Raw genomic sequence first — 200477 nt, 5'->3', positions numbered from 1 at the left:
GAGGATGATTGGCAGGGGTGGGTTGATCTGACCGACGCTGTCGGGGACAAGGTGCAGTTGGTCGGTGATGACCTGTTCGTGACCAACCCGGAGCGCTTGGAGGACGGTATCGCCCGTGGCGCCGCCAATGCGTTGTTGGTGAAGGTCAACCAGATCGGCACGCTGACCGAGACTCTCGACGCGGTGGCCCTGGCCCATAACAATGGGTACAAGACGATGATGAGTCACCGCTCCGGGGAGACGGAGGACACCACCATCGCCGATCTGGCGGTGGCGGTGGGTTCCGGTCAGATCAAGACCGGTGCGCCGGCGCGGTCGGAGCGGGTGGCGAAGTACAACCAGTTGCTGCGGATCGAGGAGGAGTTGGGGGATGCGGCGCGGTACGCCGGCGACACCGCCTTCCCCCGCTACGGCGCGTGACCGTAAGGTCGCGTGACCGACTCGGCGCCTAGCGCTTGATCACAGCACCGTCGACAATCGCCGGACGGCCTCGCGGAGGTCGTCCGGCGATGTCGTGGTGAAGCACAACCGCAGCGCGTGGTCGAGGTCGCGACCCACGGCGAAGGCGGACCCCGGAACGTAGGCGACGCCGGCCTCCACCGCCCTGGTGAGTCGCGCGGATGCTGAAGTCCCGTCGACGAATTCGCCCCAGAGGAACATTCCGCCCTCCGGAGTCGTGACCTTCAACCGGTCGCCGAAGGCGTCGACGAGGGCGGCGTGCAGCGCGAGGGCGCGCTCGCTGTACACGGCGCGGATCCGCCCGACGTGCCCGTCCAGCCATGCCGTATCCGCAAGCAGCTCCGCCGCGATCGACTGCGTCAGGCTCGAACCGCACAGGTCGGCACCCTGTTTGAGCCGTTCGACCAGGGCGAGCACCGTCGGATCGCCGTGCATCCACCCCACGCGCAGCGAGGGCGCGACGATCTTCGACGCGCTCGACAGGCGCAGCACCCGGTCGGAGAAGGAGGCGAGGGGCGGCACCGTCGAACCTGCGAGCCGCAACTCTCCGTACGGATCGTCTTCGATGATCCAGAAGCCGAATTCGTCGGCAAGACTCGCCAATTCGCGCCGTCGGTCCTCGGCGAGCGTCGCGCCGCCGGGGTTGTGGAAGTTCGAGACCGTGTGCACGATCCGGACGCGCTCGCGCTCGAGGATCGGCCGCAGTTCGTCGACGCGCATCCCGTCCGCGTCCATCGGGACGCCCACGAGCCGCGCGCGGGTGGTGTCGAAGGCCTGGAGCGCGCCGATGTACCCGGGATCCTCGACGATCACCGTGTCGCCGGGATCCAGCAGGGCCTGCGCGAGGAGCGCGAGCGCCTGCTGCGAGCCGTGCGTCACGACGACGGCGCCCGCATCGCGCCCGAGTTTCGCGGACTCGCGGGCGTGCACCACGTCCCGCAGCGCCGGCGCGCCCGTCGTCAGGCCGTACTGCAACGTCGACGGTGACCGCAACGCCGCCTCCGCGGCGCGCGCCACGCGGTCGGCGGGGAGGAGTTCCGAGGAGGGGAGGCCGCCGGCGAGCGAGAGGACGCCGGGCTGCTCGGTGACCGCGAGCAGATCACGGATCGCAGAGCCGCGCACGGCGCGGACGGACAGGGAGCCTCGTTCTTCGGACATGTGAGCACTCTCGCATCCGTGGTCTCAATTGTCGAGAATATAGTCTCGATATGTGAGACGCAATCGTGCGCGCCAGGTGGCGTCTCCCTAGCGGGCGGTGCACAGCCTCCGCGTGTCGTGCATTCCCTACGTCCACGGACCTGGGGAGATGGTCGCCCCGCTAGGGGGCGCGCGGGGGTGGGAGGCCCGCTAGGGGGGCGCGGGGGTGGGAGGCCGGGGTCAGGCCCAGTCCAGGGTTCGCTCGACGGCGCGGTTCCACTCGCCGAAGAGGTACTCGCGCTCCTGTGCGGGCATCGTCGGCAACCAGCGCTGATCCTCCGCCCAGTTGGTGCGGATCTCCTCGAGCGTCCAGACGCCGGTGGCGTAGCCCGCGGCGTAGGCGGCGCCGAGCGCCGTCGTCTCGATGACCTGCGGCCGGATCACCGGGACGTCGAGGATGTCCGCCTGGAACTGCATCAGCGTGTCGTTGACGACCATGCCGCCGTCGACGCGCAGCTCGGTGAGCGGGATTCCACTGTCGCGGTTCATGGCATCGATCACCTCGCGCGACTGGTAGGCCGTGGCCTCGAGTGCCGCCCGCGCGATGTGCCGCTTGTCGGAGAAGCGCGTCAGTCCGACGATGACGCCACGGGCGTCCGGTCGCCAGCGCGGCGCGAACAGGCCGGAGAAGGCGGGCACGACGTAGACCCCGCCGTTGTCGGGGACGCCGGTGGCGAGCCCCTCGATCTCGGGGGCCGAGGAGATGATGCCGAGATTGTCGCGCAGCCACTGCACCAGTGAGCCGCTCACCGCGACGGATCCCTCGAGCGCGTAGACAGTGGGCTCGTCGCCCAGCTTGTAGCAGACCGTCGTGAGCAGCCCGTGCTCGCTGAAGACGGGCCGTTCGCCGGTGTTGATCAGGAGGAAGTTGCCCGTGCCGTAGGTGTTCTTCGCGGTGCCCGGATCGAGCGCCGCCTGGCCGAACATCGCGGCCTGCTGGTCGCCGAGGATACCGGCGATGGGCACGCCGCCGAAGACGCCGCGTTCGCGGACGGTGCCGTAGACCTCGGCGCTGGAACGGATCTCGGGCAGCATGGACATGGGGATGCCCATCGCCGCGCAGGTCGCCGGATCCCAGGTGCCGTCCGCGAGGTTCATCAGCATGGTCCGCGAGGCGTTGGTGATGTCCGTGACGTGCAGGGGGCGCCTCGCCGGCGAGTCCACATCGCCCGTGTTCGAGCGGAAGTCGTCGTCGGTGGTCAGGTTCCACACCAGCCAGGAGTCGACCGTCCCCGCGCACAGCTCGCCCCGCTCGGCGCGCTCGCGGGCACCGTCGACGTGGTCGAGGATCCAGGCGATCTTGGGCCCGGAGAAGTACGTGGACAGCGGCAGCCCGCACGAGGCCCGGAACCGGTCGCGGTCCGGCTCGTCGAGCCCGACGGCGGCGAGCTCCTCGCACAGCGCGTCCGTCCGGGTGTCCTGCCAGACGATGGCGTTGTGGATCGGCTCGCCGGTGGCCCGGTCCCACACCACCACCGTCTCGCGCTGATTGGTGATGCCGACCGCGGCGATGTCCGCGGCGGTCAGGTCGGACGCGGCGAGCGCCTCCGCACACACGAGACGCGTGTTCAGCCATATCTGCGTGGCGTCATGCTCCACCCAGCCACCGCGTGGGAAGATCTGGTCGTGTTCCCGTTGTTCGGAAGCCACGATGGTTCCGCGCCGGTCGAAGATGATGCACCGCGTCGAGCTGGTGCCCTGATCGATGGCGGCGACGAACTGCGGGTCGCGCGAGGAAAGAGCCACGACCGAATACTGACATGGTGATCACTGATGAATGCTGCCAACCCTGAAACAGCCACGACACCGGGTACTTCCGGGTCGGCCTTCGCAGGCGTCGCGGCCACCGCGTCGCTGCTCTCGCCGGAGTACCGGGCCCGCGCGTGGGACCTGCTCGGCTCCGAGGAGTTCGACGTCGTCGTGATCGGTGGCGGCATCGTCGGGGCGGGCTCGGCGCTGGACGCCGCGACCCGCGGCCTCAAGGTGGCCCTCGTCGAGGCGCGGGACTTCGCGTCGGGCACCAGCTCGCGCAGCTCGAAGATGTTCCACGGCGGCCTGCGCTACCTGGAGCAGCTGGAGTTCGGTCTGGTCCGCGAGGCGCTGCACGAGCGCGAGCTCTCCCTCTCCACGCTGTCGCCGCATCTGGTCAAGCCGCTGCCGTTCCTGTTCCCGCTCACCAAGCGTCTCGTCGAGCGGCCGTACATGGCCGCCGGCTTCTTCCTGTACGACACCATGGGCGGGGCGAAGACGGTGCCCGCGCAGAAGCACCTCACCCGCGCCGGGGCGCTGCGCCTGGCGCCGGGCCTCAAGCGCGGCGCCCTCGTCGGCGGCATCCGGTACTTCGACACGGTCGTCGACGACGCCCGGCACACGATGACGGTGGCCCGCACCGCCGCGCACTACGGCGCCGTCGTCCGCACGTCGACGCAGGTCGTGGACTTCCTCCGCGAGGCCGACCGGGTCTCGGGCGTAGTGGTGCGCGACAGCGAGACGGGCGCGACGACGGAGATCCGCTCCACGGTCGTCATCAACGCCACCGGCGTGTGGACCGACGAGCTGCAGGCGCTCTCGCACCAGAAGGGACGGTTCCGGGTGCGCGCGTCCAAGGGCGTGCACATCCTCGTGCCCCGCGATCGGATCGTCAGCGATGTCGCGCTGATCCTGCGTACGGAGAAGAGCGTGCTGTTCGTGATCCCGTGGGGCATCCACTGGATCATCGGCACCACCGACACCGACTGGAACCTGGATCTCGCGCACCCCGCGGCCACCGCGACCGACATCGACTACATTCTCGACCACGTCAACAAGGTGCTCATCACCGAGCTCACCCGGGACGACATCACCGGGGTGTACGCGGGTCTGCGACCCCTGCTGGCCGGAGAGTCCGACGAGACCAGCAAGCTCTCGCGCGAGCACGCCGTCGCCGCGATCGCACCGGGCCTGGTCACCATCGCGGGCGGCAAGTACACCACCTATCGCGTGATGGCCTCGGACGCCGTGGACGCCGCCGAGGCGTACCTGCCGCACAAGATCCCCGCGTCGTGCACCGAGAAGGTGCCGCTACTGGGTGCCGACGGCTACTACGCGCTCACCAACCAGACCACGTCGATCGCCCGCGAGTACGACGTGCATCCGCACCGCGTGACGCACCTGCTCAACCGGTACGGCTCGCTCATCGGCGACGTCCTCGCGCTCGCGGAGAACGACCGCGGGCTGCTCGAGCCGCTGGCCGGCGCGCCGCAGTACCTGCGGGTGGAGGCGCTGTACGCCGCGAAGGCGGAGGGCGCGCTGCACCTGGAGGACGTGCTGGCGCGGCGCACCCGCATCTCCATCGAGTACCCCGACCGCGGCCTGGAGGCGGCCGCCGAGGTCGCGGAGATCATCGCGCCGGTGCTCGGCTGGTCGGCGGAGGAGGTCGCCGCGGAACTCGAGAACTACGGCGCGCGGGTGGCCGCCGAGATCGAGTCGCAGAGCATGCCGGACGACGAGACCGCGGACGCGCTGCGCGCCGCCGCCCCCGAGGCGCGCGGCGAGATCCTCGAGCCCGTTCCGGTCCCGGACGGCGAGACGCAGGCGATCAGGCGCTGATCAGCGCGCCGGGGCGCCGACGGCCGACGGTGCCGGAGCCGCCCCGGACGACGTGGCCGCCGCGGAGGGCACCGTCGACGGTGCCGCGGGCGCGGACGAGGGGCTCACCGGGGTCAGGACGAAGGTCCACACCCGGTTGTTCTCGGGATCGGTGAGTACCAGCTCGGTGCCGTTGCGCGACCAGATGCGCTCGCCCTTGAGGGCCTCGCTGATCGCGGTCTGCGTGCCCTTCGGGTCCGGGCAGTACATCATCGTGGCCGCCAGGCCGGCGCCGAAGTCGACCCGGTCCGCGGTGGTCAGCGAGGACGCCGTGCCGATCAGGTTGTTGCACGAGTCGTTGCCCGTGATGTTCGAGCCCTGCACCCGGAACCAGGCCTGGGGGTCGGTCTTCAGGCGCCACTGCGCGCCCACGAGGGCGGCCTTCGACGGTGCGGCGGACGGCTTCGGCGTGCCGGAGGCGCTGGGCGAGGAGCTGGGGTCGGCGCCCGCGGACGCCGCGCAGCCGGCCGTGAGGACAGCGGCACCCGCGAGAAGAGGAAGGACGAGGGAGGCGGACTTTCGCGTCATACCCGCGATTATGCCGCCTCCCTCGTCACAAGGGAAACTCCAGTAACAACCCTAGTGGGTCTTACCGGCCTTTGCGGGCTCCTTCTCGGCATCCGTATCGACGCCCGCCGGGGTGGCTTCCATGTCCAGCGTCGTGCGCAGCGGCTTGTTCGGCAGCAGCGCGACGGCGGCGAGCGTGACGATCGCGCACGCGGTCGCGACCAGGAAGATCCGGCCCGTGGCGTCGCCGAACGCGGCGTTGGTGATCGCCTGGAACGCGGGGTTGTGCGGATCGGGGAGCACGCGGTGCTCGATCGCGCCCGCCTTGACCAGGTCCGTGACCCGGGCGGTGAGGACCGCGCCCAGCGCGGACACGCCGATCGCACCGCCGAAGGTCCGGAAGAAGGCGACCGAACTCGACGCCGCGCCGATGTTCTGCACGCTGACCGTGTTCTGCACGGCCAGCACCAGGTTCTGCATCAGGGCGCCGACGCCGAGGCCCATGATCGCGATGTACAGCTGCACCTGCCAGATCGGGGTCAGGTGGTCGATCGTGCTGAGCAGGGCGAACCCGGCGACCATGACGATCGCGCCGCCCACCACGAACTGCTTCCACTTGCCGGACCGGGTGATCAACTGGCCGGAGACGACGGAGGAGAACAGCATGCCCAGCACCATCGGAATGGTGAGGACGCCGGCCATCGTTGGGCTGTAGCCGCGCGAGTTCTGGAAGTACAGGCCCAGGAAGGACATGGCGCCGAACATGCCGACGCCGACGGCGATCGAGGCGATGATCGCCAGCGCGGTGGTGCGCTCGGCGATGATCGTCAGCGGGATGATCGGATCCTTGGCACGCTGCTCCACGAGCACGGTCGCGACGAGCAGGGCGATGCCGGCGGCCAGGTAGGCGGCCGTCGAGGTGGAGACCCAGCCGTAGTTCTTGCCGGCGAACGAGACCCAGATGAGCAGCACGGAGACGCCCGCGGTCAGCAGCATCGCGCCGAGCCAGTCGATGGAGACGTCGTCCTGACGGTTCGACGGCAGGTGCAGGGTCCGCTGGATCAGCACCAGCGCGGCGACGGCCAGCGGCACGCTGACGTAGAAGCACCAGCGCCAGCCGATGTGGTCCGTGATGACGCCGCCCAGGATCGGGCCGCCGGCCATCGAGACGGCCATGACCGCGCCCATGTAGCCGGAGTAGCGGCCGCGCTCGCGGGGCGGGATGATGCTGCCGATGATGGCGACCACGAGCGCCGTCAGGCCGCCCATGCCGATGCCCTGGATGACGCGCGCGACCATCAGGATCTCGATGTTCGGCGTCGCGCCCGCGAGCACCGAGCCGACCACGAAGATGACGATCGCGGACTGGACCAGGACCTTCTTGTTGAACAGGTCGGCGAGCTTGCCCCAGATGGGCGTGGAGGCCGCGTTGGCCAGGAGCGCCGTGGTGATCACCCACGAGAAAGCCGTGGTGGAGGCGCCGAGATCGGCGATGATCCGCGGGAGCGCGGTCGACACGACGGTGGTGCTGAGCAGTGCGGTGAACAGGGCGGCGAGCAGGCCCGCCATGACCTCGAGGATCTCCCGGTGGGTCATGGGCGCTGCGGACGGGGGTGGCGTCTCCGCCATGGTCTCGGACATCGGACCTCTTTCAAAGATCTAAGCAATAACGTGCAGGGTGCAACTGTAACGTCGACGAAGATATTCCGCCAGCTCATTAGTGTGTGATGCGTCTCGTATGTCGTGGAACGTGTTCTACCGTGGTGGCATGGCCTTCACCATCGACCACCGCCGCGAGATCGCCGCGCCACCCGCACTCGTCTGGCAGGCGCTCACCGACTTCGACGCCTATCCGCAGTGGAACCCGTTCGCGGTCGAGGTGCGCTGCGATCTGCGCCCTGGCGCCCCCATCGTCATGCGGGTGAAGCTGCGCCCGCCGAGGGTGATGACGCAGAAGGAGTACATCGTCTCCGTGGACGAGGGGCGCGGCTTCGCCTACGCCATGAAGCCGGCCCCCGCCGGCCTGCTGCGCAGCATCCGCGAGCAGGGCATCGTCGACCTCGGGGACGGGCGGTCGCGCTACACCTCGCACTTCCAGCTCGACGGCCCGCTCGCGCCCGTCGTCGGGGCCCTCCTCGGCGCGGACCTGCGCCGCGGCTTCGACGGCAACGTCGACGGCCTCGTCCGGCGCGCGGAGTTCCTCGCGCGCTGACCCTTCGCGCTCGGTCTCAGCCGTCCATCCGGAAGCCGATCTTGAGCGTCACCTGGGTATGCGCGACGGCGCCGTTCTCGATGTGCCCGCGGGTGGAGACCACCTCGAACCACTCCAGGTTCCGCATGGTCTGCGCGGCACGGTCGACCGCGTTGGCGATGGCCGCGTCGTACCCCTCGGTGGAGGTGCCGACGACTTCGATGACTCGGTACACGTTGTTCGTCATACCTGTCCATACTCCGCTTCCCGGGCCGCCGGGGTGGCGGAACGGTGAGGTCGCTGTCGCGGGCGCCGCGGGGACGCTACCGCGCGGGGCACGGGCGCTACTGCGCGCGGGCGCGGCGGGTGAACCGGGCGCTCGCGCGGGCCACCACCCGGTCCTCGTCGTCCGTGACGCGGATGACGAACAGATCCTCCTTCGGCAACCGCTCGCCGACGCTCGCCTCGGCCCGCAGACGGTCGCCGAGCCGCGTGGGGCGCAGGTAGTCGATGTGGATCGCGCTGGCGACGCCCGTGTGCTCGTCGTCGTTCGCAGCCGCCGCGACGGCCGTGCCGACCAGCGCGAAGACGAACGCGCCGTGCGTGGTGTCGTGCGGGTTGAGGTGGTCCTCGGTGACCGTCGCCGTCGAGACGGCCCGGCCGCCGCCGTGCCCTGCGACCTCGATCCCGAGGAACCTCGCGTAGTGGTCGACGGGCTGCTGCGGAGTGCTCATCGATCCATCATCGCCGATCGCGGATGGGCGGATGCGAGCGCGGCGTGCGTGGCCACGTGGACCGGCACGGGCCAGGGGTGGAGGCGGCGAGCGGGATCCCGGTCATCCAATGGCGCTGGGTCGATTGGCACGTCGTTCGCACGGCACATGCCGTTGGCGCAGTTCGAGCAGTCGGTGTGAAAGTTGAGTGGCTGAGCGGACAGCGAATTGAACTACTCAACTTCGCGGTCGACCCTTGTTTTGAACCACTCAACTTCGGATGCGCAGGCCCTTGGGGGTGCGGGCGAAGCCGGCGGCGGCGAGAGCGCCGGCCAGGGGAGAGGTGAGGGCGGGGGCACCGTCGACCTTCTCGATGGTGAGGCCCCCGATCCTGGGCGCGGCGCCGGCGAGCGCCGTCAGGGCGGCTTCCGGAGCGTCGGTGAAGGTCAGCAGCGTGCGGCCGCCGCGCTCGACGAAGAGCGCCAGCGCACCGTCGACCAGGACGACGACGGCGCCGGCCTTGCGGCCGGGGCGCGCCCCCTCGTCGCCGCGGTCGGGCCAGGGGAGGGCGGCGCCGTACGGGTTGGCCGGGTCGGTGGCGGCGAGGACCCGCGCGGAGGTCTCGCCCCGCTGCTCGGCCCGCTCGAGCGCGGACGCCGCGTCCCGCAGGGCGTCGACGGTGCCGCCCCGCGCGAACTGGGCGGCACCGAGACGCTCGATGAAGTAGCCGCGGCGTGCCTTGCCGGACTCCTCGAACGCGGCGAGGGTGCGGTACACGCGGGCGAAGCCGCCTTCGACGTGCTCGGCCATCACCGCGCCGCGGGTGACCACGCCGTACCGTTCCAGCAACTGCTCGGCGATGGCCGCGGACTGTTCAGTGGCGCTCGCCTCGGCCGGCGCGGGCGGTAGGGACCACCGTCCGGCGACCATGGGCGGCGCCTGATCGACCGCCACCCGGTAGCGCGCCCGCGGCGTCCTCCGCGCCGTGCGGTGCGCCGTGGCCCGGCGGCCGCCGGCGAGGCGCGCCCGGACCGGCGCGAAGGTGTCGCCCGTGAGCCGGCCCGCCCAGACCAGGTCCCACAGCGCGTCCGGCGTGGCGCCGGTGAGCTGCCGGTAGAAGTAGGCGCCGCCGCCGCGGACCGCGTCCTCGATCGCCTCGTGCGGGGCGGTGGTGTCGAGGGGCGCGGGCGGGGGCAGGGTCAGCGGGGCGAGGTCGGCGGGGTGGAAGGCGATCCAGCCGTCCTGGGCGCCGATCGCGCCGTGCCCCGTCCAGACCACCTCGCCGGTGCCGGTGAGCTCGTCGAGCATCGCCGGCGAGTAGTCCGTGACGCGCTGCGGCAGCACGAGCGACTCCCACGCGGAGGCGGGGATCGGGACGCCGGCGAGCTGGTCGATGACCGCGGCGACGCCGTCGATGCCGCGCAGCGGCGCCGTGAGGTGGTGCCAGCCGGCGAGGAACTCGGCGTACGCGCGCTCGGGCACCGGCTCCACGTCCTGCCGGAGCCGGGCGAGGCTGCGCTGGCGGATGCGGCGCAGTACCTCGGCGTCGCAGAACTGCGGGATGCCGTCGCCGGGGCCGGACTCCTCCGGGACGAAGCGGCCCTCGATCACCCGCCGCGCCGCGACGAGGTCGCCGAGCGGACGCTGCACCACCGCGACGCCCAGCCCGTACCGCGCCGCGACCTCGGCGGCGGTGAACGGGCCGTGCCGGCGGGCGTACCGCGCGACCAGGTCGCCCACCGGGTCCGGCACGGCATCGGTGAAGGCCGACGCGATGCCAGGCTGCAGTGGGACGCCCAGGCCGTCGCGCAGTCGCGCCGCGTCCTCGACGGCCGCGATCCAGCCGTCGCCGTACTCGAAGACCCGGCCCGCGGCGAGGAGCTCGTCGACCGCGCCGGGGGCAGCGTCGGACCGCCCGGCGATCTCTGCGCGCGTGAGCGGGCCCAGCTCGCGGATCAGGTCCGCCACCTGCTCCGTCGTGCGGGCGCGGTAGCCGGCCGCCGTGCGCTGCAGCTGGGCCGCGATCTCCGCCAGGATCTCGGCGTCCAGCAGCTCGGTCAGCTCGACCCGGCCCAGCAGCTGGGAGAGCACCGCCGGGTCCAGGCTGAGCACCGCCGCGCGCCGCTCGGCCAGCGGCGCATCGCCCTCGTACATGAACGCGCCGACGTAGCTGAACAGCAGCGACGCGGCGAAGGGCGAGGGCGCGACCGTCTCCACCTCCGCGAGCCGGACGGTGCGCGCGTCGAGCGCGCGGTGCACCGCGATGAGTTCCGGCACGTCGTAGACGTCCTGCAGGCACTCGCGGACGGCCTCGAGCACGATGGGGAACTGCGGGTAGCCGCGCGCCACCTCGAGCAGCTGGCTGGCCCGCTGCCGCTGTTGCCACAGCGGCGCCCGCTTGCCGGGGTCGCGGCGCGGCAGCAGCAGGGCGCGGGCCGCGCACTCGCGGAACCGGGAGGCGAACAGCGCGCTCGACCCCACGGCATCGGTGACCAGCGCGTCGATCTCGTCCGGCTCGAAGCGGAAGAGCTCGGCGCCCGGCGGGGTGTCGTCGGTGTCCGGCAGCCGGACGAGGATCCCGTCGTCCGTGGCGGTGACGGCGCCGGACAGGCCCAGTTCCGCGTTCAGGCGCGCGCCGATCGCGAGCGCCCACGGCGCGTGCACCTTCATCCCGAGCGGGGAGTGCAGCGCCACCCGCCAGTCGCCGAGTTCGTCGCGGAAGCGCTCCACGACGAGGGTGCGGTCGGTCGGGAGGACGCCCGTCGCCTGCTGCTGCTCGTCGAGGAGGGCGATCAGGTTGTCGGTGGCCCACTCGCCGAGGCCCACCTGCCCAGCCCGCGCGCGCTGTTCCTGGGCGGGCAGCGCCGTGAACTCGCGGGTGAACCGGCCGATGGCGCGGCCCAGCTCGGCCGGGCGACCGACCGTGTCGCCGATCCAGAAGGGCAGCCGCCCGGGCTTGCCGAACGCGGGGGAGACCAGCACGCGATCGTGCGTGATCTCCTCGATCTTCCAGCTGGTGGCGCCGAGCGCGAAGACATCGCCCACGCGGGACTCGTAGACCATCTCCTCGTCGAGCTCGCCCACGCGGGAGGCCTTCTCGCCGATCATGAACACGCCGAACAGGCCGCGGTCGGGGATGGCGCCGCCGGACGTGACCGCGAGCCGGCCCGCGCCGGGCCGCCCCGTCAGCGTGCCGGCGTCGCGGTCCCACACCACGCGCGGCCGCAGCTCCCCGAAATCCTCGGCGGGATAGCGGCCCGAGATCAGGTCCAGCACCGCCTCGTACGCCGAGTCCGGCAGCGCGGCGTACGGATGTGCTCGCCGCACCAGGGCCAGCCACTCGTGCACGTCGAGCACGTCCATGGCCGCGGCGGCGATGGTCTGCTGGGCCAGCACGTCGAGCGGGTTGCGCGGCACGACGAGCTTCTCGATCGCGCCCTCGCGCATCCGCTGGACGGTGACGGTGCTGTGCAGCAGGTCCGTGCGGTGCTTGGGGAAGAAGACGCCGCGGCTGGGCTCGCCGACCTGGTGCCCGGCGCGGCCCACGCGCTGCAGTCCCGCGGCCACCGACGGCGGGGCCTCGACCTGGATCACCAGATCGACCGCGCCCATGTCGATCCCGAGCTCCAGGCTGGAGGTGGCGACCACGCAGCGCAGCCGGCCCGATTTCAGATCGTCCTCGATGAGCGCCCGCTGCTCCTTGCTCACCGAGCCGTGGTGCGCCCGCGCGAGCACCGCCTCCGCGCCGTGCGTCTGCCCGCTGCCGAGCACGAGCGCCGGTGAGCCGCCGGCGACGGCCGGGTTGGGCGGACCGGCATGCACTCCGGCGGCCAGCTCGTTGATCCGGGCCGTGAGTCGCTCGGCCAGCCGGCGGGAATTGGCGAAGACGATGGTGGAGCGATGCCGCTCGATCAGCTCCACGATGGCCGACTCCACGTGCGGCCACAGCGAGCCCTGCTGCACCGGCTCATCGGGATCGTCCGAGATCACGTCCAGCTCCGTCATGTCCGGGACGGGCACCGTGACGCTGAGTTCGAACTCCTTCTGCGAGGGCGGGCGCACCACCGTCGCGGGGCGCGGCCCGCCCAGGAAGGCCGCGACCTCCTGCGCCGGCTCGACGGTGGCCGACAGCCCGATCCGCTGCGCCGGCCGCTCCAGCAGCGCGTCGAGCCGCTCCAGGGACAGCGCGAGGTGGGTGCCGCGCTTGGTACCCGCGACGGCGTGCACCTCGTCGACGATCACGGTGTGCACCTGCGCCAGCGACTCGCGGGCCTGCGAGGTGAGCATGAGGAAGAGCGATTCCGGCGTGGTGATGAGGATGTCCGGCGGGGTGCGGACCAGTTGCCGCCGCTGCTGGGCGGGCGTGTCGCCCGAGCGCACCCCGACGGTGACCGCCGGCGCCGGCTCGCCCCGCCGCTCCCGGACGCGCGAGATGCCGGCGAGCGGGGCGCGCAGGTTGCGTTCCACGTCGACCGCGAGCGCCTTGAGCGGCGAGATGTAGAGCACCGACGTGCCCCGGGCATCGTCGTCCGGGGGCCGCGCGGCGAGCCGATCGAGCGCCCAGAGGAAGGCCGACAGCGTTTTGCCGGAGCCGGTGGGCGCCACCACCAGCGTGTTGTTCCCCGCCGCGATCGAGCGCCACGCGCCGGACTGCGCCGCGGTGGGCGCGGCGAAGGATTCGGTGAACCACTCGGCGGTGGCGGGCGTGAACGCCCGGAGGGCGTCCGGCATGGCTTCATCATGGCCCAGGGCACTGACAGGTGCGGCGACGCGGACGCCGGACCACGACACACCTGTGGTTGTTGTTGCCTGTGTGATTGTTGTGATTCATGATGTTCTGCAGGTACGGACCTAAGGAGCTCCTATGACCACGTACGTCTCGTCGAACAGTCACCGTCGCGCCTGGTTCCGGGGCGTCGTCGCCGCGGCGGCCCTCGCCGTGGGTATCAGCGGCGCCGTGACCGCCGTCGCCAGGGCCGACCAGAAGGTCGGGGCTTACCTGGTCAAGGGTCAGATCGAGGTCTCCTACTTCGCCACCGGCGGGGTCCCGACCTGGGGTGTGCCGCTCATCCCGGAGTCGAACGCCGGTCGCGGCGGGAAGTTCCAGACCTTCAAGAACCAGGCGTCGTTCTACTGGCACCCCGCGGCCGACGGGGGCAATGCGCACCAGGTCGGCGGCGCGATCCGGGCGAAGTGGGGCGAGAATCGGTGGGAGAACGGCCCGCTCGGCTACCCCATTACCGACGAGGTGCACGCGCGCGGCCCGTTCAACGCCGTCACCGGCGCGATGAACGCCTTCCAGGGCGGCGTCATCTACTGGTCGCCCGCCAGCGGCGCGTGGCCGGTGTGGGGCGAGATCCTCGTCAAGTGGAGCGCCGAGAAGCGCGAGTCCGGCAAGTACGGCTACCCGACGGGGCCGGAGATCCGCTCCGCGAGCGGCACCTTCTCGCAGACCTTCCAGCGCGGGGTCATCACCTGGCCCTGACGGGGCGGGGCCGGCGGCCATTCCATCTGGACGGTCTGGACAGTCTGGATGGAACGGCGGTACCGTGCGGTATGAGGGAGTGGCAGGTCCAGGAGGCCAAGCAGCGACTCAGTGAGCTGCTGCGCGCCGTCGGGACGGGGGAGCCTCAGGTGATCACCCGGCACGGCGATCCCATCGCCGTGGTCGTGGACATCGAGGACTTCCGCGCTACACACGGTGGGGAGCGGAAGCCGTCCTTCCGGGAGTTCCTCCTGTCCGCGCCGAAGGTCGACGACTTGGAGATTCCCGAGCGGACGGTGGAACCGGATCGCACGGAGAGGCTGTTCGAGGAGTGAACCGGTTCCTCTTCGACACCAACGTCATCTCCGAGCTGGTCAAGACCAGACCGAATGTCGCGCTCCTGGAGTGGATGAGCGGCGCCGCCGAGGCCGACTACATCAGCGCGCTCACGGTCGGCGAACTGCGGAAGGGCGAGCGGAAGCTGGCGCGGAGGGAGCCCGTGCGCGCCCGGCGCATCGCGGAGTGGATCGACGAGGTCGAGATCCAGTACGGTGCGCGCATCCTCGACGTGGACGTCGCCGTCGCGCAGCGCTGGGGCGAGATCTCCGCGGCCGGGCGGACGCTGCCGATCGTGGACTCACTCATCGCCGCGACGGCGATCGCGCACGATCTCACCCTGGTGACTCGGAACACGCTTGACTTCGAGGGGGTGGGCGTCCGCACGCTGAACCCGTTCGGCTGACGGCGCGCAAGCCGTCAGTCGCTGAGACCCGTGGCCTTGCGGAGGTGACTGACGCCCGGCAGCTTGTTCACGCCGCGCTGGACGTCGCTCAACCGGTTCGTGACGTCGACCAGCGGGGGGAGCACCGCGTCGAGGGTGTTGAGCGCGGGGTCGGCGACGGCGGTGAGCCGTTCGACGCGGTCGATCACGTTGTTGGCCCGCTCGATCATGTCCGCCATCGCGAGCATCACCTTCGGCAGCTCGGCGATCAGCTCGATGGTGTCCGGCGGGACGGTACTGAGCTTGCCGACACTCGTCACGGTGCGGCCGGTGTTGTTCATCGCCTTGCCGGCGGCCGCGCGCACCGAGTCGACGAGGTCGTTGACCGATTCGCTGATGCTGGGTGGGCCCTTCGGGGGCTCCGGCTTTCTCGCCATGCCACGATCATGGCGCGTCCGGCGCCCCGGCACGGGGATTTCGCTACAGCGACGCGCCGAACCGCTCCACCGCGGCGCGGGCGGTGCGCAGGCCCTCGCTGTCCGCGCCGTCGACGGTGACCTCACCGGACGGCAACAGCGTCACCTCGCCGATCGACTCGCCGGTCGTGTTGACCCGGACGGCCCAGGTGTAGGCCTCGTCGGCCAGCCAGGCGTCGGGGCGCAGTTCCGTGAGGTACCACGCCCCGACGTTCAGGCCGATCGGGTCCATGTACGAGATTCCGGGAGGCTCAGGCCTCGTCGGACTTGATCTCCAGCAGGACGGTGCCCTGCGTGACGGCGGTGCCGGGCTCGACGGCCAGGCCGGTGACGACGCCGTCCTTGTGCGCGGCCACGGGGTTCTCCATCTTCATGGCCTCGAGGACCACGACGAGGTCGCCCGCGCTGACCTGCTGGCCGTCCTCGACGGCCACCTTGACGACGGTGCCCTGCATGGGCGCGGTCACGGAATCGCCGGTCGCGGCGACGCCGGCGCCGCGGTCGCGGGTGCGCGGCTTCGGCTTGCGACGGATCACGCCGGCGCCGCCGGCCGCGCCGCCACCGCCGAGCGAGAGCTCGCCGGGCAGGGAGACCTCGACGCGGCGGCCGTCGACGACCACGACCACGTTCTGGCGGGGGAGCGCGTCGTCCTCCTCGATGGCCTGGCCACCGGTGTACGGCTCGATCGGGTTCTCCCAATCGGTCTCGATCCACTTGGTGTAGACCTCGAAGCCGTTCTCATCCCCGACGAACGCGGGGTTCTCCACGATGTGCCGGTGGAACGGGATGACCGTGGCGAGGCCCTCGACCTGGAACTCGGCCAGCGCGCGGCGCGAGCGCTCCAGCGCCTGCTGACGGTTCTCGCCGGTCACGATGAGCTTGGCGAGCATCGAGTCGAACTGGCCGCCGATGACGTCGCCCTGGTCCACGCCGGAGTCGACGCGCACGCCGGGGCCGGCGGGCTCGCGGTAGACGCTGATCGGGCCGGGGGCGGGCAGGAAGCCGCGGCCGGCGTCCTCGCCGTTGATGCGGAACTCGAAGCTGTGGCCGCGGGGAGTGGGATCCTCCGTGATCTCCAGCTCCTTGCCCTCGGCGATGCGGAACTGCTGGCGCACGAGGTCGATGCCCGCGGTCTCCTCGGTGACCGGGTGCTCGACCTGCAGGCGGGTGTTGACCTCGAGGAAGCTGACCAGGCCGTCGGCGGCGACGAGGAACTCGACGGTGCCGGCGCCGTAGTAGCCCGCCTCGCGACAGATGCGCTTGGCCGACTCGTGGATGGCGGTGCGCTGCTCGTCGGTGAGGAAGGGGGCGGGCGCCTCCTCGACCAGCTTCTGGAAACGCCGCTGCAGCGAGCAGTCGCGGGTGCCGGCGACGACGACGTTGCCGTGCTGGTCGGCGATGACCTGCGCCTCGACGTGGCGGGCCTTGTCCAGGTAGCGCTCGACGAAGCACTCACCGCGGCCGAACGCGGCCGTGGCCTCGCGGGTGGCGGACTCGAACAGCTCGGGGATCTCCTCGATGGTGTACGCGACCTTCATACCGCGGCCGCCGCCGCCGAACGCGGCCTTGATGGCGACGGGTACGCCGTACTCCTTCGCGAAGGCGACGACCTCGTCGGCGTCCTTCACCGGGTCCTTGGTCCCGGGCGCCATCGGGGCGTTCGCGCGCTCGGCGATGTGCCGGGCGGTGACCTTGTCACCCAGGTCGCGGATGGAGGCCGGCGACGGGCCGATCCAGGTCAGGCCCGCGTCGATGACGGCCTGCGCGAAGTCGGCGTTCTCGGACAGGAAGCCGTAGCCGGGGTGGATCGCGTCGGCGCCGGACTTGCGTGCGGCGTCGAGGATCTTGTCGAAGACCAGGTAGGACTCGGCCGAGGTCTGCCCACCCAGGGCGAAGGCCTCGTCGGCGAGGCGCACGAACTTGGCCTCGGCGTCCGGCTCCGCGTACACGGCGACGCTGGTCAGGCCGGCGTCCCGGGCGGCGCGGATGACGCGGACGGCGATCTCACCGCGGTTGGCGATGAGTACCTTCTCGATCTTCTTGTCAGCGTGGGCTGCCACTCAAGTCTCCTCGTTCCGTATCGGCGCGCGCGGGCACCGCGCCGCCATCGTTGTCCCGTCGGGCTCAACCTCCTGACGAGTGTATGCCTAGTCACTGGTCGCCCTGCCGACAGTCCCTGCTCGGTCGGGTCAGTCGCGCGGAACCGTCGCATCGCCTATTTCGGTCACCATCGACCGGAGCGCGCCGAGATACAGGGTCACGCTCCGGCGCGCGGTCTCGAAGCCCGGGAACCGGGCCGCGACGTGCAGGCCGGACGGTGTGCGCAGCAGCCACAGGTAGACGTCGTCGATCGAGTAGTCGCGCGAGCGGAGCGCGCCCGCGCCCCCGAGGTCGTTGACGTCCGAACCGGGGGCGGAGCGGGTGTCCATGAAGGACACCACGAACTTCGGCGGCGGAGCCGCCCGTCGCGGCAGGGGCGGGGCGCCGTCCGCATCGGGCTCGGCGGCGAGGATCTCGCCGATCCGCAGGTACGGCAGGGTGCTGCCGACCTTCGAGGGCTTCCACGCCGCTTGGGCGCGCTGCGCCAGCTCACCGAAGGTGCGGCCGCCCGTGGTGTCGATCCGGAACGGGGCGATGCCGACGAACCAGCCCAGCGCCGCGATCCACTGTTCGGCGTCGCGGGTGTGCCGGGTGACCGCGCACCGGAAGACGGGCCCGAAGCCCAGGTCGGTGTTGATCTTCGCCATGCACGCCAGCACGCCCGTCACCAGGGAGGCGCCGGATTCGGAGCAGACGCGGGCGAAGTTGTTGGCCCGGTCGTCGTCGAGCAGGTGGAAGTTGAGCGCGCCCTGCGGGAGCCGGGGCACGCCGTCGGCGTCGGCGCTCAGCGCCGCCCGGGTCTCGTCGGCGAGCTGCTTGGCGCTGAGCGGGAGCAGCGGCATGGGGAAGGGATCGGGGCGAAAGTCCGTCTCACTCAGGTACTCGTCCCACATCCGGGCCGCGGGGTGATTCGCGTCCGCGCGGTCGGCGGACTGCCGGTCGGTGTCCGAGTAGTTCACGTAGCTGCCGGTGGGCAGGAGGCGGGCGGGTTCGCCGCCGGTGGCCTCCCGGTAGAGCTCGCGCAGCTCGTAGGGGCTCAGGATCAGGGAGTAGCCGTCGAGCAGGGAGTGGTCCGCGGCGAAGAACAGGGTGAAGGAGTCCTCCCGGGAGACCGTGGAGAACATGTAGGCGGGCCAGGTCAGGGGCGCGGTGGACCGGTCGAACTCGCCGAGCAGCTGCTCGGCGAGGGGGCCGGTGGAGCGGTAGGTGCCCACGGTCCTGATCCGCAGGTCGACGGTGTCGGTCTGCGCGCTGCGCCGGCGCGGCCGGTCCTCGTCATCGAGGAAGACGTGGGTGCGGAGCACCTCGTGCCGGTCGATCCAGGTGCGCAGCGCGGACCGCAGCCCGGGGATGGACAGCGGCTCGTCGAACTCGACGCCGAGGCCGAGCCAGGACTCGCGGCCGCCGTCGATGTGGCGGCGCCGCAGGATCGCCTGCGCGCCCCGCAGGTGCGCCTCGTGCACGTGCGACGTGGCGCGGGGGTCGTCGCGCCAACGGGCGGCGGGGCCGGTGGTGGGGATCCAGTTGCGCAGTTCACCCGGGCGCAGGGGGTACGCGTCCAGCTCGGTGAATTGCATGGCGGTGCTCGCTCGGCGGACCGGTGCTAGCCGGCGAGCCGGCGCTTGATGCGGGTGAGCATCGCCGACATGCCGCGCAGCCGCAGCGGGCTGACCACCGAGTCGAGCCCGAGGGCGTGGTGGAAGTCGTCGGGGACGGCGGCGATGGCCGCGGCGGACTGTCCGTCGAGGCCCTGCGCGAGGATCGATGCGAAGCCGCGGGTGGTGGGCGCCTCCGGCGGCGCGCTGAAGTACAGCCGGACGGCCTCCGGGTCCGAGGCGTCGACGTCGAGGAACAGCGGCGACTGGCACTCGGGGACGGGTTCCATCGCCGCCGCGGTCAGGTGCTCCGGGAGCTCGGGGAGTTCGCGGGAGAACTCCAGCAGGAGCTCGAGCCGGTCCGCTTCGCCGACCCCGGCGAAGTCGTCGACGATCTCCGCGAGCGGCGCGGGGAGGCCGCTCATGCCGAGACGGAGGCCGGCGCCGCGCCCGGCTCCGTACCGCGCACGATGGGCGCCCGGACGGTGTTGCCCCACTCGGTCCAGGAACCGTCGTAGTTCTTGACGTCCTCGAAGCCCAGGAGATGGGTCAGGACGAACCAGGTGTGGCTCGACCGTTCGCCGATCCGGCAGTACGCCGTGACCGGCGCCTTCGGATCGAGCCCGCCGTACACCTCGAGCAGGTCCGCGTGGGGGAGGAAGCGCCCGTCCTGGCGCGCGGCCTTCGCCCACGGGATCGACACCGCGGTGGGGATGTGGCCGCCGCGCAGGGCGCCCTCCTCCGGGTAGTCGGGCATGTGGGTGCGCTCGCCGGTGTACTCCTGCGGCGAGCGCACGTCGACGAGGGCGCGGCGGCCGAGATCCGCTCGGACCTCGGCGGCGAAGGCGCGGATCGCCTCGTCGTTCCGCTCGACCACCGGGTAGTCGCTGCGCGGGTACTCGGGCTGCTCGAGCGAGACGTCGCGCGCATCGCTGATCCACTTGTCCCGGCCACCGTCGAGCAGGCGCACGTCCGGGTGACCGAACAGCGTGAACACCCACAGGGCGTACGCGGCCCACCAGTTCGACTTGTCGCCGTAGATCACCACGGTGTCGTCGCGGCTGATGCCCTTGCTGCGCATGAGCTCCGCGAACTGCTCGCCGGTGATGTAGTCGCGGGTCACGGGGTCGTTGAGGTGCAGGTGCCAGTCGACCTTCTGCGCCGTCGGGATGTGCCCGATGTCGTAGAGGAGCACGTCCTCGTCGGACTCGATCACCTTGAGACCGGGGACACCGAGGTGCCCGCTCAGCCAATCGGCGGTGACGAGGCGCTCGGGGTGTGCGTAGTCCTGGAGTTCCGCGCTCGGATCGGTCTCGATAGCCACGACCGCCAGCCTAGCCCCCGGACCGTCCGGACGCGCCGCCGCGACCCGTCGAGGCGTCCGTCCCCGACCGCTCAGCGCGCCACGTAATCGTGGGCCGCCCGCTCGACGATGCCGGGCAGGCCGGCGCCGGCGGCGAGATTGGTGGCCGCGAACAGCGAGACCTCGTGCTGCGTCCCGGTCCAGCCCACGTAGAGGTACGGCGGCCGGTCCGCGACGATCCGGCCCGGCAGGGCCGACCACGCCAGCCGGAACCACGTGCGGTCGGCGGGGGTGCCGTCGGGCGCGCCGACGGGCGCGGGCAGCGCCCCGACGCCGGCGCAGGTGGTCACGGGGTGCCGAGGGTCGGGCGGTGCGTCGATCAGCGCGGCCAGCGTCCGGCGCGGGAGCAGCGTGATCAGCGGACCGAAGGCGTCGTAGCGGCCGGCGTCGGGGAGTGCGCCCAGCGCGCCCTTCACGTCGGCGCGCAACGCGACGGCCCCCTCGGGCCCGGCGGCGGGATTGACGAGGAGCTCCGCGTCGATGATCGCGTTGCCGCGCAGGTCGCCCTCCTCGCGCCGGTTCACGGACAGTCCCAACACGGCCTGCCCGTCGGGCCGCACCCAGCCGAGCTCCGCTGCGATGATCGCGGTGCTGCGGAACAGCAGCGTGGACTCGGTACCGCCGAGCGCCTCGGCGCGGGCGGCGAGCGCCGGTCGGTCGAGGTGCGAGACCGTCCACCGATCGGGCCCGACGGGGTGCTCGCGGGCCTCGCCGCTGTGCTCGAGGCGTCCCCGGGCCAGGCGGGCCGCCGCGGCCGCGGCGCGGGCGGCGGCGGGCAGTCCGCGCGCCGTGAGGGCGGCGTCGCGCAGGGCGGCGCGGACGGGCGATGCCGCCTCCCGCGGGTAGGGCAGGTCGCGCGAGACGCCCAGGACGGCTTCGGCGACGGCGGTCGCGGCCCCCACCCCGTCGGCGAGGACGTGCGAGACGACGAGCGTGACCGCGGAGCCACCGTCGGTCAGCGGCAGCACCGCGAGGTGCCAGCCCGGGCCGGACCAGGGGTCGATGGGCGCGGCGGCGCGCTCGTCGAGCCAGGCGTCGACGGCCTCGCGCGGGCGGGGCACGGCTTCGACCGCGATCCGCGGCGCGGCGGTGGACGCCACCCAGCGGTCGCGGCCGAAGGGGAGCGGCGAGTGTGCGACCCGGCGGCCGAGGAGCCCCGTCGTCAACGCCGAGCGGAACCGTTCGAGGCCCGCCAGGTCGACGCCCTCGTCGTAGGTCCACACCACCTGGATCAGGGCGTTGCGGCCCGTGGCCCGGGTGCCCGACGCCGCGCCCTGGTCGACGAAGGCGAGCAGCTCGTCCGTCATACGGCGACCCCCGCGCCGACCAGGCTCGCCTCGATCCGGTCCCGGATCCGGCGGACGGCCTCGGGCGACAGGGTGCCCGGGGCGTGCCGCAACTCGATCGAGAGGCGACCGTCGAAGGTGCACGCGTGGTGGTGCAGGCCGACCAGCGGGGCCAGGGCCTCGGGCGGGGCGCTGCGCACGACCGCGCGGATCCGCTCGATGTCGACCTCGGAGCTGGTGTAGAAGTCCTCCGCGGTCACCCCGTCCGGGGTCGACGGTGCCGGGATCGCCCCGATGTTGCTCAGCCGCACGGGAACCCCGCCCGTGATGGGGACGGTCTCGGCGCCCGTCAGCGCGGCCACGACGGTGCCGTCGGCGAGGTCCGAGCGCAGGCGCTCGAGCACGGCCCGGCCGATCTCCTCCGGCGTCGCATCGCCCCGTACGGCCAGCGGCACCGTCGACGAGCCGGCGAAGTTGGTGACGGCGGTGGCCGGGACCGGCGGTACCGCTCGCGCCCGCAGGTCGACGGGGCTGAAGACGGCCATCGGGACGGCCTCGTCGCCGGGCCGCGCGTGCTCTGCGCGTTCCGCCGCGACGATGATGCCCGCGAGAAGGCCGTGCAGGCTCAGGCCCGCCTCCTTGGCGCGGCGGCGGAGCGCGTCGGTCGCGTCGGCGTCGAGGCGGATCCGGTCGAAGGCGAAGTCGGCCGTGTCGACGTCCTCCGCGGTGGGCGTGCGCGCGGCGGACTCCACCCGGACCGCGGCGTGCTCGGGCGGCGTCCCCGCCCCGCCCAGTCGGTCCACGAAGTCGGTGGGCGCGGCGGGCGGGTCGGCGGGCGCGGTGGTCTCGGCGCCCGAGTAGAGCTCCCAGAGGCGGAGGTTGAGGAACAGGGCGTGCGCCCCGTCGGCGATCGCGTGGCTCACGCCGAGCGTGACCCGGTGCAGGTCGCCGTCCGAGACGAGCTGCACCGCCGCGACGGCGTTGTCCACGTCGATTCCGAGGCGGACGTCGCCGGGCTCGAACGGGCGCAGCTCGACGGCGATCCCGGCGGCGGCGGCCGTCGGCGGCGCATCGGGGGTGACGAGGTCGAAGCCGTAGGCGTGCTGCTCGATGCGGCCCGCGAGCACCGGGTACTCGCGACGGAGCGCGCCGAAGGCGCCGGCGAGACGGTCGGCGTCGACGGGGCCGCGGACCACGAAACCGCCGCTGGAGACCGTCCCGGTGAGGACGTAGGGAACCTCGAGCGGGGTGAGGGAACGTCGGGGCATCTCATACCTCCAGTCCGGCGAGCGAGACCACCGTGGCGGTGTCGAAGTCGACGGTGTCGGGCGCCACGAGCGGCGGCACGGTGCGTACCTCCACGCCGTCGTCCGCGGCCGGCGGCGCGACGGTGCGCACGTCCACGCCGTCGTCCTCGGCGATCGACTCGATGATCGTGGCGGCGCGCCGCGCCGGGATGTCGCCCAGGTCGATCAGGGAGGAGATGCGCTGGGCGCGGCGGCGGGTGGCCGGATCGAGGAGCAGGTCGAACGCCGCATGCAGGCGGTCGACGGTGACGCTGCGCATCGGCAGGCAGGCGCCGACGCCGAGGTCGGTGACCCGGGCGCCCCAGAAGGGCTGGTCGGCGAGGACCGGGCAGATCAGCGTGGGCAGCCCGGCACGCAGCGAGGCGGCCGTGGTGCCCGCGCCGCCGTGGTGCACCGCCGCGGCGCAGTGCGGCAGCACGTCGGCGTGCACGACCTCGTCGACGACGCGGATGTGCTCGCCCAGGTCGGCGCCGCGCAGGTCGCTCCACCCGGCGACGATGAGGCCCCGTCGGCCGCGCTCGGCGCACACCTGCGCGAAGGTCCGGGCGAGGGCGTCCGGGTCGGCGACCCGCATGCTCCCGAAGCCCCAGTAGATGGGCGCGTCCCCGGCTGCCAGCCAGGCCATGAGGTCGGCGTCGGTGCGTTCGCGCTCGCCCTCGCGCTGCCAGGCGTCGGCGGGCACCTCGAGGAAGCCGAGCATGGGGCGGGTCCGGCTGAACTCGGGCACCAGGTCCGGCGTGAGCGCGGGGTCGTAGAGCTGCAGGTCGACGATCTCGTTGGCATCGCGGTTCTTCGCCCGCCGCGAGCGGTAGGGCGCCTCGCCCACCGACATCCGGTGGAAGTTCACGGCCGCCCGCACGTGCGTCCAGGTGAACGAGTCGCCCAGCGCCCAGGTGGCGCGCTTGACCATGCGCGGCGAGCGGGAGAGCACACCGCTGGTGATCCCCGCGGGCGTGTACTGGGTCATCGGGTACGCGCTGTTGACGGTGCCGGGGAAGAACCGGTAGCTGATGATCGTCGCACCGGTGCGCCGGGTGATCGGCAGGGCGAAGTCGACGGCGTCGGAGTGGGTCAGCACCACGTCGGCGTCCCGGCAGACGGTCTCCGTCTCGCGGGAGATGGTGGCGATGTTGCGCAGCAGCCAGCGCCCGTACGCGCGCATCCGCTCGACGGGGCGATGGATCACGTCGCGGTAGTCGTCGTCGTAGTCCGGCACGAAGTCGTTGAGCCGGTGCGCGTCCAGGCCCGCCGACCGGATGAGCCGCACGAGCGGATCGCCCATGGCCGCGATGGTGACGTCGTGCCCGCGGGCGCGCAGCGCGAGCCCGATCGCGATCGTCGGCTGGACGTCGCCACGGCTGCCCATGGCGAGGATGCAGACCTTCATGTCAGTGGGTCCTTTCGACGGTCGGGTGGAAGTCGGGTCGCGTGGGCCGGGCCGGCACCGGGGCGGCCGGGTCGACGGTGCCGGACGGGTCGCCGAGGGCCGCCCGCACCGGCCGCAGGAGCAGCAGCGTCAGCGGGAGCACGGGCACGGCGACCAGCAGCGGGATCAGCTGGCAGGAGAGCACCGCGTAGTCGATCGGCAGGGTCAGCGCCGCGGTCATCGAGGCGGTGGTGCTGAGCACGACGGCGACCAGCCACAGCGGGTCGACCGCTCCGAGGGCGCGGCTGCAGCCGCGCTCGCCGCGGACCCGCAGGTTCCACCGGTGCGCGCGGGCCGTGTCGCCGCGCACCACCAGCCGCATCACGAGCGTCGCGACGGCCGGGCGCCGCAGCACCAGTCCGGCGGCGATCGCGACCGCCATGAGCGCGCCGATGGCCGTTTCCACCAGCAGGATCACGCGCGGGCTGCCGGAGATCGCGGCCGCGGTGATCGACGCGCCGAGCAGCGTGAGCGTGAACAGTTCGAGCGGATCGACGGAGCGCCGCACCGCCGAGCGGACGAGGATCCGCGCCGCCACCAAGGAGGTACCTGTCACCAGCGCGATGAGCTGGCCGGTGCCCACCAGGTAGCGCAGCGAGAAGTACACGCCCAGCTGGATGGCGATGTCGATGAGCAGCGCCACCGGCGGCGCGGGCGGCGACTGCGTGTCGGCGAGCGGGGCCGTCATGCGGCGGTGCCGATCGTGATCAGCCCGTGCACCCCGGCGACGATGCGGTCGAGGAGCCGCCGGCGGACCGCGTCGTCGACGGTTCCCGGCAGCGCCCGCAGTTCCACCGAGAGGCGGTCGCCGAAGGCCGAGACGAGGTAGCTCGTGCCGAGCGGCGACTGAGGGACGCTCCCGCCCGCGGCCGCGGCGTACTCGCGGATCCCGGCGGCGCTCCGCACGATCTGCGCGTGGAAGTCGAGGACCTCCAGCCCCGCGGGCGTGACCGGTGCCGGCACCTCGCCGAGGTTGCTGATCAGCACGGGCGGGCCGTGGCGCCGGGTCCGCGGGTCCGGCATCGGGCTGACGGAGGTCCGCAGGACGGTCCCGTCGCGCACGTCGGACCGGATGCGGTCGGCGACGGTGCGCGCGATCTCCTCGACCGGGCCGTCGCCGACGGCCACGTAGGAGAAGCCGCACAGCGCGGTCACCGAGCGCAGCGGGATGGGCGGGTCCACCCGGCCGCGGAAGTCGACCGGGGTGAGCAGCGCGACCCGCGCCCCCGCGGCGCATTCGGCGAGCTCCGCCCGGGCGATCAGCGCGCTGACCAGGGCGTGGGACGAGACGCCGTGGGCGCGGGCGGAGGCGGCGAGCGCCGCGGTCTCGTGCGCGCCGAACCGCACGCGCAGGACGTCGTCGACGTCGGGGCCGGGCTCGTCGGGGAACCGGTCCGGGATCGCGCCGTGCCAGACCGTGCCGGCCAGCCGCTCCTCGTAGTCGAGCTCCTCCGCCGTGTGGCCCCGGGCCGCCATCACCAGGTGCGGTTCGGCGGGGAAGTCGCGGGCGCGCCGGACGATCGGCGTCGCGCCGCTCGCCAGGGCGGTGTACAGCTCGAACAGCCGGCCCGCGATCGCGAGGATGCCGGAGCCGTCGGTGGCGGCGTGGCTGACCCACAGGGTGAGGCGGTAGCGCTCGCCGGTCCCGGTGAGCACGAGGGCCGCGAGCTGCTCCGAGCCGACGAACCACGGCGGCGTCTGCTCGTACCCCGACCAGGGGGTCGGGTTCTCCCGGAACCCGATCGCCGCGGCCACGGCGGGGTCGCCGGGCGCAAAGTGCGGCCGGCCCTTGACCTGCACGATGCGCGCCTCGAGCACGGGGTACTCCTCGAGCAGGGCGCTGAAGGCGGAGCGCAGGGCCGTGCGGTCGACGGTCCCGCGCAGCTCGTAGGACGTGCCGATCACCTCGCGTGAGGTGGGACGCACGAAGGAGGCCTCGGAGAAGGTGAGGGGGCGGTGGTTCTGCATGAGCTCTCCTGGGGTGACGGTCGGCGGTCAGGCCGCGGCGCGGCGGGCGGCGGCGTGGACGAGGGTGTCGATCCGGTCGGTCACCGCGGTGCGGGCGGCCACGGTGGCGGTGCCGCCGAGGGTGATCGCGTCGATTCCGAGGCGCCCGCGGAAGGTCCAGACCTGGTGGATCGTGGCCGACGGTGCCGCCCGGCGCGGCCCGGCCGGCACGTGCAGCGCCGCCGAGTCCATGGACACGATCGGGCGCAGATCCTCCGCGACCAGGTCGTCGGGCAGCGTGACGTCGATCGGTCCGAGGTGGCTGAGGACCACCGGGGGCTCGGGCATCTCGGTCGACGCGGCGGCGAGCGCGAGGGCGGCGAGTGCGCGGCCGCTCCGGATGTCGCGGCGGACCGTCCGGGAGAGCTCCTCGCCCACCGCGGCGGGCTCGGTGGCGGCGCTGAGGTCGGGGGCGGAGTACGAGGCACCCACGAAGTTGGTGACCTCTGTGGCGTCGAGTTGCGGCCGCACCCGGCGGCGCAGGTCGACGAGGGTCATGGCGCCGATCCGGACGGGAGCGGCGGGATCCTCGTCGAGGAATCCGCTCCGCTCGCCGGCGAGCAGGATCCCGGAGAGCAGGGCGCTCACCCCGATCCCTTCGCTCGCGGCGAGGAGCTGCGCCGTGGTCTCGGCGGAGAAGCGCAGGGAGGTGGTCTCGGGGAGCACCGCCCCGTCGGCCGGGTCGTCCGCCGTGGCGTCCGTCGTGGCGGAGGAGAGGACCGGCGCGCTGCCGTACCACCGCGCACCGTCGAGCCGGGCGCGGCCGGTGCTGACCTTCGGAACGTCGAGGGTGGCGAGGACCCGCTGGGCGGAGCCGGGGAACGGGTGCGGCGCGCGGACGTCCGTCGCGCCGGTGCGGATCAGGGCCGTGTAGTGCGACCAGAGCCGGTCGAGCAGTGCGAGCAGGTGCGTCCCGTCGGCGAGCGCGTGGTTGACGGCGAGGGCGACGCGGTGCCGGTCGCCGATGGAGGTCGTGTGCAGGCGGGCGAGGGCCCGCGCGGGGTCGACGAGCGGAGCCTGCGCGCCGGAGGTGATCGGGGCGCCGCCGCAGGAGGCGGCCGGGGAGGCGAAGGCGTAGCCGTCGCCGGCGGGCGCGACCGTCGCGTCGAGCGCGGGATGCTCGATGCGCAGGGCGGTGAAGGCGTCGGCGAGGGCGTCGTGATCGAGCGGGCCGCGCACGGTCAGCTCGAAGGCGCACGTGGTGGGGTGCGGACCCACGAACCCGATCTCGGACGAGGCGAGGGGACGAAGCGTCGTGGTCATGGCAATGAAGCTAAGACGGCGTTCATTCCTTTTGCGAGGCAAACGAGTGGTGTCGCTCGTCACGCGCGCGGACCCTTGACCAGGGGTGTTAACGAACCGGTCGCGGGTCCGTTTCGGTGTTCGCCCAGCTCGGACGGTGTACGGGAGGGATGTCTGCGACGACGTGCCGGAGCTGCGGAAACGTACCGCTCTCCCGGCGTTAACGCGATGATTACATGATCTGCAACAGAAATCCTGTGAGGTCCACCACGTCCGCGATGGTGAAGGTCAGGCCCGGCCGGGCCGCAGCTGACGGAACATCTGGAACTGCGACCGGGCGCTATCCGATCCACACGATGCTGAAAATGATCAGTAGCTCGGCCTCGTCATCGATCAGGAAAGACAGCATGCCGTGGACTCCGAATTGCGCGTCTCGGTACTCGGGCTGCCCCGTGGGACGAGTCGGCCAGGAGTCCCACGGAGCGTTGACGAGTTCCGCCACACGTGCGACGAAGGCATCGTGCGCGAGGTCGTTAGTGCTCACGAGGGCGTGATACTGCGTGAGCGCAGGATCGATCATCCTGGGCTGATAGCTCAACGCCGGGCTTCCCACCCCGGAATGGGGTGCAGATTCTTCGCATCCGTCGCCCGCGCAGCTGCTGCGGCGGCCTCGAAACCGGGTGCCGAGTACGCGACAGCGCGAAGCCGCCATCGGTGGAGCACGGCGCGTAGCTCCGCCCATTGTCCGAGGTCACCGCGGGCGGAGTCGAGCGCTGCACGGTACTCGGCCAGGAACTGGCGATGCCATGGGCTTGGCAGCACCGCCAGGATCTGCGATGGATCATCGGGTTCCGGCTCAACCCAGGGTTCCGCGGTCATCAGCGCTCCTCCTGTTGCGGGCAGCAGGCACTGTCAACGAGTGTACCGGGAGCGTAATGCGGAAACCCTGACGTTTCTTCGCGCCCTCCGCCGGCTCGTCTCACCAGAGGTCGGTGACGCTGACGCCGAGCTCGGCGAGCAGCGCGCGGGTCAGCGGGAGCGAGATGCCGATCACCGAGCTCGGATCGCCGTCCACGCCCTCGAGGAACCAGCCGCCGAGACCGTCGAGGGTGAAGCCGCCGGCCACCTGCAGGGGTTCGCCCGTCGCGACGTAGGCGTCGATCTCGGCGTCCGACGGCGCGCCGAAGCGCAGCGTCGTGGAGCGGGTCCCGGATGCCTCGCCGGCGACGGCACCGTCGGCCAGGAGGACAGCGCAGTGCCCCGTGAGGAGGCGCCCGGTGCGGCCGCGCATCGCGCGCCAGCGGGCGGCCGCGATCTCGGGGGTGTGCGGCTTGCCGACGAGGTCCCCGTCGATCGAGAGCATCGAATCGCATCCGATGACGACGGCGCGTCCGGGCACCGGGCCGTCGGTGAGGATCCGTCCGACCACGTCGTGCGCCTTGGCGCGGGCCAGCGCGGCGACGGCGTCCTCGTGCGCGACGTCCGGCCCGAGATCGGCGAGGATCGCGTCCTCGTCGACCTGGGAGACCGAGACGAGCGGGGAGGTGCCGGCGGCGCGCAGCACGCTCAGCCGCGCCGGCGAGGCCGACGCGAGCACGAGGCGGACGGACGAGGTCAAGAGCCCTTCGTCCAGAACAGCGGCGTCTGGCTGGTGAAGGCGTTGGGACCGTTGAAGTACTGCGGCCGCATCCGGTCGCGGTTGTCGCCCCAGAGCGACTTCGGGCCGGCCGGGCCGGCCTGCGGCGAGGAACTCGTGGCCGCGGCGAGAACCGCGACCACGGCTGCGACGTCCGCGTCCGAGGGATTGCCCTTCTCGAACCGGATCGCCGCACGCAGCTTCTCGACGTCCGCGGCGTTCGGGGTGACGGGCTCCACGGCCTTCTCGTCCGCGCTCACAGCGGGATGTTCCCGTGCTTCTTGGGCAGGGTGGCGACCACCTTGCGCTCGAGCATGTTCAGCGCCGTGACGATCTGGCCGCGGGTGTGCGACGGCGGGATCACCGCGTCGACGTAGCCGCGCTCGGCCGCCACGTACGGGTTGACCAGCGTGTCCTCGTACTCCTGCTGCAGCTTCAGGCGCAGGGCGTCGACGTCCTCGCCCTTCTCGGCGGCCTCCGCGAGCTCCTTGCGGTAGACGAAGCCGACCGCGCCGCTCGCGCCCATCACCGCGAACTGGGCGGTGGGCCACGCGAGGTTGATATCGGCGCCCATGTCCTTGCTGCCCATCACGCAGTACGCGCCGCCGTAGGCCTTGCGGGTGACGACGGTGATCTTCGGGACCGTGGCCTCGCCGTAGGCGTAGAGCAGCTTCGCGCCGCGGCGGATGATGCCGTCGTACTCCTGGCCCGTGCCGGGCAGGAAGCCGGGCACGTCGACCAGGGTGACGATCGGGATGTTGAAGGCGTCGCAGAAGCGCACGAAGCGGGCGGCCTTCTCCGAGGCGTCGATGTCGAGGCAGCCGGCCAGCTGGGTGGGCTGGTTGGCGACGATGCCGACGCTGCGGCCGTCGATGCGGCCGAAGCCGACGATGATGTTCATCGCGCGCTGCGGCTGGATCTCGAGGAACTCGTCGTCGTCGAGCAGCCGGCGGATGACCTCGTGCATGTCGTAGGGCTGGTTCGGCGAGTCCGGGATCAGCGTGTCCAGCTCGCGGTCCTCGTCGTTGATCGAGTCCTCGATGGAGCCCGTGAGCGGGTCCGTCGGGACGAAGCGCGGGGCCTCGGCGCGGTTGTTCGAGGGCAGGTAGGTGAGCAGCTCGCGGACGTAGTCCAGCGCGTCCTGCTCGCCGGAGGCGACGTAGTGCGCCGTGCCCGACTTGGTCATGTGGGTCTGGGCGCCGCCCAGTTCCTCCTTGGTGACCTCCTCGCCGGTCACGGACTTGATGACGTCCGGGCCGGTGATGAACATCTGGCTCTCGTGGTCCACCATCACCACGAAGTCGGTCAGGGCGGGGGAGTAGACGTGCCCGCCCGCAGCGGCGCCCATCACCACGGAGATCTGCGGGATGACGCCCGAGGCCTGCGTGTTGCGGAAGAAGATCTGCGAGTACAGGGCGAGCGAGACCACGCCCTCCTGGATGCGGGCACCCGCACCGTCGATGATGCCGACCAGCGGGCGGCCGGTCTTGGTGGCCAGGTCCATGACCTTGACGATCTTCTCGCCGTAGACCTCGCCGAGTGAGCCGCCGAAGACGGTGGAGTCCTGGCTGAAGACGCACACCTCGCGGCCGTCGATGGTGCCGTAGCCCGCCACCACGCCGTCGCCCACGGGACGGCGCGCCGCCATGCCGAAGTTGGTGGAGCGGTGCTGCGCCAGCTTGTCCAGCTCCACGAAGGAGCCCTCGTCGAGCAGCGCCAGCACGCGCTCGCGCGCCGTCAGGCGGCCCTTCTCGTGCACCTTGTCGATCGCCGCCTGCCCCATCGGGGCCATCGCCTCGGCGTCCTTCGCGCGGAAGGCCGCCAGCTTGCCGGCGGTGGTGTGAATGCTGGGCGCGGCGTCAGCGGGGTTGCCGGCGCCGGAGGCGCCGTCGGTGGTGGAGGCACTCGTCATAGGACCGACTCTAACCAATAGAGTCGGTTCCGAACCGCACTGCCCATAGAAGGAGGACGTCGTGGTGCTCCCCGATCAGGCGGCGATCGCCGCAGCCGTGCGCGGCACGCGCTGGCATCAGGTGTCGGTGGTGCCCACCACCGGCTCGACGAACGCCGACCTCGCCGACGGCGTCCGCCGGGGCGACGAGCCCGGTCGCGTCCTCATCGCCGACGTCCAGACCGCCGGCCGCGGCCGGCACCTGCGTCCGTGGTCCGCGCCGGCCGGGACCCAGCTGTCCATCTCGGTGACGGTGGCCGTGCCCGCCGCCGCGGCGCCGCGCGCGGGTTGGCTCTCGCTGGTGACGGGCGTGGCCGCGGTGGCCGCCGTGCGGGAGGTGACGGGCCTGTCCGCCGGGCTCAAGTGGCCCAACGACGTCCTGCTCGAGGCCGAGCCCGGGGGGCGCGGCGGTAAGACGGCCGGCATCCTCTCCGAGCTCGCCACGAGCCCCGACGGTGCGCTCGTCGCGGTGATCGGTACGGGCCTGAACACCACGCTCGCCGCGGCCGACGTGCCCGTCGAGACCGCGACCTCGCTCCAGCTGGCCGGCGCTCGCGAGCCCGACCGCACCGCGCTGGCCGTCGCCTACCTGCGGCATCTCGACGCGGGCCTCGCGGCCTGGGCCGACGACCCCGTCGCGGCGCGCGCCGAGTACCTGGCCGCCTGCGTCACCGTCGGGCAGCGGGTCCGGGTGGAGCTCCCGGCCGACGAGATCCTGCTCGGGACGGCCGTCGACGTCGACGTCGAGGGGCGGATCGTCGTCGAGGACGAGGCGGGTGCCCGGCACGTCCTCTCCGCCGGCGACGTGACGCATCTGCGTCCGGCCTGATCGTGGGCTTTCCCGCGAAGGCGCTCATCGACGACGAGCGCGTCCTGCTGCACACCAGGCCGCACGCCACCCGGATGATCGTGCCGGTGCTGGTGCTGTTCGCCGCGTGCGCGGCCGGGGGCGTCGCGCTGGGGCTGCTCAGCCGCGCGAAGCTCGACGGTGCGCTGCCGGACTGGCTGCTGCTCGCGATCGTCGTGGTGTGGGGCGGCGTCATCGGCTGGTGGACGCTGCGGCCCTGGGCGGTCTGGCGCGCGACCCACCTCGTGGTCACCGACCTGCGGATCATGTTCCGCTCCGGCATCGTGCGCCGCCGCGGCATCGACATCCCACTGCGCCGGATCAACTCCGTGCAGTACCACCAGCGGCTCGTCGACCGGATGCTGCGCAGCGGCGTGCTGACCGTCGAGTCCGCCGGCGAGGATCCGCTCGACTTCCCGGACGTGCCGCGCATCGCCGCGACGCACGCGCTCCTGGTCGACGCGCTCGACGACGCGGACGCCGCGGGGCCGGCGGAGTATCCTCGGCGGTCATGACACCCAAGGTGCTCCTGGCCGAGGACGACGAGGCGATCGCATCGCCGCTGGCGCGCGCGCTGACGCGCGAGGGCTACGACGTGGACGTGGCGGGCACCGGGACCGATGCCCTGCAACGTGCGCTCGACGAGGAGTACGCCCTGCTCATCCTCGACCTGGGGCTCCCCGAGCTGGACGGGCTCGAGGTGTGCCGTGAGGTCCGCGCCGCGCGGCCGGACATGGGCGTGCTCATGCTCACCGCCCGGACCGACGAGATGGACTTCGTGGTGGGCCTCGACGCGGGCGCCGACGACTACGTCGGCAAGCCCTTCCGCATGTTCGAGCTCATGGCCCGGACCCGTGCCCTCCTGCGGCGCAGCGCCCCCGCGCACGACGCGCCCGAGGTCGTCGAGGCCGGCGGGATCCGCCTCGACGCGACCGCGCGCCGGGTCACCGTCGACCGTGCCGACATCGCGCTCGCCAACAAGGAGTTCGAGCTGCTGCGGTTCCTGATGGAGCACGCGGGGCGGTTGCTCACCCGCGAGGAGATCCTGGCCGAGGTCTGGGGCGACTCCGACCTGCGCGGCTCGAAGACCCTGGACATGCACATCTCCTGGCTGCGTCGGAAGATCGGCGACGACACCGGCCCGCAGCGCCGGATCGTCACCGTGCGCGGCGTGGGTTTCCGGTTCGACGCGGAGTGACGCGCGGCTCCGGTCGCGCGATGGGATGACCGAGCCCGTCATGCGGGCCGTCGCCGCCGCGGTGGGGCAGGGATCAACGGGGCTCGGGCTCGCGGGGGATGCTCGGTTCCGGGGGAGCGTCGAGGTCGGCGGCGGGGAGGAAGATCGCGAACGTGGTGGGCTTGCGGCTCTGCAGTTGTAGACGGCCACCGTCGCCCTCGACGAAGGCGCGGGCCAGCGCGAGGCCGACCCCGGTCCCGTCGCCCGCCGAGTAGCCGCGCAGGAAGATGCGCTGCGCGTCACCGTCGGAGATGCTCGAGCCCTCGTCGGCGACGGTGACGAGCACGGTGTGCGCGCCGACCGAGCCGAGGGTGATCGTGACCTCGCCGCGGCCGTGTGTGAGGGCGTTGTCGATGAGGACGGCGGTCGCCTCGCGGAGGCGGGCGGGCGTCGCGCGTGCCGGGAGCGGACCGTCGGGGCCGGGCTCGACGGTGAGCCTGCGGCCCGCGCGCTCGAACGCCGGGGCGAGGTCGGTGATGAGCGGGGCGAGCTCGGCGCGCACGTCCACGCCGCCGACGGTGTACTTCTCGGTGCGGGAGGCCTTCACCATGTCGCTGACCGCGGAGGTGAGCCGGTCGACCTGGTCGAGTGCGGCCCGGGCCTCCGAGACCACCTCGGGATCGGGGTGCAGGGTCAGCTCGTCGAGGCGGATGTGCACGGCCGTGAGGCGGCTGCGCAGCTGGTGGGAGACGTCGCCGACGATCTGCCGTTCCCGCTGCAGCCGGTCGGCGATCTCGACGGTCGCGGCGTCGAGCACGTCCAGCACCCGGTCGAGCTCCTCGATGCCGTGCCGGTGCGGATCGGGCCGGAAGTCGCCGTTCGCAAGGCGCTGCGCGCGGTCGGCCATCTCCTGCACCGGATCGGCGACGCGGCTCGCGGTGACCGCCGCGACCACGACGCCCGCGGTGAGCGAGAGCATCATCACGATGAACTCGATGGTCAGCGCGCGGTACTGGTCGTCGCGCACCACGGAGTAGTCCTGCTCGATGCGCAGCACACCGGCGTCCCCGAGTGACGTTCCCTCGACCATCGCGTGCTCGAACGGCCCGCCGCCCACCGCGAGCTCGCGCGGCGCGCCGCTCCGGTCCGAGTAGGTCAGGACCAGCCGGCCGTCCGCGGGGACCAGCAGCACGAGCGCGTCGTTCGGCGGCTCGTCGGTGACGCCCGTGCGCTGCTCCTGGGCGAGGATCTCCGACGAGGCCCGCTGCAGGCGGTGCTGCAGGTCGGAACGCGCCGTGTCGTCGAGCCAGCGCCACGTGTAGAACATGAGCGGCAGGCCCAGGAAGAGGCCGGTGACCGCGACCACCGCGATGGTGGAGCGGAGGATGCGGAACCGCACGCCGCGGGCGGTGTCAGCGCTCGCCGGCGGAGGTGGGATCGCCGGCGGCGGGGATCGACTCCTGCTCCGGGGCGTCCCGCAGATCCTCCGGGAAGGCCCAGCGCCGGAGCGCCCAGAACCGGAAGGCCATCTGCAGCAGGTTGCCCACGATGTAGTTGAGCACGAAGTCGACGATGATCAGCGTGGTCGTCGAGTCGACGTCACGCAGGTGGAAGAAGTTGTTCGCGACGAAGATGGGCGCGGCCATGATGAGCACGCCGATGCCCGAGATGGCGAAGAACAGCAGTGCCTCGTGGTGCTTCTGGCGGCCGCCGCGGTGCTTGAAGCTCCACTCGCTGTTGAGGATGTACGACAGGATCACGGCGCAGACGCCGGAGAAGACCTTGGCGACGGTCGGCTTGTCGTGGAGCACGGTGAGCACGAGGCCGTAGAAGATGGCGAGGTCGAAGACCGCCGTCGTGCTGCCGACGACCGCGAACTTGATCAGCTCATGGTGCTGCATGACGAGTCCGCGAAGCGGTGCCGGGGTGCGATCCAGTATCGCCTCGATGAATGCCACGTGAGTCACTCTAACGGAACCGTGAATCGTACCGCGGGGTGTGTGACGTGGTCGGTACCGGGGCGGTGCGGTGTGCCGGGCGCTCTCGCACTGTCGTGGACCTGCGATTATGGACGGGTGAGTGATGTTCAACCGCGCCGGTCCCGGCCCGTCGTGGCCATGGTCGGCGGAGGCCAGCTGGCCCGCATGACCCATCAGGCCGCGATCGCGCTGGGCCAGTCTCTGCGCGTCCTCGCGGCCTCGCCCGACGAGCCCGCGCCCCAGGTGTGCGCCGACGTCGTCCTCGGCGACCACGACCGGATCGAGGACCTGCGCCGCGCCGCCACCGGCGCGCACGCGCTGACCTTCGACCACGAGGGCGTCCCCACCGAGCACCTCTTCGCGCTGCAGGCCGAGGGCGTCACCGTCAACCCGCCGCCGCAGGCGCTGCTGTACGCGCAGGACAAGCTGGCGATGCGGCACCGTCTGGCCGAGCTCGGAGCGCCCGTGCCGGGCTTCGCCGAGATCTCCTCGCCGGACGACGTGCGCGCCTTCTGGGAGCGGTTCGACGGTGCCGTCGTGCTCAAGGCCGTCCGGGGCGGGTACGACGGCCGCGGCGTGTGGCTGCCGGAGACGCTCGCCGAGGCGCTCGAGGTCGCGGAGGCGCAGCTCGCGGCCGGGGTGCAGTTGCTCGCCGAGCAGCGGGTCGAGCTGGCCCGCGAGCTGTCGGCGATGGTCGCGCGCTCGCCCTTCGGGCAGGGCGCCACCTGGCCGGTCGTGGAGACCGTGCAGCGGAACGGCCAGTGCGCCGTGGTCCTGGCCCCCGCGCCGAACCTCACCGACGAGGAGGCCTCCTTCGCCGAGTCGCTGGCGCTGCGCCTGGCGAACGAGCTGGGCGTCGTCGGCGTGATGGCAGTCGAGCTGTTCCAGACCCCGTCGGGCGAGATGCTGGTCAACGAGCTGGCCATGCGCCCCCACAACTCGGGTCACTGGTCCATGAACGGCTGCGTGACCAGCCAGTTCGAGCAGCACCTGCGGGCCGTCCTCGACTACCCCCTCGGCGATACCGCCGCGACCGCGCCGCTGACCGTCATGGCGAACGTGCTCGGCGCACCGTCGGAGCCCGAGATGAGCGTCGACGAGCGGCTGCACCACCTGATGGCCCGGATGCCCGAGGCGCACGTGCACATGTACGGCAAGGAGGGGCGGCCCGACCGCAAGGTGGGGCACGTCAACCTCGTCGGCGCCCCGGAGGGCGACCGGAACGACCCCGACTACGTGGCGGAGCTGCGGGAGCGGGCGGAACGCGCGGCGCACTGGATGGCGACCGCGCAGTGGACCGATGGATGGAGTGAGCATGGGTGACGGACCCCGCGTCGGATTGATCATGGGCAGCGACTCGGACTGGCCGACGATGGAGGCCGCCGCCCAGGCGCTCGCCGAGTTCGGCATCCGGTTCGAGGTGGGTGTCGTCTCGGCGCACCGCACCCCGCAGCGGATGCTGGACTACGCGAAGGGCGCCGCCGACCGCGGCGTCGAGGTGATCATCGCGGGCGCGGGCGGCGCCGCGCACCTGCCGGGCATGGTCGCCTCCGCGACCCCGCTGCCGGTGATCGGCGTGCCCGTCCCGCTCAAGCACCTGGACGGCATGGACTCGCTGCTCTCGATCGTGCAGATGCCCGCCGGGATCCCCGTGGCGACGGTGTCCGTGGGCGGCGCCCGCAACGCGGGCCTGCTGGCCGTGCGGATCCTCGGCACCGCCGACCCCGCACTGCGCGCGAAGATGGCGGCGTTCCAGGCGGACCTGGAGAAGATGGTCCTCGACAAGGACGAGGCACTGCGCCGCAAGCTCCTCGAGGGCTGATCGCGACGACCGCGCGGTGCGCAAGCGACCGTGCACCGGGCCGGTGTTGTTCCCGAGGACAACGGCGGCGGCGAATATTGGTTATGTGCGACTAACTGACCGCCGGCGCGGCATGGATAGAATCAGCGCGGACCAAACACGTAGACGCTGATGGAGGCCCCATGGCTGGCAACCCCGACTTCGACCTGTTCCAGCTCCCCGAGGAGCACGAGGAACTGCGCGCCGCCATCCGGGCGCTCGCCGAGCGCGACATCGCGCCGCACGCCAAGGACGTCGACGAGAAGGAGCGGTTCCCGCAGGAGGCGCTCGACGCGCTGGTCGCCAGCGGGTTCAACGCCATCCACGTCCCGGAGGAGTACGGCGGCCAGGGCGCCGATTCGGTCGCCACCTGCATCGTCATCGAGGAGGTGGCCCGCGTCTGCGGCAGCTCCTCGCTGATCCCGGCCGTGAACAAGCTCGGCACCATGGGCCTGATCCTCAACGGCTCCGAGGAGCTCAAGCAGCTCGTGCTGCCCTCGCTCGCCGACGGCGAGGCCATGGCCTCCTACGCCCTCTCCGAGCGCGAGGCGGGCTCGGACGCCGCGGCGATGCGCACCCGCGCCCGCAAGGAGGGCGACGAGTGGGTGATCAACGGCTCCAAGTGCTGGATCACCAACGGCGGTAAGTCCACCTGGTACACCGTCATGGCCGTCACCGACCCCGACAGGGGCGCCCACGGCATCAGCGCGTTCATGGTGCACAAGGACGACCCGGGCTTCTCCGTGACGGGCTACGAGCACAAGCTCGGCATCAAGGGCAGCCCCACCGCGGAGCTGGCCTTCGAGGAGTGCCGCGTTCCCGCGATGCGCATGATCGGCGAGGAGGGCACCGGCTTCAAGACGGCGCTGCAGACCCTCGACCACACCCGCCCGACCATCGGCGCGCAGGCCGTCGGCCTCGCGCAGGGCGCGCTGGACGTCGCGATCGACTACATCAAGGAGCGCAAGCAGTTCGGCAAGTCCATCGCCGAGTTCCAGGGCGTGCAGTTCATGGTCGCCGATATGGCGATGCGCCTCGAGGCCGCCCGCCTGATGGTCTACACCGCCGCCGCCCGCGCCGAGCGCGGCGAGCAGAACCTGGGCTTCATCAGCTCCGCGTCGAAGTGCTTCGCCTCCGACGTCGCGATGGACGTCACCACCGACGCCGTGCAGCTGCTCGGCGGCGCCGGCTTCACCCGCGACTTCCCGGTGGAGCGCATGATGCGCGACGCCAAGATCACCCAGATCTACGAGGGCACCAACCAGGTCCAGCGCCTGGTCATGAGCCGCCAGCTGCTGCGCTGATCGCAGCCGCGACGCCGAGGTCCCGCCCGCGTCCCGGCCCGCACCCGCGGGTCAGGCGACGCGGGCGGTCGCCTTTTCGGTCCCGAACTTGTCCATGAGCTTCGCGGGGTCCGGGTGCGAGACGTGGATCACCGACGCAGGGGCGGCCAGGGGCGCCAGCAGGCCGTCGTAGAGATCGTCGACGGTGCGCCACTCCCGCGTCGAGAGCACCCGGTCGCCGGGGGCGTAGCCCGCCGAGGCGGACAGCGCCGTCGAGCGGGCGAGCACGATGTCCACGTCGTCGCCCGCGAGGGCGGTGCCGGCACCGCCCGGCGTGAAGGCGTCGGGATGCACGCGGACCTCGGTGGTGTAGTCGTCGATGCCCGGCGGCAGGTCGGGCACGGCCAGGCCGAAGGCGTCGAGGCCCACGGCGAGCAGCTCGTCAGCCCCCAGATCCGAGGCCTCGTCGAGGCGGTCGGGCGCGCAGAAGGTGACCGCGCCGGGCTCGCCGAAGCGGACCTCGCACCCTGCCCACCACGCGCCGAACAGGATTCCGGCGGTCTGCCAGTGCGCCGGCAGCAGCACCCCGACGGGGTCGCCAGGGCCGAGGCCGTACTGGTCGCGCAGCAGGTTGCCGCACTTGGCGGCCCAATTGCCGAGTGTGATCGCGGAGAGGCCCATGCGGGCGCCGCCTCGATTCGGCCCGCTCGCTTCGCTCCCGGCGCCGTAGGCATCGTCGTACCAGGTGAACCGGGGTGCGGCCCCGTCGGCCTGGATGATCGGCACGAGCAGCCGGTCGGTCACCGTCAGTCCACGCACGGCACGCCTCCATCCTGCTGGGCGGTGAAGCCCGGGCGGTTGAGCAGCGAGCTGATCCGCGCCGCTTCGCTGGGATCGAGGGCCTCGGTCATGCCCGGTGCGAGCGAGGTGGTCGTCGCCGCCGAGTCGGCGCCGCCCGAGCCGCCCGACGTGCCGGGACCGCTGTAGCCGTCCCGGAGCAGCACCTTGACGTGCCCGGACTGCACCGCGCTGCTGGTGACCACGGGGAGGCCGCCGAGCAGCGCCGCCACGGCCTTCGCGCCCTGGTCGTTGGCCGAGTTCGCCAGCACGGCGCTCCTCGTGCTGGACGCGGAGTCCGACGACGAAGCGTTGCCGGTCGAGCCCTGCCCGAAGCCCTTGCCGCCGAGGAAGTTCGACACGCTGCTCGCGAGGCCCGTCGTGGAGCCCGCGTTGACCACGTCGACGGTGTACGACGAGCGGTTCACCGAGGGCACCGACGGGGCGGACGTCGTGGTGGGCTTCGGCTTCGTCTCGCCCGGCTTGTCGCCGAGCAGGCCCGCGACGTACGCCTGGACCTGCTTCGGGTCGACGACCACGACCGACTGCTGGCCGTCGTCGCTCCAGCCGTCGTCGCGCACCACGGGGATCGTCGAGAACTTGATGTTGCCCGCAGAGAGGTTGCTGAGCTGCTTGGCGAACTCGAGCACGTTCCAGTCCGCGTCGAGCGTGACCGAGCTGGTCAGGGCGTTCTGCAGCTGGCTGAGTTTGCTCGGGCTGGTGAGCGTGCCCGTGGACATGATCTTGCTGGCCAGCGAGGCCATGAAGACCTGCTGCCGGGTGACGCGGTCCAGGTCGCCGCGGGGGAGGCCGTGCCGCTGCCGGACGAAGCTCAGGGCCGCCGGCCCCTTGAGGGTCTGCTTGCCCGCCCGGAAGCGGGCGCCGGAGTACGGATCGTTGACCGGCTTCTTCAAGCAGACCTCGACGCCGCCCACGGCGTCGGTGAGCCGGGAGAAGCCGACGAGGCCGATCTCGGCGTACCGGTCGACGGAGACGCCGGTCAGGTTCGCGACCGTCTCGATGAGCGCCTTGCGGCCCTCGGCGTTGCCCTTGGCCACGGCGGTCTTCTCGTCGTCGCCCTTCGCGATGGCCTGGTCGCGGACCACGTTGGCCGCGCCGGCGAAGGCGGAGTTGATCTTGCCCTTGCCCTGGTCGGGGATCGCGACGTAGGCATCGCGCGGGATCGAGATCGCGGTCGCCGACTTCCCGTTGTTCGGGATGCGGATGAGGATGATCGTGTCGGTGTTGAGCGTCCCGTCGTCGACGCCGGCGTTGAGCCGGGCCAGCTCCTGCTTGGAGAGCGGGTTGCCCTTCGCATCGGTCCGCGAGTCCGTGCCCACGAGCAGGATGTCGGTCGCGCCGTCGGGCTTGTTGGCCAGCCCGGGGATGCGTTCGATGTCGTCCGAGAACTGCGCGACCATGAACCAGCCCACGCCGGTCGCGACCAGAACCATCGCGGTGACCAGCGCGATCAGGGCCTTACCGCTGCGCTGCAGCCGCTCGCGGGTGTCGACCGGCAGGTCGGCGGCGGTGGGGACGGACCGGGCGTGCGCCGCGATCGCGCTGTCGGCCTCGTTCTCCGCGCGGACGGTGCGCCGCTCCGGCGCCGTGCGTCCGGCTTCCGCGGCGCCGGCGCGCGCGGCGTCGGCACTCCGGGAATGGCGTGCGCCGCGGCGGCTGGGGCTGTCGGACACCCACCACTCCTCAACGTCGGGAGCGGACCGTCTGCTTCGGCCCGCATGGTCACATCTCCATAACGGTACCGACTCGCGCTGTGAACTCGCACAAACACCGCCGTGGCGTACCGTGCGCGGTGTGGACCTGGTGATCACCGGCGTGGCCGGGCAAGTGGGGTCGGCGCTGGTGACGGCGGCTGCGGCGCGGGGGTTGGCGGTGCGCGCGGTCGGCCGCGGGGAACTCGACGTGACTTCGCCACAGTCGGTCGCGGACCTGCCCGCCGGGCCGTCGACGGTGCTGATCAACTGCGCCGCGCACACCGCCGTCGACGCCGCGGAGGGCGAACCGGCGGCCGCGGCGGCCCTCAACACCACCGCGCCCGCGCTGCTCGCGGAGCGGTGCGCCGCCACCGGCGCGCGGCTGGTGCACCTGTCCACCGACTACGTCTTCGGGGTGCCGGGCCGCCCGCCGCGGCCGTGGGAACCGGGCGACCCGACGGCACCGTCGAGCGTCTACGGCCGGACCAAGCTCGCCGGGGAGCGCGCCGCGACGGCCGCGGACCCGCGCACCGTCGTGGTCCGGACCGCCTGGGTGTACACGGGACGCGCGCCCGGCCCGGACGGTAGCGCCGCCTGGGCGCGGGACTTCGTCGGAACGATGGGGCGGCTCGCCGACGACGGCGCCGCGCCGCGGGTCGTCGACGACCAGACGGGCTCGCCGACATACGCCCCGGACCTCGCGTCGGGCCTGCTCGACCTCGCCGCGCTCCTGGCCGCCGAGCCGGGGCGGCCCGGCGCGGTCCTGCACGCGGCCGGAGCGGGCACCGCCACCTGGTTCGAAGTGGCCCGCGGCGTCTTCGAGCGACTCGGGGCGGACCCCGCCCGGGTGACGCCGTGCCGCACCGTCGACTTCCCCCGGCCCGCGCCCCGCCCGGCGTACTCGGTCCTCTCCTCCGCGGCGTGGTCCGCGTGGGGGCTGCAGCCGCTTCCGGAGTGGCGGGACGCACTGGACCGGGCGCTGCGGCGGGCGGGCGGCACCGTCGGGCCGACCGACCGGTAACCTGGCCGCGTGCCCGGAACCGACTCCTCGCTGCCCACGATCGCCGTGGTCACCGTCACCTATTCGCCGGGCGAGCACCTCGAGAACTTCCTGACCAGTATCGACGGTGCCTATTCGGGCCCCGCGCCGCGCGTCCTGATGGCCGACAACGGCTCCGTCGACGGTGCGCCCGAGGCCGCCGATGCGGCCCACCCGGAGGCGGAGCTGCTGCGCACCGGCGCCAACCTCGGCTACGGCGGCGCCATCAACTACGCGGTCTCCCGCCTGGACCTGGACGCGACCGACTTCCTGCTGATCAGCAATCCCGACGTGGTCTTCGGCCCCGGCTCGATCGACGAGCTGATCGCCGCCGCCGCGCGACACTCCGATGCCGGGTCGCTGGGTCCCCTGATCCGCGACCCGGACGGCACCGTCTACCCCTCGGCGCGGACCGTGCCCAGCATGCGGTTCGGGATCGGGCACGCGCTGCTCGGCGCCGTCTGGAAGTCGAACCCGTGGACCCGCGCCTACCAGCAGTCGCAGGCCGAGATCGCCGAGCGGGAGGCCGGCTGGCTCAGCGGCTCCTGCCTGCTGGTGCGGCCGGAGGCCTTCGCGGCGATCGGCGGCTTCGACGACCGCTACTTCATGTACATGGAGGACGTGGACTTCGGCGACCGCCTGGCGCGCGCGGGCTGGCGCAACGTCTACGTCCCGACGGCGGAGATCGTGCACGCCAAGGGGCACGCGGCGGGGAAGGTGCCGGAGCTGATGCTCCCCGCGCACCACGCCTCCGCGTACCGGTTCTTCGCCGACCGGCATCCCGGTCCGGCCGCCGCGCCCCTGCGCGCGGCGATGAAGGTGGGACTGGCCGCGCGCTCGCGGATCAGTGTGCTCGCGGCGACGCGGCGACGAAAAGGGGAGAAATGACCTCGGTGGAACAGGACGCCGGTGTGGACCTCGGTGATGTCGAGGCCGTGATCCTGGTCGGCGGCAAGGGAACGCGTCTGCGCCCGCTCACCCTGTCGGCGCCCAAGCCGATGCTGCCGACCGCGGGCAAGCCCTTCCTCATCCATCTGCTCTCGCGGATCCGCGACGCCGGTATCCGCCGCGTGGTGCTGGGCACCTCGTTCAAGGCGGAGGTCTTCGAGGAGTACTTCGGCGACGGTTCCGAGCTGGGACTGGAGCTGTCGTACGTGGTCGAGGACGAGCCGCTCGGCACGGGCGGCGGCATCCGCAACGTGCTGCCCGCGCTGAAGGCGGAGAACGTGCTCGTCTTCAACGGCGACGTGCTCGGCGGGTCGGACATCCGCGCCGTCGTGCAGACGCACCGCGAGAAGGACGCCGACGTCACGATGCACCTCGTGCGCGTCCCCGATCCGCGCGCCTTCGGCTGCGTGCCGACGGACGGCGACGGGCGGGTCACGGCGTTCCTGGAGAAGACGCAGGACCCGCCGACCGACCAGATCAACGCCGGCTGCTACGTCTTCAAGCGCTCCGTCATCGAGGAGATCCCCACCGGGCGTGCGGTGTCCGTCGAGCGCGAGGTCTTTCCGAAGCTGCTCAACGACGGCCGGAAGCTCTACGGGCACGTCGACTACGGCTACTGGCGGGACATGGGCACGCCCGAGGACTTCGTGGCCGGCAGCTCGGACCTCGTGCGCGGCATCGCCCCGTCGGCCGCCCTCGACGGTGCCCGCGGCGAATGCCTGATCCACCCGGGCGCCTCGGTGGCGCCCGGCGCGCTGGTGATCGGCGGTTCCGTCATCGGGCGCGGCGCGGAGATCGGCGCCGGCGCGCGCCTCGACGGTGCCGTCGTCTTCGACGGAGTCCGGATCGAGGCGGGCGCGATCGTCGAGCGCTCGATCATCGGCTTCGGCGCGCACATCGGGCCGCGGGCCCGCATCCGCGAGGCCGTCATCGGCGACGGTGCCTCCGTCGGCGCCCGGTGCGAGCTGCTGCACGGCGCGCGGGTCTGGCCCGGGGTGGAGCTCCCCGACGGTGGCGTGCGGTTCTCGACGGACGTGTAGGGAACCATGGCCGAATACCTGCGGTACGTGGCGATCGGGGACTCGTTCACCGAGGGGGTCGGCGATCCGGACCCGACGGGGACGCACGAGTACCGGGGCTGGTCCGACCGGGTGGCCGAGGTGCTGGCCGCGCGGTCCGCGGATTTCGGGTACGCGAACCTGGCCATCCGCGGCAAGAAGATGGACCAGATCGTCGATGAGCAGCTCTCGCCGGCCCTGGAGCTGGCGCCTGACCTGGTGACCGTCTACGCGGGCGCCAACGACCTGATCCGGCCGTCGGTGGACGTAGACGCCGTGGTGGCCGCGTACGACACCATGCTGGCGCGGCTGGTGTCGTCGGGCGCCACCGTCGTCGTGTGGACCGCGGCCGATCCGCACGGCGGTGGGCTGTTCGGCGCGCTGCGCGGCCGGTTCGCCATCTACAACGAGCTGGTGCGGGAGATCGCCGCCGACCGCGGGCTGCTACTGCTCGACTACTGGCGGATGAAGGAGTACCGCGACCTGCGGATGTGGGAGTTCGACCGGATCCACATGTCCGAACCGGGGCACCTGCGGATGGCCGTCGCGGTGCTGGACCTGCTCGCGGTGCCGCATTCCCTGGAGGTTCCGGACCTGGGCCCCGAGCCGATGATCAGCCCCGCCGAGGACCGCGAGAACAAGCGCCGCTGGCGTCGCGAGTTCGCATACCCGTGGATCTCCCGGCGGGTGCGCGGCATCTCGTCGGGCGACGGCCTGCCGCCGAAGTACCCGACCCTGTCGCGCCCCGTCGGGATCGTCGCAGATGCCGACGCCGACGAAGTGGCGGGGCGGTAGTCCCGCAGCGTCTCCTGTCTGCGGAAAAAGTAAACCCGCCCCCAGAGGGGACGGGCGGTATGCCTTGATTATACCACGGGCGCGTGACTTTGACGATGAAGGAGGCATTGGGATCATCGGCGCCCTGCCCGTTCTTGACCATCACCGGCCACGACGGGTGCGTGAGTTCGGGGCGTCCGCGTTTCCCTTCGGTGGCGAGCGGTGCACAGGACGTTCGCGAGACATAGTTGCCGTACTCGATCACATCGACGGCGTCGGCAGCCACGAGTGCCCGGAGGTACACGTCCTGCTCGCGAGAGCCATCCGGATTATCTCGACCGCTCACTCGCGCAGTGCAATACACGATGTTCGAGATGAACGGGTCATTCCAGCCGGAGTGCGACGAGATGACGCGGTCGGCGAGCGATCGTAGGTTCAACCACTTCCAGCCGGTCGGGTCGTCGAGGCATTGGAACTTGCCCCGTAGTACAGATTGAACCCATCGACGTAAACCCCCACCCGCATGAAGGGGATCCTGACACGGCCACGACTCGAACTCGACCGATTCGGGCGAGACGGATATTCGAGACGGAGAGGGAGCGGCGGCGTGTGTCCGGCGTGTCGAGACATCCGCGACGTGGACGTCGGGGCGCAGTCCCGATAGATGCCAGGCGGACCGTCGGATAGCGTGACCGGAGTGGAGGTACCGGCCGGACTCGAGGCCCAGCGCAGGCTCGGACCGGAGTGGGCGAGGTGGCTGGACCGGCTGCCGCGACTGGCCGAGGAACTGTTCGGTGAGTGGCGGCTGGCACCGTCGGGCCCGGTGACGTACGGGTTCACGTCGCTGGTGGTCCCCGTCCGGGGCCCGGACGGCCGGGCCGTCCTCAAGATCGCCTTCGACGGTGCCGAGGAACTTGAGCACGAGCACCTCGCGCTGCAGTACTGGGGCGGCGACGGTGCCGTGCGCCTGTACCGCGCCGACCCCGCGCGGCGGGCGCTGCTGCTGGAGCAGCTCGGTGAGCGCGATCTGACGGGGGAGTGGGACCTGCACGCCTGCGAGATCGTGGCGGGGTTCTACGAGCGGTTGCACCGGCCGGCACCGGGGCGGCTGCGGCCGCTCACCGACTACCTGCGGAGGTGGCTCGATGCGCTGGAGGTGGACCGTCGGGAGGTGCCCGTGCCGCCGCGGTTGATCGATCAGTCGTTGGCCCGAGGCCGGGCGTTCGTGGAGGATCCGGCGTCGGTGGGGCGGATCGTCCACGGCGACCTGCACTACGAGAACGTGCTCTCCGCGGAGCGGGAGCCGTGGCTGGTGATCGACCCGCAGCCGATGTCGGGCGACCCGCACTACGAGGTGGCCCCGCTGCTGTGGAACCGGTGGGACGAGATGTCCGGCTACCTGCGCGAATCGATCCAGCGGCGGTTCTTCACCGTGGTCGAGGCGGCGGGGCTGGACGAGGACCGCGCCCGGGACTGGGTGATCGTGCGGATGGTCCTGAACGCGCACTGGGCCGTCGAGGACGCCCGCCGCCTGCACCGCCCGCTCGACGCCGACGAGCGGGACTGGATCACGCGCTGTGTCACGGTCGCGAAGGCGGTCCAGCGGTGAGTTGCGGCTCCGGGCGGGTGAGCGAGCGGTATCGTCCCGGCGCTGTGCAATCGTGACGTCGGGGCCAAGGCGCCGGCGGAACGGGAGGCGCTTACGCGTCCGGGACGAAGGCTTTCGCGGCGGCGACGAGGCCGCCGCCGAGGGGGAGGATCACGGGGAGGAGGTTCTCGTCGGCGGCGATGATGCGGGTGGCCTCGCGGGCGGCGAAGGCCTCGTCGTCGTACGCCTCCGGATCGGGGATGCGGTAGCCCGCGTCGCCCAGGTTCACCACGACCACGCCGCCCGGGCGGAGCAGGCGCACGGCGTCGATCACGTACCGGGGGTGGTCGACGGGCTCGCCGTCGATGAAGATCAGGTCGTAGGCGGCGTCGGCGAGGCGGGGGAGCACGTCGAGCGCGTGGCCGTTGATCAGCCGCGTGCGATTCGCGGCGACCCCGGCCTGCTGGAAGCCGACCTTCGCGGCGGCCTGGAACTCCTGCTCCGAATCGATCGTCGTGAGCACGGCGTCGGGGCGCATGCCCGAGAGCAGCCACAGCCCGCTGATCCCGGCGCCGGTCCCCACCTCGACCACGGACTTCGCCCCACCGGCGGCCGCGAACACCGACAGCATCGCGCCGACGGCGGGCGAGACCGCGTCGACCCCCAGGTCGGCGGCGCGCTCGCGGGCCGACGACATCGCCTCGTCCTCGACGATGGCGTTCTCGGCGTACGTGACGAGGGCGGATGCGGCGGCGAACGGGGCGTTGGACACCCCGCGATCCTATCTCGTCGCCCTCCCGCAACCCGGCCGTGACGCGATCGTTAGCACCGGCGGTCGCATGCACAGGCAACACTCAGGGAGGAATCAGCGCTCCCACACCGCGGCAGGGAAAGGTATCGATCAGTGAAGAACGCCCGCCCGGGGATTGTCGATCGTGGGAACAAGACGGTCGTCCGGGGCGTTCTGCAGTGATGAGCGCCCCGCCGTCCGGCGGTGGCACGAGGAGGAGCGCATGGCCCTGGCCCGCAAGGCCGGACCCCGGCAGGAGTCGCAGCCCGAGGTTGCGTACGCGACGTTCGATGACGCGCGCGCTGCCGAACCCACAGGTACCGCGGCGTTTGACGCGTCCGGCGACCGCTCGGACATGCCGTCGTGGGACGAACTGGTGCGCGAGCACGCCGACCGGGTGTACCGCCTCGCCTACCGCCTCTCCGGTAACGCGCAGGACGCGGAGGACCTCACCCAGGAGACCTTCATCCGGGTCTTCCGCAGCCTCCAGAACTACGAGCCCGGAACCTTCGAGGGGTGGCTGCACCGCATCACGACGAACCTGTTCCTCGACATGGTCCGGCGGCGCAACCGCATTCGCATGGAGGCCCTCCCGGAGGACTACGAGCGGGTACCGTCGTCCGACCCGGATCCCGGCCAGATCTACGCCGACGCCAACCTCGGGCCCCAGCTGCAGACCGCGCTCGACGCGCTCGCGCCGGAGTTCCGCGCCGCCGTCGTCCTGGCCGATATCGAGGGGCTGAGCTACGAGGAGGTCGCGGCGACGCTCGGCGTCAAGCTCGGCACCGTCCGCTCCCGCATCCACCGCGGCCGCAAGTCCATCCGCGAGGCGCTCGCGAATCAGGGGCTGAACAGCAGCGCCGCGCTGGCCTACTGAGCGCGGGCCCTGCGTAGTCGGGGGAACTCTGCGGCGACCGGCGTCGTTGAACCGATGTGTGCAGGTACTGTGGCGGTACCAGCGCCGTACGGCCGTCGGATCGAGCAGAGAGGGAGGCGTCGTGGAGCACCTCAGCGGCAGTTTCAAGCGCGCCTTCGCGCGTCGTCCGGGTGAGTTCTCGTCCACGGAGCACCTCGCGTACGAGGCGGTCGTCGCCTTCGTCGACGGTGAGCTCCGGATGAACGCACACCTGCGCGCCGGCAACCACATCGCCGAATGCCCCGTGTGCGCCGCGGAGGTGGACGCGCAGCGTCAGGTCCGTACCGCGCTCCGCGAGTCCGGCGAGATCACCGTGCCGCACCGGCTGCTGGGGCAGCTCACCCAGATCCCCAGCGCGTGCCACGGTGCGCAGCCCTTCGAGGGCTTCCCCACCTTCTCGCCGTCCTCGCGACGCGACGAGCGCAACAAGCGCGGCCGGCGGCGGAACGCTCGGTAGATTCGAATCCGTGACCCCCGATCCCGACGGCAGTCCGCACACGTCCGACGCCACGCGCCCCCGCCTGGAGCCGCGCCCCACGTACCGTCCGTCCGTCTCCGAGGGCGAGCAGGTCGTCTTCGGCCGGCCGGACGGGGTCGACGGTGCCTTCGCCCCGGAGTCCGTCCGCCGGGCCGCCGATCGCGGCCCGCAGCCGCGGGTCGCCGCGCCCGATCCCGTGCTCGCCGAGGCCTTCTCGCGCCCTGCCGGCGCCACCGAGGCGCTGCAGCGTGATCCGTACGCCGGCCCGCTCGCTCCCGATCCCGAGCCGGAGCCGGAGGACCCGTGGCGGGACACCGCATCGCTCGCCGCGCTCGGCGAACCGGGGGTGAAGGCGCCGCCGCGACCCGTGCCGCAGCCGGATCCGGAGCAGCTCGGCGTCCGGGACGTGCTGTTCGGACGCCGCGTCTCGGTCCGCGCGCTCGTCGTACTCGGCGTGATCGCCCTGGTGATCGGACTGCTCGGCGGAGCGATCGGGCGGATCACCGGCAGTACCGTGCAGCAGCTCACGGACTCGCGTGTCACGCTCCCCGTCGACGATACGAAGATCACCGATCAGGGCGCGGTCGCCGCCATGGTCGCGAAGGTCGGGCCCAGCGTGGTCACGATCGAGGTGCGGACGAAGACCAGCGGCGAGACGGGCTCCGGTTCGGTCATCGACGCCCAGCGCGGCTACATCATGACGAACAACCACGTCGTCGAGACCGCGTCCACGAACAAGGACGCCAAGATCGAGGTCGTCTTCTGGAACGGCACCCGCACGCCCGCGCAGCTCGTGGGAACGGACCCGTACACCGACGTGGCCGTGGTCAAGGTCGGGGTCAACGGGCTGCAGCAGATCACCCGCGGCGACTCCAGCCAGCTCGTCGCCGGCCAGGAGGTCGTGGCGATCGGCTCGCCGCTCGGGCTGCGGCGCACCGTCACCTCCGGGGTGGTGTCCGCGACGCACCGTCCGGTCCAGGGGCCCGCGAACGGGCCCAACCCGCCCGCGACCTTCGACTCGGTCCAGACCGACGCCGCCATCAACCCCGGTAACTCGGGCGGGCCGCTGCTCGATCTCAAGGGCCGGCAGATCGGCATCAACACCCTCGGGCTCGCCCCGGGCGGCGGCTCGATCGGTCTCAACTTCGCCATCGCGTCCGACGTCGCCTTCCCGATCGCCGAGGCGATCATCCGCGGCGACAAGGTCGTCCACGCAGACCTGGGGATCAACGGCCGCGAGGTGAGCAACGAGACCGCGTCGGGCGTGCGGGTGGAGAACGTCAAGAAGGGCGGCGCCGCCGAGAAGGCCGGCATTCGCGAGGGCGACGTGATCACCAAGGTGGGCGACACCGAGGTCGCCGAGCCGGCCGACGTGATCGTCGCGATCCGCGCCGTCGGCGTGGGCAAGCAGACGACGGTGACCGTCGCCCGCGACGGCCGGCAGGTGCCGATCACGGTGACGCCCGAGGCGATGAGCTGACCCGCTGCGGAGTGCACGCGGTCCTACGCTTCCCGTAGCATGACGGGGTGTTCTCGAATCTCGGCATGGGGGAGATCCTCATGCTGGTCGTGGTGGGTCTGGTGATCCTGGGGCCGGAACGGCTTCCGGGCGCGATCAACTGGTTCTTCACGACGCTGCGCAAGGTACGCGAGTACGCCACCGGCGCGACGCAGCAGCTCAAGGACGACATGGGCGGCGACTTCGATGCCATCCGCGAACCCCTGCAGCAGATCCAGAACCTGCGCGGCATGACGCCGACGGCCATCGTCACCAAGCACCTGCTGAACGGCGACGACACCGTCATCCGGGAGATGGGCGAGCAGGTCCGCTCGACCGCCGATGCGCTGAACCTGCGCAAGGCGGTGGATGCGGCGGCGTCCCCCGCGGTGCCGGCCCCGTCGGCCCCGCTCGAGGTGCCGTCGGAGCCCACGCAGCGCCCGCCGACGATGCCGCGGATCCACAAGCCGCTCGCCCCCGAGGAGCGCGCCCCGTTCGACGCCGACGCCACGTAGCGCGGGTTCCCGCGCACGCGGCGCGGATCTGCGCACGTCCCGCGGCCATCCGCGCACACGGCGCGACTGTGCGCACGCGGCACGTGCGCACAGCCTCGGCGGATGCGCGGGAGCCTCCCGCGCACGCGGCGCGCAGCGGCCCTGTGGATAACCAGAGATCTGTGGACGAATCGCGAAACTCCCAGGTCGTGGCCGGAGTCGCACGGCGGCGGTGTGGTCGACTACCGGCATGGGGAGAATTCTGACGCGCGAGCACCTGCTCGCCACGGGCTGGACCAGCGACATGATCACCGCAGCCGTGCGCGACGGCCGGCTTATCAGGCTGACGACGGCGATGTACTGCGTGCCGGTGGAGGAGGAGGCGTGGGTGGCCTACCGGACGCGGGTGCTGGCGTTCGCCCACAACTGGAACGGGGTCGTCAGTCACGAGAGCGCAGCGGCGTTGCACGGCATCCCGTTCCTGAAGCCGACCCGCACGCAGATCCACTTCACCGTCGACCGCGAGGGCGGCGGCTGCGTGCGCGGCGATGTGCACGTCCACGCACGGCCGCTCCCGCCTGAAGACGTCGTCCTCGTCGACGGGGTCCGGGTGACCAGCCGATCTCGTACCGCCCTCGACATCGCGCTGCTCAACGACCTCCACCGCGGGGTGTGCGCGATCGACGCCGTTCGACTCGAGCGGCGGTACCCGCTGGCAACGGACCCCGAGCCGGTCTCCCTCGCGGACCTGAACGCCGGGCTGACCGCGCTCGGTCGGCGGCGCGGGGTCGCGACCGCCCGCTGCGCGATCGAGCTGTCGGTCGACCGCAGCGAGTCGGCGGGCGAGTCGCTGTCCCGGATGCAGATGCTGACCTGGGGATTGCCGGCCCCGGCGCTCCAGACCGAACACATCCTGGAAGGCTTTCAGTACTTCGCGGACTTCGAATGGGGCGGGCTCGTCGGTGAGTTCGACGGTCGCGTCAAGTACGGCGACGACGATGCGGAGGTCGAGGAGGCGCTCGACCGCGAGAAGGAGCGCCAGGAGATGTTCGAGCGCGCGGGATTCGAGGTCGTCCGCTGGCGATGGCGCGTCCTCAACACGGCCGGAATGCTTCGACAGCTGCTGGTCCCCGCGTTGGAGCGGCACGGCTTCCGGGTGGCCGCGTGACTCCGGGAGCCCGCGCGCCGCGTCTTTCCGCGCATCCAGCGCGACTACGCGCACGTCCCGCGGACATCCGCGCACACGGCGCGACCACGCGCACGCGGCACGTGCGCACAGCCGCGGCGGATGCGCGGGAGCCTCCCGCGCACGCGGCGCGGGACTACAGGTGGCGCGTGGTGTCGATACCCAGCGACATGCCGGCCAGCCCGCGCTTGCGGACGGCGAGCTTGTCGGCGATGGCGCGCAGGGCCGAGCCGGTGGGGGAGTCCGGCGCCGAGAGCACCACCGGGACACCGCCGTCGCCGGCCTCGCGGAGCTGCGGATCCAGCGGGATCGACCCGAGCAGCGGCACGTCGGCGCCGACCGCACGGCTCAGCCGGGAAGCCACCTGCTCACCGCCGCCGGACCCGAAGACGTCCAGCACGGAACCGTCGGGCAGCGTGAGACCGGCCATGTTCTCGATGACCCCGGCCACCCGCTGACGGGTCTGCAGCGCGATGGCCCCGGCCCGCTCGGCGACCTCGGCGGCCGCGGTCTGCGGGGTCGTGACCACCAGGATCTCCGCGCCGGGGATCAGCTGCGCGATGGAGATCGCGACATCGCCGGTGCCGGGCGGCAGGTCGAGCAGCAGCACGTCCAGATCGCCCCAGAAGACGTCGGCGAGGAACTGCTGCAGCGCGCGGTGCAGCATCGGACCGCGCCACACGACGGGGGTGTTGCCCGTGGTGAACATGGCCACCGAGATCACCTTCACGCCGTGCGCCTGCGGCGGCATGATCATCGAGTCGACCTGCGTGGGCCGCGCGTCGGTGCCCATCATGCGCGGCACGGAGTGGCCGTAGATGTCGGCGTCGAGCACGCCCACGGACAGTCCACGCGCCGCGAGCGAGGCCGCGAGGTTCACCGTCACGGAGCTCTTGCCCACGCCGCCCTTGCCCGACGCGACCGCGTAAACCCGGGTCAGTGAGCCGGGCTGGGCGAACGGGATCACGGGTTCGGCTTTGTCGCCGCGCACCGTCTTGCGCAGCTCGGCGCGCTGCTCGTCGTTCATCACGTCCAGCTCGACGCGCACCTCGCCGGTGCCGGGCACGTCCGCGACGGCCGTCCGCACCCGGTCGACGATCTGGGTCCGCATGGGACAGGCGGAGGTGGTCAGGTACACCTCGACGTCCACGGACGAGTCGGCCTGCACCGCGACCGACTTCACCATCCCCAGATCGGTGATCGGCTTGCCGATCTCGGGGTCGTTCACGGTGGCCAGGGCCGACCGGATCGCGTCTTCGGTAACCGCACTCATAGCGCCCCCATCGTATCCGCAGGCCCCGGTGCGGGAAATCCGCAGTACCGCGGGCACGGCCCGCGGGCCCGACGGTGCCCCGCCCGGACCGTGCCGATCCTCAGCCGAGCGCGACGATCGCCTCGGCGAGCAGCTCCGGGGCATCGTCGACGCCGTGCACCCGCCACGGGGACACCCAGCTCGCGGCGGCCAGACCGCTGTAGACCGCGCCGGTGCGGGCCTGCAGGTCGGCGTCGCGCTCGTAGGCGTCGCGTTCGCGGGCGGCGTCGACCGCCTCCCGGGAGAGCGCCCGCTCGGCGGCGATGCCCACCGGCACGTCGAGATAGACCTGCAGGTCGGGGACCGGAAGACCGAACCGCCCGAACTCGAGGTCGCGGACCCAGGCGGCCACGGCACCGTCGGCGCCCTCGCCCAGGCGGGCCGCGCTGTACGCCGCCGAGGACGCCGCGTACCGGTCGAGTAGCACGACGTCGTGCTCGGCGAGCGCGGCGCGGATGTCCGGCGCCGCGGCCTGGCGATCGAAGGCGAACAGCAGGCCCATGCCGTACACCGAATCGGCGACGTCGCCGTTGCCGCCGCGCAGCGCCTCGGCGGCGAGATCGGCGAACTGCGTGCCGTACCGCGGGAAGGCGAGCGCGGTCACCGTCAGGCCCCGGCCCGTGAGCAGCCCCGTGACCGCCCGGGTGAGAGTGTTCTTGCCGGCCCCGTCGAGGCCTTCGATCGCGACCAGTCGTCCCATGGGGAGGATCGTAAGGTGTCGTAAAAGCGGGAAGCCGGACGACAGTGACACTATGGATGCCATGAAACCCCGGATCCTGGTGATCGACGACGATCCCGCGCTGGCGGAGATGCTCTCCATCGTGCTGCGCAACGAGGGCTTCGACTCGACGGTGGTCGGTGACGGCACCCAGGCGCTGAGCGCCGCGCGCGAGTTCCGGCCCGACCTGGTGCTGCTCGACCTCATGCTGCCGGGAATGAACGGCATCGACGTGTGCCGGGTGCTGCGCGCCGATTCCTCCGTGCCGATCGTGATGCTCACGGCGAAGGCCGACACCGTCGACGTGGTGCTCGGTCTCGAGTCCGGGGCGGACGACTACGTGATCAAGCCCTTCAAGCCCAAGGAACTGGTCGCGCGCGTGCGGGCCCGGCTGCGCCGCACCGACGACGAGCCCAGCGAGCTGCTGTCGATCGGCAACGTGATCATCGACGTCCCGGCGCACAAGGTGACCCGCGACGGCGAGGTGATCCAGCTGACCCCGACCGAGTTCGACCTGCTGGTCACCATGGCCCGCAAGCCGCGGCAGGTGTTCACCCGCGACGTGCTCCTCGAGCAGGTGTGGGGCTACCGGCACCCCGCGGACACGCGCCTGGTGAACGTCCACATCCAGCGGCTGCGCGCGAAGATCGAGAAGGACCCGGAGAACCCGGAGATCGTGCTCACGCTGCGCGGCGTCGGCTACAAGGCCGGCCCGGCATGACGCGCGGGGCCGCCCGCGGCGCCGCCGGAGCCGGTTCGGCATGACCCGGTCCCGCCGGTCCGAGGCGATCGGGCGGGCGCGGACGGCGTGGCAGTGGTTGCGCGAGCGGGACCCGGCCGACCTGCTGCGCGACGGCGTGCGCTTCGCCGGCACGGGCCTGGCGTACGCCGGGCGGGTGTGGCGCCGCTCGCTGCAGCTGCGGGTGGTCACCCAGACCCTGGTGCTCAGCCTGACGGTGCTGCTGCTGCTCGGCTTTGTCCTCACCTCGCAGATCACCAACCAGCTCGTCGACGCGAAGCTCCAGGCGGGCAAGGAGGAGACGGCCCGGGTCAAGCAGAGCCTGGAGATCGCGCTCGCCCGCACCGAGCCGCGCACCGAGGGCGTGGACTCGGTGCTGCGCCGGGTCCGGTCCAGCCTGGTCAGCCAGGGCCTCGACGTGGGGCCGACCGCCGCCCGGTCCGGCAACTACGACCCGGTGCTGATCGTGCCGCAGGGCCCCGGCAGGCAGTCCATCGTCTCCGGCAGCGAGAGCGAGGTCCCGCAGGCCCTGCAGACCTTCGTGCGCAGCGGGCAGGCGGCGGTCCAGCACGCGACGGTCACCGACAGCACCGGCCGCTACGGCAAGGTGCTGGTGATCGGCACGCCCGTCCAGTCGACGATCCCCGGGCTGGAGCTGTACCTCGTCTTCCCGCTGACGCAGGAGGAGAACACCCTCAACCTGATGCAGGGCACGCTGTACACCGGCGGCGCGGTCCTCGTCCTGCTGCTCGCGGCGGTCAGTCTCCTGGTCGCGCGACAGGTGGTGCTCCCGGTGCGGTCGGCCGCGCGGATCGCGGTGCGCTTCGCGGAGGGCAGGCTCAAGGAGCGGATGCCCGTCCGCGGTGAGGACGACATCGCGCGGCTCGCGATGAGCTTCAACGACATGGCCGAATCGTTGTCCAAGCAGATCGGCCAGCTGGAGGAGTTCGGCGATCTGCAGCGGCAGTTCACCTCGGACGTCTCGCACGAGCTGCGGACCCCGCTGACCACCGTGCGGATGGCCGCGGACATGATCGCGGACTCCGCCGACGAGCTGGACCCGGGCCTGCGCCGCACCACCGAGCTCATGGTCAACGAGCTCGACCGGTTCGAGACGCTGCTCGCCGAGCTGCTCGAGATCTCCCGGCACGACGCCGGCGTCGCCGAGCTGCACGCCGAGAAGATCGACATCGAGGTGCCGATCGCCTCCGCGCTCGCCACCGTCCGGCACCTGGCAGAGCAGTCCGACACCGAACTCATCCTCGACATGCCCGACGATCCGGTGATCGTCGAGGCCGACACGCGGCGCGTCGAGCGCGTCCTGCGCAACCTGCTCGCGAACGCCATCGACCACAGCGAGGGCAAGCCCGTGATCCTCACCATGCGCGCCGACGACGAGGCGGTCGCGATCACCGTCCGCGACTACGGGGTGGGCCTGCGCCCCGGCGAGGAGAAGCTGGTCTTCAACCGGTTCTGGCGCTCCGACCCGTCGCGCGTGCGCCGCTCCGGCGGGACGGGCCTTGGCCTGGCGATCAGCATCGAGGACGCGCGCCTGCACAGCGGCCGCCTGGAGGCCTGGGGCGAGCCGGGCAACGGCTCCTGCTTCAGGCTGACCCTGCCGCGGGTCCGCGGCGGCAAGGTCACCGTCAGCCCCCTGCCCCTGAAGTCGATGACGCGGCGCGGGTCCGAGGGGGTGCAGGGCGATGCCTAGGCCGCTGCGCGCGCCCGCGGTGCGGGCGCTGGCGATCCTGCTGGCGGCGCTGGTCGCGTTCGCCGGCTGCGCGACCATCCCGGAGTCGGCGCCCCCGCGGGCCATCGGCGACCTGGGCGGCGACGCCGCGCCGCCCGACCGCGACCTGTCGCCGCCCCGGGACGCGCAGCCCGAGCTGATCGTGCGCGACTGGCTCAAGGCGAACGCCGTCGCGGACGGCAACTACGCCGCCTCGCGCAGGTTCCTCGTGCAGAACGCGAACTGGCAGGTGCCCCAGCGCGCCGTCGTGGTCAAGGACATCGACGTGCTGCCGACCGAGCGCAGCGCGGACTTCATCAAGGCGACGGTGCGCGCCCAGACCACGGGCTTCCTCGAGGCGGACGGGACCTTCTCGCCGGCGCTGCAGTCGATCACGCAGAACCTCCAGCTGGTCAAGGTCGACGGGCAGTGGCGCATCCAGGGGATCAGCGACGTCGGGAACGCGCCGATGCTGGTGATCGACACAGAGCAGTTCCGCGTCGTCTACCGCCGCTACCTGCTCTACTTCCCCGATCCGACGGGCCGCACCCTGGTGCCGGACGCGCGGTGGCTGGCGGCCCCTCGCTCCCGGCTCGCGGCCGACCTGCTGATGCTGCTGGTCCGCGGGCCCCGCGCCTCCCTGCGCAACGCGGTCCTCAATCCCTTCGGCACCAATGCCGCGATCCGCGGCGCGGTCACCGACGCGCAGGGCGACCAGCGGGACCCGGGGGTGGGCTTCGCCGGAGTGCGGGTCGACTTCACCGGGCTGCCGCGGGTCGAACCCGATGCCTCCCGCCTGATCGCGGGCCAGGTCGTCTGGAGCCTCGCGGGCGCGGAGGTGCAGGGACCGTACGTGATCACCGTCGACGGTGCCCCGCTCGACGACAAGCACCAGTCCGGATGGAACCGCAACGACGTCGCGTCGCTGAGCCCCAATGCCTCGGCCGATCTCTCGGTGGGCCTGCACGGCGTGCTCGACGGCAGGTTCGTCAAGGTCGTGGGCAACCAGGTCACGCCCGTCGCCGGCCCGCTCGGGGCGAGCACGTCGATCCGCTCGGTGGGATTGTCGGGGTCGGGCCGGCAGGTGGCCGCGGTGCTCGACACCGGTGCCCGGGGCGGTCCCGGCACCGCACTGTCGATCGGCCCGTACGGCGGCGTCCCGATGCAGGTGCTCACGGCGACGTCGATGACGAGGCCGTCGTGGACGCCGGACGACACCACGGTGTGGACGGTGCTCGAGGGGAACCGCGTGGTCCGGGTCCGGCAGGACCAGACGACCGGCGAGGTCACCACCTCGGACGTGGACTCCGGCGAGGTGGCCGCCGCCGCTCCGGGGCAGATCACGGACCTGCGGCTCTCCCGCGACGGTGTCCGGGTGGCGCTGGTCGTGGGCGGGGTCGTGCTGGTCGGCGTGGTCGAGACCGCGCCGAACGGGCAGAGCCGGATCACCCACCTGGCCTCCGCGGTGAACGACCGGGAGCCGGTCGCGTCGTCGGTCGACTGGCAGTCCGGGGACCAGATCTTCATCGGCCGCAACACCTCCGATTCGCCGGTGCTGCTGGTGAAGTACGACGCCGGCGATGTCGCGGCGCTGCCGAGCCGGAACCTCTCGCCGCCCGTTTCCAACATCGCCGGGACGATGAACGCGGTGTACGCGACGGACTCCTCGGGGGTGTGGGAGATCCGCATCGGTCCCGACAGCGACGAGCAATACTGGAGCCAGGTGGATCGCCTGGCGGGGGGCCGGGCGAACCCGGTGCTGCCGGGCTGATCCTCCCCCCGGACGGGGGAGAGCGATGCGGTTCGTCGGGCAGATTCTCGGGGGCGTCGACGACCTCGTCGAACTCGCCGTGCCCCGCACCTGCGGCGGTTGCGGCTTCCCCCGGGTGCGGTGGTGCGCGCGGTGCGAGCGCGCCCTGCACGACGTCCCCGCCCGCATCCGCACCACCCTGGACGCCGGGACGCCCGTCTGGACGCTGGGCCGGTACGACGGTCCGCGGCGCCGCGCGGTGCTGCAGCTCAAGGAGCGCGGCCGGGGTGATCTGGCCGTCCCGCTCGGACGGGGCCTGGCCCACGCCCTGGTGCGCCTGCGGGCCTGGGGCGAGGTCGGCGGCCCGGGGGACGCCCTCGTCCTGGTTCCCGCACCCACGACGGCGTGGGCGGCGCGCAGGCGCGGCGGCGACGTGGTGACCGCCGTCTGCCGCGCCGCGGCCCGGACCGCGGCGCCGGTCTGCCCGATGACGGTGTCGCCCGTCCTGCGCTCGGTGGGCGCCGCCGAGTCCGTGGGGCTGGGGGCGGCCGCGCGGGCGGCGAACGTGCGCGGCACCGTCCGGGTGCGCGAGTCGCCGGGCACCGGCACCGTCGTCCTGGTGGACGACGTGGTGACCACCGGGGCCACCCTCGCCGAGTCCGTCGCCGCCCTGGCCCGACGGGGCGTCCCCGTCGCCGCCGCGATCACCCTCGCCGCCGCCTGAGCGGCCACCGCGATCGCCCGCGTCCCCGGTGGTCGGTGACGCGCCGGTGAATTCACAGCGACCAAATCCTGGCGGGACTGGAGAACGCGGGCTATCTTCGGGGGTACCTTTCCGGTTCGAGAAACAGGAGGTGATGTCGCACTTCCCTGGCGCCCGGCAGTCCGCCCGGCGTACGAATCTGAGCCTGCCGCCCTGCGCATCTGACCGAGTACGGACTGGTGATCCGTACTGGCGCACCATGATCGGGCCCACACGAAAGGTTTCACATGACCCTTCTGTCCCCTCGCGATACGAACCGCGCTCACGCGACGCCCAACGTCGAAGTCGATCCCTTCCGCGAACCCGGCCACATCGCCGACGAGCGCGACAAGGAGTTCCTCACCCCGAACGCCCCCGTGGCCATCGACGGCCGCAACGTGGAAGTGCCGGAACACTTCCGCGTCTACCTGGGCGACAAGTTGGCGCGACTCGAGAAGTTCCGGTCCACCATCACCCTGTTCGAAGTCAGTCTCTTCCACGAGCCGAATCCGCGGCAGTCCAAGCAGTGCCAGCGGCTCGAGCTCACCGTGCGCGGTAAGGGCGGTGTCGCCCGCGCCGAGGCTGCCGCGGACAACTTCTACGCCGCCTTCGAGACGGCCCTGGACCGGCTCCAGAGCCGCCTGCGCAAGGCCTCGGACCGCAAGAAGGTGCACTACGGCAACCGCAGGCCGGTGTCGGTCGCGGAGGCCACGGCACCGTCGGCCCTGCCCGACGCGCCCGCTGCACCGGAGGCGGACGACGGCGATCCCTACGCGCACCTGGTCGAGGATCACCTGCCCGGGCAGATCGTCCGGATCAAGGACCACCCGGGCACGCCGATGACCGTCGACGACGCGCTCTCCCAGATGGAACTGGTCGGCCACGACTTCTTCCTGTTCTTCGACAAGGAGACCGAGAAGCCGTCCGTGGTGTATCGCCGGAAGGCCTTCGACTACGGCCTGCTCCGCTTGACCTGACGTTTCGCCTACCATGGATCCCGGTCGCGGACCACGCGGCCGGGATTCATGCGTGTGCGCTGACTTGACATGTGATGACGGATTGAGGTTGCTCAGTGGTTCTCTCCAAGGTGCTGCGGTTCGGCGAAGGCCGGATGGTCAAGCGGCTCGACGGTCTGGCCTCCTACGTGGAGAGCCTGAGCGACGAGTACGAGGCGCTCTCCGACGAGAAGCTCCAGGGCAAGACCGAGCTCTTCAAGCAGCGCCTGGAGAAGGGTGAGTCCCTCGACGAGATCCTGCCCGAGGCCTTCGCCACCGCCCGGGAGGCGGCGTGGCGGGTGCTGGGGCAGAAGCCCTACCACGTGCAGATCATGGGCGCGGGCGCCCTGCACGGCGGTGACATCGCCGAGATGAAGACGGGTGAGGGCAAGACCCTGACCTCGGTGATGGCCGCATACGCCAACGCGCTCACCGGCAAGGGCGTGCACCTGGTCACCACGAACGACTACCTCGCCAAGCGCGACGCGGACTGGATGGGCCGCGTGCACCGCTTCCTCGGGCTCGACGTGGACTGCATCCTCGCCGGGCAGGACCCGGACCGCCGCCGACAGGCCTACGCCGCGGACATCACCTACGGCACGAACAACGAGTTCGGCTTCGACTACCTGCGCGACAACATGGCGCACAGCACCGAGGAACTCGTCCAGCGCGGCCACAACTACGCGATCGTCGACGAGGTCGACTCGATCCTCATCGACGAGGCCCGTACGCCGCTCATCATCTCGGGCCCGGCCGACGGCTCCAGCAAGTGGTACACCGAGTTCGCGCGCATCGTGCCGCAGATGAAGAAGGACGTCCACTACGAGGTGGACATCCGCAAGAAGACCATCGGCGTGAACGAGGCCGGCGTGGAGCTGGTCGAGGACCAGCTGGGCATCGAGAACCTCTACGACGCGCAGAACTCGCTGCTGGTCAGCTACCTCAACAACGCGATCAAGGCCAAGGAGCTCTACGAGCGCGACAAGGACTACATCGTCCGGTCGGGCGAGGTGCTCATCGTCGACGAGTTCACGGGCCGCGTGCTCGCCGGCCGCCGCTTCAACGAGGGCATGCACCAGGCCCTCGAGGCGAAGGAGGGGGTCGAGATCCAGGCCGAGAACCAGACTCTGGCCACGATCACCCTGCAGAACTACTTCCGCCTCTACGACAAGCTCTCCGGCATGACGGGTACGGCCGAGACCGAGGCCGCCGAGCTGCACCAGATCTACAAGCTCGGCGTCATCCCGATCCCCACGAACAAGCCGATGATCCGCAAGGACCAGACGGACCTGATCTACAAGACGGAGGAGGCGAAGTTCGCCGCCATCGTCGAGGACATCGCCGAGCGGCACGAGAAGGGGCAGCCGGTCCTGATCGGTACCACCTCGGTCGAGCGGTCCGAGTACCTCTCGCGCCAGCTCGAGCGCAAGAAGATCCCGCACACCGTGCTCAACGCCAAGTTCCACGAGCAGGAGGCGGCGATCATCGCCAAGGCGGGTACGCCCGGCGCGGTCACGGTGGCCACCAACATGGCCGGCCGCGGCACCGACGTCGTGCTCGGCGGCAACCCGGACATCATCGCCGACCTGAAGCTGCGCGAGCGCGGCCTCGACCCGGTCTCCACGCCCGAGGAGTACGAGGCGGCGTGGGACGAGACCATCGAGCAGGTCAAGAAGGATTCGAAGGCCGACGCCGAAGCGGTGCGCGAGGTGGGCGGCCTGTACGTGCTCGGCACCGAGCGGCACGAGTCGCGCCGCATCGACAACCAGCTGCGCGGCCGCTCCGGCCGCCAGGGCGACCCGGGCGAGTCCCGCTTCTACCTCAGCCTCGGCGACGAGCTGATGCGGCGCTTCAACGGCGCGCAGATCGAGGCGTGGATGAACCGCGTCAACCTGCCCGACGACGTGCCGATCGACAACAAGTTCGTCTCCCGCGCCATCCGCAGCGCGCAGACGCAGGTCGAGCAGCAGAACTTCGAGATCCGCAAGAACGTGCTCAAGTACGACGACGTGCAGAACGAGCAGCGCAAGGTCATCTACGACGAGCGCCGCAAGATCCTCCGCGGTGAGGACCTGTTCGACCAGATCAACCACATGACCGACGACGTGGTCTCCGCGTACGTCGACGCGGCCACCGCCACCGGCTACGTGGAGGACTGGGATCTCGAGGAGCTGTGGGAGGCGCTGCGCACGCTCTACCCCATCCAGCTGGACTGGAAGGAGGTCGTCGGCGAGGACGAGAACGGCGACCGCGACGAGATCACCAGCGCCGAACTCAAGGAGATCCTGCTCAAAGACATCCACGCCGCCTACGACAGGCACCAGGAGACCATCGAGCAGGCCGCCGGCGAGGGCACCATGCGCCAGGTCGAGCGGTCCGTGCTGCTGTCGGTCCTGGACCAGAAGTGGCGCGAGCACCTCTACGAGATGGACTATCTCAAGGAGGGCATCGGCCTGCGCCAGATCGCCCAGCGCGATCCGGTGGTCGAGTACCAGCGCGAGGGCTACGACATGTTCAACGGCATGCTCGAGGGCCTCAAGGAGGAGTCCGTCGCGACCCTCTTCAAGGTGCAGGTGCAGCAGCCCGAGGGCGCCCCGGTCGACGGCCCGGCCGCTCCGGCGCAGGTGAGCAGCCCCGTCGCCGAGCCCGACCCGGACAAGATCACCCTCTCGGGCCCCTCCGAGTCCGGCGACCTGACGGAGATCTCGCAGAGCGCCGACGAGCCGCAGGGCACCCGCTCCGAGCGCCGCGCCGCCAAGCGCGAGGCCGACCGGGCCGCGCAGAAGGCCGCCGCCGGGCGGGGCAAGCACCGCCGGTAGAAGACCGCCAGGACTTCGGTCGTGAAACCCCAGGATCCTGCGGTTTCACGACCGGAGTCCCGTCGCGGTTCGGCCGGACGGTTACTCGATGCCCTTCTTCGCGTACTCGGACACGCGCGCCTGCCCGGTGCGCGCACCGATGACATCCATCAGGCGGTCGGTGGCACGACGGATCGACTCCTGATCGTCGACGCTCGCGTCGCTCAGATCGAGCGGCGGGAGCACGTCGACGGTGACGCGGCTCTTCCAGAAGTTCTTCCTGGTGCGATTGTCGGTGCGCCCCAGCGCGATCGGGATGACCGGTGTGCCGGTGGCGAGTGCGACCCGCACGGCTCCGGTCTTGCCCTTGTAGAGGCGCCCGTCGGGGGAGCGGGTCCCCTCGGGGTGGATGCCCCACGCGCCGCCGCCCTCGACGATCCGCGTGGCCGCCTCGAGCGCGGGCGCGGAGACCGAGCCGCCGCGCCGGTCCACGGGGATCTGGCCCATGCCGGAGAAGAAGATCTTCTTGAACCGTCCCTTGAGACCCGGCTCGGTGAAGTAGTCCGCCTTGGCGAGGAAGCTCACCGGCCGCCGCGCGCTCTGCACCACGTAGAAGGAGTCCGAGATCGCGAGGTGGTTCGCCGCGAGGATCACCGCGCCGGTGCGCGGAATATGCTCCAGCCCGGTGTATTCGGGGCGGCCCCACACCCACAGGGCGGGGCCGATCAGGAGGTGGCGGGCAACCCGGTACCGGAACGCGGCACGCAGCGAACTCAGCGACATGTCCCCTGTGTACCGCTCCACAGCGCCGGGTGTCCGCGATTTGCGCAAACGTCGGGTCATGCGGCCGTCGTGAAGGCCACCCACCGCCACCGTCCGGCTGCGGCCTCGACCCGGCCGGCGGCGGCGAGCACCCGTTCCCCGCGGGTGTAGGTCAGGAAGATCTCCGCGCCGACCTCCGCTGCAGGGGTCCGGGAACGGGATCGTCGTACCAGCTCGCGCGGCATGCCGACGTGCACGTTCCCCCAGCCCGAGACCGTGGTGGCGGGCCCCGTCTCCGCCAGGGTGCGCAGCACGTCCACGACGGTGCCGGTCGCGATCGCCGTGAGATGTTTCGCGGGCCGCCGGCGGTCGAGCACCTCGAAGACCGGCCGCAGGGTGGACAGGACGAACCGGTGCGCGTCGGGATGCACGGCGGCCACCGGCCCGGGCAGCGCGGGGTGCTCGGGCGGCGCGGCGCGGGACGGCTCCGGCAGCGGCGGCGCGGGCCGTGCGGCCCGGACCCGCTGCAGCGGTCGCGCCTGCGGTTCGGCGTCCGGCGCGCGCAGCACGACGAAGCCCGGATCCGGTGTGCGGGCCGCGCGGGACCGCGTCCCGCCGGCCGTCAGTTCAATCGCCCCCATACTGATTAGACGCATCAGGAGGGCGTTCGGATCCCTGAAGCACTCGCACCGGCGCGGACGGGGCGATCCCGTATGCTGGCGCCGACGACCGGTGCGCGGGGAGGTGCAGGTGAAGGGCAGGCTCGGCCAGTCCGACGCGGAGTTCTACGCGTTGGAGAATTCCACGACGCCCACGCACGTCGGAACGTTGGTGATCCTGCGGCGCCCCGAGGAGGGCCTGGACTACGAGCGGCTGCTCGACACCATCGAGGAGCGCCTCGCCGAGGTTCCGCGCTACCGGCAGAAGGTCCGGACGGTCCCGCTGGGCATCGCCCGGCCGGTCTGGATCGAGGACCGCGATTTCGACATCACCTATCACTTGCGGGTCTCCGCGGTGCCCCGGCCGGGCAGCGACGATCAGCTGCACGACCTGATCGCGCGCTTCAACTCCCGCCCGCTCGACCGGGAGCGCCCGCTGTGGGAGGTCTACCTGATCGAGGGCCTGGCCGAGGACCGGGTGGCGGTCTTCTCCAAGACCCACCTCGCCCTGGTGGACGGCCGCGCCAACGTGGACCTGATGCAGTTGCTGCTCACCGACACCCCGCACACGCCGCAACCGCCCGAGGACCTGTGGATGGGCCAGCACGAGCCCAGCGACGGTGAGCTCGTGATGGGCGCCGTCATCGACATGCTGTCCCGGCCCAAGCGCACCGCCGCGATGCTGCAGGGCGTCGTCGGCGAGGTGGCGGAGTCGATCACGGGCCTGCGGGAGGACGCGGCCAACGTGATCGAACGCGCCTCCAGCCTCGTCCGGGCGCGCACCGCCGTGACGCCGGTCCGCTCGCTCAACGTGCCGATCTCGCGCAACCGGCGGTTCGCCGTGGCGCACTTGGACCTGGACGAGTTCCGGCGGCTGCGAGCAGCTTTCGGCTGCACCGTCAACGACCTGCTGCTGTCGGTGATCGCGGGCGGCCTGCGCACCTGGCTGATCTCGCGCGGCGAGCCGATCAGCGCCGGCACCGAGGTGCGGGTGCTCGAGCCGATCGCCGTCGACGACGTGGGCCTCGGCGTGGGGGAGCAGGTGCGCGCGTACATCGTCCCGCTGCCGGTGGCCGAGGGCAACGCGGTGGTGCGGATGCGGCAGATCGCGCACGGCGCCGCGGCCCAGGTGGACCGGGGCCGGCAGGTCGCGGCGCGGGCGCTGGCCGCCAGCGGCGGCTTCACGCCGCCCACCCTGCACGCCCTGGGCGCGCGGACCGCCATGAGCGTCTCGCCGCGGTCCTTCAACACCCTGGTCACGAACGCCCCGGGACCGCAGTCGCCGGTGTACCTGTCCGGTATCGAGGTCGAGCAGGTCTATCCGGTGCCGCCGCTCGTCGCGAACCAGGTCGTCTCGATCGGCATCACGTCCTACAACGGCACGGTCTACATCGGCCTCAACGCCGACCGGGACGGCATGTGGGACGTGATCTCGATGACGGAGTTCCTGTACGAAGCGCTGGACGAGCTCGCCGCGTCCGTGAAGGGGGAGTAGATGACGGTCCGCGTGTACGTGCCCAGCACCCTGGCGGGGCTGCAGGTCCTGCAGCGCGACGGTGAGCTGTTCCCGTTGGGCGGCACCGTCTTCGGGGTCACCCCCGCGCTGCGCGAGGCCTACACCTCGGGCGACGACGAGGAGCTCGCGGAGGCCGCGATGCGGCACGCCGCGCGTGCCTCCCTCCGGCTGCTCGCCGTCGACGGTGACCCGGAACCCGATGGCGCCGAGCCGGACCCGGTCCGGCGGGTGGTGATCACCGCGGACGTCCCGGCGGCGAAGGAGCGCCCGGACCTCGATGACGCAGTGCTCAAGGTGACCGAGCCGATCCGCCTGAAGAACGTGGTCGCCGTGCACGTCGACGTCTCCGACGCCGAGGAGGCCGTCGCCCGCGCCGCGCAGGTGGTCGACGCTGCGGACCTCGGCGACGAGGACGCCGAGCTCGCCGTCGGCGACGCTGAGGACCACGACCTGGCCTGGTACGCCACGCAGGAGCTGCCCTTCCTCCTCGAACTCCTCTAGCCTGAGTGCGGGAGGTGATCGCCATGGCGGTGCCGATGCACGACGACGGACGTTTCGACCCGCTCGTCGAGTTCGCCGGGGGGTGGACGACGGAGCTGGCGGAGCACTACCTGCCGATCGGCGGCGTGCCTCCGGCGAGGTACGAATGTCTCGGGGGGAGACTGATCATGAGCCCGGTGGAGGGGTCGTCGAACAGCTGGGGGCAGATCGAGCTGGCGGCCGTGATGCGGCTGCCGGCCCGCGCGGCGGGGCACGCCGTGTACAACCCGCTCAACGTGCGCTTCGACGACCGGACGTGGATCGTGCCGGATCTCGTCGTGCTCCGTGAGCCTGCGACCGGCATCACCTGGGTGCCGGCCGGCACGGTGCTGATGCCCGTCGAATTCGTCTCCCCCGGCAATCGCCGCCGGGACCTGATCGACAAGCCGGCGCTCTGCGCGGCGGCGGGTGTGCCGTACTTCCTGCGGGTCGAGATCGACGGGGCGCGGGTCACCGTTGAACTCAGCGAACTGGCCGACGGTGCCTACGTCCTGCGGCAGCGCGCGGCCGGTGGGCAGCGGTTCCGGACGGACGTGCCGTTCGCGATGGATTTCGACCCGCTGGACCTGCTCGAGCCGGGGGTGGCCCCCCGCTGACGGCGCGCGCTACGGTGGGGCCATGATGATGCGCGGTGCCCGGCTCGCGGCGGCCCTCCTGGTGGCCGCGGGCGCCGTCGCGTCCGCGCCCGCGGCGTCGGCGGCCCCGGTGCCCCTGGTGGGCACGCAGTGGAGGTTCGAGGCGAGCGGCGTCGCCCGGACCGCGCCCGTGAAGTACACCGGATCGCCGGCGTTCGTCAGGATTAACGGCGACCGCGCCGGCGGAAACGACGGCTGCAACGTCTTCGGGGTCGACACCCGGATCAGCGGCGACCGCGTGCACTTCCACGGCCTCGTCTCCACCCTGCGGGCCTGCTTCGCGCCCGGCGCCGGCGCGCAGTTCCGGGACGCCTTCCAGGGCGAGCGCACGGTCCGGATCACGGGGGACCGGCTGCGGGTGTCCGACGGTGCGCGGGGCTACTGGGACTTCGTCGCGACCGCCCCGGCGAAGCCCTAGTCCGTCACACCGGATAGGACAACCTCGCGGAAATTGTCCCAACAGGTTACGGCACCGTAGGCTCACACCCATGAGCAACCGTTTTCGCGCCCTCCGTGACTGGCTCGAGGCCCCGGCCAAGGACGTTTCCGCCGAGAATCCCCGCGCCAACCTGGTGCGCGGCGCAGTGGCGCGGCTCACCACGCCCCTGCTGCCGGACGACTATCTGCACCTGATCAACCCCCTGTGGTCGGCGCGCGAGCTGCGCGGCAAGATCGTGGGGGTCCAGCAGGAGACCGACGAGTCGGTCACGCTGACCATCGAGACCGGCTGGGGCTTCAACACCAAGTACGAGGCCGGCCAGTACGTCGGCATCGGGGTGCTCGTCGACGGCAAGTGGACGTGGCGCTCCTACTCGCTGACCTCCGTGCCCGACATGGGTCACGGCCGCGCCCCGCGCGAGGTGTCGATCACCGTCAAGGCGATGAACGAGGGCTTCCTCTCCAACCACCTCGTGACCGGCGTGCAGGAGGGCACGATCGTGCGCCTGCAGGCACCGTCGGGCGACTTCACGCTCCCGAACCCCCTGCCGCCCAAGGTCCTGTTCCTCACCGCCGGCAGCGGCATCACGCCCGTCATGGCGATGCTCCGCACGCTGGAGCGGCGGGGCATCCCCGCGGCCACCGACATCGTCGCGGTGCACTCCGCGCCGAACGCCGAGTCCACGCTGTTCCGGGACGAGCTCGAGGCCTTCGACGCGAACCACGAGAACGTCTCCGTGCAGTTGCGCTACACCCGCGAGGCGGGCCGGCTCACGCCCGCGAACCTCGCCGAGGTCGTGCCCGACTGGCAGGAGCGGCAGACCTGGATCTGCGGCCCGGGCGTCTTCCTCAGCGACATGGAGCGGGCGTGGAAGGACCGCGGCCTCGAGTCGCGCCTGCACCAGGAGCGCTTCACCGTCGAGCGCGCGGACGTCTCGGCGAGCGGCGGCGAGGTCACCTTCGTCAGGGCCGGCAAGAAGACCGATGTCGACGGTGCCACCACCCTCCTCGAGGCGGGCGAGGCGATCGGCGTGCAGATGCCCTTCGGCTGCCGCATGGGCATCTGCCAGACCTGCGTCGTGCAGCTCGCCGACGGCCAGGTCCGCGACCTGCGCAGCGGTGACCTGCACACCGAGGGGGAGCGGATCCAGACCTGTATCTCCGTGGCGGTGGGAGACTGCGCGCTGGACGTCTAGGCCGGAGTCGTCCCTCACTGCATCTCCGTGCAGTGGGAGACTGCGTACTGGACGTCTAGCCGGAGCCGTATCCCGATCCCGGCCGTCGCGCTTCCCTAGCGGGGTGTACATCGCCCTCGCCTGTCGTGCATTCCCCATGTCCACGGACATGGGGAGGTGGTCGCCCCGCTAGGGGAGGCTCGGGTGAGGCGCAGTGCCGGTCACATCCGTTGACACCTACGCCGCCGTAACTTACGGTTGCGTAGGTTAGATGGATCTTGAGACCGACCAGGTAAGGACGGCCCCGCATGGCGATCACCGATATCCCCGAGTACGCGCACCTCACGCAGGCCGACGTCGAGACCCTCGGGGCGGAACTCGACGCGATCCGCCGCGACATCGAGGCGGCCCGCGGCTCGTCGGACGTGCGCTACCTGCAGCGCACGATCGCGGCGCAGCGCGGCCTGGAGGTCGCGGGCCGGCTGATGCTGCTCGGCGCCCACAAGCGCGGCTTCTGGTGGGGCTCCGCGGTCTCCCTCGGGGTCGCCAAGATCATCGAGAACATGGAGCTCGGGCACAACATCATGCACGGGCAGTGGGATTGGATGAACGATCCCGAGGTCCACTCGACCACCTGGGAGTGGGACAACGCCGGCACCTCGCGGCTGTGGAAGCACACCCACAACTACGTGCACCACAAGTACACCAACGTCCTCGACATGGACGACGACGTGGGCTACAAGACCCTGCGCGTCACCCGCGACCAGCCGTGGACCCCGTTCAACGCGGGCAACCTGGTCTACAACACGCTGCTCATGCTGCTCTTCGAGTACGGCGTGGCCATCCAGCACCTCGAGCTGGGCCGCGCGGTGCAGAAGTGGAACAAGCCCTGGTACGACCAGGAGAAGTTCAAGGCGGACGCCGCCGATGTGGGCCGCAAGATCGGCCGCCAGGTGCTCAAGGACTACGTCGCGGCGCCGCTGGTCGGCGTGCCCTTCGGAGGCAAGCGCGGCTGGCGCAAGGCGCTCACCGCCACGGTGACCGCCAACGTCATCCGCAACGTCTGGACCAACGCGGTCATCTTCTGCGGGCACTTCCCCGACGGTGCCGAGAAGTTCACCGAGCAGGACGTCGACAACGAGACGCAGGCCGAGTGGTACCTGCGGCAGATGCTCGGCAGCGCCAACCTGTCGGGCGGCCCGGTCATCGACTTCCTCTCCGGCAACCTGAGCTACCAGATCGAGCACCACCTGTTCCCCGACCTGCCGTCGAACCGCCTCGCGGAGATCGGCGTCCGGGTGCGCGCGCTGTGCGAGAAGTACGACCTGCCGTACACGATCGGCCCCCTGCACGTGCAGTACTTCAAGGCCTGGCGCACCATCGCCAAGCTGTCGCTGCCGGACAAGTACCTGCGCGACACCGCCGACGACGCCCCGGAGACGGCCTCGGAGGCCATGTTCGCCGGCACCGAGTTCGCCGAACCGCGCGTCGACGCGGCCACCGGCCGCCGGTTCGGCCTCAAGGCGGCCCGCGCCGCCGTCCACGCCCGGCGCCGCCGCCGCGCCTGACCCTCGCCCTCCCGATGCCCGACGGTGCCGCGCACCGTCGGGCATCGGCGTCTGCGGGGTGCGTCACTCCTGGAACAAGATCGATGACTTTGTTCCATCTCGCTGCTACAGTGGAATCGTTCTGTTCTTGAGGCCGCTGCATGCGGTCGTACCGATTGGGGATCGCCTCGTGGCTATCACTGACATCGCGGAGTACGCGCACCTGACCGACGCCGATATCGAGGCGCTCGGTGCTGAGCTGGACGCGCTGCGCCGGGAGATCGAGGAGAGCCGCGGCGAGGAGGACGCCAAGTACATCCGCCGCGTCATCAAGAGCCAGCGTATCGCGGAGGCCGCGGGCCGCGTCTTCGGCCTCGGCGCCGGCATGAAGGGCTGGAAGGGCAAGGCGGCCTGGGCCGCGTCCGCCGCCTGCCTGTCGTACGCCAAGGTGATCGAGAACAACGAGCTCGGCCACAACATCATGCACGGCCAGTGGGACTGGATGAACGATCCGGAGATCCACTCGACCAGTTGGGAGTGGGACAGCGCCTCGGACGGCAAGTTCTGGCGGCACACCCACAACTACATGCACCACAAGTACACCAACGTCACCGATATGGATGACGACATCGGCTACGGCATCCTGCGCGTCACGCGCGATCAGCCGTGGGAGCCGTACATGCTCTTCAACCCCGTCTACAACTTCATCCTGATGACGGGCTTCCAGTACGGCAAGGCCGTGCAGCACCTCGAGCTGATGAACGCCATGAAGGCGGCTCTCAACGGTGGTGAGCAGTACGCGAACTACGACTGGGAGGAGTTCCGCAGCCGGCTCAAGGTGGTCCTGACCAAGATCACCAAGCAGACGGCGAAGGACTACGTCTTCTTCCCCGCGCTGGCCGTGCCCTTCACCGGCGCCCGCGGCTACAAGAAGGCGGCCTCGGCCAACTACGTGGCCAACACCGTGCGCGACGTGTGGGACCACATGACCATCTTCTGCGGGCACTTCCCGGACGATGCGGAGAAGTTCACCATCGAGGACATCGAGAACGAGACCCTCGCCGAGTGGTACCTGCGCCAGATGCTGGGCACCGCGAACTTCGAGGGCAGCAACGCGCTGCACTTCATCACCGGTCACCTGGGCCGCCAGATCGAGCACCACCTGTACCCGGACCTGCCCTCGAACCGCTACAACTACATCAACTCGCGGCTGGTCGAGATCTGCGAGAAGTACGACCTGCCCTACAACAGCGGGCCGATGTGGCGGCAGTACGCCGAGTCCTGGCGCACCATCATCAAGCTCTCGCTGCCGGACCGGTTCCTCAAGGCCACGGCCGACGACGCCCCCGAGACCCACTCGAACAAGCGTTTCTACGACGAGAACGGTGTGAGCACCGTCGTCAAGGGCGCCATCGACGACGAGGGCAACCGGATCGGCCTGCGCACCCACGTGCAGGAGCTGGCCGCCTCCAAGTGACGATCGCGGCGGCCCCCGAGCCCGGTATGGAGCACGTCTCACGGGCTTCGGCGGGGCCTGCCGCGGCGGTACACTAGAACCTATGGCAATCTCCGATGTCGCTGCGTACGCGCACCTGGACGCAGCCGATGTCGAGCGGCTCGCGGCTGAGCTCGACGAGATCCGCGCGGACGTGATCTCCTCCCTCGGGGAGCGGGACGCCCGGTACATCCGCCGCGTGATCCGAGCGCAGCGTGCGCTCGAGATGGCGGGTCGCGCGATGCTGCTCGGCTCCCGCAATCGCTGGCTCTGGACGGGCGGCACGCTCGCCGTGGGCATCGCGAAGATCATCGAGAACATGGAGCTCGGGCACAACATCATCCACGGCCAGTGGGACTGGATGAACGATCCGGAGATCCACTCCACCACCTGGGAGTGGGACATGGCCTGCCCGTCGGCGCACTGGCAGCACTCCCACAACTACCTGCACCACAAGTACACCAACGTCGTCGGCCTGGACCTCGACGTCGGCTACGGCGTGCTCCGGGTCACCCGGGACGAGGAGTGGCATCCGAAGCGGTCCGCGCAGATCCTCAACAGCCTGTTCCTCGGGCTCACCTTCGAGTGGGGCATCGCGCTGCACGACATCGAGCTGGCGGAGGCCATCGCGGGCAACAAGCCGTGGCCGCAGACCCGCAAGCAGCTCAAGGAGATGGGGACCAAGGCGGCGCTGCAGCTCGGCAAGGACTTCGTCGCCTACCCGGCGCTCAGCAAGGCCGTGGGCGGGTCGTTCTCCCGCACCCTCACCGCCAACCTCACGGCGAACGTGATCCGCAACCTCTGGACCTATGTGGTGATCTTCTGCGGGCACTTCCCCGACGGTGCCGAGAAGTTCACCGTCGAGACCGTCGAGGACGAGACGCAGGGCGAGTGGTACCTGCGGCAGATGCTGGGCAGCGCCAACATCACCGGCGGCCCGGTGATGGACTTCATGTCCGGCAACCTGAGCTACCAGATCGAGCACCACCTGTTCCCGGACGTGCCGTCCAACCGGCTGCGCGCCGTGAGCCGGCGGGTCCGCGAGATCTGCGACCGGTACGACCTGCCCTACACCACGGGCTCACTGCCGAAGCAGTACGGGCTCACCACCCGCACCATCGCCAAGCTGTCGATGCCGGACCGGTGGCTCCGCGCCACCAGCGACGATGCCCCGGAGACCGCGTCGGAGCTGCGCTTCGCCGCCGTCCGGGAACGGCTCGCGCTGGCCCAGGAGGCCGCCCACGAGCGCTTGGTGCACGCGCAGGAGAGCCTGGCGTCCGCCCAGGAGACCGCCCACGAGCGGCTCGTCCACGCCCAGGAGGCGGCGCACGCCGCGCACCTGGAGGTCGAGCGGGTGGGCCTGCGGACGGCGATCGCCGAGTCGGCACGCCGGAAGATGGAGGACAAGCGCCTGCGCGCCGCGGAGAAGGGGGTGGGGCGGAACTGTTGGCGCGGGGGAGCGCCGGCCGTCTGACCGGCCGGCGCCCCGCCCCTACCGGATTCAGTCCGCGGCGCGCCGCGGCATGATCATCACCGGCACCGGGGACGCGCGGATGATCCGAGCGGCGGCCGAGCCGAGGAAGACGTGCTGCATCTGGCCGGCCGCGCCCGACCCCAGGAGCAGCAGGTCGCCGGGCCTCCAGTCGACGTTCTCGACCGCGGCCCGCCAGTCCGTCCCGGACCCGACCGCCACCTCCACCGCGTCGGCGGTGATGGCCGTGCCGGCCGTGACCAGCTGCGCGTCGATGCTCGCGCGCGTGCGCTCCCACCAGCTGCGGAGTACCAGCTCCTCGGCTTCGGTGTTCACCATCGCCGAGTACGCGGCCACGTCGCGCACGGCGAACGAGACTACGCGGAGGCCGACGCCCCAGCGCGAGGCCAGCTCGACGGCGCCGACCAGCAGCCCGTTCTCCTCGGCCTTGCCGCCGTAGGCCACGGTCAGCCGGATCACCGGCGTGCCACCGGCCCGGTAGGCGCGGGGCGCGATCGCCACCGGCAGCTGGGCGGTGTGCACCAGCCGGTCGGTGACGCCGCCCAGCGCGACCCGGCCGAGCACGCCGGACGACGAGGAACCCACCGTCACGACGCTCACGTCGCGCTCCGCGGCCAGCTCCATCAGGCCGACCGGAACCGATCGCGCCTGCTGCACCTCGACGGTGACACCGACCCCGGGGGGCAGTGCGTCGATCGCATTGTGCAGGGCCCGCTCGGCGCGCACCGCGATGTGGTCGACGTACTCGTCCTCGACCGGGTCGGCCGTCGCCGGCAGCCGCCGCTCGATCACGGAGGCGGCGAGGATCGGCTCGCCCGTGGTGCGGGCGATCTGCGCCGCCAGCTCGATCGGCGCCGAGCTGTGCCGACTCGAGGAGAACCCGGCCATGATCGTCATGCGGGTGACCCCTGGTCCATCTTCGAGCCGACGACGTGGGTGACCGGCAGGTGGTGCTCGGCCCGAGCGCGGTCGACCACGTCGAACCGCTGCCAGACGGAGTCCTCGTCGGGGAGGGTCGAGATCACCAGCCGGTCCGGCGCGTACTGATCGACGGCGGTCGCCAGAGCGCGCAGCGGCCGGTAGTCGCCCAGCTCGCCCTCGGCGTTGAAGCCCTCGTCGCGGAGCACGCGCAGGGTCGCCTCCAGACGCTGCTCGGCGACCCGGGTGGTCTCCTCCCACACGTCCAGCGGTCCGTGGCGGTCCGCGGTGCCCATCTCGATCGGGCTCGCGGGGACCACCACGTGGAAGACGGTGCCGGAATCGGCGCCGATCCGGCGCAGCTCACCGAGCAGTTCGGCGGAACCGACGGTCTGGTTCGCGAGCACCACGACGCGGCTGGGCGCGGCGTCGACGGGCGCGTCGGCGATCACCGGCCGGGACTTGATGAAGAACCGGTTGGCGACGAACAGCACCACCACGACCGCCCAGGCGCCGAGGCTGAGGAAGAGCTGCGAGCGGGTGTCCTCCTCGACCCCCATCTGCACGAGGATCGCCAGGATCGCGACGATGGTGAAGATGGACAGCACCGGGAACAGCCACATCTTGACCTTGAGGTTCTCGCTGCCGTTGCGGAACCGGAGCACCGTCTGCGAGACGCAGATCAGCAGGTAGACGAACAGGATGATCGCGCCGGAGGAGTTGAGCAGGAAGGCGAAGATCGTCTTCTCCCAGAACGCGGCGGCGATCACGCAGACGAAGCCGATGGCGGAGGACGACAGGATCGCGGCGGTGGGCACGCCGCGCTTGCTGACCTCGACCAGCTTGGCCGGCGCCTCGCGGCGGGCGGCGAGGACGAACATCATCCGGGAGGCGGTGTACATGCCGGAGTTGAGGCAGCTCAGCACGGCGGTGAGCACCACGGCGTTCATGATGTGGTCGGCGTACGGGATGCCCATCTTGCTCATCGCGGCGACGAACGGGGAGGCGTCGCCGATCTCGTTCCACGGCATGATGGTGACCAGCAGGAAGGCGGAGCCGACGAAGAAGATCGCGATACGGACGATGACTGAGTTCGCGGCCTTGGCGACGGCCTTCTCGGGATCCTCCGACTCGGCGGCGGCGATGGTCGCGATCTCGGCACCGACCATGGAGAAGATCACCGTGACCACGCCGATCGTCACGGCCATCGCGCCCATCGGGAAGAAGCCGCCGTGCGCGGTGAGGTTGGAGAAGTCCATCGACTTGCCGGGCCAGATGCCGAAGACGTAGGCGGCGCCGAGCGCGATGAACGCGATGATCGTGGCGACCTTGATACCGGCGAACCAGAACTCGAACTCACCGAACGAGGACACCGAGAAGAGGTTGGTGGCGGTCATCGCGGCCATCAGCAGCAGCGAGACGAGCCATAGCGGGGCCGAGGGGACCCAGTACTGGACGATCTTGGCGCCGGCGATGGCCTCGAAGCCGCACACCACGACCCAGAAGTACCAGTAAAGCCAGCCCACCGAGAAGCCCGCCCAGTCGCCCAGCGCGAACCGGGAGTAGTCGGCGAACGAACCGGTGGTCGGGTTGGCGACCGCGAGCTCGGCGAGCATCCGCATCACCATGATGACGAGGAATCCCGCCAACGCGTACGTGATGAAGGTGCCGGGGCCGGTCGCGCCGATCACGGTCTTGGATCCCACGAACAGGCCCGCGCCGATGACGCCGCCGATCGCGATCATGCTCAATTGCCGTTGACTCAGAGCCTTCTTCAGCTCGGGTGATTGGCCCACTTGATACCTCCATATGAGTGCTGATGGCGAGCCGGAAGGCTCGCGATCGCATCGTGACGCGAGTCACAAGATACGGCTATAGCGTTGCGCGCGGACGGTTTCGATGCGGGGAACAAAGTGTTAAGAGTTTTAATCAGCTCGTTGCAGAGTGTAAAGCGAGAACGGCGTTCCCGCTCGCTACCATTCAGGCTGGGGTGGGGTTTCGTCCCGCCCGTTCCTATGCCGCCGGAGGTATCGCACCGAATGTCCGAATCAAGGGATCCGGTGATCGGGATCTGCGGGATTCCTGCCCGCTGCCGGTACGGCGAGGTGTGGGACCGGGACGTCGTGATGCTGCCGCAGTCCTACCTGCGGGCCGTGACCGAGGCGGGCGGGATGGCCGTCCTCCTGGCCCCCACCGCGCGCACCGCGGAGCGCCCGGGGGAGTTCCTGGACCTGCTCGACGGGCTGCTGCTCGCCGGCGGCTCGGACATCGATCCCGCCTGCTACGGCGCGCTCCCGCACCCGGAGCTCGGCCACACCGACCCGGTGCGCGACCGTGCCGAGATCGCGCTCGCCGCCGAGGCCGTGCGGCGCGGCCTCCCGCTGCTGGGCGTCTGCCGGGGGATGCAGGTGCTCAACGTCGCGCTCGGCGGCGATCTGATCCAGCACCTGCCGGATCTCCTGGGCGACGACCCCACCCATCTGCGCACCGACGGCGTCTTCGAGCGGCACCCGGTGCACGTCGAGGCGGGCACCCGCACCGCCGAGCTGACCGGCCCCGGCGCCGTGGCGGTGAGCTCGCACCACCACCAGGCCGTCGGCCGGCTGGGCGCGGGCCTGACGGTGACGGCGCGTGCGTCCGGCGGCCGGGTCGTGGAGGCCGTGGAGTGCGCGGACGGCTACGCCGTCGGGGTCCAGTGGCACCCCGAGGAGGACCCGTCGTCGACGGTGATCGCCGGTTTCGTCCGGCGGGTCGCCGAGCTGGTCCCCGCGCGGGCCTGACGACCGGTCCCGGAGCGCCGGCCCGCCCGGTCCGACGGGTGCGGGCGGTCGAGAACGCCGGCCGTTTCCGGGGCTCGACCCACGACGACGCGCCCGGCCGGATCTCGTGGATCCGGCCGGGCGCTTCGTCGTTCGCTGGGCCCGGGTGTGCCCTAGACGGTGTGCGCGTCGGCGAGGTGGAGTGCCTCGTCGAGGATGCGCAGGCCCGCGCGGGCCTCCTCCGCGGTCACGGTGCACGGGGGCACGACGTGGATGCGGTTGAAGTTGACGAAGGGCAGCAGGCCGCCCTTCTTGCACGCCGCGACGGTCTCGGTCATCGCCGCCGAGGTGCCGCCGTAGGGCGCGAGCGGCGCGCGGGTCGCCCGGTCCTCGACCAGTTCGATCGCCCAGAAGACGCCCGTGCCGCGCACGTCGCCGATGGAGCGGTGCTTGGCGCGCATGCCCGCGAGCGCGGGGCCGATGACCTCGGCGCCGATCCGCGCGGCGTTGTCGACGATCTTCTCCTCCTCCATCGCCTCGATGGTGGCGACCACGGCGGCCGCCGCGAGGGGGTGCCCGGAGTAGGTGAGGCCGCCCGGGTAGGCGCGGTCGGCGAAGGTCGCGGCGATCTTCTCGCTGATCGCGACGCCGCCCATCGGGACGTAGCCGCTGTTGACGCCCTTGGCGAAGACCAGCAGGTCCGGGATCACGGGCCCGGCGGCGGTGGCCGCGTGCTCGATCGCGAACCATGTGCCGGTGCGGCCGAAGCCGGCCATGACCTCGTCGGCGATCATGACGATCCCGAACTCGGTGCACAGCTCCCGGACACCGGCGAGGTAGCCGGGCGGCGGGACCATGATGCCGGCGGTGCCGGGGATCGACTCGAGGACGATCGCCGCGATCGTCGACGGTCCCTCCAGCTCGATCACGCGGCGCAGCTCCTCCAGGGCCCGGGCGCATTCCTGCTCCTCGGACTCGGAGTGGAAGACCGAGCGGTAGAGGAAGGGGCCGTTGAAGTGGACCACGCCGTGGGCGCCGCGATCGTTGGGGAAGCGGCGCGGATCGCCCGTGAGGTTGATCGCGAGATCGGTACCGCCGTGGTAGCCGCGGTACCGGGCGAGCACCTTGTACTTGCCGGTGTGCAGGCGGGCCATGCGCACCGCGTGCTCGATCCCGTCGGCGCCGCCGTTGGTGAAGAAGATCTTGTCCAGATCTCCCGGGGTGCGCTCGGCGATCAGCCGGGCGGCCTCGCTGCGGGCGGCGTTCACGTGCTGCGGGGCGATGGTGCACAGCTTCGCGGCCTGCTCGGCGATGGCGCCGATCACCCTCGGATGCTGGTGTCCCACGTTGGTGTTCACCAGCTGGGAGGAGAAGTCCAGCAGCCGGTTGCCGTCGCCGTCCCAGACGTAGCTGCCCTCAGCGGCGAGCACCGTCATCGGGTCGAGGCTCGCCTGCGCGGACCAGGAATGGAAGACGTGCGCGCGGTCGAGCGCGTAGGCCCGAGCGCCTTCGGCGACGGCGTCGTCGAGCGAGGCTCCGCCGGGGAGTGCGGTCATCGTCGTTGCTCCTTGTGGTGTCTCGTCGGTGCCGGGCGTCAGACGTTCTGTGGGAAGCCGAGGTTGATGCCCCGGTTCGCGGGGTCCTGCCAGCGGGTGGTCACGACCTTGCCGCGGGTGAAGAAGTTCACGCCCTCGGTGCCGTAGGCGTGCGTGTCGCCGAACAGCGAGGCCTTCCAGCCGCCGAAGGAGAAGAACGCGGTCGGCACCGGGATCGGCACGTTGACGCCGACCATGCCGACCTCGACCTCGTTCTGGAAGCGGCGGGCCGCGCCGCCGTCGGCGGTGAAGATCGCGGTGCCGTTGCCGTACGGGCAGTTCGCGATGAGCTCCATGCCCTCCTCGTAGGTGTCCACGCGCACGACGGAGAGCACGGGGCCGAAGATCTCGTCGGTGTAGACGCTCATGTCGGGGGTGACGTGGTCGAGCAGGGTCGGGCCCACCCAGAAGCCGTCCGAGACGTCCTCGGCATCGGCGCCCGCGGCGGGCGCGACCGCGCGACCGTCGACGACGACCGTCGCGCCGGCCTGCTCGCCGGCGTCGATGTAGCCGGCCACCTTGTCGCGGTGGACGCGGGTGATCAGCGGACCCATGTCGGCGGAGCCGGTGCCGTCGCCGGTCACCAGGGTGCGGGTGCGCTCGGCGATCTTGGCGACCAGCTCGTCGGCGATGTCGCCGACGGCGACGAGGGCGGAGACGGCCATGCAGCGCTCGCCGGCCGAGCCGAAGCCGGCGTTGACCATGGCGTCCGCGGCGATGTCGAGATCGGCGTCGGGCAGCACGATGGCGTGGTTCTTGGCGCCGCCGAGGGCCTGGACGCGCTTACCGTTGGCGGTGCCGGTCCGGTAGACGTACTCGGCGATCGGGGTGGAACCGACGAAGGAGACGGCCTTGATCGCGGGGTTGGCGAGCAGCTCGTCGACGGCGGTCTTGTCGCCCTGGACGACGTTGAAGACACCGTCGGGCAGCCCGGCCTCGGCCAGCGTGCGGGCGATCCAGAGGGAGGCCGACGGGTCCTTCTCGCTCGGCTTGAGCACCACGGTGTTGCCCGCCATGATCGCGATGGGGAAGAACCACATGGGCACCATCGCGGGGAAGTTGAAGGGCGAGATCACGGCGACGGGGCCGAGCGGCTGGCGCATCGAGGAGACGTCGACCATGGTCGAGACGTTCTCGCTCATGGCGCCCTTGAGCAGGTGGTTCATGCCGCAGGCGAACTCCACGACCTCCTGGCCGCGGGTCACCTCGCCGAGCGCGTCGGAGTGCACCTTGCCGTGCTCGGCGGTGAGGATGGCGGCGAGCTCGTCCTTGCGGGCGTTGAGCAGCTCGCGGAAGGCGAACATGATGCTGGTCCGCTTCGCCAGCGAGGTGTCGCGCCAGGCCGGGAAGGCGGCAGCAGCGGCGTCGATGGCGGCGCGGGTGTCCGCGACGTCGGCGAGCGCGACCTGACCGCTGACGGCACCGGTCGCCGGGTTGGTCACGGGCGCGTACTGGCCGGAACCGCCCGCGAACGGGGCGCCGCCGATCCAGTGGTCGATGGTGCTGGTGCTGATCTCGGTGATGGTCATGCATCTACTGTGCGGCCCTCCGAGCCCCGTATGTGCCGACGTTCCGTCAGTATTCGGCACGATGGTTTTACACTTCGTCGTATGGGAGTGACGGTTGCGGAGGTGCTCGCGCTGCCGGTGGTCCGTGCGGGCGATCCGGAGGTCCACGTCGCCGTGGGCCTGGACCGGCAGGTCCGGTGGGTGCACGTCGGCGACGCCGCCGAGGTCGCCGACCTGCTGACGGGCGGCGAGCTGATCCTGACCACCGGTCCGGCGCTCGCGGCAGACCCGGGCGGCTACTGCTCGGCGCTCGCCGGCGCGGGCGCGGTGGGGCTCGTCGTGGAGCTCGGCCCGCGCCTGCCACGGATGCCCGACGGGGCGATCGCGGCGGCCGAGCGGGCCGGGATGGCGCTCGTGGCCCTGCGCCGCGGGATCCGGTTCATCGCGCTGACCGAACAGGTGCACCGCGCCATCGTCGCCGCGCAGTTCGACGAGGTGGAGTTCGCGCGGCACGCCCATCAGGTGTTCACCGAGCTGTCCATGCGGCGCGCGGACGCGGACGACATCGTCAGCAGCGCAGCGGACCTGATCGGCACCCCGGTCGCGCTCGAGGACACCGGGCGCCGGGTGCTCTCCCTCGCCGCGCACGGGCACTCCGCCGCCGAACTGCTGGACGGCTGGCCGACCCGGTCCCGGGTGGACGGGGTGGCGGTGTCCGTGGGCGCCGACGGCAAGATCTTCGCCCGGCTGGTGGCGCCGCTCGCCGAGCCGACGCCGCGCGTGGCGATGGTCCTCGAACGGACGGCGCAGGCGCTGGCGCTGCGGGAGATGGTCGAACGCGACCGCACCGCGCTGGAACAGCAGGCCCACCACGGCCTCCTCGACGACCTGCGGACCGGCCGGATCTCCGACGAGGCGGGGGCGTCCGCCCGCGCGCGCACCCTCGGGCTCGAGGTCGCCCGCTTCTACGTCCCGCTCTGCGTGCTCATCGACATGGACACCGGGCACGACGAGCTCAGCACGCGCCGCCGCCAGGTGCAGGTGCACGACGCGCTGCGGCACGCGCTCGGGCTGGCCCGGATCACCGCGATCAGCTCGGTGACGGGGACGGCCGTCGACGTGGTCGTCGCCTGCCCGGCCGTGGACCCGGACGCCGCGGTCGACCGCGCGGGTCGGCTGATCATCGCGGAGGTCGGGCGGGTGCGCGGGGTCCGCAGCGTGACCATCGGGGCCGGCTCCGCGGTGGGCCGGATCGTGGACGCGGTGGCGGGCATCGCCGACGCGCACCACGTCGCGTCCGTCGTCGCCGCGATGCCGCGCGCCGAGGCCCGCGTGCACCGCGCCGCGGACACGCGGCTGCGCGGCCTGATCGCCCTGCTCGTCGACGATCCACGGGTCCAGGCCTTCGCGCACGCCGAGCTGCGGAGGATCACCGACGGCCCCGATGCCGAGGCGAATCTCGCGCTGCTGCGGGCCTTCCTCGAGACCGCCGGGAACAAGACCGAGCTGGCGCGGCGCCTGCACGTCTCGCGGCCCACGCTCTACGCCCGGTTGGCCGCCCTGCAGGAGAGGATCGGCGTCGACCTCGACGACGGCACGTCGCGGACCTCGCTGCACGCCGCGGTTCTCGTTCTGGACGCCGCCGGTCAGGTGCTGCCGCGATGACCGCGACGTGGCGTAGACTTCGTACTTTGGGCAGCCTAAGAAGACTGCCGGACCGTTCGTTTCGGGAGTGTTGTTGATGAGACCCTTGCGCGTCGCGATCGTGGGTTCCGGGCCGTCGGGATTCTTCGCCGCCGGCAATCTGCTGGAGCAGGACGACATCGAGGTCCAGGTCGATGTCTTCGACCGGCTACCCACGCCCTTCGGCCTGGTCCGGTACGGCGTGGCCCCCGACCACCCCGCGATCAAGTCGGTGACCAAGATCTTCGACCGCACCGCGCAGCACGAGAACTTCCGCTACTTCGGCAACGTCGAGATCGCGACCGACATCCAGGCGTCCGAACTCGCGCAGTGGTACGACGCGGTGATCTACGCGATCGGCGCGTCCGGCGGCCGCCGCCTCGAGGTCGACGGTGCCTGGCTCCCCGGCAACCACCCGTCGAGCGATTTCGTGGGCTGGTACAACGGCCACCCCGACCGCTGCGACCTCGACGTCGACCTGAGCGTGGAGCGCGCCGTGGTCATCGGCAACGGCAACGTCGCCCTCGACGCCGCCCGGATCCTGGTGACCGACACCGACAAGCTGGCCGGCACCGATATGGCCGACCACGCGCTCGAGGCGCTGCACCGCTCCTCGGTGCGGGAGGTCGTGGTGCTCGGCCGCCGCGGCGCCGAGCAGGCCGCGTTCACCCCGTCGGAGGTCGCGGAGCTGGGCAAGCTGCCGGGCGTGGACGTGATCGTCGACCCCGCCGACGTGCCCGCCGAGGACAAGGCGCGCGACAAGGCCCGCCCGCCGGTCGAGCGCAACAACCTCAAGCAGCTGCGCAAGCTGGCGGCGCAGGAGCCCACCGGTGCCGACCGCCGGATCGTGCTGAGATTCCTGCGCTCCGTCGTCGGGATCGGCGGAGAGGATCGCGTCCGCACCGTCTCCATCGCCCGTAACGAGCTGGTGGAAGGCGAGGACGGCACCGTCGAGGCGCAGCCCACCGCCACCGTCGCCGAGCTCGACGCGGGCCTGGTGATCCACGCCGTCGGCTACCACGGCACCCCCATCCCGGGCATCCCCTTCGATACCGAGCGGGGCGTCTTCCGCAACGCCGACAGCCGGATCGTCGGCTACGACGGTGCGCCCCTGCCGGGCCACTACGTGGTCGGCTGGATCAAGCGCGGACCGTCGGGCGTGATCCCCACCAACCGGGACTGCGCGCGCGACACCGTCTCGGTGCTCCTCGCCGACGTCGCCGCGGGCCGGCTCGCGCGCAGCGAGTTCGACGGTGCGCAGGTCGAGAAGTTCATCGTCGACCGGGCCCCGAACCTGGTGGAGTACGACGGCTGGATGGCCATCGACGCGCACGAGACGGCCCTCGCCGAGGAGCACGCCCGCCCCCGGGTGAAGCTGACCAGCGTCGACGCGATGATCGACGCCGCGCAGGCCGCAGCGGACTGACCTCCTGCGCCCCGCGCGGGTAGCGTCGGAATCGTGGGCGCCCGAAGGTTGTTGAATCGACTCGCGGGAGCATCGGTCTCCCGGCGGAAGGAACTGCGCATGACTGACAACGGCACCATCACCACCGTCCCGGGCCGGGAGACCGCGGTGCTCGCGGGAGGCTGTTTCTGGGGCATGCAGGATCTGCTGCGCAAGCAGCCCGGCATCGAGAGCACGCGCGTCGGCTACACGGGCGGCGTGAACGCGAACGCGACCTACCGCAACCATCCGGGGCACGCGGAGGCGGTCGAGATCGTCTTCGACCCCGCGAAGACGAGCTACCGCGACGTGCTGGAGTTCTTCTTCCAGATCCACGACCCGAGCACGAAGGACCGTCAGGGTAACGACGTGGGCTCGAGCTACCGCTCGGCGATCTTCCCGCTCAGCGAGGAGCAGGAGCGCGTAGCCCGTGAGACCATCGCGGATGTGGACGCCTCGGGGATCTGGCCGGGGAAGGCCGTGACCACGATCGAGGCCGTGGGACCGTTCTGGGAGGCCGAGCCGGAGCACCAGGACTATTTGGAGAAGTACCCGGACGGCTACACCTGCCACTTCCCGCGCCCGGGCTGGAAGTTGCCGAAGCGCGCCGAGGCGTAGCTCAGGCCCGGTCGAGTACCTCCGGGAAGGCGGAGAGTTCGGGGAGCGCCTGCGTCCGGCGCGCGAACCGCTGGGCGTTGCGCCTGTACGTGGGATCGGCCAAGATCGTCGCCACGGCGGCGGCGATCTCGCCGGCCGACGCCGTGGCCGGGTCGAGGACGATCCCGGCACCGAGGCGTTCGACCTGCGCCGCATTGCCGGGGTGATCCCCGAACAGGGGGAGCAGCACCGCCGGGACGCCGGCCTGCAGCGCTTCGCGGACCCCGTTGAAACCGCCGTGGGAGACGAAGACGTCGCAGGTCGACAGGACGGTCTGCTGGTCGACGAAGCCGGTGACGGAGACTCTCGCGGGCGGGTCGGGGACGGGATGGGATCCGACCGCCACCACGGCGCGCACGTCGAGAGCGCCGACGGCCTGCACGATGCGGTCCAGGAGCTCGCCTCCGATGCCGATCTGCGGCGCCACCGAGCCGAGGCTCGCCAGCACGAGCGGCCCGTCGGCGGGCAGGTCTGCGATCGCGGCGTCCAGCGGCGCGTGCGTCCGAGCTCCCGGGCGGAAGCAGTGCACGTCGCCGACGGGTCGGCCGGGAGGGTAGAAGTCGAGGGGCGTCTGCGCGATCCGGGGGCGATCGGGGAGCGCGGTGACCGCGGGCAGGTCGTGCGCCCGGCGTACCTCGTTGAGGATCGAGATCGTCTCCGGGGCGTGCTCGTCGAACAGGGGCGCCACGTCCAGCACCGCCTCGCGGCAGCCGAGCTTCGCCGCGACGAGATGACCTCCGAACTCGGTGTTGTCGCGCAGAACGAGGTCGGGCACGGCGTCGCCGAGGGCGTCGAGCAGGGCGGTCGCCACGCGGTACGCGAGGACCCCGATGAAGGCGCGCGCGGAGACCAGCGCCGATGACGTCGGCGGCACGCGGGCGATCGACGACTGCGCCGCGGGCGGGTCGTAGCCGGTCACGGTGAAGGTCTCGGCGCGCAGTGCCGGATCGGTCACGACCTCGCGCAGCTCGGGCACGCCGTGGAGCGGGAGAGCCTCGAATCCGTACTCCGCGACCAGGTCCACGCCGGCGTCGGGGACCGCGATCGTCACCTGGTGACCGGCGGCGCGGAGTGCCGACGCCGCGGGCAGGACGAACGGGACCAGGTGCGAATAGCCGGCGATACCGGTGATCAATATGTTCACTTAACTAACGATATAGCAATCTGTACCGCTCCGCGGTTCACGCCCACTCGGGGGTGGCGGTCAGGTCGGCCAGGAGGCCCCGGACCGCCATTGCCCGACGGTGCGCCGTCCCCTCCAGGGCGTCCAACGCGCATTCCGGATCGGCGGGCGGCCCGAGATGCGTGCACCCGCGCGGACACGCCAGCACCGCCTCGGCGAGGTCAGGGAAGGCCGCGACCACGTCGTCGGTCGAGATGTGCGCGAGGCCGAAGCTGCGGATGCCGGGGGTGTCGACCACCCAGCCGCCGTCGGGCAGCCACAGTGCCACCGACTGGGTCGAGGTGTGCCGCCCCTTGCCGACCCCGGAGACCACGCCCGTCGCCCGATTGGCGTCCGGGACGAGGCGATTGACCAGTGTGGACTTGCCGACTCCGCTGTGCCCGATGAGTGCGGTCACCCGCCCGGTGAGCAGCTCGTGCGCCTCGTCGAGCGGGTCGCCCCGGCCGGCGGCGATCACGGTCAGGTCGAGGTCGGCGAAGGCGGCGGTGAACTCCTCCGCGTCGGCGAGGTCGCCCTTGGTGAGGCACAGCACCGGGGTCAGCCCGCCCGCGTAGGCGGCGATCAGGGTGCGCTCGACGAAGCCGGTGCGCGGCGGCGGGTCCGCCAGCGCGGTCACGATGAGCAGCTGCTCGGCGTTCGCGACGACGATCCGCTCGTACGGGTCGGTGTCGTCGGCGGTCCGGCGCAGCACCGTCGTCCGTTCGTCGACCCGGACGATCCGGGCGAGCGTGTCCTTGCGGCCGGACAGGTCGCCGACGACGCCGACGGAATCGCCCACGACGATGGGGGAGCGGCCCAGCTCGCGGGCCCGCATGGCGGTGATCACCCGCTCGGGATCGCCGCCGAGGGCGCAGCCCCACCGGCCGCGATCCACGGAGACCACCATCGCGGTGTCGGCCTCGCTGTGGTCGGGGCGGTTCTTGGTGCGCGGTCGGCTGCCCTTGCCCGGGCGCACCCGGACATCGGACTCGTCGTATTCGCGCTTACCCAAGGCTCACTTTTCCGCCGCTGAGCAGCGCGTGCCACAGAGCGGGGAAGTCGGGCATCGTCTTCGCCGTCGTCGAGATGTTCTCGACCTGCACGCCCTCGGTGACGAGGCCCAGGATCGCGCCGGCGGTCGCCATCCGGTGGTCGGCGTAGCTGTGCCAGACGCCGCCGTGCAGCGTCGCGGGTTCGATCCGCAGGCCGTCCTCGGTCTCGGTGCAGCGGCCGCCGAGCGCGGTGATCTCGGTGGTCAGCGCGGCGAGGCGGTCGGTCTCGTGTCCGCGCAAGTGCGCGATGCCCCGCAGGTGCGAGGGCGAGTCGGCGAGCGCGGCCAGCGCGGCGACGGTGGGTGTGAGTTCGCCGATGTCGCGCAGGTCCCAGTCGATGCCGTGCAGCGCGCCGGTGCCGCGGGCGGTCAGCGCACCGTCGGCGTGGCCGACCTCGGCGCCCATCGCGGCGAGGACGTCGGCGAACTGGACGCCCGGCTGGGTGGACCGCGGGTTCCAGTGCGGCACGGTCACGGCACCGCCGGTGATCGCGGCCGCGGCGAGGAAGACGGTGGCGTTCGACAGGTCGGGTTCGATCGTCCAGTCGTGGGCGTGGAGCCCGCCCGGCGCGACGCGCCAGGTGTTCGCCTCGGAGGTGTCGACCTCGGCGCCGGCGGCGCGCAGCATGTCGACGGTCATCTCGATGTGCGGCATGGAGGGGACCGGCTTGCCGTCGTGGTGCACGGTCACGCCCTCGGTGAAGCTGGGGCCGCTGAGCAGGAGGCCGGAGACGAACTGCGAGCTCGCGGATGCGTCGATGGTGACGGTGCCGCCGCGGATCGGTCCGTCGCCGTGCACGGCGAAGGGCAGCCCGTCGCCGTCGATCGACGCGCCGAGCCCGCGCAGCGCGTCGAGGACGGTGCCCAGGGGGCGGGTCCGGGCCTGCGGGTCACCGTCGAAGGCGACGGTGCCGCGCGCCCCGGCGGCGAGCGGCGGGAGGAAGCGCATGACGGTGCCCGCCAGGCCGCAGTCGACCACGCCGCCGTGCAGTTCGCCGCCGGTCACGGCAACCGTGGTGTCGGTAATGATCTCGACGTCCGCGCCGAGCGCCTGCAGGGCGCGGGCCATGAGGTCGGTGTCGCGGCTGCGCAGCGTGTTGGTCAGCGTCGAACGCGAGGTCGCCTGCGCCGCAAGGACGTACGCGCGATTGGTGATCGACTTCGAGCCCGGGAGGGCGACGGTGCCCGTCACCGGACCTGCGGCGAGGGGCGCGGGCCATAGCTCCAACTGCTGCACGCCGTTCATCCTCGCACATGAGAGGCGTCGCACCGCGTGCTACCTTGCTGGGCGAAACAGGTCAGGTCGTCACCGCCGGGAGATCTTCGATGAAGCGCAATCGTTCGTTCGTGAGCAGGGCCGTCGTGGCCACCGCCACCGTCGCCACGCTGGCGACCTCCGCAGGGCTGCTCGCCCCGGTTGCATCGGCCGATCCGAATCCGGCCGGGCCGCCCCCGCAGAAGGCCGGCGAGCTGGTCATCGGCTCGGGCAACCTGCCGGGCGATATGGAGTACGGCGGCGCGGTGCTGTCCGGTGCGGCGGCCGGCTGGAACGCGGCGTGGGCGGCGCTGAACCGCGCGGCCGTGACCCCGCCCGAGTGCAAGGTGCTCTACGCGGGCCTGCCCATTCCGAAGGGTACCGACACCGCCCAGACCAGCGGCACCTCCCGCGGCGCCGGCTGGTCGATGGTGGTCTCGAAGTTCACCATGGATCTGGCGCCGCTGCGCGCCGCGCTGCCCAAGTGCGCCAGCTTCAAGGCGGTGCGGGACGGCGTGACCACCGAGGTCGGCGTGCGCTCCATCACCGTGGCCGGCGCCCCGGACGGCCTGGGCCTTGAGTTCACCGCCAAGAGCAAGCGCGGCAACCAGGTCCAGTACCTGCAGACGCGCCAGTACACCGCCGTGGTGAACGGCGTCACGATGTCGCTGCGCGGCGGCCGCGAGACCCTCGCCCCCGCGCCCTTCACCGCCGAGGACGATCAGCTCGCCTCGAACCTGCTCGCCAAGCAGGAGGCGTTCCTGAAGAACCCGCCGAAGCCCGACGCCGCCCCGGCAGCGGCCTCCGAGTCGGCATCGGCGTCGGCGGCACCGTCCGCGAAGCCCGCCTCGGCCGCGCCGTCGGCGAAGCCGGCGCCCGCATCGTCGTCGGCGCCCAAGCCGGCCCGCTGATTCCCGAACAAACGTTGAGGTAATCTCCTGGGGGTGGAGACCACCCGGGAGTTCAGCGTCGGCCAGCTCGCCGCACGCAGCGGCGTAGCCGTGTCCGCACTGCACTTCTACGAGCGCGAGGGCCTGATCTCCGCGCGGCGTACCTCCGGCAATCAGCGGAGGTACCCGCGGGAGACGCTGCGGCGGGTGGCGTTCATCCGGATCAGCCATCGGGTGGGGATCCCGCTCGCCACCATCCGCGAGGCCCTCGCCACGCTGCCGGACGGCCGCACGCCCACGAAGAAGGACTGGGAGCGGCTCTCCAAGCACTGGCACGACGATCTCTCGCACCGGATCGACGAGCTCACCCGGCTCCGCGACAACCTCACCGACTGCATCGGCTGCGGCTGCCTGTCCATGGCCTCCTGCGCGCTGGCGAATCCGCACGACGCGCTCGGCACTACCGGCGCGGGCCCGCGCCGGGTGTTCGACGAGTTCGGGTCGTGACGGCTACTTGTCGCGGCTGACGACGACGCCCTCGGGATCCTTGGCGTTCCACGCGGGATCGTGCGCGTCGCGGCCGCAGATCACGTATGCGAACTTGCCCTCGGCATCGGACGAGGACACCCGACGGCACAGGTACTCGTAGGTCCTGGTGCTCGGTCCGTTCGCCCCGGGACCGAAGCGATGATCGAGCTCGGAGCGTGCGGTCGCGCAGTCGATGGCGTCGTTGCGCAGGTGGATCGTGCCGGTGAAGGTGGCTGATCCCGCCTGGTTGCCGCTGTACGTCCCGCACGTCGGGCCGTAGCCGAGCACCAGCTTGCGCGGGCACTGGTAGCGCAGCGCCGCTTCCGTGACCCGCTGGTCGATCCGGAGGCCCGCTGCGATGTCCGCGGGTGAGGTGTCGGCGATCTTGGCCCGGGTCGCGGTGGTCTCCGCGATCATCGAGGTCTTGAGCTCGGAGTCCTTCATGGAGCGGTAGGTCGTCAGCGTCTCGTCCAGTTTCCTGAGCATCGTCGCCTTGTACGCGGACGGATCCGCCGCCGCGGCGTCGGCCTCCTTGGCGAGCGGTGCGATCGTCTTCTCGCCCGGCGAGGTGCCCACGGCCTCGCACTGCATGCGTCCGAGCATGCGGATCTGCTCTCCCGCGTCGTCGGCGGCGCGCGCGTCCGCGAGCGGCACCGTCAGTGCGCCGAACCGTACGCCGCTGTGGGCCGACACCGCGTCGCACACCGCCTGAGCGAACTTCGCGTCGCCGCCGTCGGGCACGAATCTGCTGTCGTGGGTGGGATCCTCGCTCGCGGCGAGCATCTTCTTCCGCGCCGATTCGACGGTGATCGCGGTGCCCGATCCCAGGCCCGCGGTCGCCATGTTCTTCTGCACCTGCTCCAGCTGTTGCGCGAACGCGGGCGAGCTCACGACCGCCTCGACGAGGTCGGGCCAACTCGAGTTCGCTCCCGCGGAGCCGGGGCACGACGACGCCCCGGGGAAGACCTGCTGCGCGGCCTTCGTCAGCGGAAAGCCCGACGGGCCGAAGCGCGCGAGCGCGAACGTCCCACCGGTCACGATCAGCGCGGCCGCCACGAGGAGGGCCCCGACGATCAGCGCCGTCCGGGCGGGTGACCGCCGTGGAGGCGGCGACCACGCCGCGGGATCGACGGTGCCTCCGGCGGCTGCCGGGGGACGCGGGAACGGCTCTGGTGTGGACACGCCTGATTGTGGCGGTGCCGGAGCGGCCCGGTCAATCCTCTGAACGGAGGAACGCTCGGCCCGGCGGCTGCGGCGCCGACCTGTCGGCGCACCGTCGTAGCCTGGTCACATGTGCGGACGGTATGCGGTGACCACGGACCCGGCGCTGCTGGCGGCGGAGATCGACGCGGTCGATGAGACCGAGGGCGTCGAACTGGACGTCCCGGGCTACAACGTCGCGCCCACGACGAACATCGTCACCGTCGTCGCGAGGCACGCGCGGGAACGGCCGGACGATGCGCCGACCCGGCGGTTGCGGGCGATGCGGTGGGGCCTGCTGCCGCACTGGCAGAAGACGCTGAGCGGGCCGCCGCTGTTCAACGCCCGCGCGGAGTCCGTGCAGGAGAAGCCGGCGTTCCACACGGCGTTCCGGAACAAGCGCTGCCTGATCCCGATGGACGGCTGGTACGAGTGGCAGGTGCTCGATCCGGGCGCGAAGAAGCCGCGCAAGCAGCCCATGTATCTCACGCCGGCCGACGGCACGCGGATGTACATCGCGGGCCTGTGGTCGGTGTGGCGCCCCGCCGGGGCGGGTCTGGACGTGCCGCCCGTCCTCTCGGCCACGGTGGTCACGACCGACGCCGTGGGCCCGCTGCGCGAGGTCCACGATCGGATGCCGCTGGTGCTCACCCCGGAGGTCTTCGACGAGTGGCTCGATCCCGACGGCCCCGTCGACCCGGCGCTGCTCCTTCCGCCCGCGCCGGAGGTGGCCGAGCGGATCGAGATCAGGCCGGTGTCCGCGCTGGTCAACGCCGTGGCCAATACCGGCCCGGAACTGATCGAGCGGGTCGAGCCCGGCACGGAACCCGGCCAGCTCAGCCTGCTGTAGCCGAACGTCTCAGTCCGCTCCGCTACGGTCCGTGCAACCTCGTCAGGGAGATTGCGGCGATCAGCCGTCGCCGCAACAATGAAGGAGCGAAGAAGCGAGGTGGACGATGACCGATCTGGCGGAGAGCGCGCGTCAGCGTGACGAGGCGGACTTCGAACTCTTCGGACGGACGCCCGAGGCTCGCCAGCTCAGCGCGAGGATCCTCGTGAATCTGGATCGCCAGGAGGGCAAGGAGCCTCCGCAATGGGTGCTCGACGTCGCGGAAGGGCGGCTCCCGGCCTGAGGGGTGGACTCGAGCAGTTGAGCCTGCTGACGCGATGCCCGAAAAGTCCGTCTGAGACCTCTGGCACTCTCGCGCAGAGAGTGCTAAAACAGGAAGTGCACAGTTGATGAGTCGCCCGTCAGGGTGGCGGGCGGCCTGGAGTTCACGGGAGGTGTTTGCTGTGCTTCGCTTCGACCCTTTCTCTGAGTTCGACGACCTGACGCAGGGGCTGCTCGCCGCCGGGCGGCAGACGGGATCGGCGCGGTCGCCGCGGTTCATGCCGATGGATCTCTACCAGGTGGACGACCACTACGTCCTCACCGCCGATCTGCCCGGGGCGGACCCCGGTTCGATCGACGTCAACGTCGAGAACGGCGTCCTCACTCTCACCGGTCGTCGGTCGACGATGTCCGACTCCGGCGTGCGCTGGCTGACCAGCGAGCGGTTCTCCGGCATCTACCGCCGGCAGCTCGCGCTCGGCGACAGTATCGACACCGCCGGTATCGCGGCGCGATACGACAACGGCGTTCTGACGGTGACGATTCCGATCGCCGAGCGAGCCAAGCCGCGGCAGATCGTCGTCGAGCAGGCGACGGACGAGCCGCCGTGCGAGCAGCTCGCCGTGCACTCCTCGTCCGCCGACGGTGACGCGGAGATCGAAGCAACGCAATAGGTCCGGGTGGGCCCGTGCCGGCTGGCCACGCCGCCGGCCCGCCCGGCCGCCCCCGACGCTGAGCGGAGGATGTGAAATGTCCTACTGGAGTGATTCTTTCGCGCACGTTCCGACGGCGGGCGTCCCCCAGGCGAACTCCGCCGACGTGCTGGAGCAGTCGAGCCCCGTCGACCTCGAGGAGCTGATCGAGGACTATCCGTGGGTGCGCCGAGACGAAGTGCTGACCATCGACGGTCACCGCTTCTTCGTCTGACCGGTCCGCGCCGGCGGCGCCGGACGCGCCGGTCACTGCGGTGCGAAGAGCTGCACCTGGTAGCCATCGGGGTCGACGACGCCCGCGTAGCGCTGCCCCCAGGGCGCGTCGAACGGTTCCATCGCGCTCGGGCTGCCCGCGGCGACGAGTTCCGCGTGCACCTCGTCGACGACGGCCGGGGAGGCGCACTTGACGCACAGGGTCGCGTTCTGGCCCGGCTGCTTGACCCAGTCGGGCTCCATCGAGCGGATCACCGCGGCGGTGTCCCACATCAGCCGCATCCCGCCCGGCAGCGCCGCCTCCACGTGCGGCTCGTTCTCGGCACCGTCGGGAATCGCGAGGCCGAGCCGGCGGTAGAAGGCGAGGGATGCGGCGAGGTCCTCGGTCACCATGCCGATGGCGTCGAAGCGCAGTCGTTCAGTCATGCGGCCACGGTATGTCGCCGAGTCCCTCGCGTCTTGAACGTTTCGGACATACTCGAACCGTGTACAGCGAGCGGCCGGCGTCGGTCCCCGGAGCGGTCCGGTGGACCTCGGTGGGGCGCGCCGGGCCGTCGCTGATCCTGCCCGACGGGTGCATGGACGTCATCGTCGTCGACGGTGCCCCGCTCGTCGCCGGTCCGGACGCCGTCGCCGCCCGCGTCCACGGGTTCGACGGTGCCCGGATCGACGGCCTGCGGTTCCCGCCGGGCGTGCTGCCGCAACTCCTCGGCATCGCCGCCGACGAACTCACCGGCCTGCGCGTCGACCTCGCGGACATCCTGCCGCACAGTCGGATTCCGCAGACGCGCGACCCGGAGGCGATCGCGGCCGCGCTGCTCGACGGGGTCGACCCGGACCGACGGATCGGCGCCATCGCCGCGCGGCTGCGCGCCGGGCACACGGTCGGTGATGTCGCGGCGGAGGCCGGTCTCGGCGAGCGGGCGCTGCACCGTCTGGCCCTGCGGTCCTTCGGCTACGGCCCGAAGACCCTCGCGCGGATCCAGCGCTTCCAGCGGGCGCTCGGCCCGATCCGTGCGGGTCGTGCACTCGCCGAGGTCGCGGCATCGTCGGGCTACGCGGACCAGGCCCACCTGACCCGCGAGGTGCGGGCCCTGGCCGGCGTCCCGCCGTCGGGGCTGCGCGCGGCTACCAGTTGATGCCGGGCAGGCGGTTGAGGGTCTTGCGGGCCAGGCGCCGCAGTCCCTGGTCGCCGGAGATGCCGAACAGCGGGCTGACCGCGGCGGTCGAGAGGTCCTTCGACAGGTCCTTGGTCGCGGCGCGGGTGGCGGCGAGCCGCCCACGCGGCGTATCCACCTCGGCCACATCGACTTCCAGAACCTTCGCCGCGCCTTCCTCGTCGCCCTCGGGCTCGGGGAAGAGCAGGTAGCCCTGGTGCTGCGCGGCCGCCGCGAGCCGCGGCGAGAGGAACTGGCCGAACTGCGCGAGGGTGCCCAGCGGGGTATCGATGCGGCGGGGACGCTCGATGATCGCGCGCACCACGATCTGGCCGGCCTTCTCCACCGACAGCGCCATCGCGTTGTCGTAGGCGTCGGTGGGCTCGATCATCCGGGTGCGGGTGAGCGGCATGTGGATGTTGGTGAAGGTCACGTGGTCCGACATGGTCTCCGCGGCGGTGATGTCGCTGAAGGCCTCCAGCGCCGACTTCGACGCGATGTAGGCCGCGAACCGCGGGCCGCGCACCTGCACGCCGATCGACGAGATGTTCACCACGTGCCCGGACTTGCGGGCGATCATGTGCGGCAACAGTTCCAGGATCAGGTACACCGCGCCGAAGTAGTTCACGGCCATCGTGCGCTGGTAGTCGTGCGCGCGGTCGACCGAGTTGATCGTCGCGCGGCGGATGGACCGGCCCGCACTGTTGACCAGCACGTCCACGTGGCCGTGTTCCGCCAGGATCTGAGCGACGGTGGTGCGCACCGCCTCCGGGTCGGTCACATCGCACTGGTAGGCGCGCACGGTGCCCTTCGGCAGGCCCGGCAACCCCGGCTCCGCTTCGATCCGCAGTACGGCGTCCGCGAGGTCCTCGGCCTTGCGGGCCACGATGAAGACGTGGGCGCCCTTGAGGACGGCCTGCTTCGCGGCCTCGCGCCCGATACCGGAGGAGCCCCCGGTGAGCAGGATGTGCTTGCCCACGAGCGGCCCGCGCGGATCGTCCCGCCGGTTGCGGGACGGATCGAGATGCTCGGCCCAGTAGCGGAACAGGCGCGGACCGTAAGTCTTCAGCCGCGGGAGCGTCACGCCCAGGCGGGAGAGGCTCCGGTACGTGGCCTCCGAGTCGAACCGCGTGTTGTAGAACGGGTGGTCCAGGATCGCCGGAGGCAGCCCGAGCTGGCGCGCGATCGCGTCGCGCAGCGCCCGCACCTCGCCCCGGCGGCCGACCCGCGCCGCGAACTCGCCCAGCGGTGCGCTGGGCAGCGGCAGGGTCTTCGGGCCCGAGAAGGCCGGCGCGATCGCCTCGTAGATCGCGGCCATGCTCTGGCCCTTGGGGTCGGCGAGGTGGTAGACGGTGCCCGGCGCCGGCTCCGCGGTGACGAGCGCGACGAGCGCGGACGCCACGAAATCCACCGGCACGACGTTCGTGTACCCGAGGTTGGCGAACGGGACTCGCAGGTGATGCGGAATGGTGCCCATGAGGCGCAGGAACGGGAAGAAGTAGTACGGACCGTCGATCTTGTCCGCCGCGCCCGTCATCGAATCGCCGACGACGATGGAGGGCCGGTAGATCTGCCACGGCACCGTCGCCGTGCGGACGAGGCGCTCGGACTCGTACTTGGTGCGGTGGTACGGGGTGGGGAAGTGCTGGGCGACGTCGAAGTCGGATTCGGCGAACCACCCCTCGTGGTTGCCGGCCACCGCCAGCGACGAGACGTGATGCATCGTGGCGCCGAGGCGCTCCGTGAGCGCGAGCGTGTTGCGCGTGCCCTCCACGTTGGTCAGCTGCTGGATCTCCTCCGGCGCCTCCATGTCGTAGACGGCGGCGAGGTGGATCACGTGGTCGATGCGCTCCGGCAGGTCACCCGGGGCGATGCCGAGGCCGGGCAGTGTGACATCGCCCGGAACCGGGACCACCTGCGGCGCGAGCTCGTGACCGAGGTCGGCGATGAGCCGCTCGAACCGCGGAAGTGAGGCGTCCCGCACCAGGAGGTAGATCGTTGCGCCGCGATCCGCTGCGGCGAGCCGCGCCACGACGGCACGGCCGATGAAGCCCGTCCCGCCGGTGACGAAGTAGCTGGCCATACCACGAACCTACTTTCCGCTGCGCCCGCCACCAAACCGGTCGCGAGAGCCGTTCACCCATTCACTATCACGGCGCGGCCGGCGGCGCCACCGTCATCCCCGTCACGGCGGGTGCTGGGCTGTCCGCCCGGTGCTTCTCAGCCCAGTGCCGCCAGGGGTGTGACTGTGATCCCGGCGGTGGCAGGTGGCGGGTTCTCAGCCCGGCGCGGCCAGGGGCGCGACTCTCGCCGACGTCGCCTGCACCAGGTCCGACGGTGCCAGCTCGACCTCCAGGCCCCGCCGCCCCGCGGAGCAGAAGACCGTGTCGAAGCCGAGGGCCGACTCGTCGATCGCGGTGGGCAGCCGCTTGCGCTGTCCCAGCGGGGAGACCCCGCCCAGCACGTAACCGGTGACGCGCCGCACGTCGGCGGGGTCGGCCATCGTCGGCCGATGCAGGCCGAGCGCGGCACCGGCCGCCTTGAGGCTGAGCTTTCCGGAGGTGGGCACGATCGCCACCGCGAGCTGTTTGCCGTCGGTGATCACCAGCGTCTTGAACACCCGCGCCGGGTCGTGCCCCAGCGCCTCCGCCGCCTCGCCGCCGAAGGATTCGGCCCGTGGATCGTGGACGTACTCGTGCGTCGTGAAGGCGATGCCCGCGGCCTGCAGTGCCGCGATCGCAGGCGTCGCCGCAGCGCTCTTCTTCCCCATGCCGCCAGTCAATCAGACGTCCACCCCACCTCCCGCGGGGGTTTCCTCCTCCCTCCCCGGGTTGTAACCGGGTGACCAGTCGCGAACCCCCGCGGGAACCAGCGCTCGGCTGCCCGTCGGACTCAGCCGCTGTGAAGCACGCACTGATCGCCGATGGTGGAAGGCAGCAGGACGGCGCCGCACTCGTGACACACCCGCCACGGTCCGTGCCACCCGCCGGAGACGGTGCGGAACCGGTGTTCGGCCGCCAGCCAGGCGGCGAAGTCGGCATCGTCGTCGGGCGCGGCCGTCGGTTCGGACTGCTGTGGTGGACCGGGCACCACGCCCGCGAGCAGGCCCGCGACGAAGTACCGGGACTCCGTCGCCATGTCCGTCAGCTCGTCAAGGCTGACGTTGTAGGAGCGGTACTCCCACTCGACGTGGGGACACCACGCTGCGACCCGCCCGATGAAGGTGTTCGCCCGCCCCATCAGGTAGTCACGGCACCCCCGTGGGCTGTCGAACCACAGCTTCTCGTCGAACGGTGCTGGACCTGGCCCGGCGGTCTCCCACCGCGGTGGCACAGCGAGTGGAGCGAGAACGCAGTGCGCGGTGTCGTCGTCGCCGTCGAACTGCTGCACCAGGTGCATTCCGCGCTCCGCAGCCAACCGGCGGGCCTCCCCGAGGGAAAGCCGCTCGGCGTCGTCACCGAGCCCGAGCTGCACGACCGGTGCGGCGATGGCGTCGTCGTAGCGGAGTTCCCGCAGCGGTTGCATCTGCATGGTCCCGTCTTACCGTCACGGTCTCGGTCCAGCCACCGATTTCGCCGGCGATCAGCGCGTGAGAGCGCGTCGGGGTACGGGGCCGGCACCGTCGGACGTGCGCACACGGCGCGCGTGCGCACAGCCGCGTGGCGTGCGCGGATGGCCTCAGTGTCAAGTGCGGGCGAGTCAATTGCCCGGCTCGTCCTGAGTCCACCGCCTCGCAACGGGAACAAGCCGGACATCGGCGCTGTTGCAGAGGTCGTGAGTGCAGGTAGCGGCGCAGCGGTCCTCGAGCGACCGGTAGCCTTCGACGGTATGACGGACGGGGACACCACGCGCGTAGCGGATCCGGACTCGGCCCTCGACGAGGTGACCGAGACGCCGGAGCAGCTCACGGCCCGCTTCGAGACCGAGGCGCTGCCGCTGCTGGACCAGCTCTACGGTGCGGCGCTGCGGATGACGCGCAATCCGGCGGACGCGGAGGACCTGGTCCAGGAGACCTACGTGAAGGCCTACAGCGCCTTCCGCAGCTTCAAGAAGGGCACCAACCTCAAGGCCTGGCTGTACCGGATCCTCACCAACACCTACATCAACGGCTACCGCAAGAAGCAGCGGCAGCCCGCGCAGTACCCCACCGACGAGATCACCGACTGGCAGCTCGCGGCCACGGCGGAGCACAGCTCCACGGGCCTGCGCTCGGCGGAGATCGAGGCGTTGGACGCACTGCCGGACGATGAGATCAAGCAGGCTCTCGCGAAGCTCCCGGAGGAGTTCCGCATGGCGGTGTATTACGCCGACGTGGAGGGATTCCCCTACAAGGAGATCGCCGAGATCATGGGTACCCCGATCGGCACGGTCATGTCGCGGCTGCACCGCGGACGGCGGCAGCTCCGCGCCGAGCTGGAGGGCGTCGCGCGGGAGCGCGGCTTCCTGCGGGGGCAGGATTCCGACGGTGCCGACGGCGCCGCCGAGCAGGAGGATGGCAAGTGACGTACTCGTCGGACGGCAACCCCGATCTGGAGCTCGACTGCTCCGCCGTGATGGCCGACATCTGGCTGCTCCTGGACAACGAGTGCGACGCCGCCGCGAAGGAGCGGCTCAAGGCGCACATCGACGGATGCTCGCAGTGTCTGTCGCACTACGGCATCGAGCAGCAGATCAAGGCGCTGGTGGGGCGTAAGTGCGGTGGCGAGCGCGCTCCCGACGGGCTGCGTGAGCGCCTGACGATCAGCATCCGGCACACCGAGGTGCGCTTCCGCTCGGAGTAGCCGGGGCGACCCGCAGACATGACGAGGGCCCGTCGACGATGTCGACGGGCCCTCGCTCGCAAGTGCAGTGAATCCTGATGGCTCAGGAGTTCGGACGCTTGCCGTGGTTGGCGGCGTTCTTCTTGCGCCCGCGCTTCTTACGTCCACGCTTTCCCATGGCGGTCTCCTTCCTGTCCTCAGGCTCATTCGCAGTACCGGTTATTGTTTCACGACGGCACCGACGACGACAAAAAGGCGGTCCCATGGCCTCCCTCGCCGACCTCCTGGCGATCCACACCGACCTGCCCGGCCGGGCCGCCCGGCACCTGCAGCGGATCGCCGGTGAGTGGCAGCTGCTGGCCGACCTGTCCTTCGCCGACCTGCGGTTGTGGGTGCGTGACGACCCCGAGGGCGACTCCACCGATCCTGCGTACATCTGCATCGCCCAGTGCCGGCCCAACACCACCTCCACGGTCTACGACTCCGACGGCGTGGGCGTGACCGTCCCGCCCTGGGAGGCGCCCACGCTGCACGCGGCCTTCGAGGGTGGCGTCGTCGTCAAGGGCGTGACCCCGGCGTGGACCGGCCCGGCCCGGGTACGGCGGGAGGCGGTCCCGGTGCCGTCGCACGGGGAGGTGATCGCGGTCCTCACGCGCGATTTCAACGTGACCCACCCGCGCACCCCGAGCCCGCTCGAGGTCGCGTACACCGAGTGCGCGGACGATCTGTGCACCATGGTCGCCGAGGGCACCTTCCCGGAGCCCGAGGAACTGCCGACCGGCGAGGCCGCGCCGCGTGCGGGCGACGGCTTCATCCGGCTGGACGGGAACGGTCGCGTCGTCTTCGCGAGCCCGAACGCGCAGTCCGCCTACCGCCGCATGGGGGCCGCGACGGATCTGGAGGGCAGCGAGCTCGCGGAGGCCACGGCCGAGCTGGTGGGCGACAGCTTCGAATCCGAGGATCTGGCGGCCGCCCTCGATGGCGCGCTGCGCCGCGGCGAGGGATCGCGGATCGAGCTCACGAAGGGCGGCGTCACCGTCGTGCTGCGCGTCCTGGGGCTCCATCCGGGCGGCAGGCACGACGGTGCGGTGGTCCTGTTGCGGGACGTCACCGAACTCAAGCGCCGGGATCGGGCGTTGATCTCCAAGGACGCCACGATCCGTGAGATCCATCACCGGGTGAAGAACAACCTGCAGTCGGTCTCGGCACTGCTGCGGCTGCAGGCCCGGCGCACCCGCAACGAGGAGGCCAAGCGCGCGCTCCTGGAGTCGGTGCGGCGCGTGGCGTCCATCGCGCTGGTGCACGAGACCCTGTCGATGAGCGTGGACGAGCACGTCGACATCGACGAGGTCATCGATCGCCTCATCCCGATCATGGGCGATGTGACGCCGGCGGGCGGGTCGGCGGCGGTCACCGTCGTGCGACGGGGCGACGTGGGACTGCTCGACGCCGATCGGGCGATGCCGCTGGTGATGGTGGTGACCGAGCTGATCCAGAACGCGATGGAGCACGCCTACGAGCCGGGGGAGTCGGGCACGATCGAACTGCTCGCGCACCGGTCCACGCGGATGCTGGACGTCACGGTCCGCGACGACGGTGCCGGCCTCCCGCCCGGCTTCAACCTCGAGGCGTCGGGCCGGCTGGGGCTGCAGATCGTGCAGACGCTGGTGAAGTCGGAGCTGGGCGGCGAGCTGTCCCTGGTCAGTAGGGACGGCGGGACCGATGCCGTGCTTCACGTGCCGCTGCAGCCGGCCTGATCCGGGCGGATACCCGGCGCACGACGAGGGCCCGGGGAAGATCCACCGGGCCCTCGTCGAAGCGGATGCTGCTACACAGCGGTGCGCGTGCGGGTCCGCGCGTTGCGACGCTTGAGCGCGCGACGCTCGTCCTCGCTCATGCCACCCCACACACCGGCGTCCTGACCGGACTCGAGGGCCCACGCGAGGCACTCGGCGGTCACGGGGCAGCGGTTGCAGACCAGCTTGGCGTCCGCGATCTGCGCGATGGCCGGACCGCTGTTGCCCACAGGGAAGAACAGCTCCGGATCCTCGTCACGACAGATGGCCTTATGGCGCCAATCCATGTCAGTACACTCCTTCAGGCGCGCGGGCGCGCCACTCATCGCAGGTGTCGATCCGACACCGAATTTCCAGGCTGTTAACGCGGAGGGAACCGAACTGTTTCCGCGTTGTTACGTCATGAATATTTCCACGTTCTCAGCAAGAGTCAATAGATTCCGGCTCAGAGGTGGGGGATCTCACAGCGGGGGCGGTGAGGGACCCTGTCCGAGGCGTGTACTACACTCCTGCCGGTCCGGCGGCGTTCCCGCAAGAATATCCACACAAGCTGCGGGTATGCAATAGTTTTCTGCGCCGTCGTGATCGATCGCTCTTCCGGTGCCGCCGATCGGGTCACGCCGAGTCCGGTGGGACGAGCGGAGGCGGGCGGTCGAGGGCTCAGCGCACGGGCGGCAGCGGCGGCAGGTCGGCGACCACCCGGATGCGCTCCGGCGAGTACCAGAACCGGACCTCGGTGCGGTCGCCGAGATGGTCCCCGTCGACCTGGGTCGGTACCGGGATCTCGCTGCTGACGCGCAGTTCGCGCAGGTCGTCGTGCCGGACGAGGTGGCGCACCGTCGGCCCCTTGGTGCGTCGCGCCGAGAGCATCTGTCGCACCAGCATCAGGTTCGGGATCGTGCGCATGGAGCGCGACGCGAAGACGCCCAGCCCGGTGCCGTAGTCGGTGCCGGGGTTGGTGAAGACGGCGCGGTTGCCCAGGAAGGTCCACGGGCTGGCGTTGGAGACGAAGGCGAAGTGCACGCCGTCGACGTCCGTCCAGGTCCCCGGCTCGTCGCCCGGCAGGTGGACGGTGAGCCTCGGCTCGCGTCGTGCGGCCTGGAAGAAGGTGCGGATGGAGGTGCGCACGTACCGCGCGGAGGTCGCGGCCTTGCCCTTCTCCCGCAGCGCCTCCATGTTCGCGATGACCTCGGCGTCGACGCCCATGCCCGCGTTGAACAGGAAGTAGCGGTCATCGGCGCAGCCCAGGCCGATGGTGCGGAAGCTGCGCCGCGCCAGGAGGTCGGTGAGGTGGACGGTGGCCTCCTCCGGGTCGCGGGGCACCGCGAGGGAGCGGGCGAAGACGTTCGCGCTGCCGCCGGGGATCACCGCGACCGCCGGGAGGGACTCGGGTGCCGTGGCGGCCGCCTCGCCGGGCAGACCCTCCCGCCCGAGGATCCCGCAGACCACCTCGTTCACCGTGCCGTCGCCGCCGTGGACGATCACCAGGTCGGTGCCGTCCGCGCGGGCCGCGGCGGCGAGTTCGGCCGCGTGGCCTCGGTGTTCGGTCTGCGCCAGGGTGACGTCCAGCGTGGACGCCAAGGCCATCGCTACGAGGTCTCGACCCGCCGCGGTGATGGACGTGGCGTTGGGGTTGGAGATCAGCAGCGCGCGCACACCGAGCAGCCTACCCAGACGGTCCCGATACCCTGGGGTCGTGACATCGACCAACGGAGGCGGGGACTCCCGCCCGGCGGCCACCCGTTCCCGTACGAAGCGATCCGGCGCCACCCGCACCGCGGCCCCCGGCACGGCCCGCGCGGCGGGCGTCATCGTCGCGATCGAGGGTCTGGTGGCGCTGGTCGTCGGGGTGGTGGAGCTCGTTCGCGCGATCACCGGCACGGCGGACACCACGACCGGGGCCTACGGCATCGCCTTCTGGATGATCCCGATCGGCGCGGCCGTCCTCGCCGGCGGCGTCGCGCTCCTCCGCGGGCTGCGCTGGGGCCGTGCGCTGGGCGTGCTGACCAACCTCCTGCTGGGCCTCACCGGCATCAGTGGCGCGTTCGCCCAGAGCTCGCCGGTCCTCGGCTATCCCCTGCTCGTGCCCGCGATCGTCGTGCTGGTCCTGATGTTCAGCCCGCCGACGGTGGCCTGGCTCGAGGGCGAGTACCGCCGGGACTGACGTCGTCAGCGTCCCGCGTAGTGTGCAGCGGCGTAGCCCGTGAGTCCGAACCGGGTGACCTGGGGGACGTCGTCGCGGTCGAAGCCGAAGACGGCGGCGGAGGCGGGCAGGATCATCACGTGCCGGCCGAATTCCGGTGCCTGGCCCAGGAACCGGGCGGTGAGGACCCGTCCGAGGTGTCCGTGCGCGACGAGGACGACGTCACCGTCGGCCATGGCGGCCCGAGCCCGCTCGAGCACCCGGTCCACCCGCGCGGACACATGCTCCATCGACTCGCCGCCGGGCGCGCCGGACCGCCAGACCGTCCAGCCGGGATCGTCGACGCGGATCTCGGCGCTGGTGCGGCCCTCGTAGTCGCCGTAGTCCCATTCGGCGAGGTCGGGGTCGACCCCGGTCACACTGAGACCGGCCAGTTCCGCGGTGCGGGCGGCGCGGTGTCGGGGGCTGACCCAGACGGTGGGGTTCTCGAGCGCCAGGGAGTCGAGGACCGGCGCGAGGGCCCGTGCCTGCTCCGTTCCGGTCTCGGTCAGGTCGATGTCGGTGGCGCCGGTATGGCGGCCCGAGCGTGACCATTCGGTCTCGCCGTGGCGGATGTAGACGAGGCGCGTGCTGGTACTCACCCCGCCATCGTCGCCCATGGGTGGGTACCCTCGCAGCATGTCCGGTGACTCCCCGTTCGTCCTGGCCGTCGCCAACCAGAAGGGCGGCGTCGCGAAGACCACCACGGTCGCCAGTCTCGGGGCGGCGCTCGCTGAGCTCGGTGCCCGCGTCCTCGTCGTCGACCTGGACCCGCAGGGCTGCCTGACCTTCTCGCTCGGCCACAATCCGGACCGCATCGAGCACAGCGTCCACGACGTCCTGCTGGGGGACAAGAAGATCGACGAGGTGCTGCTCGAGACCGAGGACGGCGTCACGGTATTGCCCGCGACGCTGGACCTCGCGGGCGCGGAGGCGCTGCTGCTGATGCGCGCGGGCCGCGAGTACGCGCTCAAGCGGGCGCTCGCGGAGGTCGCGGACCGGTTCGACGTGGTGATCATCGACTGCCCGCCCAGCCTGGGCGTGCTGACCCTCAACGGGCTGACCGCCGCGGACGCCGTCGCCATTCCGCTGCAGTGCGAGACGCTCGCGCACCGCGGCGTGGGGCAGCTGCTCAAGACGGTCCGCGACGTGCAGGCCATCACCAATCCCGAGCTGAGCATGCTCGGGGCGATCGCCACCCTCTACGACGCGCGCACCACCCACAGCCGCGACATCCTCTCCGACGTCGCCGACCGCTACGACCTCGCCGTGCTCGCCCCGCCGATCCCGCGCACCGTCCGGTTCGCCGAGGCCAACGCCGCGGGCCGAACCGTCCTCGCGGGCCGGAAGAACAAGGGCGCCACCGCCTATCGCGAGTTGGCGCAGAGCGTCAAGGCCCACATCTCCGACGGTGCGCCGCTCGTCACCTGGGCGGCCGAATGACGGTCGGGCGGGCTCACGCCGAGCGGTAGGCCTGCACCGTCGACCCCCATTGCGCGACCAGCGTGTCGCCGGCCTGCGCGAGGAGGACCGGCCCGCCCGTGTAGCCGGGCTTGTCGAGGGGGGTGAACCGGGCCATCGCGCGCGTGCGCAGGTCGTAGGCGCTCAACGTGGTGGGCCCGGGCACGACGAGCCGTCCGCCGATGACGGTGCCCGGCCCGCGGGTCTCGGGGATCACCATCTGCGTGGTGAGCGATGCCGCGTCGACCACCACGGTCGCGGTGCCGGTGAAGAACGCAGCGATGCCCGCCTCCGTCACCACCGGCACGGCGCGCGGGGCGCCGCCGGGCGAGGTGGTCACGTCGACCGACTGCAGCGTGCGGCCGTGCAGGTCGACGGTGGTCACTCGCGCGTCTCGTCCGTCCTGCGCCGGCACGTAGACGACCGCGCCGTTCGCCGTCGCGGTGATCAACCGAGCTCGATCTCCACCCTCCGGGGCGGCGGCACCGAGGTCCGGTACCACCGACGATGAACTCTCCTGCGGCTCGGCGGCCTCCTTCGGGGAGATGCCGATCACCGTCAACCGGGGGAAGGGCTCGGTGGGGCACGCCTCGAGGACGACGAGCGACGCGCCCGCGGGGATCGCGGACCCGATCGTGCAGCCGGAACGCGGCTGCACGCCGGGGTTCACCGGCACGTCCGGCTTCCCGTATTCGACGGTGCGCACCAGGTCCGAGCGGAAGACGTCGACGCGCGTGGGCCCCTGGACGACGACGTAGTTGCCGTCGCCGGTCAGCGTCACATCGTGGTCCTCGCGACTGGTGCGGCTGGCGCGGCGCTGCCCCGTGCGGGGATCGAGGGCCATCACCTCGCCGCAACCGCGGACGTCTCGGTAGAAGGCCAGGACCAGGCCGGAGTTGTCGATGAGCCCGCAGGTGTCGGTCTCGCGCTGGTACCGCCAGGTGCGCGCGCCGGTAACGGGGTCGTGCGCGGAGACCTCGCCGCCACGGGTCAGGACGAGCGTGCCGGTACTCGCCACGGTCAGGGCCGGACGGTCCGACTCCGCGGTCCACACCGGGCGGAGGGTGGCGGGGAGTTCGGCGAGGTTGCCCGCCACCGTCGACGGTGCGGGGACCGTCTCGCTGACGGCCTTGCTGGCCGAGCCCGTCGTCCACGCCACGAAGCCCGCGACCACCACGGCGACCAGGACCGCGGCCGAAACGGCCAGATCGAGTCGCGTCCTGCGTTCGGGTTTCACCACGCGCCCGAGCCTACTGGCGGGCGTCGCCCGGCCCCGTCACCTGCCGTCCCGGCAAGCCGCCCTCGCTGCCGGCCGGTCTGTCAGCTGGCGTTGAAGCCGACCGAGCGGCTCTCCGTGGTGCCGATCTCGACGTAGGAGACACGGGCGGCGGGCACCAGGTACTGCTTGCCCTTCTCGTCCGTGAGCTCCAGCAGCTCGGTGCGCCCGGCGAGCGCGTCGCCGACGGCCTTCTTCACGTCGTCGGCCTGGTCCTTGCTCTGCACCACGAGTTCGCGGTTCGAGTCCGCGATACCGATCTTGATCTCCATGCCACGAGGTTATCCGCCGGCACTGCCGCCGGGCGGGGCGAGGCCGTCGATTCTGCTGAGGGCAGTCAGCCGAGGCCGAGCGTCGCCATCCGCTCGGCGTGCCGGGTCTGCAGAGATTCGAAGAACTGCGCCACGCCGGGCAGGTCGCCGGAATGCGCGAACAGCAGCGCGGCCAGCTCGTCGCGGGTGGCGAGCACCTCCTGCGCCTGGGTGATGGCCTCGGACAGCAGTCGACGGCCCCAGAGCGTGAGCGGGGAGCGCAACGCCGGGTTCGTGGCCACGGCCGAGCGGACCCGCTCCACCGCGAAGTCGGATTCGCTGGTCTCGGAGAGCACGGCCGCGACGATCGTCGCGGGCTGGCCGGGCAGGGCCCGCGCGATCTCGGAGTAGAAGTCGGCGGCGAGCCCGTCGCCGATGTAGGCCTTGACCAGCGCCTCGTTCCAGTTCCGCGGCGTCGTCCGCTCGTGGTAGCGGGTGATCACGGGCGCGAACGGGGCGGTCGCGACGGCGACGTCCTGGCCGCGGCGGTCCAGCTCCGTCGCCAACAGCTCGAAGTTGCGCATCTGTGCCGCCGCCATCGACGAGACGGCGATCCGGCCCCGAAGGTCCGGCGCCATCTCGGATTCCCGGGCGAGCCGCTCGAAAGCGGCCAGCTCGCCGTACGCCAACACTGCGAACAGGGCCGCGATGCCCGGGTGCTCCGCCGTGATTCCCCGATCCTGCGACTGTTCGCTCATGGTGCACATGCTAGTGCGGGCCGCAGGGGCGGGTACCATGGTCGTAGCGATCGACTTCGGTCGCCGGTAGTTGTGCGCGCACTCCGACCCCGCCGCCGATCGGCAGGGTGTCGAGGCGACGATGACGGTCCGTGACGGACCGGGGATTCATTGGCCGGAACAGTGCGCGCGTGAGAAATGAACGCGACGCCACCGCCGCCGATGAAAGGCAGAACCATTACCTCCCCCATCACCACGACGAACAACGACATCCACACCGAGCCCGCCGTCGAGGAGGGCCTGCCCGACGTCCACGTGATCGGCGACGATCACGTCTCCCCGAGCTTCGCCGAACTGGGCGTCGACCAGGGCATCGTCGATGCCCTCGGCAAGCGGGGCATCGAGCGCACCTTCGCCATCCAGGAGCTGACCCTCCCGCTGGCGCTGGCCGGCAACGACCTCATCGGCCAGGCCCGCACGGGCATGGGCAAGACCTACGGCTTCGGCGTGCCGCTGCTCAACCGCCTGATCACGCAGGCCCGCGCGGCCGTCGGCGAGGACGGCCTGCGGGCGCTCGACGGCACGCCCCGCGCCCTGATCATCGTCCCGACCCGCGAGCTGTGCGTGCAGGTCACCGACGACCTGGAGCAGGCCTCTGACGGCGTACGCGTGCAGACCACCAAGGGTGAGCGCGACCTGCGGATCACCTCGATCTACGGCGGACGTCCCTACGAGGCGCAGATCGAGGCCCTGCAGAAGGGCGTCGACGTGGTCGTCGGCACGCCCGGCCGCCTCCTCGACCTCGCGAACCAGGGCCACCTGGTCCTCGGCAAGATCCAGATCCTGGTGCTCGACGAGGCCGACGAGATGCTCGATCTCGGCTTCCTCCCGGACATCGAGAAGGTCCTCGGCATGGTCCCCACCGACCGCCAGACCATGCTGTTCTCCGCCACCATGCCGGGCCCGATCATCACGCTGGCCCGCACGTTCCTGAACCAGCCCACCCACGTGCGCGCCGAGCACCACGACGACTCCGCGGTGCACGAGCGGACCACCCAGTTCGTCTACCGCGCCCACGCCCTCGACAAGACGGAGCTGGTCGCGAAGGTGCTGCAGGCCGAGGGCCGTGGCGCCACGATGATCTTCACCCGGACGAAGCGCACGGCGCAGAAGGTCGCCGACGAGCTCGCCGAGCGCGGCTTCAAGGTCGGCGCCGTGCACGGCGACCTCGGCCAGGTCGCCCGCGAGAAGGCGCTCGGCAAGTTCCGGGACGGATCGATCGACGTGCTCGTCGCCACCGACGTCGCCGCCCGCGGCATCGACATCGACGACGTCACCCACGTCATCAACTTCCAGTGCCCCGAGGACGACAAGACCTACGTACACCGCATCGGCCGCACCGGCCGCGCCGGCAAGACCGGCACCGCCGTCACTCTCGTCGACTGGGACGAGCTGCACCGCTGGGAGCTCATCGACAAGGCCCTCGGCCTCGGCAAGCCCGAGCCGGTCGAGACCTACAGCTCCAGCGAGCACCTGTTCACCGACCTCGGCATCGATCCGGGCGTCAAGGGCAGCCTGCCGGGCGTGCGCAAGCGCGCCGAGGGCGAGGTCGTCGAGCGCGCGCCGCGGGAGAAGCGCGAGAGCACCCGCACGCGGACCCGGACGCGCACCCGCGGCGGCAAGAAGGTCGACGGTGCCGCGCCCGCCGAGGCCGTCGCGGAGGCCCCGCAGGCCGACGGCGCACCGTCGAACGACGGTGCCGAGGGCGACGCCCCGGCCCGCAAGCGGCGCCGTCGCCGCCGTTCCGGCGCGAAGAAGACCGAGGCCGCCGCGCCCGCCGAGGCGTCGGCCGAGTAGGTCCCCCGAACGACGGACCCCGCTACCACCATCCGGTGGTCGCGGGGTCCTCGTCGCTCCGGGGAGGGTTGGTCCCATGACGACGACCGACACGACGGCGCCCACGACGCGCCGCATCGCCTCGCTCGACACGGCCCGCGGGATCGCCATCCTGGGCACCTTCGGCACGAACGTGTGGATCTTCACCGAACCGCGCGGCATGGTCGGCTACCTCGGCTCGGTGGGCGCGGAGGCGCTGCCGATCCGGATCCTGCAGACCCTCGCGCAGGGCAAGTTCCTCGGCCTGCTCAGCCTGATGTTCGGGGTGGGCCTGGCGATCCAGCAGGCCTCCGCCGCCCGGCATGCGAAGCCCTGGCCGGGTCGCTACTGGCGGCGCGCGCTGGTCCTTTTCTTCGACGGGCTGGTCCACTTCGTCCTCGTCGCCGAGTTCGACGTGCTGATGGGCTACGCCCTGGTGTCCTTCCTGGTCTCCGCGCTGCTGATCCTGCGGCCTATCGTGCGGAGGCGGTGGGCGATCGGCGCGGTCTCCGTGCACCTCACGGTGGTCGCGCTCGCGGTGATCGGGATGATGCTGCCGGCCGACGGCGGGCCGGTGGCGGAACGCTCGGCCGCCAATCCCTATGCGGACGGCTCGTTCTGGGATCTCGCGGCCTTCCGCATCGACCACGGGCTGCTCTTCCGCGCGGAGACGATCTTCATGATCCCGCTGACCATCGCCATGTTCCTCACGGGGGCACGGCTGTTCCAGGCCGGGATCTTCCTGCCCGACGGTGCCGCCCTGCGCCGGCGGCTGCTCGTCGTCGGCGGGGTCGCGGCGCCCGTGGACCTCGCGGTCGGGATCGCCGGCGCGCCGCTCGGCCTGTCGGGGCCCGCGGTCTTCGTGGGGCGGTACGTGATCGCCCCGCTGGTCGCGCTGGGTCTGCTCGCGCTGGTCGCCGAGTTCTACCAGCGGCGGGACGTCGGGCGCATCGGGGGCGCGCTCGGCAACGTCGGCAGAACGGCGCTGAGCTGCTACGTGCTGCAGAACGTGATCGCCTCGGTGCTCTGCTACGGCTGGGGGCTCGGCCTCGCGGCGCGGTACGGGGCCGAGCACCGGCTCACGTTCACGGTGGCGGTGTACGTCGCCGTGATGGCCTGCCTGCTCCTGGTCTCGGCGCTCTGGACCCGGCGGTTCTCGCGCGGCCCGATCGAGATGCTCATGCACCGCGCAGCGTGACGGTGCGTCGCCCGACGGAGCCGGGCGCCGGTCATCCGCGCGCCACCGCGCCGGGGCCGGGCAGAACGTCGATGTCGTCCGCGTGCATGGGTTTCCCGCACCGCTCGCACCGCAGGTCGACCGCGGCGATCTCCCCGCACGCGTGGTGGCGGTAGAGGACGGGCGGCCCCGGCGGGTCGGCTTCTGCGGAGAGCCAGCGATCGCCCCACCCGGCCATCACCATGAGGACGTCGACCAGTTCGGAGCCCTTCCGGGTGAGGTGGTACTCGTAGCGCGGGCGGCCGTCGTAGGGCCTGCGTTCGAGGACGCCGTGGTGCACGAGGTGGTTCAGCCGCTCGGTCAGCACCTTCCGGGAGATCCCCAGGTCCGCCTGGATCTCGTCGAACCTGTGCATCCCGACCCAGATGTCGCGCAGGACCAGCGGCGACCAGGGTTCGCCGATCACATCCGCGGTGCGGGCGATGGAGCACGCCATTTCGCTGAAGTCGGTGCGTTGCATCGGTCGCGATCCGTTCCTCGATTCAGGGTTCCCTGAAGAGACTATACCTGTTACGGTGATGGAGTCTCTTGAAGGAACTCTGAAAGGATCGATCATGACCACGGTGGTGTGCGGGCTCTCGGTGTCCGTCGACGGATTCATCACGGGCCGCGACCCGCGCCCGGGCAACGGACTGGGCGACGGTGGCCGCCTGTTCGACTGGTACTTCGACGGGGACACCCCGAGCGCCGTCTTCGACGGATTCCGGCTGAGCGCCGGCAGTGCACCGGTCTTCGACGGTCTCGCATCGCGCGTCGGAGCCACGGTCGCCGGGCGCACCACGTACGACGACTCGGATCGTTTCGGCGATACCGGGGCGCCGCACCCGACCGCGCCGCTGTTCGTGCTCAGTCACCGGCCGGCGCCGCAGATGGGCGGCCGACAGACGCTGATCACCACCGGCATCGGCGACGCGATCGCCGCGGCCCGCGAGGCGGCGGGGGAGAAGGACGTCGCGCTGATGGGCGGCGTCGTGCTCACGGAGGCCCTGCGCGCGGGGCTCGTCGACGAGGTGGTGCTGCACCAGGTCCCGATCGTGCTCGGAGCGGGGCGTCGCATGTTCCACGACCTCGAGCGGCACATCGAACTGCGGTTGCTCGAAGCCGTGGCCACGCCCACCGTCACGCACCTGCGCTACGAGGTGCTCCGATGATCCGGCCGGACGTCCGGGCCGCGATCGAGGGCGGCTCCCTCGCCCACGTCGCGACCGTCCTGGACGACGGTGCACCGCACGTCGTTCCGGTCTTCGTCGGCGTGGAGGGCGAGCGCATCGCGGTGTTCACCGGCCCGGCCTCGCAGAAGGCTCGAAACCTGCGCCGGGACCCCCGTGTCGCGCTGTCCATCGCCCCCGCGGACGATCCGTTCCGGCCCGTCACGATCCGCGGCCGGGTCGTGGAGTGGGTCGACGGCGAACCCGGCTGGGCCATCATCGACCGGATCGCGATGACCTACACGGGACAGCCCTATGCGCGCGACCTCGACAGGATCGTGCTGCTCATCGAACCCGACCGGCAGACGGTCGGGATCGGCTGACCTCGCGCCCCAAAGTCGGCTCGGCCAACCCGAACCCCGCCCGTGACCGCGAGTGCGGTCGTTCTCCCACGGAAACCGCAGGAGAACGACCGCAGTGCGGCTACTGCTCGGACCGGCGGCTGCGCAGCGCCCAGACGCCGACGCCGACCAGCACCAGGGCCACGACGGGGACGCCGACCCACAGCCACGTCGTCGACGAGCTCCTCGACTCACCCGCGGCCTGCGTCGCGCTCGGCGAGGCCGGCGCGGAACTCGACGGTGCGCCCTTGACGCCGGCTGCCTGCGCGCCCTGGTCGGCGGGCGGCGGTGCGTCGACCACGGCGCCGGTGACCTGGTTCAGCCACACCTTGTCCGTGCGGGACGCCCCGAAGTCGAAGAGGCCGTCCAGCTTTCCGGAGCGCTCGTCCGCCGAATCCGCGATCCGGCCCGTCCGCCAGTTGTCCTCGAGGAACTTGGTGATCGAGGCCTGCTCGATGGCGTCGTGATTGACCACGTTCTTCCGGGCGAAGGGCGAGATCAGCAGGAAGGGCTGCCGGGTGCCGGGCCCGCAGCGCACGGACTGTCCGGCGATCGCGGGAGCGGGGGCGTTCGCGCAGATCGCCTTGTCCAGCTTCGGATCCATGCTGCCGGAGAGGATCACGGGCGCCTGGTGGTCGTACCAGCCGTCCGAGTCGTCGTAGGCGAGGATCACCGCGGTCGCGGACCAGTCCTTCGACTGCTGCAGCCGGTTGACGTAGGTGGTGATGAAGGTCTGCTCGTCGAGCGGATCCGAGTACGCGGCGTGGCCGTCCTGGTACTCGCCGGCCTTGAGGAAGCTCACCGCGGGCAGGTTCCCGGCGCCCAGCGCGGCGTCGAAGTCGGTGAGGTCGTAGTTGTGATTCGCCGGACCGTCGTGGCCGACCTCCGCGACGGACGCGGGAGCCACGTGGTGCTCGTTGGCGGTGGACTCGTAGTAGGCGAACGGGTTGTGGTGCGGGCTGTAGTCGATGGACGCGTTGCCGGCCACGTTCCTGTGCGTGGTGTTGCACAGCGCGCGGGCGCTTCCGGCGGCGGCGGTCGAGGGGCGGAAGCCGCCCTGGAACCAGCCCCAGCTGACGGCCTTCTCGTTCAAGAGGTCGCCGATGTTCTTGCCCCGCATGGCCGCCAGTGCGTCCTTGCCGGTGCGGTTCTTGTTCGAGCAGTCGTCGTACAGCGGGTCCGGATCCTCATAGATCGTGCCCACGCCGGAGGCGTCGGGAGCGCCGACGGTGTACTTGTCCGGCGCCGTGGTCTTCTCGCCGGTGGCGGCGTCGTAGGACTCGACGCCGTGGGTCTGCCCGGAGATCAGGTTGATCGCGCCGGGGGTCGACGGCCCGAACTGGGTCGACCAGAAGTTGTCGTTCAGGGTGTAGTTCTGCGCGTAGTTCCAGAGGCCGGTGACGGTATTGCCGTCGTAGTAGCCCATCACCGAGCCCGGGTGCTCGAACATGCCGGGCCCGGACGAGGCGCACTTGTCCTTGGTGGTGAACTCGACGAACTTGTCCATCGCGCCGCCGTTGGCGGCCTCCTGCTCAGCGGTGTACTCGTGGTTCTGGTCGCAGGTCACGGCCTGGCCGGGCGTGAACCGGAAGGGCTTGTACTTGTTGGGATTCCGCTCGCCCGCGAGGCCGGCGCGGGTGAAGGTGTTGACGTCCGCGGGGGTTCCGGGCGCGGCGGTGAACCGAGGCGCGTCGAGGCCCGAGCCCTGCAGCTTCTCCCCGGGCGTGTTCGCCGCCACCGGGTAGGTGCCGAAGTAGTGGTCGAAGGAGATGTTCTCGTTGAAGATCACCACCACGTGCTTGATCGGCGTGGCGGTGTCGCCGGGGTCGGCGAGGGCCGACGGTGCGCCGACGGCGCCGGCCGTCGCCGTGAGGGCCGCGGCGCCGGCGAGCGCCGCCGCACGCCGCCATCGATCGGGGGAGCGGAAAGGATTCACAGTATGCCTCCTGTCGTGGAGCAGTCCGTCCCCGCGTCGCGGGGCGGAAGATAGAAGTAGCCGCCCCCGAACGGGGCGATGTAGTCGGTGAGCGGCTCGCCGCTCAGCCGTAGCTGGGTCGCCTCGAACTGGGCGGCGATATCGCGCTGCAGGCAGGTGAAGATCAGCCCGAGATCGAGATTGCCGTTGCGATCGATCCCGCCCGCGTAGTTGTAGGCGCGCCGGAAGATCCGGGAGCCGTCGGTCTCCTCGGTGCGCGGGTTCGCGAGCCGGATGTGACTGGTCAGCGGGATGACATCGCCGCCCGGGTCGTCGGCGTACTGGGGCACGTCGAGCTCGCTGCTGCCGTCGAGCGGCGCGCCGCTGGCCCGGTCGCGGCCGAAGATGTTCTCCTGCTCCGACAGCGAGATCCGGTCCCAGAACTCGGTGAGCATCCGGATCAGGCGCACCACGAGGAAGGTTCCGCCGCGGGTCCACGGCTGGGCGGCACCGTCGAGCCACACCAACCGGTCGAATTCCTCGGGCCGCACGTTGGCGGTCCCGTCCTTGAACCCGAAGTGGTTGCGCGGCGCGCCGTCGGGCCTGGGGGCCGGTTGCGAGCCGTCCTGCCGCCACCGCGGTGCGAGGCCGCCGCGACCGGCGCGGCTGAGGTCCCGGAGCGCGTGCAGCACGGTGTCCTGGTCGGCGGCCCGGATCTCCAACAGCAGGTCGCCGTGGCACCGGGCGGGATCGAGGCGATCGTCGTCGAAGGCGCGCATGGGCCGGATACCCGCCGGTCGCCGGTCGGTGTGCCAGCGGTCGAAGAAGCTCGCCCCGTAGCCGATGTTCACGGTCAGGTCGGGGGCGCCGTCGAGCTCGGGACCGAGGGTGCCGGAGTCGGCGGGCGGCGCGGTGATCGCGGTGGAGACCGGTGTGTGCGGCTGCCGCAGCATCCGGGTCCGTTCGGCGAGAGTGCGCAGCAGCTCGTCGGTCTCGGCCTGGGAGGCGCACGTCACGTCGAAGGCGGCGTAGCTCGCGTGCCGCTGTTCGCGCGGGGCCTGCGCCGACGGTGCCGCCCCGTCGCGCGCGCAGGCGGTGAGGCCGGCCAGGCCCGCGGCGGCCGCTGTGCCGCCGAGGAACCCGCGCCGCGTGGCCCTCACTTGGTCCGCCGCACGTCGGCGATCGCGGCGATCGGGGCGAGCAGCTCGGCGAGGCCCCCGAAGGCGGTGTTCAGCCGCTGCCGGTCCGCGCGGGGGAGGTCGGAGAGCGGCTGATCGGGGAACCGGTCGGCCAGCTCCGCGCACACGGTGTCGGCGCGCTCGAGCGCGGCGCGGGCCTGCGGCAGGCGCGCGTAGCGCGGGGCCAGTACGGCGTCGAGCGCGTCGAGCACGCGGCGGGTGCCCTCGAGGTTGGCACGAGCGATGTCGAGCCCCGTGTGGGACCCGGCGTCGTCGGCGCCCGTGAGCGTGAATTCGATGGTGTTCTCGGTGATCTCGTGCGCGCGCAGGCCGATCTGCACCGGCTCGACCGCGAGCGACGGATAGTCGCCCAGCAGGCCGTCGACGTCCCGGGCCAGCGTGCCTTCCAGCTCGGCGGGCACCGTCGGGGAGGGGGCCCAGAGCGCGGCTTCGATCGCGTGGAAGCCGGTCGCATCACCGGTGGTGCCGCGGCCGTTGATCTTCCGGTCCCAGTCGCCGAAGGCGTCGTAGGCCGCGCCGAGCGTCTCGTAGAGCCGGTGCGCCGAGCGCCAGGCGGTGCGCTGGGCGTCGAGGCCCTGCGCCGCCTTCAGCGCGGCGACGGCTTCGCGGAGCGCGGGCAGGCGCCCGCCGACCCAGTTCTGGTAGGCCAGGGTCGCGGGGGTGAGGTCCTGCGTGGAGGTGGGGATCACCGCGGGGCCGCGGGGTGCGTCGCCCGGGACCCGGAACGACGGCCCGGTCACGACGTCCGTCTCCGCGAAGTAGCACTCGAAGTGGTACTCGCCGGACCCGAGCGCGACCCGCAGCAGGCGGGTGGCCTGGGGAGCCAGTGCGTCGAGTTCGGCGTAGACCGCGCCGTCGGGCCCGGCGAGCGCGAGTTCGAGCGAGCGGGTCGAGGTGTTGGTGACGGCGAAAGTCCGGTTCCCGGCGCCGACGGTGCCGGCCGGTCCGGCGCAGCCATCGACCTTCGCCGTGAGCGCCACGGTCCCCGCGGGCACGGTGCTCCCGCCCCTCGCCCCGTCGGACGCCGCCCCGCCGGACGTCAGGAGGTATGCGCCACCGGCCACGGCGACGACCGCGGCGAGGGTGAACGCGGTGGGGGCGACCCACCGCCGGGGAGTTGGCACTCGCTGACGCTAGCGACCGCGAACCGGGCAAATGCGGACACGACGCTGCCGCTTCCGAAGGACTTCATGCGGCGTTCACGGCCACTGGGGGAGGGCCTGACGCGGCGTTGATGAGGTCTTGGGGAATCAGGGGTTGCGGCGCTGGGCCTGCAGCGGCACTCGGCTCAGCCCGCCCCACAGCAGCTCGACGGTGGTCGCCACCGCCTCCTCCTTGGGGATGGGACGATCCGCGTACAGCCAGTACCGGGCGCTGACCTGGCTGGCGCCGACGAGTCCGACCGCCAGCATCCGCGCGCGATACGGATCGAGCCCCGAGTCCTGCGCGACCACGTCGTAGACGGAGTCGATGCACGCGTCCACCGCGCTCTCGACGCGCTCCTGCACCACGGGCTCGAGGACGTCGGACTCGAAGATCAGCTTGTAGCCCATGCTGTCGCGGTCGACGAAGTCGAAGAAGGAACGGACGGCGCCGATCACGCGCTCGTGGTTGTCGGTGGAGCTGCTCAACGCCTCGCGGACGCCGGTGACCAGGGCCTCGCTGTGCGAGTTCAGGACGGCCACGTACAGCTCCAGCTTGCCCGGGAAGTGCTGGTAGAGCACCGGTTTGCTGACTCCGGCGCGGACCGCGATCTCGTCCATCCCCGCGGAGTGGTAGCCCAGATCGACGAAGACGCTGCTCGCGGCCTCGAGCAACTGGATGCGCCGCGCGCTGCGCGGGAGCCGGGCGGTGCGGCGCGGCGCAGGATTCGTCCCGCTGCGGGTGTCGCCCGCAGGGGTCGTCGCGCCCAGGTCCGCCATGTGCTTCACCTCATCGTTTCCGGGCCGCGCCGTGCGGTCCTGACCAGTGAACAATACTCCGGCGTCTTCGCCGGCCCCGGTCCGCTCTGGCAAGCTGCCCGGTGTGTCGGCACTTGCACAGGTGAATCGGACCAGCGATGTCTGGCCCGGGGCGTTCGTGACGCTGCGCGGACGACGGGTGTTCGTGCGCCACGTCGACGCGGCCGCGGCGATCACGGCCGCCCGCGATGCGCGCCCCACCGCGGTGATGATCCACGGTCTGGGCGGCTCGTCGATCAACTGGACCGATCTGGGGCAGGTACTCGCGCCGGTCGTCGCCTCGTACGCCCTGGACCTTCCCGGCTTCGGGCTCTCGGACCCGCCCGTGGACGGCGACTACTCGATCGACGAGTTCGCGCAGACCGTGATCGCCTACCTCGAGACGCTCGTCGCGGTGCGCGGCGGGGGTATCCACCTGCTGGGGAACTCCCTCGGCGGCGCGATCGCCGTCCGGGTCGCGATGCTCCGGCCAGACCTGCTGCGCTCGTTGACCCTGATCTCGCCCGCCTTCCCCGACCTGCGTCCGCGGATCCGCCGGCTGCAGTTCCTGCCGCTGACTCTGGTGCGGATACCCGGGGTGGGGCCCGCGGGCTTCCGCCTGATCGCGAGCGCCTACCCCGAGCGGCAGGTCGACCAGACCTTCCGCGAGATCCTGGTCGACCCGGCGGTGATGGGGCCCGTGCGCCGCCGTCAGGCAGTGGATCAGGCGGCGGCGCGGGCGTCGATGGCCTGGGCCCCGGATGCGCTCGCGGCGAGTTTCAACGCGCTGGTGCGCAGCTGGCTCGTCGACCTCGGTGCCGCGCACTGGGCCGCCGCGCGGTCGGTGTCGGTACCCACCGCCGTCGTGTGGGGCGCCCGGGACCTCCTGGTCAGCGTCGGGGTGGCGCCGAAGGTCGTGCGCAACATCCGCGGGAGCACGCTGACCGTCTTCGAGGACGTGGGCCACGTCGCGCAGATGGAGCGGCCCGCGGAGACGGCACGGATCGTCGCTGACCTCATCGCCGCGGCAACCGTGCGCCCGTGACCCGCGCGGGACCGGCGCGTGTCGGTTCCACTCCGGGCGCGCCCTTCGTGGAATTGTTGATGACGTGAGCAGTCCTTCGAACCCGAGGCGTCCCCGGCCGGACGGGCGTGCGCCGCTTCGGGCCGAATGGGACCCCATCAACTCGACCGCGACGACCTCGGGCGAGAACCGCCACCGGCAGCCGCGCGAGCGGGTCTACGCCAAGCAGGGGCGGATCGGGCGACTGCTGCGGACCTACGGCTGGCGCGCCTACGCGGTGCCGGTGCTCGCGATCCTCACGGTCGTCGCGCTGGTGATGACCTTCACCGACTCCTTCCGGACCGACCGCGCTCCGGAACCGTCGACCGAGAACCAGCTCTCGCGCAACCCCGTCCCCGGCAAGACGATCGTCGGCGCCCCGTCGAAGACGCTCCCGGGCCCGGTGCCCCCGGCGGGCATGCTCCCCGAGGGCGGCGCCTTCACCGAGAAGGGGCAGGGGATCTGGCACGTGGTGCCCGGCGTCACGCCCCGCGTGGGCAAGAAGGACGAGGGCAAGCAGCAGGTCTTCACCTACATGGTGGCCGTCGAGGACGGCGTCGACATGGGCGCCCTCGGCGGCGACGTGCCCTTCGCCACGATGATCGACCGCACTCTCGCGGACCCGCGCAGCTGGATCCACGACCCGGCCGTCGCCTTCCAGCGCATCGACAAGGGCACGCCCAGCTTCACCATCTCGCTGACCTCGCCGCTGACCACCCGGTCGGCGTGCGGGTACACGATCCAGCTGGAATCGTCGTGCTTCAACGGCGAGCTCGGGCGCGTGGTGATCAACCTCGCGCGCTGGGTGCGGGGTGCGACCGCCTTCGAGGGTGATCTCACCGGGTACCGGCAGTACGCCATCAACCACGAGGTCGGCCACGCCATCGGCTACCCGCAGCACGTCCCGTGCCCCGCGCAGGGCGCCCTCGCGCCGATCATGATGCAGCAGTCCTTCGGCGTGAAGAACCGTGACATCTTCGACCTCGACAAGTCCGAGGGCTTCGACAACGACCTCGCCTGCCGCCCCAACGCCTGGGTCGCGCCCGTCCTCAAGTGACCCGTCGCCCCGCCCGACGGTGACCGTCCCGGGCCCGACGGTGACCGTCCGGCCCCGGCGGCTCGGCCTCGGGGAATGGGGCGGGTGGCGCCGTCGTTGAGGTGAGGGTGAGCACGCTGCCCCCGCTTGTCGAACCCGCCGCCGAACTGACCCGCGACGAGGTGGCGCGATATTCGCGGCACCTGATCATCCCCGAGATGGGGGTCACGGGACAGAAACGCCTGAAGAACGCGAAGGTGCTGGTGATCGGCGCCGGCGGCCTCGGTAGCCCCGCGCTGCTGTACCTGGCCGCGGCGGGCGTCGGGACGATCGGCATCGTCGAATTCGACGAGGTCGACGAGTCCAACCTGCAGCGCCAGGTGATCCACGGCGTCTCCGACCTGGGTCGGCCGAAGGGGGAGAGTGCGCGGGACTCCATCGCGGAGATCAACCCGCTGGTCACCGTGAACCTGCACCCCATCCGCCTCGAGCCCGAGAACGCGGTGGAGCTCTTCGAGCAGTACGACCTCATCGTCGACGGCACTGACAACTTCGCCACCCGCTACCTCGTCAACGACGCCGCGGTGCTGGCGCACAAGCCCTACGTGTGGGGCTCGATCTTCCGGTTCGAGGGCCAGGTGTCCGTGTTCTGGGAGGACGCCCCCGACGGCCCGAACGGCGAGAAGCAGGGGCTGAACTATCGCGACCTGTATCCGGTGGCGCCGCCGCCCGGCATGGTGCCCTCGTGCGCCGAGGGCGGCGTTCTCGGCATCCTGTGCGCGTCGATCGGCTCGATCATGGGCACCGAGGCGATCAAGCTGATCACCGGCGTCGGCGAATCGCTGCTCGGCCGGCTCATGGTCTACGACGCGCTGGAGATGAGCTACCGCACCCTGTCCATCCGCAAGGACCCGGACGCCCCGCGCATCACCGGGCTCATCGACTACGACGAGTTCTGTGGCGTGGTCTCCGACGAGGCCCAGCGCGCCGCCGCCGGCAGCACCATCACCCCCAAGGAACTCGTCGAGATGGGTTCCGCGGGTGTCGATTACGAGCTGATCGACGTGCGCGAGCCCGTCGAGTGGGAGATCGTCCACCTCGACGGTGCCAAGCTCGTCCCCAAGGGCGCCTTCGAGACCGGCGAGGGCCTCGCGCAGGTCTCCGCCGACAAGAAGCTGGTGCTCTACTGCAAGACGGGCATCCGCTCCGCCGAGGTGCTGGCCGCGGTGCAGGGTGCGGGGTATCGCGACGCGGTGCACCTGCAGGGCGGGATCACCGCCTACGCCCGCACGGTGGATCCGTCGCTGCCCGTGTACTGATCAGACCTCGATCAGCCGCTTGACCAGCTTCCCGGTGGGCGTGCGCGGCAGGGACTCGACGAAGCGCACCGCGCGGGGGAGTTTGTAGCGGGCCAGGGTCGTTCCCGCGTAGTCGATCAACTCCTGCGCCAGGTCGTCCGACGGTGCCGTCCCCGGCGCGAGCTGCACGCACGCCAGTGCGGTCTCGCCGAGCTCGTCGTCCGGCACACCGATCACGGCGACATCGGCGACGGCGGGGTGCATGATCAGGGCGCTCTCCGACTCCTGCGGGTAGATGTTCACCCCACCGGTGATGATCATGAAGTCCTTGCGGTCGGTGAGGTAGAGGTAGCCGTCCTCGTCGAGGTAGCCGACATCGCCGGTGGTCGCCCAGTTGTCGTGCTCGGGATGCTGTGCGGCGCGGGTCTTCTCGGGGGCGTTGTGGTACCGGAAGGGCATCGTCTCGCGTTCGAAGTAGATGGTCCCGATCTCGCCGGCCGGGAGCACGGCACCGTCGTCCCCGCAGACCCGGGCGATTCCGAGCCCGGCGCGTCCCACGGACCCGGGGCGCTCCAGCGCCTCCTGCGGGCCGATGAAGGTGGCGCCCGCGGATTCGGTGGAGGCGTAGTACTCGTGGATCACCGGCCCCCACCAGGCGAGCATCGACTGCTTCACCTCGGTGGGGCACGGCGCGGCGGCGTGGATCGCAACCTTGAGACTGCTGGTGTCGTACCGCGCCCGCGTGTCCTCCGGCAGCTTGAGCATGCGCACGAACATCGTGGGCACCCACTGGCTGTGCGTCACCCGGTACTTCTCGATGAGGGCGAGTGCCTCCTCGGGATCGAAGCGGTGCATCATGATCACGGTGCCGCCCACGGACATCGTCACGCCGCAGAAGCGCAGCGGGGCGGCGTGATAGAGCGGCGCGGGGGAGAGGTAGACGGTGTCGGCGTCCATCCCGTACATCGGCGCGAAGATCGCGGTGTAGGTGTCCTCGACCTCGTGCACCTGCCCCTCGGGCAGTGGGATCCGGATCCCCTTGGGGCGGCCGGTGGTGCCGGACGAGTACAGCATGTCGGTGCCGCGGGGCTGATCGGTGAGCGGGGTGGAACCCGCCTGTGCGAGCACCGCGTCGAAGTCGGCGAAGCCCTCCATTCCGCCGCCCCAGGCGATCGCGTGCCCGGGTTCGGCGAGGGCGGAGAGCTGGAGCGCCTCCGAGACCGCTTCGGCCGCATCGGTGCCCGCGAACAGTGCTTTCGCCTCGCAGTCGGTCAGGATGTAGTTCACCTCGCCCGCCGTGAGGTGAAAGTTCACGGCGGTGACGTAGAGCCCGGAGCGGATCGCCGCGGCGTAGGCGGAGAAGATGCGCAGATCGTTGCCGGCCACGATCGCGATCGTGTCGCCGCGGCGCAGTCCGAGTGCGCGCAGGTGATGAGCGAGGCGGGTGGACTCCTCGTTCAGGCGGGCATGGGTGAGGATCTCGCCGGTGGCGGCGTCGATCGCTGCGGGCTTGCCGGGGGAGAGCTCTGCGAAGGCTCCAGGGAACATGAGAACCGCCTTTAACTTCGAGGTCCCCTCACGGTAGCGGGGAGCCGGGCTCGGATCGCCCGCTTCCGTGTGATTCGGCGTCCGCGATCAGGCGATCACTCGGGCTGATACGCCGACAGCCAGCCCGCGTAGTCGTTGAGCAGCGCGAGCAGGGGGAGGGCGTCGACGGTGCTCACCGGCTCGCCGCGGAGCGCGGCGCGGATGCCCGGCATCCGGGCGGCGATGCGCGAACGCTCGGAGAGCTCGTGGTGGCTGAGGCCGCGTTGCTCGCCGAGCACGATCCGCCGGGAATGCGCCGCGCGGAGGGACTCGGCGAGTTCCGCGAACTCGGCGCGGTCTAGGGCAGGCAGGTGCACGGAGAAGCTCATGACGCGCCCGGCGGCGGCATCGTCGGTCTCCTCCGACTCCTCGAGCCAGTCCGCGTACTCCTGGATCAGGTCGTCGAGCGCCTCCTCGTCGTCGAAGGAGAGGCGGCGCCCCTCCACGACGGCCCGCAGCGCCGAGACCAGCGCGCCGACCGTCTCCGGGTCCGACGAGGCCGCGTACCAGCGGTGCGCCTCGTGCGGCACCACGATCCGGCCGGGCCGCCCCTCCGTGAGGCGGGCACGGACACCGTCGAACTCGGCGACGGAGAGGTCGGGGAACTGGACGGACACGGTCACGACGGGGCGAGATTCTGACACGCCCTCCATTGTCCCGGTGATCGCCCTAGGGTGGGGGCATGGCCCTCGAAGGTGATTACGCGACGGAGAAGACGAGCTGGGTCTCGGACCAGCTGGCGAAGATCGACGAGACCGGGACCACGGATTCCGTGGCGGTCGCGGGGATGGCGGTGGTGGTCTTCACCTACCGCGGCCCCAAGTCCGGCAAGCTGCACCGCCGCCCGCTCATGCGGGTGGAGCACGACGGGGTGTACGCCGCGGTGGCCTCGCTGGGCGGCGCGCCCCAGAACCCGGTCTGGTTCAGCGCGATGCTCCGCAATGACGAGGTCGAGGTCCAGGACGGAACCACCGTGGTGTCCGGTCCGGTGCGCGAGATCCACGGCGCCGAGCGCGAGGAGTGGTGGACCCGCGCTGTGGCCGCGTACCCGCCCTACGCCGAGTACCAGGAGAAGACGGACCGCCTGATCCCGATCCTCCTGGTCGAACCGGGCCGCGCCTAGCGCCGCCACCGCCCGCGCGCGGGTAGATTTTCTGGTGTGAGCCCCGTCGAACCTCCCGCGCACGTCCTGTCGACCTTCGGTCTGGACGAGACCGAGCCGATCGCCCTGGGCGCCGAGTGGGACGGCGGCTGGCGCTGCGGTGAGGTCGTCCTGTCCCTGATCGCCGATCACGCCCGGGCGGCGTGGTCGGCGAAGGTGCGCGAGGACCTGTACGTCGAGGGCATGCGGCTCGCCCGCCCGTTCCGCGCCACCGACGGCCGCTACGTGGTGTCGGGCTGGCGGGCGGACACGTTCATCGCCGGCTCCGCCGAGCCGCGCTTCGACGAGATCATCTCCATGGCCAACCGCCTGCACGAGGTGACCGCCAAGCTGGAACGCCCGCGCTTCCTCGCCGCGCCCGTGGTGGCGCCGTTCACCGACGTCGACTACTTCGGCTTCGCGGACCGCGCCGCATGGGAGGACAAGCCGCTGGCGATGGCCCGCAAGCTGGGCGCGCTCGATGAGACCGAGGAGCACCGGCAGCGCGCGGTCCAGTTGGTGATGGAGCTCGCGGCGCTGCGTACCCCGGTCGAGGCACCGTCGCAGCTGGTGCACGGCGATCTCGCCAGCTCCGTGCTCTTCGCCGGAGCCGCCGCCCCGGGCATCACCGACTTCACCCCGTACTGGCGCCCCGCGACCTGGGCCGCGGCGGTCGTCGCCGTCGACGGCCTGTCCTGGGGCGGCGCCGACGACGGGCTCCTCATGCGGTGGAGCGACCTGCCCGAATGGCCGCAAATGGTGCTGCGCGCCCTCATCTTCCGGCTCGCCGTGCACGCGGTGCACCCGCGGTCCGAGGCCGAGGCACTGCCCGGACTCGAGCACATCGCCGAGATCGGCCGGTGGCTGCTCTGAGCGGATCCCGGCGGATCCTCGTCGCTCACGGCACCCGCTCGGCCACCGGCATCGCGACCGTCCGGGCGATCGCGGAGGAGGTCGCCGGGCGCATCGGCCCGGTCGACGTCGCCTTCGTCGACGTGCGGGGGCCGTCGCCGTCGGACCTGTTGCGCGAGACGGACCGCCCGACGGTGCTCGTGCCCGCCTTCCTCGCCGCCGGCTACCACGTGCGCACCGACGTGCCGCGGCACATCGCGGCGAGCGGGCACCCCGCGGCCACGGTCACCGAGGCACTCGGTCCGGACCGGGTGCTGGTCGGGGCGCTCCTGCGCCGGCTGCGTGAATCCGGCTGGCGCCCCGGAGACACGGTGGTGCTCGGCGCGACGGGCTCGTCGGACCCCGCGGCCCGGGCGGACGTGCGGACGATGGCCGGGTATCTCGCGGACACGGTCGGCGAGGCGGTCCCGGTGGGCTTTCTCGCCGCCGGCAGCCCGACGGTGGCCGAGGCCGTTGCGGCCGCGCGCATCCCCGGCCGGCGGCTCTTCGTCGCCGCGTATCAGCTGGCGGAGGGCCTGTTCCATGCCCGGCTCGCCGAGGCCGGCGCAGACGGTGTCGCCGCGCCGCTGGGCACCGCGCCGGAGGTGATCGACCTGCTCGCGGATCGGTTCACTCAGAGCCGGTAGTCGCGCAGCGGGATCCGGTCGCCGTCGGCGAGCACGCCCTCGGCGCGCAGGCGTTCCAGCTGGCGCGCCGCGATGTGCGCGGCCGGGCGGCCGCTGGCCGGGACCACGCGGTGCCAGGGCAGGTCCGAGGAGTCGGTGCGCATCACCCAGCCGACGATCCGCGGCGAGCTCAGGCCCACCTCGTCGGCGATATCGCCGTAGGTGCGTACCCGGCCGGGCGGGATCGCCTCGATCAACGCCCGTACCGCCTCGACCTGCTCCTCGGTGACCTTCGCCACGGGCTATCCGATCAGCCGGCGCGCGTACTCGCCGACGATCCCCGGGACCTCCTGCGGCACCATGTGATCCGACGGCACCGTTACCACCTCGACGCCGCTCGGCATCGCCGCGAGCTGCGCGTCGGTCACGTAGTGGGCGCGTTCGGCGCGCAAGAGCACCGTCGGGATGGACGACGGTGCGCCGACCGCCGTCCGGGCCAGCTCGCCCCAGAGCGCCGCCATGGCGGGGCAGCTGATGTCCCACTCCCAGCGTCCGGAATCGCGGCGCACCAGGTGCTCGGCGATCTCGTCGTCGATCACGGGTCCCGGCACCTGCGCCCAGGCGCCGGACAGCTTGTCCTGTCTCGCCTCCTCGGGGGAGGTGAAGTCGAAGAACTCGATGGTCTGCGCGGCGATGGTCCCGCACATCTCGGGGTCCAGCTCCTGCGCGGGATCGAGCAGCAGGAGTGCGCGCACAAGATCGGGACGGCTCGCGGCGAGACGGCATGCGAGGGCGCCGCCGAGCGAGTGCCCGATCACCGTCACCGGGCCGCCGCCGTGGGCGTCGACGACCTCGATCAGGTCGGCGACGTGCTGCTCGAAGTGCCACGGCGGGGCCCACGTCGAACGGGCGTGGCCGCGAAGGTCGGGAGCGAGCACGCGGACACCGGGCAGCTCGTCGTCGGCGAGCCGCCGCCAGCGGGCGCCGTGCCCGGTGACGCCGTGGATCGCGAGCACGGTGGGTGCGCCGGGGGCGGCGGGGCCGTAGACGTGGGTGTTGAGCATGAACCGATTCTGCCCTGTCGCGGACTTGTCGGTGGGCTGTGATGTGATCGACGGGCTCGATCGTCGAAGGGGGTGTGAGATGAGCGCGGGAGCCGGGAGCCGGACGTCCGACGGTGCGGGGAAGCACCGTCGTCCGCGGCTGCGCCTGCAATACACACCCCCGGAACCCCCGCCGGTCCGCGAGTGGGCGGGGCCGGTCGCCGCCCTCGTCGCCCCTGCGGCGGGAGAACTGCCGTTGGACGTGGGCGGCTGGGCGCCGTACCGGATCCGCGGCGGGCCCGGCACCGGCAAGACCTCCGCACTCGTGGACATCGCGGTGGCGAAGCTGACCGACCCGTTCGTCGATCCGGAATCGGTGCTGATCCTCACGGGGAACAAGCGGGCCGCGGCGGCGCTGCGGCGCGAGCTGTCGGCCCGGGTGCTCGCGGGGCGGGAGGGCGTGCACGCCTCCGGCGAGCCGCTGGTGCGTACCGTGCACTCGCTGGCCTTCGCGGTGCTGCGGCTGCAGGCCTCGAGCACGGGAAGCCCGCCGCCGCGCCTGATCACCGGCTCGGAGCAGGACGCGGTGGTCCGGGAACTGTTGCGCGGCAACCTGGAGGACGGCGGCGCCTTCTGGCCGGAACGCCTGCGCCCCGCGCTCGCCACCAATGGTTTCGCGGGCGCGTTGCGCGACCTCTTCGCGCAGGCGGCGCAGCGCGGGGCCGGCCCGGACGAGATCGAGGAACTCGCGCGCCGCCACGGCCGCGACGAATGGCTGGCGGCGGCGAACGCGTTGCGCGAGTACCAGGAGACCACGCTGCTGCGCGGCTCCGTCGGCCTCGCGGGGCCGCAGGCCGTGGCCCCCGCGGTGGACGCGGCGGAACTCATCGACGCCGCCGTCACCGCGCTCGCCACCGACGACGCGCTGCTCGCGCAGCAGCGCGAGCGCATTCGCTTCCTGCTGGTCGACGATGCGCAGAACCTCGATCCGCTGGCCTCGGCGCTGATCCGGCTGCTCGGCACCGGTACCGAGCTCACCGTGATCGCGGGCGATCCGGACCAGGCGGTCAACTCCTTCCGCGGCGCCAGCACCCGCTTCCTCCAGAACCTCGACGTGACGCCGGAGCGGGACGTGGTGCTCGAGCGCAGTTTCCGGTTCGGGGATGAGGTCGCGGGCGTGGTGAACCGCGTCTCCGCCCGGCTGCCGAACCGGTTCGGCGCGATCGCGCCGGAACGGCCGCGGCCCGGCTCCGCGGTCGTCCGGCTCTTCTCCACGCCGGCGAAGGAGGCGGACGCGATCGCCGCGCTGCTCCGCCGCGAGCACGTGCTGGGCGGCGTGCCCTGGGAGGAGATGGCCGTCGTCGTGCGCTCGGTCTCCGCGTCGATCGCGCCGCTGCGACGCGCGCTGGCCTACGCGGGTGTGCCGGTCACGGTCCCCGCTGACGACGTGCCGCTCGCCCGGCAGCGGGCCGTGCACGCGCTGCTGCTGGTGCTCCGCGCGGCCGTCGCGCCCGAGGGCCTCGACCCGGCGGAGGCGGTCACGCTGCTGTCCGGGCCCGTCGGCGGCGGCGATCCGCTGACCCTGCGCCGCGTCCGGCGGGCGGTGCGCCGCGCCGATCCCACGGAGGACCGCGGCTCGGCGGAGATCCTCGCTGCCGTGCTCACCGAGGCGGCCGAGTTCGAGCCCTACAAGGCGGTGCTCACCGAGTTCGAGGCCGAGCCGGTGGAACGGGTGCTGGCGGCCGTCCGAGCGGCCCGCGCAGCGGCCGGGCACGGCACCGTCGAGGAGGTGCTCTGGTCCGCGTGGGCCGCCACCGGCCTCGCCGCGCGCTGGGGAGCGCTGGCCCTGCGCGGCGGCACCCTGGGGGAGCAGGCCGACCGTGACCTCGATGCCGTGATGGGGCTCTTCGACTCCGCGGCCGACTTCACGGACAGCCTGCCCACGGCATCGGTCGGGGCGTTCGTCGAGTACCTGCAACAACTGCAGATCCCGCGGTCCGACCGGGCCCGCGGCCGCAGCGGGCAGGCCACCGTGCCGGGCGTCACGCTGTTGTCCGCGCACAGCACCGTCGGGCGGGAGTGGGAGGTGGTCGCCGTGGCCGGCGTCCAGGAGGGGCGCTGGCCCAACCTGCGCCGCCGCGGTGGGCTGCTCGGCACAGACGAGCTGGTGGACGCGCTCGACGGGATGGATCCGTCGGCGCTGCCCACGGTCTCCCGGTCGCTGCCGCTGCTCGCGGAGGAGCGGCGGCTGTTGCTGCTGGCCTGTTCGCGCGCGCGCCGCACCCTGCTCATCTCGGCGGTCGACACCGCCGACGGTGACGGCGATCTAGTGCCCTCGCGCTTCCTGCAGGGCATCGCACCGTCGGGCGACGATGATCCGGAGACCTACACGCCCGCGGTGGAGAGCGCACCGTCGGCGTCCCTGGATCTGCGCACCCTGGTCGCCGTGCTGCGTTCGGTCGCCTGCGATCCCGCGCGCGAAGCGGAGGAGCGGGCCCACGCGGCGCGGCAGCTCGCGCGGCTCGCCGCGGATCGGGTGCCCGGAGCCCACCCGGACAGTTGGTACGGGCTGGCGGGGGCAAGCACCGACGATCCGCTGTGGTCGCCGGAGGAGGGACCGGTGGCGCTGTCCCCGTCGAACGTCGAATCGTTGTCGGCGTGCGCCCTACGGTGGATGCTGGAGCGCTTCGGCGGCAGCGACGGCGACTCCGCGAAACAGGCCACCGGCAACCTGGTGCACACCCTGGTGCAGGCCGTCGCGGGGCGCATCCCGAAGGACGAGGTGAGTCGCTCGCTCAAGAAGGTCTGGGACCGCGTCGACCTCGAGGCGGACTGGTTCGCGCAGCGGGAGCTGGCGCGCACCGAGGAGATGCTGGAGTCCTTCCGTGCGTGGCTCGCCGGCAGCCGGGGCGAGCTCACCGAGGCGGGCGTCGAGATCGGCGTCGACGCCGTGATCGAGGGAGATGCGGCGGCCGGCGGCGACGTTCCGGACGTGCGGATCCGCGGCCGGATCGATCGGTTGGAGCGCGACGCGCTCGGCCGGGCCGTCGTGGTGGACGTCAAGACCGGGCGCACCCTCCCGACCCAGGCGGAGGGACAGGCGCAGGCGCAGCTGCGCACCTACCAGGTGGCGCTCGCGCACGGCGGGATCGGCGGCGTCCCCGAGGTCCCGGGCGGGGGCAAGCTGGTGTACGTCGCCAAGGCGCACACCAAGACCGGCGCCACCGTGCGCGAACAGGACGCGCTGACCCCGGCCGACGTGGACGAGTGGCTCGGCGTGATCCGCGAGGCCGCGCGCCGCACCCGTGGGCCCGAGTTCCCGGCCACGCTGAACGCGTCCTGCCAGTACTGCGCGGTGGCGTCGTGCTGTCCGGTGGTCGACAAAGGACGGGCGGTGACGGATGACTGACGGGTTCCCGCATGCGCCGCTGATCTCGGCGGTGGACCTGGCGCACGAGCTGGGCCAGGCCTTCGCGCCCACAGACGAGCAGCGCGCCGTGATCGAGGCGCCCCTCGGGCCGTGTCTCGTGGTCGCCGGGGCGGGCGCGGGCAAGACGGAGACGATGGCCGGCCGGGTGGTCTGGCTGATCGCGAACCGCTACGTCACGCCGGACGAGGTGCTCGGACTGACCTTCACCCGGAAGGCCGCGCAGCAGTTGATGATCCGTGTGCGTAAGCGGCTGGCGCGCCTGGCGGGGGCACCGGTGGTGGACCGTATCGATCCGTCGGGGGAGCTGCGGGCGTCGCTGCGCACCGTCGAGCCCGAGATCAGCACGTACCACGCCTACGCGGGCAGGCTGCTCGGCGACTACGGCATGCTGTTGCCGGTCGAGCCCACGGTGCGGCTGGTCTCGGAGACCGAGCGGTGGCAGATCGCCTACGACGTGGTGACCGGCTGGGACGAGGCGCTGGAGCTGGACCGGAACCCGGCGAACCTCACCGAATGGGTGCTCGGCCTGTCCGGCGCGCTCGCCGATCACCTGGTCACGCCCGACCAGTTGGAGGCCGACGACGACGAACTGGAGAGGCTGATCGGCCTGCTGCCGCCCGGCCCCCGGCAGCGCGCCGCGCCGAACGCGGCGTTGCTCAAGGCGGCGGAGGTGCAGGAGCAGCGGCGGCGCCTGATCCCGCTGGTACGTGCCGTCGCCGCGGAGATGCGGGCCCGCGAGGTGCTCGACTTCGGCAGCCAGATGGGGCTGGCCGCGCAGCTCGCGCTCGCCAATCCCGATGTGGCGGGCCTCGAACGGGCCCGGTTCGGCGCCGTCCTCCTCGACGAGTACCAGGACACCGGTCACGCGCAGCGCATGCTGCTCGCCTCGCTCTTCGGCGGTCCGAGCGGCGCGGCGGCGGTGACGGCGGTCGGCGACCCGATCCAGTCGATCTACGGTTGGCGCGGCGCCTCCGCCGCCAACCTGCCCCGGTTCGCGACGGACTTCCCACGGGGCGACGGCAGCCCAGCGCCGCGCCGTGAACTGCTCACCAGTTGGCGCAATCCGACGAGCGCGCTCAGTCTCGCCAACGCCGTCTCGGAGGACCTGCGCAGTCGCGGGGTGCCGGTCTCCGAGCTCAAGGCCCGCCCGGACGCGCCCGAGGGCGACCTGCGGATCAGCCTGCACTCGACGGTGATCGACGAGCGGGACTGGGTCGCGGACGCCATCGCCGCGCAGTGGCGCGGCCGGATCGAAACGGGGGAGGAGCCGCCGACGGTGGCGGTGCTCGTGCGCCGCAACGCCGATTCGGCGGGGATCGCCGCGGCCCTCGGCGAGCGCGGCGTGCCCGTCGAGGTCGTGGGCCTCGGCGGGCTCCTGCACACCCCCGAGGTGCAGGACGTGGTGGCGCTGCTGCGGCTCGCCGTCGAGCCGCTCGCGGGCACCGCCGCGATGCGGCTGCTCACCGGGCCGCGGTGGCAGCTCGGCGCCGCCGACCTGAAGGCCCTGTGGGACCGCGCCCGCCGGATCGCGCACACCACCGGTCGCGCCGCCGCGGGCGCCGTCGCCACGCCCGAGCAACTCGACGCCGCCCTCGACGCGACGCTGCCCTCGGAGAGCCTCGACGCCGCGGGCCTGGGCGACGCGATCGCGGATCCGGGACCGGACGGGAACTACTCGGCGGCGGGCCTGGCGAAGATCCGCTCGCTGGACCGCGAGGTCCGGCACGTGCGCGAACGGCTGGGTCATCCACTGCCAGAGGTGGTGGCCGAGGCCGAGCGGGTGCTGGGCGTGAGCATCGAGACCCGGATCCGCGCGTCCCGCCAGCTCGGTGGGCGCGCCACCGGCCGCGAGCACCTCGACGCCTTCGCCGACGTGGTGGTCTCCTACGCCGAACGCCCGACCGCGACGCTGCCGGGCCTGCTCGCCTTCCTCGCCGCCGCCGAGAAGGTGGAGGGCGGCCTCGCCCCCGGCGACGTGGAGGTCGCCACCGACCGCGTGCAGGTGCTCACCGTGCACTCGGCGAAGGGCCTGGAGTGGGACGTGGTGGCGGTACCGCACCTGTCGGAGGGCATCTTCCCCTCGAACCGGGCGCTGCCCACGTGGCTCTCGACGCCGGCGGAGCTCCAGCCGAACCTGCGGGGCGATCTCGCCGAACCCGGCGAGTCCGACGGGGTGCCGCGGTTGGACCTCGACGGGTGCAACAACCGCAAGGATCTCGAGGACGCGCTCGACGCCCATAAGAAGGCGCTCAAGGGCATGAACATGCACGAGGACGAGCGCCTGTTCTACGTCGCGGTCACTCGCACCCAGTCGGTGCTCCTGCTCTCCGGGCACTACTGGAGCGAGGACGTCAAGACGCCGAAGGCGCCGTCGCGCTTCCTCGTCGCGGCGCGCGATCACGCGCCCGATGCGGTGGCGGAGTGGGCCGGCGAGCCGCTCGAGGACGCGCCGAACCCGCTCGAGACCGAGCCGGTCCGGCTGCCGTGGCCGCGCGACTTCCTCGGCGCGCACCGGGCCGACGCCGACGCGGGCGCGGAACTCGTTCTCGCCGAACTGCGGCGCGGCGCCGTCGAACCCGATCCCGAGGAGCCCGATCCGCACGGTTGGGCCGCCGAGGTCACCGCCCTCCTCGCGGAGCGCGCGCAGCAGGCCGAGCTGGAACTCGAGGTGGCGGTGCCGCGCGAGATGTCGGTGAGCCAGCTCGTGGAATTGCGGCGCAGCCCCGCGACGTTCGCCGGCCGGCTGCGGCGCCCGGTTCCGTTCAAACCGAACCCGTACGCCCGCCGCGGCACTGCCTTCCATGCCTGGCTCGAACGCCGCTACGGCGCCTCTCGCCTCCTCGACATCGACGAACTGCCCGGCGCCGCCGACGGGGACGCGGGTTCGGACGAGAATCTCGCGCTGCTGCAGCGGCGTTTCGAGGAGAGCCCGTGGGCGGCGCGTACCCCGGTCGACATCGAGGTGCCCTTCGAGATCGCGGCCGCCGGCACCGTCGTGCGCGGGCGGATGGACGCGGTCTTCCGCGACCCGGGCGGCGGCTTCACCGTGGTCGACTGGAAGACGGGCGCGCGGCCGACCGAGCCCACCGACGAGCGGGCCGTCGCCGTGCAGCTCGCGGCGTACCGGCTCGCGTGGGCGCGGTTGCGCGACGTTCCCGTCGAGGACGTGCGGGCCGCCTTCTTCTACGTGCGCTCCGGTGAGACGGTGGCACCGTCGGACATGCTCGACCACGCCGGACTGGCGAGCTTGATCACGAGCGCCGGCGCAGGCTGATCCGATTCCGCGGTTCGGGTGGACGCCGTGGCGGCGGTGGCTTATGTTGCTCCGAAACCGTGAATTGAGGTTGGGAAAGCATGGCGCGATATCTCGCGAGGCGGCTGGTGAACTACGTCGTTCTGCTGCTCCTCGCGACGTTCGTCGCGTACATGCTGGCGTCGGCCACGTTCGACCCGCTGGCATCGCTGATCGGGCGGAATCCGCCCGTCCCCGAGGCGACCCTGGCCGCCAAGCGCGCGGCGCTGCACCTCGACGACAATCCGGTACTGCGGTACCTGAAGTGGCTCGGCGGCGTGCTGCACGGCGACTTCGGCGAGACCGTCGCAGCGGGCAGCGTCAACGACGAACTGGGCACGCGGCTGCTGGTGAGCCTGCGGATGGTGACGATCGGCACCGTCCTCGGCGCGGTCATCGGGACCCTGCTCGGCGCGTATTCCGCCGTGCGGCAGTACAAACTGTTCGACCACCTCGCCACGGCGGCGACCTTCGTGCTGCTCTCCCTGCCGATCCTGGTGCTCGCGCCGATCGTGAAATGGCTCGCCGTGCAGGTCAATCAGGGCCTGGGGCACACCGTCTTCCAGTTCACCGGTGAGACCACGCCGGGCGCACCATCCGGCCTGTGGAACGAGATCCTGGACCGTGCGAACCACCTCCTGCTCCCGACGATCGTGCTCACCCTGTTCACGCTCGGCGGCTACAGCCGGTACATGCGCGGATCCATGCTCGACGAGTTGGGCGCCGAGTACATCCGTACCGCCCGCGCGAAGGGACTCACCCGCGGCCGAGCCGTCTTCCGGCATGGATTCCGCACCGCGCTGATCCCGATGGCCGCGCTGTTCGCGTTCGGGATGAGCGCCGTGATCACCGGTGCCACCTTCACGGAGCGGGTCTTCGGCTGGTACGGCATGGGCGACTGGCTGGTGTTCGGCGTCTCGTCCCAGGACATCAACATCACGCTGGCCGTCACCTTCTTCTCCGCGGTCTCGGTGCTGGTGGCCGGCTTCTTCACCGATCTGATGACGGCCGCGCTCGACCCCCGGGTGCGCTCGTGAGCAGCCGCGGCAGTGTCGTGCTGCGGAGGTTCCTGCGCAACCGCCTCGCGCTGGTGGGCGCGGCGGTGCTCGTGCTCATGGTCGCCGGGGCGTTCGTCCTGCCCGAGGTGTATCCGCACGATTACCAGGCGATCGACCCGCTCGCCCTCCTCACGCCGCCGAGCCCCGAGCACTGGTTCGGCACCAACGCCATCGGCCAGGACGTCTTCGCGCAGACGATGCGCGGCCTGCAGAAGTCGATGATCATCGCGCTACTGGTCGCCCTCCTGTCCACTGTGATCGCGGGCGTCGTCGGCGCCACCTCGGGCTACCTCCGCGGCGCCACCGACAGAGTGCTGACGTGGATGACCGAGGTGCTGCTCGTGGTGCCCTCCTTCGTGGTCATCGCCATCTGCAGTCCCTGGTTCAAGGGCAGGAACTACCTGCTGCTGGTGCTCCTGCTGGCACTGTTCAGCTGGATGGTCTCGTCCCGGATGGTGCGCGCCATCACGCTGTCGCTGCGCGAGCGCGAGTACGTGCGCGCGGCGCGGTACATGGGTGCCCCGCGCCGCACCGTGATCGCCCGGCACATCCTGCCCAGCATGTCGTCGGTGCTGATCGTGGACGTCACGCTCAACGTGGGCGTGGCGATCGTCGCCGAATCCACACTGAGCTACTTCGGTTTCGGCGTGCAGCGGCCCGACATCTCGCTCGGCACGCTGATCGCCGACGGCACCTCCTCGGCCCTGACCTACCCCTGGCTGTTCCTGTTCTGCATCGGGGCGCTGGTGCTGATCGTGATGAGCGTCAACCTGATCGGCGACGGGCTCCGCGACGCACTGGACCCGACGAACGCGGCGGGAGGTGCGCGAGCGTGACGGAACGGAACGTCCTGACGGTGCGCGACCTGCACGTCGAGTTCGCGGGCGCGGGCGCGAAGGAGCCCGCCGTCCGGGCGGTCCGCGGCCTCGACTACGAGGTCCGCCGCGGCGAGGTGCTCGCGATCGTCGGCGAATCCGGGTCCGGGAAGTCCGTCTCGTCACTGGCGGTGATGGGGCTGCTCCCGGACGCGGCGCGGGTACGCGGGTCGATCGAGCTGAACGGCACCGAGCTGCTGGGACTCTCGGACGTCGAACTGTCGCGGGTGCGCGGCTCCCAGGTGTCGATGGTCTTCCAGGATCCGCTCACCGCGCTCACCCCGATCTACCGGGTCGGCGACCAGATCGCCGAGGCGCTGCGCGTGCACGACCGGCGGATGAACCGCGAGACCGCGCGCCGCCGCGCCGTCGAACTGCTGGACCTGGTCGGCATCCCCGAGCCGCACGTACGCGCCAAGTCCTTCCCGCACGAGTTCTCCGGCGGCATGCGGCAGCGGGTCGTGATCGCCATCGCCATCGCGAACAACCCCGACCTCATCATCGCGGACGAGCCCACCACCGCCCTCGACGTGACGGTCCAGGCGCAGGTGCTCGACCTGCTGCTCACGGCCCGCGACGTGACCGGCGCGGGCGTCGTCCTCGTGACCCACGACCTCGGCGTCGTCGCCGGCACCGCGGACCGCACGCTCGTGATGTACGCGGGCCGCGCGGTCGAACGCGCGCCCGTGACGGAGCTGTTCGCGCGGCCCGCCATGCCCTACACGCTGGGCCTCCTGGGCGCCATCCCGCGGATCGACGACGCCCGGGATCGCCTGGTGCCCATCGACGGTGCGCCGCCCTCCCTCGCGGACCTGCCCCCGGGCTGCACCTTCGCGCCGCGGTGCCCGATCGCCGTCGACGACTGCACCGCGGCCGAACCCGCGTTACGGCCGGTGGGCGTCGACCATGAGGCGGCCTGCATCCGCACCGGCATCACGATCGACGAGACGCCCGAGGAGGTGTTCGGGGTCGACGCCCCGTCGGTCGACCCGGGCGACGGCGCGGCACCGTCGGGCGACTCCCCGGGGGACGCCCCGGCACCGGAGCCCGGCGTGGTGTTGCGCGTGGACGACCTGCACGTGCGCTACCCGGTCTACGCGGGCACGCTGCTGCGCCGCAAGGTCGGCGAGCGGGAGGCGGTGCGCGGCATCGGGTTCGAGCTCCGCGCGGGTCGCACGCTGGCGATCGTCGGCGAGTCCGGCTCGGGCAAGTCGTCGACGCTGATGGAGATCCTCGGGTTCGAGAAGCCAGGGCAGGGCACCGTCGAACTGTTCGGACGCGAGCCGTACACCCTGACGGCGGCGGAGCAGCGCACGCTCCGCGCACGGGCGCAGGTCGTCTTCCAGGACCCGATGGGCTCGCTCGACCCGCGGATGCCGGTGGGGGAGCTGATCGCCGAACCGATGCGCGTGCACGGCGTTCCGGCGGGGGAGCGGCGGGCCAGGGTCGCAGAGCTGATGGCGCAGGTCGGCATGAGCCCGGACCTGGTCGACCGGTTTCCCGCGCAGTTCTCCGGCGGGCAGCGCCAGCGCATCGGCATCGCCCGCGCCCTCGCGCTGCGCCCCGAGGTGCTGCTGCTCGACGAGCCCGTCTCGGCGCTGGACGTCTCGATCCAGGCCGGGGTGCTGAACCTGCTGAAAGACCTCCAGGCGGAGCTGGGGCTCGCGTACCTTTTCGTCAGCCACGACCTGTCGGTGGTGCGGCATCTGGCGGACGACGTCGCCGTGATGCGGGACGGGCGGTTCGTCGAGACCGGGACTGCGGAACGGATCTTCTCCGACCCGCAGGACCCGTACACGCGGGCGCTGCTGGCTGCGGTGCCGGTGCCCGACCCCGCGGTCGCGCGGCGCCGGGTGGCCGCCGCGGTGGAACTGGTGAACGCCATCGAGGATCAACCGAACACCGAATCGACGGGAGAAGAGCGCAATGCGGACACGAACACATAGGAGATTCGCGAGACTGCTGGCCCCGGCCGGCGTCGCGATCATGGTCGTGGGGCTGCTCGCGGGCTGCGGCCAGGGCGGCAACGCGCCCACCGGACCCGACTCGTTCGCCGCGAAGGCGGCGTTCAACCCGCACCCGGTGAGCGATCTCAAGGCCGGCGGCAACATGAACTGGCCGATCTCGCAGTGGATCGCGAACTGGAACTACAACCAGCTCCAGGGCACGACCGTGGACATGGGGCAGATGCGGCAGGCGCTGTTCCCGCAGTCCGCCAAGGCGGCCGAGGACGGCTCCCTGACCGTGGACACCCGGTACTTCACCTCGATCAAGGACTCCACCGTGGACGGGAAGTTCACGGTGACCTACGAGATCAACCCCAAGGCCACCTGGTCCAACGGCCGCCCGCTGGACTGGACCGATCTCGAAGCGCAGTGGAAAGCCCTGAACGGGAAGAACACCGAGTTCCAGGCCTCGGGAACCACGGGCTACGACCAGGTCGACTCCGTCCGCCGCGGTGACAGCGACAAGCAGGTCATCGTCACCTACGCCGCGCCGTACGCCGACTGGCTGAGCAACTTCAGCCCGTTGCTTCCGCGGGAGGTCAACGTCACTCCCGAGTCCTTCAACACCGGCTTCGTCGCCGTGGCGCCGCCGACCGCCGGCCCGTTCCGGGTCCGGACGGTGGACTCCGCCGCGAAGCGCGTAGTGGTCGAACGGAATCCCGCCTGGTGGGGCGAGCGGCCGGTGCTCGATACCATCACCTACCTCGCCCTCGACGCGTCCGCGTCCATCGGCGCGCTGCAGAACGGCGAGATCGACTTCTTCGACCTCGGCAGCCAGATCGACGGCTTCAAGGCGGCGCGGGCCATGCCGGGCGTCGAGATCCGTCAGTCCCTGGGCTTCCAGTGGCGGCACTTCGATTTCAACGCCGCGGCCGGCCGGCCGACCGCCGATAAGGCGGTCCGTCTGGCGATCATGCGCGCCGTGAACCGGGACCTCATCGCGAAGGCGCTGCTCGGGCCGATCACCAGCAACCCGACGGTGCTGAACAACCACATCTTCGTGGCGGGCGAGAAGGGCTACCAGGCCAACAACGGCGACATCACCTTCGACCCGGAACGGGCGCGCAAGGAGCTCGACGCCGCCGGTTGGAAGCTCGACGGGCAGTTCCGGAAGAAGGACGGCAAGCAACTCGACATCAGTGTGGCCGTCCCCGCGGGCCAGCAGAACGCCGCGCAGGAGGCGCAGCTGATCCAGCAGAACCTGCGTGATGTGGGGATCAACTTCACGATCGACGGCAAGCCGACGAACGAGTTCCTCCCCAAGTACATCAACCTCGGCAACTACGACACCACGATCTTCACCTGGGAGGGCACCCAGACACCGATCTCCAGCTCCCTGGGGATCTACGAGCTGCGCCCGGGCGCGCGCCTGCAGAACTACGGGCAGGTGGGCAGCGACGCGATCAACGCGCAGATCGCGGGGCTCAAGGTGGAGACCGACGCCGCCAAGCAGATCGAGATGGTCAACCAGCTGGACGCACTGATCTGGCAGGAGGGCCACAGCCTCCCGCTGTACCAGCGCCCCTATAGCTTCGCCACCAAGAAGGAACTCGCGAACTTCGGCGCCCCGGGCTTCGGCGACTTCGAGATGGAGAAGATCGGCTGGCTGAAGTAGGCCGCCTGCGGGGTGCGCTCGGGTACCCGGCCGCGGTCACCGTCGTCGCTCTCGGAGTGCTCGGCGGTGCCGCGACGGCCGCCCGCCCGGACGCCCGCGCGGCGCTGTTCCTGCTCGCTCTCGTGGTGCTCGGGTACTCGGCGTGGCGGCTCGGGTACGCGGCGGCGACGGTGCCGGGCGGGACGGTGCGCTCGCGGGTGCGGCAGGAGCGCGGGGTCGTCTCGCGGGCGTGGCTCGAGACTGACGACGGGACGTGGCGGCCCGTGTACTTCGCCACCGGCCTGCTCGCGCTCTCGCCCGGCGACCCGGCCGCGGTAGGCGCACCGTCGGGCCGGCCCCGGCGCACCCGCCCACCCGGGCGACTGATCGACGCGCCCCGGTATTCGCCTGCGGCACGGGCGACCCGGGCCCGGGAGGTGGGAACGGTGCGCCGCCGCCTGCAGGTCGACGGTGCGGTGGCGGCGGCGGGCCTGGCGCCCGCGCTGCTGTGGTGGTTCGCGCTCGGCACGAGCCCGCTGATCACCGTGCCCGCGGGTCTGGCGTGCGGGTACTGGTGGGCGGCGATCCGCGGCTCGGACCCGACGTAGCGGTCAGGGCCGGTCGCGGGCGATCTTCACCGCGGTGACGATCATCGGGATCTGGAGCGGCAGCCGGGCGTAGGCGCCCAGTTTCAGCGGTAGCGGCTTGTCGGACCACTGCTGCGCCATGTACACGTTCGCGGGGAACACCGCCGCGAACAGGGCGGTGGCGGCGACGCCGCCGAGCCGGCGGGTCTGCGGTGCGGCCAGCAGCGCAGCGGTGGTGAGTTCCGCGACGCCCGAGAGCCGAGTCGCACGACGGGGCGTCAGCCCGAAGGGGAGGTTCGGCGGCACGATCGAGTCGAAGGGCTTCGGCGCGACGAAGTGCAGGGCACCCATCCCGGCGAGGGACAGCGCCATGCCGCGGGCGATCTTGTCGGTCCGGCGAGCGGGCCGGTCTGTGGACACCATCGCAAGATTGTGGCAGATTGCTCGACGGCTCCGCCCGACGTGCTAGACCGGACGGGTGATCACCAGCAGTTCTCGCGAGGAATCGTCCAGGTAGGTATGTCCGCACGCACCAAGTTCCGTCGCCGGAGCAAGTCCGAACTGACGGACCTCCCCGACCACGCGCTGGTCAGTGTCCTGCGCATACCCGCGGGCGACTCGAATCCGTGGCGCGCCATCGGCGCACGCGTCCTGGTCGCGCTGGCGGCCCTGATGCTCGCGGTGCTCATCGTCTACATCGAGCGGGACGGCTACCGGGACTCCGCCATCGAGGCGGGGACCGCCGGCAAGCAGACGATGACCTTCCTCGACTGCCTGTACTACGCGACCGTCTCCCTCTCGACCACGGGCTACGGCGACATCACGCCGATCACCCAATCCGCGCGCCTGGTGAACGTGATGCTGATCACCCCGCTGCGCATCCTGTTCCTCATCGTCTTGGTCGGTACCACGCTCCAGGTCCTCACGGAGCGGTCCCGCCAGGCGTTCAAGATCCAACGCTGGAGGTCTGCTGTGCACAACCACACGATCGTCGTGGGCTACGGCACGAAGGGCCGGACCGCGGTGAGCGCGATGATCAACGACGGCATGGAACCCGGCAAGATCGTCGTCGTCGACACCGACCAGGCCGCGCTCGAGGTGGCCGAGATCGACGGGCTCGTGACGGTTCGCGGCGACGCCACCAAGGCGGACGTGCTCAGGCTCGCGGGCGCGCCGCGCGCCGCGTCGATCATCATCGGCGCCAACCGCGACGACGCGGCGGTGATGGTGACCCTGACCGCGCGCGAGCTCGCGCCGCGCGCCAAGATCGTCGCGTCGATCCGCGAGTCGGAGAACGTGCACCTGCTGAGGCAGTCCGGCGCCGACTCGGTGGTCGTCTCCTCCGAGACCGCCGGCCGGCTGCTCGGCATGGCGACCACCACCCCGTCGGTGGTGGAGATGATCGAGGACCTGCTCTCGCCCGGCGACGGCTTCAACATCGCCGAGCGCGAGGTCACCCGCGTCGAGGTCGGCCGCTCGCCGCGGCACCTGCCCAACATCGTGCTGGGCGTGGTCCGCAAGGGCAACCTCTACCGCGTCGATTCGCCCGCCGTGTCCGTCGTCGAGGCCGGCGACCGGCTGCTGTACGTCCGCAACGCGGACACCAAGGTCGGGAGCTGATCGGCGGTTCCAGGGCGCGTCACGGCCCCGTTGCGGCGGGTCGGTCGATCGCGGCGTACTGGGACCATGAGCCGGGATAGAGGCGGCCGCCGGGGAAGCCGGCGTGTTCGGCGGTGAGCAGGTCGTGGCAGGCGGTGACGCCCGACCCGCAGTAGGCGATGAAGTCCTCGCCGGGCCGCAGGCCCGCGCCGGCGAACCGGGCTCGGAGCTGCTCGCGGGGGAGGAGCGCACCGTCGGAGACGTTCTCGCGGCACGGAACGCTGACCGCACCCGGGATGTGCCCCGGGCGCGGGTCGACGGTCTCGTTCTCGCCGCGGAACCGGTCCGCGGGGCGCGCATCGATGACGGGGACCGGGCCGGCGGCGGCCTCGTCGATGGAGGCCAGGCGGTCCGCGGGCCACGGCCGGGGCGTGAACCGCGCGGGCACGGGCTCGACGGTGCCGGTGTCGTCGAGCGGGCCGAGCGGACCGTCGAGCAGCGCCGCCGATTCGCCGAGCGCCCGCAGCAGCCAGACGAGCCGGGCCGCCATGACCCCACCGGCATCGTCGTAGGCGACGACCGTCGCGCCGTCGCCGATGCCGGCGGCGGAGAGCCCGGCGGCGAAGGCCTCCGGGGTCGGCAGCGGGTGCCGCCCCTCCGCGGGCGAGGCGGGCGCGGCGAGGAAACCGTCGAGGTCGATGTAGACGGCGCCCGGAAGGTGTCCGGCGTCGTAGGCCGCGCGGGTGGAGCGACCGTCGAGGTAGCAGCGGGTGTCGGCGAGGATCACCCCGGGGTTGGCGCGCACCCATGCGGCGTCCACGAACGGCTCGATCATGCGGTCAGCCTACGATGTCGAACGTGGCGAAGCTCAGTCTGACCGTGCCCCCGCTCCTCTCCCGCTACCACGTCGACCGCGCCGACGAGCTGCGCGGCGACGACGCCGCCCTCGACGCGGCGTGGGCGACCGCGAAAGTACTGCGTATCGACCCCCGCGGCCGGTTCGATCTGGACGGCACCGACCTCGTCTTCGCCCGCGGGCACGAGGTCGCGGCCACGCGGCCGGAGGGGGCCGTGCTGCTCGGACGGGTCGACGGAACGCTCGTCTTCGCCCTGCGCGTCGAGCAGTTCGACGGTGCCGACCTGCGGATGCGCGGACAGCTGCTCTCCCCGGTCGATTCGGCGCTCCTGGCGCAGGCACTCGGCATCCTCAACTGGCACGCCGCGGCGGCGTTCGCGCCGGGCGATGGCGCTCCGACGGTGCCGGGCCGCGCCGGCTGGGTGCGCACCACCGCTGACGGTCGCGAGGAGTTCCCCCGCACCGACGCGGCGATGATCACCCTGGTCCACGACGGGGGCGATCACATCCTGCTCGGTCGCCAGCACCAGTGGCCGCCGCGACTGTTCTCGCTGTTCGCCGGGTTCGTGGAGCCAGGGGAGTCGCTGGAGCAGTGCGTCGCGCGCGAACTGCGCGAGGAGGCGGGGATCGAGGTCGACGAGATCACCTACGTCGCCAGCCAGCCCTGGCCCTTCCCGCGCTCGCTCATGCTGGGCTTCACCGCGCGCGCCTCGCGCGACGCGGTTCTCGACTTCCGGGACGGCGAGATCGCCGAGGCGCAGTGGTTCAGCCGGACGCAGGTCCGCGCCGCGCTGGCCGCCGGCGACTGGAGCACCGACGCACCCGACGCGCCCCTGCTGTTGCCGAACTCCATCTCCATCGCCCGCTCGATCGTCGAGGCCTGGGCGGCGGGGTAGTCGACGGGATGTGAGTCTCCACCCGGATCTCCACCCGTGGGCCGAGGTACACCGTCGGCGCAGCTCATAGCGTCTTCTCCATGAGCTACTTACGAGGTTTCCTCCCCTGGATCGTCCTGGCGATCGCGTCGTCCACCGTCGGTTGGCAGTGGGGCGCGGTGGGCGCCCTGGCCGCCGCCCTCGTCCTGATCGGCGTCGATCGCCGGGCCGGCGCGCTCGAACTCGGCGGCGCCGTCTACTTCGCCGCCCTCGCGGTGCTCGCCTTCGGGGCGCCGCACTCACCCCTCGAGGCCTACGACGGTGCCCTCTCCTCGGCGTGGCTCGCAGTGATCGCCGGCACCGGTTTCGCGACGCGACGCCCGTTCACGCTGGCGATCGCGCGCCGGTCCGTCGACGCGGAGACGGCCCGGCATCCGATGTTCCTGCACGTCAACATGGTGATCACCGCGGTCTGGGCGGCGTCCTTCGCGGTGGCGGCGATCGTGGGCGCCACCTGCGTGGCGACGGGGGAGCCGATGGCGGTCCGCATCGCCGTCCAGATCGCCGCGTTCGTCGCCCCGGCGCTGTTCACGAAGATGTACGTCGCGCGTGTGGGGGAGCGCCGCGCCGGGCTGGTCGCCGCTTGAGCGAGCGCACCGAAAATCCGGTCATGCGGTTTGCCGATCAGGGGCCGGATGACCGGATTTCGGTGCGGTGTGGAAGGTCAGACGCCGAGCTTGCGCTTGACGTCCGCGAGCGACGGGTTGGTCGCGGTGGAGCCATCGGCGTACTTGACGGTCGGCACCGTCTGGTTGCCGCCGTTGACGCCCTCCACGAACTCGGCGGCCGCGGGATCCTCCTCGATGTTGATCTCGGTCCACTCGATCCCGTTGGCCTTGAGACCCGTCTTGAGGCGGTTGCAGTATCCGCACCACGTGGTGGTGTACATCGTCAGCTGGCTCATATCGCTACTCAACCACGCGGCCTCGTCGGATCTTCCCGCGTGGTCAGCGGCGGGAGACCTTCCCGAGGATGTCGACGAGCGCGCCGAGTTCGGCGTCCGTCACCGTGTCGCCGAATTCGGCCTCGATGTGTCGCATGTAGATCGGCGCGGCGCGGCGGAACGTCGCCAGTCCCGCGGGGGTGATCGTCGCGAACGCCGATCGACGGTCCTGCTCATCGGACCGGCGTTCGACGAGTCCCGCCGCGACCATCTCGTCCACGACGCGGCTGACTCGGGTCCGGCTCAGCACCACCCGTTCGGCGAGTTCGGTCATGCGCAGTCGGGAGTCCGGTGCCGCTGACAGCTCGAGGAGCACGTCGTACCAGGACAGGGGGAGCCCTGCTTCCAAGCGCAGAGACCGGTCGAGGATCGGGACGAGCCGGGCGTTCACCTGTAGCACCGCGCCCCATGCGTCGGCCGCGACCTTCGTGCGTTTTCTCACCTGGAGGAGTCTACGGCTGCAGATAGGTGCGTGCGCACGCAACCAGGTGTACGGTGGGACGCGCTTCAGTCACTTCTTCGGAAAGTAGGAATCATGGTCAACCTCATCAGTCGCGACGACCTTCGCCAGGAGATCGAAGCCGGCACGGTCACCGTCGTCGATGCGCTCGGCGGCGGATACTACGAGAAGCAGCACCTCCCGGGGGCGATCGCTCTCGTCGCCGCCGACGTCGCGGAACAGGCGTCCCGGCTGCTGCCGGACACGAACGCGAACATCGTGACGTACTGCTCGAATCCGCAGTGCCCCAACAGCGGTCAGGTCGCCGAGCTGCTGATCGCCCGCGGCTACACGAACGTTCGCAAGTACGAGGACGGTATCCAGGACTGGGTCGAGAACGGCCTCCCGGTGGAGAGTGCGGCCTGAGCGCTCCTCAGGAGACCGGTCGGGGCCGTCCCGTCGGGCGGCCCCGCACCGCTCCGCGCGGTTGCCGCTCATGCGGTGACTCAGCCGCGAGGCGTTCGGACTCCTTCGCCGGCCCGCCCGCAGGGGGCGTCCGGAGGCACCCGAGCGGCGATCTCCCCGGGGGTGAGCCGCGCTCCGGTGCGGGCGTCGACGACCGCACCGCTGATCAGGACGACGATGGCACGGGCGGCGTGGCCGGGGGACTGCGCCCGTGCCTCGTGCTCGACGAGTGCGAGGAGGGGGCGGGCGAAGTCCTCGATCTTCAGGCCGTCGATCAGTGTGAGGCCGTAGACGTCGAGGATGTGCGTGTACACGGGAACCCACCACTGCACGGCGTACTCGTCGAGGGTGGTCCGCGAATTCCGCACAGCCGGGTGATCGGGCCACATCGTCCGGATCATCTCGGCCAGGCCGAATCGGGCCGGATCGCGTTCAGCGGCGACCTCGCCGGCGGTGACCGCCGAGATCAGGTCCCCCAGGGGACGCCCGACCATGCCGGTCGCGGCGGCGACGGCGGCGCGCGCGTGCTCGTCGGCTCGGCCCGGGCGCAGTGCGTAGGCGACGACATCGTCGAGCCAATCGGAGGCGGTGGCCCAGCGGCGGCGCAGGTTGTTGCGGCTGATGTCCAGGACGTCGGGGCCGAAGCTCTCGAGCGGGAGCAGCCGGGAGAGCAGCGAGGTCTCCTCGCCGGCCGAGGTGGAACCGAGCGCGCTGCGCAGGCCGTCGTGCAGGTGCCGCTCCGCGGCGGCGAGGATGTACTGCGTGACCGCACCGTTCGGTCCGTTGGGGCCCTCGTGTGCCAGCGTGTGCGTGACGATGGACCGGAGGTCGTCGATCACCAGCTCGCCGCGGCACTCGCGGTCACCGGTCGTCCGCGACGTGAGCCATATCCGCTGTGGACCGCCGATCTCCTGCACGCCGTCGAGTGTGCCGCACCGTGCCGCCGTCAGCGCTTGGCGACCGTCTTGCTGCACTCCATGGAGGCCTCCATGACGACGACGTTGTCCGAGACCTCGTCCTTGTCCTGCTCGCCCTTCGCCCAGGCCTGCAGGGTCTTGACGTGCGCCGAGTCGTAGACCTTGTCCAGCATGCAGTCGGCGATCCGCTCGGCGGTCGCGCGATCGGGCTTGGCGGGATTGTCCATCAGTACGGTGACGAGACCGGGGCGGACCTCGTCCCTGGCCGGCTTGCCGCCCGTTGCGGAGCCGCAGCCCGCGAGGAGGGCGAGCGCGGCCAGAACGGTGGTACCGGCGGTGAGCGAGCGACGCATGGAGGTCCTTCCGAGGCGGTTCGAGCGAGCGGTGGCGGTGCCACGCTAGCGACGGATCGGGGCGTGGGGCAGGGGCTGTGTCCCCCCCTCGGGTGGCGGGCACGACGTGCGGCGATCCGACCTGTCAGCCCCGGCTGGAATACTCGACGGCGTGATCGAAGCACTGGACCCGGAGCAGCAGGAGGCGGTTCTCGCGCCGCGCGGACCGGTGTGTGTGCTGGCGGGCGCGGGCACCGGCAAGACCCGCACCATCACGCACCGCATCGCACACCAGGTGTCCACGGGCCATGTCGCCGCAGGTCAGGTTCTCGCCGTCACGTTCACCTCCCGTGCCGCGGGGGAGATGCGGGCGCGGCTGCGCGGGCTCGGCATCGGCGGGGGTGACGGGCAGCCGGGGGTGCAGGCCGTCACCTTCCACGCGGCGGCGATGCGGCAGCTGCGGTACTTCTGGCCCCGCGCCATCGGCGATACCCGGTGGGAGCTGCTGGACAACAAGTTCCCCGTCATCGGCCGCGCCGCCCGCGACTGCGACCTACGGCCCGAGACCGACACGATCCGCGATCTGCTCAGCGAGATCGATTGGGCGAAGGCCTCCCTGGTCACCCCGGAGACCTACGCGAAGGCGGTCGAGGAAGCGGGGCGCACCGCCCCGATGGCGCCGGGCACCGTCGCCGACGTCTACGCGGCCTACGAGCGGCGAAAGACCGACGCCGAGGGCAACCGCCTGCTCGACTTCGACGACCTGATCCTGGTCACGGCCGCGATCCTCGAGGACAACCACGTGGTAGCGGAGGAGTTCCGCGACCGCTACCGCAGCTTCGTCGTCGACGAGTACCAGGACGTCACGCCCCTGCAGCAGCAGCTCCTCAATGCCTGGCTGGGCGATCGCGACGACCTCACGGTGGTGGGCGATGCGAACCAGACGATCTACTCCTTCACCGGCGCCACCCCGAACTACCTGCTCGACTTCACCCGCCGGTTCGAGGACGCCACGATCGTCCGGCTGCAGCGCGACTACCGGTCCACGCCGCAGGTGGTGGCGCTCGCCAACAAGGTGATCGGCGCCGCGCAGGGCCGCGTCGCCGGCACCCGCCTCGAACTCGTCGGCCAGCGCCCGGACGGGCCGGCCCCGGTCTACGCGGAGGTCGACGACGAACCGGCCGAGGCGAAGCTCGTCGCCAAACGCATCCGCGAGCTCCTCGCGAGGGGCGTCCCCGCCAGCGAGATCGCGATCCTGTACCGGATCAACGCCCAGTCGGCGGTGCACGAAGCCGCGCTCACCGAGGCGGGCGTCCCGTACCAGGTGCGCGGCGGCAGCGCGTTCTTCGAGCGCCCCGAGATCGGCCAGGCGCTGCGCGCCCTGATGGAGCGCGCGGGCCAGTTCGGCGGCGTCTCCGGCGACGAGCTGCTGTCCCTGGTCAGGGGTGCGCTGGAACCGCTCGGGCTGACCGAGCAGCAGCCCGACGGTGCCCGTGCCCTCGAGCGGTGGCAGGCCCTCGACGCGCTCGTGGACCTGACGAAGAACCTCTCCGCCGAACGCGCGGGACTCACGCTCGCCGAGCTGATCGGCGAGCTGCGCGCCCGCGCGGAGGCCAAGCACCCGCCCACGATGCAGGGCGTGACCCTCTCGTCGCTGCACGCCGCGAAGGGCCTGGAATGGGACGCGGTCTTCCTCGTCGGCCTCACCGAGGGCTCGGTGCCGATCTCGCAGGCCATCGCCAAGGGGGATCCCGAGCCGATCGAGGAGGAGCGCCGGCTGCTCTACGTGGGCGTGACCCGTGCCCGCGAGTACCTGCACCTGTCCTGGGCGCTGGCCCGTAACGAGGGCGGTCGCCGGACGCGCAAGCGCACCCGCTTCCTCGACGTGGTCGCGGGCCAGGCGGATGCCGGCGCGTCGCGCCCCGACTCGGGTCCGAGCAAGGGCAAACGCCGCTCCTCCGACATCTGTCGCGTGTGCGGCCGCATTCTCGACACCCGCGAGGAGAAGCTGCGTTCGCGCTGCGAGGACTGCCCCTCGGACCTCAACGATGCGCTGGTGGAGGCGCTCAAGATCTGGCGCACCGGCCAGGCCCGGGATCAGCAGGTGCCGCCGTACACCATCTTCTCCAACGCCACCCTGTTCGCGATCGCCGAGCACCTGCCCCGCACCCGGGCACAGCTGGTGCGGATCAACGGCATCGGCTCGACCAAGATCGACAAGTACGGTGACGAGGTGCTCGCGCTCGTCGCCGAGCACGCCTGAGGACTGTAAAAGCGCAGGTTATGCGCATGATGGCCGGTGATGTTCGGTCGTGCACGTCGGGAGCGTGATCGCTACCCAGGCGAATGTGACCGGATGTGCGCGAAAGGGCGTATCTGAGGGCGTACAGCGTTGCGCCCGTGTGGGTTTCCTGCTCTATGCCGAGAGGTCGCGATGCGCGACTCCATCGCCCCAGCCTTGCCGGTGCACCTAGGCTCGTGCTTGCGTGTGCGGATTTGACCCGCCCCATCACCTCGGTGGATAGGCTTACGCGGTGGCCCAGCAGCGCACCCGTGAGGACTTGCTCGAACTTTTCGACGAGCAGATCGAGTTCCTGGAGCGATCAAACGCGTCTTTCGACGAGGGCCACCTGAGCGAAGCGAAACGGCTGGCGGTAACTCTGCGTGTGCTATTCCACAACACGAGGGCGTCCCATGCGCTTATCCACCAATTAGGCTTCGAACGCGCGCTCACCTGGGTAGACACATGCGGGATTCCTGATCCAGATAATCTGATGCCGCAGTGGGGTCTTGTTGTAATGGGAATGAATCTCGAGAACAACGAAGCCCTATTTAAACCCAGGTTGGACGGTGGCGCACCGACCAGCATCCGCACGAAGACGCTTCGCCTACCGCGTGGGTCTCGCATCCTGTTAGACGAATGGTGGACGGAGCCTGTGGCCAAGGATGCGTCCCACGCGACGTTCTCTCGTAAGGATTTCGTACTTGCGCTGAGCAATAAGGAGGGGGGAGCGCACGTCGATCCACAAATTCATGAGGCGTACAACCGGATTGCGCGCCTCAACTCGATGGGTTGGACATTTTCAGTGGAGCCTGACGGCAGGCGGCTGCTTACCAGTTCGCCGATTTCTCTCGACGGCGCCCCGACCGATGCGACCGCCGCCACCCTCGATCCAGACGAGATCGCGTTGAGCAACCCGGTTCCTTTTATGGTTCGTCAGATCTCGTACGAGGCCGTCGAGTCGGTGAGACAGCAGCGCGACCGGATCAGGTAGCGATCGGTTCCCAGTTCATCCCGTGCGCCTCACGTGTGCGCGTGCACGTCGATGTGCGCGCATCACGCAGTCAGGCGCCCATCGTCGCGCTCAGGCATCCGCGTGGACGCGCTCACGCACCATCGCTGACGTCGCTCTTTGGCCTACGACTTTGGACAGCCGGCCCCGGTCTCTTATGGTCCTCACGTTCAACCGTGAGCAACGCTCACGACCACGACCGAAAGGACCAACCATCATGTCGAACTTCACCACCATCGAGGTCGCCAAGACCCTGGGCACCGACGCCAAGTCCCTGCGCAAGTTCCTGCGTGCAATCGGGTACGACAACCGCTCGACCGAGGGTCGCGCTCGCTACGCGTTCACCCAGCGCGACGTGACCTCGCTGTCCAAGAAGTACGAGACGTACAAGGCCGAACTGGCGGCCAAGGCCTCCGACGAAGCCGAGAAGCCCGCGCCTGCTCGCAAGCCTCGCGCCAAGAAGCCCGTGTCCACACCCCAGGTCGAGGTGACCGAGGACGAGGAACTGTCCGACGACATCGACGCAATCGCTGAGGACCTCGACGAAGCCTGACCGCCCGATACTGACGCTGTGCCCGTCCCGCACCAACGGGGCGGGCTCAGTGGAGTATCGAGCAGTTGAGAGGACCGGCCCTCAGCGTCCCCGTGACGTCCTTACGGTGCGTGACCGAGCAACTACGCATCGACGCGCACACGCTCCCCCACGGACGAACTCAGACCTGGTTGAGGTATGCCTCGTACGCGTCGATGTCTGACGCGACCACCTTGCTCGCGGGCTGCCGCCGAAGGAAGTCGATGATCACACGTGGGTAAGGCTTGTCCCAGTCCTCGTCTCCGCTTATTCTCACGTTTGCGCGACTGACCTGACCGTTCTGCTTAGTCGCTTCCAGCAGCCGTGAGCATTGGTCTGCATCGAGGGACAGTTCTCGTAGGTGCCCCCAAATCTCATCGGTCTCGTGAAAGTGCTGAGACTCACGCATGCCTAAGATCAAGGACGACGCCATTGGCCCTGCAAGCTCGGGAGCCTTCTTCAGCCTGGTGAGGATCTTGTCGCAGATTTTGGTAGGTTCATCCGTGCGCATCGGGTTTGCTTGCAGCTTGCCAAGAAAGCCGTAGGGCGTCGCACCGAAATTGAGTGGCAGGACCGGGATGCCTCGTCCCATCATCCAACCCACTTCTTGGTCGCACCACGCGCTATCCTTGAATCCCTCATGCAGGAATACTACTCCGGCATGGCACTTGCGGAGACCGGTCTCGATCTCCTCTCGCCACTCGGCGTCATCCTCGATCGAGTCGTGAGCAACAAACAACTCGATCCCGAACATTTCGAGTTCCTTGCCAACATTACCCACGAGCTTGCGATGTTTGGTCAGATGGGACGCAAAGATGAAGAGGGGGTCATTCCCCTTGACTGTAACTGCGGTTGCCACAGGAACCTGCGACTTGGGAACCTCCAGTTCGAAATGCTCAGCGAGATCAGCTAGCTGCTCGTTCGTCGCCTGCCCGAGTATCTCGGTAAATGAGGGCCCGTTGTTGTCATAGAGATCGAACCCCTCGACCCCATAGCTGTTGAGAATGAGCGCCTTGCGATCCCAGTTTAGATCTGGGTTCTCGATCTCATTGACAATCGCGAGGATGAGATTGATTCGATCCTTCGTGCTCAACGCCACTATTAGTTCCCCTCCACAGATGCAGCTCGACTGTGAAGTGGATCATGCCATACAGGTACGACACGTCCGCTATCGCTGAGATGCCCTGCGGCGCAGTGTATCGCTACGTATGCGTACGACCTCCGGCGAGCGTGCGTTGGGCGCTCACGGACACGCTGAGGCCTCTCTTACGCGATGTCTTCGAGCGCGTCGTACTCACGCATCGCCTGACGCTCTGCCACACGCTCGTTGGCGAGCATCAGCGCCTCGATGAGCGCGGGGAGGTCATGGTCAGATTCGAGGTCCTCGTACTGCGCGGCGTACGCCTTACGTGCTGCCTCGCTGACTGACGACATTCGCGCTGGTCGCGGCTTGGGTGCGCGCGGTGGGAGCCCTCGCCGGCATCGGGCACGCGCTGCGCCTGTGGGTGGGTGCTTGCAGTGCATGTGCGACCCGGTCGTCATGGTCGCATTGTCGGAGACGCCACCCGGCCTTTCAGTAGCCCGCGGTCTACTTACCACTGATCCCACACCAGGGCGCGAGGGGTACGCGGACTCGACTCTCCGGTCGATGTACGTGGTGCTGCGCGCCGCGCTCGATGGGGCAGTGCGTGACGGGCTGATCGCCAAGAACCCGGCTGCATCGGTATCGCGCCCTCGTATCGACCGTGAAGAGGCACGCGTACTCACGCCCGAGGATGTCCGTCGGGTCCTAGAGGGCGCTCGCACGAGTCGTTACTACGTCGCCGTCCTGCTGCTCGCACAGAGCGGTCTGAGGCGCGGTGAGGCAGCAGGGCTGAAGTGGTCGGACGTGGACCTCGACAAGAGGGAGATCGACATTCGCCACACGCTCACTCGGGTCAACGGGGAGCACGTGCTGTCCGCGCCCAAGACGAAGCGCTCGCGGCGTCGTATCCCGATCACCGACGAGATGGTGCGCGAACTGCGGGCGCTGAGGAAGCGCCAGCTCGAGGAACGGTTGAAGGCCGGCACGGCATGGTGTGGACACGAAGAGATGGTGTTCACCAACCACCTCGGCGACTTCGTCTCCGCTCAGAACCTCTTGCCGGTCGTACGCGCTGCGGCCCAGAACGGGGGAGTGGCCGACCCCGACTCGATCACGCCCCACACCCTCCGTCACTCGGCGGCGACTGCATGGCTCGAAGCCGGGGTGCATGTTCGCGCGGTCGCTGACCTCCTCGGCCACTCGTCCATTACGACCACGCTTTCGACCTATGCCCACGTGCTGCCGGGCTCGTCTCGAAGCGCCGTCGAACAACTCGCCGAGGCACAGCGAGGGAGTAAGGGCGTAACTGAAGGGCGTACGGAGACGCCTGGGGCGATCCGATCCCTCTCCTGACGTGGCGGAGGCCCTTCACGGGATCTATAACCGCAGGTCAAAAATAACTTGTGCGGATACTTTCGTACGCATACTGTGGAACACGACCGCACGGGATGACGCGCGAGGTACCGCCTCGCCCGCCGGAACGTGATTGACCAGCGCGCGAAAGGAGGCAAACGACATGAACAACGCAATCAACACCGCCAGCAAGCAGTTCACCGCAGCAGAGGGTGGAGTGTTCGCAGCAGTAGCGGTTCGTATCGAGGCCTCCCACGCCCAGCCCGGCATGTCGCCCCGCCTGTGGCGACTGCGCCAGGAGCCGGCAACGCCCGCCGTCGATCACGAACCGCTATCGCGCCCCGTGTGTTCCATGCGACGAGGTTAGGTCCCCAGACCCACCTCCTCTCATTCACCACGGGACCCGCCGCCGCGCGGAACCCGTGGATTCGCGGTCCTTCGTCCCCCTCGCACCGTCGGGGATCGAGGGCCGCCACACGGTTCGCGCACTCACCCAGAACATCCTGTGCGCCTGACCGGGCGCCGCTACCGAGGCCACCTGATCCGAAGGTGGAATGGTGATTAGAAGTGCCGACCATCATGGACGAACGACCGGTCGTCCGGAGCATCGATTCCGTCAGTTTCAGTATTGAGAGCCGCGTGCCCTGTCGCGCCGGCGATCCCGACCTCTGGTTCGCCGAGGCCCCGTCGGACCTCGAGCGCGCCAAGACCCTCTGCGAGACCTGCCCCCTCCAGCGCGCCTGCCTGGCCGCCGCCCTCGAGCGCGGCGAGCCGTGGGGCGTCTGGGGCGGCCAGATCTTCGAGCAGGGCGTCGTGATCGCGCGGAAGCGTCCGCGCGGCCGGCCGCGCAAGAATGCGGCCTGAGCGCAGTGAGCCCCGATCCTCGCGCGGATCGGGGCTCACTCGTTTCCGGGCCTGCGCGGCGCCGGGTCGGCCGGATGATCGCCGCGTACCTGCGTGTGTCGCGCGTTGTGTGGGGTGACTCGAAAGCGGCTCCGGCGTTGTCCGCGGAACATTGAGGTCCTGTTGTGATGCGGCGCACAGTTGAGATAGGCCGAATCGACTGAGAGTAAGGACGCCCGATGACGGACCAGACCACCGAGGCCCTGGCGGCGGGCATCGCCCGCTCCCGCGACACGGACTACCTGGACATGGAAGCGCTGCTCTCCGAAGAGGAGAAGGCCCTGCTGGTCAAAGTCCGCAAGTTCGGCGACAAGGAACTGCTGCCGATCGTGAACGACTACTGGGAGCGCGGCGAGTTCCCCTTCGAGGTGTTGCCGAAGCTGCGCGAGCTGAAGATCGTGGGCGACACCATGACCGGGTACGGCATCACGCCGATGACCGCGGTGGGGCAGGGCCTGGTCTCTTACGAGCTGGGCCGGATCGACGGCAGCATCGCCACTTTCCTCGGCGTGCACGTGGGCCTGGCGATGCAGTCGATCTACATCCTCGGCTCCGAGGAGCAGCGCGAGCGGTGGCTGCCGGCGATGGCGAACCTCGACAAGATCGGCGCCTTCGCGCTCACCGAACCCGACCACGGCTCCGATTCCGTCGCGCTCGAGGCCACGGCCACGCGCGACGGGAGCGACTGGATCTTGAGCGGCCTCAAGCGCTGGCCCGGCAACGCGACGTGGTGCGACGTCATCGTCGTCTTCGCCCGCGACACCGGCGACGGCAAGGTCAAGGCCTTCGTCGTGGAGAAGGGCGACCCCGGATACAGCGCCACCAAGATCGGCGGCAAGGTCTCGCTGCGCATGGTGCAGAACGCCGACATCGTGCTCGACGACGTGCGCGTCCCCGACGACCGTCGCCTCGTCAACTGCAACGGCTTCCCCGACGTCTCCAAGGTCCTCATGGGCACTCGCAACGCGGTCGCCTGGTCGTCGACGGGGCACGCCGTGGCCGCCTACGAGATCGCGCTGACCTACGCGCAGCGCCGCATCCAGTTCGGCAAGCCGATCGCCGCCACCCAGAGTGTGCAGAGCACCTTGGTGGAGATGCTCGGCGACGTGACCGCCATGCAGCTCTACTGCATCCGCCTCGGCCGCCTGCTCGACGAGGGCGCGGTCACCGACACCATGGCGGCGCTCGCCAAGTACTACTGCAGCGTCAAGGCCCGGCACGTCTGCCGGATGGCCCGCGATGTGCTGGGCGGCAACGGCATCACCCTCGATTTCCACGTCATGCGCCACCTCTGCGACATGGAGGCGCTGGTCACCTACGAGGGCACCGCGGAGATCCAATCGCTCCTCGTGGGACGCGAGGTCACGGGCAAGAGCGCCTTCGTCTGAGCGGTGCGCGTGCCCGTCGCCGACGGGGCGTCACGCGCGGGCCGGCGCCGCTTGCGAGAGGCAGACGAGGTGACCGTCCGGATCGCGCACGACGGCCATCCGCTCGCACCACGGCCGGTCGGAGGGCGCGTCCACGACGGCGCCGCCGCGTCCGGTCCAGGTCGCGACGAGCGCGTCCAGATCCGGCACGCGGAAGCCGAGCGCCACAGCGGTGTCGCTCGGGGTGGCGGGTCGTTCGTGCAGCATGACCTCGGTGCCGTCGTCGGTGGCCAGCCAGGCGAGCTCGCCGGCGGTGCCGGTGCGGCGCAGGCCGACGACGTCCTCGTAGAAGGCCAGGGCCGGCCCGAGTGCGGTGACGGAGACGACGAGGCGGGAGATCGACGCGGTCATGGGCGCGACGCTACGATGATCGACAGGTACCTGTCAATAGGGGGACGGATGGACCGAGCGCAGCTGCTGACCGAGCTCGTCGACGAGGTCTTCCGCCTGAACGCCGTCCTGCTCGCGGAGGGCGACGAGCTCGCCGCCGGCATCGGCACCACCGCCGCAGGGTGGCGCGTCCTGGGATTGCTGGTCGACGGTGCCGCCACCGTCGCCGACGTGGCGCGCCGTCGCGGCCTGCGCCGGCAGAGCGTTCGCGAGACCGTCGAACGGCTCGAGCGGGACGGCCTCGTCGTTCGTGCGCCGAACGCAGCGGACCGGCGGGCCCCCTTGGTGGAGCTCACCGACCGCGGCCGGTCGGCCCTGCGCGAGATCGAACCGGCGCGCGCCGCGTGGGCGGCGCGGCGCGCGGCGGACCTCGACGGTGCGGACCTGGTCACGGCGCTGCGCCTGCTCCGGCACCTGCGCCGGGAGTGATCAGTCCTGGCCGTCGAGCAACGGGATCCAGTGCTCGACGATGGCGCGGTACGGCGCCTCCGCCTCCATCTGCGAGCAGATCCCGACCATCCCGAGCAGCACCCGGAAGAGCATCACGTACTCGGGCGGCAGGGCCAGCTTCCGGCCGGTCTGGAACTGCTCGCCGCGCACGTCGGTCGCGGTGTAGGCGGCCTTCATGAGCCACTTGCGGGTGAAGTGGAAGCTCTCCGAGCGCAGCGGATCGACGTAGGGCGCGAGATAGCTGCGGATCTCGTCGGGCGTGATGTCCAGGCGCGGCGGGATGAAGCCCTGGCTGCGGAGCAGCGGGAAGAGCGCCTCGTAGTCCTCGTCGCGCGCGAGCCGCAGGATCTTGCCCACCGCGGGGGGAATGCCGCCCGGGTACTCGGCGACGGCGCCGAAGTCGAGGGCGATGAGCCGTCCGTCGGGGGCGATCATGAAGTTGCCGGGATGCGGATCGCCGTGCAGGAGTCCGGTGCGGGCGGGGGCGCTCACCTCGAACTCGGTGAGTTTCGACGCCGCGTCGTTCCGCTCGGCCTGCGTGCCGCTGCTGATGACGTCGCGCAGGGGCCGTCCGGTGACCCATTCGCTGATGATCACCGTCGGCGCGCTTGCGAAGACCTTCGGCACCTTGACGTTCGGGTCACCGTCGAAGGCCTTGGCGAACTTGCGCTGGTTGGTGGCCTCGTACCGGTAGTCGAGCTCCGCCTCGGTGCGGTCGGTGAGCTCCTGGACCAGCGATTTCACGTCGGCGCCCGGCGTGAGCGGCTTGAGCACCGAGCTGAGCCGGCCGAGGGCCTTGAGATCGGCGCGCAGGGCCTCGTCGGCACCCGGGTACTGGACCTTGACGGCGACCTCGCGACCGTCCGACCAGACGCCCCGGTGCACCTGCCCGATCGACGCGGACGCGGCGGCGTCGTCGTCGAAGGAACTGAACCGGTCGCGCCAGCCCGTCCCCAGCTGATGGTCGAGGACCTTGTGCACGGTGGCCGCCGGCATCGGCGGCGCCTCGTTCTGCAGCTTGGCGAGTGCATCGCGGTAGGGCGCCGCGTACTCCGGCGGTACCGCGGCCTCCATCACGCTCATGGCCTGGCCGAGCTTCATCGCGCCGCCCTTGAGCTGCCCGAGGACCTCGAAGAGCTGCTCCGCGGCCTTGGCCTGCAGATCCGCGTTGACCTCGTCCTTGTCGGCGCCCGCGAGACGCTTTCCCCAGCCGACCGCCGTGCGGCCGGCCATGCCCAGCGGCAGTCCCGCGAGCTTGGCGGTGCGCTTGGCGCTGCCACGGGTGATCTCGGACACCTGGCCCCCTGACGTCAACGAGCAGCCTCGGCCGCGGCGGGAGCGGTGACCCCGCAGCCGCACCCGGGGTGCATGAACCATCGTCGGACGGCGATCGCGCTGCCCTCGACCTCCAAAGTACAGCCGAGGACGTCGGGCGGGGAGGTCGAGTCCCATCGGCCCGCGGCCACGGCCGCGACCTGTTGCGCCGCCACCGCCGCCGTCATGTGCAGGACCTGTGGCGACGCCCGGCCGGCACGGCCGAAGAGCTGGCACGCCAGCGACGGCCAGCCGGGGTCCGCGTCGGACCGATTCCGGTCCAGGCACCGCAGGCACGGGCCCGCGCCCGGGAGCACCAGCGGGCCGATCACCCCGGCACCGTCGCGCAGCACGACGGGAAGGTGCGGCACCCGGGCGCGCATCAGCCGGGCGACGAGCACCGGGTCGGGGGCGAGGAGGTCGGAGAGCACCACGAGGTCGACGCCGCGTCCGGCGGGCGTCCAGCTCCGGGCCGTCCCTGCGCTCACCCGCACCTCGTCGAGCGCGGCGAGCTCGCCGAGCACGGCGTCGGCGACGAGCCCGCGGCCGTGCAGGTGGACCTGCAGGGGCGACTGCGGGGGCTCGGTCTCGAGCAGGCCGTGACCGCGGAGCGCGTCGAGCAGCTCCGCGACGTCCCCGGCGGTCATGCCGAGGTCCGCGGTCCGGCGCTCGAGCTCGCGCGGGGTCCGGTAGGTCTGCAGCCAGCGGAGCAGGCCCGCGACGGCGTCCGGCGCGAGCCACGACGGTGGCTGCAGCACCGGCGCGCCGGTGGCGGACGCGCCCAACTGCACCAGCGTGGGCGGACGCACCACGACGGTCAGGTACGGGTTCAGGCGATGCCGCATACCGCCAGCCAAGCACGCCCGCACGGGCCGCCGACGCCGAAAGGCCCGGTTATCCACAGGGGAGAACCGGGCCTGAGCAGGCGTGATGGGCTCCGGCGGAAACTACTCCTCGCCGGACTCGCGGCGCATCTGCCGTTCGATCGCGGCGATCGGGTCGTCCAGATCGGAGGCGTCCGTGGCCGAGGACTCGCCGAGCAGCCGGTCGATGAAGGCCGCCGGGGCGTCCAGGTCGGAGGCGTCGGGGATCAGGTCCGGGTGCGCCCAGAGCTCGTCGCGTCGCTCGAGCGAGGTGGCGGTGACGATCCGCTCCCACAGGTCCGCGGCCTCGCGCACCTTGCGGGGGCGCAGCTCCAGGCCGACGAGCGTCGCGAAGGTCTGCTCGGCGGGGCCGCCCGACGCGCGGCGGCGGCGCATCGTCTCGCGCAGCGCGGCGGCGCTCGGCAAGCGGTCGGCGATCGCGGCGTGCACCACCGTCTCCACCCAGCCCTCGATGAGCGCGAGCAGCGTCTCCAGCCGCCCGAGGGCGGCGGTCTGCTCCGGCGTGGCCTTCGGCTGCAGCGCGGCGCCCTGCGCGGCCATCAGTTCCTCGAGCTTCGCCGGATCCTGCAGCGCGGTGGGGTCCAGGTTGCGGGAGAGCTCCTCGATGCCGGACATGTCGATGGTGATGCCGCGCGCGTACTGCTCGACGGTGTCGAGCACGCGGGCCCGCAGCCACGGCACGTGGGAGAAGAGCCGCTGGTGCGCGGCCTCGCGCGCCGCGAGGAAGACCAGGATCTCCTGGTCCTTCTGCTCCAGGTCCTTGCTGAAGGCCTCGATCGCCTCCGGCAGCAACGCCGCCGTGTCGTCCGGGCCCAGCGGCAGGCCGATGTCGGTGCTGGTGAGCACCTCCTTCGAGAGCGAGCCGAGGGCCTGGCCGAGCTGCGTGCCGAAGGACATCGAGCCCAGTTGGGTGAACATGCCCATCATCGGCGCCGCCATCTCGCGCGCCTCCTCGGGCATGCTCTGCAACCACGACCCGGAGATCTTCTCCGCGACCGGGTTCACCAGGCGCTTCCATGTGGGCAGGGTCTTCTCCTGCCAGTCGACGGGGCTCCATGCCGCGGTTCGCTGCGAGCCGGCCGGGAGCGCGGTGGCACCGTCGAGCCAGAGCTGCGCGAGATGCATCGACTCCTCGACCGCCTTGCGCTGCGCCTCTGAGACGGGCTGATGCTTGCCGAGGGTCTGCCGGGCGAGCTGCGCCGCCACCGCGTAGTTGACGGGCTCGCCGGTGCCGCCGCCGGGGGCGGTCATGCCCGCGCCCATGCCGGAGATCATCTGGCCGAGCTGGCTGAGCATGTCACCGAGCTGCGACATGTCGAAGGGCTGACCGGCGCCGAAGGGCTGGTCCCGTCGGCCTTTGCCGTCGTCACCGCCGTCGTCGCCGGAGGAGAATCCGAAGGGCAGGTCATTCATGTCTCCACGGTACTGCCCCGGTCCAGGGGCGGGTGCCCCGTGCGTCACGCTGTGGGCGAACAGGGCGCGGCTACGCTGTGCCCGTGACGGAACGCAGGATCACGACCGCTCTGGCCGCGCTGGTGCCGCTCCTGGTGCTCGTCCTGCTCGGGATGTTCGTGACGGTGCCCTACGTCGCGGTCGGCCCGGGCGACACCGCCGACACCCTGACCAGCTACGCCGAGCGCGGCCCCGACGGCAAGGTCACCGATCGCCCGGTGATCACCATCGAAGGCCTGCCGGTGCACCACCCGGCCGGGCAGCTGCGGTTCACCACGATCGCCGTGACGGACGGCCTGACCCTCTTCGGCGCCCTCGGCAAGTGGGTCTCCGGCGCGCAGATCGCGCCTCGCGACGCCTACTACCCGCCGGGCGCCACCCGCCAGCAGATCGAGGCGGGCAACCGCGAGCAGTTCACGGGCTCGGAGTCCGCCGCCACCGTCGCCGCGCTGCGGTACCTGAAGATCCCCACGGGCATCGGCGTGGTCGGACTGAGCCAGGGCGGACCGTCGGAGGGCAGGCTCCGCGAGGGAGATGTCATCGAGGCCGTCGACGGTGCGCCGGTGACCGCGGCCGATCAGGTGAGCAAGGCGCTCCAGGGCAAGAAGAAGGGCGATAACGTCACCGTCACGGTCCGCCGGGCCGACGGTGCCGTGCAGGTCCCCGTCACGCTCGGCGAGTCCGACGGCAAGCCGCGGCTGGGCATCGTGGTGGGACAGGTCCCCGCGGATCCGAAGATCCACATCGGCTTCGGGGTCCAGCAGGTGGGCGGGCCCTCGGCGGGCCTCATGCTCACGCTCGGCATCATCGACCTGGTCGAACCAGGCGACCTGACCGGCGGCAAGGTCGTGGCCGGTACCGGGGAGATCAGCGCGGACGGCAGGGTCGGGCCGATCGGCGGGATAGAGCACAAGCTGCAGGGCGCCAAGCGCGACGGTGCCTCCGTCTTCCTGGTGCCCGCCGGGAACTGCGCCGCGGCGAAGTCCTCGCCGCCGGCGGGGCTGCAGCTGGTCAAGGTGGAGAACCTCGACGGTGCGGTCAAGGCCCTCGCCGACGTGCGCGAGGGGCGCCCGGCGCCGTCCTGCTGAGCCGTCAGTCGTCGTCGAAGGTCGCGAGCAGGCCCTGGATCAGGCCGGGCGCGAGCTGGTCCGCGCGCAGCAGATCCGCGTCCGCGAAGGGATCGTCGTCGTCGGGCTGCAGCGTGAGCAGGGTGATCCGGTGCCCGTCCCGCAGGACCGCGGCGACCATCCGCGCGGTGCGGCGGTCGGGGTGGTTCTCGGCCGCGGCCCGGCCCGCGCGATCCGCGGCGTCGGCGTCGGCGAGGTGCGGTTCGAGCGCACCGTCGAGGTCGGCCTCCGCGTTCGGCGGGAGGACGATGATCTCCTGCACGAGCGCGCAGCCGACGACCTCGTCGGGCCAGGTGGTGGTGGCCAGGACGTGGTCCAGCTCGGCGCTCCCGCCCCGTGGGTCGCCGGGCAGCGGCTCCTGCTCGATCACCGTGAGCGTGGCACCGTCGTCGAGGATGTCGGCCCAGTCCGGCTGGCTGGTGGCGAGCAGGGAGGTGGGGACGAGTCCGAAGAGCTGCGGCGGCTGGCCCCAGCCCTGGGGTTCCACGAACTCGATGGCCTCGCGGGCGGCGCGGCCGAGGGCCGCCTCGTCGAATACCTGCTCCGGCTCGTCGTAGCTCACCCGCCCATGATCGCATCCCACGCCGGGCCGGGTGCTCCGTCGGTGAGCACACGCTGCTCCCATCTCGGGCAATCCGTACAGTGGTCGGCGTGACGACACCTCGTGCTGCGGGCATTCCCTCGCTGTCCCGCCGGGCAAAGATCCTGATCGCGTCGGCCCTGGTGCTTCTTGCGCTACTGCTGGTCGGACCGCGGGTGGTGGACGTGTTCACCGCCTTCCTCTGGTACGGCTCACTGGGCCATGCGGGAGTGCTGCGCACGGTGCTGCTCTCGCGGCTCGGCCTGTTCGTGGTGACGGGGCTGATCCTGGCGCTGTTCACCTTCGCGGGCATGTGGCTGGCCTACCGCGTGCGCCCGGCCTTCCTGCCCTCGCCCACGGACGACCCGGTGGTCCGGTACCGCGCCGTGGTGACGAGCAAGCTCAAGACCTTCGCGATCGTTCCGGCACTGCTCGTCGGGCTGATCGCGGGCATCTTCGGGCAGTCCTCGTGGCAGCAGGTGCTGCTCTTCTTCAACCGGCAGAGCTTCGGTGAGACGGACGCCGAGTTCGGCAAGGACATCGGCTTCTACGCCTTCACCCTGCCCTTCATCGAGTTCGTCCTCGGCTTCCTGTTCGCCGGCCTGATCCTGATGTTCCTGGCGAATCTGGTGGCGCACTACGTCTTCGGCGGCATCCGGCTCGCGGGCCGCGAGGGCTCCCTCTCGCGCGGCGCGCGGATCCAGCTCGCGGCGATCGCCGGCGTCTTCCTGCTGACCAAGGCCGTCGCCTATTGGTTCGACCGGTACGCGCTCGTCTACTCGAACCGGTCGCCGATGTTCACCGGCGCGAACTACACCGACATCCACGCCATGCTGCCGGCCAAGGCCATCCTCACCGGCATCGCGATCATCTGTGCGGCGGCCTTCTTCTTCGGCATCGTGCTCCGGGACCTGCGGGTGCCCGCGATCGCCACGGTGCTCATGCTCTTCTCCTCGCTGGTGGTCGGCGTGGGCTGGCCGGCGGCGGTGCAGACCTTCTCCGTCCGTCCGAACACCGAGCGCGAGCTCGAATACATCGCCCGCAACATCGAGGCCACCAAACAGGCGTACGGCCTAGCGGGAATGAAGTACGAGAAGACCGACCCGAAGGTCACCGACGAAGCGCTGCAGACCCTCACGGCCAAGGACGCGCCGTCGTTGCAGAACGTGCGGCTGCTCGACCCGAACGTGGTCTCCACCGCCTTCTCGATGCTCAACCCGCTGCGCGAGTACTACAAGCTCCCGGAGCAGCTCGCCGTCGACCGGTACAACGTGGGTGGTTCCTCCACGAACGTGCTGCTGGCGCCGATCGAGCTGAACCCGGAGAAGACCCCGACCGACTGGGCGGCGCGGCACCTGCAGTACACCCACGGCAGCGGCCTGATCACCGCGCCCGCGGGCCAGGTCGACAAGGTGGTCAGCGAGGGCAGTCGCGACGCGGTGAACACCGCGGGCGGGCAGCCCGTCTTCACGCGGAACGCCGTGGCGGGCAGCCCCGCCCTCACGCAGCCGCGGATCTACTTCGGCGAGATCATCGGTTCCGATCCGAGCTTCTACTCGATCGTCGGCAGCCGCGGCGAGGCCCGCGAGTACGACGGCGAGGGGCTCACCTCCCGGTACGAGGGCGAGGGCGGCGTCGACATCGGGTCGTGGTTCACGCGCCTGGCGTACGCGATCAAGTTCACCGAGCGCAACATCCTGCTCAACCCGAACATCGGTTCCGAGTCGAAGATCATCTACCAGCGCGATCCGCGCGACCGGATCAAGCAGGTCGCGCCCTTCCTCACCGTCGATACCAAGACCTACCCGATGGTCGACTCGCGGTCGGGCCGCATCGTCTGGATCGTCGACGGGTACACGACGCTGCCCAAGTACCCCTACGCGCAGCAGACCTCCCTGTCGGAGGCCACCGGGACGCGCCCGCAGGCGGCGGCACCGGGCCAGCAGACGGAGCGTCGCCCGGCGGACGAGCAGGTGGGCTACATCCGGAACTCCGTGAAGGCCACCGTCGACGCCTACGACGGGTCGGTGCACCTGTACCAGGTCGACGACAAGGACCCCGTGCTCAACGCCTGGAAGAACGTCTTCCCGGGCGTGATCGAGGGCGGCGACAAGATCCCGGCCGAGATCAAGCAGCACTTCCGCTACCCGCAGGACCTGTTCGAGGTCCAGCGCTTCCTGCTGCAGCGCTACCACGTCACGGATGCCAACACCTTCCGTGAGGAGAGCGACATCTGGCAGGTCGCGAACGCGCCCAAGGACACCCGGGACCAGGGCGGGATGCAGACGCCGTACTACTCGGTCGCGGCCATGCCGGGCGGCGGGCCGACGCAGTTCCAGCTCTCGACGATCCTGCAGCCCCGTAATCAGCCCTACGTGGCCGCCCAGGTCTCCGTCGCCTCGGGCGGCGAGGACGCCGGTCGCGTGATCGTGCGCAGCATGGCGCGCCGCACCGCCGGGCCGAGCCAGGCCGCCGACCTGATCAAGGCGTCCGACTCCTACCGCGCGGACAACGCCAACATCAGCGCGCTCAACCCGCAGTTCGGCAATCTCCAGGCGATCGGGCTCGCCAACGGCGGTCTGGCGTACGTCTGGCCGATGTACGCCAAGAGCAGTGAGCAGGGCACGCCGCCCAAGCTGATCAAGGTGCTCACCCTCAACCCGGTCACCTCCGGCGCGGGTTACAAGCCCACCGTGGCCGCCTCGCTCACGGAGGCGGGCTTCCGCGGAGTCGACGCTGCGCTCGCCACGGCCGCCACGGGCGTTTCGGGCTCGACCCCGGGGCAGACGGTGCCCGGTGCCCCGCAGCCCGGCCCGAACCAGCCGCCCGTGCAGGCGACGGTGCCCGGCGCCGACACCCCCGAGGTGCGGGCCGCGGTGAAGGCCGTCTCCGACGCCTGGGGATCGGTCCTCTCCGCGCAGCGCTCCGGCGACCAGGTGGCCGTGGGCCAGGCGATGAAGCAGCTCGGTGACGCGATCGGCAAGCTGCAGGAGGCCGAGTCGAAGGCGCGGGGCGGCAACTGATCTCAGCTCCCGGGCCGGGGCGGCGACGCCCTTCCCGGCCCGGGAGACGAGCGTCACGTTCAATCGATTTGCACATCGTGATCGTCTTCCAGTAACGTTGTGTTCACACCGACGCGGGGTGGAGCAGCTCGGTAGCTCGCTGGGCTCATAACCCAGAGGTCGCAGGTTCAAATCCTGTCCCCGCTACTAGGTTGAAAGGCCCCCGGAGAAATCCGGGGGCCTTTCGCATTCCACGGGTCCGGCCCGAGATCCGGTGCCGCCGTGGCTGAGGTCAACGAATGGATTGCCGGCGTCGGCCGACGTGCCGCATCCGAGACGGCGTGGTCGATCCGTTTTCCCATGCGCCGGACGCATGGCTGTAATCCCGCAGGTCAGAGGTGGTATCCGGAACCTGGAGCCATGCGTGGCACGCATGGCTCCAGGTTCCGGATCAGCAGCGGTAGGAGTTGTCCGCGCCGATGGACTTCACGGTGGGCTTCGCCGAGCCGGTGCAGGTGACCGTGTTGTCGTGGCCGCTGACATCGACGGACGATGCCGAGCCGAGCGTGATCGAGTTCCCGCTGCCGATCACCTTCAGCGAGGTCAGGTCGCGCAGCGTCAGGGTGTTGTCGTGGCCGTTCACCTCGACCTGCTTGCAGTTCGAGGTGAAGACGATCGCATTCGAGGAGCCGATGAGCTCGACGTCGTCGTTGCACGCCAGGGTGCGCACCTGATCGTGCCCGCTGAGCTCGATCCGGGCGGAGGCGGCGGGCGCTCCGACGGTGCCGGCGATGAGCAGCGCGGTGGTGGCGGCGGCGAAACGGGCGAGGGGCTTGGTCATGTCGATCGTCCTTCTACGAACGCGGATCCGGGCGAATCGGACGCTACCAGGATTGCGATCGCGACCGGACACGATGCCGCACGGGCACGCGCGTCCGGCGAGCTCAGTGCTAACGAGCCGGACGCGCCCAGGTGGTGAGGGATCGAGGCCCGGCGCCGCGGTCGAGGGCCCGCACGAAGACGGCGCAGCCGACACCGGAGAGTGCCATCCCGATCGCGAAGGTCGGCGCGTAGCCCAGCAGATCACCGGACACCCCACCCGCGAATCCGGCCGCCCCCTGCGCGGCGACCACCGCGCACGCCAGCAGGGTGTAGTCGGCGCCGGCGTGCGCGCGTTCGCTGGCGTCCATCATGAGCGTGAACAGCGCGACCGTGGCGGCGCCGCCGAAGACGTGCTCGGTGAGATTGGCCGCGACCACCATGGGGAAGCCGCCGATGCCCAGCGCCGCCACCACGTACAGGCCGATCGTCACGGTCTGCGTGGCACCGCCGGCGAGCAGCGCGGCGCGCCGCCCGTACCGGAACGCCCACCAGCCCCCGAGCGCTGAGCCCAGCAGGGCACCGACGGAGCTGAGCGCGCCGCTCACCACCGCGATCTCCGTGAGATTCAGGCCCGCGTCGTGCAGGAACGGCCCCGCGATCGCCGAGACCATCGCGTTGCCGAACTTGTAGGCCGCCAGAAGCGCGATCAGTGCGATCACCCCGGGCCGGCGCAGACGGTGCCACCACGCCGCGCTCAGGCCGCTCACAGGGCCCGACGGGGCCTCGGGCGGGGCCGGCGCCCCGTCGGGCCCAGTATCGCGCGCCAGGAAGGCGACGGGGACCGTGCACAGCAGGATCACGGCGCCCAGCGTGAGCAGCAGCACGCGCCAGCCGCTCTCGGCGTAGATCCAGAGGAGCCCGCCGCCGCCCGCGATCATGCCGAGCCGGTAGGCGCCGGTCTGGATGCCGTTGCCGAGGCCGCGCTCGCGGGGGCCGAGGAGACGGACGGCCAGGCCGTCCGTGGCGATGTCCTGAGTGGCGGAGAACAGGTTGATCGCGGCGATCGCGACGAACAGCCACCGCAGGGAGCCGGTGAGGTCGGTGGCGGCGAGGGCGAAGGCCACGCCGGCGGAGCCGAGTTGCGTGGCGAGGATCCAGCGCCGGCGCGTGCCGATCCGGTCGACGGCGGGCGCCCACAGGAACTTCAGGCCCCAGGGGAGGTAGAGGAAGGAGGTGAGGCTGATCGCGGTCAGCGACAGGCCCGCATCGCGCAGCAGGACGGGGATCGCCTGGGTGAAGAAGCCGAAGGGCAGCCCCTGGGCGAAGTACAGGCCCGTCAGCAGCAGGAGCACGCGCAGTCGCACCCCGCGATTCTGGCAGTCCGCGCCCACGGACGCCGGACGGGGCCGCACGGGTCGGGACGCGCAAACGCCTGTGGCGGCCGATTCACGGGGAATCGACCGCCACAGGCGTGAGTGTGATGCGGATCAGCCGCGGCGACCGCAGCTCGGCCACGCGCCGATGCCCTGCGAGGCGAGGACGTTCTCCGCCACGCGGATCTGCTCGGAACGCGAGGCGTTGTGCGGCAGGCCCGAGCCGCCGTTGGCGCGCCAGGTCGACGGGCTGAACTGCAGGCCGCCGTAGTAGCCGTTGCCGGTGTTGATGTTCCAGTTGCCACCCGACTCGCAGGCCGCGATGGCGTCCCAGTTCACGCTGTCGGCGTTCGCGGCGCCGGTGCCGAAGGCGACGGGCGCGGCGACGATCGCGCCGGTGACGGCCATCATGCCCAGGGTCTTGCGGATGTTCTTCAAGGGGTTCCTTTCGCCGGTGCGCATGCCAGGGCACAGCCCGATTGGGGCGGAGGTGCCGGGGAAAGACATGGACCGCGCCTTCTCTGTCGGGCACGGCAGTGGGCTGAGGAGGATCGCTCAACCGGCTCCGGTGACGTGGTGCGTCACTCGTGAAGCGGTCCGGCGCCCGAGGAAGATGCTCTCGTTTCGGCGGCGGGCCCACACATACGCGGTGGTTCGCGGATTCAGTTTTGTTCCCGTGATCGGGTCGAGATGAACACTAGGTGGCTCACGGCACGATGTCATCCCCGCTTCGAGACGGTCGCGGTTTGATAACGGTTCGGTCACGACCGGTCGCTGGAAGAGTCCTTCGAGGTCACGCCGTCGATCGCTAGCGATAGCTAGCAACGGCAACGACCAGCGGAAAGTGACAGCTCTCACACTGAAAATGTGACTGTGATCACTCACTGGGAAGCCGTGGGTGGCACCGGAATCCGCAGAACGACGAACGGGGCGGGGGGGGGGGGGGGGGGGGGGGAAACCCCCACAAAAAAACACCCCCCACTTCTGTTCTGGTTTTTTGCGGGGAGAAGGGGGGGGAGAAAACAAAAACAAAAAAAAGAAGAGGCCCTCTTCTCCCCCCCCCCCCCCCCCCCCGCCCCGTCGAACGACCCTCTGCTACTTGAGCTGCGCGCTCGTCAGGTCCAGATGGCGGCGCGCGATGATCAGCTGCTGGATCTGCTGCGTGCCCTCGAAGATGTCGAGGATCTTCGAATCGCGGGCCCACTTCTCGAGCAGGGTCCGCTCCGAGTAGCCCAGTGCGCCGGCCAGCTCCACCGCCTTGAGCGTGACGTCCGAGCCCACGCGGCCGGCCTTGGCCTTCGCCATGGACGCGTTCATCGAGTTCGGCAGCTTGTTGTCGGCCATCCAGCCGGACTTCAGCGTCAGCTGGTAGGCGGCCTCCCAGTCGGACTCGAGGCGGATGAACTCCGCAGCGGCGTGCGGCAGAGTGTTCACGGGCGCGTCGTAGTCGATGACGATGCCCGCGTCCTCGAGCACGGTGCGCAGTTCCTCGAGCGAGGCCCGCGCGCAGCCGATGGCCATGGCGGCCACCAGGGGGCGGGTGTTGTCGAAGGTCTGCATGACCCCGGCGAAGCCCTTCTCCACGTTCACCTCGGGGCTGCCGAGGATGTTCTCGAACGGGATGCGGCAGTCCTCGAAGCGGATCTCCGCGGTATCGGAGGCGCGGATGCCCAGCTTGTGCTCGAGCCGGGCGACGGTGACGCCCGGGTGTTCGCGGGGGACGACGAAGGACTTGATCGCGGCGCGGCCGGCGCTCTTGTCGACCGTCGCCCACACCACGATGTGGTCGGCGCGCGAGCCCGAGGTCACGAAGATCTTGGTGCCGTTGATGACCCACTCGTCGCCGTCGCGGGTCGCGGTGGCGGTGACGGCGGCCGAGTCGGAGCCGAAGGAGGGCTCGGTGATGGCCATCGAGGCCCAGACCTTGCCGAAGCGCTCGAGCTGCTCGTCGGTCGCGACCGCGGCGATCGCGGCGTTCCCGAGTCCCTGGTACGGGAAGGCGAGCATGAGACCCGTATCGCCCCAGCACATCTCGATCGCGTTGATGATCGACTCCATGGTGCCGCCGTTGCGGCTGCCCGCGGTGGCGTCCACCGGCTTGGGCTTGGCGGCGTCCGCCTCGGCACCGTCGCCCTTCTTGCGGTCGCCCGAGGCGGCCGACGGTGCCTGGCCCGCGTCCGCCAGCCCGTCGTACAGGGCCGCGATGGTGTCGAGTTCCTTGGGGTACTCGTGCTCGGCGAGGTCGTACTTGCGCGAGATGGGGCGGAAGATCTCGGCCGCACCCTGGTGCGACATCTCGGCCGACGCCTTCAGCTTCTTGGGGAGTTCCAGATTGATTGCCATGATGGTTCTTTCGTCTGTCAGAAGGAGAAGGGCCTAGAGGACGACGACGCCCTCGGCGATGCCGACGGCGCGCAGGTCGCGGTACCACCGCTCCACGGGGTGCTCCTTGGTGAAGCCGTGGCCGCCGAGCAGCTGCACACCGTCCAGCCCGATCCGCATGCCCTTGTCCGTCGCGAACTTCCGCGCCAGCGCCGCCTCGCGGCCGAAGGACAGGCCCTGCTCGGCGCGCGAGGCGCCGCGCCACACGAGCAGCTCCAGGCCCTCGATCTCGGTCGCCATGTCGGCCACGGCGAAGGCCACCGCCTGACGGTGCGCGATCGGCTCGCCGAAGGCCTCCCGCTCCTTCACGTACGGGGTCACGTAGTCGAGCACCGCGCGGGAGGTGCCCAGTGCCAGCGCGGACCAGCCGAGGCGGGCCAGGCGCACCACGTCGGTGTAGTTCTGGGCGGCGGTATCGAGATCCACCTCGCCGAGCAGTGCGGTCGACGGGACCTTGACATTGCCCAGGTTGAGCCGGCCCAGCGACGCCGCGCGCAGCCCCATGCTCGGATCGCCCTCGACGATCACGCCGTCGGTGCCGGACTCGACGATGAACAGGGCGGGCTTGCCGTCCAGCTCGGCGCCGACCACGAAGAGCTCGGCCGAACCGGCCTGCGGCACCATCGCCTTCACCCCGTTGAGCACGTAGCCGCCCGCGGTACGGGTGGCCTTCGTGGCGGGGGCGAACGGGTTGAACAGAGCGCCCGGCTCGGCGATCACCACGGAGGACTGCGGCACGGACTCGCCGGCATACTCCTTGAGGTAGGTCTGCTGCTGGCCGTCGGAGCCGAACTGCGCCAGCGTCACCGCGACGCCGCTCGGGGCGAGGATCGGCAGGGCGAGGCCCATGTCACCATGGGCGAGCGCGGATGCGACCAGCGCGTTGGTCACCACGCCGCGGTCGCTGCCGGCGCCGTCCAGCTCCTCCGGCACGTTGATCATGGTGATGCCGAGCTCCGTGGCGCGGGCGAGCAGCGATTCGGGGGCCTCGGTCGCGGCGTCGGCGTCGAAGGCGGCCGGCCGGACGATCTCGGCGGCGAAGTCCTTCACCGTGTCGACGATCATCTGCTGCTCGTCGTCCGGGGTGAGGTCGTAGTTCGACTTCGTGCTCGAGGCCAGCCGCTTCGGCTTGCCGGTGCCGGCCACCACCTTGAAGGTCCGGTTGGCCGCGCCGAGCGCCTTGAAGCCGGTCTTGGTGCCCTCGTAGGCGACGCGGTTCACCAGGCCCTGCAGGCCGCGGTTCTGCACGAAGGGCGTCTGCACCACGGCCATCAGTGCGCGGATCAGCTGCCCGGTCGGGTTCCGCCGGATCGGGTTCTTCCCGATGGCGCTGGTGTCCCGGGGATCGGTTGACGTGCTCATCTCCACCATCTCGTCGTCGTGACGGCGCAGGTCGCCGAGAGGGTCCCCGGGTGTCGCGCCGTCAACTTACTCATCAGTCAGGAGTGACCTTACTTGACGGTAAGTTCGGTGCCAAGAGCATCGCCGAAGAATTGCGGGGTGGGAAGAAGTGCTGGGGCGGGGAGTGCAGCATGGGCTCCGCCTGTGGCGGCGTCAGTCGTACAGCGAGGCGTGCTCCTCGCGGATCACGTTCTTGCGGATCTTTCCGGTCGAGGTCTTCGGCAGCGCATCCACGATCACGATCCGTTTCGGGATCTTGTAGGGGTCGATGTGCGCCCTCATCGCCTCCCTGATCGCCTCGGCCTGCAACTGCGCGCCCGGCCGGGGAACAACGAACGCAGTGATCGCCTCGGACCAGTGCGGGTGGCTCAGTCCCACCACGACGACCTCGGCCGCACCGGGTTCGGCGGTGTAGAGCGCCTTCTCCACCTCCAGCGACGAGACGTTCTCGCCGCCGGTCTTGATCACGTCCTTGCGCCGATCGGTGAACCACAGAATGCCGTCGTCATCGAACCGCCCGATGTCGCCGGAGTGGAACCACCCGTGGCGGAACGCCTCCTCTGTCGCCGGTGCGTTGTTCAAGTACTCCGTCAGGGCGTGTGGTCCGCGGTAGACGATCTCGCCGGTCTCACCCGGAGGGAGGAGAGTGCCGTCCGCGTCCATGATCGCGGCGTGCACGTTCACGACGGGCGTCCCGACGGCGCCGGGGTGCGTGAGCTGATTCTCCGGCCGGAAGATGGTTGCGGTCGGACTCATCTCGGTCTGGCCGAACAGGAGGTAGAAGTCGCAGTCGAAGCGCTCGATGCACCGCTCCAGCATGTCCTGCGGCATCGGCGCCATCGCGTACAGCGCCTTGCGCAGTGACGTGAGGTCTCGGCGGCCGATCGTCTCGTGTTCCAGCATGGCGCGGTACATCATCGGCAACCCGAAGATCTGGGTGATGCCTCGGTCCTCGATCATCGTGAGCAGCGTGTCCGCATCGAACCCGGGAAGGATGTGGATCGCGGCGCCAACCATGATCGCCGGCGTGCAGTGGCAGTTCAGCTGCGCGGTGTGGAACATCGGCATCATCGCCACGAAGCGATCGTCGGCACTGAACCGTCCCTCGAGTGCCATTGTCATCGACTCGAGGTAGACGGCGGTGTGGTTACCTACGACGCCCTTGGGTAGCGATGTGGTACCGCTGGTGTACAGATACGTCAACGGTGCCCGGTCCCCGACGAGGTGTTCGGGCTCGGTGCGGTCGTCGCCGGCCAGGTCGGTGAACTCCTCCGTGGTGACTGCGGTCCACTCGGCCGGTGTCCCGATCACCACCACCCGTTCGATTCCGGGAGTCCCTTCGACGGCGGCCCGCATGGCGGGCTGAAGCGACTCAGCGACGACGAACAGCCTTGCGGCCGAGTCGTTCAGGACATGGGCCACCTCGTCGCTGCGCCATCCAAGGTTGATGGGGACGCACACCGCCCCGATCTTGGCGCAGGCGTAATACACGGTCAGGAACTCGATGCTGTTCCCGGACGCCAGTCCGACGGCGTCGCCCGTGCCGACGCTCCGCGCTACGAGCCCGTTTGCGACGGCGTTCACGAGACCGTTGAACTCGGCGTAGGTCAGCGTGCGCTCGCCTTCGACGAGCGCGACCGCGTGCGGCGCGCGGGCGGCGCTCCGCGTCAGGCTGTCTCCGACGTTGACCCGATGGATGAGGTTATCGGTGAGCGCATCCAGTGCCATGGCGACCTCTTAGTGAATGATGAGTTATTAGTTCTGCTGATTCTGGCACGATCCGGGTTGCTGGTCCCAGGGTTCAGGGAATCCGGACTCGGTAAGTGATTTGCTGATCACTTCAGGTTCGGGGGAGTCGAAGCCGCCGGCGCGCGGATCGACGTGCGGAGGCGACCACCGGAGCGACGGCTGGGCGGTAGGGTGACCCCGTGAGTCCCCGTGCAACGGCTGGCCCCCGGGTCCGTGACCCGGAGCGCGCCCTGAAGATTCTCGACGCCGCGGTCGAGCTGTTCGCCGCCCGGGGATTCCATGCGGTGTCGATGGCGGACATCGGTCAGGCGTCGGGCATCGTCGGCTCGGGCGTGTACCGGCATTTCGACAGCAAGTACGCGGTGCTGGTCGCGATCCTCGACGACGTGATGACTCGTCTGCTGGAAAGCGCGGACGCCGTGGTGGACCAGCACACCGATGTCGAGCAGGCGCTGACCGCGCTGATCCGTACGCAAGTCGAGTTCTGCCTCGATTCCCGTCTCTACGTGCTCCTGTACCGGCGCGAGCTGCACTCGATGAAGCCGGAGGACGGCTCCAGGCTGCGCAGGATGCAGCGCAGGTACAACGAGGACTGGATCGCCACGCTGTTGGAGTTGCGCCCCGAACTCGACGACGCCACGGCGCGCACCCTGGTGCACGCGGCGATCGGGGCGATCCAATCGACGGTGAGCTACCGTAGCGGGCTGCCCCGGGAGGATCAGATCGCGCGGCTCACCGCGGTCGCCGAGGCCTGCCTGCGCGCCTGACCGGCCGATGCGGGGCCTGCATCGTCAGGCCTCAGTGGACCCGTACAGCTCGGCGAACCGGCGCCGCAGCTCGTACTTGAGCACCTTTCCCCCGACGGTGTCGGGCAGCGTGTCCACGAACACCACTCGCTTCGGGGTCTCGAAACCGGCGAGGCGTTCGCGGGCCCAGGCGATCACCGTCGCCTCGTCGAGTTCTGAACCCGGTTCGCGGACCACGAGAGCAGTCACGGCCTCTCCCCATTTCCGGTGGGGGAGGCCGACGACGGCCGCTCGGGCAACTGAGGGATGCGCCACGAGGACGGCCTCGACCCGTAGGGACGAGACGTTCTCTCCGCCACTCTTGACGATGTCCTTGTAGCGGTCCACCATGATCCGCTGCTCGGACTCGCCGACCACGCAGCTGTCGCCGGAATGGAACCAGCCCTCGCGGAAGGCCTCCACTGTCGCGTCCGGATTCCGGTAGTAGCCGGCGGTGAGTGCGGGCGACCGGTACACGGCCTCGCCGGGCTCGCCCGGTTCGAGTTCGGCGTCCGCGCCGAGCGGTGAGACGATGCGCGACGCGAGGATCGGGCTGGGGAGGCCGACGTAGTTGTCCCGCGGCGAGGTCCGTTCGTACAGATCGCGCCAGCTGTCCGGCCAGAACCGGTGGCAGCCGATGGATTCGGTCTGGCCGAAGATCGCGAACACGGTGAATGCCCTGGCGCAGCGCGGGCGGAGCGAGGCCAGCACGTGGGGCGGTAGCGCGGCCCACCCGTAGACCGCGACCGTCAACGAGGTCACGTCGAGATCCGGGTTCGCGATGAGGTGCGCGTCCAGGGCGCCGAGCATGGCGGGGGAGCCGCCCCAGAGCGCGGTCACCCGCTCCTCGGCGATCGCGACCGCGATGGCGGCGGGGTCGGGCTTGCGGCCGACCACGAAGGTGCCGCCGCACAGGAGTGTGGAGACGGTGAAGGGAAGCTCTCCGATGTGGTAGATCACCGGCAGGTACGAACACAGCACCAGCTCCGACGCCACAGGAAGGCCTCTGGTCACATCCACGGCGAAGCCGTATCCGGTGAAGTAGGCGGCGGCGTGCGAGATCATCACGCCCTTCGGGGCCGAGGTCGTACCGGAGGTGAAGAAGATCTGCCAGATGTCGTCGCCGTGCACCGCGACGTCCGGCTCGATGTCGGGTTGCGCGGCGCAGAAGGCGCTGAAGTCCTCGCTGCCCGCGACCGGCCCACCACCGATGCCGATCGTGACGGTCGGTGTCAGGCCCGCCGCGGAGAAGGTCTCCAGGACCGGAGCGGGCACGGAGCCGTCGACGATCAGCAGCGCCGGCGTGACCAGCTCGATGAGCCCGGAGATCACGTTGGGCGCGGTCATCGTGTTCACCGGCGCCGCCACGAGCCCGGCCTTGGCGATGCCGAACTTGGCGATGATCGCCTCGACGGAGTTGTCGCAGTACAGCATCACCACGTCTCCGCGTTGGGCGCCGCGGGCCAACAGGCCGTTGGCGACTCGGTTGGCGAGACGGTCCGCCTGCCGATAGGTCAGCGTCCGGTTGTCGGGGTCGGCGTACGCGCCGTCGCGCCCCACCAGTGCGAGGTGCTCGGGCGTGCTCCAGGTGACCCGTTCGAACAGATCGCCGACCGAGGTGCGGTTCCACCGGTCGTCCGCACGGCGACCCACCAGCGTTTCCACGTCGAGGGACATGTCGATCCTTCCGATCTGTTCTCAGTACGATTTGGGGAGTGAGAGGCTGTGCTGCGCGACGTAGTTGAGGATCATCTCGCGACTGACCGGCGCGATTCGGAGCAGACGGGCCAGTCCCCACTGCGGGATCAGTCCGTACTCGACGCTCAGGCCGTTGCCGCCGTGGGTCTGAACGGCCGTATCGACGGCGCCGATGGCGGCCTCCGCGGCGGCGTACTTAGCGATGTTGGAAGCTTCGCCCGCGGGCAGTCCGTTCTCGTAGAGATGGGCGGCCCGGGCTGTCGCGAGAGCGGCCAGATCGACCTCGATCTTGGCCTTCGCCAACGGGTGGGCCACGCCCTGATGGGTGCCGATGGGGCGCCCCCACACCGCGCGCGTGCGCGCGTAGGCGGCGGCGGTCTCCACCGCGTGCCGCCCGATCCCCACACACACCGCCGCGCCGGTGATGCGTTCGGGGTTCAGCCCGTCGAAGACCTGTGCGAAGCCCTCGTCCCACTCGCCGAGCAGCGCGTCCTGTGCCAATCGCACGTCGTCGAAGTGGAGGGTGAACTGCTTCTCCGGGACCTGTACCGCCACGGGCAGCCTGTGCCGGACCAGCCCGGGCGCGTCGGTGGGAACCACGAACAACGACAGCCGCGAGCGGCCGGTCGTGGCATCGGTGCCGGTGCGGGCCACGATGATCAGCGCATCGGCCTCGTCGACGCCGGAGATGTAGTACTTGGTGCCGCGCAGCAGGTAGTCCTCGCCGTCGCGGACGGCGGTGGTGCTCACCCTGTGGGTGTTCGAGCCCGCGTCCGGCTCCGTGATGGCGAACACCACCTTGGTCTCGCCGGAGGCCATCGCGGGAAGCCAGCGCTGCTTCTGAGATTCGGTGCCGTACTTGGCGATCAGCTCGCCGGAGATCGCGCTGGAGACGAGCAGGAGCAGCAACGGGCAGCCGTGCGCGGCGGTCTCCTCGCAGACGAGGGCGAGTTCCGTCATCCCCGCACCGCCGCCGCCGTACTCCTCGGGCAGGTTGATGCCGATGAATCCCGCGTCGCCCAGCGCTCGCCAGAGCTCGGTCGTGGGCTCGTGCGCCGCAGCCCGTTCGGCGAAGTACGACGCCCCGAACCGGTCGGTGATCGCGCCCACCGCGTCCCGGATCGCGCGGTGGGTCTCACTCTCGTCGAAGGCGGATCGGTCGGGGCTCATCGCTGGTCTCCTGTGGTCGGTGCGGTGCCGCTTGCCCGAGTGGGGAGCAAGCGGTCGGGGATCGCGAGGTGCCGTGCCCGGACGTACTCGCCGAGGCCCTTCGCCTGCGCGTCGGGTCGGGTCGACGAGGCCACGCCGTCACCGAGGAAGCGGGCCACGACGAAGTTCAGCGCGCGGAGGTTGGGCATCTCGTAGCGGGTGATCGGCAGGCCCGCCGCCTCGGGTACCAGCTCGGCGAACCTCTCCTCGGTGAGAGTGGCGCGCAACCATTCCCACCGTTCAGCGGTGTCGGTCCAGAGGCCCACGTTGGCGGCGCCGCCCTTGTCCCCCGACCGCGCTGCGGCGATCCGGCCGAGCGGGACGACGGTGACCGGTTCGCCGGTCTCCTCGAGCGCCCGGGGAGCGGCGGGTGCGGGCCGGTCCACCGGGCCGCCGGGGGTGTGCGGCACCTCCTCGCGGGTACCGTCGCCGTGCACGACGGTGTGTGTCACCTCGCCCGTGTCGACGAGAGTGGGCCAATACACGCCGAACTCGCTCGCGGACGAGGGCGGGGTAGTGGTGTGCACCCCCGCGTAGCCCCCGAGGAAGAGCTCCATCACAGCGTTGGAGAACCGGCGATCCACCTTCGCCCGGTCGGCATCCTTGACGGTGATCCTCAGGTGCGCAGTCGATTCGGCGGCGGTGACGGGGTCCGGCTTGTCGTAGCGGAGCAACTGCACGTCGACCTCGTCGAACTGTTCCCTACCGCCGAGGATCGTGAACAACTCGTCCACCGCCCACGCCGCCTTCTCCTCGATGTCGAGTCCGGTCAGCACGAGCGTCATCGTGTTGCGGTAGCCGCCCACGTAGTTCATCGCGACCTTGAGCGACGCCGGTGGTGGGCCGCCGGTCACACCGCTGACCCGGACCCGGTCGGCGCCGTCCTGCTGGAGCTGCGCGTCGTCGAAATGCGCGACCACATCCGGGTTGAGGTAGTGCGGATGGTTGATCTCGTACACGATCTGGGCGGTCACTGTGCCGGGGGAGACGAGCCCTCCCGTGTCCGGATGCTTGGTGATGACGAAGGCGCCGTCCGCGCCCACTTCGGCGATGGGGAAGCCGGGGTAGCGACGATCGACGATCTCGTGGATCTGTGAGTAGTTCCCTCCGGTTGCCTGGGGGCCGCACTCGATGATGTGTCCAGCGAGGACGGCGCCGGCGAGCGCGTCGAAATCGGTACGCTCCCAGCCGTGCCACCACGCCGCAGCCCCACTCACCAGTGAGGCATCGGTGACGCGGGGGCAGATCACGACGTCCGCGCCGGCGCGCAGCGCGGCGGTGATCCCCCAGCCGCCGAGATAGGCGTTGGCGGAGACCGGCCGGACCCCGGTGCCAGCGAGGTCTGCGCCGGTGTCCATGTTGGTGAGCGGGTTGCCGTTCGCCTGGAGCGCGTCGAGCCGGGGCACCAGGTCGTCGCCCTCGATGTGGGCCACCGACACGCCGACGCCGAGTTCGGACGCGAGGTTGCGGACATCCTGTGCCAGCCCCGCCGGGTTCAGGCCGCCGGCGTTCACGACCACCTTGATCCCGCGGGCGCGGCAATCGGCCAGCACGTCACGCAGTTGCGTGAGGAAGGTCCGGGCGTACCCGGCGTCCGGATCCTTCGCTCGGGCCTTCCACAGGATCAGCATGGTCAGCTCGGCCAGGTAGTCGCCGGTCACCACATCGACGGGGCCGCCGTCGATCATCTCCCTGAACGCGGCGAGCCGATCGCCGTAGAAGCCGGATACGTTGCCGATCCGGATCGGGCGCCGGGGTTCGTTCATCGGAGGGCCTCCGTGGATTCGCTGTCGATCGATTGCGATGCGTCGCCGCGGCGCGGGCGGCCGGACGTCGGGGCGCCGGCGAAGGCCTGCGCGATGCGCATCCAGCCGGCGGCGGTGGTGCCGCGCACCTGCAGGGCGGTGTCGGCGATGTTGCGGCGTTGCGTGACGACGAACACGAAGTCCTCCGCCGGGCCGTGCACGAGGTCGTCGGAACCGTCCGGTCCCCAGGACCATTCGTCACCGTCAGGGCCGATGAGCTGGACCCGGACACCTTTGGTGGGCACCGCGAGCCCGTTGTTGCGGTGTGCGAAGGAGAAGGTGCTGACACCGAGGTGGGCGATGCTGCGGAGCGCACGACTCGGCGGATGCGGCACGCGGACCGTGTCGTAGACGTCCTGCCCGTGGGCCCAGGTCTCCATCAAGCGCGCCGTGACCGACGAGGCCGCGCTCATTGCCGGGCCGTACCAGGGTAGGCGGGTCCCCGGCTCGGCCACGGCGAACCGCGCGAGCAGGGCGCCCCGGCTCCGCACGAACCACGCGAGCAGTTCCGCGGGTGCCAGACCGTGGTATCGAGTGGCGATCCGGTCCGGGAAGTCCAGCCCGTCCGCGATCAGGGCGGCGGCCTCGTCCCGGAACTCGTCGGGCCGGTCCAGCGCGGCGACGGCAGCGTCGTCGAAGAACGCCAGGTGCGAGACCTGGTCGGCCACGGTCCATCCCGCCGCGGGGGTGGCGCCGGCCCACTGCTCGTCGGTGAGGTTCTCGAGCACGGCGGTCAGACCGGCCGTCTCCACTGCGAGTTGGTCGAGGAGGTCGGGGTAGTCGACAGCCACGTCACCGGCCCTTCCACTCGGGGTGGCGCTTGTCGCGGAAGGCGCGCATGCCCTCCTGAGCGTCCTCGCTGAGGTAGACCGGCTCCCAGATCTCCTCGGCGCGCTGATAGGCCTCGGCCAGCGGCAACTCGGCGGTCAGGCGCATGGTGCGTCGGCCCGCCGCGACGGACAGCGGTGCGTTACGGGCGATCTCGACGGCCAGCTCCTGCGTGGCGGACCGCAGCTCAGCGGGCTCGGCGAGCCGGTTCACGAAGCCGATCTCGTAGGCGCGCCGAGCGCTGAGGGGGGCACCGGTGAGGACCATCTCCATCGCGACCCGCGGCGGAATGAGCCAGGGCAGCGGTGCAGCCCACGGGGATCCGCGGCCGATCCGCACCTCCGATATCCCGAAGGTGGCGGTGGTCGACGCCACGGCGAGGTCGCACGTCTGGGCGAGCAGGAAGCCGCCGCCCAGCGCCGCGCCGTTCACCGCGGCGATGGTCGGTTTGCTCAGCTCGATGTTGCGCCCGATCTGCGGCACGAAGTCCACCGGCGGGACGCCGAGCGACACCTCGGCCATCTCCTTGAGGTCGCCGCCCGCGCAGAACGCCTTCTCGCCGGTTCCGGTGAGTACCAGGACCTTCGCGTCGCCGTCCGTGTCGAACCGGCGCAGGCCCGCGAACAACCCGTCACGGACGGCCCGGTTGAGGCTGTTGCGCGCCTCGGGCCGGTCGATCGTGAGCCAGGCGACACCGTCGACGACCTCGTAGGTGACGGCCTCCTCGATCCCGGTCATAGCTGCTCCTCCTCATCGATCACGGCGAGCACGGCGCCGGAGTCCACCTGCTGGCCCACGACGGCGACCAGTTTCGCGACAATGCCGGCGGCGGAAGTCTTGATCGTGTGCTCCATCTTCATGGCCTCGAGCACCACGATCGCTGTGCCCGGGGCGACGTGGTCGCCCTCGGCCACTTCCACCCGGACCACGGAGCCCGGCATCGGCGCGTGCAGCGATCCGGCTTCCTCCGCCTCGCTGGGGTCGGTGAACCGGGGGGTCTCGCGCAGGGCGGTCGCGCCGAGCGCGCTGCGCACGAAGCGGTCCGCGCCGTCGGTGTCGATCCGGTAACTGCGGCGGACACCGTCCACGACCGCGTCGACCCGCCCGGGCTCGACCACGATCAGCTCGACCCCGGCGAACGCGGTGCCGCCGACGGCGCCGTCGACGCGGTCGCCGTGCACGCGGTAGGAGACGACGACCGGCTCACCGGCCGAATCGAAGGTCGCGCACTGGTCGGCGCTGCGCACCGTGCGGAAGCCCGGCGGCAGTCCGGGCAGGATCGTGGTCCGTGCGCGCCGCTCGCTCATCCCCGCGATCGCGGCGACGAGGGCGTGCACGGCGGTGCGGTGCGCGACATCGCCGCGGGCGGCGAGCCGTGCGGGCGGGTGCCGGTCGAGGAATCCGGTGTCGGTGGCGCCTGCGGCGAAGGCGTCGTGCCGCAGGATCCCCACCAGGAGATCGCGATTGGTGGTCACGCCGTCGACGACGGCCTCGTCCAGGGCGCGGGCGAGGCGGCGGCGGGCGTCGTCGCGGTCGCGGCCGTACCCGATGACCTTCGCCAGCATCGGGTCGTAGTGAGTGCTGACCCGCGAGCCGGACTCGAACCCGGTGTCCACCCGGATCCCGGGCAGCTCCGGCATCTCGAACCGCGACAGTCTGCCGGAGACCGGGATGAAGCCGGTGTCCACGTCCTCGGCGTACAGGCGCACCTCGATGGCGTGACCGGAGAACGCCGGCTCGGCCACCTCGCGCGGCAACGGCTCGCCGCCGGCCACGAGCAGTTGGGCGCGCACCAGATCCGTGCCGGTCACCAGCTCGGTCACCGGATGCTCGACCTGCAGGCGCGTGTTGACCTCGAGGAAGTAGAACTCGCCGGACGGCGCCATCACGAACTCGACGGTGCCGGCGCCCTCGTAGTCGAGCGCCCGGCCTGCGGCCACCGCCGCGCTGCCGAGCCGCTCGCGAAGTGCCGCATCGACAGCGGGGGAGGGGGATTCCTCGACCACCTTCTGGTAGCGGCGTTGAATGGAGCACTCGCGTTCGCCCAAGTGGACGACGTTGCCGTGGCTGTCGCCGAAGATCTGCACCTCGATGTGGCGGGGGTTCTCGACGAACTTCTCGAGGAAGACGGTGCCGTCCCCGAACGCCGACGCCGCCTCACGGCCGGCGCCGGTGACCGACTCGATGAGTTCGTCCGCGGTGCGCACGATGCGCATGCCGCGGCCGCCGCCGCCGAACGCGGCCTTCACCAGTACGGGGTAGCCGATGCGCTCGGCCTCCGCGCGGAGGGCACCGGCGTCGGGCTGCGTCGCGTCGTCGACCACCGAGCCGGGTAGGACGGGGACGCCGGCCCGTTCCATCAGAGTCTTGGCCTGGATCTTCGAACCCATCGCGGCGATCGCCTCGGGCGACGGGCCGACGAAGACGATGCCGGATGCCGCGCAGTCGCGGGCGAATCCCTCGTTTTCCGAGAGGAAGCCGTATCCCGGGTGCACGGCGTCGGCGCCGGTGGTGCGTGCGGCCTCGATGACGAGGTCGCCGCGCAGGTAGGTCTGGGCCGGGGCGAGCCCGGGCAGGTGCACGGATTCGTCCGCGAGACGCACGTAGGGCAAGTCCCGGTCGGCGTCCGAGTACAGGGCGACGGTGGCGATGTCCATCTGTCGAGCGGTCGCGATGACGCGGGCGGCGATCTCGCCCCGGTTGGCGATGAGGAGCTTGGTGATGCGAGTCATCGGGATCCAATCACATTCTGAAGACGCCGTAGCCGCGCTGGCCGGCGACGTCGTTCGAGTGGGCTGCGGACAGGGCGATGGCGAGGATCGCCCGGGTGTCTCGGGGGTCGATGACCCCGTCGTCGTAGATGCGGCCGGAGACGAAGAACGAGTGGGACTCGGCCTCGATCTGCTTCTCGATCGCGGCGGTCCGCACGGCATCGGCCTCGTGGTCGAACTCTCGGCCGGCGGCCGCCGCCGAGGCCTTTCCGACGATCGACATCACGCCCGCGAGCTGAGTCGCACCCATCACCGCCAGCTTCGCGTTGACCCAGGTGAACATGAACCGCGGGTCGTACGCGCGGCCCGACATGCCGTAGTTGCCGGCGCCGAACGAGCCGCCCATGTTGATGGTGATGTGCGGGACGCGGCTGTTGGTGACGGCGTTGATCATCTTGGCGCCGTCCTTGATGATCCCGCCCTGTTCGTACTCGGTGCCCACCATGTAGCCGGTGGTGTTCTGGAGGAAGATCAGGGGGGTGTCGGTCTGGTTGGCGAGCATGATGAACTCGCTCGCCTTCTTGGCCTCCTCGCTGAACAGCACGCCGCGTGCGTTCGACAGGATTCCCACCGGAAAGCCGTGCACTGAGGCCCATCCCGTCACGAGACTGGTGCCGTACCGGGGCTTGTACTCGGAGAACCGCGAACCGTCGACGACGCGGGCGATCACCTCGCGCGGATCGAAGGGAACGCGCGGGTCGCCCGACGCGATGCCCAGCAGTTCCTCCGCGGGGTAGAGCGGCTCGTCGGCCTCCCGGCTGGGCCCGGGGCCGCGTTTGCGCCAGTTCAGGTGCGCCACGATGTCCCGGCCGATGCGGATGCAGTCGCGCTCGTCCACCGCGAAGTAATCGCCGACGCCCGAGACCCGGGTGTGCATGTCCGCGCCGCCCAGGGCCTCGTCGTCGGCGTCCTCCCCGGTGGCCATCTTCACCAGTGGGGGACCGCCGAGAAACACCTTGGCACCTTTGTCGACCAGCACCGAGTAGTCGCACATGCCGGGGACGTAGGCCCCGCCCGCGGTGGCATTGCCGAAGACCAGGGCTACTGTGGGAACGCCCATCGAGGACAGTTCGGTGAGGTCGTGGAAGATCTTGCCGGCATTCACGAACAGTTCCGACTGGGTGGGCAGGTCGGCGCCGCCGCTCTCCACCAGATACACGACGGGCAGTCGGTTGACGCGCGCGATCTCGAGAGCGCGCAGGTTCTTGCGGAGCGTGTACGGGTTCATGGTGCCGCCGCGCACCGTCGGGTCGTGCGCGATGATCATGCACTCCACGTCCGAGACGACGCCGACGCCGGTGACGATCGCGGCGCCGACGGTGAACTCGGTGCCCCACGCCGCGAGGGCGGACAGCTCGAGGAACGGCGCGTCGCGGTCGAGCAGCAGCTCGATCCGCTCGCGCGCGAGCATGCGGCCGCGGTCGTGATGGCGCTGCGCATACCTCGCCCCGCCGCCCGCGACCACCTCTGCGAGCTGCGCGTCCAACGCCGCGAGCGCGTCGAGCTGGACCTTGCGGTTGGCGCGGTAGTCAGCAGCATCGGGGTCGATGGTCGATGTCAGGACCGGCATCGGCGAGCCTCTCCTTCGGGCCTCCGGCGCGATGGAGGCGACTGTGCTTTGCATCACAGGGTTAGTGAATGGCGATACACTAACGCTGAGGAGTTGCTGCCGTCAAGGGGCCGACCAGGCCGTCAGAAGAGCGGGTAGTGAATAATGATTCTTGTCATCGTCGTGGGGCATCCGCACAACGACGCGCACCCGCGCCGGGGGCGCGGGTGCGGTGGGACGAACGGGGGTCGAGGTCAGCCGGCGAGGCGTTCGAGCACCTGCGGGTGCAGGACGGGGTTCGCGGCGACGGCCGACCCGGCATGCGGACCCGGCGTCCCGTCGGTGCCGGTGAAGACACCGCCCGCCTCCCGGACCACGATCTCGACGGCGGCCAGATCCCACAGGGAGACCTCGGGCTCGACGGCGATGTCGACGGCGCCCTCGGCCACCAGGCAGTAGCTCCAGAAGTCGCCGTAGCCGCGCAGGCGCCAGGCGTCGGCAGCGAGCGCGAGGAAGCGGTCGCGCGATCCGGCGTCCGGGAAGTAGGACAGGTCCGAGAAGGAGATCGACGAGTCCGCGATCTCGCGCACGCCGGACACCGAGATCCGGCGGGGCTCGGCACCGTCGAACTGCGTGAACGCGCCGGCCCCGGCGGCGGCGAACCACCGGCGCCGCAGCGCGGGCGCCGAGACCACGCCCACGACCGGCACACCGTCGGAGAGCAGGGCGATGAGGGTGGACCACACCGGGACCGCGCGGACGTAGTTCTTCGTGCCGTCGATCGGGTCGATCACCCACTGCCGGCCGGAGAAGACGGCCTCGCCGCCGAACTCCTCGCCGAGGACCGCATCGTCGGGGCGCTCCGCGGCGAGCCGCTCGCGCAGGAGCGTCTCCGTGGCCAGATCGGCGTCGGAGACGGGGGTCAGGTCGGGCTTGGCGTCGACCTTCAGGTCCAGGGCGCCGAACCGCGCCATGGTCAGCTCGTCGGCGGCGTCCGCGAGGGCCAGGGCCAGGGCGAGATCGGGATGCTGGGAGTTCGACGGTGCGTTCGACATGCGAGAACGGTATCGGAGCCGGCCCGCGGGCGGGGGAGGCTCCCCGTCGGTAATCTGGACATATGGAATGGATCTGGGTGCTCATGCTCGGCGCGATGCTGGGTGCGCTGGTGGTGATGTGGCGGCGCAATAAGCGCGGCACTCTCGGCACCGCGCCCGCCGGACCGGGAATGGAGGACGGCATGCTCACGCTCAGCGGCGTGAGCCCGCGCCCCGTCGAACCCGATCAGAAGGGGCAGGCCTTCGTCACCGTCTCCGGCACCGTCGAGGGGCCGAGCACCCCGCCGACGCACGTCTACCGGAGGCTCGTGATCGACTTCGCCGAGCGCTGGCCGGAGGTCGGGGACCGGCTGCCGGTGTACTACAAGGTGGGCAAGGTCGACAGCTCTTGGCAGCTCGGCAGCCTTACGCCGCCACCGGACTCGTACGGCGGGCCGGGCCAGTATCCTGGGTGACTGTGCAACCTGACGTAGCCGCAGACATCGAGAGCCTCGAGACCACCCTGAAGACGGTGGAGAAGGTGATCGACCTCGACGAGTTGCGCCGGCGCGTCGACGAGCTGGAACACAAGGCGTCCGACCCCGAGCTCTGGAACGACCAGGCCAACGCGCAGCAGGTCACCAGCCAGCTCTCCCACGCCCAGGCCGAGCTGCGCCGCGTCACCGACCTGCGGCAGCGGCTCGACGACCTGCCCGTGCTCTACGAACTCGCCGAGGCCGAAGAAGGCGCTGCGGGCGAGGCCGCATTGGAGGACGCCGACGGTGACCGCGCCCAGCTGCGCACCGAGATCGAGGCCATGGAGGTCAAGACCATGCTCTCGGGCGAGTACGACGCCCGCGACGCGCTGGTCAACATCCGCGCCGGCGCCGGCGGCGTCGACGCCGCGGACTGGGCCGAGATGCTCATGCGCATGTACATCCGCTGGGCGGAGAAGCACGGCTACGGCGTCGAGGTCTACGACACCAGCTACGCCGAGGAGGCGGGCCTGAAGTCCGCCACCTTCGCAGTGAAGACCGACTACGCCTACGGCACCCTCTCCGTCGAGATGGGCACCCACCGCCTGGTGCGGATCAGTCCCTTCGACAACCAGGGACGGCGCCAGACCTCCTTCGCGGAGGTCGAGGTGCTGCCGGTCGTGGAGACCACCGACCACATCGACGTGGATGAGAACGAGGTCCGCGTGGACGTCTACCGCTCGTCGGGCCCGGGCGGCCAGTCGGTCAACACGACCGACTCCGCGGTGCGCCTGACGCACATCCCGACGGGCATCGTCGTGACCTGCCAGAACGAGAAGAGCCAGCTGCAGAACAAGGTCTCGGCCATGAAGGTCCTGCAGGCCAAGCTGCTCGAGCGCAAGCGGCAGGAGGAGCGCGCGCAGATGGATGCGCTCAAGACCAACGAGGGCGCCTCCTGGGGCAACCAGATGCGCTCCTACGTGCTGCACCCGTACCAGATGGTCAAGGACCTGCGCACCGAGTACGAGGTGAACAACCCGTCGGCGGTGCTCGACGGTGACCTGGACGGCTTCATCGAGGCCGGCATCCGCTGGCGGATGCGTGGCGATGACGAGTAGCTCGTTGCTCGCCGATTCGATCCTCCCCGACCTCACGGGGTGGCGGCTGCTGATGTTCGAGCGGGTGCTGCCGATCGCGCTGTGGTCGATCGCCGCGGTCCTGGCCAACCGGTTCGTCAACTGGTTCTCGGCCCGCGTCACCATGCGGATCGACGCCCGGTTCAAGAACAGTGAATCGCTGGTCCGCTCGGAGTCCGCGAAGCACCAGCACGCGCTGATCCAGGTGATCAGCTGGGTCGCCATCGCGGCGATCTACCTGTTCGCGGCCTACCAGGTCGTGAAGGCGCTCGGTGTGCCGATCAACGCCCTGGTCGCGCCCGCCACCGTCATCGGTGCGGCCCTCGGCTTCGGCGCCCAGCGGATCGTGCAGGACCTGTTGGCCGGCTTCTTCCTCATCACCGAGCGGCAGTACGGCTTCGGTGATGTGGTGAACCTCTCGCTCACCGGCGGTTCGACCGCCGAGGGCACCGTCTCCGATGTCACGCTGCGGGTGACCAAGCTGCGCAACACCGACGGCGAGGTGATCACCGTCCCGAACGGGCAGATCGTCAAGGCCACCAACCTGTCCAAGGACTGGGCGCGCGCCGTGGTCGACATCCCGCTGCCGAAGACGGTCGACATGGGCAAGGTGAACGCGCTGCTGCATCGCGTGGGCGAGCGCGCGTACCAGGATCCGAAGATGTCCACGCTGCTCCTCGATGAGCCCAGCCTCATGGGTATCGAGTCCATCGACCTCGACCAGGTGAACCTGCGGATGGTCGCGCGCACGTTGCCCGGCAAGCAGTTCGAGGTGGGCCGCAACCTGCGCGAACGGATCGTCCGCAGTCTCGCGACGGCGGGTATCGACGTCGCGCCCGTGACCGACACCGTCGCCGTCCAGGCGGAGGTGAAGCCCCAGTGAGCGACCCGTCGAAGCCCGCGCGGAGCGAGCAGGCGAACGAGCGGCCGGGCGAGCAGCCGAACGCCCAGCGGGAGGGCGACGCGCCGGACGCGTCCTCCGCGCCCACCCGTCTGCTGCTCCCGATCGTGCTGGACCACATCCCGAAGACGATTCCGCGCACCCGATTGCGCACCAGCACCGTCGCGCTCGTGCTCCTGTTCCTGGGGCTCCTGTGGTGGTACCTCAACCTGTACGCGCAGTTCGTGCCCGAGGAACAGCGCCGGAGCGGCGTGCGGCCGGTCGTCACCACGTCCGCGCCCGCGCAGCGGGAGCCCGCCTACGAGCCCCCGATCACCTCGTCCACGGTCCACACGCCGTCGAGTGCGGCCCACTCCAGCGGTGCTGCGGGGGAGTCCGGCGCAGCGTCGTCGACGGTGCCGGGCCGCGCGCCGGGTGCCTCCGACGACCCGAGCGGGTCGGCGAGCAGCTCGCCGGGCGGGTTGGTGCTGCCGGGCGGTGTGACGCTGCCCGGACTGCCGGGGGTGCCGACGCCCCCGTCGACCTCGGGCGGCGCACCGACGACCACGGTTCCCCCGGCGTAGTCCGCCGCGTCAGTACACTGGGCGCTCGTGATCACGCTCCAGAACGTCACGATGATGTACAAGGCGTCGGCCCGGCCGGCGCTCCACGACCTGTCGCTCGAGATCGGCAAGGGGGAGTTCGCCTTCCTGATCGGGCCCTCGGGTTCGGGGAAGTCGACGTTCTTCCGGCTGCTGCTCAAGGAGGACAAGCCCACCAGCGGCGATGTCTACGTGGGCGATTTCCACGTGAACAAGCTCTCCGGGCGTCGCGTGCCGCAGCTGCGGCAGTCGCTCGGCTGCGTCTTCCAGGACTTCCGCCTGCTCCAGCAGAAGTCGGTGGCCGACAACGTGGCCTTCGCACTCGAGGTCATCGGCAAGCCCCGCAATGTCATCGACCGGACCGTGCCGCAGGTGCTCGACTACGTGGGCCTGGGCGGCAAGGCGAACCGGATGCCCAGTGAGCTCTCGGGCGGGGAGAAGCAGCGCGTCGCCATCGCCCGCGCCATCGCGAACCGTCCGCTGCTGCTCCTGGCCGACGAGCCGACGGGCAACCTCGACCCCGATACGTCCGCCGAGATCGTGGACGTGCTCGATCGCATCAACCGGGCCGGGACCACCGTGGTGATGGCCACGCACGACCGCCACATCGTGGACTCCATGCGGCGCCGCGTCATCGAGTTCCGGATGGGCGAGATGGTGCGCGACGACGCGACGGGCGTGTACGGGCTGGGCCGCTGACGGCCGCCGCCCCGCCCACCGACGACCAACCGAAGGACTGAATTCCCAGTGCGTGCCAGTTTCATCACCAGCGAGGTCTTCACCGGCCTGCGCCGGAACGTGAGCATGACGATCGCCATGATCCTGACCACCGCGATCTCGCTCGGCCTGTTCGGCGGCGGTCTCCTCGTGGTGCGGATGGCCGACAAGAGCCAGGACATCTTCCTGCAGCGCGTCGAGATCCAGGTCTTCGTCGACGACAAGGTCGCGGCCGACGATCCGGACTGCCAGAAGGCGGTGTGCCAGGCGATCGAGTCGAAGATCAAGGCGCAGCCGGGCGTCGACTCGATCGACTACATCTCGCAGGACAAGGCGCTCGAGACGGCGAAGACCAAGACCTTCGCCGGCCAGCCCGAGCTGGCCGAGCTGGTGCGCCCCGGCGTGCTGCCCGCCTCGTTCAAGGTGCGCGTGGGCGACGAGAACAGGTTCGCCGCGGTGATCGACGCGGTGAAGGGCCAGCCCGGCGTCGCCGGGGTGCAGGACCAGCGCGAGCTGGTGGAGCGGGTCTTCTCGGTGCTGGGCGGGGCCCGCAACGCCGCCTTCTTCATCGCCCTGATCCAGGCCGTGGCCGCGGTGCTGCTGATCGCGAACATGGTGCAGGTGGCCGCGTACACGCGGCGCACCGAGGTCTCGATCATGCGGCTCGTGGGCGCCTCGCGCTGGTACACCCAGCTGCCCTTCCTCCTGGAGGCCGTGATCGGCGCGATCATCGGCGCGGTGGTCGCGATCGGCGGCCTGTTCGCGGGGAAGGCGCTGTTCTTCGACCGGGCGTTGCGCGAGATGTACGGGGTGAACATCTTGGCGCGGATCACCAACACCGACGTGCTGCTCGTCTCCCCGTGGCTGGTCCTCGTCGGCGCGGGTTTCGCCGCACTGACGGCGTACGTGACGCTGCGCTTCTACGTGCGCGAGTAGGCCCCTGCGATAAGTCGCTTTCCGCGCACCGTCGCATCCCCGTACGATGGAGTGGTTGTCCGTTGTCCAGGTGAATCGGAGGGGAGAGGCGATGGCGAAGGAGAAGGGGCGCTCGGTGATCGCGAGCAACCGCAAGGCGCGCCACAACTACGCCATCCTCGACACCTTCGAGGCCGGCGTGGTGCTGGTCGGGACCGAGGTGAAGGCGCTCCGCGAGGGGAAGGCCTCGCTGGTGGACGCCTACGCCACCATCGACGACGGCGAGGTCTGGCTGCGCGGCCTGCACATCCCCGAGTACGGCAACGGCACGTGGACCAATCACACGCCCCGGCGCACCCGCAAGCTGCTGATGCACCGCCGCGAGATCGACTCGCTGACCGGCAAGATCCGCGAGGGCAATCAGACGCTGGTGCCCCTGTCGATGTACTTCAACGACGGCCGGGTGAAGGTCGAGCTGGCGCTCGCCAAGGGCAAGCAGGACTACGACAAGCGGCAGGACATCGCCCGTCGCACCGCCGAGCGCGAGCTGGTCCGGGAGCTGGGCCGGCGGGTCAAGGGCATGCGCGGCTGATTCGCGCCGTTCCCTGCGGTCCGGGCTTTTCGACGGTGCTCGGCGTGGCGCGTTGAGATCGGATGCTCCGCGGCGTTCACTGGGTGCACGAGTTACTGATGTGACTTGTGGGACTGGCAGTGAGGAGCGGATCCATGAGTGTCGAGAACAAGGCCAAGGTCGTTTCGCTGGCGCATCGCGTGGGTGCGGTGCTGCTCACCGTGCTGATGAACATGAACGCCTCCGCCGCCGGCGTGCGTCCACACACCGTCGGATAATCGCTGGACGGACACCGATGTCGGTGCGGTAGTATGGAGTTTCCACTCCGTAAGGGGTGGGCTTCCGCTGAGGCGGACGATGAGGGGCCGATCGGTTTCGACTTCGTTTGTTGACGCGGGGGAAGCGTGCCGGTGCAGGCTAGAGACCACCGTAAGCGTCGCAGCAACCCTATAAGCGCCGATTCCAATCAGCGCGACTTCGCTCTCGCTGCCTAAGCAGCCAGGCGAGTCTGTCAGTCCGGGTTCGCCCTCGGCCCGGGTACTGGCATCAGCTAGAGGGATTCACCCCGCGGTGCGGTCGCGGTATCGCGGGGGACATCCAACAGCGACTGGGATCGTCATCCCGGCTCGTCCGTGAGACCGGGAGATCCGAGTAGAGGCACAGCGGACTGCGCACGGAGAAGCCCCGTAGAAATGACGGAGGACCCGGGTTCAATTCCCGGCGGCTCCACTCGGGAACGCCCCCTGAACCGCGAGGTCAGGGGGCGTTTCTCGTCGGTGAGGCTCGGTGGGCGTGTCCGATGGTGGCTGTGCTCGGCGCGAGCTCGTCGAGGGTCACGTGTACGGCCCTCGGCTCACGACGAGCTGGTCGGGAGACCGAGGGTCGCCTCGTGGGGCTACTTCACCTCGCAGGCGATGCCGTCGCCGTCGCGGTCGAGCTTGCTGCTGTAGCCGGGCTGGCCCTTGAGGATCGGGGCCTTGCCGGCCTGGCGCACCTCGGTGCAGTTCTTGTAGACGGGGTCCGCGTGTGCGGCGGCGGCCGGCACTGCCAGTGCGGCGACGACGAACACGGCAGATGCAACACGGCGAAGGGTTTTGGGCATGGGGGCTCCTACGGACCGCGGGGGACGACGATCGCGGGAGGGTCCCTCTCCCGCGATCCTTACGGTGTACGCCATCGTGAGAGCGGACAGAATGCCGCATATGGGTAATTAGCCGGAAAACTAAGCTCTAGTCAGGTTCGACTCATCGGCTCTGGCATAGAACAAGTTCTAAAATTCAGCGTCCGGCCGTCTCGGGTTGGGCTACGGTCTGTGACCATGAACCTCCGTTTCGTATGGCGGTCCGCGGTCGCGACCACGGTCGCGACGATCCTGCTGATGGCAGCACCGTCGTATGCCGCGCCGCTGCCCGAGAACTTCAACTTCTTCGGCGGCATCCCGTCGGAACTGACGAACCCGAACGGCTCGCTGCCCGGTTCCAACGACTATTCCTGCAGGCTCACGCCTCACCACCCCCACCCCGTCGTACTTGTGCACGGCACCGGCGGCGGCGCGCAGACCAACTGGGGCGCCTACGTCCCGCTGCTCAAGAACAACGGCTACTGCGTCTTCTCCTTCACCTACGGCGCCCTCCCCGGCGCGCCGTGGCCGGCGAATCAGATCGGCGGCACGCGGCCGCTCGCGAGCAGCGCTCAGCAGCTCAAGGCTTTGGTGGAACGCGTTCTCGACGCGACCGGTGCGACGAAGATCGACCTCATCGGCCACTCACAGGGCACGCTCATGCCTTCGTACTACGTCAAGGTGCTCGGCGGCGCGGGCAAGGTCGGCAGGTACATCTCGCTCGCGCCCCTGTGGCGGGGCACCGGCGGCGAGCCGGGGCGCGCGGTATCGGTCTTCGTGCGCGGCCTGAACGTGCCCGATCCGTACTTCCCGGTGTTCGAGTCGATCGGCGACATGCTGCCGGGCTCGCGGTTCCTCGAGAAGATCTGGACGGGCGGCACGCCGTACGCGGCGGGGATCGAGTACACCAACATCTCCACCCGGTTCGACGAGATGGTGCTGCCGTACACGAGTGGACAGCTCGACGGTCCGCCCGGAACGTCGGTGCGCAACATCGTGGTGCAGGACACCTGCGGCCAGGACTTCTCGGACCATCTGGCGATCGCGGGCTCCCGGCGGGCGGCGTATTTCGCGCTCAACGCCCTCGACCCGCAGCATCCGCGGCCGGTGCCCTGCTATCTGGTGCCGCCCTTCTTCGGCGCCTGACCGGCGGAAGCCTTCCGACCGGTGTAGACCTCGCCGTGCGGGTCGTCGCAATGGCCTTCCTCGCCGGAGTGGTCGACCTGCAGCGTCGCGTGCGCGATGTGGTGCTCGTCGTGCAGCATGCGGCTGATGCTCGACCGCACGGCGTGGCAGTCCGCTGTGGCCTCGACGAGGACGTGCGCCGACATGGCGGGCTGGCCGGAGGTGATCTCCCAGACGTGCAGGTCGTGCACTTCGGTGACCGACGGTGCCGCGGCCACGTCACGGCCGATCTGCGCGGGGTCCACCCCCTCGGGCGCGGCCTCGAGGAAGATCCGTCCCGACGCCTTGACCAGGCCCCAGCCGGCCTGGAGCATGAGCGCCGCGACGACGAGCGCGGCGAGCGCATCGGCCCGGCCCCAGCCTGTGGCCCAGATGATCGCGCCGGCGACCGCGGTGGCGATGAACGCGTAGAGGTCGTTGAGGATGTGCTGGTACGCACCCTCGACGTTGAGGCTGGTGCGATTCGCCCGCCGGATGCACCAGGCGGCCGCCAGGTTCACCGCGCAGCCCGCGAGCGCGGTGAAGAAGACCAGGGGGCCGTCGACGTCGGGTGGCGTGATCAGCCGGGAGACGCCCTCGTAGACGAAGAAGGCCGCCAGGAGCAGGAGGGTGATCCCGTTGGCCTGTGCCGACAGGATCTCCACCCGCTTGAGGCCCCACGTGTAGCCGCCGCGCGCGGGCTTCGCGGCGATGCGGATCGCGACCAGTGCCAGCACGATCGCGGCGGCGTCCGTGAGCATGTGCGCGGCATCGGTGATCAGCGCGAGCGAACTCGCGATCACGCCGATCGTCACCTCGATCGCCATGAAGGCGACGATGAGGCCGAGGGCGAGGCTCAGCCACCGCTTGTCGGCGTCCGCGGAAACCCCGTGGTCGTGTCCCGCGTGCCCGTGCCCGCCCATGTCAGCCCCGCTCGTCGTCCGATCAGTTCACGGACGAACATACATTGCGGTATGCGCATATATCAATAGCAGGGCGGTGTGATGTCAGTCGAGAACGGCGAGCGCGTCGATCTCGACGAGCATCACCTCATGCGGGAGGTCGACGAAGACGGTGGTGCGGCAGGGAAGCGCGGCGCCCTCGGGAACGTTCTCGGCGATGAACGCGCCGTAGACCTCGTTCATCGGGCCGAAGTCGTCCCGGGTGGTCAGGTAGACGCGGAACATCAGGACGTCCGCGACGGACGCGCCGCCCGCCTCGAGGATCGCCTTGACGTTCTCCAGCGTGCGCAGGGTCTGCTCCTTGACGTCACCGGCGCCGATGTACTGGTTCGTCGCCGGGTCCATCGGCCCCTGGCCCGACACCTGCAGCAGGTTGCCGCGGCGCACGCCCTGGCTGAAGAAGTGCGCGGGTGCGGGGGCGTCGGTGGTCGAGACGGCGGTCGCGGTCATGGTTCTCTCCTGTTTCATATGGGTTCCCCGGGGATCCGGGAGGTCAGCGCGGGCGGTACCCGCAGTCCCTGGAGATCGCGGCGCAGGTCGTGCGCAACGGCTCCAGCAGGTCCATCAGTTCGTCGAAGGGCAGGATCACCTCGGGAACCGACACCGAGACGGCGGCGACGACGGTGCCCGAGGCGTCCCGTACCGGCGCGCCGATGCAGTTGATCGTCGGCTCGTTCTCCTCGCGGTCGACCGCCCAGTCCTGTTCCCGGACGCGCGCGATCTCGTCGAGATAGGCCTCGGGGGTCACGATCGTGTTCGGCGTGCGCCGGGTGAAGTCCATCTCCGCGACGAACCGCCGGAGCTCGTCGTCCGGGAGCGCGGAGAGCATCAGCTTCCCCACGGCGCTGGAGTTGAGGTTGACCTCCATCCCGACGCGGGAGTACATCCGGATCCGGTCCCGCGATTCGAGCTTGTCGATGTAGACGACGGCGTCGCCCTCCCGGGCGGCGAGGTGCGTCGTCCGGCCGTACTCGCGGTTGAAGGCGATCAGGTGCGGCGCGGCGATCTGCCGGATCCCACGCTGCTCGGAGGCGCGCGCGGCGAGGTCGAAGACGCGTGACCCGAGGTGATAGCGGTGCGCCTCGTCGTGATAGGCGAAGCGCGCCTCGGTGAGCGGGCGCAGCAGGCGCAGCACCGTCGTCTTGTGCACGCCGAGCTCGTCGGCGAGCTCGTCCAGGGAGGCGGGCCCCTCGCCGAGCAGGCGGAGGATCTCCAGCGCGCGGCTCAGGCTCTGGCTCATACGGTCCGGCTCTCGAGCGGTGCGGGGAGGTCTGCGCCGCCCACCCGGACGCCGTCGGGGCCGACGTGCGCGGCTGCCCAGGCATCGTCGTCGCAGGTCAGTAGGGCCGTCATGGATTCCGGGGGAAGGGTCGCGAAATCGGCGCGCACCGTCAGGGTCGCGGCGGCGCCGGCGTGCCCGCGGCGGAGGCAGGAGCGCAGGTCCTCGCCGCGCGCGAGCCCGTGCAGGAAGCCCGCGGCGAAGGAGTCCCCGGCGCCGACCGGCTCGACCACGTCGACCGACAGGGCCGGGACGTCCACCTGCGCGCCGTCCCGGGCCACGGCGATGGCGCGCACGGCACCGTCCTTGACGACGACGGTGCGCGGCTCGGGCAGGAGCGCGCGGACCCGCGCCGCGTCCCCGGTGCCGAGTACGCGTTCGGCCTCGTCCGAGCCCACGAGCACGATGTCCGCGCACCGGGCCAACTCGATCACGAGCGACGGATCGCCGTCGGGCCAGAGTTGCTCGCGCCAGTTGACGTCGAAGGTGACGGTCCCGGTGACGCCGGTGCGGTCGCGCAGCAGCGCGCGGGTCAGCGCCGCGCACGACGGGGACAGGGCGGGCGTGATGCCGCTGGTGTGCACGATGCCCGCGGCGGCGAGCGTCGCGGCGACCTCGGGACGCGCGAGGAAGTCGGGGCCCATCGCGGCGGCGGCGCTGCCTGCGCGGCGGTAGGTGCTGGTGGTGACGGGTTCGCCGGCATCGTCGACGCCCTCGGTCTTGGCGTACCGGCCGGTGAAGGCCGCCCCGTCGATCTCGACGCAGTCGGTCCGTACGCCGTGGGCGCGCAGATGCTCCAGAATGCGCCGGCCCTCTGCGTCGCCGCCGACACGGCTGAGATACGCGGTGGGAGTACCGAGCGTCGCGGTGCCCACCGCGACGTTGGCCTCGGCCCCGCCGGTGTGCATGGCGGGTTCCTGCGCGTCGAGGTCCGCCGCGGCGACCAGTGCCAGCGGCTCACCGAGGCAAGCGATCCGAGCTTCTCTCACCGGCGCGCCTTTCGAAATGGTGGTTGTGCAGGTCCTCGTCGCAATGCTAGCGTCTGTGACACGCATCACGCAACGGAAATTGCGTCATACGCAACATAGCAGATTGGGAAGCATGATGGTGAACGGGAACGGTGCCCGTCCGGTGGAGCTGAGTGTGCTCGACAAGGCGGTCCCCGCGTGGGCGAACGGGATGAAGACGGCGGATTTCCTCGCTCGGACGCCCTCCTTGGCGCAGCTGTCCACCCCCCTCCTCGTGCTCGACCGATCGGCCGTGACCGAGAACGTGGCCGAGTTCGCCCGCTGGACGGCCGCACACGGCTTCGACCTCGAGCCGCACGGCAAGACCACCATGGCGCCCGCGCTCTGGCAGGAGCAGCTCGAGGCGGGATCGACGGCGATCACCGTGGCGAACCTGCCGCAGCTCCAGGCCGCCGTCGCCACCGGTTTCCGCACCCTGCACGTCGCGAACGCGATCGCCGATCCCGCCGGCATCCGCTGGCTGGGTGAGGCGCTCGATGCCGATCCCGCCCTCGAGGTCACACTCTGGGCGGATGGTCTCGGCACCGTCGACGCGCTGGAGCGAGGCCTCGCCGCGGCGACCCGGCAGCCCACCGTCCTCGTCGAACTGGGCGGCCCGGGCGGCCGCACCGGTGCGCGCACCCTCGACGAGGCCGTCGAGATCGGCCGGCGCGTGGCGGCCTCGCCGCGCCTGCGGCTCGGCGGCGTCACCGGCTACGAGGGCGCGTTCGCGCACGACACGTCCGCCGCCGCGCTCGGCACCGTCGACGACTACCTGCGCACCCTGAAAGAGCTGCACGAGCGCCTGCGGCCGCTGTACCCCGAGGGGCGCATCGTCGTCTCCGCGGGCGGCAGCGCCTACTTCGACCGGGTCGCCGCCGTCCTCGGCGACATCGACGATGCGCGCGTCGTCGTGCGGTCGGGGGCGTACATCATCCACGACGACGGCTTCTACCGCGGCATCACGCCCTCGGGCCGGGAGGCCGACGCGCCCCGCCTGCGGTCGGCCATGCACGTCTGGGCCCGTGTGATCTCGCGGCCCGAGCCCGGCCTCGCCCTGCTCGACGTCGGACGCCGCGATGTCTCCTTCGACGAGGGCCTGCCCGAGCCGCAGGTGGCCGCGGCCGGCCTGGGCGAGCCGGCGCGCCCGATCGACGCGGAGATCTCCGCGGTCAACGATCAGCACGCCTTCCTGCGCCTGCCCGCCGACGATCCGCTCGCCGTCGGCGATGTGGTCCGGCTCGGCCTGAGCCACCCCTGCACCGTCTTCGACAAGTGGCGCGTGATCCCCGTGGTCGCCGACGGCAGCGAGAACCCGCAGGTAGTCGACATGATCTCCACCTACTTCTAAGGCCCGCCATGCACGAGACTCTCATCCGCGCCGCCACCGTCGTCGACGGCTCCGAGGCGCCGCGCTACACCGCCGACGTCGCGATCGACGGCGGGGTCATCACCGCGATCGGCACCGACCTGGGGCCGGCGCACCGGGTGATCGACGCCGACGGACTGGTGCTGAGCCCCGGATTCATCGACATGCACGCCCACTCCGACCTGCAGGTCCTGCTCAACCCGGCGCACCCCTCGCGGATCACGCAGGGGGTCACCTGCGAGGTGATCGGCCAGGACGGCCTGAGCTACGCGCCCGTCTCCGACGAGACCCTCGCCGTGGTGCGGCGCCAGATCGCCGGATGGAACACCGACCCGCAGGATTTCGACTTCTCCTGGCGCACGGTGGGCGAGTACCTCGACCGGCTCGACGAGGCCGGTACGGCCACCAACCTCGCCTACCTCGTCCCGCACGGCCTGCTCCGCGCCCTCGCGCGGGGCTTCGACGACGGTGTCGCGTCCCCGGCCGAGGTCGAGCGGATGCAGGAGATCCTGGCGCAGGGCCTCCGCGAGGGCGCCGTCGGCCTCTCGACGGGCCTGACCTACACCCCGGCGATGTACGCCGACGACGCGGAACTCGCCGCGCTGATGCGTACGACGGGCGAGCTCGGCGGCTACTTCTCACCGCATCACCGCAGCTACGGCGCGGGCGCGATGGAGGCCTACGCCGAGATGATCGACCTCTCGCGGCGCACCGGTTGCCCGCTGCACCTCGCGCACGCCACGCTCAACTTCGGGCCCAACAAGGGCCGCGCGCCCGAGTTGATCGAACTCCTCGACTCCGCCATCGCCGACGGTGCCGACATCAGCCTCGACACCTACCCCTACCTGCCCGGTGCCACCACCCTCGCCGCTATCCTGCCGAGCTGGGCGGCCTCCGGCGGCGCTGACGCGACGCTGCAGCGGCTCCGCGACCCGCAGGACCTCGCCCGGATCCGGGAGCACCTCGAGCACACCGGCTCCGACGGCTGCCACGGCGTGATCGCCGAGTGGAACACCATCGAGATCAGCGGCGTCGGCGACGACGCCCTGGCCGGGTACGTCGGCCGCACCATCGAACGGATCGCCGCCGACGAGGGGCGCGACCCCTTCGACGTCTGCATCGGGATCCTCCTGGACGACCGTCTCGCGACCGGCATCCTGCAGCACGTCGGGCACGAGGAGAACGTGCGCGCGATCATGCGCCATCCCATGCACACCGGCGGCAGCGACGGGCTGCTGGTCGGCGGCAAGCCGCACCCGCGGGCCTGGGGGACCTTCGCCCGCTACCTCGGCCACTACAGCCGCGACCTGGGCCTGATGAGCCTCGAGGAGTGCGTGGGCCACCTGACGGGCCGGCCGGCCCGTCGCCTTCGCCTGGTCCGACGGGGCCTCGTCCGCGAGGGGTACGCCGCCGACCTGGCGTTGTTCGACCCCGACGCGGTGATCGACCGCGCCACCTACGACGACCCGCGCACGCCCGCGGCGGGTTTCACGCACGTCTTCGTCCGCGGCGTCGCCGCCCTCGACGACGGCACTCCCACCGGCGCGCTCGCGGGCGGCGCGCTGCGACTGACCGACGAAGGGGTCCTGTGACCGTGAACGACCAATCCGGCCTGCTCGACGCGCTGGCCGCCGACCGCGCGCTCACCGTGGTGCGCGCCCCCGAACTCCCCGACGCGGCGGCCCTGTGCCGCGCGCTCGCCGAGGGCGGGATCCGCACCGTCGAGCTGACCTTCACCACGCCCGGCGTGCTCGGGCATCTCGAGCGGGCCGCGGACGTCGAGGGCACCAACCTCGGCGTGGGCACGGTGCGCTCCGCCGCGCAGGCCCGCGACGCCGTGAACGCCGGAGCGCGGTTCCTCGTCACACCGGACGTCAACGAGGAGGTCGCGGAGACCGCTCGGGACCTCGGCGTCCCCGTCTTCCTGGGCGCCCTGACCCCGACCGAGGTGGCCCGTGCCGCCGCCCTCGGTTCGGTGGCGGTGAAGATCTTCCCCGCCCGCGCCTTCGGCCCGGGTTACCTGAAGGATCTGCACGGCCCGTTCCCCGGCCTGCCGCTGCTGCCGTCGGGCGGCGTCAGCGAGGCCAATGCCCGCGAGTTCCTGGGTGCCGGCGCCGTCGCCGTCTGCGCCGGCACGTCCGTCGTGCCCCCCGACACCGTCGCCGCCGGCGACTGGGCCGACATCACCACCCGCGCCGCCCGTTTCGTCGCCGCGCTGTAGTCCCCTTCTAGAAACGGAGAACCTCCCATGTCCTCGGCCATCGACTGGCTGCAGCACGGCACCGGGGGTCTGCTGACCCTCGCCGCGGTCTCGATCGCGGTCCTGCTGCTCCTCATCATCAAGATCAAACTCGAGCCCTTCATCGCGCTGATCATCGTCTCCGTCGGGCTCGCGCTGGTGGCGGGCGTCTCCGTGGAGAAGCTCGTGGGTTCGCCGCAGAAGGGTGCGGCGCAATCGATCCTGGAGACCGGCTTCGGCGGGATCCTCGGGCACATCGCCCCGATCATCGGCCTCGGCACGGTGCTCGGCGCCATCCTGGAACGCTCCGGCGGCGCCGATGTGCTCACCAGCTGGCTGCTCAAGATCTTCGGCCCCAAGGGCGCTCCGCTCGCGATGGGCGTCACCGGTCTCATCCTGGGTATCCCGGTCTTCTTCGACATCGGCATCTTCATCCTCGCGCCGCTGGTCTACGTGGCCGCCAAGCGCGGTGGCAAGTCCCTCGTCATGTACGCGCTGCCCATGCTCGCGGGCCTGTCCATGACGCACGCCTTCCTGCCCCCGCACCCCGGTCCGGTGGCCGCGGCGGGCCTGCTGCACACCTCGCTCGGCTGGATCATCATCATGGGCCTCGTCTGCGGTATCCCGGCGTGGTTCGCCTCGGGCGTTGTCTGGGGCGCGTGGATCGGCAAGCGCGTGAACGTCGAGGTGCCGGAGGAGTTCGTGCCGGAGGAGGCGCACGCCAGCGAGGACAAGCCGTCGCTGGCGCTCATCGCCTTCATCATCGCGGTGCCGATGCTGCTGATCCTCGGCGGCACCTTCGGCTCGGTGTGGCTCACGCCCGGCAGCAGGCCCTTCGCGGTCCTCGTCTTCCTCGGCACGCCCGCCATCGCTCTGACCATCGCCGTGGTGCTGGCCTTCTACCTGCTCGGGATCCGGCGCGGGATCAACACCGTGCAGTTGGCGGAGATGACGGGCGCGGCGCTCAAGCCGATCGGCATGATCCTGCTGGTGGTCGGCGCGGGTGCGTTGTTCGGTGCGGTGCTACGGGCCACCGGAGTCGGTACCGCGCTCACCAGCTCGATGTCGGACCTCGGGCTGCCGCTCATCGTCTCCGCGTACCTGGTCAGCTGCGCGCTCCGCATCGCCCAGGGTTCGGCGACGGTGGCGATCACCGCCACCGCCGGCATCATTGGTGAGACCGTGGCCGCGGGGAACTACTCGCAGGCGCAGATCGCCCTCATCGTGATCGCGATCTCAGCGGGCTCGATCATTCTGAGCCACGTCAACGACGGTGGCTTCTGGATCGTCGCGAAGTACTTCAACATGACGGTCAAGCAGACCCTCCTGACCTGGTCCGTGCTCGAAACAGTGCTGTCCGTGGTGGGATTCGCGATGGTCCTCATCGTCTGGGCGTTCGTCTGACGCCGGCGCGGCGCCGGGACGGCTCACGCCGTCGTGGCGCCGCGCGTCGTCGGCTGTGACGGTTTCTCCGCCGCTTCTCCCGCGCGAAAGCGATCGCGGGGATACGTTGAACACCCGGGCCGCGCGATCCGCGGCCTCGTTCCGTGAGTGATGAGGTGAAACTGAAGATGGCTCATGCACGTGCCGGACAGCCGGCCCTTCCTGAGGACCTGATCGACGTCGAAGCCGTTCGGGCCGCGTACTATTCGGTGTCCCCGGATCCGGGTGATCCGGATCAGCGGGTGGCGTTCGGGACCTCGGGCCATCGCGGTACGTCGACCAACGGCAGCTTCAACGACGACCACATCGCGGCGACGACGCAGGCGATCGTCGAGTACCGTGCTGCACAGGGGATTCGGGGCCCGCTCTTCCTCGCGAAGGACACGCACCTGCTGTCCGAGCCCGCCTGGGAGACCGCCGTCGAGGTGCTCGCGGCCAACGGCGTCGAGACCCTCGTCGACCACGACGACCGGTACACGCCCACCCCGGCGCTCAGCCACGCGATCCTCACCTTCAACCGGACGCACTCCGGCGTGGAGGCCGACGGAATCGTGGTCACCCCGTCGCACAACCCGCCCGCGGACGGCGGCTTCAAGTACAACCCGCCCACCGGCGGCCCGGCCGATACCGACGCGACCGGTGCGATCGCGGCGCGCGCCAACGAGATCCTCGAGGGCGGGCTGCGCGATGTCCGGCGGATCCCGCTGGCGCAGGCACTGGCGTCGGACGTGGTGCGGCGCTTCGACTTCCTCGACTCCTACGTGGGTGACCTGCCCTCGGTGCTGCATCTCGACAAGATCCGCGACGCGGGCGTGCGGATCGGCGCGGATCCGCTCGGCGGCGCTGCCGTGGGCTACTGGGGCGCGATCGGTGACCGGTACAACCTGGATCTCACCGTGGTCAACCCCACGGTCGATCCGCAGTTCGCGTTCATGACCCTGGACACCGACGGCAAGATCCGGATGGACTGCAGTTCCCCGAACGCGATGGCCTCGCTCATCGCGAACAAGGACCAGTACGACATCGCAACCGGCAACGACGCGGACTCCGACCGGCACGGCATCGTCACCCCCGACGGTGGCCTGATGAACCCGAACCACTTCCTCGCGGTCGCGATCGACTACCTGTTCGCCTCCCGCAACGGTTGGCGCGAGGACGCGGCGGTGGGCAAGACGCTCGTGAGCTCGTCGATGATCGACCGCGTGGTCGCCGCGCAGGGCCGGAAGCTGCTGGAGGTCCCGGTCGGGTTCAAGTGGTTCGTGCCGGGCCTGCTCGACGGCTCCGTCGGCTTCGGCGGCGAGGAGTCCGCCGGCGCCTCGTTCCTGCGCCACGACGGATCGGTGTGGACGACGGACAAGGACGGGATCATCCTGGCGCTCCTGGCCTCGGAGATCCTGGCCGTCACCGGCAAGTCCCCGTCGCAGCACTTCGCGGTGCTGGGGGAGCGGTACGGCGTGCCCGCCTACGCCCGCACGGACGCGCCCGCGGGGCGCGAGCAGAAGGCGGTGCTGTCCAGGCTGTCGCCGGAGCAGGTGACCGCCGACGAGCTGGCGGGGGAGCCGATCACGGCCAAGCTCACGCGCGCCCCGGGCAACGGCGCCCCCATCGGCGGCCTCAAGGTGACCACCGAGAGCGCCTGGTTCGCCGCGCGGCCGTCCGGCACCGAGGACGTCTACAAGATCTACGCCGAGTCCTTCCGGGGTGCCGAGCACCTCGCGCGGGTGCAGGCGGAGGCGAAGGCGCTCGTCGACGGGGTGCTCGGAGGATAGGCGTCTGACCTGGGGACTCGGCGATTGCCGCTATTGTGGTCGGCGTGAGCAAGGGTAAGAACGCCAAGTACGTTCCCGCGAAGCAGTCCAACACCATGACCTACGTCCTGGGCGGCATCGCCGTCCTGGTCGTGATCGTGGTCGTCATCGGCGGCGTGTTGCTGATGAGCAACAAGGAGGGGACGCCCGCCGACAAGGCGCAGGCCGCGATCGACAAGGCCACTCCGGTCTTCGTGCTAGGCAAGGACGACGCGAAGACGAAGCTGACCTTCTTCGAGGATCCGTACTGCCCTGCGTGCGGCAACATGGAGCGTCAGTACGGTGGGCAGATCACGAAGGCGATCGAGGACGGCACGCTGCAGATCAAGTTCTTCATGCTGTCCTTCCTCAACCGCAGCAGCCCGTCGGGCGATTACTCCGATCGCGCCGGCGGTGGCCTCCTGGCCATCGCGAAGTCCTCGCTGCCGCACGACCAGAAGCAGAAGGCGTGGATGGGCGCGCACACCGCGATGTACGCGAACCAGCCCGAGGAGGGCAAGGGTGACAAGACCAACGCCGAGATCGCGACCACCTTCGCCGAGGGTGCCAAGGCCCAGGGCGTCGAGCTGCCCGCGGACGTGATCGCCGCTATCCGCGAGGGCAAGTACTCCGTGGAGTCGGCGCAGAACGCTGGCGCCGGCAGCCAGCTCATGCAGGAGATCGGGAGCACCGGCACGCCGACCGTCGTCCACAACGGCGAGAAGATCACGATCCAGGGCGACTGGCTGACTCCGCTCCTCCGCTGAAACCCGCGCTGACCAGCTGATTTGGAACAGATCAAGCGCCTCCTGTAATGTTCTCCAGGCGGGAAACCGCAGGAGAACAACAGAATATGGGGCTATGGCGCAGCTGGTAGCGCACCACACTGGCAGTGTGGGGGTCAGGGGTTCGAGTCCCCTTAGCTCCACAGTGTGATGAGTCGAGTCATGTGTCACACATGAGTCGCGACAGATGTCACTTTTGGGAAGCCTCCGGCCATCGGCCGGGGGCTTTCTGCGTGTTGCGCCAGTAGCTCGTGTCGGGCGTGATGGTTGGTCGCGATGACTTGGCCGGTGTCGAGGTGAATGACGGTGACGGTGGTGTCGTCGATGACGGCGATGATGCGTTTGCCGGCGTGCTCGGCGCCGATGCCGAGGTGATGCATTCGGCCGGCGTGGCGCAGGCTCATCTTTCCGCGAGGGTCGACGTGGTCGTAGCGCACTCGGTAGTGTCCGGCGGGGCGGGTTGCCGCAGGTAGTGCCTTCTCGGTGGCCCGGTAGGCGGCGCCGGGTGTGGTGTGATCGTGGGCGCGGTGCGGTCGTTTCTCGTTGTAGTGCTCGCGGAGTTGGTCGAGTTGTTTCTGCAGCTCATCGAGTGTGCGTGCCGGGGGTGGGCGGCTAGTTAGCGCTTTTGGGTCTGATGGAATCGTTCGACTTTTCCTTGGGTCTGGGGGTGTCCGGGTGAGCCGTTCTTCCGCGTGACGCCGATCAGCGGCAGTAAGTACTCGAAGGCGTTGCGGCCGCCGCCGAATCGGGCGGTGTAGACGCGGCCGTTGTCGGTGAGGGTCGAAGCGGGTGCGCCGTGCTGCTCGACGGCGGCGAGGAAGGTGGTGACCACGTCGTCGCCGGTCACCGGCTGGTGCGCGGGTGCAGGAGAGCAGGTAGCGGGAGTGGTCGTCGAGTCAATTGAGGGTCTCGACGTCGGTGCCGTCGGCGAGCCGCCAGTGGGTGAAGTCCGATTGCCAGGTCTTGTTCGGCTGCGCTGCTTCGAACCGCAGGTAGGAGCTCTTGAGGCGTTTACGTGGCTCGGGAGTGATGAGGCCGGCGGTGTACAGGATCCGGCGGATTGTCGAGGTCGACGGCGCTGTCAGGCCGTCTTGTTGCAGGTGCCAGGCGATGGTCAGCGGTCCTGCGTCGAGGCCGCGTGCGGTGTGGTCGTGCCGCAGGCTGATGATCTTCTCGCCACCGCCTGTGGTGTGGTGGCGGAGTTGCCTTTGGGGCGTCGGGAGCGGGGGTCAAGCCGCCGCTGCGGTAGCGGGCGAGTAATCGTTGAAGCTGGCGGCGTGAGTATCCGTACTGTCGGGCGGCGTCGGTGACCGAGAGCTGGTGGGAGACGACCTTCGTCACTGCGACGCGTGCGCGAGACATGCACGGTCACTCGCGCCGATTTCGCCGTCGGTCGGGGTGCGACTCATGTCCCGACTCATCGGTGACGTATCACCTGTGACATATGTCGTGAACCCAGACACCCTTAGCTCCACAGGTTCGAGGCCTGATGTGTTTTGATCGAACCCCGGCCGTCGCTTAGCGAAGGCCGGGGTTTGTTGTTGCTTGTGACAGTTCACCGGAGCGAGTTGGGCCCCAGCGATGCGCGCCCAGACAGTTCAGCGCGGTCCCGGACTCGTAGGACGAACTTGTCGGTGTGGCGTTCTACCGTCTCGTGCATGAATGTGATTCAGACGGTTCTTGTGTCCTTATTCGTGACGCCGATCATCGTGTATGCACTGGTGGTGGTGTTCTTGGGTGCGCCGCTGTTGCGGTCGGCGCGATGGGAGGTGGCGTTCCAGCGCACCGCGTTAGCCGAGCTCATTCGGCGGGGCATGTGGGCGGACAAATGGGACGCGGCAGACGCTTCGAGCGCGGACTCGATCTTCGGTCCGAAGGAACTCGACGACATTGCGGATGAGCTCAACATCGATCGCATGGCCGCTGTCGCGGCGATCGCTGATAGCAGTGACGTCACTGCCGGTGAGCTCCTGATT

Annotated in this window: 191 protein-coding genes, 2 tRNA genes, 1 other RNA gene and 2 pseudogenes (1 of these 196 running past the window's edge); 102 read left to right on the top strand and 94 right to left on the bottom strand. The window is 70.8% G+C overall.

The window, feature by feature from the left end; all coding sequences use genetic code 11:
• Positions 1-420, top strand: a pseudogene (eno, locus tag AC21LY_RS16015) (phosphopyruvate hydratase); the annotation flags it as partial.
• A gap of 39 nt (positions 421-459) precedes the next feature.
• Here the strand turns inward: eno and AC21LY_RS16010 are convergent.
• Positions 460-1617: an aminotransferase-like domain-containing protein gene (locus tag AC21LY_RS16010; protein ID WP_489047516.1), complete on the bottom strand. Its 1158-nt coding sequence runs from the start codon at positions 1615-1617 to the stop codon at positions 460-462.
• A gap of 219 nt (positions 1618-1836) precedes the next feature.
• Complete coding sequence (gene glpK / locus AC21LY_RS16005; protein WP_489047514.1) at positions 1837-3402, bottom strand: glycerol kinase GlpK; 1566 nt, start codon at positions 3400-3402, stop codon at positions 1837-1839.
• Between the two features lie 27 nt (positions 3403-3429).
• On the opposite strand from glpK, the gene AC21LY_RS16000 reads away from it, so the two are divergent.
• On the top strand, positions 3430-5244 hold the full coding sequence (locus AC21LY_RS16000) for a glycerol-3-phosphate dehydrogenase/oxidase (protein ID WP_489047513.1): 1815 nt from the start codon (positions 3430-3432) through the stop codon (positions 5242-5244).
• Here the strand turns inward: AC21LY_RS16000 and AC21LY_RS15995 are convergent, their stop codons facing one another.
• Together AC21LY_RS15995 and AC21LY_RS15990 are read right to left on the bottom strand one after the other, a co-directional pair.
• On the bottom strand, positions 5245-5811 hold the full coding sequence (locus AC21LY_RS15995) for an META domain-containing protein (protein WP_489047511.1): 567 nt from the start codon (positions 5809-5811) through the stop codon (positions 5245-5247).
• 51 nt (positions 5812-5862) lie between these two features.
• Positions 5863-7386: an MDR family MFS transporter gene (locus tag AC21LY_RS15990; RefSeq protein WP_489047546.1), complete on the bottom strand. Its 1524-nt coding sequence runs from the start codon at positions 7384-7386 to the stop codon at positions 5863-5865.
• A 172-nt stretch (positions 7387-7558) separates the two neighbouring features.
• Between AC21LY_RS15990 and AC21LY_RS15985 the strand changes: the two genes are divergently transcribed.
• Positions 7559-8002 (top strand): SRPBCC domain-containing protein, encoded by a 444-nt coding sequence (locus AC21LY_RS15985; RefSeq protein ID WP_489047510.1) that lies wholly within the window; start codon positions 7559-7561, stop codon positions 8000-8002.
• 16 nt (positions 8003-8018) lie between these two features.
• Here AC21LY_RS15985 and AC21LY_RS15980 read toward each other — a convergent pair whose 3' ends face one another.
• The 3 genes from AC21LY_RS15980 to AC21LY_RS15970 all read right to left on the bottom strand — a co-directional run bounded on the left by AC21LY_RS15980 (position 8019) and on the right by AC21LY_RS15970 (position 13425).
• A complete protein-coding gene (locus AC21LY_RS15980) occupies positions 8019-8228 on the bottom strand; it encodes a dodecin (RefSeq protein ID WP_489047508.1) in 210 nt (69 codons plus the stop codon).
• Between the two features lie 97 nt (positions 8229-8325).
• The gene (locus AC21LY_RS15975; RefSeq protein ID WP_489047507.1) at positions 8326-8715 is read right to left on the bottom strand and encodes a PaaI family thioesterase; all 390 of its coding nucleotides are present in this window, start codon (positions 8713-8715) and stop codon (positions 8326-8328) included.
• 249 nt (positions 8716-8964) lie between these two features.
• Complete coding sequence (locus AC21LY_RS15970; protein WP_489047506.1) at positions 8965-13425, bottom strand: ATP-dependent helicase; 4461 nt, start codon at positions 13423-13425, stop codon at positions 8965-8967.
• Between the two features lie 133 nt (positions 13426-13558).
• Between AC21LY_RS15970 and AC21LY_RS15965 the strand changes: the two genes are divergently transcribed.
• The 3 genes from AC21LY_RS15965 to AC21LY_RS15955 all read left to right on the top strand — a co-directional run bounded on the left by AC21LY_RS15965 (position 13559) and on the right by AC21LY_RS15955 (position 14921).
• The gene (locus AC21LY_RS15965) at positions 13559-14179 is read left to right on the top strand and encodes an LGFP repeat-containing protein (protein WP_489047505.1); all 621 of its coding nucleotides are present in this window, start codon (positions 13559-13561) and stop codon (positions 14177-14179) included.
• A 71-nt stretch (positions 14180-14250) separates the two neighbouring features.
• A complete protein-coding gene (locus AC21LY_RS15960; RefSeq protein ID WP_489047503.1) occupies positions 14251-14514 on the top strand; it encodes a type II toxin-antitoxin system Phd/YefM family antitoxin in 264 nt (87 codons plus the stop codon).
• Positions 14511-14921 carry a type II toxin-antitoxin system VapC family toxin gene (locus tag AC21LY_RS15955; RefSeq protein ID WP_489047502.1) on the top strand — a complete coding sequence of 137 codons (411 nt, stop codon included), beginning with the start codon at positions 14511-14513 and terminating at the stop codon, positions 14919-14921. The genes AC21LY_RS15960 and AC21LY_RS15955 overlap by 4 nt, the downstream gene beginning before the upstream one ends.
• 14 nt (positions 14922-14935) lie before the next feature.
• Here the strand turns inward: AC21LY_RS15955 and AC21LY_RS15950 are convergent, their stop codons facing one another.
• The 17 genes from AC21LY_RS15950 to AC21LY_RS15870 all read right to left on the bottom strand — a co-directional run bounded on the left by AC21LY_RS15950 (position 14936) and on the right by AC21LY_RS15870 (position 31250).
• A complete protein-coding gene (locus AC21LY_RS15950; protein ID WP_489047501.1) occupies positions 14936-15337 on the bottom strand; it encodes a hypothetical protein in 402 nt (133 codons plus the stop codon).
• Between the two features lie 43 nt (positions 15338-15380).
• Positions 15381-15608: a hypothetical protein gene (locus AC21LY_RS15945; protein WP_489047500.1), complete on the bottom strand. Its 228-nt coding sequence runs from the start codon at positions 15606-15608 to the stop codon at positions 15381-15383.
• Between the two features lie 19 nt (positions 15609-15627).
• Positions 15628-17436 carry an acetyl/propionyl/methylcrotonyl-CoA carboxylase subunit alpha gene (locus AC21LY_RS15940; RefSeq protein ID WP_489047499.1) on the bottom strand — a complete coding sequence of 603 codons (1809 nt, stop codon included), beginning with the start codon at positions 17434-17436 and terminating at the stop codon, positions 15628-15630.
• A 129-nt stretch (positions 17437-17565) separates the two neighbouring features.
• The gene (locus AC21LY_RS15935) at positions 17566-19053 is read right to left on the bottom strand and encodes a condensation domain-containing protein (RefSeq protein ID WP_489047498.1); all 1488 of its coding nucleotides are present in this window, start codon (positions 19051-19053) and stop codon (positions 17566-17568) included.
• Between the two features lie 26 nt (positions 19054-19079).
• A complete protein-coding gene (locus AC21LY_RS15930) occupies positions 19080-19496 on the bottom strand; it encodes a SufE family protein (RefSeq protein ID WP_489047497.1) in 417 nt (138 codons plus the stop codon).
• Entirely contained in the window at positions 19493-20395 is a 903-nt protein-coding gene (locus tag AC21LY_RS15925) for a sulfurtransferase (RefSeq protein ID WP_489047496.1), read from the bottom strand. Before AC21LY_RS15925 ends, AC21LY_RS15930 begins: the two co-directional genes overlap by 4 nt.
• Positions 20396-20466: 71 nt before the next feature.
• Complete coding sequence (locus tag AC21LY_RS15920) at positions 20467-21741, bottom strand: hypothetical protein (protein ID WP_489047495.1); 1275 nt, start codon at positions 21739-21741, stop codon at positions 20467-20469.
• Positions 21738-22988, bottom strand: coding sequence for a phthiocerol/phthiodiolone dimycocerosyl transferase family protein (locus AC21LY_RS15915; protein ID WP_489047494.1), 1251 nt, complete (start codon positions 22986-22988; stop codon positions 21738-21740). The genes AC21LY_RS15920 and AC21LY_RS15915 overlap by 4 nt, the downstream gene beginning before the upstream one ends.
• A gap of 1 nt (position 22989) precedes the next feature.
• Positions 22990-24414, bottom strand: a complete 1425-nt coding sequence (locus AC21LY_RS15910) for a glycosyltransferase (RefSeq protein WP_489047493.1) — start codon at positions 24412-24414, stop codon at positions 22990-22992.
• A gap of 1 nt (position 24415) precedes the next feature.
• On the bottom strand, positions 24416-25141 hold the full coding sequence (locus AC21LY_RS15905) for a VC0807 family protein (protein ID WP_489047492.1): 726 nt from the start codon (positions 25139-25141) through the stop codon (positions 24416-24418).
• Positions 25138-26421: a phthiocerol/phthiodiolone dimycocerosyl transferase family protein gene (locus AC21LY_RS15900; RefSeq protein ID WP_489047490.1), complete on the bottom strand. Its 1284-nt coding sequence runs from the start codon at positions 26419-26421 to the stop codon at positions 25138-25140. Before AC21LY_RS15900 ends, AC21LY_RS15905 begins: the two co-directional genes overlap by 4 nt.
• 27 nt (positions 26422-26448) lie before the next feature.
• Positions 26449-27723 carry a phthiocerol/phthiodiolone dimycocerosyl transferase family protein gene (locus tag AC21LY_RS15895; RefSeq protein ID WP_489047489.1) on the bottom strand — a complete coding sequence of 425 codons (1275 nt, stop codon included), beginning with the start codon at positions 27721-27723 and terminating at the stop codon, positions 26449-26451.
• A 319-nt stretch (positions 27724-28042) separates the two neighbouring features.
• The gene (locus AC21LY_RS15890; RefSeq protein WP_489047488.1) at positions 28043-28282 is read right to left on the bottom strand and encodes a hypothetical protein; all 240 of its coding nucleotides are present in this window, start codon (positions 28280-28282) and stop codon (positions 28043-28045) included.
• 14 nt (positions 28283-28296) lie between these two features.
• Positions 28297-28581 (bottom strand): DUF6247 family protein, encoded by a 285-nt coding sequence (locus tag AC21LY_RS15885; protein WP_489047487.1) that lies wholly within the window; start codon positions 28579-28581, stop codon positions 28297-28299.
• Between the two features lie 100 nt (positions 28582-28681).
• Positions 28682-29299, bottom strand: a complete 618-nt coding sequence (locus tag AC21LY_RS15880; RefSeq protein ID WP_489047544.1) for a Maf family protein — start codon at positions 29297-29299, stop codon at positions 28682-28684.
• Between the two features lie 17 nt (positions 29300-29316).
• Positions 29317-29598 carry an acyl-CoA carboxylase epsilon subunit gene (locus tag AC21LY_RS15875; RefSeq protein WP_489047486.1) on the bottom strand — a complete coding sequence of 94 codons (282 nt, stop codon included), beginning with the start codon at positions 29596-29598 and terminating at the stop codon, positions 29317-29319.
• Entirely contained in the window at positions 29595-31250 is a 1656-nt protein-coding gene (locus AC21LY_RS15870) for an acyl-CoA carboxylase subunit beta (protein WP_489047485.1), read from the bottom strand. Before AC21LY_RS15870 ends, AC21LY_RS15875 begins: the two co-directional genes overlap by 4 nt.
• A gap of 61 nt (positions 31251-31311) precedes the next feature.
• Between AC21LY_RS15870 and AC21LY_RS15865 the strand changes: the two genes are divergently transcribed.
• From AC21LY_RS15865 to AC21LY_RS15855, 3 genes are read left to right on the top strand one after another with little or no spacing between them, the layout of a single operon-like run.
• Complete coding sequence (locus AC21LY_RS15865) at positions 31312-32118, top strand: biotin--[acetyl-CoA-carboxylase] ligase (protein ID WP_489047484.1); 807 nt, start codon at positions 31312-31314, stop codon at positions 32116-32118.
• A 2-nt stretch (positions 32119-32120) separates the two neighbouring features.
• Positions 32121-32651 carry a PH domain-containing protein gene (locus AC21LY_RS15860; RefSeq protein ID WP_489047483.1) on the top strand — a complete coding sequence of 177 codons (531 nt, stop codon included), beginning with the start codon at positions 32121-32123 and terminating at the stop codon, positions 32649-32651.
• A complete protein-coding gene (locus tag AC21LY_RS15855; RefSeq protein WP_489047482.1) occupies positions 32648-33334 on the top strand; it encodes a response regulator transcription factor in 687 nt (228 codons plus the stop codon). Before AC21LY_RS15860 ends, AC21LY_RS15855 begins: the two co-directional genes overlap by 4 nt.
• A 73-nt stretch (positions 33335-33407) precedes the next feature.
• Here AC21LY_RS15855 and AC21LY_RS15850 read toward each other — a convergent pair whose 3' ends face one another.
• Both AC21LY_RS15850 and AC21LY_RS15845 read right to left on the bottom strand, forming a co-directional pair.
• On the bottom strand, positions 33408-34712 hold the full coding sequence (locus AC21LY_RS15850) for a sensor histidine kinase (protein ID WP_489047481.1): 1305 nt from the start codon (positions 34710-34712) through the stop codon (positions 33408-33410).
• Between the two features lie 13 nt (positions 34713-34725).
• The gene (locus tag AC21LY_RS15845) at positions 34726-35271 is read right to left on the bottom strand and encodes a GtrA family protein (RefSeq protein ID WP_489047480.1); all 546 of its coding nucleotides are present in this window, start codon (positions 35269-35271) and stop codon (positions 34726-34728) included.
• A gap of 117 nt (positions 35272-35388) precedes the next feature.
• Here AC21LY_RS15845 and AC21LY_RS15840 point away from each other — a divergent pair, with 117 nt between their 5' ends.
• The 3 genes from AC21LY_RS15840 (at position 35389) to AC21LY_RS15830 (ending at position 38436) form a co-directional block, all read left to right on the top strand.
• The gene (locus tag AC21LY_RS15840; RefSeq protein WP_489047478.1) at positions 35389-36615 is read left to right on the top strand and encodes a 5-(carboxyamino)imidazole ribonucleotide synthase; all 1227 of its coding nucleotides are present in this window, start codon (positions 35389-35391) and stop codon (positions 36613-36615) included.
• Entirely contained in the window at positions 36608-37114 is a 507-nt protein-coding gene (gene purE, locus AC21LY_RS15835; RefSeq protein WP_489047477.1) for a 5-(carboxyamino)imidazole ribonucleotide mutase, read from the top strand. Before AC21LY_RS15840 ends, purE begins: the two co-directional genes overlap by 8 nt.
• Positions 37115-37275: 161 nt before the next feature.
• The gene (locus AC21LY_RS15830) at positions 37276-38436 is read left to right on the top strand and encodes an acyl-CoA dehydrogenase (protein WP_489047476.1); all 1161 of its coding nucleotides are present in this window, start codon (positions 37276-37278) and stop codon (positions 38434-38436) included.
• 51 nt (positions 38437-38487) lie between these two features.
• Here the strand turns inward: AC21LY_RS15830 and AC21LY_RS15825 are convergent, their stop codons facing one another.
• On the bottom strand, positions 38488-39234 hold the full coding sequence (locus AC21LY_RS15825; protein ID WP_489047474.1) for a TIGR03089 family protein: 747 nt from the start codon (positions 39232-39234) through the stop codon (positions 38488-38490).
• On the bottom strand, positions 39222-40946 hold the full coding sequence (locus AC21LY_RS15820; RefSeq protein ID WP_489047473.1) for an LCP family protein: 1725 nt from the start codon (positions 40944-40946) through the stop codon (positions 39222-39224). Before AC21LY_RS15820 ends, AC21LY_RS15825 begins: the two co-directional genes overlap by 13 nt.
• Positions 40947-41067: 121 nt before the next feature.
• Between AC21LY_RS15820 and rfbD the strand changes: the two genes are divergently transcribed.
• The 5 genes from rfbD to AC21LY_RS15795 all read left to right on the top strand — a co-directional run bounded on the left by rfbD (position 41068) and on the right by AC21LY_RS15795 (position 46395).
• Positions 41068-41988 carry a dTDP-4-dehydrorhamnose reductase gene (gene rfbD / locus AC21LY_RS15815; protein ID WP_489047472.1) on the top strand — a complete coding sequence of 307 codons (921 nt, stop codon included), beginning with the start codon at positions 41068-41070 and terminating at the stop codon, positions 41986-41988.
• 9 nt (positions 41989-41997) lie between these two features.
• The gene (locus AC21LY_RS15810) at positions 41998-42894 is read left to right on the top strand and encodes a glycosyltransferase family 2 protein (protein WP_489047471.1); all 897 of its coding nucleotides are present in this window, start codon (positions 41998-42000) and stop codon (positions 42892-42894) included.
• Positions 42891-43994, top strand: a complete 1104-nt coding sequence (gene manB, locus AC21LY_RS15805; protein ID WP_489047470.1) for a mannose-1-phosphate guanylyltransferase — start codon at positions 42891-42893, stop codon at positions 43992-43994. The genes AC21LY_RS15810 and manB overlap by 4 nt, the downstream gene beginning before the upstream one ends.
• A gap of 6 nt (positions 43995-44000) precedes the next feature.
• Positions 44001-44807 carry an SGNH/GDSL hydrolase family protein gene (locus tag AC21LY_RS15800; protein ID WP_489047469.1) on the top strand — a complete coding sequence of 269 codons (807 nt, stop codon included), beginning with the start codon at positions 44001-44003 and terminating at the stop codon, positions 44805-44807.
• Between the two features lie 676 nt (positions 44808-45483).
• Complete coding sequence (locus AC21LY_RS15795) at positions 45484-46395, top strand: aminoglycoside phosphotransferase family protein (protein WP_489047468.1); 912 nt, start codon at positions 45484-45486, stop codon at positions 46393-46395.
• Between the two features lie 91 nt (positions 46396-46486).
• Here the strand turns inward: AC21LY_RS15795 and AC21LY_RS15790 are convergent, their stop codons facing one another.
• Positions 46487-47146, bottom strand: coding sequence for an O-methyltransferase (locus AC21LY_RS15790; protein WP_489047467.1), 660 nt, complete (start codon positions 47144-47146; stop codon positions 46487-46489).
• A gap of 241 nt (positions 47147-47387) precedes the next feature.
• Here AC21LY_RS15790 and sigE point away from each other — a divergent pair, with 241 nt between their 5' ends.
• From sigE to AC21LY_RS15765, 5 genes are all read left to right on the top strand, one after another.
• On the top strand, positions 47388-48041 hold the full coding sequence (gene sigE, locus AC21LY_RS15785) for an RNA polymerase sigma factor SigE (RefSeq protein WP_489047542.1): 654 nt from the start codon (positions 47388-47390) through the stop codon (positions 48039-48041).
• A 121-nt stretch (positions 48042-48162) separates the two neighbouring features.
• Positions 48163-48537 (top strand): hypothetical protein, encoded by a 375-nt coding sequence (locus AC21LY_RS15780; RefSeq protein ID WP_489047466.1) that lies wholly within the window; start codon positions 48163-48165, stop codon positions 48535-48537.
• 10 nt (positions 48538-48547) lie between these two features.
• Positions 48548-50038 carry a S1C family serine protease gene (locus AC21LY_RS15775; protein WP_489047465.1) on the top strand — a complete coding sequence of 497 codons (1491 nt, stop codon included), beginning with the start codon at positions 48548-48550 and terminating at the stop codon, positions 50036-50038.
• 47 nt (positions 50039-50085) lie between these two features.
• A complete protein-coding gene (tatB, locus tag AC21LY_RS15770) occupies positions 50086-50571 on the top strand; it encodes a Sec-independent protein translocase protein TatB (protein ID WP_489047464.1) in 486 nt (161 codons plus the stop codon).
• Positions 50572-50800: 229 nt separating this feature from the next.
• The gene (locus tag AC21LY_RS15765; RefSeq protein ID WP_489047463.1) at positions 50801-51718 is read left to right on the top strand and encodes a type IV toxin-antitoxin system AbiEi family antitoxin; all 918 of its coding nucleotides are present in this window, start codon (positions 50801-50803) and stop codon (positions 51716-51718) included.
• 154 nt (positions 51719-51872) lie between these two features.
• Here the strand turns inward: AC21LY_RS15765 and AC21LY_RS15760 are convergent, their stop codons facing one another.
• Both AC21LY_RS15760 and AC21LY_RS15755 read right to left on the bottom strand, forming a co-directional pair.
• The gene (locus AC21LY_RS15760) at positions 51873-53009 is read right to left on the bottom strand and encodes an Mrp/NBP35 family ATP-binding protein (protein ID WP_489047462.1); all 1137 of its coding nucleotides are present in this window, start codon (positions 53007-53009) and stop codon (positions 51873-51875) included.
• 100 nt (positions 53010-53109) lie between these two features.
• Positions 53110-53748 carry a dTMP kinase gene (locus AC21LY_RS15755; protein ID WP_489047461.1) on the bottom strand — a complete coding sequence of 213 codons (639 nt, stop codon included), beginning with the start codon at positions 53746-53748 and terminating at the stop codon, positions 53110-53112.
• A 52-nt stretch (positions 53749-53800) separates the two neighbouring features.
• On the opposite strand from AC21LY_RS15755, the gene mtrA reads away from it, so the two are divergent.
• From mtrA to secA, 6 genes are all read left to right on the top strand, one after another.
• Positions 53801-54487: an MtrAB system response regulator MtrA gene (gene mtrA, locus AC21LY_RS15750; RefSeq protein ID WP_489047460.1), complete on the top strand. Its 687-nt coding sequence runs from the start codon at positions 53801-53803 to the stop codon at positions 54485-54487.
• Between the two features lie 40 nt (positions 54488-54527).
• Complete coding sequence (mtrB, locus tag AC21LY_RS15745; protein ID WP_489047459.1) at positions 54528-56216, top strand: MtrAB system histidine kinase MtrB; 1689 nt, start codon at positions 54528-54530, stop codon at positions 56214-56216.
• A complete protein-coding gene (gene lpqB / locus AC21LY_RS15740) occupies positions 56209-58005 on the top strand; it encodes an MtrAB system accessory lipoprotein LpqB (protein ID WP_489047458.1) in 1797 nt (598 codons plus the stop codon). The genes mtrB and lpqB overlap by 8 nt, the downstream gene beginning before the upstream one ends.
• Before the next feature lie 25 nt (positions 58006-58030).
• Positions 58031-58708 carry a ComF family protein gene (locus AC21LY_RS15735; RefSeq protein ID WP_489047456.1) on the top strand — a complete coding sequence of 226 codons (678 nt, stop codon included), beginning with the start codon at positions 58031-58033 and terminating at the stop codon, positions 58706-58708.
• Positions 58709-58974: 266 nt separating this feature from the next.
• Positions 58975-59703 (top strand): ribosome hibernation-promoting factor, HPF/YfiA family, encoded by a 729-nt coding sequence (gene hpf, locus AC21LY_RS15730; RefSeq protein WP_489047455.1) that lies wholly within the window; start codon positions 58975-58977, stop codon positions 59701-59703.
• Between the two features lie 134 nt (positions 59704-59837).
• Positions 59838-62540 (top strand): preprotein translocase subunit SecA, encoded by a 2703-nt coding sequence (gene secA, locus AC21LY_RS15725; RefSeq protein WP_489047540.1) that lies wholly within the window; start codon positions 59838-59840, stop codon positions 62538-62540.
• 81 nt (positions 62541-62621) lie between these two features.
• Here secA and AC21LY_RS15720 read toward each other — a convergent pair whose 3' ends face one another.
• Both AC21LY_RS15720 and AC21LY_RS15715 read right to left on the bottom strand, forming a co-directional pair.
• Positions 62622-63302: a lysophospholipid acyltransferase family protein gene (locus AC21LY_RS15720; protein WP_489047453.1), complete on the bottom strand. Its 681-nt coding sequence runs from the start codon at positions 63300-63302 to the stop codon at positions 62622-62624.
• Positions 63303-63358: 56 nt separating this feature from the next.
• Positions 63359-63922: an Rv3235 family protein gene (locus AC21LY_RS15715; RefSeq protein WP_489047452.1), complete on the bottom strand. Its 564-nt coding sequence runs from the start codon at positions 63920-63922 to the stop codon at positions 63359-63361.
• Positions 63923-64031: 109 nt separating this feature from the next.
• Between AC21LY_RS15715 and AC21LY_RS15710 the strand changes: the two genes are divergently transcribed.
• From AC21LY_RS15710 to AC21LY_RS15675, 8 genes are all read left to right on the top strand, one after another.
• Entirely contained in the window at positions 64032-65435 is a 1404-nt protein-coding gene (locus AC21LY_RS15710) for a WS/DGAT/MGAT family O-acyltransferase (RefSeq protein WP_489047451.1), read from the top strand.
• Complete coding sequence (locus AC21LY_RS15705; protein ID WP_489047450.1) at positions 65436-65957, top strand: DUF6912 family protein; 522 nt, start codon at positions 65436-65438, stop codon at positions 65955-65957.
• A gap of 23 nt (positions 65958-65980) precedes the next feature.
• Positions 65981-66592 carry a Uma2 family endonuclease gene (locus AC21LY_RS15700; protein WP_489047449.1) on the top strand — a complete coding sequence of 204 codons (612 nt, stop codon included), beginning with the start codon at positions 65981-65983 and terminating at the stop codon, positions 66590-66592.
• A gap of 22 nt (positions 66593-66614) precedes the next feature.
• On the top strand, positions 66615-67049 hold the full coding sequence (locus AC21LY_RS15695) for an META domain-containing protein (protein WP_489047448.1): 435 nt from the start codon (positions 66615-66617) through the stop codon (positions 67047-67049).
• Positions 67050-67119: 70 nt separating this feature from the next.
• Entirely contained in the window at positions 67120-68265 is a 1146-nt protein-coding gene (locus tag AC21LY_RS15690) for a ferredoxin reductase (RefSeq protein WP_489047446.1), read from the top strand.
• Between the two features lie 287 nt (positions 68266-68552).
• On the top strand, positions 68553-69812 hold the full coding sequence (locus AC21LY_RS15685; RefSeq protein WP_489047445.1) for a fatty acid desaturase family protein: 1260 nt from the start codon (positions 68553-68555) through the stop codon (positions 69810-69812).
• Between the two features lie 169 nt (positions 69813-69981).
• Complete coding sequence (locus tag AC21LY_RS15680; protein WP_489047444.1) at positions 69982-71268, top strand: fatty acid desaturase family protein; 1287 nt, start codon at positions 69982-69984, stop codon at positions 71266-71268.
• A gap of 82 nt (positions 71269-71350) precedes the next feature.
• Positions 71351-72760 (top strand): fatty acid desaturase family protein, encoded by a 1410-nt coding sequence (locus tag AC21LY_RS15675; RefSeq protein WP_489047443.1) that lies wholly within the window; start codon positions 71351-71353, stop codon positions 72758-72760.
• A 27-nt stretch (positions 72761-72787) separates the two neighbouring features.
• Here AC21LY_RS15675 and AC21LY_RS15670 read toward each other — a convergent pair whose 3' ends face one another.
• Both AC21LY_RS15670 and AC21LY_RS15665 read right to left on the bottom strand, forming a co-directional pair.
• On the bottom strand, positions 72788-73675 hold the full coding sequence (locus tag AC21LY_RS15670) for a universal stress protein (protein WP_489047442.1): 888 nt from the start codon (positions 73673-73675) through the stop codon (positions 72788-72790).
• Positions 73672-75492: an amino acid permease gene (locus AC21LY_RS15665; protein WP_489047441.1), complete on the bottom strand. Its 1821-nt coding sequence runs from the start codon at positions 75490-75492 to the stop codon at positions 73672-73674. Before AC21LY_RS15665 ends, AC21LY_RS15670 begins: the two co-directional genes overlap by 4 nt.
• A 243-nt stretch (positions 75493-75735) precedes the next feature.
• Between AC21LY_RS15665 and AC21LY_RS15660 the strand changes: the two genes are divergently transcribed.
• The gene (locus tag AC21LY_RS15660) at positions 75736-76476 is read left to right on the top strand and encodes a gamma-glutamyl-gamma-aminobutyrate hydrolase family protein (protein WP_489047440.1); all 741 of its coding nucleotides are present in this window, start codon (positions 75736-75738) and stop codon (positions 76474-76476) included.
• A gap of 152 nt (positions 76477-76628) precedes the next feature.
• On the opposite strand, the gene AC21LY_RS15655 is transcribed toward AC21LY_RS15660, so the two are convergent.
• Positions 76629-78011 carry an aspartate aminotransferase family protein gene (locus AC21LY_RS15655; protein WP_489047439.1) on the bottom strand — a complete coding sequence of 461 codons (1383 nt, stop codon included), beginning with the start codon at positions 78009-78011 and terminating at the stop codon, positions 76629-76631.
• Between the two features lie 38 nt (positions 78012-78049).
• Positions 78050-79579 (bottom strand): CoA-acylating methylmalonate-semialdehyde dehydrogenase, encoded by a 1530-nt coding sequence (locus AC21LY_RS15650; protein ID WP_489047438.1) that lies wholly within the window; start codon positions 79577-79579, stop codon positions 78050-78052.
• Positions 79580-79660: 81 nt separating this feature from the next.
• Between AC21LY_RS15650 and AC21LY_RS15645 the strand changes: the two genes are divergently transcribed.
• The 3 genes from AC21LY_RS15645 to msrA all read left to right on the top strand — a co-directional run bounded on the left by AC21LY_RS15645 (position 79661) and on the right by msrA (position 83303).
• A complete protein-coding gene (locus tag AC21LY_RS15645; protein ID WP_489047436.1) occupies positions 79661-81223 on the top strand; it encodes a PucR family transcriptional regulator in 1563 nt (520 codons plus the stop codon).
• A gap of 76 nt (positions 81224-81299) precedes the next feature.
• Positions 81300-82667: a ferredoxin--NADP reductase domain-containing protein gene (locus AC21LY_RS15640; protein ID WP_489047435.1), complete on the top strand. Its 1368-nt coding sequence runs from the start codon at positions 81300-81302 to the stop codon at positions 82665-82667.
• 99 nt (positions 82668-82766) lie between these two features.
• Positions 82767-83303: a peptide-methionine (S)-S-oxide reductase MsrA gene (gene msrA, locus AC21LY_RS15635; RefSeq protein WP_489047434.1), complete on the top strand. Its 537-nt coding sequence runs from the start codon at positions 82767-82769 to the stop codon at positions 83301-83303.
• Between the two features lies 1 nt (position 83304).
• On the opposite strand, the gene AC21LY_RS15630 is transcribed toward msrA, so the two are convergent.
• The 3 genes from AC21LY_RS15630 to aroA are packed head-to-tail and all read right to left on the bottom strand — an operon-like array spanning position 83305 to position 86783.
• Entirely contained in the window at positions 83305-84486 is a 1182-nt protein-coding gene (locus AC21LY_RS15630; protein WP_489047433.1) for a glycosyltransferase, read from the bottom strand.
• 37 nt (positions 84487-84523) lie between these two features.
• Positions 84524-85516, bottom strand: a complete 993-nt coding sequence (rsgA, locus tag AC21LY_RS15625; RefSeq protein ID WP_489047432.1) for a ribosome small subunit-dependent GTPase A — start codon at positions 85514-85516, stop codon at positions 84524-84526.
• The gene (gene aroA / locus AC21LY_RS15620; protein ID WP_489047539.1) at positions 85509-86783 is read right to left on the bottom strand and encodes a 3-phosphoshikimate 1-carboxyvinyltransferase; all 1275 of its coding nucleotides are present in this window, start codon (positions 86781-86783) and stop codon (positions 85509-85511) included. The genes rsgA and aroA overlap by 8 nt, the downstream gene beginning before the upstream one ends.
• A gap of 119 nt (positions 86784-86902) precedes the next feature.
• Here aroA and AC21LY_RS15615 point away from each other — a divergent pair, with 119 nt between their 5' ends.
• Positions 86903-87721, top strand: a complete 819-nt coding sequence (locus AC21LY_RS15615; RefSeq protein WP_489047431.1) for a hypothetical protein — start codon at positions 86903-86905, stop codon at positions 87719-87721.
• Positions 87722-87754: 33 nt separating this feature from the next.
• Positions 87755-88207 carry a redox-sensitive transcriptional activator SoxR gene (gene soxR, locus AC21LY_RS15610; RefSeq protein ID WP_489047429.1) on the top strand — a complete coding sequence of 151 codons (453 nt, stop codon included), beginning with the start codon at positions 87755-87757 and terminating at the stop codon, positions 88205-88207.
• A 3-nt stretch (positions 88208-88210) separates the two neighbouring features.
• Here the strand turns inward: soxR and AC21LY_RS15605 are convergent, their stop codons facing one another.
• Positions 88211-89410 carry a hypothetical protein gene (locus AC21LY_RS15605; protein WP_489047428.1) on the bottom strand — a complete coding sequence of 400 codons (1200 nt, stop codon included), beginning with the start codon at positions 89408-89410 and terminating at the stop codon, positions 88211-88213.
• A gap of 109 nt (positions 89411-89519) precedes the next feature.
• Here AC21LY_RS15605 and AC21LY_RS15600 point away from each other — a divergent pair, with 109 nt between their 5' ends.
• The 4 genes from AC21LY_RS15600 (at position 89520) to AC21LY_RS15585 (ending at position 91466) form a co-directional block, all read left to right on the top strand.
• Positions 89520-90278: an SOS response-associated peptidase gene (locus tag AC21LY_RS15600; RefSeq protein WP_489047427.1), complete on the top strand. Its 759-nt coding sequence runs from the start codon at positions 89520-89522 to the stop codon at positions 90276-90278.
• A gap of 106 nt (positions 90279-90384) precedes the next feature.
• On the top strand, positions 90385-90561 hold the full coding sequence (locus tag AC21LY_RS15595) for a hypothetical protein (RefSeq protein WP_489047426.1): 177 nt from the start codon (positions 90385-90387) through the stop codon (positions 90559-90561).
• A gap of 160 nt (positions 90562-90721) precedes the next feature.
• Complete coding sequence (locus AC21LY_RS15590; protein ID WP_489047425.1) at positions 90722-91213, top strand: Hsp20/alpha crystallin family protein; 492 nt, start codon at positions 90722-90724, stop codon at positions 91211-91213.
• Between the two features lie 76 nt (positions 91214-91289).
• The gene (locus AC21LY_RS15585) at positions 91290-91466 is read left to right on the top strand and encodes a hypothetical protein (RefSeq protein ID WP_489047424.1); all 177 of its coding nucleotides are present in this window, start codon (positions 91290-91292) and stop codon (positions 91464-91466) included.
• A 32-nt stretch (positions 91467-91498) separates the two neighbouring features.
• Here the strand turns inward: AC21LY_RS15585 and AC21LY_RS15580 are convergent, their stop codons facing one another.
• The gene (locus AC21LY_RS15580) at positions 91499-91891 is read right to left on the bottom strand and encodes a VOC family protein (protein ID WP_489047423.1); all 393 of its coding nucleotides are present in this window, start codon (positions 91889-91891) and stop codon (positions 91499-91501) included.
• A 59-nt stretch (positions 91892-91950) separates the two neighbouring features.
• On the opposite strand from AC21LY_RS15580, the gene AC21LY_RS15575 reads away from it, so the two are divergent.
• Entirely contained in the window at positions 91951-92604 is a 654-nt protein-coding gene (locus AC21LY_RS15575; protein ID WP_489047422.1) for a helix-turn-helix transcriptional regulator, read from the top strand.
• Here the strand turns inward: AC21LY_RS15575 and AC21LY_RS15570 are convergent.
• The 3 genes from AC21LY_RS15570 to AC21LY_RS15560 form a co-directional block, all read right to left on the bottom strand.
• Positions 92594-94705, bottom strand: coding sequence for an SDR family oxidoreductase (locus tag AC21LY_RS15570; protein WP_489047421.1), 2112 nt, complete (start codon positions 94703-94705; stop codon positions 92594-92596). The genes AC21LY_RS15575 and AC21LY_RS15570 overlap by 11 nt on opposite strands.
• Positions 94706-94900: 195 nt before the next feature.
• Complete coding sequence (gene ybaK / locus AC21LY_RS15565) at positions 94901-95392, bottom strand: Cys-tRNA(Pro) deacylase (RefSeq protein ID WP_489047420.1); 492 nt, start codon at positions 95390-95392, stop codon at positions 94901-94903.
• Positions 95393-95514: 122 nt separating this feature from the next.
• Positions 95515-96153, bottom strand: a complete 639-nt coding sequence (locus AC21LY_RS15560) for a hypothetical protein (RefSeq protein WP_489047419.1) — start codon at positions 96151-96153, stop codon at positions 95515-95517.
• A 297-nt stretch (positions 96154-96450) separates the two neighbouring features.
• Between AC21LY_RS15560 and AC21LY_RS15555 the strand changes: the two genes are divergently transcribed.
• A complete protein-coding gene (locus AC21LY_RS15555; protein WP_489047418.1) occupies positions 96451-97125 on the top strand; it encodes a sigma-70 family RNA polymerase sigma factor in 675 nt (224 codons plus the stop codon).
• Complete coding sequence (rsrA, locus tag AC21LY_RS15550; RefSeq protein ID WP_489047417.1) at positions 97122-97403, top strand: mycothiol system anti-sigma-R factor; 282 nt, start codon at positions 97122-97124, stop codon at positions 97401-97403. Before AC21LY_RS15555 ends, rsrA begins: the two co-directional genes overlap by 4 nt.
• Positions 97404-97485: 82 nt before the next feature.
• Here the strand turns inward: rsrA and AC21LY_RS15545 are convergent, their stop codons facing one another.
• Positions 97486-97560, bottom strand: coding sequence for a 50S ribosomal protein bL37 (locus AC21LY_RS15545; RefSeq protein ID WP_371820987.1), 75 nt, complete (start codon positions 97558-97560; stop codon positions 97486-97488).
• A gap of 85 nt (positions 97561-97645) precedes the next feature.
• On the opposite strand from AC21LY_RS15545, the gene AC21LY_RS15540 reads away from it, so the two are divergent.
• Positions 97646-99139, top strand: a complete 1494-nt coding sequence (locus AC21LY_RS15540) for a sensor histidine kinase (protein ID WP_489047416.1) — start codon at positions 97646-97648, stop codon at positions 99137-99139.
• Between the two features lie 71 nt (positions 99140-99210).
• On the opposite strand, the gene AC21LY_RS15535 is transcribed toward AC21LY_RS15540, so the two are convergent.
• Together AC21LY_RS15535 and AC21LY_RS15530 are read right to left on the bottom strand one after the other, a co-directional pair.
• Positions 99211-99465 carry a WhiB family transcriptional regulator gene (locus AC21LY_RS15535; protein ID WP_489047415.1) on the bottom strand — a complete coding sequence of 85 codons (255 nt, stop codon included), beginning with the start codon at positions 99463-99465 and terminating at the stop codon, positions 99211-99213.
• Positions 99466-99838: 373 nt separating this feature from the next.
• Positions 99839-100834, bottom strand: a complete 996-nt coding sequence (locus tag AC21LY_RS15530; RefSeq protein WP_489047414.1) for a diacylglycerol/lipid kinase family protein — start codon at positions 100832-100834, stop codon at positions 99839-99841.
• 40 nt (positions 100835-100874) lie between these two features.
• Here AC21LY_RS15530 and AC21LY_RS15525 point away from each other — a divergent pair, with 40 nt between their 5' ends.
• Positions 100875-101342 carry a hypothetical protein gene (locus AC21LY_RS15525; protein ID WP_489047413.1) on the top strand — a complete coding sequence of 156 codons (468 nt, stop codon included), beginning with the start codon at positions 100875-100877 and terminating at the stop codon, positions 101340-101342.
• A 5-nt stretch (positions 101343-101347) separates the two neighbouring features.
• Here the strand turns inward: AC21LY_RS15525 and AC21LY_RS15520 are convergent, their stop codons facing one another.
• On the bottom strand, positions 101348-101980 hold the full coding sequence (locus AC21LY_RS15520; protein ID WP_489047412.1) for a histidine phosphatase family protein: 633 nt from the start codon (positions 101978-101980) through the stop codon (positions 101348-101350).
• Between the two features lie 19 nt (positions 101981-101999).
• Here AC21LY_RS15520 and AC21LY_RS15515 point away from each other — a divergent pair, with 19 nt between their 5' ends.
• Complete coding sequence (locus tag AC21LY_RS15515; protein WP_489047411.1) at positions 102000-102803, top strand: ParA family protein; 804 nt, start codon at positions 102000-102002, stop codon at positions 102801-102803.
• A 13-nt stretch (positions 102804-102816) separates the two neighbouring features.
• Here the strand turns inward: AC21LY_RS15515 and AC21LY_RS15510 are convergent, their stop codons facing one another.
• The 3 genes from AC21LY_RS15510 to AC21LY_RS15500 all read right to left on the bottom strand — a co-directional run bounded on the left by AC21LY_RS15510 (position 102817) and on the right by AC21LY_RS15500 (position 105106).
• The gene (locus AC21LY_RS15510; protein WP_489047410.1) at positions 102817-104061 is read right to left on the bottom strand and encodes an Rv3212 family protein; all 1245 of its coding nucleotides are present in this window, start codon (positions 104059-104061) and stop codon (positions 102817-102819) included.
• A gap of 80 nt (positions 104062-104141) precedes the next feature.
• Positions 104142-104369 (bottom strand): DUF3107 domain-containing protein, encoded by a 228-nt coding sequence (locus AC21LY_RS15505; protein WP_489047409.1) that lies wholly within the window; start codon positions 104367-104369, stop codon positions 104142-104144.
• Between the two features lie 65 nt (positions 104370-104434).
• Complete coding sequence (locus AC21LY_RS15500) at positions 104435-105106, bottom strand: ferritin-like fold-containing protein (protein ID WP_489047408.1); 672 nt, start codon at positions 105104-105106, stop codon at positions 104435-104437.
• A 201-nt stretch (positions 105107-105307) separates the two neighbouring features.
• On the opposite strand from AC21LY_RS15500, the gene AC21LY_RS15495 reads away from it, so the two are divergent.
• Together AC21LY_RS15495 and AC21LY_RS15490 are read left to right on the top strand one after the other, a co-directional pair.
• The gene (locus AC21LY_RS15495) at positions 105308-106942 is read left to right on the top strand and encodes a DEAD/DEAH box helicase (RefSeq protein ID WP_489047407.1); all 1635 of its coding nucleotides are present in this window, start codon (positions 105308-105310) and stop codon (positions 106940-106942) included.
• A 76-nt stretch (positions 106943-107018) separates the two neighbouring features.
• Positions 107019-108158, top strand: a complete 1140-nt coding sequence (locus AC21LY_RS15490; protein WP_489047406.1) for a DUF418 domain-containing protein — start codon at positions 107019-107021, stop codon at positions 108156-108158.
• A 31-nt stretch (positions 108159-108189) separates the two neighbouring features.
• Here the strand turns inward: AC21LY_RS15490 and AC21LY_RS15485 are convergent, their stop codons facing one another.
• On the bottom strand, positions 108190-108657 hold the full coding sequence (locus tag AC21LY_RS15485; RefSeq protein WP_489047405.1) for a winged helix-turn-helix transcriptional regulator: 468 nt from the start codon (positions 108655-108657) through the stop codon (positions 108190-108192).
• 94 nt (positions 108658-108751) lie between these two features.
• Between AC21LY_RS15485 and AC21LY_RS15480 the strand changes: the two genes are divergently transcribed.
• Together AC21LY_RS15480 and AC21LY_RS15475 are read left to right on the top strand one after the other, a co-directional pair.
• Positions 108752-109348, top strand: coding sequence for a dihydrofolate reductase family protein (locus AC21LY_RS15480; RefSeq protein ID WP_489047404.1), 597 nt, complete (start codon positions 108752-108754; stop codon positions 109346-109348).
• Positions 109345-109728 carry a TIGR03618 family F420-dependent PPOX class oxidoreductase gene (locus AC21LY_RS15475; RefSeq protein WP_489047403.1) on the top strand — a complete coding sequence of 128 codons (384 nt, stop codon included), beginning with the start codon at positions 109345-109347 and terminating at the stop codon, positions 109726-109728. Before AC21LY_RS15480 ends, AC21LY_RS15475 begins: the two co-directional genes overlap by 4 nt.
• 100 nt (positions 109729-109828) lie before the next feature.
• Here AC21LY_RS15475 and AC21LY_RS15470 read toward each other — a convergent pair whose 3' ends face one another.
• The 4 genes from AC21LY_RS15470 to fasR form a co-directional block, all read right to left on the bottom strand.
• Complete coding sequence (locus tag AC21LY_RS15470; protein ID WP_489047402.1) at positions 109829-111682, bottom strand: phospholipase C; 1854 nt, start codon at positions 111680-111682, stop codon at positions 109829-109831.
• Positions 111679-112821 carry a Dyp-type peroxidase gene (locus AC21LY_RS15465; RefSeq protein ID WP_489047400.1) on the bottom strand — a complete coding sequence of 381 codons (1143 nt, stop codon included), beginning with the start codon at positions 112819-112821 and terminating at the stop codon, positions 111679-111681. Before AC21LY_RS15465 ends, AC21LY_RS15470 begins: the two co-directional genes overlap by 4 nt.
• A complete protein-coding gene (locus tag AC21LY_RS15460; protein ID WP_489047399.1) occupies positions 112818-113984 on the bottom strand; it encodes a hypothetical protein in 1167 nt (388 codons plus the stop codon). Before AC21LY_RS15460 ends, AC21LY_RS15465 begins: the two co-directional genes overlap by 4 nt.
• 126 nt (positions 113985-114110) lie before the next feature.
• On the bottom strand, positions 114111-114782 hold the full coding sequence (fasR, locus tag AC21LY_RS15455; protein ID WP_489047398.1) for an HTH-type transcriptional activator FasR: 672 nt from the start codon (positions 114780-114782) through the stop codon (positions 114111-114113).
• Between the two features lie 103 nt (positions 114783-114885).
• On the opposite strand from fasR, the gene AC21LY_RS15450 reads away from it, so the two are divergent.
• The 3 genes from AC21LY_RS15450 to moeZ all read left to right on the top strand — a co-directional run bounded on the left by AC21LY_RS15450 (position 114886) and on the right by moeZ (position 118218).
• Positions 114886-115845: an alpha/beta fold hydrolase gene (locus AC21LY_RS15450; protein ID WP_489047397.1), complete on the top strand. Its 960-nt coding sequence runs from the start codon at positions 114886-114888 to the stop codon at positions 115843-115845.
• A 64-nt stretch (positions 115846-115909) separates the two neighbouring features.
• Positions 115910-116920, top strand: a complete 1011-nt coding sequence (locus AC21LY_RS15445) for a DUF3152 domain-containing protein (RefSeq protein WP_489047396.1) — start codon at positions 115910-115912, stop codon at positions 116918-116920.
• A gap of 107 nt (positions 116921-117027) precedes the next feature.
• Complete coding sequence (moeZ, locus tag AC21LY_RS15440) at positions 117028-118218, top strand: adenylyltransferase/sulfurtransferase MoeZ (RefSeq protein ID WP_489047395.1); 1191 nt, start codon at positions 117028-117030, stop codon at positions 118216-118218.
• Here the strand turns inward: moeZ and AC21LY_RS15435 are convergent, their stop codons facing one another.
• Both AC21LY_RS15435 and AC21LY_RS15430 read right to left on the bottom strand, forming a co-directional pair.
• On the bottom strand, positions 118219-119745 hold the full coding sequence (locus AC21LY_RS15435) for an acyl-CoA synthetase (RefSeq protein WP_489047394.1): 1527 nt from the start codon (positions 119743-119745) through the stop codon (positions 118219-118221). It lies immediately after the preceding gene.
• Between the two features lie 95 nt (positions 119746-119840).
• Positions 119841-120428 (bottom strand): hypothetical protein, encoded by a 588-nt coding sequence (locus AC21LY_RS15430; protein ID WP_489047393.1) that lies wholly within the window; start codon positions 120426-120428, stop codon positions 119841-119843.
• A gap of 38 nt (positions 120429-120466) precedes the next feature.
• Here AC21LY_RS15430 and AC21LY_RS15425 point away from each other — a divergent pair, with 38 nt between their 5' ends.
• The 3 genes from AC21LY_RS15425 to AC21LY_RS15415 are packed head-to-tail and all read left to right on the top strand — an operon-like array spanning position 120467 to position 122463.
• Positions 120467-120907 (top strand): nitroreductase/quinone reductase family protein, encoded by a 441-nt coding sequence (locus AC21LY_RS15425; protein ID WP_489047392.1) that lies wholly within the window; start codon positions 120467-120469, stop codon positions 120905-120907.
• 36 nt (positions 120908-120943) lie between these two features.
• Entirely contained in the window at positions 120944-121798 is an 855-nt protein-coding gene (locus tag AC21LY_RS15420; protein WP_489047391.1) for a TIGR02569 family protein, read from the top strand.
• Positions 121795-122463 (top strand): sirohydrochlorin chelatase, encoded by a 669-nt coding sequence (locus AC21LY_RS15415; protein WP_489047537.1) that lies wholly within the window; start codon positions 121795-121797, stop codon positions 122461-122463. Before AC21LY_RS15420 ends, AC21LY_RS15415 begins: the two co-directional genes overlap by 4 nt.
• Here AC21LY_RS15415 and AC21LY_RS15410 read toward each other — a convergent pair.
• Together AC21LY_RS15410 and AC21LY_RS15405 are read right to left on the bottom strand one after the other, a co-directional pair.
• Positions 122451-122741 (bottom strand): MGMT family protein, encoded by a 291-nt coding sequence (locus AC21LY_RS15410; RefSeq protein ID WP_489047390.1) that lies wholly within the window; start codon positions 122739-122741, stop codon positions 122451-122453. The two genes, AC21LY_RS15415 and AC21LY_RS15410, sit on opposite strands and share 13 nt — an antisense overlap.
• A 3-nt stretch (positions 122742-122744) precedes the next feature.
• A complete protein-coding gene (locus AC21LY_RS15405) occupies positions 122745-123506 on the bottom strand; it encodes an alpha/beta hydrolase (RefSeq protein WP_489047389.1) in 762 nt (253 codons plus the stop codon).
• A gap of 79 nt (positions 123507-123585) precedes the next feature.
• Between AC21LY_RS15405 and AC21LY_RS15400 the strand changes: the two genes are divergently transcribed.
• From AC21LY_RS15400 to AC21LY_RS15370, 7 genes are all read left to right on the top strand, one after another.
• Positions 123586-126894, top strand: a complete 3309-nt coding sequence (locus tag AC21LY_RS15400) for an ATP-dependent helicase (RefSeq protein ID WP_489047388.1) — start codon at positions 123586-123588, stop codon at positions 126892-126894.
• Positions 126887-130189 carry an ATP-dependent helicase gene (locus AC21LY_RS15395; RefSeq protein ID WP_489047387.1) on the top strand — a complete coding sequence of 1101 codons (3303 nt, stop codon included), beginning with the start codon at positions 126887-126889 and terminating at the stop codon, positions 130187-130189. Before AC21LY_RS15400 ends, AC21LY_RS15395 begins: the two co-directional genes overlap by 8 nt.
• 80 nt (positions 130190-130269) lie before the next feature.
• A complete protein-coding gene (locus AC21LY_RS15390; protein WP_489047386.1) occupies positions 130270-131244 on the top strand; it encodes an ABC transporter permease in 975 nt (324 codons plus the stop codon).
• On the top strand, positions 131241-132101 hold the full coding sequence (locus AC21LY_RS15385) for an ABC transporter permease (protein ID WP_489047385.1): 861 nt from the start codon (positions 131241-131243) through the stop codon (positions 132099-132101). Before AC21LY_RS15390 ends, AC21LY_RS15385 begins: the two co-directional genes overlap by 4 nt.
• Positions 132098-134086 (top strand): ABC transporter ATP-binding protein, encoded by a 1989-nt coding sequence (locus tag AC21LY_RS15380; RefSeq protein WP_489047384.1) that lies wholly within the window; start codon positions 132098-132100, stop codon positions 134084-134086. The genes AC21LY_RS15385 and AC21LY_RS15380 overlap by 4 nt, the downstream gene beginning before the upstream one ends.
• Positions 134067-135761: an ABC transporter family substrate-binding protein gene (locus AC21LY_RS15375; protein WP_489047382.1), complete on the top strand. Its 1695-nt coding sequence runs from the start codon at positions 134067-134069 to the stop codon at positions 135759-135761. Before AC21LY_RS15380 ends, AC21LY_RS15375 begins: the two co-directional genes overlap by 20 nt.
• A gap of 56 nt (positions 135762-135817) precedes the next feature.
• Complete coding sequence (locus AC21LY_RS15370; RefSeq protein ID WP_489047381.1) at positions 135818-136348, top strand: hypothetical protein; 531 nt, start codon at positions 135818-135820, stop codon at positions 136346-136348.
• Between the two features lie 3 nt (positions 136349-136351).
• On the opposite strand, the gene AC21LY_RS15365 is transcribed toward AC21LY_RS15370, so the two are convergent.
• The gene (locus AC21LY_RS15365; RefSeq protein ID WP_489047380.1) at positions 136352-136750 is read right to left on the bottom strand and encodes a DoxX family protein; all 399 of its coding nucleotides are present in this window, start codon (positions 136748-136750) and stop codon (positions 136352-136354) included.
• Positions 136751-136846: 96 nt separating this feature from the next.
• Between AC21LY_RS15365 and AC21LY_RS15360 the strand changes: the two genes are divergently transcribed.
• Positions 136847-137947, top strand: a complete 1101-nt coding sequence (locus tag AC21LY_RS15360) for a potassium channel family protein (protein WP_489047379.1) — start codon at positions 136847-136849, stop codon at positions 137945-137947.
• A 19-nt stretch (positions 137948-137966) separates the two neighbouring features.
• Here AC21LY_RS15360 and AC21LY_RS15355 read toward each other — a convergent pair whose 3' ends face one another.
• Positions 137967-138761 (bottom strand): sulfurtransferase, encoded by a 795-nt coding sequence (locus AC21LY_RS15355; protein WP_489047378.1) that lies wholly within the window; start codon positions 138759-138761, stop codon positions 137967-137969.
• A 14-nt stretch (positions 138762-138775) separates the two neighbouring features.
• Between AC21LY_RS15355 and nudC the strand changes: the two genes are divergently transcribed.
• Positions 138776-139678 (top strand): NAD(+) diphosphatase, encoded by a 903-nt coding sequence (nudC, locus tag AC21LY_RS15350; RefSeq protein ID WP_489047377.1) that lies wholly within the window; start codon positions 138776-138778, stop codon positions 139676-139678.
• An 80-nt stretch (positions 139679-139758) separates the two neighbouring features.
• On the top strand, positions 139759-140304 hold the full coding sequence (locus tag AC21LY_RS15345) for a hypothetical protein (protein WP_489047376.1): 546 nt from the start codon (positions 139759-139761) through the stop codon (positions 140302-140304).
• 77 nt (positions 140305-140381) lie between these two features.
• On the opposite strand, the gene AC21LY_RS15340 is transcribed toward AC21LY_RS15345, so the two are convergent.
• Complete coding sequence (locus tag AC21LY_RS15340; RefSeq protein WP_489047375.1) at positions 140382-140621, bottom strand: mycoredoxin; 240 nt, start codon at positions 140619-140621, stop codon at positions 140382-140384.
• A gap of 43 nt (positions 140622-140664) precedes the next feature.
• On the bottom strand, positions 140665-141102 hold the full coding sequence (locus AC21LY_RS15335; RefSeq protein WP_489047374.1) for a MarR family winged helix-turn-helix transcriptional regulator: 438 nt from the start codon (positions 141100-141102) through the stop codon (positions 140665-140667).
• 93 nt (positions 141103-141195) lie between these two features.
• On the opposite strand from AC21LY_RS15335, the gene AC21LY_RS15330 reads away from it, so the two are divergent.
• Positions 141196-141525 carry a rhodanese-like domain-containing protein gene (locus AC21LY_RS15330; protein WP_489047373.1) on the top strand — a complete coding sequence of 110 codons (330 nt, stop codon included), beginning with the start codon at positions 141196-141198 and terminating at the stop codon, positions 141523-141525.
• Positions 141526-141605: 80 nt separating this feature from the next.
• Here AC21LY_RS15330 and AC21LY_RS15325 read toward each other — a convergent pair whose 3' ends face one another.
• Positions 141606-142481, bottom strand: coding sequence for a hypothetical protein (locus AC21LY_RS15325; RefSeq protein ID WP_489047372.1), 876 nt, complete (start codon positions 142479-142481; stop codon positions 141606-141608).
• A 29-nt stretch (positions 142482-142510) separates the two neighbouring features.
• The gene (locus tag AC21LY_RS15320) at positions 142511-142834 is read right to left on the bottom strand and encodes a hypothetical protein (RefSeq protein ID WP_489047371.1); all 324 of its coding nucleotides are present in this window, start codon (positions 142832-142834) and stop codon (positions 142511-142513) included.
• Positions 142835-142985: 151 nt separating this feature from the next.
• On the opposite strand from AC21LY_RS15320, the gene AC21LY_RS15315 reads away from it, so the two are divergent.
• The 3 genes from AC21LY_RS15315 (at position 142986) to AC21LY_RS15305 (ending at position 146659) form a co-directional block, all read left to right on the top strand.
• Positions 142986-145076, top strand: a complete 2091-nt coding sequence (locus AC21LY_RS15315; RefSeq protein WP_489047370.1) for an ATP-dependent DNA helicase UvrD2 — start codon at positions 142986-142988, stop codon at positions 145074-145076.
• Between the two features lie 271 nt (positions 145077-145347).
• The gene (locus AC21LY_RS15310) at positions 145348-146088 is read left to right on the top strand and encodes a hypothetical protein (RefSeq protein WP_489047369.1); all 741 of its coding nucleotides are present in this window, start codon (positions 145348-145350) and stop codon (positions 146086-146088) included.
• A 235-nt stretch (positions 146089-146323) separates the two neighbouring features.
• The gene (locus AC21LY_RS15305; protein WP_489047368.1) at positions 146324-146659 is read left to right on the top strand and encodes a hypothetical protein; all 336 of its coding nucleotides are present in this window, start codon (positions 146324-146326) and stop codon (positions 146657-146659) included.
• Positions 146660-146819: 160 nt separating this feature from the next.
• Here the strand turns inward: AC21LY_RS15305 and AC21LY_RS15300 are convergent, their stop codons facing one another.
• Together AC21LY_RS15300 and AC21LY_RS15295 are read right to left on the bottom strand one after the other, a co-directional pair.
• On the bottom strand, positions 146820-147776 hold the full coding sequence (locus tag AC21LY_RS15300) for a toll/interleukin-1 receptor domain-containing protein (protein ID WP_489047367.1): 957 nt from the start codon (positions 147774-147776) through the stop codon (positions 146820-146822).
• Between the two features lie 167 nt (positions 147777-147943).
• Positions 147944-148111, bottom strand: a complete 168-nt coding sequence (locus tag AC21LY_RS15295; RefSeq protein ID WP_489047366.1) for a hypothetical protein — start codon at positions 148109-148111, stop codon at positions 147944-147946.
• A gap of 214 nt (positions 148112-148325) precedes the next feature.
• Here AC21LY_RS15295 and AC21LY_RS15290 point away from each other — a divergent pair, with 214 nt between their 5' ends.
• The 3 genes from AC21LY_RS15290 (at position 148326) to AC21LY_RS15280 (ending at position 151405) form a co-directional block, all read left to right on the top strand.
• Positions 148326-149114, top strand: coding sequence for a tyrosine-type recombinase/integrase (locus AC21LY_RS15290; RefSeq protein WP_489047365.1), 789 nt, complete (start codon positions 148326-148328; stop codon positions 149112-149114).
• A 579-nt stretch (positions 149115-149693) separates the two neighbouring features.
• Positions 149694-149978, top strand: coding sequence for a WhiB family transcriptional regulator (locus tag AC21LY_RS15285; RefSeq protein WP_489047364.1), 285 nt, complete (start codon positions 149694-149696; stop codon positions 149976-149978).
• A gap of 218 nt (positions 149979-150196) precedes the next feature.
• Positions 150197-151405 carry an acyl-CoA dehydrogenase family protein gene (locus tag AC21LY_RS15280; RefSeq protein ID WP_489047363.1) on the top strand — a complete coding sequence of 403 codons (1209 nt, stop codon included), beginning with the start codon at positions 150197-150199 and terminating at the stop codon, positions 151403-151405.
• A 30-nt stretch (positions 151406-151435) separates the two neighbouring features.
• On the opposite strand, the gene AC21LY_RS15275 is transcribed toward AC21LY_RS15280, so the two are convergent.
• Positions 151436-151795, bottom strand: a complete 360-nt coding sequence (locus tag AC21LY_RS15275; RefSeq protein ID WP_489047362.1) for a VOC family protein — start codon at positions 151793-151795, stop codon at positions 151436-151438.
• A 48-nt stretch (positions 151796-151843) separates the two neighbouring features.
• On the opposite strand from AC21LY_RS15275, the gene AC21LY_RS15270 reads away from it, so the two are divergent.
• On the top strand, positions 151844-152263 hold the full coding sequence (locus tag AC21LY_RS15270) for a MarR family winged helix-turn-helix transcriptional regulator (protein ID WP_489047361.1): 420 nt from the start codon (positions 151844-151846) through the stop codon (positions 152261-152263).
• Here the strand turns inward: AC21LY_RS15270 and AC21LY_RS15265 are convergent, their stop codons facing one another.
• The 3 genes from AC21LY_RS15265 to AC21LY_RS15255 form a co-directional block, all read right to left on the bottom strand.
• Positions 152264-153580: an ABC1 kinase family protein gene (locus AC21LY_RS15265; RefSeq protein ID WP_489047360.1), complete on the bottom strand. Its 1317-nt coding sequence runs from the start codon at positions 153578-153580 to the stop codon at positions 152264-152266.
• Between the two features lie 14 nt (positions 153581-153594).
• Positions 153595-154443: a hypothetical protein gene (locus AC21LY_RS15260; RefSeq protein WP_489047359.1), complete on the bottom strand. Its 849-nt coding sequence runs from the start codon at positions 154441-154443 to the stop codon at positions 153595-153597.
• Between the two features lie 102 nt (positions 154444-154545).
• Positions 154546-155895: a zinc-dependent metalloprotease gene (locus AC21LY_RS15255; protein WP_489047358.1), complete on the bottom strand. Its 1350-nt coding sequence runs from the start codon at positions 155893-155895 to the stop codon at positions 154546-154548.
• 83 nt (positions 155896-155978) lie between these two features.
• Here AC21LY_RS15255 and AC21LY_RS15250 point away from each other — a divergent pair, with 83 nt between their 5' ends.
• Positions 155979-157022 carry a YlbL family protein gene (locus AC21LY_RS15250; protein ID WP_489047357.1) on the top strand — a complete coding sequence of 348 codons (1044 nt, stop codon included), beginning with the start codon at positions 155979-155981 and terminating at the stop codon, positions 157020-157022.
• A 4-nt stretch (positions 157023-157026) separates the two neighbouring features.
• Here the strand turns inward: AC21LY_RS15250 and AC21LY_RS15245 are convergent, their stop codons facing one another.
• The gene (locus AC21LY_RS15245) at positions 157027-157623 is read right to left on the bottom strand and encodes a PPA1309 family protein (protein ID WP_489047356.1); all 597 of its coding nucleotides are present in this window, start codon (positions 157621-157623) and stop codon (positions 157027-157029) included.
• A gap of 89 nt (positions 157624-157712) precedes the next feature.
• Between AC21LY_RS15245 and AC21LY_RS15240 the strand changes: the two genes are divergently transcribed.
• Together AC21LY_RS15240 and AC21LY_RS15235 are read left to right on the top strand one after the other, a co-directional pair.
• Complete coding sequence (locus AC21LY_RS15240; RefSeq protein ID WP_489047355.1) at positions 157713-160664, top strand: UPF0182 family membrane protein; 2952 nt, start codon at positions 157713-157715, stop codon at positions 160662-160664.
• A 112-nt stretch (positions 160665-160776) separates the two neighbouring features.
• Positions 160777-160850, top strand: a tRNA-Met gene (locus AC21LY_RS15235).
• A 244-nt stretch (positions 160851-161094) separates the two neighbouring features.
• On the opposite strand, the gene AC21LY_RS15230 is transcribed toward AC21LY_RS15235, so the two are convergent.
• From AC21LY_RS15230 to AC21LY_RS15205, 6 genes are all read right to left on the bottom strand, one after another.
• Positions 161095-161484: a DUF3060 domain-containing protein gene (locus AC21LY_RS15230; RefSeq protein WP_489047354.1), complete on the bottom strand. Its 390-nt coding sequence runs from the start codon at positions 161482-161484 to the stop codon at positions 161095-161097.
• Positions 161485-161593: 109 nt separating this feature from the next.
• Positions 161594-162829 carry an MFS transporter gene (locus AC21LY_RS15225; RefSeq protein WP_489047353.1) on the bottom strand — a complete coding sequence of 412 codons (1236 nt, stop codon included), beginning with the start codon at positions 162827-162829 and terminating at the stop codon, positions 161594-161596.
• A gap of 123 nt (positions 162830-162952) precedes the next feature.
• Positions 162953-163276, bottom strand: a complete 324-nt coding sequence (locus AC21LY_RS15220; protein WP_489047351.1) for a transglycosylase family protein — start codon at positions 163274-163276, stop codon at positions 162953-162955.
• A 657-nt stretch (positions 163277-163933) separates the two neighbouring features.
• Positions 163934-165181 carry an acyl-CoA dehydrogenase family protein gene (locus AC21LY_RS15215; RefSeq protein WP_489047349.1) on the bottom strand — a complete coding sequence of 416 codons (1248 nt, stop codon included), beginning with the start codon at positions 165179-165181 and terminating at the stop codon, positions 163934-163936.
• A 33-nt stretch (positions 165182-165214) separates the two neighbouring features.
• Complete coding sequence (locus AC21LY_RS15210) at positions 165215-166591, bottom strand: acyl-CoA dehydrogenase family protein (protein ID WP_489047348.1); 1377 nt, start codon at positions 166589-166591, stop codon at positions 165215-165217.
• Between the two features lie 183 nt (positions 166592-166774).
• Positions 166775-168349 (bottom strand): AMP-binding protein, encoded by a 1575-nt coding sequence (locus tag AC21LY_RS15205; RefSeq protein WP_489047347.1) that lies wholly within the window; start codon positions 168347-168349, stop codon positions 166775-166777.
• A 200-nt stretch (positions 168350-168549) separates the two neighbouring features.
• Here AC21LY_RS15205 and AC21LY_RS15200 point away from each other — a divergent pair, with 200 nt between their 5' ends.
• Positions 168550-169137 (top strand): TetR/AcrR family transcriptional regulator, encoded by a 588-nt coding sequence (locus AC21LY_RS15200; RefSeq protein ID WP_489047346.1) that lies wholly within the window; start codon positions 168550-168552, stop codon positions 169135-169137.
• A gap of 24 nt (positions 169138-169161) precedes the next feature.
• Here AC21LY_RS15200 and AC21LY_RS15195 read toward each other — a convergent pair whose 3' ends face one another.
• The 8 genes from AC21LY_RS15195 to hisN all read right to left on the bottom strand — a co-directional run bounded on the left by AC21LY_RS15195 (position 169162) and on the right by hisN (position 180070).
• Entirely contained in the window at positions 169162-170832 is a 1671-nt protein-coding gene (locus AC21LY_RS15195) for an AMP-binding protein (protein WP_489047345.1), read from the bottom strand.
• A gap of 21 nt (positions 170833-170853) precedes the next feature.
• Positions 170854-172023: an acyl-CoA dehydrogenase family protein gene (locus AC21LY_RS15190; protein ID WP_489047344.1), complete on the bottom strand. Its 1170-nt coding sequence runs from the start codon at positions 172021-172023 to the stop codon at positions 170854-170856.
• Positions 172020-173828: an acyclic terpene utilization AtuA family protein gene (locus tag AC21LY_RS15185; RefSeq protein WP_489047343.1), complete on the bottom strand. Its 1809-nt coding sequence runs from the start codon at positions 173826-173828 to the stop codon at positions 172020-172022. The genes AC21LY_RS15190 and AC21LY_RS15185 overlap by 4 nt, the downstream gene beginning before the upstream one ends.
• On the bottom strand, positions 173825-174658 hold the full coding sequence (locus tag AC21LY_RS15180) for a TIGR03084 family metal-binding protein (protein WP_489047342.1): 834 nt from the start codon (positions 174656-174658) through the stop codon (positions 173825-173827). The genes AC21LY_RS15185 and AC21LY_RS15180 overlap by 4 nt, the downstream gene beginning before the upstream one ends.
• 1 nt (position 174659) lies before the next feature.
• Positions 174660-175433, bottom strand: coding sequence for an enoyl-CoA hydratase/isomerase family protein (locus AC21LY_RS15175; protein WP_489047341.1), 774 nt, complete (start codon positions 175431-175433; stop codon positions 174660-174662).
• The gene (locus tag AC21LY_RS15170) at positions 175430-177427 is read right to left on the bottom strand and encodes an acetyl/propionyl/methylcrotonyl-CoA carboxylase subunit alpha (RefSeq protein ID WP_489047340.1); all 1998 of its coding nucleotides are present in this window, start codon (positions 177425-177427) and stop codon (positions 175430-175432) included. Before AC21LY_RS15170 ends, AC21LY_RS15175 begins: the two co-directional genes overlap by 4 nt.
• A gap of 10 nt (positions 177428-177437) precedes the next feature.
• Entirely contained in the window at positions 177438-179036 is a 1599-nt protein-coding gene (locus AC21LY_RS15165) for an acyl-CoA carboxylase subunit beta (protein WP_489047339.1), read from the bottom strand.
• Positions 179037-179269: 233 nt separating this feature from the next.
• Complete coding sequence (gene hisN, locus AC21LY_RS15160; protein ID WP_489047338.1) at positions 179270-180070, bottom strand: histidinol-phosphatase; 801 nt, start codon at positions 180068-180070, stop codon at positions 179270-179272.
• Between the two features lie 62 nt (positions 180071-180132).
• On the opposite strand from hisN, the gene AC21LY_RS15155 reads away from it, so the two are divergent.
• From AC21LY_RS15155 to ssrA, 9 genes are all read left to right on the top strand, one after another.
• Entirely contained in the window at positions 180133-180525 is a 393-nt protein-coding gene (locus AC21LY_RS15155) for a hypothetical protein (protein WP_489047337.1), read from the top strand.
• 2 nt (positions 180526-180527) lie between these two features.
• Complete coding sequence (gene prfB / locus AC21LY_RS15150) at positions 180528-181643, top strand: peptide chain release factor 2 (protein ID WP_489047336.1); 1116 nt, start codon at positions 180528-180530, stop codon at positions 181641-181643.
• Positions 181633-182544 carry a mechanosensitive ion channel family protein gene (locus AC21LY_RS15145; protein ID WP_489047335.1) on the top strand — a complete coding sequence of 304 codons (912 nt, stop codon included), beginning with the start codon at positions 181633-181635 and terminating at the stop codon, positions 182542-182544. Before prfB ends, AC21LY_RS15145 begins: the two co-directional genes overlap by 11 nt.
• Positions 182541-183125: an Rv3103c transmembrane domain-containing protein gene (locus AC21LY_RS15140; RefSeq protein ID WP_489047333.1), complete on the top strand. Its 585-nt coding sequence runs from the start codon at positions 182541-182543 to the stop codon at positions 183123-183125. Before AC21LY_RS15145 ends, AC21LY_RS15140 begins: the two co-directional genes overlap by 4 nt.
• A 27-nt stretch (positions 183126-183152) precedes the next feature.
• Positions 183153-183842, top strand: coding sequence for a cell division ATP-binding protein FtsE (gene ftsE / locus AC21LY_RS15135; protein ID WP_489047332.1), 690 nt, complete (start codon positions 183153-183155; stop codon positions 183840-183842).
• Positions 183843-183890: 48 nt separating this feature from the next.
• Positions 183891-184796 (top strand): permease-like cell division protein FtsX, encoded by a 906-nt coding sequence (gene ftsX / locus AC21LY_RS15130; RefSeq protein WP_489047330.1) that lies wholly within the window; start codon positions 183891-183893, stop codon positions 184794-184796.
• A 91-nt stretch (positions 184797-184887) separates the two neighbouring features.
• On the top strand, positions 184888-185367 hold the full coding sequence (smpB, locus tag AC21LY_RS15125; protein ID WP_248489142.1) for an SsrA-binding protein SmpB: 480 nt from the start codon (positions 184888-184890) through the stop codon (positions 185365-185367).
• Between the two features lie 134 nt (positions 185368-185501).
• Positions 185502-185624 carry a hypothetical protein gene (locus AC21LY_RS15120; RefSeq protein ID WP_489047329.1) on the top strand — a complete coding sequence of 41 codons (123 nt, stop codon included), beginning with the start codon at positions 185502-185504 and terminating at the stop codon, positions 185622-185624.
• A gap of 83 nt (positions 185625-185707) precedes the next feature.
• Positions 185708-186078, top strand: a transfer-messenger RNA (tmRNA) gene (ssrA, locus tag AC21LY_RS15115).
• 163 nt (positions 186079-186241) lie between these two features.
• Here the strand turns inward: ssrA and AC21LY_RS15110 are convergent.
• Positions 186242-186448, bottom strand: a complete 207-nt coding sequence (locus AC21LY_RS15110) for an excalibur calcium-binding domain-containing protein (protein ID WP_489047328.1) — start codon at positions 186446-186448, stop codon at positions 186242-186244.
• Positions 186449-186664: 216 nt separating this feature from the next.
• Between AC21LY_RS15110 and AC21LY_RS15105 the strand changes: the two genes are divergently transcribed.
• On the top strand, positions 186665-187612 hold the full coding sequence (locus tag AC21LY_RS15105; protein WP_489047327.1) for an esterase/lipase family protein: 948 nt from the start codon (positions 186665-186667) through the stop codon (positions 187610-187612).
• On the opposite strand, the gene AC21LY_RS15100 is transcribed toward AC21LY_RS15105, so the two are convergent.
• The 4 genes from AC21LY_RS15100 to AC21LY_RS15085 form a co-directional block, all read right to left on the bottom strand.
• Positions 187582-188553: a cation diffusion facilitator family transporter gene (locus AC21LY_RS15100; protein ID WP_489047326.1), complete on the bottom strand. Its 972-nt coding sequence runs from the start codon at positions 188551-188553 to the stop codon at positions 187582-187584. The two genes, AC21LY_RS15105 and AC21LY_RS15100, sit on opposite strands and share 31 nt — an antisense overlap.
• Before the next feature lie 84 nt (positions 188554-188637).
• Positions 188638-189042, bottom strand: coding sequence for a RidA family protein (locus AC21LY_RS15095; protein WP_489047325.1), 405 nt, complete (start codon positions 189040-189042; stop codon positions 188638-188640).
• A 43-nt stretch (positions 189043-189085) separates the two neighbouring features.
• Entirely contained in the window at positions 189086-189832 is a 747-nt protein-coding gene (locus tag AC21LY_RS15090) for an IclR family transcriptional regulator (protein ID WP_489047324.1), read from the bottom strand.
• On the bottom strand, positions 189829-190878 hold the full coding sequence (locus tag AC21LY_RS15085) for a sugar kinase (RefSeq protein WP_489047536.1): 1050 nt from the start codon (positions 190876-190878) through the stop codon (positions 189829-189831). Before AC21LY_RS15085 ends, AC21LY_RS15090 begins: the two co-directional genes overlap by 4 nt.
• 94 nt (positions 190879-190972) lie before the next feature.
• On the opposite strand from AC21LY_RS15085, the gene AC21LY_RS15080 reads away from it, so the two are divergent.
• From AC21LY_RS15080 to AC21LY_RS15050, 7 genes are all read left to right on the top strand, one after another.
• Complete coding sequence (locus AC21LY_RS15080) at positions 190973-192229, top strand: type III PLP-dependent enzyme domain-containing protein (RefSeq protein WP_489047323.1); 1257 nt, start codon at positions 190973-190975, stop codon at positions 192227-192229.
• Between the two features lie 8 nt (positions 192230-192237).
• Entirely contained in the window at positions 192238-193839 is a 1602-nt protein-coding gene (locus tag AC21LY_RS15075; protein ID WP_489047322.1) for an N-acyl-D-amino-acid deacylase family protein, read from the top strand.
• Positions 193840-193841: 2 nt separating this feature from the next.
• Entirely contained in the window at positions 193842-194468 is a 627-nt protein-coding gene (locus tag AC21LY_RS15070; RefSeq protein ID WP_489047321.1) for a bifunctional 4-hydroxy-2-oxoglutarate aldolase/2-dehydro-3-deoxy-phosphogluconate aldolase, read from the top strand.
• 27 nt (positions 194469-194495) lie between these two features.
• Complete coding sequence (locus tag AC21LY_RS15065) at positions 194496-195890, top strand: GntP family permease (protein ID WP_489047320.1); 1395 nt, start codon at positions 194496-194498, stop codon at positions 195888-195890.
• A gap of 167 nt (positions 195891-196057) precedes the next feature.
• Positions 196058-197698: a phosphoglucomutase (alpha-D-glucose-1,6-bisphosphate-dependent) gene (pgm, locus tag AC21LY_RS15060; RefSeq protein ID WP_489047319.1), complete on the top strand. Its 1641-nt coding sequence runs from the start codon at positions 196058-196060 to the stop codon at positions 197696-197698.
• Positions 197699-197742: 44 nt separating this feature from the next.
• Positions 197743-198483, top strand: coding sequence for a DsbA family protein (locus tag AC21LY_RS15055; RefSeq protein WP_489047318.1), 741 nt, complete (start codon positions 197743-197745; stop codon positions 198481-198483).
• An 88-nt stretch (positions 198484-198571) separates the two neighbouring features.
• Positions 198572-198644: transfer RNA gene (locus AC21LY_RS15050), tRNA-Ala, on the top strand.
• Positions 198645-198691: 47 nt separating this feature from the next.
• Here AC21LY_RS15050 and AC21LY_RS15045 read toward each other — a convergent pair.
• Positions 198692-199863: pseudogene (locus AC21LY_RS15045) on the bottom strand (integrase core domain-containing protein).
• 296 nt (positions 199864-200159) lie between these two features.
• Between AC21LY_RS15045 and AC21LY_RS15040 the strand changes: the two are divergent.
• Positions 200160-200477 carry the 5' end (the start) of a hypothetical protein gene (locus AC21LY_RS15040; RefSeq protein ID WP_489047317.1) on the top strand. The gene runs 1110 nt beyond the window's last position, so only the first 318 of its 1428 coding nucleotides appear in the window; the start codon lies at positions 200160-200162; its stop codon lies off the right edge, out of view.

Source organism: Tsukamurella sp. II2bb (assembly GCF_057815145.1).
The sequence above is the reverse complement of the archived record's forward strand: the minus strand, read 5'-3'. Positions and strand labels throughout refer to the sequence as shown.

What these genes read in the sequence shown, in the direction of transcription:
- AC21LY_RS16010 (WP_489047516.1), bottom strand. Translation starts at nt 1,617, where the DNA reads ATGTCCGAAGAACGAGGCTCCCTGTCCGTCCGCGCCGTGCGCGGCTCT.
- AC21LY_RS16000 (WP_489047513.1), top strand. Translation starts at nt 3,430, where the DNA reads ATGAATGCTGCCAACCCTGAAACAGCCACGACACCGGGTACTTCCGGG.
- AC21LY_RS15995 (WP_489047511.1), bottom strand. Translation starts at nt 5,811, where the DNA reads ATGACGCGAAAGTCCGCCTCCCTCGTCCTTCCTCTTCTCGCGGGTGCC.
- AC21LY_RS15990 (WP_489047546.1), bottom strand. Translation starts at nt 7,386, where the DNA reads ATGACCCACCGGGAGATCCTCGAGGTCATGGCGGGCCTGCTCGCCGCC.
- AC21LY_RS15985 (WP_489047510.1), top strand. Translation starts at nt 7,559, where the DNA reads ATGGCCTTCACCATCGACCACCGCCGCGAGATCGCCGCGCCACCCGCA.
- AC21LY_RS15980 (WP_489047508.1), bottom strand. Translation starts at nt 8,228, where the DNA reads ATGACGAACAACGTGTACCGAGTCATCGAAGTCGTCGGCACCTCCACC.
- AC21LY_RS15975 (WP_489047507.1), bottom strand. Translation starts at nt 8,715, where the DNA reads ATGAGCACTCCGCAGCAGCCCGTCGACCACTACGCGAGGTTCCTCGGG.
- AC21LY_RS15970 (WP_489047506.1), bottom strand. Translation starts at nt 13,425, where the DNA reads ATGCCGGACGCCCTCCGGGCGTTCACGCCCGCCACCGCCGAGTGGTTC.
- AC21LY_RS15965 (WP_489047505.1), top strand. Translation starts at nt 13,559, where the DNA reads ATGACCACGTACGTCTCGTCGAACAGTCACCGTCGCGCCTGGTTCCGG.
- AC21LY_RS15960 (WP_489047503.1), top strand. Translation starts at nt 14,251, where the DNA reads ATGAGGGAGTGGCAGGTCCAGGAGGCCAAGCAGCGACTCAGTGAGCTG.
- AC21LY_RS15950 (WP_489047501.1), bottom strand. Translation starts at nt 15,337, where the DNA reads ATGGCGAGAAAGCCGGAGCCCCCGAAGGGCCCACCCAGCATCAGCGAA.
- AC21LY_RS15945 (WP_489047500.1), bottom strand. Translation starts at nt 15,608, where the DNA reads ATGGACCCGATCGGCCTGAACGTCGGGGCGTGGTACCTCACGGAACTG.
- AC21LY_RS15935 (WP_489047498.1), bottom strand. Translation starts at nt 19,053, where the DNA reads ATGCAATTCACCGAGCTGGACGCGTACCCCCTGCGCCCGGGTGAACTG.
- AC21LY_RS15930 (WP_489047497.1), bottom strand. Translation starts at nt 19,496, where the DNA reads ATGAGCGGCCTCCCCGCGCCGCTCGCGGAGATCGTCGACGACTTCGCC.
- AC21LY_RS15920 (WP_489047495.1), bottom strand. Translation starts at nt 21,741, where the DNA reads ATGACGGACGAGCTGCTCGCCTTCGTCGACCAGGGCGCGGCGTCGGGC.
- AC21LY_RS15915 (WP_489047494.1), bottom strand. Translation starts at nt 22,988, where the DNA reads ATGCCCCGACGTTCCCTCACCCCGCTCGAGGTTCCCTACGTCCTCACC.
- AC21LY_RS15910 (WP_489047493.1), bottom strand. Translation starts at nt 24,414, where the DNA reads ATGAAGGTCTGCATCCTCGCCATGGGCAGCCGTGGCGACGTCCAGCCG.
- AC21LY_RS15905 (WP_489047492.1), bottom strand. Translation starts at nt 25,141, where the DNA reads ATGACGGCCCCGCTCGCCGACACGCAGTCGCCGCCCGCGCCGCCGGTG.
- AC21LY_RS15900 (WP_489047490.1), bottom strand. Translation starts at nt 26,421, where the DNA reads ATGCAGAACCACCGCCCCCTCACCTTCTCCGAGGCCTCCTTCGTGCGT.
- AC21LY_RS15895 (WP_489047489.1), bottom strand. Translation starts at nt 27,723, where the DNA reads ATGACCACGACGCTTCGTCCCCTCGCCTCGTCCGAGATCGGGTTCGTG.
- AC21LY_RS15890 (WP_489047488.1), bottom strand. Translation starts at nt 28,282, where the DNA reads ATGATCGATCCTGCGCTCACGCAGTATCACGCCCTCGTGAGCACTAAC.
- AC21LY_RS15885 (WP_489047487.1), bottom strand. Translation starts at nt 28,581, where the DNA reads ATGACCGCGGAACCCTGGGTTGAGCCGGAACCCGATGATCCATCGCAG.
- AC21LY_RS15870 (WP_489047485.1), bottom strand. Translation starts at nt 31,250, where the DNA reads ATGACGAGTGCCTCCACCACCGACGGCGCCTCCGGCGCCGGCAACCCC.
- AC21LY_RS15855 (WP_489047482.1), top strand. Translation starts at nt 32,648, where the DNA reads ATGACACCCAAGGTGCTCCTGGCCGAGGACGACGAGGCGATCGCATCG.
- purE (WP_489047477.1), top strand. Translation starts at nt 36,608, where the DNA reads ATGGGTGACGGACCCCGCGTCGGATTGATCATGGGCAGCGACTCGGAC.
- AC21LY_RS15830 (WP_489047476.1), top strand. Translation starts at nt 37,276, where the DNA reads ATGGCTGGCAACCCCGACTTCGACCTGTTCCAGCTCCCCGAGGAGCAC.
- manB (WP_489047470.1), top strand. Translation starts at nt 42,891, where the DNA reads ATGACCTCGGTGGAACAGGACGCCGGTGTGGACCTCGGTGATGTCGAG.
- AC21LY_RS15800 (WP_489047469.1), top strand. Translation starts at nt 44,001, where the DNA reads ATGGCCGAATACCTGCGGTACGTGGCGATCGGGGACTCGTTCACCGAG.
- sigE (WP_489047542.1), top strand. Translation starts at nt 47,388, where the DNA reads ATGGCCCTGGCCCGCAAGGCCGGACCCCGGCAGGAGTCGCAGCCCGAG.
- AC21LY_RS15765 (WP_489047463.1), top strand. Translation starts at nt 50,801, where the DNA reads ATGGGGAGAATTCTGACGCGCGAGCACCTGCTCGCCACGGGCTGGACC.
- AC21LY_RS15760 (WP_489047462.1), bottom strand. Translation starts at nt 53,009, where the DNA reads ATGAGTGCGGTTACCGAAGACGCGATCCGGTCGGCCCTGGCCACCGTG.
- AC21LY_RS15755 (WP_489047461.1), bottom strand. Translation starts at nt 53,748, where the DNA reads ATGGGACGACTGGTCGCGATCGAAGGCCTCGACGGGGCCGGCAAGAAC.
- mtrA (WP_489047460.1), top strand. Translation starts at nt 53,801, where the DNA reads ATGGATGCCATGAAACCCCGGATCCTGGTGATCGACGACGATCCCGCG.
- mtrB (WP_489047459.1), top strand. Translation starts at nt 54,528, where the DNA reads ATGACCCGGTCCCGCCGGTCCGAGGCGATCGGGCGGGCGCGGACGGCG.
- lpqB (WP_489047458.1), top strand. Translation starts at nt 56,209, where the DNA reads ATGCCTAGGCCGCTGCGCGCGCCCGCGGTGCGGGCGCTGGCGATCCTG.
- AC21LY_RS15735 (WP_489047456.1), top strand. Translation starts at nt 58,031, where the DNA reads ATGCGGTTCGTCGGGCAGATTCTCGGGGGCGTCGACGACCTCGTCGAA.
- hpf (WP_489047455.1), top strand. Translation starts at nt 58,975, where the DNA reads ATGACCCTTCTGTCCCCTCGCGATACGAACCGCGCTCACGCGACGCCC.
- secA (WP_489047540.1), top strand. Translation starts at nt 59,838, where the DNA reads ATGGTCAAGCGGCTCGACGGTCTGGCCTCCTACGTGGAGAGCCTGAGC.
- AC21LY_RS15720 (WP_489047453.1), bottom strand. Translation starts at nt 63,302, where the DNA reads ATGTCGCTGAGTTCGCTGCGTGCCGCGTTCCGGTACCGGGTTGCCCGC.
- AC21LY_RS15715 (WP_489047452.1), bottom strand. Translation starts at nt 63,922, where the DNA reads ATGGGGGCGATTGAACTGACGGCCGGCGGGACGCGGTCCCGCGCGGCC.
- AC21LY_RS15705 (WP_489047450.1), top strand. Translation starts at nt 65,436, where the DNA reads ATGACGGTCCGCGTGTACGTGCCCAGCACCCTGGCGGGGCTGCAGGTC.
- AC21LY_RS15700 (WP_489047449.1), top strand. Translation starts at nt 65,981, where the DNA reads ATGGCGGTGCCGATGCACGACGACGGACGTTTCGACCCGCTCGTCGAG.
- AC21LY_RS15695 (WP_489047448.1), top strand. Translation starts at nt 66,615, where the DNA reads ATGATGATGCGCGGTGCCCGGCTCGCGGCGGCCCTCCTGGTGGCCGCG.
- AC21LY_RS15690 (WP_489047446.1), top strand. Translation starts at nt 67,120, where the DNA reads ATGAGCAACCGTTTTCGCGCCCTCCGTGACTGGCTCGAGGCCCCGGCC.
- AC21LY_RS15685 (WP_489047445.1), top strand. Translation starts at nt 68,553, where the DNA reads ATGGCGATCACCGATATCCCCGAGTACGCGCACCTCACGCAGGCCGAC.
- AC21LY_RS15675 (WP_489047443.1), top strand. Translation starts at nt 71,351, where the DNA reads ATGGCAATCTCCGATGTCGCTGCGTACGCGCACCTGGACGCAGCCGAT.
- AC21LY_RS15670 (WP_489047442.1), bottom strand. Translation starts at nt 73,675, where the DNA reads ATGACGATCATGGCCGGGTTCTCCTCGAGTCGGCACAGCTCGGCGCCG.
- AC21LY_RS15660 (WP_489047440.1), top strand. Translation starts at nt 75,736, where the DNA reads ATGTCCGAATCAAGGGATCCGGTGATCGGGATCTGCGGGATTCCTGCC.
- AC21LY_RS15655 (WP_489047439.1), bottom strand. Translation starts at nt 78,011, where the DNA reads ATGACCGCACTCCCCGGCGGAGCCTCGCTCGACGACGCCGTCGCCGAA.
- AC21LY_RS15650 (WP_489047438.1), bottom strand. Translation starts at nt 79,579, where the DNA reads ATGACCATCACCGAGATCAGCACCAGCACCATCGACCACTGGATCGGC.
- AC21LY_RS15645 (WP_489047436.1), top strand. Translation starts at nt 79,661, where the DNA reads ATGGGAGTGACGGTTGCGGAGGTGCTCGCGCTGCCGGTGGTCCGTGCG.
- AC21LY_RS15640 (WP_489047435.1), top strand. Translation starts at nt 81,300, where the DNA reads ATGAGACCCTTGCGCGTCGCGATCGTGGGTTCCGGGCCGTCGGGATTC.
- msrA (WP_489047434.1), top strand. Translation starts at nt 82,767, where the DNA reads ATGACTGACAACGGCACCATCACCACCGTCCCGGGCCGGGAGACCGCG.
- AC21LY_RS15600 (WP_489047427.1), top strand. Translation starts at nt 89,520, where the DNA reads ATGTGCGGACGGTATGCGGTGACCACGGACCCGGCGCTGCTGGCGGCG.
- AC21LY_RS15595 (WP_489047426.1), top strand. Translation starts at nt 90,385, where the DNA reads ATGACCGATCTGGCGGAGAGCGCGCGTCAGCGTGACGAGGCGGACTTC.
- AC21LY_RS15585 (WP_489047424.1), top strand. Translation starts at nt 91,290, where the DNA reads ATGTCCTACTGGAGTGATTCTTTCGCGCACGTTCCGACGGCGGGCGTC.
- AC21LY_RS15580 (WP_489047423.1), bottom strand. Translation starts at nt 91,891, where the DNA reads ATGACTGAACGACTGCGCTTCGACGCCATCGGCATGGTGACCGAGGAC.
- AC21LY_RS15570 (WP_489047421.1), bottom strand. Translation starts at nt 94,705, where the DNA reads ATGGCCAGCTACTTCGTCACCGGCGGGACGGGCTTCATCGGCCGTGCC.
- ybaK (WP_489047420.1), bottom strand. Translation starts at nt 95,392, where the DNA reads ATGGGGAAGAAGAGCGCTGCGGCGACGCCTGCGATCGCGGCACTGCAG.
- AC21LY_RS15560 (WP_489047419.1), bottom strand. Translation starts at nt 96,153, where the DNA reads ATGCAGATGCAACCGCTGCGGGAACTCCGCTACGACGACGCCATCGCC.
- AC21LY_RS15555 (WP_489047418.1), top strand. Translation starts at nt 96,451, where the DNA reads ATGACGGACGGGGACACCACGCGCGTAGCGGATCCGGACTCGGCCCTC.
- AC21LY_RS15540 (WP_489047416.1), top strand. Translation starts at nt 97,646, where the DNA reads ATGGCCTCCCTCGCCGACCTCCTGGCGATCCACACCGACCTGCCCGGC.
- AC21LY_RS15535 (WP_489047415.1), bottom strand. Translation starts at nt 99,465, where the DNA reads ATGGATTGGCGCCATAAGGCCATCTGTCGTGACGAGGATCCGGAGCTG.
- AC21LY_RS15520 (WP_489047412.1), bottom strand. Translation starts at nt 101,980, where the DNA reads ATGGGCGACGATGGCGGGGTGAGTACCAGCACGCGCCTCGTCTACATC.
- AC21LY_RS15515 (WP_489047411.1), top strand. Translation starts at nt 102,000, where the DNA reads ATGTCCGGTGACTCCCCGTTCGTCCTGGCCGTCGCCAACCAGAAGGGC.
- AC21LY_RS15505 (WP_489047409.1), bottom strand. Translation starts at nt 104,369, where the DNA reads ATGGAGATCAAGATCGGTATCGCGGACTCGAACCGCGAACTCGTGGTG.
- AC21LY_RS15500 (WP_489047408.1), bottom strand. Translation starts at nt 105,106, where the DNA reads ATGAGCGAACAGTCGCAGGATCGGGGAATCACGGCGGAGCACCCGGGC.
- AC21LY_RS15495 (WP_489047407.1), top strand. Translation starts at nt 105,308, where the DNA reads ATGAAAGGCAGAACCATTACCTCCCCCATCACCACGACGAACAACGAC.
- AC21LY_RS15490 (WP_489047406.1), top strand. Translation starts at nt 107,019, where the DNA reads ATGACGACGACCGACACGACGGCGCCCACGACGCGCCGCATCGCCTCG.
- AC21LY_RS15485 (WP_489047405.1), bottom strand. Translation starts at nt 108,657, where the DNA reads ATGCAACGCACCGACTTCAGCGAAATGGCGTGCTCCATCGCCCGCACC.
- AC21LY_RS15480 (WP_489047404.1), top strand. Translation starts at nt 108,752, where the DNA reads ATGACCACGGTGGTGTGCGGGCTCTCGGTGTCCGTCGACGGATTCATC.
- AC21LY_RS15475 (WP_489047403.1), top strand. Translation starts at nt 109,345, where the DNA reads ATGATCCGGCCGGACGTCCGGGCCGCGATCGAGGGCGGCTCCCTCGCC.
- fasR (WP_489047398.1), bottom strand. Translation starts at nt 114,782, where the DNA reads ATGGCGGACCTGGGCGCGACGACCCCTGCGGGCGACACCCGCAGCGGG.
- AC21LY_RS15435 (WP_489047394.1), bottom strand. Translation starts at nt 119,745, where the DNA reads ATGTTCCCTGGAGCCTTCGCAGAGCTCTCCCCCGGCAAGCCCGCAGCG.
- AC21LY_RS15425 (WP_489047392.1), top strand. Translation starts at nt 120,467, where the DNA reads ATGGCCCTCGAAGGTGATTACGCGACGGAGAAGACGAGCTGGGTCTCG.
- AC21LY_RS15405 (WP_489047389.1), bottom strand. Translation starts at nt 123,506, where the DNA reads ATGCTCAACACCCACGTCTACGGCCCCGCCGCCCCCGGCGCACCCACC.
- AC21LY_RS15400 (WP_489047388.1), top strand. Translation starts at nt 123,586, where the DNA reads ATGAGCGCGGGAGCCGGGAGCCGGACGTCCGACGGTGCGGGGAAGCAC.
- AC21LY_RS15395 (WP_489047387.1), top strand. Translation starts at nt 126,887, where the DNA reads ATGACTGACGGGTTCCCGCATGCGCCGCTGATCTCGGCGGTGGACCTG.
- AC21LY_RS15390 (WP_489047386.1), top strand. Translation starts at nt 130,270, where the DNA reads ATGGCGCGATATCTCGCGAGGCGGCTGGTGAACTACGTCGTTCTGCTG.
- AC21LY_RS15375 (WP_489047382.1), top strand. Translation starts at nt 134,067, where the DNA reads ATGCGGACACGAACACATAGGAGATTCGCGAGACTGCTGGCCCCGGCC.
- AC21LY_RS15365 (WP_489047380.1), bottom strand. Translation starts at nt 136,750, where the DNA reads ATGGTGTCCACAGACCGGCCCGCTCGCCGGACCGACAAGATCGCCCGC.
- AC21LY_RS15360 (WP_489047379.1), top strand. Translation starts at nt 136,847, where the DNA reads ATGTCCGCACGCACCAAGTTCCGTCGCCGGAGCAAGTCCGAACTGACG.
- AC21LY_RS15355 (WP_489047378.1), bottom strand. Translation starts at nt 138,761, where the DNA reads ATGATCGAGCCGTTCGTGGACGCCGCATGGGTGCGCGCCAACCCCGGG.
- nudC (WP_489047377.1), top strand. Translation starts at nt 138,776, where the DNA reads ATGTCGAACGTGGCGAAGCTCAGTCTGACCGTGCCCCCGCTCCTCTCC.
- AC21LY_RS15345 (WP_489047376.1), top strand. Translation starts at nt 139,759, where the DNA reads ATGAGCTACTTACGAGGTTTCCTCCCCTGGATCGTCCTGGCGATCGCG.
- AC21LY_RS15340 (WP_489047375.1), bottom strand. Translation starts at nt 140,621, where the DNA reads ATGAGCCAGCTGACGATGTACACCACCACGTGGTGCGGATACTGCAAC.
- AC21LY_RS15330 (WP_489047373.1), top strand. Translation starts at nt 141,196, where the DNA reads ATGGTCAACCTCATCAGTCGCGACGACCTTCGCCAGGAGATCGAAGCC.
- AC21LY_RS15320 (WP_489047371.1), bottom strand. Translation starts at nt 142,834, where the DNA reads ATGCGTCGCTCGCTCACCGCCGGTACCACCGTTCTGGCCGCGCTCGCC.
- AC21LY_RS15305 (WP_489047368.1), top strand. Translation starts at nt 146,324, where the DNA reads ATGTCGAACTTCACCACCATCGAGGTCGCCAAGACCCTGGGCACCGAC.
- AC21LY_RS15295 (WP_489047366.1), bottom strand. Translation starts at nt 148,111, where the DNA reads ATGTCGTCAGTCAGCGAGGCAGCACGTAAGGCGTACGCCGCGCAGTAC.
- AC21LY_RS15290 (WP_489047365.1), top strand. Translation starts at nt 148,326, where the DNA reads ATGTACGTGGTGCTGCGCGCCGCGCTCGATGGGGCAGTGCGTGACGGG.
- AC21LY_RS15285 (WP_489047364.1), top strand. Translation starts at nt 149,694, where the DNA reads ATGGACGAACGACCGGTCGTCCGGAGCATCGATTCCGTCAGTTTCAGT.
- AC21LY_RS15280 (WP_489047363.1), top strand. Translation starts at nt 150,197, where the DNA reads ATGACGGACCAGACCACCGAGGCCCTGGCGGCGGGCATCGCCCGCTCC.
- AC21LY_RS15275 (WP_489047362.1), bottom strand. Translation starts at nt 151,795, where the DNA reads ATGACCGCGTCGATCTCCCGCCTCGTCGTCTCCGTCACCGCACTCGGG.
- AC21LY_RS15270 (WP_489047361.1), top strand. Translation starts at nt 151,844, where the DNA reads ATGGACCGAGCGCAGCTGCTGACCGAGCTCGTCGACGAGGTCTTCCGC.
- AC21LY_RS15260 (WP_489047359.1), bottom strand. Translation starts at nt 154,443, where the DNA reads ATGCGGCATCGCCTGAACCCGTACCTGACCGTCGTGGTGCGTCCGCCC.
- AC21LY_RS15255 (WP_489047358.1), bottom strand. Translation starts at nt 155,895, where the DNA reads ATGAATGACCTGCCCTTCGGATTCTCCTCCGGCGACGACGGCGGTGAC.
- AC21LY_RS15230 (WP_489047354.1), bottom strand. Translation starts at nt 161,484, where the DNA reads ATGACCAAGCCCCTCGCCCGTTTCGCCGCCGCCACCACCGCGCTGCTC.
- AC21LY_RS15215 (WP_489047349.1), bottom strand. Translation starts at nt 165,181, where the DNA reads ATGGCAATCAATCTGGAACTCCCCAAGAAGCTGAAGGCGTCGGCCGAG.
- AC21LY_RS15210 (WP_489047348.1), bottom strand. Translation starts at nt 166,591, where the DNA reads ATGGTGGAGATGAGCACGTCAACCGATCCCCGGGACACCAGCGCCATC.
- AC21LY_RS15205 (WP_489047347.1), bottom strand. Translation starts at nt 168,349, where the DNA reads ATGGCACTGGATGCGCTCACCGATAACCTCATCCATCGGGTCAACGTC.
- AC21LY_RS15195 (WP_489047345.1), bottom strand. Translation starts at nt 170,832, where the DNA reads ATGTCCCTCGACGTGGAAACGCTGGTGGGTCGCCGTGCGGACGACCGG.
- AC21LY_RS15190 (WP_489047344.1), bottom strand. Translation starts at nt 172,023, where the DNA reads ATGAGCCCCGACCGATCCGCCTTCGACGAGAGTGAGACCCACCGCGCG.
- AC21LY_RS15185 (WP_489047343.1), bottom strand. Translation starts at nt 173,828, where the DNA reads ATGAACGAACCCCGGCGCCCGATCCGGATCGGCAACGTATCCGGCTTC.
- AC21LY_RS15175 (WP_489047341.1), bottom strand. Translation starts at nt 175,433, where the DNA reads ATGACCGGGATCGAGGAGGCCGTCACCTACGAGGTCGTCGACGGTGTC.
- AC21LY_RS15170 (WP_489047340.1), bottom strand. Translation starts at nt 177,427, where the DNA reads ATGACTCGCATCACCAAGCTCCTCATCGCCAACCGGGGCGAGATCGCC.
- AC21LY_RS15165 (WP_489047339.1), bottom strand. Translation starts at nt 179,036, where the DNA reads ATGCCGGTCCTGACATCGACCATCGACCCCGATGCTGCTGACTACCGC.
- hisN (WP_489047338.1), bottom strand. Translation starts at nt 180,070, where the DNA reads ATGTCGAACGCACCGTCGAACTCCCAGCATCCCGATCTCGCCCTGGCC.
- AC21LY_RS15155 (WP_489047337.1), top strand. Translation starts at nt 180,133, where the DNA reads ATGGAATGGATCTGGGTGCTCATGCTCGGCGCGATGCTGGGTGCGCTG.
- AC21LY_RS15145 (WP_489047335.1), top strand. Translation starts at nt 181,633, where the DNA reads ATGACGAGTAGCTCGTTGCTCGCCGATTCGATCCTCCCCGACCTCACG.
- smpB (WP_248489142.1), top strand. Translation starts at nt 184,888, where the DNA reads ATGGCGAAGGAGAAGGGGCGCTCGGTGATCGCGAGCAACCGCAAGGCG.
- AC21LY_RS15120 (WP_489047329.1), top strand. Translation starts at nt 185,502, where the DNA reads ATGAGTGTCGAGAACAAGGCCAAGGTCGTTTCGCTGGCGCATCGCGTG.
- AC21LY_RS15110 (WP_489047328.1), bottom strand. Translation starts at nt 186,448, where the DNA reads ATGCCCAAAACCCTTCGCCGTGTTGCATCTGCCGTGTTCGTCGTCGCC.
- AC21LY_RS15105 (WP_489047327.1), top strand. Translation starts at nt 186,665, where the DNA reads ATGAACCTCCGTTTCGTATGGCGGTCCGCGGTCGCGACCACGGTCGCG.
- AC21LY_RS15100 (WP_489047326.1), bottom strand. Translation starts at nt 188,553, where the DNA reads ATGGGCGGGCACGGGCACGCGGGACACGACCACGGGGTTTCCGCGGAC.
- AC21LY_RS15095 (WP_489047325.1), bottom strand. Translation starts at nt 189,042, where the DNA reads ATGACCGCGACCGCCGTCTCGACCACCGACGCCCCCGCACCCGCGCAC.
- AC21LY_RS15090 (WP_489047324.1), bottom strand. Translation starts at nt 189,832, where the DNA reads ATGAGCCAGAGCCTGAGCCGCGCGCTGGAGATCCTCCGCCTGCTCGGC.
- AC21LY_RS15080 (WP_489047323.1), top strand. Translation starts at nt 190,973, where the DNA reads ATGATGGTGAACGGGAACGGTGCCCGTCCGGTGGAGCTGAGTGTGCTC.
- AC21LY_RS15075 (WP_489047322.1), top strand. Translation starts at nt 192,238, where the DNA reads ATGCACGAGACTCTCATCCGCGCCGCCACCGTCGTCGACGGCTCCGAG.
- AC21LY_RS15065 (WP_489047320.1), top strand. Translation starts at nt 194,496, where the DNA reads ATGTCCTCGGCCATCGACTGGCTGCAGCACGGCACCGGGGGTCTGCTG.
- pgm (WP_489047319.1), top strand. Translation starts at nt 196,058, where the DNA reads ATGGCTCATGCACGTGCCGGACAGCCGGCCCTTCCTGAGGACCTGATC.